This window comes from Pseudomonas sp. TE50-2 (assembly GCF_040813665.1).
In the GTDB taxonomy this organism is placed as follows: domain Bacteria; phylum Pseudomonadota; class Gammaproteobacteria; order Pseudomonadales; family Pseudomonadaceae; genus Aquipseudomonas; species Aquipseudomonas soli.
Window position 1 is genome coordinate 5,349,375 of the sequence record NZ_JBFNXN010000001.1, and the last position, 228,894, is coordinate 5,578,268.

Here is a 228,894-nt window from a genome sequence, read left to right on the forward strand (position 1 = left end):
GGCCACGCCTTGCCAGTAGGCGACCTCGGCATCGCGCCAGAGCACCTCGAAGCGCATGCGCACCTCGTGGATGCGGTTGTACAAGGTCTCGAGCTTGGTCGCCTTGTCCACCACGTATTCGGGGCTGGTGATCTTGCCGCAGTCGTGCAGCCAGGCGGCCACGCGGAATTCGTAGCGCTCGGCCTCGCTCATGCTGAAATCGGCATAGGGGCCGCTGTCAGCCTGCACGGCCTGGTCCAGGAGCATCTGCGCCAGCTGCGGCACCCGTTCGCAATGGCCGCCGGTATAGGGGCTCTTGGCGTCAATGGCGTCGGCCAGCAACTTGATCATGGCGTCCAGCAGGCGCTGCTGGGCCTCGACCAGCTGGCGGGTCTCGATGGCCACGGCGGCGGCTCCGGACAGTTCCTCGACGAAGCGCTGGAACGGTTGGCCCACGGCCGCGTTCGCATCGGCGAGTTGCAGTACCAGGATGCCGAGCAGCGCCTGGCCGCGGTCGTTGAGCACCACCGCCAGGCTGCGCCCTTGCCATGCGAGGGCCTGGGTCACCGCGCTGGCCAGGTCTTGCCGCTCGCCTTCAGGCACCGCCAGTTCCTCGGGGTAGTCATGGCCGCGACTGGCGGCGGCCAGGCGCAACCGGGTGTTGTCGTCGTACAGATACACCGCACCGGCGCTGACGCCCGCTGCCGCCACCAGGTGATTGAGCACGCCGTCGAGCATGCCTTCGAGTTGGGTCTCGCGGCTGAGCGTGAGGGTGATCGCCTGGAAGTTGCGGATGGTGCCGGACATGCGGCTCAGCACCCGGCTCAGCTCACGCACTTCGGAGACCCGCGAGACAACGCCCACCTCACGGCTGAAATCGAAACTGGCCAGGCCCTGCACCTGCTCGGTCAGCCGGCGCAACGGACGGCCGATGCGCCGGCCCAGCAGCCCGCCGAGCAACAGCAACACGGCGGCCAGTGCCACTGCCCAGAGCAACTGCTCGAACAGCACCTTGCGCGCGCCGGCCAGCAGTTCGTGGGCCGGCACGGCGATCAACACCTGCAGGTGCTGTCCGGCCATGGAGGTAAGCGGCACGCGCATGCCGTACCAGGTCTGCCCCTCGACCTGGTACGGCTGCGGGCTCGCGCCCTGGGGCATGTCGGCGTAGATATGCGCAAGGCTGCCGATGCCCAGCTCGCCAATGCGCGACAGGCGCACGCTCTCACCCTCGCGCACGACCACCCGTTGCAGGTCGGGATAGGCCACCACGTTGCCCTGGTCGTCGACCACGGCGATCTCGGTGCCGGCGGTGATGCGCAGGTCACGGCTCTCGCTGGCCAGGTCGTTGACCGAGACATCCATGCCGATCACCGCGGTGCCCTCGGCGCTGCGCTGGGCCATGGTCAGGCCGATCTCGCGGGTGGTAAAGAACACGTAGGGGCGAGTGAGTACGGTCTCGGGCTGCGCGCTGGCTTCGATGAACCAGGGGCGTTGGCGTGGATCGTATTGGTAGTCGGGCTTGCCCTGGCGCTGCAACAGAGTCAGGGCCGGGTCATAGAAGCGCCACTCGCCCTGCATCGCGCCATCGGCGCCCTGGGTGACGGTCTGCACCAGGAACGCCGTGTCCGCCGGTGCCGCGAAGCGCTGCAACAGTTGCGGGTCGCGCAAGCGCCGGACCAGCAGGAATTCACCGTTTGGATAACCGACGTAGGCGGCGCTGAGCATGCGGTTGGCACGCAGGCTCTCGACCAGTTGCGGCAGTTGCTCGAGACGCTCGGCCAACGTGCTTGACGCCGGGCTGAAGGCCAGCAGGCGAATGCTGCTCTGCACCGGGTCGACCAGGCGCCGGGCGCGCTCGTCGATGGTTCGGCCGACCTGCTGGGCGGCATCGCCGGCGGCGGCCACCAGGGCCTGGCGCACGCCCAGGTAGCCTTGCCAGGCGAGGGCCGCGCCCAGCGCCAGCATGCCCAGCATGATCGCCAATGCCACCAGCCACTGCAGGGAAATGCTCCGGCCACGGTTGTTCATGGCCGTCTACCTCGAGCGGACGCCCGTCCAGCCTGCCCTATCAACACGCAGCCCATCCCAGGTACTCCCCGTGTGGCGATTTCCACAGTGTAATCAGCCCATGCGAACGTGCCGGCCCGAGATATCCGCTGGCAGCGAGACAGCCCGATAGTGGCACGACGCCATATATGACTGCATGCACTTTTTCGAAGCGATTGCAGGCCGTGGTTTGTCGAAACAATCCATCGTATACAAAACAAGCGAATTCTGTTTACACTGCCTCGCGCCTACGACAACGGTCATCGCCGTTGCGTATTGCGACAGGCTCAAGCCATGCGACATCCACTGCCGCCCGCCTTCACCGGGCATCCTTCCCGAATGCCGCTTGCCGCATTCGCCCTGTCACCGTCTGCCCACCTGCCCGATGCGCCCGCCATGGCGCAGCCTTGGCACGTGCGCGGTGAACCGTTCGCCCCTGTCATCGACGCCCGGCCACGCCGCCGCGCCTGACGGCCCTGGTGCGCCCGGCCCATGCACCAGGCGCCTCTCTACAATCAGAAAACACATCCCAAACGGGAGGGGACACACATGCCTAAGACCCTACTGGTCAAGAACGCCGAACTGCTGGTGACCATGGACGGCGAACGCCGTGAAATCAAACGCGGCGGCCTGTACATCGAAGACAACGTGATCCGCCAGGTCGGCCCCAGTGAAACACTGCCGCAAAACGCCGACGTGATCCTCGACATGACCGGCAAGGTGGTCATCCCCGGCCTGGTCAACACCCACCACCACATGTACCAGAGCCTTACCCGTGTGGTGCCGGCAGCCCAGGACGGCGAGCTGTTCAACTGGCTGACCAACCTCTATCCGATCTGGGCGCGGCTGACCCCGGAGATGATCGCGGTCTCGACCCAGACGGCCATGGCCGAACTGATCCTCTCGGGCTGCACCACCTCCAGCGACCACCTGTACATCTACCCCAACGGCTGCAAGCTCGACGACAGCATCCACGCCGCCGAGGAAATCGGCATGCGCTTCCATGCCGCTCGCGGCAGCATGAGCGTCGGCCGCAGCCAGGGTGGCCTGCCGCCGGACTCGGTGGTGGAAAAGGAAAGCGACATCCTCAAGGAATCCCAGCGCCTGATCGAGGACTACCACGACGCCAGCCATGGCTCGATGCGGCGCGTGGTGGTGGCGCCCTGCTCGCCGTTCTCGGTGAGCCGCGACCTGATGCGCGAAGCAGCGGTGCTGGCCCGCGAGTACGGCGTGTCGCTGCACACCCACCTGGCCGAGAACGTCAACGACATCGCCTACAGCCGCGAGAAGTTCGGCATGACTCCGGCCGAATACGCCGAGGACCTGGGCTGGGTCGGCCACGATGTGTGGCATGCCCACTGCGTGCAACTCGACCAGCACGGCATCGAGCTGTTCGCCCGCACCGGCACCGGGGTCGCCCACTGCCCGTGCTCGAACATGCGCCTGGCCTCAGGCATCGCGCCGATCCGCAAGATGCGCGACCACGGCGTGCCGGTGGGGCTGGGGGTCGATGGTTCGGCATCCAACGACGGCGCCAGCATGATCGGCGAGGTACGCCAGGCCTTGCTGCTGCAACGGGTCGGCTTCGGCCCGGATGCGATGACCGCCCGCGAAGCGCTGGAAATCGCCACCCTGGGTGGTGCCAAGGTACTCAACCGTGACGATATCGGTGCCCTGGCACCGGGCATGGTCGCCGACTTCGTGGCCTTCGACCTCGGCCATGTGGCTTATGCCGGCGCCCTGCACGACCCACTGGCGGCGCTGGTGTTCTGCACCCCGACCCACGTCGACACCAGTGTGATCAACGGACGTGTGGTGGTTCAGGACGGGCGCATCACTACCGTCGACCTGCCAAGGGTGCTGGAGCGTCATAACCAGTTGGCGCGTCAGTTGGTCATCGGCGAGTAGGCCGGCTATGGAACAGCCATCCCCCTGAGCCGCTGCGCCAGTTCCAGGGCCACCCGCCCGCTGGCCGGCGTGGGCATCAGTTGGGTGAACGGGATATCGATCATGCGCTTCTCGCGCACCGCCCGCAGGCTCGAAAGCACCGGGTCGCGGGTCAGCAGCTGACGCTTGCGGCTGGCCGGCGACCACAGGGCGTCGGCCAGCAGGATCACGTCGGGGTCGCTGCTCAGCAGCGCCTCGCGGTTGATCGTCACGCGGTACTGGTCGATCCCGGCAAGCACATTGCGCGCCCCGGCGGCGGCCAGCAGCGGCGTGACGAACCCACGTCCGCCCTCGCTGTCCAGCCCCCGCACCTCGCTGTCGAGGTAGAACACCGACAGTGGCTTGCCGCTGGGTGCGATCGCCCTGGCCTGCGCCAGGTCGGTCTCCATCGCCTCGATCAATGCCTGCGCCCTCGCCTGTCTGCCCAACAGCTCGCCAAGCACAGTCAGGTCACGCCGGACATGGCCGTAGTAGTCCAGCGAGTGACCGTTACAGGCCGACTCGAGCAGGTAGGTGGCAATCCCGTTGCCGGCCAATCTGCTGCGCGAGGTGATCCCATCGCCAAAGGCCGTGGCGAATCCACCGACCACCAGGTCCGGCCTTTGCGCGTACAACACTTCGCTGGCCGGATACTCCCGGGCGATCACCGGCACACCCTGGTAGCGGCCCTGCTTGTAGGCGGCGCCGTTGTCGTCCAGGTAGGCCACCCCGACCATCGACGGCCCCGCGCCAAGAGCGAGCAGCAGGTCGGCCGCGTGCTGGTTGAGGGCGACGATACGCGCAGGCGCCGCAGCGAGCCGTTGCCAGTCCTGCCCGCAGTTGCGATAGCTGTCGGCCAGGGCCGGTGTGCCACAGCACACGGCCAGCGACAGCAGCCAGGCTTTACGCATCGCACGCCCCTCCCTTGATCAACAGTCCTTCGGCGATCCTTGCGCCCTCTAGATGCGTTTCCACCAATTCCTCCACCTCCCGATCATCACGTACCCGATACCAGCAGCCGTCCGGGTGCACCGTCAACACGGGCCCCAGGTTGCAGGGAAACTGGCAACCGGTGCGGGTCAGCAGCACGCCGCCCGGGGTCTCAATCAGGTCACGCTCCAGCAGCAGCCGGCGCAGGCGTTTCCACAACGGCAAGGCGCCGCGCCGCACGCAGCGGGGGCCGGTGCAGAGGAACACCTGACGGGCATGCTCGGGCACCCGCGACCAGTCCGGGTCGCTGGCCACCGCGTTGACCTGGTCGCACGCCAGGTGACGGGCAGGTTCTCCGATGCTGGCACAGGCCACTCGCGCATCCAGGCCGCGCCGCCCCAGGGCCTGGGCCGTGACCCAGACGCCGGCCCGAGCTTGCGCCAGGCGCCCCAGCTCATCGCGCAGCCAGTCAAGGTAGGCGCTGTCCGAGGTGGGTTCCAGGTCCACCACCAGCAGGCGTTCCACGCCCTGGTCGAGGGCCTCGCGGATCACCGCCCAGAGCCCGTCGAAACCCTCCAGGGTGTCGACGATATCCCGGCCCGCCTCTTGGCCACGCAGGTCGCGAATCTCGGCGCCGAAAGCTTCGGCCGCCGAGCCGCCACCCAGGCCGGGGCCGACGAACAACACGCGCTGGTAGTCCATGCTCACGCCCTCAGAAGGTGTAGGTGTAGCGCAGTTCGCTGGTGAACGGCCGCCCGAGGTTGTCGACGTTGCTCGCCCGACTGGTGACATAGTCGCGGTCAAACAGGTTCTCCACCAGCAGGCTCAGCCGGTGCTGGCGGGCGCCGTCCAGGTAGCGGTAGGCATCGGCGTCGACCGTGGTCGACTCCAAGGACGGCGCGGCGACGATCTGCTGGTCGAGGATCAGGGGGGTGTTTTCGGCCAGTGCCAGGGGGCTGGCCAGGCAGCCCAGGAACAAGGTCCGGGCCTTGGGGAAGCGACGTCGGGAGTGAATCACAGCAATCATGCTCTTCTCGAAAGTGACTTTCGCAGAAGCACGCAGGAGCACGGATCGCGCACACGCCAATACCGGCCCATGCCCGCCCACCGCAGGAGTTTGCCTACTACATTCCAGGCCGGTCTCCGGGCTCGCAAGACAAGATGTCTTCACCTTCCCATGACGCGGGGGCCACAGTGGTCTGTCGAAGGCATCACTTGCATACCGTTGCGGGGGCAGCACCGGACTGGCGCGAAGCGCGTACCGGTTTCCCGTTTCACCCCATGCGCGGCGGCATGGGACACCTGAAATCGGTCGGCATCAGAACACCTGGCGCCGAGAGGCGTCAAGCGAGGCGGGTGAATCGTTTCGAATGTTTTTTATCGGCCGTTCACTCTAGGCAGATGTGTCAAAAGTTGTAGAATCCGCACGCCTAACCCATTCCCTTCGAGCTTTACCGATGAAGCTGGCCCGCCACACACGATCGCAAGTCGCCTGGGTGCTGTATTTCAGCATCCTGTTCGGCTCGTTGCTGTGCGCCATGGGCCATGGGCAGATGGCCGGGCTGCGCCTGGCCGGCCTCGACGACGCCGCCTGGTGCGCGGCCGACAGCAGCGGCGTGTTCAAGGGCGACCAGGACATCACCGACCCGGTGCTGCCCGCCGGCGGCGACTGCGTGATCGCCAGCCTGTTCAGCGCAATCCTGCTGGCGGTATTCTTCGGCTTGCTGGCGCTGCTCGCCGGGGAGTCGAGCAAACCCTTACCCAGACAACCCGCGCCACGGCTGCCCAAGCAGCGCTGGCCACTGGTCAACCCCCGCGCCTCCCCCGCTTCGCTTCTCGCGTTCTGACATCGCCACGTCCTCGAACTGCCTGATCGGCAGCGGGCGTGCGCTCATTGATTTCAGCCAGGAAGCCTTGCATGTTCCGCATGACCACTCTGGCGCTGCTCGTTGGCAGCGCAACCTGCGCCTGGGCGCAGGACGACACCCTCACCCTGCCCGCCAGCAACGTCACGGCCACGGCCGACCAAGCCAAGGAAGCGACCAGCCTCGACCTCGACCGCCCCATCGAAAGCGGCTCACGCCTGAACCTCAGCGCCCGCGAGAACCCCGCCTCGGTCAGCGTCGCCGACCGCAAGACCATGCAGCGCATCGGCGCGCGCAACTTCCAGGACGCCGCCAATGCGCTGCCCGGAGTCAACGCCTCGGCACCGCCCGGCTGGGGCGGCTACGTGTCGTATCGCGGCTTCAACGGCGCCCAGGTCAGCCAGCTGTTCAACGGCATCAACCTGCAGTACGGCGCCGCCGGCCGCCCGGTCGGGGCATGGATCTACGACCGTGTCGAACTGCTCGGCGGGCCGTCGTCGTTCCTCAACGGCAGCGGCGCCGTCGGCGGCAGCCTGAACATGATCACCAAACTGGCCAACCGCGACGAGGACACCTTCGAGGGCCGCGTCAGCTATGGGCGCTACGACACGATGGAAACCTCGGTCGGCTTCAACAAGGCGCTCAACAGCGGTGACGGCCCGCGCCACTACGCGCGGCTCGACTACAGCCGCACCAGCACCAATGGCTATATCGACCGCCAGGAGAACGGGGCCGGCAACCTGGCCTTCTCGCTGCTCAGCGACATCAACGACCAGCTGTCGCACACCCTGGCCATCGAGTATCTCGAAGAGAAGGAAGACAGCCCCTACTGGGGCGCGCCGGTGCTGCAACCGGCCAGCGGCACCCTGCATATCGACAAGCACCACCGTTTCGACAACTACAACGTCGAGGACGGCCGCTACGAGCAGCGCACCCGCTGGCTGCGCTCGATCACCGACTACCGCATCGACGACAGCAACCAGTTGCGCAACACCTTCTACCACTACAACGGCCAGCGCGATTACCGCAACCTCGAGGTGTACCGCTACAACCCCGGCAACACCGCCATCGCCCGCTCCGGCGGCTACCGCCAGCGCCACGACCAGGAGGTCAACGGCAACCGCGTCGAGCTGACCCACCAGGGCCAGCTGTTCGGCCTGGCCAGCGACTGGGCGTTCGGCGTGGACTACAACCGCAACCAGCAGACCGCCTATCCGTTGTCCAAGGGCGCGTTCGACAGCATCGATCCCAACGGTTTCCAGCCCGGCCACTTCCTCGACATCCCTGGCATGGACGCGCCACGCGCCAAGGGGCGCAGCACCACGACCGACACCACTGCGGGCTTCGTCGAGAACCGTACCCGCCTGACCGACCAGCTGTCGCTGGTCACCGCGCTGCGCTACGACCATATCGACTTCGACGTGGTCGACCACGTGACCCGGGCCAAGCTGAATCGGCGCTGGGATGCCTTCACCGGGCGCCTGGGGCTGGTCTACGACCTGACCTCCAATATCAGCCTGTACACCCAGTACAGCACCTCGGCCGAACCGCCAGGGGGCTCGCTCACCGGCGCGTCGATCAGCCAGGTCGGCGACTTCGACCTGAGCACCGGCAGGCAGGTGGAAGTGGGCAGCAAGTTCGACTTCCTCGACGGGCGCGGCTCGGCCACCGCGGCGGCCTACCGCATCGTGCGCAAGAACATCTCGGTGCCCTCCTCGACCGTGCCCAACACCACCGAGCAGGCCGGCCAGCAGACCTCCACCGGCATCGAGCTGGCGGCGTCGTTCAAGGTCACGCCCAAACTGCTGGCGGCAGGCAACTTCAGCTGGGTCAACGCCGAATACGACGAGTTCAACGAGACCATCGGCGGCGTGGTGTACTCGCGCAAGGGCAAGAACCCGGTGAACATCCCGGACCGGGTGGCCAACCTCTGGCTGACCTACGACCTGGCGCCGGGCTGGCAGGTCGGCGCCGACGCCCGCTACGTCTCGGCGGTCTACGCCAACACCGCCAACACCCAGTGGGTGCCTTCGTACACCGTCTACGGGCTGTCGATGACCCACGACCTGGACCAGCACGTGCAACTCAGCGCCCGCCTGCGCAACCTCACCGACGAAGTCTACGCCCGCTTCATCCACCAGACCAACACCCAGTACTACCTGGGTGAGCCGCGCAGCCTGGAAGTCGCTGTGCAGTGGCGCTACTGATGGGCCTGAAACGCCAGCTGTACCTGTGGCATCGCTGGCTGGGCATCGTCGCCTGCCTGTTCATGGCGCTGTGGTTCGTCTCCGGGGTGGTCATGCTGTATGTCGGCTACCCCAAGCTGACCACGGCCGAGCGCCTGGCTCACCTGCCGGCCTTGCCGGCGGGATGCTGCGCCGAGTTGCCGGCGCAATGGGCTGAGCAGCCGTTGAAGGCGCTGCGCCTGACCAGTCTGGGCGGGCAACCGTACTATTTGCTGGAGCTGGTGGACGGTCGCCGCGTCACCCTCGATGCAGCCAACGGCGCGCCCCTGGCCAACGCCGACGCGGCCTGGGCCCTGGCCAATGCCCGGCAGTACGCCGGTAGCGCGGCATTGGCTTACCAGGGCACGCTGGACGAGGACATGTGGACCCACTCCCGGGCCCTGGACAGCGATCGTCCCTTGCACCGGGTGCAAGTGGACGATGCGGCCGGCACCTGGCTGTATCTGTCCGGGCGCACCGGCGAGGTGGTGCGCGATGCGAGCGGCCGTGAGCGCGCCTGGAACTGGGTCGGCGCCTGGTTGCACTGGCTCTATCCGTTGCGCGGTGGCCTGGGCTTCGACAATGGCTGGCGCACCCTGGTGATCGGCCTGTCACTGCTCGGCACGCTGATGGCGCTCATGGGCATCGCGGTGGGCATCCTGCGCCTGCGCTTGCGCAAGCCTTACCGTAGCGGATCGTGCAGCCCCTACCCCGGCGGCTGGCTGCGCTGGCACCACATCGGCGGGCTGCTGTTCGGTGGGGTGCTGGCGCTGTGGGTGTTCAGCGGGTTGATGTCGATGCGCCCCTGGGGCGTGACCGACAGCCGCTCGCAGATCGCCTTGCAGCAAGCGCCGCTGCGCGCCGCCGACCTGCAGTTGCCGATTGCCACGGCCCTGGCCCGCTTGCGCGACGAAACAGGGTTCGATGCAGTGGAGCTGCAGTGGCAACGCCTGGCCGGCGTCACCTATGCCGTGGCCCGCAGCGCCGACGGCAACAGCCGCATCCTTGAAGCACACGCCCCGCCGGCGCGTACCTTCAGCCGGGAAAGGCTGCTGGCGGCCGCGCAAGCGATGGCTCCAGGGGTGACGGTGGAGGATGACTGGCAGAGCACCTATGACTTCCACTACTTCGCCCGCGAGCCACAGAGCATGTACGGATCCCAAGCGCGCCCACTGCCCGTGCTGCGCCTGCGCTTCGCCGACGCGGCGGGCACCTGGGCCTACCTGGACCCTGCCAGCGGCACGCTGGTGGCCAGCCACGACCGGGCGCAACGTGCCGGGCGCTGGTTGTTCAACCTGTTGCACAGTTGGGATTGGCAACCGCTGCTGGCGCGGCCGCTGTTGCGCGAAGGGTTGATCATCGGCCTGAGTAGCGGCGGCCTGGTGATAGCCCTCAGTGGTGTGGTACTGGGCTGGCGACGCCTGCGCAGGACTCTTCGCTAGCGTCATTGGGGCTGCTGTGCAGCCCCTTTCGCCTGACTGACAGCCATTGACGGCTACCCGCGCTTTTTCTTCACCCCGCCCTGCCTGGCCTTGAACCGGGGATTGGACTTGCAGATCACATAGATCCGACCACGGCGCTTGACCACCTGGCAGTCACGATGACGGCGCTTGGCCTGCTTGAGTGAGGACAGTACTTGCATGAGAACCTCCGGATACGTAATAACATAACATTAACGCAAATCATTCTCATCGCGCAACCGCCCTGTCACACCTTCTTCTGGCGATGATTGAAGCGATAATGTAATGTTATTACATATTTAACGGAGATCCCCCTTGAACCCTCGCGCTCCCCTTCTGGCCGGCCTGACCCTGGGCCTGTTCGGTCAACCGCTCGCTGCGGCCCAACCCCTGGTGCTGGACGAAACCTCGATCACCGACGCCTACCTCGAAGAGCGCGCCGACGGCCCGGTCCAGGGTTATCGGGCCACCCGCTCGGCCACCGCCACGCGCACCGACACCGATATCCGCGACACCCCGCAGAGCATCGAAGTGGTGCCGGCCCAGGTACTCAAGGACCTCAACAGCACCCGCATCGACCGCGCCCTGGACTTTGCCGGCGGCGTGTCGCGGCAGAACAACTTCGGCGGCCTGACCTTTCTCAACTACAGCGTGCGCGGCTTCACCACGGGGGAGCTGTACAAGAACGGCTTCGCCGTCAACCGCGGCAGCTACAGCGCGCCCGACACCTCCAGCATCGAGCGCATCGAGGTGCTCAAGGGCCCGGCCGCGAGCCTCTATGGGCGGGGCGATCCCGGCGGGCTGGTCAACATCGTCAGCAAGCGCCCCCAGGCCGAGACATTCAGCACCGTGAACCTGAGCGCCGGCAGCTGGGACCGCTACCGCGGCACGCTGGACGCCAACGCGCCGCTGGACAGCCAAGGCAACCTGCTGGGCCGGGTCAACCTGGCGGTGGAGGACAACGGCAGCTTCCGCGATCACGTCAACAGCGAGCGGCGGATCGTCAGCCCGTCGCTGAGCTGGCAGCTGTCGCCCGACACCCGCCTGCTGCTGGACACCGAGTTCTCCCGCACCGAATCGGTGTTCGACCGCGGCATCCCGGCGGTCAATGGCCAGATGGGCTCGGTGCCGCGTTCGGCGTTCATGGGCGAGCCCAACGACGGCAAGATCCGCAACGACAACCAGACCGTCGACCTGGCCCTGGAGCACTTCCTTGACGACAACTGGAAGCTGCGCCTGGCCAACCACTACACCCAGGGCACACTGAAGGGCAACAGCTCCGAGCCCCAGGCCCTGGTCGGCAACACCCTCACACGCTTCTATCGCGAGCGCGACTTCGAGTGGAACGACAACATCACCCAAGCCGAACTGCACGGCCAGTTCGAGCTGCTCGGCTGGCAGCACCAGAGCCTGATCGGCCTGGAATACGAGAACTACCGCAACAGCCAGAAGTACCCGCAGAGCGCGACCCTGGCCAGCTACGGCCTGGACATCCGCAACCCGGTACACGGCAAGCCCAAGCCGGCCCTCACCCGCGCCAATGACTTCTTCGAACGCACCGAAAGCCATTCCCTCAACCTGCAGGACCAGATCGCCTTCAGCGAACGCCTGCGCGGCCTGCTCGGGGTACGCCTGGAGCGCATCGAGCAGACCTCGCAGAACCGCAGCAGCGGCATCAGCAACAGCCAGGCCAAGGATGTCGCCACGCCCCGCGTCGGCCTGCTGTACCAGCTGACGCCACAGGTCGGCGTGTTCGCCAACGCCTCGACCTCGTTCAAGCCCAACACCATCGGCACCCAGGGGCAGGTGTACAAGCCCGAGAAAGGCATCGGCTACGAGACCGGCCTGAAGCTCGACCTGTTCGACAGCCGCCTGGGCGCCACGGTGGCGCTGTTCCATATCGACAAGGAGAACGTCATCACCACCGATGCCCTGGGCGAGAGCATCGCGGCCGGCAAGGCGCGCAGCCAGGGCCTGGACCTGCAGTTCAGCGGCCAGCTCAGCGAGGCGGTGCGGGTGATCGGCGCCTATGCCTACATCGATGCCGAGGTCACCAAGGGCGATGCCAGCCTGCCCAAGGGCAGCGACCTGCTGGGCATTGCCCGTAACAGCGGCAGCGTGATGGGCGTGTATGAGTTCCAGAATGGCGCCCTGCGCGGTTCGGACCTGGGCGCGGCGTTCAACTATGTCGGCGAGCGCTCCGGTCAGGCCGGCAGCGCTTTCACCCTGCCCTCGTACAGCACGGTCGACCTGCTGGCGCACTACAAGGCGAGCGAGCAGGTCACCGTGGGCCTGAACCTCAACAACCTGTTCGATCGCAAGTACTACGAGCGCTCATACAACAGTTCATGGGTGTTGCCGGGCGAGCCGCGCAATGTCAGTGTCAGCCTGACGCTCAGCCTCTGAGGCCGGCGCAGTGGCTCGCGATGCCCCACGCACCGGGGCATCGCGATACACTGTGCGGACACCACCCAAGCAGCCCCTGGCATGATCCAGTCCGATCTCGATCTGTTCGACGCACACCCCCAGCAGCTGGCCGCGCACACCACGCTGCTGCCAGGTTTCGCCCTGGCGGAGCTCGAGCCCCTGCTCGATGCCTTGCGCCCGGTGCTGCGCGCGGCGCCGTTTCGCCACATGCAGACCCCCGGCGGCCTGCGCATGGCCGTGGCACTGAGCAATTGCGGCGCGCTGGGTTGGGTCAGCGACGCAAGCGGCTATCGTTACTCCGCCACCGACCCGGTCAGTGGCAAGCCCTGGCCTGCCCTGCCCCGGGTGCTGGTCGAGCTGGCTTCGCGCGCCGCCGCCCAGGCCGGTTTCGACGGCTTCGTGGCGGATGCCTGCCTGATCAACCACTACCTGCCGGGTACCCGCCTGAGCCTGCATCAGGACCGCGACGAGCAGGACTACGCCCAGCCGATCGTCTCGATCTCGCTGGGCCTGCCCGCAGTGTTCCTGTTCGGCGGGCTGCAACGCTCGGACCGTACCCGGCGCATCCCGCTGAACCACGGCGACGTGCTGGTGTGGGGCGGCGAGGACCGCCTGCGCTTTCATGGCGTGCTGCCGATCAAGCCTGGCGTGCATCCGCGCATGGGCGAACGGCGGATCAATCTGACGCTGCGCAAGGCCGGCTGATCCTAGGCTGCCCCTAACGGCCGGCAAACCATTCCCGGCGTTCCTCGAACGCGGCCCTGATCGCCCCGACCATCACCTGCACCAACGGGTCGGCTTCGGTGCGCTCATCGACCGCCAGCCACACGCGCCGGCGCATCGGCTCGCGGAACAACCCCGGCAAGGCCAGCAGGCCACGATCCAGATGTGCCGCGTAGTGCGGCAGCAAACCGACACTGGCGCTGCACTTGATCAGCTGGCAGTACATCTCGTAGTCCTGGATCTGCGTCACGCCGGCCGAGCGGGTGCTCAACAGCGCCTGCCAGGGCGTCAACGCCTGCACGCCGACCTCGCCTTGCCATTGCACCAGCATGTAGTCCTGCAGGTGCGCCAGGCTGGTCGGGCGGTTGGCCTCGCGGGCATAACGCTTGGCGATATGCGGCAGGTACTCGAGGGTGGCCAGGGCTTCGGCGGTGCTGTCGGCAAAACAGCCGCTGCGGGCGCCCTGGTCAAGGTCGCCCAGCCATAGCGCCACATCCACGGCCTGCTCGGGTACCTGACGACCATCGAGCGTGGCCACCTCCAGGCGCATGCCGGCATGCTGGCGCACGAAGTTGATCAGGTTGCGGCCCAGCAGGTCCTGCAGCAGTGGTTCGGCCACGGCCAGGCGCACACTGGCGCTGGCTTCCCGCGGCGGTGGCACCACCGGTTCGCGGGCCTGGAGCACCTGCTGCAGGCGCTCGCCCTGCTGGCTGAGCACCGGGTTGTTGTTGCGGTTGACGAACAGGCTGTAGCCCAGGCGTGCCTCCAGCGCCGCCAGGCGCTTGCGCAGGGCCACCGGTTTGAGGTTGAGCCGCCGCGCCGCCTGCATGAAACAACCGCAGCGCGCGGTGACCAGAAAACAGTTCAGGGTCTGTTCGTCCAGGGCCAGCGGCACCTGGGGGCGAACGACGGGCACGCTGGTATCCGGGGCTCGCCCCCGGGACAGATCGATAGGCATCCCTCGCCTCCCGCGGGCCCGCCTTGGCAGGCCCGCTTCTTCCATGGTTGTAGGCGACTAGCGGCTGCTTTCCAGCACCTGGTTGAGCGCCGCGCCGTCGATGCTGAGGGTGGCAGTGTCGAACATGCCCTCGACATAGGCCTTGGCCACCTGCTCCTGGCGCTGGGCACGCAGCACCTGGCGCAGGCGCGGGGCCACCTCGTCGAAGGTCGCCGCCCGGGCCGGCTGCTGTTCCACCAGCTTGATGATGTGATAGCCCGCCGCGCTCTGCACCGGCTCGCTGACGCTGCCCACCTTGAGTTTCGGCACCACCCCGCGCACCTCCGGCAACAGTTGCGCCAAGGCCTGCAGGCCGGTATCGCCGCCGTTGGCGGCGGTGCCGGCATCCTGCGAATGCTCGCGGGCCAATGCGCCAAAGTCCGCATCCGCGGCCTGGGCCTGCTTGGCCAGGGCCACGGCCTGCTTGCGCACGGCCTCGTCATCCTTGGGGTTCTCCACCCGCAGGAAGATCTGGCTCAGGCGATAGCGTGCCGGCAGTTGCAAACCAGCCTTGCCTGCCTCGTAGGCCTGCTTGAGCTCGGCTTCAGTGGGGTAGTCGTCGGGTACCTTGCTCACCGAGTCGAGGTAGTCGCGCAAGACGATCTGCTCGGTGGCCGCGCGGGTCTGCACCTGGATCTCCGGACGCTGCAGCCAGCCTTGGGCCTCGGCCTGCTGGTACAGGGCCTTTTCCGCCAAGCGGGCGCGGATCCAGGCCTCCAGTGCTGGCCGGTCGCCGCGCAGGCTGGCGCGGGACTCTTCGGGCAACTGGGCGAACAGCGCCTTGAGTTCGCCGCTGCCCACCTGTTGCTCGCCAAGGCGCGCCAGCACCGGGCCGTTGTCGGTGGCCACCAGGGTGGCGGGCGAAGCCGGGCGCGCCGCCGCCACCGGCTCGTCGCCCGGGCGCAAGGCCAGGGCGACCGCCACTGCGACAACGGCCAGCGCGCCAGCGCCGGCCCACAGGGTTCGCGCCGTCACGAAGCGCTCACCGCATCGCCGGCCACCTGCTCGGGCGCCGTTTCGGCGACATTGCGGCTGTAGTCGCGCAGGTAGACGATGAACTCCTGCAGCAGGCGATCCCACAGCAACAGGCTGCCAAGCAGGTGTTTCTCGCTGACGCCGTCGGCAACCACCACGTCCTTCTCCATCACCAGGAACTCGCCCTGCACCGACAGGCGGGCGAAACGGCGCGTGGCGTTCCAGCGCTCGGCCAGGCCCGCGGGCAGCTCGCCCTGGATACGCAGCGCGCAACTGAAGGTGAAATCGAGGAACTCGCCTTCCTGGTTCAGCGCCCGGTTGCCGAAACGTACGGCGTAACCCACGCCCTGGCTGGCGCTGAGCAACTGCACCACGGCATTCTGCTCGGTGCGATTGACCCGGCAGCCGGCATCCTGCAGCAGCTTGGTCAGGGAGTCGGCGCTAACGGTTTCGATCAGGGTGACTTCGGTCATGTGCTTACTTCCTTGCGTTGAGAAAACGTCACTGGGTCACGCCCGTGGGGGCGTCGAACTGGCTTTCGTAGAGTCTGTCGCCATAGGCCTGGGCCAGCTCCTCGAAGCGGACCCGGGCCGAGCCGGCAAAGGGCTGGCGCATCTTCATCACATCGGCGATATCGACCTTTTCATAGGCGGCCAGCATCTCCTTGGCCACCCCGTACATCTGCTGGTTGCGCGCCTGGCACTGCTGCACCTGGCCATCGCGCTCGGCCAGTTGTGCCTGCAGGCCGGCACGCTCGCTTTCCTTGGCGCGTGCCATGCCCAGCAGTTCGTCATAGGCCTGCTTGTACTTGTGCAGTTGTTCGTTGCTGCTGGCCACCAGCGCCTGGGCCTGGCTGTGCACGGCCAGCTGCTGGCCGGCGAGCTGTTCGCTCTGGCCGCGCGCCCTGGCCAGTTGCGCGGTCAGCTCGCGCACCTGGCCCAGGGCCGCGTCGCGTTGCTGTTCCGCCGCCTGGCGGGCGGCGCTGGCCTGGGCCTGCTCGCTCTGCAGGGCCTGCAGCTGTTGCGTGGTGCTGCGCAGCTGGGTGCGCAGGCGCTCTTCGAGGGTTTCGGCCGACGCCGAGGCGGCCAGGCTTGCGCCCAGCGCCAGCATCAACCAGGCGCAACGATGGCGATAGACTCCCTTGTTCATGCCCGTGCTCCTTCCCTAGAACCGCGTGTTGACTTCAAGTTGTAGCACATCGATGTCAAACGGCGCGCCGTAGACTGCCTCGCTGCTCAACCAACGGGCTGTAGCGTAGACGTTGTCGGCCAGGCCGTAGTTGCCACCGAGGAAATAGCCCTTGGCGTTGGTGCCGCCAAGGTGGAAGCTCGAGTCGTTGAACCCGTCCGGCAGCGCGTCAGGCTCGATGCGCTTGTAGCCGGCGAACAGGTTCCAGTCGCCGGCCTTGCGCATGTCCAGGGCGTTGCCCAGGGTGAACTGCAACATCCAGGCGTCGCCGCCGCTCTTGATGTTGCCGTTCTCGTCGATGTTGTTGGCCAGCTGGCCGGCCGAACGCTTGCGCATGTCGCCCTCGTCGTAGGCCAGGTTGTGGATGTAGTTGGCCTGGCTGCGCAGCTTGAAGTCATGGGGCAAGTCGGCGTCCCACACCAGGTTCAGGTCGAGCAGTTCGAACTCCGAGGCGATGCCGACGAACTGCGGCTGCGGCGTGGCCGCCGGGTTGGCCGGATTGGGCGTGATATCGCGCAGCAGGAACACCGTGTTGCCCTTCTGCATGAAGGTCGGCCGGGTTTCGTCGCTGTCACAGGCCGGCTGGCCATCCCAGGGCGCGCAGGGGCTGGAGCGCTCGCCGGCGATGTCGTCGAAGCGGTAGTAGGCCATCGCGCCCTTGAGGCGGTGATGGTCGTTGAGCGCCCATTTCGCGCCCAGCTGCGCGCCGTACAGCCACTTGTTGTCGCTGTCCTCCTTGTCCAGGCCGTTGCTGCTGGCGCTGTCGTCGCTGTACTGCACAGGGAACGCGCCGACGGTGCCGAACAGGCTGAGGTCGCGGTTCAGCGGCTGGTCGAAGATCGCCGCCACGCCATCGAAGTTGAGGTCGTGGGAATAGAGGATATCGGTGGACATGAACGGATTGGCGATGCGCCCGCCGGTCAACGTCAGTCGCTCGCTGGGCGTCCAGGTGACATAGCCCTGGTCGAGCCAGATGTCCTTCTTGCCGAAGCCGCCGCCGAGGTTCTGGGTGGTCGACACCGGGTTGTTGTTGGAGCCGGTGGCGACGCGGATGCCGGCCACCCAGTTGTCCGCCAGCTGGGCCTTGAGGCCGAAGCGCGCGCGCAGGCGCAGGAGGCTGTCGCGGTCCTCGCGGGTATTGAGCAGCGGCGGCAGGTTCGAGCCGCTGTTGGCGTTGACGTCGTACGGGCCCTTGTCGTTGAGCTTGGCGAAGTCGACGATCTCGTTGCTGTTGCCGTCGGCATAGCCGCGCGATTCGTAGCGCAGGCGCAGGTCACCGTCGAAGCTGATGCGCGAGGCCCAGTCGGGGAAGGTGTTGGGCGCGGCCCAGTTTTCCTGCTTGGCGGTGTTCATCACCTCGGCCTTGATCTCGTCGCGGATCTGCTGGCGGACGATGGCCGGCACATACTGCACGCGCACTTCGCCGTTGGCCGCGGGGGCCTGGGCGACGATCGGCGCGGCGCTGACAGCCCGCGCCTGCTGGGCCTCGCGCTCGGCCTGGGCGATCAGCGCGTCGGCCTTGTCCTGCTTGAGCACGCCCTGTTCCACCAGCAGGCGGATCAGGTTGACGGTCGCGTTCTCCGACGGCGCGGCGTGGGCGACGGTCGGACCGACCGCGGTGGCGGCGGCCAGCAGGCCGAGCGCCAGGGTCAATCGGTTGACTGGGCACTTCATGGGTTTGCAGCTCCTGTGGGTCAGTCGTGCTTCGTTGTTCATGGCCGGCGCCCCTGCAGGGCGATCTTCACCGGCAAGGTCAGGTTGGCCGGCGGGCGCTGGTCGAGGGCGCGGGCGCCGCGCAGGGCGGCGAGCACCTGGGCGTCCACCTCCGGCTCGCCGCTGCCGCGCAGCAGCTCGACACGGGTGATCTCGCCGGCGGCGCTGAGCCAGATTTCGGCCTGCAGGTTGAACACCAGGTTGCGCAGCTCGGGGTTGTCGCGCAGCAGGCGCTGGAAGGCATAGGCCAGGTACTGGCTGTAGGTGCCGCTGCCCAGGCCGCCACCGCCGCCACCGGCCATGCCGCCGCCCTTGCCGGCCCCGACGTTGAAGCTGTCGCCGCCCGCCTGGGCGTCGCCGTCCATCTGCATGGGGTCGGCCAGGTCCTGGGCTGGGTCCGGCGCGTCCTCGGCGGGCTTGACCTCCTCGGCCTCGGGCACCGGCTGCGGCTCGACGATCTTTTCCTCGACCGGCGGTTCGGGCTCCTTGGGCGGCTCGGGCGGAGGCGGCGGTGGAGGCGGCGGCAGCGGGATGATCGCCGGCACCTTGGGCGCCTCGCGGCGCACCCCGGCCATGTCGTTGGCCCACTGCCACAGCAGCCAGGCCAGGCCCGCGCCAGCGACGGCGAGCACGGCCCAGGTCAGCAGGCGGCGGAAGTTGGCTTTAGGTTCCATGCCTGCCCTCACCCCTGGTTCGGCTTGCCGGTGACCAGCCCGACCTGGGCCAGTTCGAGACGGCGCAGCAGGTCGAGCACTTCGACCACCTTCTGGTACTGCACGCCCGCGTCACCGCGCACGATCAACGGGAAATCCGGGCTGCGCGCCTTTTCGCTGCGCAGGCGGTCCTCCAGCTCCTGCAGCGTCACCGGGTAGGCATCGAGGAACACCTGGCCGGCATCGTTGATCGAGATTGCCTTGGTCTTGGGCTGGGCCAGCGACACCGTGGCGCTGGCCTTGGGCAGTTGCACCTGGATCCCGGAGACCTGCGCGGTGGCGGTGAGGATGAACATCACCAGCACCACCATCAGCACATCCACCAGCGGGGTGATGTTGATGCTGTCGACCGCGGCGTCAGCGTCGTCGTCTTGGGCGTTGTTCACGGATGCCATGCCTGCCTCCTCACGCCGGGATCGACGGGTTGACGCTGCGCCCGGCCGGACGCAGCGCCGCTTCACCGGCCTGGCCCTCGCCGTGCAGCTCGGCCAGGCGGGTGATGAACTCGTCGACGAACACCCGCATGTCGGCGCTGACTTCGCGGTTGCGCGTGGTCAGGCGGTTGTAGCCGAACAGCGCGGGGATGGCGACGAACAGACCCATGGCGGTGGCCAGCAGCGCCGCGGCCATGCCCGGGGCGATGGCGTTGATGTTGACGTCGCCGGCCATGGCGGTGCCGAGGAACACCACCATGATCCCCAGCACCGTGCCCAGCAGGCCGATGTAGGGGCCGCCGGCGATGGCGTTGGACAGGGTCGACAGTTTCGACGACAGCGCCTGGTTCTCGCGGGTGCGCACGCCGTCCATGGAGCAGCGGATGGCTTCGATGGTGGCCGCGGACACTTCACTGGTGTCGGCGCCCTGGGCGCGGCGGGTGCGGATTTCCTGCACCGCCACCAGGTACAGGCGCCACAGCGAGGAGTCGGTCAGCCGGTCATGCAGTTCGCGATCGTCGGCGAACTGCTCGAGGCGCGTGCCGACCGTGGCGAAACGCTCGCGGAAGCGCGTATTGGCGGCGGTGACGCGATTGAGCGTGCGCTGCTTGCGCAGCATGATCACCCACGACTGCACCATCATCAGCACCAGGACAGCGATGATTACCCAGGCGTCCACCGGCACCGCCTTGAGCAGGAAGCCCAGGCCACCGAAGCCGAAACCGGATTGTTCCTCGTCGACGCCATAGACCACCAGGCGCGACTCGGCACCCTGGGCCAGCACGTCGGCCTGCAGGCTGGCCTGGCTGCGGGCGACGCGGGAAACACGCAGCTCGTCCAGAGCGCCGACAAAGGTCGCGTAGTGGCCGGCGGCCTCGCCCTCAGCCGCTGGCAGGTCGCCACCGATGCCGATGGCGCCGCTGAAGGCCGCCAGGCTCGCGGCCAGTCGCGCGACCGGCTGGCCTTCGACCAGCAGCGTGAGGTTGCCGCCCTCGCCCACCAGCGCCAGGTGCTGCCATTGGCCGGCGCCCAGCGCCTGATTGGCGGCGGCGCGCTGGCCGTCCACCTCGATGAAGGGCACGCCTTCGGCCAGGCCGAGCAGCAGGCTGTGGCCGGCCTCGCGGCGCGCCAACAGCAGTTGCTCACCCACCGCCTGGTCCTGGCGCAGCCAGGTGCTGAAGCTGAATGCCGCGCCCGCCGGCAGCTGCAGCGAGGCGCTGGCGGGCAGTTGCAAGGCTTGGCCACCGAGCTGGATGGCCCGGCCGATCACACCATCGACGCTGACCGTCGGCCCTTGCAGCTGGTTGCCATAAGGGCTGGCGTCACGGGCGGTGGCACCGTCGAAGTGGTAGAGCGCGGTGTAGTCGGCGTCGAAGCTCGGCTGCCCGGCAGGTGCCTGGGCCTTGGGGTTGCCGTAGTACATCCACAGGTCCTGGCGCTGGCCCGCGTCTATACGGGGTACGTCGACCCAGATCAGCGCCATGCCCATCAGCGGATCGAACTGCTCGACATGGTGGTTGAGCACGGTCTTGTCGTCGGCAGCGACGAAGCGGAGGTCCGCGCCGGTTTCGCTGACGCCGTCGAAGCTGACGTTGCCGGTGTGCAGACGCACCAGCAGCGCGGTGCGGCCCAGCGCCTGGGTCAGGCCGGCGCCCTGGGGCGTGGTGTCCACGGCGATCTGCTTGCGGTACATCCAGTCGTCCTGCCACCAGGCGCTGGCGCTGCCCGGCAGGGCGAAGCCCAGGCACAGCAGCAAGGTCAATATCAGGCGTTGCATGAGAGGTCTCCAGGCCGATGCCGGTCAGTAGGTCAATCGTTCAGAAAGTCGCCTGCACGCTGAAGTGCACGCGGGAAGCGTTCTTGTCGGTGTTGGGGCCGTCCTTGAGCGGCACGGCCCAGTCGAGGCTGCCGGACAACCAGTCGTTGAGCGTGGCGCGGGTGCCGACGCCGACGCTGGCCAGGCTGTAGCTGTCATCCTGTTCGGGCAGTGCGTCCTGCAGGCGCAACTGGGCGCCCTCGGCGAACAGGTAGAAGCGCCAGTCGCTGATGTAGCTGCCGACGTAGCGGCCAATGGATGGGGTGCGCAGTTCCTGGGAGAACAGCAGGCCGTCGTCCCCGGTACGTTCGGCGGCGAGATAGCCGCGCACCGAGGTGGCGCCACCGGCGGCGAACTGCTCGTTCGACACCAGCGGCCCCGAGGCCAGCTGGAACGCCAACTTGGAAGCGCTCTGCCAGGCGCCGGCGAAGTCGAAGGTGTAGCTGCCGTCACCCTTGAGCGCGGCGAAACTGGAGTCGGCGCGGTAGCGCTTGTAATCGAACTCGGTATCGTCGCTGCCATAGCCCAGCAGGCTGCGCGTCCCGGCCACCAGGCTCAGGCCGAGGCTCAGCTGGTCCTGTTCGGTGAAGCGGTAGCCGGTATAGCCCAGGGTGATCGGGGCGTACTTGAGCGGGACCTTGTCGCTGCTGCCGCCCAGGCCGACCTGTTCGTCGAAGTCCTTGAAGTCCACGCCGATCGACAGGGCGTTGGCCCAGGCGCCGACGCCCGGCAGGTTGTAGATCGCCGAAACGCCGTAGGAATGGCCCTTGCCCAGCACATTGGTGCCGCCCACCGTGGCGACATTGCTGTCGGAGTGGTAGCCGGAGAACTGCACGGTCCAGCGCTCGCTCAGCGGCGCGGCGTAGGACCCGGACCAGACCTCGGCGTTGTCACGGTCCTGGGGCGCGGTGAACCAGGTCAGCGAGACGCTGTGGCCGGCCTGCCAGAGGTTGTTGTAGCCCAGGCTGACGACACTGCGCAGCTTCTCGGTGTCGGCGCTGTGGTCGTTGTTCAGGCCCAGGCTCAGGCTCCAGGGCTGCTTGTCCTCGACCTGCAGGTCGACGTCCATGGTGCCCGGGCGCTGGCCTTCGCGCACCAGCGGCATGACCTGCCGCCCCGGGGCACGGTTGAGCGTGGCCAGCTCGTTCTGTACCTGGGCGAAATCGGGGACCTTGCCCTCCTCCAACGCCGGCACCTGTTCACGGATCTCCAGCGGCGAGTAATGCTTGGCGCCCACCACCCGCACGCGGCCGACCTTGGTTTCGCTCACCTGCAGGTAGACCACGCCGCCTTCGACCTTCTGCTCGGGCAGCTCGACGAACACCGACTGGTAGCCCCGGGCCTGGTAGCTTTTCTGCAACGCCTCGCGGGCGCCTTCGAGGTCGGCCAGGGTCTTGTCCGGCCCCAGGTAGGGATAGACCGCCTCTTCGATGGCCTGGGCGTCGAGCACGGTGTTGCCGCGCACCACGTACTCGTTGATCTCGACCCGGCGCTGCGCCTCGTCCGCGGCCACGTCGACCGCCAGCAGGCACAGCAGCGCCCCTGCGCCCATGCCGCATCGCTTGAAGAAAAAATGCTCCACTCCGCCCCCTTGAGCGCCAGGAATTCGTTGGTTTGCTAGTGGTTGTCGCTGGTTGCGGGCTGGCCTTGGTGGCGGGCCAGCCAGCTGTGCAACAGGGCCAGGTTGAGGCTGAACTCGGGCATGGCCTGCAGGCTCGCGCCGAGCACTTCGTCGACCATGCGCTGCAGCAGGGAAACGGCCATGGCACTGCCCAGCAGCACGCCGAGGTCATGGCTGAACAGGCTGAAGTTCCACACCCGCGATTTCAGCTCCAGGCCGGTGAACCAGCGGAACAGCAGGTTGTAGTTGAGCTGCTCGTAGAGCTGCTTCTCGCTGGGCACCGAATACAGCAGTTGCAGGAGCAGCACATGCATCAGCGTGCGCGGGGCGATGATCATGCCCTGCTGCTCGGCCAGCAGCGCCAGCGCGGGCTGGTGCGCGTCCAGCAATGCCTCTATGCGCGGCTTGAGCAGTGCCAGCGAATGGCCGGGCGGCACGCAGCTAGCCACCTCGCGCAGGGCGCCCTGCCAGTCGTCCTGGGAGACGATCCATACCCAGGGAGCGCCGTAGCGGTAGACCGAGACGGGCTGCTTGCGGGCGGCCTCGACGATCTTGGCCAGACGCTGGTCGAGCTCCTGCATTCCCACTTTCGTGTAGCGTTCCATAGTGCCCATTGCCCCGCTCCCAGGCCGGTTCTCAAGGCTTGATTGGCCTGATGGCCAGGTGCCTTGTTGGTGTCCTTGGCTTTGACGGGGGTGGCGGATTGCTACCGAAGTTTTGTCATGAAAGGTTCATCAGAGGGGGTGGTTTTCGAGGGGGGGCGGAGTCGGAGTCGGAGTCGGAGTCGGAGTCGGAGTCGGAGTCGGAGTCGGAGTCGGAGTCGGAGTCGGAGTCGGAGTCGGAGTCGGAGTCGGAGTCGGAAGTGATTGTTTTGATTTTTGTTTGCGCATTCGTAGAAGATGTCGACATTTAGTCACCTTTTCGCCCTTACGTGAACTGACCCCCGAAAGTTGGACAGGTAGCGCTATGCGGCCAGCGCTTGGGTTCGGAATTCTACCGGACTCAAGCCATTCAGTCTGAGACTGATGCGTTCTTGGTTGTAGTAGGCGATGTAATCCTCTAGCCCTGATGCCAGTTGCTCAACACTTTCAAACGATTCCAGGTAAAAAAACTCGCTCTTGAGCGTGCCGAAAAAGCTTTCCATGGCGGCGTTGTCCAGGCAATTGCCCTTACGTGACATGCTCTGCTCGATATTCTTCCCAGCCAGCATATGCCGGTAAGTTGGCTGTTGATATTGCCAGCCTTGATCGGAATGCAGTATCGGTTTGTCACCTGGATTCAGCCGCTCGAAGGCTTGCTCCAGCATTGTCGAAACCATCTTGAACTCAGGACGCCGGTTGATCTGATAAGCAAGGATCTCGCCGTTGTACAGGTCCATCACAGGCGAGAGAAACAGCTTCTGCCCCTTTACCTTGAACTCTGTCACGTCGGTTGCCCATTTCTGATTGGGGGCTTCTGCCTTGAATTTGCGTTTGAGTAGATCAGATGCAACAACCCCCTCGGAGCCTCGGTACGAGCGATATTTCTTAACTTTGACCAGAGATTTGAGGTCCATCAACTGCATCAGTCGCTGCACCTTCTTGTGGTTGACCACCTCGCCATTGTGCCCGAGGACCGCAGTGATACGACGATAGCCGTACCGCCCCTTATGTCCGTGATAGAGGCTGTTGATGCGCTCTTTGAGAGCAGCATGCTTGTCAGCCACCAGCACTTTGCTTTGGTAATAAAAGGTACTGCGTGCCAGCCCTGCAGCACGTAGCAGCAGAGCAAGTCGATGCCCGCGCCTCAATCCTTGGATAGCCTGCGTTTTCTTGCCTGCGCAGTTCGAGGGTCCGCTTGGATCAAGGCATCGAGCTTTTTTAGATAAGCATTCTCCGCGCGCAGGTATTCCAGCTCTTCGAGCATTTGCTTTGGTGTCAGCTCGCTGTCCGCTGGGGTGGGCGGGCTTGTGCTGGACTGTTTTGATGGCTTGCGGGGCATGCTGAACTCTCGGGTACGGCGCGGGTGAAGGGCTTCTACTCCGCCTTTATCGTACAACCTTTTCCATTGCCTGATGCTACTCGGGCCGCGGATATCAAACTGCACGCAAGCTTGCTGGGCGGACAGTCCGTCTTGCTCAATGCACTGCAAAACCTTCAATTTGAACTGCGCGTCGTAGTGGCTGTACTTGGCAATCAAACCGGCTGCACCGTGTTGCTCGTAGCCCTTTACCCAGCGGCGTAACAGCGATGGACTCAGGTCATGCTTGAGCGCCACCTCATGAACACTGCGGGCAGAAAGGCACTCTTCGATGAGTGCCTGCTTGAGTGCCAGGTTGTATTTCGTCATGGAACACCCTCCGGTTGGGGATAAGGTGTCCAACTTTCGGGGGTCAGTTCACGTAAGGGCGAAAAGGTGACTATGCGTCATTATAGCAAATGAATGCGCTTAAAACTGTGAAAACCCACGCCGATCGCATTTGACTTTGACTTTGACTTTGACTTTGACTTTGACTTTGACTTTGACTTTGACTTTGACTTTGACTTTGACTTTGACTTTGACTTTGACTTTGACTTTGACTTTGAGTTTGAGTTTGAGTTACACAGCGTGTGTTTTAAAAGTTATATGCGCATTCATTCGCCATGTCGACGCATACTCACCTTTTCGCCTTTACGGCGACCTCCTTAACGAGATGGTCACCCCTGCACCCCGCGAGGCGTACGCTTTCGCAGGGTGTTTTTTCTTCGGAGACCGTCAACATGGACATGATGAACTTCCGAGGTCATGCCTGCATGACATTGCATTGGTGCAAAGAGCCGACTGCGTCGTTAAATATTATTGACCTAGCTTGCGCCAAACCCTTGTCGCTCAAGGCTCCGACGGCCTACAGCCCCCGTAAAATGGCGGCTTGGGGCTTCGTCACTCGTTTGACATATCGAACGGCTCTGGCAAGCTATGAGTCAGGCCCCGACCGACATCGCCTGCAGGGCGAGCCGGCAGTGCTCGGGGCTTCAGGCAGCACTCAAGGCCCCGGCCGTGCGCCTGCACAACAACGACAGGCATGACCTGTCTCAAGGTGACATATGTCCAACAGCAACATTGGCAACAAGCAACCTTCCCTGCGCAAACCCGTCGTCCTGATGACCATGGGCAGCCAAGAGCGCAAAGGCCATGACTATCAGGTCATGACCCACAAATACATCTCCCCGCTGGTCGAGTTCTCCGGTTGTGTCCCGGTCCTGGTGCCCACCTGCTGCGGCGTCGAAGACCTCGAGACCTACCTGGACATGGCCGACGGCGTGTACCTGACCGGCGCCGGCAGCAACATCGACCCGGCCCTCTACGGCCAGGACAACCAGACGCCCGGCAAGGGCCAGGACAAGGACCGCGACCTGTTCGACATCCCGCTGGTCAAGGCGGCGATCAAGCGTGGCCTGCCGATCTTCGGCATCTGCCGCGGCATGCAGGAAATCAACGTGGCCCTCGGTGGCGACATCTACCAGAAGGTCTACGCCGAGCCAGGCTTCAACGATCACCGGGAAAACCCGGAAGATCCGGTCGAGGTCCAGTACGCCCAGGTGCACGGCGTGAAGATCAAGCCGGGCAGCTGGCTGCGCGACACCCTCGGCAGCGACGAAATTCGCGTCAACTCGCTGCACGGCCAGGGCCTGCGCAACCTGGGCGCCGGCATCGAGCCGATCGCCCATGCCGAGGATGGCCTGGTCGAGGCGATCCACGCCCCGAGCATCTCGCCCTTCCTGTTCGCGGTGCAGTGGCACCCGGAGTGGCAGGCGGCGAAGAACCCCGACTCGATCAAGATGTTCCAGGCCTTCGGCGACGCCTGCCGCGCCCAGGTCCGCAAGTCCCAGGTCAAGCGCAACCAGGCCGCCTGACCCTCTGAAGCTTCGTTAGCTTTGATCGCGGGGCGGCGCAAGGTCGCCCCCGTTTCCCACGGTCACCCTCTGCTGGTCCCAGAACACCTCCCGTGGAAGCGGGCGGCGGGCTTGTGCCTGTCTCCGCGATCTTTTTTCCTCTCCCCCTCATAGAGATACGATGACTCATAAGGTCTCGTGTCGTCTTGCCGCCCCTATCGCAGCGCAAGCCCGCTCCCGCAGCCCGGCAGAGCTGTCACGTCATGACTATAGGCGCGGGCTGGCCACGCGCTGAGGCCAGATCTGATCACTACCCCGCAGAAAATCCATGAACAGGGCTAGCCACAGAACAAGTTGTACGATAACTTACCTCTCACCTTGGTACCTCCTCCTTCCAAGCGCCACAGGATGCCTACAACAATGAATCCACAAGAACTGCAATCCATCCTCTCCCACGGCCTGCTGTCGTTCCCCGTCACCGACTTCGACGCGGCCGGCGACTTCAACCCCGCAGGCTATGTCAAACGCCTGGAATGGCTCGCCCCGTATGGCGCCAGCGCGCTGTTCGCCGCCGGTGGCACCGGCGAGTTCTTCTCCCTGGCCGCCAGCGAGTACAGCCAGGTGATCAAGACCGCCGTCGACACCTGCGCCACCTCGGTACCGATCCTCGCCGGCGTCGGCGGCTCGACCCGCCAGGCCATCGAATACGCCAAAGAGGCTGAACGCCTGGGCGCCAAGGGCCTGCTGCTGCTGCCCCACTACCTCACCGAAGCCAGCCAGGACGGCGTCGCCGCCCATGTCGAGGCGGTGTGCAAGGCGGTGAACATCGGCGTGGTGGTCTACAACCGCAACGTCTGCCGGCTGAACGCCGACCTGCTGGAACGCCTGGCCGAGCGCTGCCCGAACCTGATCGGCTACAAGGACGGCCTGGGCGACATCGAGCTGATGGTGTCGATTCGTCGCCGCCTGGGCGATCGTTTCAGCTACCTGGGTGGCCTGCCCACCGCCGAGGTGTATGCTGCGGCGTACAAGGCGCTCGGAGTGCCGGTGTATTCGTCGGCGGTGTTCAACTTCGTGCCCAAGACCGCGATGGACTTCTACCACGCCATCGCCCGCGACGATCACGCCACCGTGGCCAAGCTGATCGACGACTTCTTCCTGCCGTACCTGGACATCCGCAACCGCAAGGCCGGTTACGCCGTGAGCATCGTCAAGGCCGGGGCGAAGCTCGCCGGTTATGACGCGGGCCCCGTGCGCACGCCGCTGACCGACCTCACCGCGCAGGAGTACGAGATGCTCGCCGCGCTGATGGACAAGATGGGCCCGCAATAAGCGAGCACCCCGCGGCCTGCCAAAGCCGCCGCCGGAGCAGGGACGCCCCGCTCCGGCCTACAACCAATCCCCGTATAAAAATAACGAGTGGGAGTAACCAGCATGCAAGCGACGCAAAAGACGCATGTACGCTACCTGATCCTGTTGATGCTGTTCCTGGTGACCACCATCAACTACGCCGACCGCGCCACCATCGCCATCGCCGGCTCCAGCCTGCAGAAAGACCTGGGCATCGACGCGGTCACCCTCGGCTACATCTTCTCCGCCTTCGGCTGGGCCTACGTGGCCGGGCAGATCCCCGGCGGCTGGCTGCTCGACCGCTTCGGCTCGAAGAACGTCTACGCCTTCAGCATCTTCACCTGGTCGCTGTTCACCCTGCTGCAGGGCTTCGTCGGCGGGCTGCCGGTGGCCTGGGCGGTGGTCACGCTGTTCACCCTGCGCTTCCTGGTGGGCTTCGCCGAAGCGCCGTCGTTCCCCGGCAACGCGCGGATCGTCGCGGCCTGGTTCCCCACCCAGGAGCGCGGCACCGCCTCGGCGATCTTCAATTCGGCGCAGTACTTCGCCACCGCGCTGTTCGCCCCGATCATGGGCTGGATCGTCTTCACCTTCGGCTGGGAACATGTGTTCGTGGTCATGGGCGTACTGGGTATCGTGTTCTCGGCGGTGTGGATGAAGACCATCTACAACCCGCGCCAGCACCCACGCATAGGCCAGGCCGAACTCGACCATATCGAGCAGAACGGCGGCCTGGTGGACATGGACCAGAAACGCGGCGGCGAGGGCCCGAAATGGGGCTACATCAAGCAGCTGCTGACCAGTCGCATGCTGCTGGGCGTCTACCTCGGCCAGTACTGCATCAACGCCATCACCTACTTCTTCCTCACCTGGTTCCCGGTTTACCTGGTGCAGGAGCGCGGCATGACCATCCTCAAGGCCGGCTTCATCGCTTCACTGCCGGCGGTATGCGGCTTCATCGGCGGGGTGCTCGGCGGGGTGCTGTCGGACTGGTTGCTGCGTCGCGGCAACTCGCTGACCTTCTCGCGCAAGCTGCCAATCGTCTGCGGCCTGCTGCTGTCGACCACCATGGTGTTCTGCAACTACGTCGAGGCCGAGTGGATGGTGGTCGGTTTCATGACCCTGGCGTTCTTCGGCAAGGGCATCGGCGCCCTGGGCTGGGCGGTGGTCGCCGACACCTCGCCCAAGCAGATCGCCGGCCTGTCGGGCGGGCTGTTCAACACCTTCGGCAACATCGCCTCGATCACCACGCCGATCGTCATCGGCTACATCATCAGCGCCACCGGTTCGTTCAAATGGGCCCTGGTGTATGTGGGCGCCAACGCCTTGGTGGCGGTGTTCAGCTACCTGGTGATCGTCGGCCCGATCAAGCGCATCGAGCTCAATGAGCCGCCCAAGCGCGAACCTGCGCCCGACGCCGAACTGGCCCGCCAGTAAGCCGGACACGTCGGCGCCCAACGGCGCCGGCGACAGCACCACGCCTGAGAGACAAGACAAGAAGGGCCTGACCATGCAGTTGATCGAACATTCCGAGTCGCCCCGCTACGTACGCCTGCACCCCGACGACAACGTCGTGGTGGTGGTCAACGACGGCGGCCTGGGCGAAGGCGCGCGCTTTGCCGATGGCCTGACCCTGGTCGAGGGCGTGCCGCAGAGCCACAAGGTCGCCACCGTGGACATCCGCAAGGGCGAGGCGGTGCGCCGCTATGGCCAGGTCATCGGCCATGCCCTGGCAGACCTGCGCCAGGGCAGTTGGGTCAAGGAAGATCAACTGGCGATGCCGGCCGCGCCCGAGCTTGCCAGCCTGCCACGCTGCGACGCCGTGCCCGCCGCCCTGCCGCCACTCGACGGCTTCACCTTCGAGGGCTACCGCAACGCCGACGGCAGCGTCGGCACCCGCAACATCCTCGGCATCACCACCACCGTGCAGTGCGTGACCGGCGTGCTCGACCACGCGGTCAAGCGTATCCGCGCCGAACTGCTGCCCCGCTACCCCAATGTCGACGATGTGGTCGCCCTCACCCACAGCTACGGCTGCGGCGTGGCGATCAACGCCCGCGACGCCTACATCCCGATCCGCACCGTGCGCAACCTGGCGCGCAACCCCAATCTTGGCGGCGAGGCGCTGGTCATCAGCCTGGGCTGCGAAAAGCTCCAGGCCGGCCAGGTGATGCACGACGGCGATCCGTCCGTGGACCTCAGCGAGCCGTGGCTGTACCGCCTGCAGGATGCGACGCTGGGCTTCGGCGAGATGATCGAGCAGATCATGGCCCTGGCCGAGACCCGCCTGAAAAAGCTCGACCAGCGCCGCCGCGAGAGCGTGCCGGCCAGCGAGCTGATCCTCGGCATGCAGTGCGGCGGCAGCGACGCCTTCTCCGGCATCACCGCCAACCCGGCGCTGGGCTATGCCGCCGACCTGCTGGTGCGCGCCGGCGCGACGGTGCTGTTCTCGGAAGTTACCGAGGTGCGCGACGCCATCTACATGCTCACCTCCCGCGCCGAAACGCCGGAGGTCGCCGAAGCATTGGTGCGCGAAATGGACTGGTACGACCGCTACCTGCAGCAGGGCGCCGCTGATCGCAGCGCCAACACCACGCCGGGCAACAAGAAAGGCGGCTTGTCCAACATCGTCGAAAAAGCCCTGGGCTCGATCGTCAAGTCCGGCAGCGGCGCGATCCAGGGCGTGCTCGGGCCCGGCGAGCGAGTAACGCGCAAGGGCCTGATCTTCTGCGCCACCCCGGCCAGCGACTTCGTCTGCGGCACCTTGCAGCTGGCGGCCGGGATGAACCTGCATGTGTTCACCACTGGTCGCGGCACGCCCTATGGCCTGGCCATGGCGCCAGTGGTCAAGGTGTGCACCCGCAGCGAGCTGGCCCAGCGCTGGCCGGACCTCATCGACATCGACGCCGGGCGCATCGCCAGCGGCCGGGCAAGCATCGAGGAGCTGGGCTGGGAGCTGTTCCATTACTACCTGGACGTGGCCAGCGGCCGCAGGCAGACCTGGGCCGAACAGCACCGGCTGCACAACGACATCACCCTGTTCAACCCAGCCCCCATCACCTGACGAAGCGCGCCTGGGTCCTTCGCCGACAACACGCCCCCTGTGGGAGCCGGCTTGCCGGCGAAACGAGTGCGTAGCACTCGCCCAGGCCCTGAACCCAGCCATTCATTTACAGGAGCATTCCATGCCCGAAATCCTCGGCCACAACTTCATCGCCGGCCAGCGCAGCGCCCTTGGCCCGCAACGCCTGCACAGCCTCGACGCCACCAGCGGCGAAGCCCTGCCCTACAGCTTCGCCCAGGCCACCGAGGGCGAAGTCGACCGTGCCGCCCGCGCCGCCGCCGACGCCTTCAGCGCGTTCCGCCAACTGCCCCCGGCCCGCCGCGCCGAGTTCCTCGAAGCCATCGCCGCCGAACTGGACGAACTCGACGACCACTTCGTCGCCATCGTCTGCCGTGAAACCGCCCTGCCCGCCGCGCGCATCCAGGGCGAGCGCGGCCGCACCAGCGGCCAGATGCGCCTGTTCGCCCAGGTGCTGCGTCGTGGCGACTACCTCGGCGCGCGCATCGACCTGGCGCTGCCCGAGCGTCAGCCGCTGCCACGGGTGGACATCCGCCAGATGCGCATCGGGGTCGGCCCGGTGGCGGTGTTCGGTGCCAGCAACTTCCCGCTGGCCTTCTCCACCGCCGGTGGCGACACCGCCGCGGCCCTGGCCGCCGGCTGCCCGGTGGTGTTCAAGGCCCACAGCGGCCATATGGCCACCGCCGACCTGGTGGCCTGCGCCATCCTGCGCGCCGCCGACCGCACCGGCATGCCCAAGGGCGTGTTCAACATGGTGTTCGGCGGTGGTGTCGGCGAATGGCTGGTCAAGCACCCGGCCATCCAGGCCGTCGGTTTCACCGGCTCGCTGAAAGGCGGCGACGCGCTGTGCCGCATGGCCGCCGAGCGGCCGCAACCGATTCCGGTGTTCGCCGAAATGTCCAGCATCAACCCGGTGATCGTCCTGCCCGGCGCCCTGGCCAAGCGCGGCGAGGCCATCGCCCGCGAACTGGCAGGCTCGGTGTGCCTGGGCGCCGGCCAGTTCTGCACCAATCCCGGGATGGTGATCGGCTTGCAGTCCCCAGGCTTCAGCCAACTGCTGGGCGAGTTGGGCCAGCACCTGGATCAGCAGGCCGGGCAGACGTTGCTCAATGCCGGTGGCCTGCGCAGTTATGTCGGCGGCCTGGAGCATCTGCAGGCCCACGCCGGCATCCAGCATCTGGCGGGGCAGCCGCAGCAAGGCGATCAGGCCCGCGCCCAGCTGTTCAAGGCCGATGCCCGCCTGCTGGCAGAGGCCGACCCGCTGCTGCAGGAGGAGGTGTTCGGCCCGGCCACGGTGGCCGTGGAGGTCGCCGACGAGGCGCAGTTGCGCGCCGCCCTGCTCGGCCTGCGCGGCCAGCTCACCGCCACGCTGATCGGCGAGCCGGACGACTTCGAGGCCTTTGCCTGGCTGGTGCCGCTGCTCGAAGAGAAGGTCGGGCGCATCCTGGTCAATGGCTACCCGACCGGGGTCGAGGTGTGCGACGCCATGGTCCATGGCGGGCCTTACCCGGCGACCTCGGATGCCCGTGGTACTTCGGTGGGAACGCTGGCGATCGATCGCTTCCTGCGGCCGGTGTGCTACCAGAACTACCCGCAGGCTTTGCTGCCGGAAGCGTTGCGCGATGGCAACCCGTTGGGGCTGCGGCGACTGGTGAATGGACAGTGGAGCGAAGGGGCAGTCTGACTACCTGGAAACGCGATTGGAAACGACGTGGGAGCAGACCTGATACCGGGCTCCCACGCTTTTGACCACCTCGGGCGTCAGCCCCGCTGCGCCTCGGCCTCTTCATGAGCATGGCGCAGGCGTTCGCGGCTGTTGCTCAGGTGCATGCGCATGGCCATCTTGGCGCCTTCGCTGTCGCGTCGGGCGATCGCCTCGTAGATCGTCTCGTGCTCGTGCATCAACCGGCTCATGTAATGCGCCTGGTCGTCATGGGCCAGGCGCGCCGAGTTGAGCCGGGTACGCGGGATGATGCTGGTGCCCAGGTGATTGATGATGTCGGCGAAGTAGTGATTGCCGCTGGCCTGGGCGATGCGCAGGTGGAACTGGAAGTCCGCCGACACCGCATCCGAGGCATGGGCCGCGCCCTCGTTGAGCTCGTCCAGCGCGGCGCGCATGCCGGCCAGTTGCTCGTCGCTGCGACGCTCGGCCGCGAGGCCCGCCGACTCGATCTCCAGGGCAATGCGCAACTCCAGCACCGCCAGCACCTCGCGCAGGGTGACGATGGTCGCCGGGTCGATACGAAAACCCCCGGTACTTGGGGTGTCCAGCACGAAGGTGCCGATACCGTGGCGGGTCTCGACCTGACCTGCGGCCTGCAGCCGCGAGATGGCCTCACGCACCACGGTGCGGCTGACCCCTTCCTCGGCCATGATCTGCGATTCGGTGGGCAGCTTGTCGCCGCGCTTGAGCTGGCCGCTGCGAATGCGCTCGGTCAGCACCGTGACCAGTTCCTGGGCCAGACTGCGTGGCTTGCGCCGGGTCCGTGCCTGTACCTGCTGCTCTGTCATGCCCTGTCTGTCTGGTTGTGGAAGACAGGCGCGATGATAGCGCAAGCAGTTGTACGATCACATACGTCCGGGCGGGTTTTCATGCGCCCTGGCGCGCCGCCGAGGGCGAGTGGCCCATGACCTTGCGGTACAGGCTGGAGAACGCGCTGGGGCTCTCGTAGCCCAGGTCCAGGGCAATGGCCGTCACCGCCTCGCCCGCCGCCAGGCGTGTCACCGCCGCCATCAGGCAGGCCTGCTGGCGCCATTGGCCGAACGACAGCCCGGTCTGCTCGCGAAAACGCCGGCTGAAGGTGCGCGGGCTGCAGTTGAGTTGACCCGCCCACGCCTCGGCGCGGGCATGGATCAACGGCTGCGCCAGAAACGCCTGGCACAGGGCCGCCAAACGTGGCTCCGTCGGCATCGGCGCGAACAACGGCAGGCGCTCGGCCTGGCCCAGCTCGTGCAGCAGCAGCCCCAGCAGCAGGCCGTCGCGCCCCGCCTCGTCATGCAGGGCCGGCACTTCGGCGCTGGCCAGCAACAGCTGGTGCAGCAGCGGTTCAACACGCAATGCCTCGCATAGCGGGCCCGGGCGAGGCAGCGCTGTCGGCTCGATGTACAGGCTGCGGGTACTCACGCCGCGCATGCGCACCTGGTGTGGCTTGCCGGGAGGAATCCACACGCCGCTGCCGGGTGGAATGACCCAGGCGCCATCGTCGGTCAGCACCTCCATCAGCCCGCTCATCCCATACAGAAATTGCGCCCGGCGATGGACATGCCTGGGCAACAGGGTGTCGGGCGGGTAATCGGTGGCGATGGCCAGTACCGCACGGGGGGTCGCATCGATCTGGGACAGGGGAACATTGCGCATGACAACAGGCTCTGGCCGTGATGAGATGATTATTGGCCAATTGGCGCAGGCCGGCCAAGAGGCAGGGGCCTACGCTGAGAGCCCCTGTCCTGGCCCTGAGGCTGTTCCCATGCTCTACCCCCTGCTTGGCTTGTTCGGCTTGTGTGCCGGCGTCACCACCTTGCTGTTCGGCTTCGGCGGCGGGTTCTTCGCCGTGCCGCTGCTCTATGCCCTGCTGCTGACCAGCCACGGCGCCGGCACGGCCGTGGCGGAGCATGCCATGCAGATCGCCGTGGCCACCTCGGCCACGGTGATGATCTTCAGCAGCGCCCTGGCCACCTGGCGCCACCACCGCGCCGGCAGCCTGCGCTGGGACCTGGTGCGGCCCCTGGCGCCGGCCATTGCCGTCGGCGCCCTGCTCGGCGCCTGGGCCGCCCTGTACGTGACCAGCGCCTGGCTGCGCGGGTTGTTCATCGGCTATCTCCTGCTCAGCCTGCTCGATGCCTGGCTGCGTCCGGGCTTCGTCCGCACAGGCGGGCAGGCCCTGGCTGAAATGAGCCGTACCGGCGCAACCCTGGCCGGCCTGCCCATCGGCGCGCTGGCGGCGCTGCTTGGCGTCGGTGGCAGCGTGATGACCGTGCCGCTGATGCGCCGTCGCGGCGCCAGCATGCGCACCGCCACCGCCATGGCCAATCCGCTGTCGCTGCCCATGGCCCTGGCGGCCACGCTGGTCTATGCCCTGGTGCCGAGCAGTCAGACTGACCTGGGCTCCGGCGTGCTCGGGCTGATCGACCTGCGCGCCGCGCTGGTGATGACGGTCGGTGCCTGGCTGGGCATGCACCTGGCCGTGCCCTTGCTGGGGCGCATCCCCGACCACGTGCATGCCCGGGCCTACCTGGCGCTGCTCGCCTGCGTACTGTTGGTGATGCTGCTCGTTGGCGATTGAGCCTGGCCATCGGTCATGCCCGCGCTGTAGGCTGCGACCTGCTCTCTCCAAGGAAGGAAACCGCATGAAGACGTTCGATCGCCTACTGCTCGCCACTGGCCTGCTCATCCCGCTCTGGCTGCTGTCGGGCGTTGGCCTGACCGCCCTGGCCTATCCCGGCTACGACCATCTGCAGCAGGCCATGAGCCAGCTCGGCGCGGTCGGCGCGCCGACCCATGGCTTCTCGCCCTGGGTCAACAATTTCCCCCTGGCGTTGCTCTTCGGCCTGTTCGCCTGGGGCCTGGCGCGGCGCTGGCGCTACTCGGGGCTGGCTCGGTTGAGCGCGGGGCTGGTGCTGTTGCACGCTGTCGGCAGCCTGGGTACCGGCTGGTTCCCCTGCGACCAGGGCTGCGCGCCGCTGGAGCCGTCATTCTCGCAACAGATGCATAACCTCAGCGGCCTGCTGATGTTCCTCTCGCTGACCCTGGCCAGCGTGTTGTGGATCTGGCTGGGCAAACGCGTGGCAGGCTCCCCGTGGCTGGGAAGGTGGTCGCTGCTGTGCTCGGTGCTGGCGATAATCACCGTAGTGCTGATGGCCAAAGCCGCGCAAGGCGGTGAACTGTTCGGCCTGTACCAGCGCCTCAACTACGGCATCAGCGTGTTGTGGGTTGCCGCCCTGGCCCTGCAATCGTTGCGCTGGCGTTCCCGCGATGGCCTGCAAATGGCCATCGCCTGACGGCAAACTGCTGGCCCCCAGGCGTCGAAAGCGCGGGCAAACTTCGTTTTCCTTCAGATGCTTAGGACAGCAACATGCGCGTAATTCTAGCAACCGTGGCTGGCTGCCTGCTGGCCACAACCGCCTTCGGCGCCCAGGCCCGGGCCCTGAGCCAGAACGATCGCCAGGTGTGCGGCTGGGGCGCGCAGATCGCCGCCGAGGCGCAACAGGCCAAGCTTTCCGGGGTGACCCTGTATGCCACGCGCAAGAAGCTGCAGGCACGCAAGTTCGCCAAGCCATGGATGCGCATGACGGCGTTCGGGATCACCGAGCAGACGTATAACAGTCGCTCGCGGCTGAAGCCTGCGGCGATCAAGCAGACGTATTACGAGCAATGTGCCCAGCATGCAGTTGCTAAAAAATAATACATATAATTCAACTAGTTATGAACTATATGAAAAGTAATTTATTAGCATATTTTGAAGTGGTTTCGAGGTGTTCGGCGGCGTAATCGGCGACCGGTGAGAGGGGGCTTGCCCCGCGATCTGGCCAAGCGGCCATCGCGGGGCAAGCCCCTCCCACAACACCTCCCTGTCAATCGAGCCTGCCGATCAAGGCTCAGCAATCCCTGTGGTATCGCCGATCAGCGTCTGCGCCTTGAGCGGCACCGGTGCCGCCTTGCGCAGCGCCGCCACCTGCCCCGCAGTCACCGCCGCGGCCTGGTTGCCCCAGCTGCTGCGAATGAAGTTGACCACATCGGCCACCTGCTGGTCCGACAGCCGCCAGCCGAAGCCGGGCATGCTGAACGTCGACGGCGCGCTCGCCGTGGCCGGCAGGGTCGCGCCTTCCAGCACGATGTGGATCAGCGAGGTGGCATCCTGCCCCTGCACCACCGGATTGCCTGCCAGCGCCGGGAACACCCGGGCATAGCCCTGGCCGTCGGTACGGTGGCAAGCCCCGCAGTTGTCCACGTACAACGCCGCGCCCGTCTTGCCGTCATTGCCTTGCCACAGCGCCTGGGCCACGCTGGGGTCCGCCTGGAACGGCTGGTCATCCGGGTTGCTCGGCGGCAAGGTCTTCAGGTAGCGGGCAATGGCCGTCAGGTCGGCATCGCTCATGTACTGCATGCTGTGCTCGACCACGTCGCTCATGCCGCCGAACACCGCGGTGCGTTCATTGCGGCCGGTCTTGAGGAAGGCGACGATCTGCGCCTCGTTCCAACTGCCCAGGCCGTCCTTGTGGTCGCCGCGCAGGCTCTTGGCGATCCAGCCCTCGAGCGGTGCACTGCCGGCCAGGAAAGCGTCGCCATCGGTGGTATCCAATGCCTTTTCCTGCATGGTGATCGCCCGTGGCGTATGACAGGCCCCGCAATGGCCCAGCCCTTCGACCAGGTAGGCACCCCGCGCCACCACCGGATCACGCCCTGCGGCTTCGAACGGCTTGACCTCGGGCGCGAACAACCCACGCCAGAACGCCAGCGGCCAGCGCATGCTCAATGGCCAAGGGATGTCGCTGGCCTTGTTCTGCTGCGCCACCGGCTGCACGCCGTGCATGAAGTAGGCATACAGCGCCTGCATGTCCTGATCGCTGACCCGGGCATAGGACGGGTATGGCATGGCCGGATACAGCGTACTGCCATCCTTGCCGATGCCCTGGCGCACGGCGCGCTCGAAGTCTTCGTAGCGGTACTGGCCGATGCCGCTGGCGTGCGGGGTGATATTGGTCGAATACAGGGTGCCGATCGGCGTCTCCATCGGCAGCCCGCCGGCGAAGGGCTTGCCGCCCTTGGCGGTGTGGCAGGCCACGCAGTCGCCGGCACGGGCCAGGTACTCGCCCTGCTTGACCAAGGCTGGATCGACGCCGTCGGCGGCGTGCAGCAAGGTGCTCGCACCCAGGCCGAGCATGGCGATGAACAGTGTCTTGAGTTTCATGACCGGCCTCCTCATGCCTGCACCAGTGGGCCGGGGTTCTTCAGGTAGCGTTCGCGGATCGCCCGCGCCGACCAGTAGGTCAACGCCGCCACCAGCCCGGTGGGGTTGTAGCCCAGGCCCTGGGGGAAGGCCGAGGCGCCGGGCACGAACACGTTGTGCACGTCCCAGCATTGCAGGTAGCGGTTGAGCGCGCTGGTCTTCGGGTCGGTGCCCATGATGGCGCCGCCATTGAGGTGGGTGGTCTGGTAGGTGGAGGCATCGAAGTGCTGGCCGAAGGCCTTTTTCCCCGCGCTGATCGCCTTGGGCCCCATGGCTTCGGCGATCTTGCCCATGCGCTCGACCATGAAGCGGTTCATCTTCACGTCGTTGTCCTTCCAGTCGAAGGTCATGCGCAGCAACGGCTGGCCGTAGGCGTCCTTGTACACCGGGTCCAGGTCGAGGTAGTTGTCGCGGTAGGACTGGTGAGCGCCGTGGGCGTCCATCGACAGCATGTGCCGGTAGCTGTCGGCCACCGCGGCCTTCCAGCCACTGCCCCATTTCGGCGTGCCCGGCGGCACCTTGGTGCCGGAGATCGGCTTGGCGCCCGCCTGGTTGACCCAGAACGGCGAGCCGCCGACGAAACCGTGGGGGCCATGGTCGAAGTTGTCGGCGTTGAAATCGTCCACCGCCACACCGTTGCCGCCGGCACCGATGAAGGGGTTGGTATGGTGGCTGTCGCGGTCGAAGAACGCGGTCACGGTGGAGATGTTCTGGTAGGCGAAGTTGCGCCCCACCACGCCTTGGTTGCTGACCGGATCGTAGGGTTTGCCAATGCCCGAGAGCAGCATCAGGCGCACGTTGTTGTACTGGAAGGCGCCGAGGATCACCAGGTCGGCCGGTTGCTCGACCTCACGCCCCTGGCTGTCGACATAGGTCACGCCGGTGGCCAGGCGTTTGTCCTCGGTCAGGTTGACCCGCAGCACATGGGCATTGTTGCGCAACTCGAAGTTCGGCACCTGGCGCAGGGCCGGCAGGATGTTCACGTTGGGCGAGGCCTTGGAGTACATGTAGCAGGCATAGCCGCTGCAGTAACCACAGAAGTTGCACGGCCCCATCTGCGCGCCGTACGGGTTGGTGTAAGGCCCGGAGGTGTTGGCCGACGGCAGGTTGTAGGGGTGATAGCCGACTTCACGGGCGGCCTTCTCGAACAGTTGCGCCGACACGGTGTTCTTCTGCGCCACCAGCGGGAAGTCGCTGGAGCGGTCGGCGGCGAACGGGTTGCCGCCCTTGTCGCGGCCCACCACCTGGCCCTTGATCGACCAGGCCGTGCCGGAGGTGCCGAACACTTTCTCGGCGAAATCGAAGTACGGCTCCAGCTCTTCGTAGCTCACGCCGAAGTCCTGGATGGTCATGCCTTCGGGGATGAAGGCCTTGCCGTAGCGCTCCTCGTAGTGGCTGCGCAGGCGCAGCTCCACCGGGTCGACGCGAAAATGCACGCCGGACCAGTGCAGCCCCGCCCCACCCGTGCCGGTGCCGGGCAGGAAGGCGCCGAACTGGCGATACGGCACGGCCACGTCGTTGACGCTGTGGCGCAGGGTCACGGTCTCGCGGGAGATGTCCATGAACAGCTTCTTGCGCGAGTTGTAGGTCAGCTCGTCCATGGTCTGCGGGTAGACGCCATCCGGGTAGGTGTCCCGGGCCGGGCCACGCTCCAGGGCGAGCACCTGCAGGCCGGCCTCTGTCAGCTCCTTGGCCATGATCGCCCCGGCCCAGCCGAACCCGACGATGACTACATCGACTTTTTTCATCTGGCTCATGCTTCAACCCCGCTCGCCGCTGATGGAGACCGGCGGGAACGGATAACGCTCGTCGCGCTCCACCCAGTCCATGAAATCGGCGCGGGCGCCTGGGAAGCCCACCAGTTTCCAGCCGACCAACCCCTGGTTGCCGCCGTGCAGCGGATCACTGAAAAAGCCTTCGCGGGTGTTGAGCCAGAGCATGTTGAAGAAGGTGGCCGCCGGCAACGAGGCAAACGTCGCCGTACCGCCGTCCAGGGCCTGCAGTACCTGCTGCTGGCGCGCAAGACCGAGCTGGGCGAACGCCTTGCCGAACTGCGCCTTGCACCAGGCGTCGGTCTCGGCGATGCCCAGCCGGTAGATCTCCTGGGGGTTGAGCTTGAGCTGGTAGCCCAGCTCGCTGGGGGCGTCGGGGTGGAATGGCCCCTGCATGTACCACAGCCCGCCACTGCCGTAGCGGGTGTTGAGCTGGCGGTCGATGAACTCGGGCACGCCGGCATCGGCCGCGCCCGCGCCCAGGGCATCAGTGGGGATGAGCACGGCCACGGCGGCGCTGACGAAGGCCCACTCCTCCTGGGTGAAGAAGGTCGGCTGGTAGGCGCGCGCGGTAACCGGCCGGGCCGGTTCGGCGGCTGCCGGGGTGGCGCTGTCGGCGAGCACTGCACCGCCCAGCCCCGTGCTGGCGAGGGTCGCCACCGGGATCAGGGTCAGGGATTGGCGCAGGAACGCCCGGCGCGCCGGTTGCACGGAGGCGGGTTGGTCCTTGGACATGAGGATGTCTCTCTGTTGATCAGGTCATACGGGAATCGTCGCCCTTTTCGCCAATCGAGATCCCGGCGCCGGCCGCCCAAGACAGCGCTGTCTTGCGCGGCCGGCCTTGAATTGCCAAGGGGTCGCAGAGCGACCCCGGGATCTCGAACCAGACAAAGGCTGTTGTTTTGGTAGACATGAGGCAAGCGCGACGCTCACCAGGCTCAGTTGTTTCGCCGCTCCCAGGCCACAGGGTTGACCAGGTTCGCCGGCCGCTCGCCGGCCAGCGCGGCCAGCAGGTTGTCCACTGCGCAGCGGGCCATGGCTTCGCGGGTCTCCAGCGTGGCCGAGCCGATATGCGGGGTGACCACCAGGTTGTCCAGTTGCAGCAGCGGCGAATCGGCCGCCAGCGGCTCCTGCACGAACACGTCCAGCCCGGCGCCACGAATGCGCCGCTCGGCCAGGGCCTGGAGCAAAGCCGCCTCGTCCAGCACTCGGCCACGGGAGATGTTCACCAGGATCGCCGATGGCTTCATCAGCGCCAACTGTGGCGCGCCGATCAGGTTCTCGGTCGCGGCGGTCAGCGGCAGGCACAGGCAGACGAAATCGGACTCGGCCAGCAACGCATCAAGGCTGCGATGGCCGGCGTCGAACCGCGCCTCCACTTCGGGCCGCGGCTGACGGGTGTGGTACAGCACGCGCATGCCGAAACCGGCATGTGCGCGTCGGGCCAGGGCCTCGCCGATACGGCCCATGCCGACGATGCCCAGGGTCTTGCCCTGCACGTCGCAGCCGAACTGCGCCGGCCCGATCCCGGCCCGCCAGTGGCCGGCGCGAATCCAGCCGTCAAGCTCGACCACGCGCCGGGCACAGGCCAGGATCAGCGCGAAACCGGTGTCGGCGGTGGTTTCAGTGAGCACGTCGGGGGTGTTGGTCAGCAGCACCCCGCGCTGATCCAGCGCCTCGATATCGTAGTTGTCCACACCCACCGACACGCTGGAGATCACCTCCAACTGCGGCGCCAGGTCGAGCAGCGCGCGGTCCAGGCGCAGGCTGGCGCCGAGCAGGCCATGGGCGCCCGGCAGCGCCGCGCGCAAGCGCGCCAGGCCATCGGCGGCCGGCGCTTCCACCAGGGTCACCTCGGCCTGCGCGTGCAGGCGCGCCATCAGTTCATCGGACAGGCGTTTGTAGGCGACGATGCGCTTTTTCATGCTGAGGCTCCTATCGGCTCGGCGCTAGGCTGTGCCGGCGCGCCTGTTGCAAGGGGTTGAGGACGGCGGTCAGGGCCACGGCCAGCAGCAGTGCACCGCACATGAACAGGTACGAGGCGCCGGGGCCGCCGGTGACACCATTGAGGTAGCCGACCAGGTACGAGCCCGAGAACGAGCCCAACGCGCCCATGCTGTTGATCAGCGCCATGGCGCCCCCGGCGACGTTGGCCGGCAACAGTTCGGGAACGATCGCGAAAAACGGCCCGTAGGGCGCGTACATGCAGGCGCCGGCGATCACCAGCAAGGCGTACGACCACCAGAAGTGCTCGGTGCCCAGGGCATAGGAGCCGTAGAACGCCAGCGCGGCGATCAGTAGCGGCGGCCAGACGAAGCGCTTGCGCTTCTGCAGGCGGTCCGAGGCCCACGACACCCCGAGCATGGCCAGCACCGCCCCCAGGTACGGCACCGCCGACAGCCAGCCGGCGGTGACGATGTCCAGCGCGGCGGCCTGCTTGAGGATCGACGGTAGCCAGAGGACGAAGCCATACACGCCGATGCTCCAGCAGAAGTACTGCAACGACAGGATGATCACCGTGGGCGAGCGGAATGCCTCGGCATAGTTCTTCACCGGCTTGATGCCCTGCTGCTCGGCGTCCAGCGCTTCGCGCAGCGCGGCCTTCTCCCGGGCATCAAGCCACTTGGCCTGCTCCGGTCGGTCATCGACCAGGCGCCACCAGATGAACGCCCAGAGAATGGCCGGCGCGCCTTCGATGATGAACATCCAGCGCCAGTCGAACTGCTGCACCAGGTAACCCGAGACCACCGACATCCACAGGATGGTCACCGGGTTGCCGAGGATCAGGAAGGTATTGGCCCGCGAGCGCTCGGCGCGGGTGAACCAGTGACACAGGTAGATGAGCATGGCCGGCATCACCGCCGCCTCGACCACGCCCAGGAGAAAGCGGATGGCGATCAGCCAATAGACGTCGTGGACGATCCCGGTCAGCGTGGCCAGCCCGCCCCAGAGGATCAGGCTGGCGAAGATCAGCTTCTTCACACTGCGCTTCTGCGCGTACAGGGCGCCGGGCACCTGGAAGAAGAAGTAGCCAAGGAAGAACAGCGCGCCGAGCAGCGACGACAGCGCCGGGGTGATCTTCAGGTCGTCGGCCATGCCCGAGGCCGCGGCGAAGCCATAGTTGGCCCGGTCGAGGTAGGCCAGGCTGTAGGTGATGAAGACGATGGGCATGATGTACCACCAGCGTCTGGGTGCGAGTCGATCGATCTGCATGGGTGTTCTCCTGGTCTTGTTGTTCTTGTCACATCAGGTTGCGCACAGGTCGGCGCTTCAGCGTGCTTCGCGCGCAGGGTTTTCGTGGTGGTCCAGTTCATGACGTTGCGGCAGGCCTTCCATGTCGCCGCGGCTCTGCACCGCGCGGCTGCCGCACCAGTTGCCGCGGGCCACGGCGCGGCGCAGCGGCAAGCCTTCGAGCAAGGCGCTGATCACCCCGACGGCGAAGGCATCGCCCGCGCCCACGGTGTCCACTACCCGGACGACCGGCTGGCCGGGCACCACGCCATGGGCGCCCTGGGCATCGCGCCAGTAGGCGCCTTCGGCCCCCAGCTTGATCGCCACGTATTGCGCGCCCTGCTCAAGGTAGAACTCGGCGATGGCCTGCGGCGACTGCCGGCCGGTGAGCAGGCGCCCCTCCTCCAGCCCTGGCAGCACCCAGTCGGCCTTGGCCGCCAGGGCGTTGACCTCGCGCACCATGGTCTGGCGGTCGGGCCACAGCGAGGGACGCAGGTTGGGGTCGAAGGAAATGCTGCGACCATTGGCGCGCATGCCGTCCAGCAACTGGTGACACAGTTCGCGGCAACTGCCTGAAAGCGCCGCCGGAATGCCCGTGGCATGCAGGTGCCGGGCCTGCAACAACGCCGGCCGCACCAGCGCGGGCGACAGCCGGCTGGCCGCCGAGCCGCGGCGGAAATACTCGACTTTCGGATCGCTGCCATCGTCGCAGCGCTCCTTGAGCTGGAACCCCGTTGGGTGCCCGGCATCGATCTCGACACTGGAACAGTCCAGGCCTTCGCGGCGCAGTCTGTCGAGCACGAAGGCACCGAGCGAGTCGTCACCGACCCGGCTCAGCCATTGCACCCGCAGGCCCAGGCGTGACAGGCCGATGGCCACATTGCTGTCGGCACCGGCGATGCGTTTGCCGAAGCCCTCGACCTGGGCCAGGTCGCCCGGCTGCGCCGCCACGAACATGGCCATGGTTTCACCGAAGCACAGCACGTCATGCTCAGCCATGGCACACCTGCCCTTCCAGCTCGGCCAACTGCGCGACCTGGTGCGCCGTCAGTGCCAGCAGGTCCTCGCCGGCCAGGGGGTACTCGATGGCACGCGGCAGGCCCGGGGCGAAATGCGTCATCAATTCGCGCCACTGGGCCAGGTCGAGGTCCTCGGGCACCACGGCCACCAGGCGCCCGTCGGCGCGGCGCGCCACCGCCTTGCAGTGCACGTAGCGCACCCAACGCCCCAGCAATTGCGCGGCCAGCAGCGGCGACTCGTCGTGCCAGTACCAGTTGCCGATGTCGAAGGTCATGCCCGGCGCCACGCCTTGCGCCTGGGCCTCGCGAAAGAACTTCACCAAGGTCTGCAGGCGCCCGCCGTAGGGCGTCTGGTCGTTTTCCACGTACAGCGCCGTCTTGTGTTGCAACAGTGGCGCCAGCGCCGGCAAATCGCAGCCATCCTGGTAATGACCCAGCGACACCTTGAGCGCCACTGCGCCGATCTCACTCGCCAGCTGCAGGCGCTGGGCAATCGCGGGCTCCAGGCTGCCATCCTCGCGCCACAGTTCCAGTGGCGTGGAGTAGAGACTCTGCAGGCCATGCTCGGCGGCCAGGTTGGCCAGGGTAGCGGCATCAGGCGCGGCGTTGAACAGCTCCTCGCGCCACTCCACCCGCCGCGCCCCCGCCGCAGCGAGCAACGGCAGGTAGCTGGCCTGGCCCAACCGCCTCACGGCGTCGGCACCGAAACTCGACAAGCTGATGGAAACAGTGTGCGTACGCATCGTGGTAGTCCTTGTTCTTGTGAATGAAACCGGTTTCATTTTTCCCCGACAACAACGGCGCCCGCGACGCCGTCAGTGTTTTGATCGGGTAGAGCCTCGCGCAATGAGCTGCGCGCGCAAATCCAGGCGCCGGGCCGGCAGAGGGCTGCCTTGCAGGCGCTCCAGCAGGCACTGGAACGCCGCCGCGCCGATGCGCCCGGTGGGTTGCGCCAATGCGCTGATGCCGTCGCCCACCAGCGGGTACCAGTCCAGGTCGTCCAGCGCCAGCAGGCCCAGGTCCTGGAACAGCGGCCCGCCCCTGGCGTGCAGCACCCTCACCAGCTCCAGGGTGGCGACACCATTGCAACTGAACAGCGCCTGCGGGCCGTGCCCTGCCCCGGCGATGAACGCGCCCAACTGCTCGGCGAGGCCCGGGCCTACCTCCAGCACCTGCCCGCGCAACCCACGACGCCGGGCGATGGAGGCCTGGAAGGCATCCACGCGCTCCTGCCGCGAGCTGGTGCCATCGAGTGGCTCGGTGACGGCGAGGATGTCGCGATAACCGTTGTGTTCAAGGTGATCCAGCGCCTGCTCGACGGCGTCGCTGTTGTCCAGGCCCACCAGATCGACCGGCAGGCCCGCCAGTTGCCGGTCGACCAGCACCATGGGCAGGTCGCGGGCCAGGCTGGCCAGCTCTCCGGCGCGGTGGCCCAGGGTGTTCACGATCAGGCCGTCGACGTTGTACGCCTGCAGGGCCTGCAGCTGGCTGCGCTCCTGGGCGTCGTCACAGTCGGTGTTGCACACCACCAGGCTGTAGCCGTGCTGGCGACAGGCCGTCTCGACAGCGTGCATCACCGCCACGGAATAGGGGTTGCGGATATCCGCCAGGAGCATGCCGATCAGCCCGGTGCGGCCGCGCTTGAGGGCACTGGCCATGCGGTTGGGGCGATAGCCCAGGCGCTCGACGACGGCTTCGATGCGCTGCGCGGTCGCCTCGGCGAGCAGTTGCCGATCCTCGCCCATATAGCGCGAGACGGTTGCCTTGGAGACGCCGGCCGCCTTGGCGACCTCGCTGATAGTGACCCGTCCTCGGACGGGAACTGCGTCTTTATCCACCCCTGAGCCCTTCTTGTAGGTGTTTGTGCAGGGTTGATGAAACCGGTTTCAATGAAATCAGGGATGGCCCATGCCGTCAAGTGGCGGGCTTTGTGCCAAAGCAGGCGCATACACTGCCAAACCCTCCCTCCTGCCCTGTACCCCGGCGTTCGGAACGGTATGGTGATACTTCGGACTTCGCTCGCCCTGCCCTGGAGATCGCCATGACCGCAGTGTTTCGTATCAGCCTGGTGCTAATGCTCGCCGGCACGGGGATGGGGGATATCGTGGTGGCCAGTGTCGGGCTGCTGGGCTTGTGCGCAGGCGCCGTGGTGCTCAGCATTCGCCAGGATGCGGTTGCTCAGCCGGCAAGAGAATCGGAGTTCATTGCCTAGGCCTGTGCCCACATGAAAGAAGCTTCATGATTGCCGCAGAGCCCTTGCCTGCGGGCCAGAGCAATACCTGGCCAGTTTGGCGCGGGGCGCTGCGCCTTGAGCCTCACCGCCTGCCCGCGTAGCATCGCCGCCCCACCCGCCGCTCCCCTGTGCTCATGCCGCAACCCATCCCCCTCAAGGACCACGAAAAGGAAAAGCACCTGGTCAACCGCCGGCTGCTGGCCTGCGCCCTGCTGGTGCTCGGCCTGGTGGCGGTACTGGTAGGCCGGCTCTACGTGCTCCAGGTGTTGCAGCACGACCAGCAGTCGGCGGTGTCGGAAAACAACCGCGTGCACGTGCTGCCGATCCCGCCCGAACGCGGCCTGATCTACGATCGCAATGGCGTGGTATTGGCCGACAACAAGCCCAGCTTCAACCTGACCATGACCCGCGAGCGGGCCGGCGATTCGAAGAAGGTGCTCGACAACCTGGCGCAAGTCCTGGGACTGTCCGAGGACGACCGCCAGCAGTTCGACAAGGACCTGCGCCGCGGCCGCAAGCCGTTCGAGCCGGTGACTCTGCTGGTCGGTCTGAGCGAGGAGCAGATCGCCCTGATCGCGGTCAACCAGTTCCGCCTGCCGGGGCTGGAGGTGGAGCCGCAATTCATTCGCGAGTACCCCTTGGCCGAACACTTCGCCCATTCGGTCGGCTACGTCGGACGCATCAACGAGAAGGAAGCCAAGAGCCTCGACAGCACCGCCTACCGTGGCACCCAGTCCATCGGCAAGACCGGCATCGAGCGTTTCTACGAGGACCAGCTGCACGGCCAGGTAGGCTACGAGGAAGTCGAGACCAACGCCCAGGGCCGGGTGATGCGCGTGCTCAATCATCACGACCCGGTGCCGGGCAAGGACATCGTGCTGAGCCTCGACGCCCACCTGCAGCAAGCCGCCGAGAAAGCCCTGGGCGATCGGCGCGGCGCGGTGGTGGTGCTCGACCCGGGCAACGGCGACGTGCTGGCGATGGTCAGCAACCCGGCATTCGACCCCAACCTGTTCGTCAAGGGCATCAGCTTCAAGCAGTACGCCGCCCTGCGCGACTCCATCGACCGGCCACTGTTCAACCGCGTGCTGCGCGGGCTGTACGCCCCAGGCTCGACGGTCAAGCCCGAGGTGGCTATCGCCGGCCTCGACAGCGGCGTGATCACCCCCGGCAGCCGGGTGTTCGACCCTGGCTACTACGAGCTGCCCAACTACGAGCACAAGTACCGCAACTGGAACCGCACGGGCGATGGCTGGGTCGACCTGTACAGCGCGATCATGCGCTCCAACGACACCTACTTCTACGACCTGGCGCACAAGCTGGGCATCGACCGCCTGCACGACTACATGGCCGAGTTCGGCCTCGGCCAGAAGGTCTCGCTGGACATGTTCGAGGAAGCGCCGGGGCTGATGCCGTCCCAGGCGTGGAAGCGCGCCACCCGGCGCCAGGCCTGGTTCCCCGGCGAAACGCTGATTCTCGGCATTGGCCAGGGCTACATGCAGGTGACCCCGCTGCAGCTGGCCCAGGCCACCAGCCTGCTGGCCAGCAAGGGCGTGTGGCACCGCCCGCACCTGGCCCTGACCATCGGTGGCCAGGCGCCGGTCGACCCGCACCCGATGGCGGATATCGTGCTGCACGACAAGCATGCCTGGGACCAGGTCAGCCAGGGCATGCAGATGGTCATGCACGACCCGCGCGGCATCGCCCGCGCATCCGCCGCCGGCGCCCAGTACCGCATCGCCGGCAAGAGCGGCACCGCGCAGGTGGTGGCGATCAAGCAGGGTGAGCGCTACAACCGCAACAAGACCCTCGAGCGCCACCGCGACAATGCCCTGTTCGTCGGTTTTGCCCCGGCCGATCACCCGGCGCTGGTGGTGGCGGTGATGATCGAGAATGGTGAAGCCGGTGGCCGGGTGGCGGGGCCGGTGGTGCGCGAGGTGATGGATGCGTATCTGCTGGATGAGCAGGGGCATTTGAAGGCGCAATATGCTGGGTTGGCCAAGGCCGTGCCACATTCATAGGCCCGTGCCTGCGTCTAGGCTTGTGAGCTGGGCTGGGAGTGATTGGAAGCGTCGGGACTGAGCGCGGTCCACACACTTCCACCGATGAGCGCCTTCACTGAATTTTAGTCATGAGTTTTCCCGGATTCCGGGGGTCTTGTCCTGCACAAAATTCACATTTCTATTTTCGCGATCGGCTGCCTGGTTATAGAGGTTGGTGCCCATCTTGGATATTTCCTTGGCCCGGCTGGTCAGGGAAGCCAATACGCCTTCACTATCAACTGGCCCCTTGGATATCGCTTCCCTGCGACTGGCTATCTCCTGCATTTCCTTTACATGGAACCCAAGAACATACATGGGTTTACCGTCCCCTGACTCGAATACATACAGGTTCTCCACGTGCGACGTAAACGCATTGGGTTTCGCTTCAAGCTTGAGGTTTGCGGTATTTCCAGGCTGGTTCCAGATCTGTTGTCGGGTCGGGGTAGGATCACCACCAGGAACGGGTCCTTTAGGGTGGTATATCTCGATTTTTATCTTGTATTTAGGCTTGTGTCCTGACGGGTCGACTGCGTTCACAGGATCTTCGCTGCAGTAAACATAGGCATTTGGGCCACCGTCTCCAAAGGGGCTGAAACTGTCGGGTGACAGGAAGCGCATCAGCACCGGGCTGTATGCCCGATAGCCATTGCCAAGCAGGTAGCCCCCAACCTGCAGTTCCTGCAACTGGCCATTGAAACCCAGCATCAGGGGCAACCCACTGGCAAATGGCCGATACCCAAACGCGGTGTAGGGAACCGTAAGGCTGGCCTGCGACGCATGATGACGCAGTATCGAACCGTGCCGGTCGGTGGCCAGCAGGGCCATTTTCGAGCTAACAGTTGATACTGACATGCAGACTCCTGGACAAAGTTCCTGTCTGCGTGACTGTGCAAGCAACTCCATTAGCCCGCAACTGACAAAAATGCCAGGCCTGCCAACCTGCATACCGGGCGCGCTATCGCAAGGCAAGCCTGTACCGGCAGGTCTGGCGTTGCCTCAGCCAGCGGCTCTCGGCATCAAGTCGTAGGGATGTTTCCACCCTGGAATGTCCTGGATTCGCTGTTTCCAGGCCTCGATATGACGGAACTCGCCAACCGCCAGGCCAGTGTCCTCGGGCATATACACATAGCCCGCCAGCGAAAGGTCGGCGATGGTCAGCCGCCCGCCCACCATGAACGGCGTCTTCGCCAGGTGCGCATCGACGATCTGGTAGGCCGCCCTGGCCCGCTCGCGCAGGAAGCGGGTGACATCCGACTCGCCCATCTGCTTGAGGCAGTAGATGAAGCGCAACGCGGCGTAGTAGCTGGTGAACTTGTGGTTGTCGAACAGCATCCAGCGCCAGATCTCGCGCTTTTCGTGATCGTCACGCGGGCCGAACTGGCCGCTGCGCTCGGCCAGGTAATCGAGGATCAGCGCCGATTGGGTAAGCTTCTCGCCGGCATGTTCCAGCACCGGCACCTCCCCTTGCTCGTTGACAGAGTCACGCCAGTCTTGCCCACGGGTCTGGCCATGGAAGAAGTCGACGAACACCGGCGCCCAGTCCTGGCCGGTGAGTTCCAGCATCAGCGCGGCCTTGTAGGCATTTCCCGACTCGGCAAAGCAGTGGAGCGTATATTCGGCCATGGCATCCGGTTCCTTTGATTGGCAGGCTGCAGGACTGCGAGCAGATCATGAGCAAGGGTTATGGGTCAATGTCGCCATGGCTGGCAATTGCTGGCGCGTACCTGACAAATCTGTCAGTTGTCGAGCGCCACTGACAACGCCAAAGTAAAAGGGTCCCCTAGCCAGGAAATACCATGGCCCAGCACAAAACAGGTAAGCAGTGGGTCGTGATATCGGCCGCTGACGCCCAAGGCTCGACGCTGTGGTATCCGTGCAGCCAGCACCCCGAGACCATCAGCTACAGCGTATTCGGCCACGACCCGGCCTCGGATCGCAGGTCATCGCTACTGCGCTTCACAGCACAGGTGCGAGAGCTTACCGGGTGTTACCTGCTCGGCAACGGATACCGTGCCTACAGCCCTGTGCTGATGCGGTTTCTCTCGACCGATGACTTGAGTCCATTTGGTGAGGGTGACGCCAATGCCTATGCCTACTGCCAGAATGATCCAGTCAACAATGTTGATCCATCCGGGCATATGATGAGGCGCTCATCTTCAACGACCTCCACCGACTCGACGCCGCCGAACTCTCCTGCACCAAGCCGGCGGCCCACGCCACTGCCTCATCATGTGAAAGCCAGCGTAGAAGCGAGTAAAAGCGGTTTCGCCAGCAAAAAATTTGAACCACAGCCGTTTTACAGTTCACCAACACCCGACAACCCCACTCAAAAACAAAACATCCACCCGGTTCAACAAAGCTACTTTGAACAAGTCGCAAACACACTCACTAACCCTAACTACAGCGCCCGCAACAACATGAATCCACGGGATGACTTGAGCTCATTCGGTTTTCAGGAGCAACCAAGGCCTCCCACGATGCATGAGCCTTCAACCTCGACGGAGACTGTCAGAACCACGCATGACTAGCCCCTGACGCATTACGTTCGCAAACATAGCGGAACTCCCTGATACCTCAAGTGCTCTTAACTGCATGCAGTAACACCCTTGGGCATCACCTTTCCGGAGGACTCGCCATGCGCCACTTACTGCTCGTTCCCTCGCTGCTGCTCCTGCTCCCTGCCGGTGCCGCCCTGGCCCGCGTCGATGCCGGGGACGTCGCCACCTCGGCGGGGGTCTCCGCCTCGCTGTACTCGACCTTCAAGGATGACAAACGGATCATCCCGGCCCGTGACGAGCTGTCGGCCTTTGTCGCCAGCGGCGGTGCCATTCGCGGGGCCTATCTGGAAGCGGCGCTGGCCGAGGTGCGCCAGGCCAATCCGGGGCTGCAGGCCAGTGACGAAGAGCTGGCCCAGGCGCTGCTGTCGCAGGATGACAGGTTGGCGGATCACTGACGGACGAGGGCGACCTGGCGCCGCTTGCGCGGCGCCGGTTAGCCCGGGCGGTTGCTCACGCCGAACGGGATATGCACCGACGGCACCACCGTGCTGGTGCTCTTAAGGTGCCCGGACTGGTCATCGAAGAAGATGTGCGGCTTTAGTACCTGCAATACCCTGCGCTTCTCGATCCCACCCAGGAAGAACGCGTCGTTGGCCATCACCCCCCAGCTTTTCAGGGTATTGAGCGCACGCTCGTGTGAAGGCGCGTTGCGCGCCGTGACGATCGACACCCGCAGGCGGTTCTCGTAACTGGGATTGGCCAGCTTGTGCTGTTCCTCGGCCGCCTGGATGCGGGCAATGCGCACGAAGAACTCCTTGAGCGGACCGGGATTGTGCGGCTGGGTGACATTGATCACTTCATGGGCGTGGAAGCTGCCAAGGCCGCCCGACTGCATCACTGCTTCGGACTCATCGCCGGCCAGCACGCCATCGAAGTCGAAGGCGATGCGCAGGTTATCGTCGCTTTCATCGTCGTCGAACTTCGAATCCAGCACCTGCCCCGCCGGGTAGCCGGCCTTGATCGCGGCGTCCACGTGCTGCTTGTCGGCGGACAGGAACAGCGCGATGTTCAACGCCGGGATGTACTCATACGGCGAGCGGCCTTGGGTGAAAATGGCCCGGGTCATGTTCAAGCCGTAGTGACCGATGGTCTTCATCACCCGCATGCCGGTGTCCGGGTCGTTCTGCGACAGCAACACCACCTCTACCAGCGGGTCCTCTGGATCGCCGCGCAGGTCATTGAGCGCCAGCAGGCGCTTGATGAAGGGGTAGGCAATGCCCTTGCCCAGTGGCACGTCCAGGTGCTGCTCCTGGTACTTGCGGTATTGCGCTTCACCGTCGCGGCGGAACACGGCGTCCGACTCGCTCAGGTCGAACACGGCGCTGGAAGCGACACCGATGACCAGGCGATCATCCAGTTCGAAGGCCATGGGGCATTCCTTGTGTGGGTAAATGTTGTGCGCGATGCCGTTCAGCTTTCGCTGCGACCTTGCAGGCGCGAAGTCCAGTCCTCGACCTGGCGTTGCTCCAGGCGTTTTTCCAGGGTGCGACGCCAGTTCGGCACCAGCGGCAGTTCCAGGCATTCACGCAACAGGCCGGGCTCCAGCTGCTTGTCGAACAACACCGCCGAAAGCCGCGCCACCGACCACTGGCCATAGGGGCGCTCGACCAGTTGCAGGGCATCGCCCGCCTGTACCTCGCCCTCCTCCAGCACCCGGTAGTACCAGCCGGTGCGCCCGCTCTGCTGCACCCGCAGCGCCATCTGCGCCACGTCGAAACGGTCGTTGAGCTTCCAGCACGGCATGCGCCCCTGGGAGATCTCCAGCAACGCCGTGCCGACGCGGATACGGTCGCCCAGACACACATCGGCCTCGCGCCAGCCGCTGCTGCTGAAGTTTTCGCCGAAGGCACCGGGCCGGGTCAGCAAGGGGTGTTCGCCAAGCTCAGCGACCCAGTCGGGGTAGTGATCGCGGGGATAATGGTGGATGGCCTTCTCAACGCCGCCGTGCACGCGCAGATCGCCCTGTTCGTCACCGACGATACCGAGCAAGGTCACCCGCAAAGGGCCTTGGCGGGGTTGCTTGTCGATGGCGCTGAGGGAACCGGGGCGGGTGAATGGCCGGGCGCTGCCGGTGAGCAGGCTGTCCAGGCGCGGGCTGGGCGAGGTCATGCGGCGGATCTCGTGGGAAGGACCGGGAGAGCTTACACCAGAGCCCGCGAGAGGCCCAACCAACCGCTTGCCGGAGCTGCCTCCAAGCCCGTTCCTGCAGGAGCGGGCTTGCCCCCGAGAGGTTTCGAACGGTGCCTACTTGCCCCGCGCCTTGTTGTAGATCGTCTTGGCACGGTCCGCCGAGGCCTGGCAAGTGGTCATGTCGCCTTTGGCCTGGGCGGCCTTGGCCTGCTCGAGCAGCTTGTGGTAATCGGCGGCCATGCCGCCATGCAAGGCCTGGCCATCGCTCTTGCTGATGTATTCCAGGTCCTTGATCTTGGCATCGCAGTTGGTCGCCGGGCCATCCTCGGCATGGGCGGCGAAGCTCAGTACGCAAGTGATCACTAGCAGTGTCATGGATTTCATGGAGTGTTCTCCTGGGAAACAACCTGACTGCCGGAATATCCGCCGGCCAGTTGGCCGACGCAGCACAGAGGATAGTCCGCCAAGATCGGCGCCACAGGGCTTCAGCCCAACGGTAGACCCACCTCGGCCACCAGGAAGTCGATGAACACGCGGACCTTCAGCGGCATGTGCCGGGCCTGGGGATACACCAGCATGAACGGCCGCGACGTGCCGCCATATCCGGCCAGCACCTCCACCAGCTCGCCGCTGTCCAGGGCGTCCTGCACGGTGAACCGGTAGGCCTGCATCAGGCCGCCGCCATGACGCACCAGGGTGGTGGTGGCGAGAAAGTCGCCCAGGCAGGTGAACGCGCCCTGGGTTTCCAGCTCGACCCATTGGTCCTCGCGACGAAAACTCCAGGCGGGACGCCGGCCATTGCTGGGCAGTTCGAACTGGATGCATTCGTGCCCGGCCAGGTCCTCGAGGGTCTGTGGCACACCGGCCCGGGCCAGGTAGTCCGGGGTGGCGACCACCACCAACTCGGCATCCTCCAGGCGCCGGGCCACCAGCCGCGAGTCGGCCGGTGCGCGGCCGCGAATCGCCAGGTCGAAATGCTCTTCGGCGAAATCGACGTTGCGGTTGCTCACATGCACGTCCACCTGCACCCGCGGATAGCGTTGGCGAAAGCGCGGCAGCAGTGGCAACAGGCGGTGATGGGCGTAAGGCGTCGGCGCACTTATGCGCAGGCAGCCTGCGGGCTCGAGCTGGCCACCGGTGACCTGGCGCTCGGCCTCGACCAATTGACCCAATGCCTGGCGGCAATGCTGGTAGTAGGCCTGGCCCGCCTCGCTCAAGCGCATCTGCCGGGTGGTACGCACGAACAGGCGCACGCCCAGGCGTTCCTCCAGGCGCGCCACCGAGCGGCTCACCGCAGCGGGGGTGACACTGGCGAGGGTCGCGGCCTCGGTAAAGCTGCCGGCATCGGCGGCAAGGCAGAACAGCTCCAGGCTGCCCAGTTGCAGATCATCGAAGTGGCGGGTCATGGGTGGCTCGATTGATTACATGATGTATCGATTGAAATGCCCCGCGCCTCATTTTTCAAGTGGGCGTTGCAGCCTAGAGTGGCTGCACACCCGAGCACTGGCTCGAACCACCGGAGACTTTCCCCATGAGCACCGCAAGAACCGTCATCATCACCGGCGCCTCCAGCGGCCTGGGCTTTGCCCTGACCCAGGCCTTCCTCGAGCGTGGCGACAACGTGGTCGGCAACGCCCGCACCCAGGCTCGCCTGGACCAGGCCGCCGCTCGCCTGGGCAACCCGCCTGGCTTTATCGGCGTGGCCGGCGACATCGCCGAGAAAGCCACCGCCGAGCGGCTGTTCGCCGCCGCCCAGGAAGCTTTTGGCCGGGTCGATATCCTGGTCAACAACGCCGGCATCTTCATCCCGAAACCGGTGACCGACTACACCGAAGCCGATGTCGACGCACTGGTCGGCACCAACCTCAAGGGCTTCTTCTACCCCGCCCAGGCCGCCGCCCGGGTGATGAAGGCGCAAGGGCACGGGCATATCGTCGCCATCACCGCTTCGGTGGCGCTGCAACCGGACACCCGTGTGCCGGCACTGTTGCCGGTGCTGGTCAAGGGCGGGCTGAACCAGGCGGTCAAGGGCCTGGCCCTGGAACTGGCCGCCAGCGGCGTGCAGGTCAACGCCGTGGCCCCGGGGATCATCGACACCCCGCTGCATAGCGGCAATACCGAAGGCCTCGGCGCACTGTCGCCGAGCGGACGCACCGGCCAGCCCGAGGACGTGGTGAACGCCGTGCTGTACCTGACCGACGCGCGCTTTGTCAGCGGCGCCGTCCTGCCCGTCGACGGTGGCAGCACCGCCGGCACCTGGCACTGAAACGGGAGCCACGCACATGCCTTATGTCCATATCCGCGTCACCGAAGAAGGCGTCACCGCCGAACACAAACGCCAGCTGATCGAAGGCACCACGCGGTTGCTGGAACAGGTGCTGAACAAGCCACCGGCGAGCACCTTCGTGGTCATCGAGGAGGTGCCCACCGACAACTGGGGGGTCGCTGGCGAGACGGTGACGGCGCTGCGCCAGCGCGAAGGTCGCTGACCCCGTCACGGGCGAAAGGGTAACGTCTGTCAGTTCGCGTCACTGGGGCTGCTACGCAGCCCATCGCCGGCAAGCCGGCTCCCACAGGGACCGCGCGATTCGTGAGTTCTGCGCTGTACCTGTGGGAGCCGGCTTGCCGGCGATGGGGCGCCTGCGCGCCCCGGGTTTCAGCCTCGGCCCACCGACCGCGCCACACGGTCCACCGCGATACGCGTCTTTTCCACCAGTTCGTCCAGCTCGCCACGGCTGGCCACCAGGGCCGGCGCCATGATCATCCGCCCCAGCGTCGAGCGGATGATCACCCCTTCCTCGAAACCAAAGGTGCGGCACTGCCAGGCCAGGTCGTTCTCGTTGGCGAAGCGCTTGCGCGTGGCCTTGTCCTCGGCGAACTGCAAGGCTGCAACCAGGCCGGTGCCCTGTACTTCACCGATCAACGGGTGATCGGCGAACACCTCGCGCAGGATGCGCAGCAGGTACGGGCCGGTGTCGTCCTTGACCCGGCGCACGATACCCTCGTCGCGCAAGGCCTTGAGGTTGGCGATAGCTACCGCCGCCGCCACCGGGTGGCCGGAATAGGTCAGGCCGTGGGCGAACACCCCGCCCCGCTCCACCAAAGCCTCGGCGATACGCTTGCTCAGCACCAGGCCGCCCATGGGCACGTAGCCGCTGGTCAGGCCCTTGGCGATGGACAGGGTATCCGGCTCGAAGCCGAAGTGCTGGTGGGCAAACCATTCGCCGGTGCGGCCGAAACCACCGATCACCTCGTCGGCGCACAGCAGCACGTCGTACTGGCGGCAGATGCGCTGAATCTCGGGCCAGTAGCTCTCGGGCGGGAAGATCATTCCGCCGGCGCCCTGGAACGGCTCGGCGATGAAGCCTGCGACATTCTCGGCGCCCAGTTCGAGGATCTTCTCCTCCAGTTGCAGGGCGCAACGGCGGCCGAATTCCGCCGGGGTCAGCTCGCCACCGGCGGCGAACCAGTAAGGTTCGTCGATATGCGCCACATCCGGGATCAACCCGCCCATCTCGTGCATGAACTTCATGCCGCCCAGCGCCGTGGCCGCCAGGGTCGAGCCGTGGTAGCCGTTCCAGCGGCCGATCATGATCTTCTTGCGCGGCTGGCCGACCACCTGCCAGTAACGGCGCACGGTGCGGATCAGCACCTCGTTGGCCTCGGAGCCGGAGTTGGTATAGATGGCGTGGCTGTAGTGGCCGGGCAGCAGGCTGAACAGCAGCTCGGACAACTCGATCACCGCCGGGTGGGTGGTGTGGAAGAACATGTTGTAGTACGGCAACTGGTCCATCTGCGCGGCGGCGGCGGCGGTCAGGTCCTTGCGGCCATAGCCGAGCTGGGTGCACCACAGGCCGGACATGCCGTCCAGGTAGCGGCGGCCGTCGTTGTCCCACAGGTACAGGCCCTCGCCGCGGGTGATGACCCGCGGTCCCTCGGCGTTGAGCGCCTTCTGGTCGAGGAAGGCGTGGATGTGGTGGGCGGCGTCGCCAGCCTGGTAGTCGCGGGTATCGCGTTTGCCGGTCGCCGGGGTGATGGGTGCGTTCATTGTTGTTCTCCTCGGGTGAATGTCAGCGCAGCTGGATCCAGGTGGTCTTGAGCTGGGTGTACTTGTCGAACGAATGAAGCGAGAGGTCGCGGCCGAAGCCTGACTGGCACCCGCCGCCAAACGGCACGGTCACGTCCAGGGCATCGACGGTGTTGACCGACACCGTGCCGGCCCTGAGCCGCCTGGCCACGCGGTGGGCGCGGTTGAGATCGTCGCTCCACACCGACGCGGCCAGGCCATAGACGCTGTCGTTGGCCAGGGTGATGGCCTGCTCCTCGTCATCGAAGGCGCTGACCGCCAGCACCGGGCCGAAGATTTCGTCGCGGGCCAGGACCATGTCCTGGCGTACGTCGGTGAAGATCGTCGGCGTGATGAAGTTGCGTGAGCCGTTCACGCTCAGGCGCTCACCGCCGCAGCGCAGACGCGCGCCCTGCTCCCGGGCCTGGCCGATGGCGGCCTCGATTCGCGCGGTCTGCGTGGCATCGACGATGGCGCCGGCACGGCTGGCGGGGTCCAGCGGGTCGCCCGGCAGCCATTCGCGTGCCTGGCGCAGCAGACGCTCGACGAATTCGTCGTGGATCGAGCGCTGCACATACAGCCGCGAATTGGCCGAGCACACCTCGCCCTGATTGAAGAAGATGCCGAACGCGGCCTTCTGCGCCGCCAGGTCGAGGTCGCGGCAGTCGTCGAACACCAGGTTCGGGCTCTTGCCGCCGCATTCCAGCCACACCTGCTTGAGGTTCGACTGCGCCGAATACTGCATGAAGTACTTGCCCACCTGGGTGGAGCCGGTGAACACCAGGCAGTCCACGTCCGGGTGCAGGCCCAAAGCCCGGCCGGCGGTTTCGCCCAGGCCCGGCACCACGTTGAGCACCCCTTCCGGCAGCCCGGCCTCCAGGGCCAGCTCGGCCAGGCGCAGGGCCGAGAACGGCGACTGCTCGGCGGGCTTGAGCACCACGCTGTTGCCTGCGGCGAGCGCCGGGGCGACCTTCCAGGCGGCCATGTCCAGGGGGAAGTTCCACGGCACCACCGCGCCGACCACGCCCAACGCCTCGCGGCTGATCATCGCCACCGCGCTGGCGGCGGTCGGCGCGACCTGGTCATAGAGCTTGTCCAGCGCCTCGCCATACCAGGCGAACACCTGGGCCGCGCCGGGCACATCGATGCTGTAGGCATCCATCACCGGCTTGCCCATGTTCAGCGAGTCGAGCAGCGCCAGCTCCTCGCGGTGGGCCAGCATCAACTCGGCCAGGCGCAGCAGCACGCGCTTGCGCTCGGCCGGCGCCATGCGCGCCCAGGGTCCATGCTCGAAGGCACGGCGGGCGGCGCGCACCGCCTGGTCGATCTCGCTGTCGGCGCAGGCGGCGACCTGGGCCAGGCACTGCTCGGTCGCCGGGTTGATGGCGGCGAAGGTGGCGCCGTCGCGGGCCGCCACCGGGCGTCCGTCGATCAACGCGGTGGTGATGAAGCTTTGCCGCGCGGCGCGCTGCAGCCAATCGCTTTTCGTATGCACGCAGGTCTCCCCTCCGGCCACACTCGGGCCGGTGATTGTCGTTGTCTGGATGAGGTGAAGCGGTGGGTCAGCGCCGTCGCAGGTAGCTTTCCAGCGGGTCCTTGCTCAGGCCTTCCTGGGCCTGGGCCAGCGAGGCGATGAACAGCGAGAACAGCTCGGCCTGGGTGGCGATATCGAGCTTGGCGTAGAGGTTCTTGCGGTGGGTCTTGACCGTGTCTTCACTGATGCCCAGGCGCTCGGCCAGCGAACGCGTGGAATGGCCGCGCAGCAGGTACTGGGCAATATGGCACTCACGCTCGGTGAGCAAGGACGAGCCGAAGTTGTTCAGCGCGGCGTTGATCTGCCGCCCCAGCGCGCTTTCGAAGCGCCCACCCAGGGCCTCGGCATCCAGCTGCCCCCAGTGGCGGCGCACCACCGCCACCACCCAGGCGGCGACGCACTTGAGCTCGGCCACCTGGCGGCTGCCCAGGCGCCGGGTGCTGCCCAGGGCCACGGCGATGGTCAGCTGGGCGTCCAGCGGCACCAGGTAGTTGAGTTCGTCCTCCAGATGCGCGTGCTGGTAGAACGAGGTGTAGTACTCGCTGCGCTTGAAGTGGTCGGGGGCGACGTCGCTCAGGCGATAGCAACCGGCGGGCACGCCGTCCATGCAGGCGCGGTAGAACGGGCACAGCAGGTAGTAGCCTTCGAGGTACTTCTGCACGTTGCCCTCGGGCAGCCAGGGCCCCTCGTCGTCCTTGGCGAACAGCGCCGACGGCAGGCCCTTGCGCGGATACAGGAACACGGTGATGGCCTGGCACGCTGCCAGCTGGTTGAGCGCGGCGAACAGTGCCTCGACGAAGCCTGGGGTGCCGATGGCGTCGACCACGCGGGCCATCTGCGCATACCAGTCGGGCGAATTCAGCTGGGCATTGCTCATTATTGTCTTCCCCGCCAGGGTGAGTGCTGGCCGGGATTGTTTCATGGGGGGGACGGGGCGGCTATCACCCTTCGGGGTGAGAGGCGACCGTCGTTCAACCTGTAGCGACGCCATCGCGTGGCAAGCTCCGCTCCTACAGGTAACCGGTAGTTGCTACAGTGGCTGCCTCGGCCAAGAGCGCGCGTGACGACAAAAATGCAGGGCAGCCCTGCAGATTTGCCAATTGTGCAAGGTAATTTTGCATGACAGGATCGACCGATCCGCTCGCGCACTCCAGGACTTCACTTGGAAAATCAATAACAAAGCAGGGAGACCGCGATGACCGCGCACGCTCAACCCTCGGCAACGGATCAGGTACTGGCCGAGGTCCGCAACCACATTGGCCACCTCACCCTCAACCGCCCCGCCGGCCTCAACGCCCTGACCCTGGACATGGTGCGCAGCCTGCAGCACCACCTCGACCAATGGGCGCAGGATCCGCAGGTGCAGGCCGTGATGCTGCGTGGCGAGGGCCCCAAGGGCTTCTGCGCCGGCGGCGACATCCGCTCGCTGCACGACAGCTTCAAGGCCGGTGAAAAGCTGCACGAGGATTTCTTCGTCGAGGAATATGCCCTGGACCTGTGCCTGCACCGCTACCGCAAGCCGGTGCTGGTATTGATGGACGGCTTCACCCTCGGCGGCGGCATGGGCCTGGCCCAGGGCTGCGACCTGCGCATCGTCACCGAGCGCAGCCGCCTAGGGATGCCCGAGGTGGGTATCGGCTACTTCCCGGACGTCGGCGGCAGCTACTTCCTGTCCCGCGTGCCCGGCGAGCTGGGCATCTACCTGGGTGTCAGCGGCACCCAGGTCAAGGCCGCCGACGCCCTGTACTGCGGCCTCGCCGACTGGTACCTGGACAGCGCCAGGCTGGCCGCACTGGATGAAGGCCTGGACCGCCTGGTGTTCGGCGAGCATCCGCTCAAGGACCTGCAGGGCCTGCTGGCCAAGCTCGGCACCCAGGTGCTCGAAGACGCCCCGCTGGCGCGCCTGCGCCCGGTGATCGACCACTTCTTCGCCCTGCCCGACCTGCCCAGCATCATCGAACAGCTGCGCGCCGTGACCATCGGCGACAGCCACCCGTGGGCGCTGGAGACTGCCGCCCTGCTGGAAACCCGCTCGCCGCTGGCCATGGCCGTGACCCTGGAGCTGCTGCGCCGTGGCCGCCACCTGAGCCTGGAAGACTGTTTCGCCATGGAACTGCACATCGACCGCCAGTGGTTCGAGTACGGCGACATCATCGAGGGCGTGCGCGCCCTGATCATCGACAAGGACAAGCAGCCGCGCTGGAACCCGCCGACCCTGGGCGAACTCACCGCGCAGCGCGTCGACCAATTCTTCGAAGGCCTGTGAGCCCGGGAGTACACAGATGCAAGACCTGGAACTGAGCGAAGAACAGATCATGATCCGCGACATGGCGCGCGACTTCGCCCGCGGCGAGATCGCCCCCCATGCCCAGGCCTGGGAGAAGGCCGCCTGGATCGATGACGACGTGGTACGCAAGATGGGCGAGCTGGGCCTGCTCGGCATGGTGGTGCCGGAGGACTTCGGCGGCAGCTACACCGACTACGTCGCCTATGCCCTGGCGGTCGAGGAGATCGCCGCCGGCGACGGCGCCATCGGGGCGCTGATGAGCATCCACAACTCGGTGGGCTGTGGCCCGTTGCTGGCCTACGGCACGCCTGAACAACAGCAGGCCTGGCTGCCGCCACTTGCCAGCGGCGAGGTGATCGGCTGCTTCTGCCTGACCGAGCCCCAGGCCGGCTCCGAGGCCCACAACCTGCGCACCCGCGCCGAACTGGTCGATGGCCAGTGGGTGATCAATGGCGCCAAGCAGTTCGTCAGCAATGCCCGCCGCGCCAAGCTGGCCATCGTCTTCGCCGTGACCGACCCGGAGCTGGGCAAGAAAGGCCTCTCGGCGTTCCTGGTGCCCACCGACAACCCTGGGTTCAAGGTCGACCGCAGCGAACACAAGATGGGCATCCGCGCCTCCGACACCTGCGCGGTGACCCTGGACAACTGCCGCATCCCGGCCGCCAACCTGCTCGGCGAACGCGGCAAGGGCCTGGCCATCGCACTGTCCAACCTCGAAGGCGGGCGCATCGGCATCGCCGCCCAGGCCCTGGGCATCGCCCGCGCGGCCTTCGAGGCGGCACTGACCTACTCCCGCGAGCGCATCCAGTTCGGCAAGCCGATCAACGAGCACCAGAGCATCGCCAACCTGCTGGCCGACATGCAGGTGCAGATCAACGCCAGCCGCCTGCTGATCCTGCACGCCGCGCGTCTGCGCAGCGCGGGCAAGCCTTGCCTGTCGGAGGCCTCCCAGGCCAAGCTGTTTGCCTCCGAGATGGCCGAGCGGGTCTGCTCGATGGCGATTCAGGTGCATGGCGGCTACGGCTACCTGGAAGACTACCCGGTGGAGAAGTACTATCGGGATGCGCGGATCACCCAGATCTACGAGGGCTCCAGCGAGATCCAGCGCATGCTGATCGCCCGTGAGCTGAAGCATTATCCGATCTGACGTACCCATCGCGGGTCAAGCCCGCTCCCACGGTGGAGCAGCCTTGACCCGCGATGAATTGTTCAATCAATGAGATTTATTCGTCTCATATGATACAGTGATGGATCTTTCGTCTCTTTTCGCCTGCCCGACAGCCGAACCCCGACTCGAGGTCCCACATGCGCAGATCCCTCCAAGAAGAACGCCTGCTCAAGGCGCTGGCCCATGCCATTGTCGTCCATCCCCGCGCCACCTTGAAAGAGCTGGCGGAAACCGCCGGGGTCAGCAAGGCCACCCTGCACCGCTTCTGCGGCACCCGCGAAAATCTGGTGAACCTGCTCGAGGACCACGGCGAGCACGTACTCAACCAGGTCATCCAGGAAGCCGACCTGGAACGTACCGAACCCTTGGTCGGCATTCGCCACCTGATCGCCGAACACCTCAAGCACCGCGAAATGCTGGTGTTCCTGATGTTCCAGTACCGCCCCGACACTCTGCTCAACAACGCTGAGGATATGCGCTGGCAGGCCTACACCCAGTCCATGGACGCGTTCTTCCTGCGCGCCCAGCAACTGGGCGTGCTGCGCATCGACATCAGCGCGGCGGTGTTCACCGAAATGTTCATGACCATGATCTACGGCATGGTCGATGCCGAGCGCCGGGGCCGCGCCGCCAGCGCCAACACCGCGCAGACCGTGGAACAGTTGTTCCTCAATGGCGCGCGGGCCCAGGCCTGAGGCTGAGGGCGGCTACCGCCCCTGCCCGCCCGCCAGCGCCTCGATGCTGATCTCGCGCATCCTGAACTTCTGCACCTTGCCGGTCACCGTCATCGGGAATTCATCGACGAAGCGGAAATGGCGCGGCACCTTGAAATGCGCGATGCGCGCCCGCGCCCATTCACGCAGTTCTTCCTCGCCCAGGGTCTGCCCCGGGTGCAGGCGAATCCAGGCGACGATCTCCTCGCCATAGCGGCTGCAGGGGATGCCGACCACCTGCACGTCGGCCACCGCCGGGTGGGTGAAGAAGAACTCCTCCAGCTCCCGCGGATAGATGTTCTCGCCGCCGCGGATGATCATGTCCTTGCTGCGCCCGACGATGCGCACGTAGCCCTGTTCGTCCATCACCGCCAGGTCGCCGGTGCGCATCCATCCCTCGGCGTCGATGCTCTCGGCGGTGGCCTTGGGGTTGTCCCAGTAGCCGAGCATCACGCTGTAGCCGCGGGTGCACAGCTCGCCGATCTCGCCGCGTGCCAGGGTAGTGCCTGCGCTGTCGATCACCTTGCTCTGCAGCCACGGCTGGGTGCGGCCGACGCTGGTCACCCGGCGCTCCAGGTCGTCGGCGGCGCCGGTCTGCAACGACACCGGGCTGGTCTCGGTCATGCCGTAGGCGATCTGCACCTCGCCCATGTGCATTTCGTCGATCACCCGGCGCATCACCTCGATCGGGCAGGTGGCGCCAGCCATGATCCCGGTGCGCAGGCTGGACAGGTCGAATTCATGGCGACGCGGGTGGTCGAGTTCGGCGATGAACATGGTCGGCACGCCGTACAGGGCGGTGGCGCGCTCTTCGGCCACGGCCTGCAGGGTGAGCAGCGGATCGAAGGCGTCATTGGGGTAGATCAGGGTGCTGCCGTGGGTCATGCAGCCGAGGTTGGCCATGACCATGCCGAAGCAGTGGTACAGCGGCACCGGCACCACCAGCCGGTCATGCTCGGTCAATCCGAGGCTTTCACCGACCATGTAGCCGTTGTTGAGGATGTTGTGGTGGCTGAGGGTCGCGCCCTTGGGAAACCCGGTAGTGCCGGAGGTGTACTGGATGTTGATCGGCGCATGCCGGTGCAGGCTGGCCTGGCGCGTGGCGAGTTGCCCGGGGGCGGTTTCATCGGCACGGGCCTGCAACGCCGACCAGGGTAGAAAGCCACCAGGTGGCGTCGCCGCCAGGCTGATGACCCCGCGCAACGCGGGCAGGCGCGCGCTTTGCAGCTCGCCCGCTCGGCAGGCGCGAAGTTCGGGCACCAGGTCCAGCAGCATGGCGTGGTAGTCGGAGGTCTTGAAGGCGTCGGCGCAGATCACCCACTGGCAGGCCGACTGGCCCAGGGCGTATTCCAGTTCGCTGCTGCGGTAGGCCGGGTTGATGTTGACCAGGATCGCGCCGATCTTGGCGCTGGCGAACTGGGTGATGCACCATTCGGCGCAGTTGGGCGCCCAGATCCCTAAGCGGTCGCCGACCTGCACGCCCAGGGCCATCAGCGCGCGGGCGTGCTGGTTGACCGCATCGGCCAGCTGCCGCCAGGTGTAGCGCAACTGCTGATGGCGGACGATCAGGGCCTCGCGGTCGGGGAAGCGGGCGACGGTGGCGTCGAAGGCGTCGCCGATGCACAAGTTGAGCAAGGGAATGACGTTGCTGCCTACGGTGTGGCTGGGCTGGGTCATGGGGTGTCTCTTGTTGTTCTTGTGGAATTGATCCGGCCCTATCGCCGGCAAGCCGGCGATAGGGCCAACACCGCTCTACCGAATGAACACCTGCGGCGTGGTGGTCGACATGTCGCCACCGGGCAGTTTGATGTTCCCCACCTTCTCCAGCGTATTGGGGTCGAACACCGCCAGGTCGTTGAATGTCCCGCCCAGGTAGAGCTTGTCGCCAGCCTTGTCGAAGGTCACGCAGTAGTAGGTATGGTCCAGGTTGGCGGCCTTGACCAGCTTCTTCTGCGCGATGTCGTAGCGGGCCAGGCGATTGAGCACGCCGTACATCTGGTTCGGGTCCTTCGGTGAGCGCAGGCCGGTGAAGTACAGCTCGGTCAGCTCGGCGAACTCCTGGGTATGGGCCTTGCCGGTTTTCAGGTCGATGCTCAGGTAGCCATAAAGCGGCTCGGCGGTGGCCGGGTCCTGCTTGGCGTCCTTGAACCTGGCGATGGTGTAGAGCATCGAGAACTCGTGCAACGAACTCTGGTGCGGCCAGAAGTACAGCACGTCCGGTGCGCTGTAGCCCGGGCGGTTCCAGCTGCGCAGCGGCAGTGCGACGGAGTATTTGCCGGTGTTGACATCCAGCTTGTAGATGTCCGGCCCGGCCACATAGAGACTGCCGTCGTCGGCGGCGCGCATCAGGTACACCTGGCGCGGCATCGGGAAGCTGCGCACGGGCTTGGCATCCAGGCCGTCGCCGGTGCGGAACACTTCCAGGCGCGGCGGTTTGACCACATAGTGGTCGTTCAGGCGCTGGCTGGGGTTGACCGTGGCGTACACCTCCTTGCCGTCGGGGCTGATGGCGAAGGAGTACATGGCCTTGCCGACCTCGCCCGGCACGCTGGACAGATTGGCGTGGAAGGTGGTCTTGCAGCTGTCCAGATCGATGCCATAGATATCGGCGAAATGATTGTTGAGCACGTAGGCGGTGCGGTTGTCCGGCGCCATCATCGCCGTGCCGGGGCCGAACGAATCGGGCATGCGGCAGGTCTTGTACAGCGTGTCGCTGGCCACCTCGACCACGTGCAGGTTGTTCGGGTAGTTGGTGGCGATCAGGTATTCATGGCCGGCCTTCAGGGCCTTGCCTGCGTCGTCGGCCTGGGCCGCCCAGGCGCAGGCCGTGGCGGCGACGGTGAGCGCGAGTTGCGCGCAGAATCCAGGTTTCATGCGGTTTCCCCTTGTCGTTCTATTTGTCTTTCGGGAATACGGTGCCGAGGTTGCGCCAGTCTTCGGCGGAGTTGGTCGCCTGGGCGTTCCAGTCCTGGTAGGTGCTCATCATGTCCGGCACCTGGGCTGGCCACCAGCAAGGGTCGGAGCAACCGTACAGGTCGGCCTCCATCGGCTGGCACAGCGAGCTGACGCCACCGAAGGCGTCCACTTCCCAGCCCGGGTCGGTGGTGGCGGTGCAGCCGGCCACGGCGCTCATCGCCAGCACTTCCTCGACGCGGTCTTCGGCGGCCGCCTGCTCGAGGATGCGCGCCTTGTTGTTCAGCGGTTTGAGGTGCTTCATGTCAGTGCGCCTTCCGGGGAGTGATGTAGCGATCGATGAAGGCCGGATTGACGGCCATGATGCGGCTGTAGACCTCGATGCCGAAGTCGACCCAGTCGCGCATCAGCTCGCAATAGTGGTAGGTCGGATGCTGCGGGTCGCCGTAGCGGGCGTAGCTTTCGTGGTAGCAACCGCCGGAACACAGGTTGCGGATGCGGCAGCTGTCGCAGCCGGTGCCGCTGCGGTCCAGGCGCTGCGAGAGAAAATCGTTGAGCTGCGCCTGCTTCACGCCCTGGTGCACATTGCCGAAGGTCGGCAGGCTGGAGCCGGTGAAGCGGTGGCACAGGTTCAGCTCGCCCTCGTGGTCCACCGCCAGCATCTTCAGCCCGGCACCGCATGGCAGGGCCTTCTTGTGGCCTTCGTGAATGTCGGTGATCAGCTGGTGCAGGTTGGAGAAGCCGATGTTGCGGTGCTCCAGCGCCGCCTCGAGGTAACGCCGGCCGAGGGCCTTCATGTTGGCGAACACCTGCACCAGCTCGTCGCCGGTGAGGTTGAAGTTGGCCATGTCACCGGAGGTCACCGGGGCGAACCCCACCTCGGCGAAGCCCATCTCGTTGAACAGGTGGTTCCAGATGGTCTCGACATCGGTGATGCCACGGGTCAGCGTCACCCGCGCCCCCACCGGCCGGCTGCGGTAGCGCGACAGCAGCATGTCGGCCTTGCGCCGCACCACGTCGTAGGTGCCCTGCCCGCCCACGGTAATGCGGTTGCGGTCGTGCACGGTCTTGGGCCCGTCGATGCTGATCGACAGGCCGAAGCGGTGGGCATCGAGCCAGTCGACGATCTCTTCAGTGAGCAGCGTGGCATTGGTGGTCATGATGAACTCGACCTGCTTGCCTGCCTCGGCGAAGCGCCGCTCGCAGTACGCCACCATGTGCTCGATCAACGCCCGGTTGGACAGCGGCTCGCCGCCGAAGAACACCACGCTGTAGCGCTCCTCGTTCGGCGACTCCTTGAGCAGCATCTCCACCGAGGCTTCGGCGGTGGCGCTGTTCATCTTCTTGCCGGCGGAGGGCTTGTCGAGGTCCTCCTTGTAGCAGTACGTGCAGCTGAGGTTGCAGCCGGTGTTGACGTTGAGCACCACGGTGTTCAGCGCGGTGCGCTCGACCTGTTTCAGGGCGATTTCCGGGGTCAGCGGCGAGCCGTCGCTGACCACTTCCAGGGCGATCAGCTCGCGCAGGGTTTCCTCGATGTCCTGCCCGTCGAACTGCTGGCCGAGCTGCTGCAGCAGTTCCTCGGCGGAGCAGCCCTGGCGGCGCAGGGTGTCGATGATGCCGCCGGTCACCGCGTCGGTGGCGAACAGCGAACTGCTGGGGATATGGAACAGCATGCGGTCGGCATCGACCTGCACTTCGTGCAGGTTGCGTTCGACCAGGTTCAGTAGTGCGCCCATGGCGACCTCCCGATAAGCAATTGGTCAGGTTGATGCCTATGGCAGCGGCGGATTGTTCCAGCGCTGCACGGTGACGATCATGTGGCCCTCGCCCTGCTGGCCACCGTCGGCGAGGGTGGCGATCACCTTCAGGTTGCCGGCGTTGTTGGTCATCATCTTGCGCTCTGGGTTGGGCCCTGCCCCGCCCGGCACGAACACGCCGTCGGCCTGCATCTGCCCGGCGAACCTGACGTCCTCGTCCTCGACCGCCCGTTCGTTGAACGGCTCGACTTTCCAGGTAGCCGGCAGGTAGCCGATGCGCAGCGGCTGGCCACTGGCGTCCTTGCCCCAGGCTTCAGCCTCGAAGCGACCTTGCACCTTGGGCACCGAGGCGCCGTTCTCGCCGATGCGGGCGATGGAGAACGCGGGCACCACCTTGACCTCATCGACCTTGTCGTACACCGCCAGTTGCACGCCCTTGAGCGCGCCCACCGCCACCTCGCGGGGGCCCGCGGCGGCATCCTTGGCGGCCCGAGCCTTGACCCGGATCAGCGTCGGCGTCGACTCCAGCACTTCGGTCACCTGCACGCCCGCGCCCAGGTCTGGCTTGCCGGACAGGTCGCTGCCCACCAGGGTGATCTCGCTGTCGCTGCCGGTCTTGATGAAGGCTGGCTGCACCGCCAGCAGGCGCCCCTGCCCGGCCTTCGCCGCACTGAAGTCCAGGCCGCGCTCGTCGTGCTCGGCCTCGAACATGCGGCCCTTCATCTGCCCGTCGATGGCGGCGAACACCTGGCGCAGGTTGGTCTCGCCGACCTTGACGTTGCCGCGCCATTCGTAGCCGTTGTAGAGGATCGCCGAACCGCTACCGTTGAACGGCGTGCCGTCGGCGTAGGCGCCCTTGACCTCGACCTTGAAGGTGTCGCCCTGCTCGGCGCTGACCGTCATCACTCCACGCACGTCACCCTTGGCCAGCATATGGCCGCTGAACACCCATTGCCCGGTCAGTACCTTGGACTCGGGCCGGGCCTTGAGCCACTCGGCCCAGGCCGGGTTGTCGAGGGGGAAGCGCTTGGCCAGGTCGGGCACCATCTGCTTGAGGGCGATGTCCAGCCAGTCTCGGTCGCGGGCCTGGGCCTGGTATTCGAGGGACGGCCATTGGCCGAGGTGGAAGTTGACCAGGTGCTCCCACTCCTTGGCCGGGCGCCGTTGCAGCGCGACCCGGGCGCCGGAGTGGCAGCGGCCGCACATCTGGCTGAGCTGATCGTCGAAGTGTTCGACGGTATTGAGCCGGCGCTCCATGGCGTAGCGCACACCGTCGGTCTCGCTGGGCGCCAGGCCCTGCTTGTCGGCCAGGTACTTGACCAGGGTGCGACGGTCGTCGTCGCTGATCTGCAAGCCGTGCATCACCTGCATGCGGGCGATGCTCATCAGCCAGCCCTCGGGGGTCTTGCGCTGGTGGCTGATGCGGCTGTAGCTGTCGTTGCCTTCGGGGATATGGCACCCCATGCACTTGTTCTGCAACAGGCTCGGGCCCTGCTCAGCCGCCATGGCCTGGGCGGACAGCAGTGCGGTGGCGACCAGCGCCAGTGTGCCCGCCTGCCGCCGGAGTCGAGTCGTCTTCAAGGTCAGACCTCCACGGTATCGTTCTTATCGTTATTCGCACGCTGCGGTGTGCATCTGACAGTGGCGATACAGGAAGTGTGCCAATTGCGGCAAATATGTTTTGCATCAACGATTTGAGCGCAGAGCAGGGGCAAATCCCAGCAGCGCAGGTTGTGGCCGAACGTGCCATTTCGCGACGAGGTGTTTCACCTTGAGACACGGGGCCTGCTGCGCAGGCCATCGCTGGCAAGCCAGCTCCCACAGGGATCTAGCCACCTTCGAGAGCAACGCCGTCCCTGTGGGAGCCGACTTGCCGGCGATTGGCCCGCACAGCGGTCCGTTTCATCTGCGTCTCACCCAGTCTCAATGTGCAACAGCTCAAGCCTCCCTGACTGCATGCCATGTAATGCGAAAACCACATGTATCAAGGGCTGTGAACGCGTTGACCGGCTTGGCACGCCCATTGCCCTGCCCTGGTCACAACCATGACAAGAGGCACCGTCCCATGCATTCCGAACTGCCGATCCTGCCCGCCACCCGTGCCTTCCTCGCACGCCAGCTGAAGATGCGCATTGGCGCCGACTGGCAGGACGCCGCCAGCGGCCGCACCATGACCTTGCGCAACCCGGCCAGTGGCGAGGTCCTCGCCGAGGTGCCCGCGGCCGAGGCACAGGATGTGGACCGCGCCGTGCAGGCCGCCCGCCAGGCGTTCGAACACTCGGCCTGGAGCCGGATGCGTCCGCGCGAGCGACAGAACCTGCTGTGGCGCCTGGCCGACCTGATGCAGCGCGATGCCCAGGAGCTGGCCGAGCTGGAATGCCTGAACAACGGCAAGAGTGCCGCCGTGGCCCAAGTGATGGACGTGCAACTGGCCATCGACTTCCTGCGCTACATGGCCGGGTGGGCGACCAAGCTCGAAGGCAGCACGGTCGAGCCGTCGCTGCCGCTGATGCCCAATGAGGACTTCCACGCGTTCGTGCGCCGCGAGGCGGTGGGCGTGGTCGGCGCCATCGTCGCCTGGAATTTCCCGCTGCTGCTGGCCTGCTGGAAGCTCGGCCCGGCCCTGGCCACCGGCTGCACGGTGGTGCTCAAGCCTGCCGATGAAACCCCGCTGACCGCGCTCAAGCTCGCCGAACTGGTAAGCAAGGCCGGCTATCCGGACGGCGTGTTCAACGTGATCACCGGCACCGGGCTGAACGCCGGTGCCGCGCTGAGCCGCCACCCGGGCGTGGACAAGCTGACCTTCACCGGCTCCACCGAAGTCGGCAAGCTGATCGGCAAGGCGGCCATGGACAACATGACCCGCGTCACCCTCGAACTGGGCGGCAAGTCGCCGACCATCGTCCTGCCCGACGCCAACCTGCAGGAGGCCGCCGCCGGGGCCGCCACGGCGATCTTCTTCAACCAGGGCCAGGTGTGCTGCGCCGGCTCCCGACTGTATGTGCACCGCAAGCACTTCGACAACGTGGTGGCCGATATCGCCGGCATCGCCAATGCCATGAAACTGGGCAACGGCCTGGACCCTAGCGTACAGATGGGCCCGCTGATCTCGGCCAGGCAGCAGGAGCGGGTCACCGGCTACATCGACCTGGGTCGCGAGTTGGGCGCGACCATCGCCTGCGGCGGCGAAGGCTTCGGCCCGGGCTACTTCGTCAAGCCGACGGTGATCGTCGATGTCGACCAGCGCCACCGCCTGGTGCAGGAGGAAATCTTCGGCCCGGTGCTGGTGGCCATGCCATTCGACGACCTCGACGAGGTGGTGGGCCTGGCCAACGACAACCCCTACGGGCTGGGCGCGAGCATCTGGTCCAACGACCTGGCCGCGGTGCACCGGATGATCCCGCGGATCAAGTCCGGGTCGGTGTGGGTGAACTGTCACAGCGCGCTGGACCCGGCGCTGCCGTTCGGCGGCTACAAGCTCTCCGGCGTCGGCCGCGAGATGGGCGCGGCGGCAATCGAGCACTACACCGAACTGAAGTCGGTGCTGATCAAGCTCTGATTTCACCTGTGCCGGCCTCATCGTCTGGCCGGCGATGTGGCCCGGCCAGGCAATGAAAAAACCAGAAAACAACAAAAACATGGAGCACACCATGACGCACAAGCTCGCCTGCACGTTGGCCCTGCTGCTGGCCTCTCCCCTCACCCAGGCCCACGAACTCTACAACCACGCCGGCACCACCCTGGACGCCAACCTCGAAGCGCTGTTCGGCGTGTTCCACAGCGACGAAAGCTTCGACCAGTTCGGCAACCGCCAGGCCGGCAGCAGCAACTGGCGCGAGGGCTACGTCAAGTACGGCCTGAGCGCCAGCCAGGCGCTGACCGGCAACGGCACGCTTTACGGCGCCTTCAGCCTGCTCAGTTCGGCCACCTGGGGCGATGGCGACGCCGCGGGTTTCACGCTCGGTGACGAACGTCGCACCGGCGTCGAGGACGCTTACCTTGGATGGCGCTCGGGCACCCTGTTTCCGGTGCTTGGCGAAGACGGCATCGATCTCTCCGGCGGACGCCAGGTCATCACCCTCGGCGACGGTTTCCTGATCCAGGGCGACCCGGTCAATGCCGGCAACGTCGACCTGGGCGCCGATTTCGACCGTGGCGGCGCCTACTACCTGGCGGCGCGCAAGGCGTTCGACCGCACCGCCGTGTTGCGTCTGGGCGGCAAGCAGGGTTGGCGCGGCGACCTGATGTGGCTCAAGTCCGACAACCCGTTCCAGGCCGACACCTCCATGGCGGTGGCCAACCTCGAGCATGTCGCCGACGCGGGCACCCTGGGCCTGAGCTGGATCCGCGGCCTGGATGTCGACCGCCGCTACGCCGAGATCCTTGGCCTGGAACACCGCGACGGCATGGACACGGTGAGCCTGCGCGGGCGTGGCAACCTGGGAGTGAAAGACCTCGAACTGGCCGCCGAGTATGTCACCCAGGACCGCACCGACGGGCGCGAGAACGCCTGGTACCTGGAGGGCAACTGGACCTTCTCCGCACTGCCCTGGTCGCCCACCGCCACCTACCGCTACAGCCGCTTCTCGGAGCACTTCGACCCGCTGTTCTATGGCCTGAGCCGGGGCTATGGCACCTGGTTCCAGGGCGAGGTGGCGGCCAACTACGCCGGGCCATTCAACAGCAATACCCAGGTGCACCATGTGGCGCTCAAGGCCACGCCACGGGAGGGGCTGACCCTGGGCGCGCTGTACTTCGACTTCGACCCGCTCAGCACCGACCAGGGCAACCTGGGTGGGCGCGAGGTGGACCTGTATGTGGAGTGGATGGTCAACGAGCATTGGCTGATCAGCCCGCTGGTGGGGTTCTACACCCCGCAGCGCAGCGCGCAGGATGGCGGCGTGCAGTTGGGTGGCCGGGATAGCGGGGCCTACCTGCAACTGGTGGTGGGGACATTCTTCTAAATCAAAAGCCCTGTTCGCGTAACCAGCGCTCGACCATCGGCTGGTGCGTCTGAGTCACCAGGCGCTCCAGGCCGATGCCGGCCTGCACCCCGCGCACCACCGGCGCCAGCTCGACACCCTGCAGGTGCCACACCCCCAGCGGCTGGTCCGCCGTCACCACCACCTCGGCCTCCTCCACCCAACCATCGCGCAGCACCGGCCGGTGCTCCACCCGCACCGCCTGCCAGTCCGCCGCCGCGTGCAACGGCTGCGCATCCGGCCAGCCTCGGCGGCGAGCCCAGAACGGCTGCGTGCCACGTTGCGCTTCCTGGGCGTAGAAGTCGCGCCCGATCCGGGCGAAACGCAGGAACAACTGTTCGATCCGCGTTTGATGGAAACGCTGCGCCAGGTCCGCCTGCCCGGGCCGTTGCAGCAGGGTATTGATCACCACGGGCGCCTGCAGCGCCGAGGACAAGGACTGGAAGATGCCATTGCCCGACAGCGGATCAACCGCCATCGCCGCATCGCCAACCCGCAGCCAATCACGGCCCGCGCAGTTGCCGACAAGAATCGCTGTGCTGCTGCGTGCATGCACCTGGGCAGGTGCGAAGGCCTGCTCGCCGAACAGTTGCGCCACCAGCGCCGAACCACGGCGGCGCCCGGCACAGTATTCGGGCAACGCCGTCTTGCCCGGCAGCCGCGCCGCCATCACGTCCAGCGTCACCTGCCAGTAGCAGCGGCCATCGGCCAGCCGCGCCATCCAGGCCCAACCGTCGTCCAGGCTCTCCACTGCCGAGGCCGGCGTGCCGGGCTCGGCCTGCCAGAGGTTAAGCAGGCTGACCGTCTCCGGCCCGCGCAGGCGACCTTCGCTCAACGGGGCCTGACGACCACGGGCCTCGACCAGGAAATCGCCGTGCAAGGTACGCCCGTCGTCCAACTGGACCCGGTACCCCTGCCCCTGCTCCACCTCGCGCACACGCCCTTCGACGAGCTCGACACCGGCACCATTCAAGTCATCACGCAGTGCCTGGTCGAAGCGCTGGCGATCCAGCAGCCACTCCTGGTTCGGTTGCAGCCGCTCACCGTTCCAGTGCACCTGCCGCGTGGCTGGCGTGGTCGTCTCGGCCAGGGCAGCGCCCAGGCCCGCATGGCGCAAGCCCTCCAGCACACGTTGCGAGACACCTTCCACCGTGGCGAAACGGCGCCAGTCGGACACCACGGTGACGGGGTAGCCCATCCGCCGCAGCCCCAGGGCAGTAGTCGCTCCCGCAGGTCCGGCACCGAGTACCAGGATGCTCGGTTCAGGCATCGGTCGACTCCTTGCGCTCAGGGCCGACGAACGCCGCATGCTGCTCCAGCCAGTGCAACAGTGCCTGCCGCGTCATGCCGGGCTCCTCGCGCAGCAGGGCCGCCACCCGCCCGGTGAACGCGGCACAGGCCAGACTGGCGCCGGCCACCCCGGCGGCGCCAACCGCCGCGCCGAAGTCGGCCTGAGGAGTGTCCAGCCACGACCATTGTCCAGCGGCGCAGCGGGCATCGCCAGTGACGCGAATAACCCCGGGATAACTGGCCGGATACACCGGCTCGCCCCGCGCCGGGCTGGAAGCGCACAGCAGCACGCCAGCGGCCACAGCCTCGGCGCAGGCCAGGCGCAGCACCGGGCGATCCTGGCGCAGGCCCAGGCTCAGGTTGACCACGGTCGCGCCTGCTTCCACCAGCCACAACAGACCAGCGGCCACCTGCAAGGCGCTGGTGCTGCCCTGCCCGGCGAACACCTGGGCCAGCAGCTCCGGCTGGCCGCCGGACTCGGCCCGCAGCCGCGCCAGCACCGCGCTGCCGTGGCCCAGGGCATCCGGCAGCGGCTCGCCCTCGCACAGCACGCCATCCTCAAGCCAGAAGCGTCGCGCTCCGCGCAGGCTATCCGCCTGCTGCGCCGAGCAGCCACTGTCGATCACGCCAATGCACAGGTCAGCGGCCATGGTCGGCGGGCTCCTTGCTGCGCAATTGCCCGTCACGCAGTTCCAGGTGCAAGTCGGCATCGGCGAGAGTCGAGGCACGATGGCTGATCAGGATCCGTGTACGCCCGGCAAACAGCTGGTCGATGGCGGCAATCACTTCACGCTCGGTGGCTTCGTCCACCGCCGAGGTGGCCTCATCGAGCACCAGGATCGCCGGTTGCTGCAGCAGCGCCCGGGCGATGGCGATACGTTGCTTCTGGCCACCGGACAACTGCTGGCCGCGTTCGCCCAGCAGACCATCGAGCCCCAGCGGCAGGCTCTGCACCAGGCTGTCCAGGCGGGTCAGGCGCACCACCTGCTCGATCTCCTCACGGCTGGCCTGGGGCGTGCTATACGCCAGGTTCTGCGCCAGGGTGCCGCGAAACAGCACGATGTCCTGGCTGACGACGGCAATGCGCCGCCGCAGGGCATGCAGGTCGAGCTCGCGCAGGTCGACGCCGTCGAGCAGGATGCGCCCGCCATCCGGGTCGTAAAAGCGTTGCAGCAGGTCGATCAGGGTCGACTTGCCGACGCCGGAAGCGCCACTGATGGCGATCTTGGCGCCGCCGGGCAGACAGGCCTGCACCTGGTCCAGCACCATTCCCTGGCGCCCATCGTGGGCGAAAGACACGCCGTCCAGCCGGAGCTCCCCGGCCCCTTGTGGCATGGGCCGGGGATCGTCCGCCTCGCGCACCGCGAGCGCCTCCCGCTTGAGCTCCATTACTCGCCTCAGGCTCACGGCCATCCGCTGCACCGCGACGTACAGGCCCAGCAGGCTCTGCACCGGACCGACGGCCATGCCCATGTAGGTGGAAAAGGCGATCAGCGCGCCCAGTTGCCAGGTGCCCTGGATCACCCACCAGCCGCCGACCAGGAATGCGCAGGCCCGGCACCAGGAAGTCAGCGTGCCGGGCACCGCCTGGGTAAAGAACTCGGTGACCTGCACCCTGAGCAGCTGCCCCATGTAGCCCTGCCCCAACTGATCGAGGCGCTCGGCCTCACGCCGCTGCTGGCCGGCGGCCTGGATGAACTTCATCGCCGGCAGCGTCTCGACCAGGAACGACGACACGTCCGCCGAGCGTTCGCGCAGGCTGCGCACCTCGCGCTCGACCTTGCGTCGCATCCAGCGCAGCCACAGCACTTCGAGCGGAATCAGCAACGCCAGCAGCAGCGACAACTGCCAGGACAGCATCAGCATCAAGGCCACCGCGCCGACCAGGCCGATCAGCGCCGACACCGCCGAGAACAGCGAGTCCACGGCAAAGCGCTGGATCTCGGCGACATCGCCATCGAGCCGCGACAGGATGTCACCGGTGCGCCGCCGCCCGTAGAAGGTCGGCGAAAGTTGTTGCAGATGACGGTACAAGTCGTCGCGCAGGGCGAACAGGATGCGCCCGGACAGGCGCGTGTGCAGGTAGCGGTTGACCCCAGCCAGCAGCGTGCCGAGCAGGCCGGCGACGATCATGATCGCCGCCATGTGCCAGAGGGTCTGATAATCCTTGGCCAGCAGGCCCTCGTCGATCAGTGTCTTGACCAGCCAGGGTTGCGCCAGGGCCAGCAGCGAGGCGCTCAGGGACAAGCCCAGGAGCACGCCGATGGCGCCACGCTGCGGGCGCACGAAACCGTAGAGCCAGGCCAGGGCCTGGCGCATCAACTGCGGGTCGCTGGATTCGATCAATCGGGAAAACACTCCGCCCATGGCTCAACCACGCAACTGCTTGAGCTTGCGGTATAGCGTCGCCCGGCTGATGCCCAGGGCCTCGGCCGCGGCCGAGACATTGCCCTGGTGCCGGGCCAGCGCAGCGCGGATCAGTTCCAGTTCGTTGTCGCGCAGGCTGCCGGACGGCGCGGCGCCGCTGGCCAGTTCATCGAGCAGGCAGTCGGTGAGGTGGTCGAGGGTCAGCACTTGCTCGCCCTCCTCGCGCATCGCCAGGGCGGTGCGCACCACCATTTCCAGCTGGCGGATGTTGCCCGGCCAGTCGAAGTTCTCCAGCAGCGCAACCAGTGCCGGGTCAAGGCTGACAGCGCGGGCCCCGGCCTTGTCCAGCAGGCCCTGGATGATCGTTGCCAGGTCGTCGCGCTCGCGCAGTGCCGGCAGGCGCAGGGACACGCCATTGACCCGGTAGTAGAGGTCTTCGCGGAAGTGCTGGTCGGCGACTCGGCGCTTGAGGTCGCGGTGGGTGGCGCAGATCAGCGCCACGTCGATGTCCTGCTCGTCGCCGGCGCCAAGGGGCGCCACGCGGCGCTCCTGCAGCACACGCAGCAGGCGCGCCTGCAGGGCCAGCGGCATGTCGCCGATCTCGTCGAGGAACAGCGTGCCGCCATGGGCCTGCATCAGCCGCCCGACCATGCCGCCCCGGCGCGAGCCGGTGAAGGCGCCGTCGCGGTAGCCGAACAGCTCGGACTCGATCAGCCCCTCGGGAATCGCCGCGCAGTTGACCGCCACGAATGGCTTGTCGGCACGCGGTCCGGCCTGGTGCAGGGCACGGGCAACCACCTCCTTGCCGGTGCCGGTTTCGCCCAGCAGCAGCACCGGCAGCCCGTTCGCCAGGCCCTGGCGGGCCATGCGCAAGGCACGCGCCAGACGCGCATCGCCACCGGCCAGCGCTTCCAGTGCCTGGGCCTTCGGCGGTGCTGGTTTGGCGGCCGGGGACGGGCCACTGATGCGCGAATGCCGTGGCAGTTGCAGCGCCCGGAAAAAGAACTCGCCCGCGGCCGTCTGCACGCTGCTGACACCGCCCTGCCACAGGCGCGCGATGAACGCTGGCGAGCGCTCGCCCAACAGGTCGCTGCTGCGCCGCCCGAGCAGCGCCTGGCGTGGCATCTGCAACAGTTGGCAGGCATTGTCGTTGGCTGCCAGCACCTCGCCCTCCAGGCTCAGCGCCAGCAGGCCCTGCCAGGCGCTGGCCAGGTATTGCGGGCGGCTGTGGAAGGCCAGCACCAGATGCTCGGGATGGTAGAGTCCGAACAACCGGCCTTCGATATTGCCGGCGGCGAGCAGCAACGTGGACAGGCTGTCCTGGGGCTGGGCCATGACCCCTTCACGGGTCACGTCGAGCACGCCGATCACTTCGCCACGCGGATCACGCAGCGGCACCGAGGTGCAGGAGAACGGGCTGAGCCGGTCCAGGTAATGCTCGCCGCAGTTGATCAGGGTCGGCTGGCCCTCGACCACTGCCGTGCCGATGGCATTGGTGCCGCGCAGGGCCTCGCTCCAGCAACTGCCGGGGTGCAGGTCGCGCAGGCCCTCGCGCTCGAGCACGTGTTTCTGGCCGTCGATCGTCAGCACGTTGGCCTGGGCGTCACCGAGGATGACGATGCCGCTCTTGCCCTGGCGCTTGATCAGGTAGTCCAGTTCGGGGGTAGCTGCGTTGATCAGCAGGCGGTTGTGTTCCAGCAGCGTGTTCAGGTCCAGGCCGTGGCGAATACCCAGGCCGACCTGCTCGCCCTGCAGGCAGTCCAGGCCATGGCCAAGGCTGCGCCGCCAGGAGGCGTCGATCTCGTCGCGCAGCATGCCGCAGGGCAGTTCGCCTTCGCTGGCAAGCTTGAGGCGGACCAGGCGAGATTGCTGCAAGGGGTCATTGGCGGTTGTTGTTGGAAGTTGTCGCGCCATTGCGTGCTCCTGGTGTGCCTCGCTCAGGCGGGGCAACGGGCATCGGATTTTTCGGCAGTGTGCTTCAGAATTGACTGGCAGTCATCAGCCACGACAGACACCGAGCCTCACCCCATTCCCCAATGCTGGGGCCACCCGCCCACCATGGCGACCTCGCCAGACCGTTGCCGGGACGCTGAAACCCTCGTCGCAAAGGCCCTGGACGCCCCTCTGCAAAACTTGGCACAACAGTTGCCGATCCCTCATCAGACGCCCCAACCCATGGGCCCGTTTGCAGGAGGAAGCAACTCATGCACCGACCGACACCCCACCCGCTGGCCGTGGCGATCTTCGCCGGCCTGCTCCAGCTCCCGGCCCAGGCTGCGCTGTATGCGGTCGACACCGGCCCCTATACCCTGCCCACCGGTAAGTTCCCTGCCTGGTACCAGGACAGCCACGGCCGGGTGCTCGACCTGTGCCTGTCCAAGGCGGTGAGCTCCAGGGTCGCCGGTGCTCCTGGCGCGCCCTCGTACATGTGCACGCTGCTGCCGACGCCCGGCGTGTTCGATGACACCCAGCCAGTCGTCTTCCCCAGCAACTTCCCCGACGAAGCGTTCTGGTTCACCGCCGACGCCGCCATCGTCGATGCTGCCCGCGGTATCGACCTGAGCTACGGTTCGGCGATCGAAGCCGCGTTCAGTGCCGAGGAACCGGTGGATGGCGACCAGGTCAGCTTCGCCCGGGTGCGCATCCGCGTCGATGTGCCAGTGGCCGGTACCTATACCATCACCCACCCTTACGGTGTCGATGTGTTCGAGGTGGCGGCCGGCGGACGCCGGGCGATCAACATGACCCGCGACATCGGCATCGGCTCGCCAGGCGACTACAGCGGCGCGCTCAGGGGCGACGTCGGGCCGTTCCTGCGCAGCGTCAACGGCCCCTATACCGAAACCAACCCAGGTACCGGTGCCAGCGAACGCTTCATCGGCGACCCGAACCTGGAGGAGCCGGTCACCGGCAGCCCGTTCAACACCAACTTCGTGCGCATCGAAGGGCCCAATGGCATCGACCTGCGTACCGAGCTGTTCGCCATCTCCGGCAAGCTGTCCACGGTCAACCGCCCGACGCCGCTGATCCCGCTGCGCAGCACCTATTCGCGGCACACCGTGAATGGCGACCTGCGCGCCCAGCAGGATGTGTTCGTGATGGCCCCGCCGGCGCCCGCCACGGTCACCCTGACCAGCCAGACCCCCACCCTGCCCCTCGGCGAGGCCAACGGCACCGGTGCCTGGTACGCCCAGTCGCCGCTCAACCCGACCCTGCCGCTGACCTTGCAGGTGACCGCCGACAACAGCCTGGCCATCGTCACCAGCACCCCGACCAGCGCACCGATGCCGCTGACCGACCTGGTAACCATCAGCCGCGCCGAATACAGCCTGGGCAGCGGCCAGCTGACCCTGGTGGCCAGCAGCAGCGACGAGACCAGCCCGCCGGCCCTCACCGCCCGCACCGGCAACGGTGCGTTGATCGGCGGCCTGAGCGGCAACGGTGCGGTCAAGACCCTGACCACCGGGCTCTCGCCGATCCCGCCAGCGACGGTGCAGGTCACCAGCGCCCATGGCGGCAGCGACAGCGAAGACGTGGTGCTGGTGCCATGAACAGGACACGCCTTCAAGGAGGCAGCATGAATACTTGGTCGCGTCGCGCGCTCTGCGCCGCCGGTTTCACCCTCACCCTCAGCAGCGCGGCCTGGGCCGCGCTGTCGGAGGTCGACCCCGGCCCCTACACCTTCGCCACCGGGGGCTACCCCATGTGGTACAAGGACGCCAACAACCTCGCCCTGGAGCTGTGCCAGTCGCGTGCCACCAGCACCCGGTCACCGGGCGGCCCGGGCGCTCCGGCCTATATGTGCACCCTGCTGCCCGAGCCCGGGGTCTATGACGATGCCCTGCCGCTGGTGTTCCCGGACAACTGGCCACCGGAGATGTTCTGGTTCCTGGCCGAGACCGAGATCCCCCAGGTAGGCAATAGTGGCTACGAGCTGGAGGTCTACGTTGCCGGCCTTGAGGCGGCCTTCGCTGCCGAGAATCCGGTCAATGGCGACCAGCAGAGCTTCGCCCGCATCCGCATCCGCGCCTCGGTGCCGCGCACCGGCACCTACACCATCACCCACCCCTACGGGGTCGAGACGGTCAACGTGACCACGGCGGGCCGGCGGGCGATCAACATCACCCGTGACATCGGCATCGGTGCCCCCGGCAACTTCAGCGGTGCGCTGAACGGCAACCTCGGCCCGTTCCTGCGCGGTGTCGGCGGCCCCTACACCGAGGTCAACCCGGACACCGGCGCCACCGAGACCTTCGTCGGCGACCCTAACATCACCGAGGCGGTGACCGGCAGCCCGAACAACACCAACTTCGTGCGTATCCAGGGCCCGGCGGGCACCATCCAGACCAACGTCTTCACCGTCTCCGGCAAGGTCCTCGACCAACGCCAGCAAACCCCGGCGACACTGGAACGCGCCACCTACCAGCGCAACGCCGCGGGCACCCGCGTCGAAGTCTTCGCCAAGGCGCCGAACAGCGCCAGCCTGTGCCTGCGCAACGGCCTGGCGCTGGTCGGCTCGCCGCCTTCGCCCTGCCAGTTCAGCATGCTCGCCGACAACAACGGGCTGTTCTTCAACCAGCAACTGAGCCAGGCAGTGCCACCGTCGGTGATTGTGGTCACCGCCAGCAGCCCGGCCGGCACCACGCGCCCGACATCGCTGTCGAGCAAGCTCAGCGATGTGGTCAAGGTGGGCACGGCACGCTATGACTGGAGCGCCAAGCGGTTGCTGATCGAGGCCCGTTCCAGCGACGAAGTCGTGGTGCCAGATTTGCTGGTCCAGGGCTTCGGACGGATGTCCAAGGCCGGTGTCCAGCAAAGCCTCACGGTCAACGACCTGGCCCAGCCGCCTGCCAGCATCACGGTCAAGTCGGCACATGGCGGTTTCGACGTGGAACCGGTGGTGGTGGTCGGCAGTGCCCCGGTGCAGGCCGAGAACCAAGCCCCCGTGGCCCAGGCCGACAGCGGCAGTACCAGTGTCGGCATACCGATCACCCTCAACCTGCTGGCCAACGACAGCGACCCGGACGGCAACGTGCCGCTGAGCATCACCGACCTCACCCAACCGGGCACCGGCCTGGGCGGCGTGGTAATGAACGGCACCACGGCAGTGACCTACACCCCACCGGCCGGGGCCACCTCGCCGCTGGTGGCGACCTTCAGCTACCGCGCGCAAGACGCCAAGGGCCTGAAGTCGCCGGTCACCACCGTGACCGTCAACGTCGCGCCGAACCGTCCACCGACCGCAGTGGCCGATAGCGCCGCCACCCTCGGCGTGCCAGTGACCATCAACGCCCTGGCCAACGACACCGACCCGGAAGGCAACCTGCCACTGACCATCGCCAGCGTCACCCAGCCGACCCCGGCCGGGCGCGGCACGGTGAGCACCGACGGCAACGTGATCACCTACTCGCCACCGGCGACGGTCACCGCGGCGTTCACCACCAGCTTCACCTACGTCGCCCGTGACGCGATCGGCGCCACCTCGACGCCTGGTACGGTCACGGTGCAGGTATCGCCACGACCGGCCCAGGAGACCTTCGCGGTCACCGCGGCGACAGTCACGGCGCGCTCCAACAACCGCTTCAACTGGGACATCAGCGGCACGTCCTCGGTGACCACCGGCAACACCATCACGGTGCGGGTGACCACCACCAGCGGCGTGCAGACCCTGGGCACCACCACCGTGCCGGTCACCGGCCGCTGGCGCCTGACGGTGAGCAACAGCACCACGCTGATCCCGACCGCCGCGCCAACCGCGACCGTGACCAGCAGCCAGGGCACCACTCGCACCACCAACGTGGTCGTGCAGTAGCGCCGGGAGGATGCCATGAACGCCCTGTTTCCACTGCTGCTGTGCCTGGCCCTCGGGGGCCAGGCCTGGGCCGACGACCTGATGGACAACGCCGACCTCGCCGCCGGCAGCGACCTGGGCGAGCCACTGGTGCTGCGCCTGCTGCCAACCGGCGCCGGCCAGGTCGCGGTGATCGAGCAACTGGGCAGCGGCAACCGCGCCGCCCTCGACCAGAACGGCCAGGCCCTGCTGGGCCGGATCGTCCAGGCCGGGGGCGCGCAGGAGGCTTACATCCTGCAGGAAGGCAGCGACCTGACGGCCGTTATCAGCCAGCAGGGCCAGGGCAACGACGCGACGATCCGCCAGAGCGGCAGCGGCAACAGCGCCGCCATCGAGCAGATCGGCAACCACAACAGCGCCACCATCGACCAGCGCGGCACGGGGCTCAACAGCGCCGTGACCCAGGCCGGCAACGGCCAGCAGGTCCACATCACCCAGTACCGCTAGGCACTCATCGACAGATCTGGAGGCAACACCATGCACAAGCTCGCCCCCCTGAGCGCCGCCATCGTCCTGGCCCTTGCCGGCCAGGCCATGGCCGACGACAGCACTTCGACCCAGTCCCAACAGGGCAACCAGAACATCGCCGAGGTCAAGCAGACCCAGGCGTCGTTCGCCTCGGCCACGCAGAACCAGGCCGGCCACGACCACAACCACATGGCGCTGCAGGACAGCAGCACCAGCCATATCCAGCAGAGCGCCACCGGCTCGTTCAACGCCGGCTACGCCGAGCAGTTGTTCGAAAACGGCAGCCAGATCACCCAGCAGTCCGGCGGCAGCCTCAACGACGCCTTCGCCAGCCAGTCGGTGGGCGAGAACAACGAAGCCCTGCAGGTCCAGCAAGGCAGCGGCAACCGTTCGGTCATCTGGCAGGACACCCAGTACGGCAGCCAGGCCACCACCTTGCAGTCCGGCCATGGCAACGACGCCACGGTCGAGCAGCTGTTCGGCGGCAGCAACAACAAGAGCGTGATCATGCAAGGTGGCAGCGACAACCAGGCCGCCGCCGAGCACATGACCCACCAGGACGGCGATATCGCCATCTACCAGGAAGGCCGGCAGAACTGGGCCTACGGCGACCAGCGCGACGGCCTGGGCGGCACCATCGGCATCAACCAGTACGGCACCGGCAACTCGGTGGAGGTGTGGCAGGACAACCAGGCCGCGAGCCAGGCCAGTGTCTACCAGAACGGCCAGAGCAACGAAGGCTACATCGACCAGAGTTTCGGCCAGTCCAACAGCGCGGGCCTCAGCCAGACCGGCCGTGGCAACGCCAGCTGGTCGGACCAGTTCGAGACCAACCAGGCGGTGACCAGTATTTCCCAGGTGGGCAACAACAACCTGCACTTCACCTACCAGACCGGTGACAACCACAGCCTGACCATCAGCACGGTGGGCAACGCCAACAAGATCATGGCCAGCAACTGGAAGGGCGAGAAGTCCGGCGGGCAGTTCGGTGTCGGTCAGCAGGCGCAGATCAACCAGGCGGGCAATGGCAACGGGGTCAACCTCACCCAGGAGGGCAACAGCCAGATCGCCCGGCTGAACCAGGATGGCAACCGCAACCAAATGGAGACCCGCCAGGCCGACAGCAACAACGAGCTGTACTTCGAGCAGAACGGCAGCGACAACCTGCTCATCGCCGACCAGCGCGGCACCGCCAACTACGCCGAGGGCCTGGCTGCGGGCAATGGTGGCAGCATCACCCTCGAGCAGTCGGGCAGTGGCAACCAGAGCTACACCTATCAGCTGTATGGCAGTGGCAACGAGGCGACCATCAAGCAGACCGATGGGGTCAACCTCGCCTACGTGACCCAGGGGGGGAATGGGAACCAGGCGTTTGTCGACCAGAGTGGGGCTAGTCAGACGGCCACCATTACGCAGTTTGGGAATGCCAATATGGCGACTGTTACCCAGCAGTGACGGGGGTTTCCCCTTGGACCGTGGCGTTGGTTCTCCCCTGGCGCTGCGGTTCCTTTTTTTCTTTGGGTTGGGTTCGGGTTCGGGTTCGGGTTCGGGTTCGGGTTCGGGTTCGGGGGCGATTGTTTTGTTTTTTGTAGACACATTCGTAGAAGGTGTCGACATTTAGTCACCATTTCGCCTTTACGGCGACCTACTTTTGTCTTGACAAAAGTAGGCAAAACCGTTCGGCTCCGTTCATACGGCCCCTACGCTTCGCTACGGGGTTCCCTCGCTCCGTTCTTGCTCCCGTGGGTACCGCGCTGTACGCCCCATCCTGGGGCGCAGCGCTCGACGGCCATCCATGGCCGTCGCCCCACTACGCAAGAACTCCACTCGGCCTCCTGAAGTCGCAATTTGTGTCGCCTGAACTATCGCGCACTTAGAAGCAAGATCAAGAACAGATCAAGAACAGATCAAGAGCAGATATGTTGGTTTTGTTAGTGGCTGTTATGTTGTTCTTCAGCCCGCTCCCACGTTGAATCAAATGGTCAAACTATGGTGGGAGCGGGCTTGCCCCGCGATGTTGATCTAGAGTTCCCACGATGGCAACTAGCGACTAGCTGCGTTAGTGCAGGCGCCGCCCGTAACTTCGCGACTTCAGGAGGCCGAACGGAGGTCTTGCGGAGGGAGGTGACGGGCATGGATGCCCGTCAAGCGCTGCGCCCCAGGATGGGGCGTTCAGCGCGGTCCTCCCGGGAGCAAGGCCGGAGTGAGGGAACCCGGAGCGAAGCGGAGGGCCGGATGAATGGAGCGCCACGGCTTTGCTTACTTTGGCCACGACCAAAGTAAGCCGCCGTAAGGGCGGAAAGGTGAATAAGCGTCGACATCAGAAATGAATGCGCATACAACTTTCAAAACCAAAACCAAAACCAAAACCAAAACCAAAACCAAAACCAAAACCAAAACTACAACCCCTGGATCAAAGCCCCCCACCGCCCCGCCAAAAACAAATAATCAACCCAGAACACCTGATGCACCAGAACAATCCCCCAACACACAACCTGATAGGAAACCTTCCGAGTCTTGTGCCGAAACACCTGCTGCGCCAGCAAAGCCCCCGGCCACCCCCCCAGCAGCTCACTGGCATGCAGCACCTTTTCCGGCGTACGCCAAGCCTGAGTCCGCGCCTGCTGCTTGTCCTGCCAGTACAACAACAGGCTGACCAGACTCACCACCGGATACATCGCCAACGGCAACCAGCTCCCGCCACTCAACCCCATCCGCAGGCCGCCGAATACCGGCAACAGGCACAGCACCACAAGTACCAGCCCCTTCAGGCGTGCATTGCGCACGCCCTCCTCGCGCCGGGGCGCACGCTGCGTACTGGCCCTCTCAACCATGCGCCGTCGACCAATCGACCCAGCCAAACTCCCAGGTCGCCAGGATCAGCAGGCCAAAGGCGATGCGATACCAGGCAAACACCGCATAGCTGTGGTTGGCGATGAACTTGAGCAGCCCGCGTACGGCAATCATGGCAAAGATGAACGACACCACGAAACCGATGGCGAACACCGGCAAATCGCCCGGCTGGAACAGATCACGGTACTTGTACCCCGAGTACACCGCCGCACCGACCATGGTGGGCATGGCCAGGAAGAACGAAAACTCGGTCGCCGCCTTGCGCGAGAGGCCGAACAGCAAGCCACCGATAATGGTCGAACCCGAGCGCGAGGTGCCCGGAATCATCGCCAGGCACTGCACCAGGCCGATCTTCAGCGCATGAGTCCAGCGCATGTCGTCGACATGGTCGACCTCCACCCGGTGCTGGCGACGCTCGGCCCACAGCATGATCACCCCACCCACCACCAGCGCGGCGGCAACGGTAATGGGGTTGAACAGGTACTCATGGATCAGGTCGGCGAACAGCACACCCAGGATCACCGCGGGAATGAAGGCAATCAGCAGGTTGGCGGTGAAGCGCCGTGCCGGTACCTGCGTGGGCAAGCCCAGTACCACGTCGAAGATCTTGCGCCGGAACTCCCACACCACCGCCAGGATGGCACCCAGCTGGATGATGATGTTGAACGCCATGGCGCGTTCGCCGCCGAAGTTGATCAGGTCGGCGACGATGATCTGGTGCCCGGTGCTCGAAATGGGCAGGAACTCCGTCAGCCCCTCGATCACGCCCAGGATGATCGCCTGCAAGGCACTCCACAAATCCATCTTTCCCCCAAGTGCGACGCTGCGCGTGGCAGGCCGCTTGTTTTGATTGACACAATTGATACCGCACGCGGCGCGTGCTTTTTACAGCGACAGGCCCCCCAAAGCCAGCTGAAAAGTCCAGCCGCCTAAAGGTTTCATCTGACGCGGCCGAAATCCTAGCAGAGCCTATGTTTCAAGGCTTGCGTTACCTGCAACTGAGGATGTCAAGAACGACGCATTAGCCGTTGGTCGAGTGGGGGCCCGCGACAAAGCATGCTTGGATGCCCTGGATAAAAAGAACAAGACTGGAGTAACGCATCATGAAGACCCTGAGGTCGATGTCGATCAGCCGCCGCCTGTGGCTGATCCTGCTGGTGGCCGTGGCCATGCTGCTGGTGCTGGGCCTGCTGATGCTGCGCCAGATCCATGACGGCCTGTACCAGGCCAAGGCCGAGAAGACCCGCCACGTGGTACAGACCGCCGCCGGCGTGCTGGCCCATTACCAAGGCCTGGAGGCCGCCGGCACGCTGACCCGCGAGGCCGCACAGCAGCAGGCCCTGCAAGTGGTGCGCGGGCTGCGCTACGACCAGAACGACTATTTCTGGATCAACGATCTGCAACCGAAGATGGTCATGCACCCGGCCAACCCCAAGCTCGATGGCCAGGACCTCTCCGCCATCCGTGACCCCGACGGCTTCGCCGTCTTCAACGAGATGGTCACCCTGGCCCGCAGCCAGGGCGCGGGGCCCGTCGACTATCGCTGGCCCAAGCCCGGCGCCAGCGAGCCGGTGGCGAAAACCTCGTATATCCAGCTGTTCAAGCCCTGGGGCTGGATCATCGGCTCGGGCGTCTACATCGACGACGTGCAGGCCGAGTTCGCCAGGCAGTTGCGCGATGCCTCGCTGCTGGGCCTGGGCATTGCCCTGCTGATGGCCCTGCTGGTGATGCTGATCGCCCGCAGCATCGCCCGGCCACTGCAGGAGGCCGTGCAGGCCATGGGTAACATCGCCAGTGGCGAAAGCGACCTGACCCGGCGCCTGGACACCCACGGCCGCGACGAGATCACCCAGCTGGGTGAACACTTCAACCGCTTCAACGGCAAGTTGCAGGGCGTGATCGGCCAATTGCAGGGGGCGGCCCATGCCCTGGCCGAGTCGGCCGGCCATGTGGGTGACAACGCAGGCTCCGCCCAGGCCCGCAGCGCCCAGCAATCGCTGCAGATGGATCAGGTGGCCACCGCCATCAACGAGGTTTCCTACGCGGTGCACGACGTGGCCAAGCACGCCGAGCAGGCCTCCAGCGAAATGCGCAACGCCCAGACGCAGGTTGGCCACGGCCAACAGGCGATCCACGGCAGCCTGCAACAGATCGACCGGCTCTCGGCGACCATCGACCAGGCAGTACAGGTGATCCGCGAACTGGCCAGCCACAGTACGAAGATCGGCGGCGTGCTTGAGGTGATCCGCTCGATCGCCGAGCAGACCAACCTGCTTGCCCTCAATGCCGCCATCGAGGCCGCCCGCGCCGGTGAGCAGGGGCGCGGCTTCGCCGTGGTCGCCGACGAAGTACGCCTGCTGGCCCAGCGCTCGGCGCAGTCGACTGCCGAGATCCAGACCATGATCGAGCACCTGCAGGGCCAGTCCGAAGCCGCGGTGCGGGCCATCGATACCAGCAGCGAAGCCTCGCGCCAGACCGTCGAGCAGGCCCGCGAGGCCGGTAGCAGCCTGGACGCCATCAACCAGGCACTGGGCAACCTGGGCGCGCTGAATGCCTCGATCGCCAGCGCCACCTTGCAGCAGTCGCATGTGGTCGAGGAAATCAACCGCAACGTCACCGAAACCGCCGACCTGTCGCAACAGACCGCCGAGGCCGCCCGCCAGTCCAGCGACGCTGGGGTGGCGCTTGCCCGCTTGAGCGATGAACTGGAACAGTTGCTGCGCCAGTTCAGGGTCTAGCAGGGCCAGGCGGCGGGTAGCTCGGATGCTGCCCGCCGCTTGAAGCAGGTCGCTCGAAGCGGTTAGCATCGCGCCCTTTCCCCGTCCAAGGATCGCCGATGTCCGGCCTCGAACTGTTCGCCGCCGCGCTCGGCGTCATCGCCGTCTGGCTCACCGTCAAGCAGAACCCCTGGTGCTGGCCGATCGGGCTGGTGATGGTGGTGCTGTACAGCTGGATCTTCTACGAGGTGAAGCTGTACTCGGACATGCTCCTGCAACTGGTCTACGCCGTGCTGCAGCTTTATGGCTGGTGGCAGTGGACCCGCCCGGACCGCGTGGAGGACGCCCGCCAGGTGACCAGCCTGGCACCCGTGACGATGCTCAAGGGCCTGGCGATCGGCCTGCTGGCCAGCCTGCTGCTGGGCGCCGCTATGGCCCACTGGACCGACGCCGCCCAGCCCTGGCTCGACGCCGCGCTTACCGGCTTCAGCCTGGTGGCCCAGCTGTGGATGGCCCAGAAGCGCCTGCAGTGCTGGGCGCTGTGGGTGGTGGTGGATGTGGTCTTCGTCGGGCTGTTCCTCTACAAAGGCCTCTACCTCACCGCCGCGTTGTATGCCCTGTTCACCCTGATTGCCGTGCGCGGCTGGCTGGAGTGGCGCCGCGACCCGGCGCTGGCCAGCGCATGAAGGTCCTGGTGCTGTGCGGCCCGGAGTCCAGTGGCAAGAGCTGGCTCAGCGGCGAGATCCAGGCGCATTTCGGTGGCGTGCTGGTCGGTGAGTACGTCCGCCACTTCATGGAGCGCGAGCAGCGCGATACCTGCTACGCCGATATCCCTACCATTGCCCGTGGCCAACTCGCCTGGGAAGATCAGGGCCGGGCGCAGGCACCGGAATTGCTAATCCTCGACACCCACCTGCTGAGCAATATCCTGTGGAGCCGGGCCCTGTTCGGCGATTGCCCTGAGTGGCTGGAACAGGCCATCCAGGCGCGCCATTACGACCTGCACCTGTTGCTGCGCCCCGAGGGCGTCGAATGGGTCGGGGACGGGCTGCGCTGCCAGCCACGGCTGGAAGAGCGCCAGGTGTTCTTCGACGACAGCCTGGCCTGGTTGCAACGCCACCGACAGAACGTGCAGGTGATCGATGGCGACTGGTCGCAACGCAGCGCCAAGGTGTTGAGCGTTGTACAGCGCCTGCTGGACGGCAAATCCCCAACCTGCCCCACCGAATGTTAAGCCACTGATACACCCTGCGGGGCCATGGCCCCCGGATTTGCGCGTATTGCGCCAGATCCGGGGGTAGTGTCACACCCGTGAAACACCCTCGACGAAAACCCGTCAGCGCCCGACTTCAATGGGCCCGGCAGCTCCTGGGTCGTCTCTCTGTCTCAGCACTGATACACCAATCCTTTGACGCGCCAGCTCCAGCTCCACAACTCACTGATTCGAAAGCAATAACAAAAACCGGCACAGCTTCTGCTCTCCTTCTGGCAACGCGGCCCAGGCCCAACACGCCGAAGAAGGAATTGCCATCGTGGGGAAACTTGATAAAGGCAACGTCTGTCGTCTCCTGCTGATCGGATGTGCACTGGGTTCCAGCTTCAGCCTGCCCACCTGGGCTGACAACGGCATCGTCGTCATCACCCGCGACGTGCAAACCCGCAGCGCCATACGAGCGCCGATCATCCCTGATCCTAGTCCGGTCACCGTCAATACCAACCCGTCCGCCCACATCCTCAGGCAGACCAGTGAGCTTAGCGATGGTGACTTCGCCAACATCACCAGCGGCGCCGGTATCAACTCGCTGATTACCCAGCAGACCAACACCATCGGCAGCAATATCGGCAACCAGACACAGTTGCCCAATATCGCAGGTGGCCGTGGCTCGGGTTCGGGCGGCAACGGCATCGCCAACATGGTCAACTCAAACGTCCAGCAAGGCCTGGGCGCGCTGAAGATCCTCAGTGGAGGTCAGTGACATGAGGCATACGCTGCTGCTCCTGGCCACGTTGTGCAGTGCGCCGACCTTCGCCCAATCCCCCGTGATCAACAACGCCACCATTGACAGCTCGGGTGCGCAATACCAGGGCAACCTGGGCGTCAACCAGGCGGCCGGCGATCAACAGCAACAGGTCAATGCCCGCGCCATCGCCATCGGCCATGACGCCAACGCCAGCACCCAGATCCACCAGCGGCTGCGCACCGGATCCGACCCGGCGATCGATGCCCAGGCCAACATCCAGGGCACAGCCTTCAGCCACGGCAACGGCATCCTGGGGGTCAACCAGAGCGCCGGCGCCAGCAACCAGCAAGCCAACGCACTGCGCATCAGTGTCAGTGCGCAACCGCAAAGCATCGACGACAGCGTCCTTCTGCAACAGAACGTGGCGCTGGTCAACAACTCGGATTCAACTGCCCAGACACCCGGCCATCGCCAGGTCAGCACCAGCGACCAGGCATTCACCGGTAGCCGTGGCGTGGTTCAGTTGAATCAGAGTGCAGGGGTGGGAAACCGCACGGCCAACACCCTGAGCATCCGGGTCGCGAACTGACCCAAACAGGTAACAACAACACTTAACCTAAAACAAAGTACGGAGAACCACCATGAAACCCTCGATGGCACTCAAGCCTCTGGTTTTCGCAATTGCTGCGATCATGGCTGTGGCTGTACAAGCTGGGCAGAATGATCCACGTGGCGGCCACAACAATGGCCATAACAACGGCCACAACAACGGTCATCACACCCCTCCTCCTACCAAGATCCCGGTATATGCAACCGCCAATGCCTGGGACAAGCAAAGCAGCACCAACAACCGCATCAACAATGAAGGCACGGTGAACGAAGCCGAAATGAGCAGCTCGGCCTCCGGCACCAGCGGCAACGTCGGTGTCAACGTCGCGGCCGGCGCCGGCAACCAACAGGACAACGCCGCCGCCATCGCCAACGCCGGCGCCGATTCGAGCCTGGACAACAGCTTCGTGTTCGGCTCCGCCTCGGCCACCGCCGACGTACGTCAGTACAGCAACAACAACAAGGTCAACAACTACGGCACCACCAACTCCGGCATCATGAGCGGCTCGGGCAACAACGGCAGCGGCAACATGGGCATCAACATTGCCGGTGGCGACCTGAACCAACAGAAAAACACCATGGCCATTGCCAACTCCAATGCGCCACTGGGCAATGCAACCGCCACCGCCTCTGCCGACCAGAATGGCCCAGGCCTGGTAGTGAACAACAGCGCCGACCGCACCTACCGTGTCGATACGCTGACCTTCACTACCACGAAAAGTGGCAGTGCTTCGTACGACAAGGACTCCAGCTACAGCAAGGACAGCAGCGCCTCGTCGAGCTGGGACGCCGCCGGCTCCAACAGCTGGAACGCCAGTGGCTCCAACAGCTCCAGCGCCAGTGGTTCGCGTAGCCATGATTCGAGCTCCTCGGCAAGCGGTTCTCTGAACGCTTCGCTGGATGCCTCGGCAAGCGGCAGCGTGACCCACACCCAGGACTTCGGCCGCCACGAGCGCAGCCGCACCGACTCGTTCGATGCATCGCTGACCGCCTCGATCGACGCGTCGTATGACAAATCGCACGAGAAGTCTTCCAGCTCCTCGTACGAGAAAGCACGCGACTCTGCGTTCGAGAAAGCCTACGACTCCTCCTATGAGAAGTCGGGCAGCGCCTCCAACGAATCGTCGAAGTCCGGCTCGAAGAGCTACAGCGAGTCCAGCTCGTACGACCTGAGCAACACCGTGTCGTTCCAGGTGCTGACCCCTACCGGTTGGGCTAACCCTGTGACCAACACCGCAACCCTCAGTGGCTCGGTGAACGGTGGCAGCGGCAACCTCGGCGTCAACGTCGCCGCCGGTGTGGGCAACCAGCAGAGCAACTCGCTGGCCATCTCCAACACCTCGTTCTGAGCGCTGTAACCGTAAGGCCCCCTTCGGGGGGCCTTTCTTCAACAGGACCAGGGGGCAAGACCATGCGGATGATCGCCTTGGCGTTTTTGCTGTGCATGGCCAGTTACAGCGAAGCGGCGCAGATGCCGCTTTCGGTTTTGCCGGGGGGTGCGGTGATCTACAAGCCCATCCAGAGCATCCGTGAGCGCAAGTTCGCCGACCTGGTGCAACAGAAGACCGATTTCAGTTGCGGCGCCGCGGCGCTGGCAACCATCCTGCGCCAGGCCTACTGGCTGGATGTGGACGAACAACACATCATCGAAGGCATGCTGGCTCACGCCGACCAGGACCTGGTGCGGGTGCAGGGCTTCTCCATGCTCGACATGAAACGCTACGTGGAAAGCCTGGGCATGCGTGCCCGCGGCTACCGGGTCGCGGCCGACACCCTCACCAGCGTGCGCATTCCCGTGGTGGTACTGATGGACATCCGTGGCTACAAGCACTTCGTGGTCATGCAGCGCGTCGACAAGGGCTGGGTGTACATCGGCGATCCAGTGCTCGGCCACAAACGCTACAAGGTCGAAGATTTTCTCAAAGGCTGGAACGGCATCATCTTCGCCGTGATCGGCCAGGGTTACGACAAGAACAATGCCTTGCTCGACCCACCTCTGCCGCTGAGCGCCAAGGGCCGCATCAACAATTTCACCCCGGTCAAAGACGCCGAACTGATGGACTTCGGTTTCATCCGCAGCGACTTCTTCTAATGACAATTGAGCAAGACGCTCCGGGAGCATCCCATGAAGACCCCAGCTTGGCTCACCCTGATCTGCCTCGCCGCCGCACTGCCGGCCCAGGCAGAGACGTTCAAACCCATTGAACTGAAGGACCAGGAGTTGGCGAACTTGCGCGGCCGCTATGTGCTGCCGGGGCGGATCATCAGTTTCGGCGTGGTCATGACCAGCACCTGGCAAAACGCCAACGGCGATGTGATCGGGGCCAAGACGTCGATGCAGGTCCAGCAGTCGACCATCAAGCCGCAGTTCTATGTCTCCATGATCGACGAGAAAGGCACGGGCTCGAGCGGCGCCAAAGGTGGGACGGGCACCGTTACCGGTGGTGGTGGCCTGGACAGCACTGTCGGCGTAACTCAGGTCGTGCGTGCCGCAGGCGACAACAACACGGCCTACAACAACGTCGACATCAACGTCACCAAGGCCAACCAGGCGCCCGACGTACCGCAGCAGGGCCAGGCGCTCGCCACAGGCTCGACACTGGTCGGCAGCAACGCCGCGGGGTCCATGAGCGTTTCCGCGAATGGTACGGGCGTGCAACTCAATGTCATGGCCAACAACAACCAGGGCAGTACCCTGCAGCAGATCGCCCAGGGCGGGCTGATGCAGAACGCCACCTTGCTGGGCAACGGCAACCAGGTCAGCAACCTGACCTCCCTCAACGTCGTGCTGCGCGACAACGTGCCTGCTGCGGCCCTTAACGGCAATCTTGACCAGCTCAAAGGTCTTCGCGCGCTCGGATACTGATCTACGCTGACTCTCATCGTATGTAGTCTGAAGGGACGGCTAACTCATGCAACGATCGTTGACGTTCAAAGCTATAGTCTGTCTGAGTACCTTGACCCCGGCCACAATGCTGTATGCAGCTCCAGACCCTCAGGTCGAGGCGCTGAAGCAGGAGCTGCGGGAGCTGAAACAACGCTATGAAGCCCAGCAGAACGCCTTGATGGTGCTCGAGCAGCGCGTGCGTCAAGTCGAGGAAACCCCTGCCGCGCCGCCCCCCAAACGGCTGACCAAGTCACCTTCGACACCGGCCAAGGGCGCCCAGACCGTGGCTTCCGGCGCCCCGGGCAGCAGCGGCAGCTCCTACGGCCAGTCGCTCAAGGACGATTCGGAGCCGGCGCAAAGCGTTTCCAACCTGTATGACGAAGCCAGCGGCTTCTTCGGTGGCGGCAAGTTCAGTGTCGAAACCGGCCTCACGTATACGCACTACGATACCCGTGCGCTGACCCTAAACGGCTTCCTCGCGCTCGATTCGATCTTCCTCGGCAATATCAACCTGGACCGTATCAAGGCGGACAACTGGACCTTGGACCTGACCGCCCGTTACAACATGGACCAACGTTGGCAGTTCGATATAAACGTGCCAATCGTTTATCGCGAATCAACCTATTCTTCCGGTGGTGCGGGCGGTGCCGGGCCGGTCACCTCCGACGCCACCGTTACACGTGACCCTGCCATCGGCGATGTCAACGTCGGGATCGCCTACAAATTCCTCGACGAATCGGAAAACCTTCCCGACGCCGTGCTCACCCTGCGGGTGAAAGCACCCACCGGCAAGGATCCGTACGGCATCAAGCTGGTCGAGGACCCGACGAACAACAACCTTTCGGTACCCGAGAGTCTCCCCACCGGCAACGGTGTCTGGGCGATCACGCCGGGCATCTCGCTGGTCAAGACGTTCGACCCTGCCGTGCTGTTCGCCAGCCTGTCCTACACCTACAACATGCAGGACTCGTTCAGCGACATCAGCCCACAGGTCAACTCCAAGGTCAAAGGGGACGTCAAGCTGGGCGACTCCTGGCAGATCGGCGGCGGCATCGCCTTCGCCCTGAACGAGCGGATGAGCATGTCGTTCTCGGTCACCGACCAGTTCGCCAGCAAAAGCAAGATCAAGCCCGACGGCGGCGACTGGCAGTCGATCACCAACAGCGACTACAACGCCGCCAACTTCAACGTCGGCCTGACCTTCGCCGCCACCGACAACCTGACCATCGTGCCCAACCTGTCCATCGGTCTCACCGAAGACGCGCCAGACTTCTCGTTCAGCCTGAAATTCCCCTACTACTTCTGACCGCACCGGGCCCGTGCAAGGGCCCGGCATTTGGTTACCGGTTTTGTAGCGCCCGACTTTCCCGGCACCAGCCTGTTATCATCCGGCACACTTTTGTGACGGTTTAATGGCATTAAGGAAAGTTTCGTGAACAACCTGCTCGGTCACCCTCGCGCCCGTCTTGCCAGCCTGGCAATCCTGGTGCTGGTGATACCCCTGACCGCGCGCGCCCTGCTGGGCTGGTCCAACCCCTTCGGCTACCTGTCCGACCTCGCCATCGGCAGCCTGTTGGTCCTGCTCCTGCAGCGGCGCCCCTGGTGGCTGGCCCTGCCGCTGCTGTTGGCCTGGGGCGGCCTGTGGGTGGCATCCGCCGAGCTGGTCAGCGCCGTCGGCAGGCTGCCCACGGTCGACGACCTGACCTACCTGATCGACCCGCAGTTCATGGAGAACTCAACCGGCGGCGGACTGGCCCACGCCTGGCTCCCCGCCCTGCTGGTCGCCGGCCTTGGCGCCTGGCTGGCGAGCGTATGGCGATCGCCCGCCAACAAGCCATTGCCACGGCGACTCTGGGCCGTGCCCCTGGCGCTGTTCGGCCTGCACTGGGGCGGCCAGCAGCTGGCGCCCTCGGACGCTGACCAATGGCGCCAATACGGCCTCACCCACCAGGCGCTGTCGACGGCGGTGGGCAAGGTCCAGCATCAGGCCTTGAGCCGTATGGGCCGGGTGCCAGCAGTCACGGCGCTGTCCAGCGCCGGCCTGACCCAGTCCGACCTCAATGGCGTCAAGCTGCTCGACGCCCCGGGCAAGGCACGCAACCTGCTGATCATCACCGTCGAGGGCATCCCCGGCGCTTACCTGCGTCCCAACCGCGAGGCACTGGGCAGCCACTACCAGCAGGACCTGATGCCCCGTCTCAGCCAGTGGGCCGAGCGCGGCATGAACACCCCCGACTATGTCTTGCACACGCACCAGACCATTCGCGGCCTGTACGCGATGCTCTGCGGCGACTACGACAAGCTGGCCAACGGCACGCCCAAGGGAGTCGAGCTGCTGACCCAGCAGCAACGCAACCAAGCCTGCCTGCCGGCCCAGCTGCGCGAGGCCGGCTTCACCACCCATTACCTGCAAGGCGCCGGGCTGCGTTTCATGGCCAAGGACCGGATCATGCCGCACATCGGCTTCGACACGGTGCATGGGCTGGAGTGGTTCGCCAACGACAACTACCTGGAATTCCCCTGGGGCAAGGACGACCGCGCGTTCTTCGAAGGTGCGCTCGACTATGTCGGTGAGCTGCGCAAGCAACCAAAACCCTGGATGCTCACCTTGCTCACGGTCGGCACCCACCAGCCCTATTCGGCGCCGGAGGCCTATCTGCAACGCTTCGATACGCCCAAACAGGCTGCGGTGGCCTACCTCGACGATGCCCTTGGCAGCTTTCTCGACGGTCTCGAGCGCCAGGGCGTGCTGCAAGACACCCTGGTGATCGTCACCTCCGACGAATCCCACGGCATCGATGGCGTGCGCCTGGCTTCGGCGTGGGGCTTCAACCTCACGCTCGCACCGGAGCAGGCCCAACTGCCCAGGCTCAAGCAGGGCACCTACGGCCACGTCGACCTGAGCACCTCGCTGCTCGACTACTTTGCCCTACCGATCCCGGCGGCCTTGGCCGGCCGCTCGCTATACCGCGACTACGACAGTGGCCGCGAGATGATTTCCTATACCAATGGCATGCTGCGCTACCACGACGGCCAGGGCACCCTCAGCGAGTGCGATTTCCAGCAACGCTGCCGACGCTATGCCAGCCCCGGTTTCATTGCCGATCAGGCAAGATTCGTCGGTCGCGGGGACGACAGCCTGGGGGCGCAGATCGGCCTGCTGGCCACCGGCCTCGACCAGTCATTGCTGCAGACTCCGCTCAACCTGCGCTACCAGTTCGGCGGTCCCTCCCCCATCGCCCTGGCTGAGCGCATCAAGGATGACTGGGCCGACAACCTGATCGGCGCACAATACCTGGAGATGCCCGAAGGCACCCGCACCCGGGTACGTCTCAAGGTACGAGCGCTGGACCCGCGCCACGCCGCCTACATCCGGCTCAAGGCCAAGGAGCTTGAGCAGGACGTGCAGCTTGGCTTGCCCGAAGAGATTCGGGTAACGGCCGATGAGCCGCTGGAAATGCAGTTCGACTTCGACAACCCCACCGTGCGCAAGGCGTTTTCCTTCCACCTGTTGGGGTATGGTGGCGGCGAAGTGGAGGTCAGCGACTTCAGCGTGATCACCGCGCTGCCCGATGAGCCGGAGACGGTGGAGGAACTGGCGGACGGCCATCTTGCCCAGTCAAGCTGAGGCCCCCCGATCGGCAGTGTGGTTGCTCAACGAATCTGGTGCTTGTGCAACAACCGGTAGAACGTCGGCCGCGACACACCCAGCACCTTGGCCGCGATACTCAGGTTGTCACTGTGCCGGTTCAGCACATCGCACAACGCCTGCCGCTCGGCGCGGTGCTTGTAGTCTTCCAGCGTGCCCAGCGGCTGGTCCTGCTCCTGCAGGTCCTGCAATCCCAGGTCCTGGGCCTCGATCTGCCGTCCCTCGGCCAGCACCAGGCCACGCCGCACCCGGTTGGCCAACTCGCGTACATTGCCGGGCCACTCGTGCCGGCCCATGGCCGCCAGGGCACCGTCGCTGAATGAACGTGGCCGCCTGCCCGTCTCGGCACTGTAGAACTGCGAAAAATGGCTGGCCAGCATCGACAGGTCGCCATGCCGGTCACGCAGCGGCGCGGTCACCACTTGCAAAACATTCAGTCGGTAGTACAGGTCTTCGCGAAATCGCGCCAATGCAATGGCTTTCTCCAGGTCCACATGGGTGGCCGCCAGAACCCTGACGTCGACCGCGATGGGCTGATTGCCGCCCACCCGTTCGATGTGCTTTTCCTGAAGAAAGCGCAGCAGATTGGCCTGCAACTCCAAGGGCAGGTCACCGATCTCGTCGAGAAACAGGGTGCCGCCATTGGCCGCTTCGATGCGCCCTACCTTGCGCTGGTGGGCCCCGGTGAAGGCGCCCTTTTCATGGCCGAACAGCTCGGACTGGATCAGGTGTTCCGGGATGGCCCCGCAATTGATGGCAATGAAAGGTTTGTCCCGACGTTGTGATTGCCGGTGCAGGGTGCGTGCCACCAGTTCCTTGCCGGTTCCGCTTTCGCCACGGATCAGCACCGGCGACTCGGTCGGTGCCAGCTTGCCGAGCAGCTTGCGCAACTCGCGGATCGGCCGGCTTTCGCCCAGCAGCTCGTGTTCAGGCTCATCGACCCGCACCGCGCCCTTACCGCGCAGGCGTGCCATGCCAAAGGCACGGCCCAGGGTGACCTGCACCCGGGAGACATCGAACGGCAGCGTATGGAAGTCAAAAAACCACTCGCAGACGAAATCGCCGACATTCTGCAGGCGCAGTTCCTCGGCGCTGAGCACGGCGATCCACTCGGTATTGCTGCGCTTGATCAGGTCCTTGAGCGCTTCGGGGTGCAGCAGGTGCGAGGCTTGCAAGCGCACCAGGCCAACATCGCAGGGTTGCTCCAGCGCCGCCTCGAGCGTGCAACTTCGGACATCCCAGCCGACACTGCGCAAGCCCGGCAACAGACGGTGGCAATCGTCGCAGGGGTCGACGATCAGCAGGCGGCGGTGGGATGCAGGTTCAAGCATGACCTTTCCTTGGCGCCAGTTATTGGTTTTTTACCTATAAACAGACAGTTGCGACGCCCGAATTAACAGTAGCAATGAACTTGACGCTCCCCACTACCGTTGGTCAGCCCGTCAGCCGTGTGCCCGGCACACTCGGGAATTATCTCAATCCTTGCGCGTCTGAGGCGGGAGCGACAAGCACGGGCGAATCAATCGTCAATAAAAAATTTCAAAACCTTGTGACTTGAACCCTGACCTGGAGCATCAGTACAAATAACCCCGCGCTGTAGAGTGTTCAGGAATAACACCGCGGAACAATATTTCGCTGTTTGGGACCATGAGAGAGACCGAACCATGAATGCCCCGCTCCGTGTCAACGAAGCACTGCTGATCGCCGACCACGCCTTCGAACCCTTCCAGTGCGTAGCCTGGGATGCACCCAACGGTACCGGTGAGCTGAGCCTGGCAGTGATCGACCGGACCAGCACCCGTATCGGCAGCAAACAAGTGTCCTCGCGCGTCTATTCCGACCCTGCGCAGTGGGCCAGTTTGATCGAGGAAGTGCGCGCCGAACTGTCCGGCAAAGGTTACGACCTGCAACCCTGGTCGATGCCAAAGTAACAAGATTGCCTGTTACAAAGTGCGTGGCCGCCACGCACTTTGGCAACTTTCCCCGAATACGGGGATAACTTTTTCAATTGCGACATCCTGTCGCAGCCACCTGCTTAATTGACCACGCTGAACTGCTCGATATGCCGATATTCGGCATGCAGTTGTTCGGCAAGTTGTCGTGCGCGGCCCACACGTACCGCCGCCATTTCCATATCCACCAGCAACGTGCTGCACGGTAACGGCTGCAACTGTGCTTCCTGCTGCAGGCGACCATCGGTCAGCACCAGGCAACGCTGGGTCTCCAGGGGCAGGCGCTTGCTCCGCGCCAACAACCAGCGGCGCGCCTCTTCCAGCGCCGCCGGCAACGGCGTGCCGCCGCCAGCCCCCAGCGCCTGCAACCAGGGCTGCAAGGCAGCCGAGGCCTTCAGGCCATGCCGTTGCCATTGCGGTTTGTCGCCACTGGCTGTGAGCAAGGCCAGGCGTGCACGCTGCCGATAGGCCTCATCGAACAATCCAGCCAGCAGGCCTTTGGCCTGGGTCAGTGCCTGGTTGCGGCGGGTGGAAGCCGATGCATCGACGATCACCAGCCAGAGCTCCGGCGCCTGGGCCTGGCGCTGTTGCCAGCACAGGTCGCGACGCAGGCGCGGGCGCCCCTTGAGCAGGGTCGCCAGCCAGGCAATACGGCCGGTCTCGGCCGTACGCGAGCGGCCCCGGGCGCTACCTGTCAAATTGCCGACACGGGGCTTGGCATCCGCCGCCTGGGCAGGGCGCGAGCGGATGCTCAGGGCTTTTTTGCCCAGTTCGGTACCTCGCGGCGTGCGCCCGTCGCCACCGGCTGGGGCGGCAAGGCGCCCCAGTCGCCCTGCCCCCCTTGCGCTTGCTGCGGCCGAGGTGGCTCGCCCGCCGTGGCGGCCTGCGCTTGCGGTGCGTGGGCGCGACGGCGATGGCGCAAGGCAAACTCGGCAACCGCCTCCACATCCACTTCCTCGATCACTGTATTGCCACGCCAGGCGGCGTGGGCCCGTGCCGCACGCAGCCAGACCAGGTCGGCGCGCATGCCGTCCACCCCGGCGGCAAAGCAGCGCTCGGTGATCCAGGCCAGGGCCTGGTCGTCCAGGGCGATCGACGCCAATTGCTCGCGCGCGGCCTGGCAACGCTGGCGCAGCGCGCTCTGCTGGGGCGCCCACTGGGCACAGAACGCCTGCGGGTCGCTGTCAAAAGCCAGCCGACGGCGAATGATCTGCTGCCGTGCTTCAGGCGCGGGCAGGCCCTCCAGGGCCAGGTTCAGGCCAAACCGGTCGAGCAGTTGCGGCCGCAGCTCGCCCTCCTCCGGGTTCATCGTGCCGATCAGCACGAACCGGGCGGCGTGCCGATGGGAGATGCCATCGCGCTCGATGCGGTTGGTACCGCTGGCTGCCACGTCCAGCAGCAGGTCCACCAAGGGGTCGGGCAGCAGGTTGACTTCGTCGACGTACAGTACGCCACCGTCGGCATGGGCCAGCACACCCGGCGAGAACCGCGCCTGGCCCTGGCTCAAAGCGGCATCGAGGTCGAGGGTGCCGACCAGCCGTTCTTCGGTCGCCCCCAGTGGCAGGGTCACGAACGGGCCGTCGCCCAGCAAATCGGCCAGCCCCCTTGCCAGGGTGCTCTTGGCCATGCCCCGGGGGCCTTCGATCAGCACGCCACCGATCTTCGGGTCTATCGCCGTCAGGCACAGGGCCAGCTTGAGGTCATCGGCGCCGACCACGGCGGCCAGGGGGAATTGTACGGGTTCGCTCATGTTCAGCTGTCTTCCTCGCCGGCGAGCAACTGCTGCTCGAGGCTCTCGCGATAGTCGCCCGGCTCCTGCCACAAACCGCGCTGCTGGGCTTCCAGCAAACGCTCGGTAAGGTCGCGCAGGGCTTCGGGGTTGTGCTCGCGCATGAAATCTCGGGTGGCCGGGTCGAGCACATAGGCGTCGGCCAGGCCCTGGTAATGATGGTCGTCGATCAGGTGGGTGGTGGCATCGAAAGCAAACAGGTTGTCGACCGTCGCCGCCAGCTCGAACGCACCTTTATAGCCATGACGCTTGGCGCCGTCGATCCATTTCGGATTGAGCGCGCGGGCACGGATCACTCGGTTGAGTTCTTCCTTCAGGGTCCGCACCCGCGGCCGGTCGGCCTGGCTGTGATCGCCGTGGTAGCTGGCTCGTGCGGTACCGGCCAGGGTTTCGGCCGCTGCCAGCATGCCGCCCTGGAATTGGTAGTAGTCGTTGGAGTCGAGCAGGTCGTGCTCGTGGTTGTCCTGGTTCTGCAGCACGGCCTGCACCTGCGCCAGGCGCTGGGCGAACGCGGCGCGGGCCGGTGTGCCCTCGTCGCTGGCGCCGTAGGCGTAGCCACCATGGTTGAGGTAGACCTCGGCCAGGTCGTCGCGGCTGTGCCACAGGCGCCCGTCGATGGCGTTCTGCACGCCGGCGCCATACGCCCCCGGCTTGGCTCCGAATACCCGCCAGCCGGCCTGCCGCGCCGCCTGCTCCAGCTCCATGCCGGCGCCGAGCAACACTTCACGCTCGGCGCGCACCCGGGCGGCCAGGGGGTTCAGGTCGTCCGGCTCGTCCAGCGCGGCCACCGCCTGCACGGCGGCGTCGAACAGGCGGATCAGGTTGCCGAAGGCGTCGCGGAAGAAACCCGACACTCGCAGCGTCACATCCACCCGCGGCCGGTCGAGCAGGCTCAATGGCAGGATCTCGAAGTCGTCGACCCGCTGGCTGCCGGTGGCCCAGACCGGGCGCACGCCCATCAACGCCAGGGCCTGGGCGATGTCGTCGCCGCCGGTGCGCATGGTCGCCGTGCCCCACACCGACAGGCCCAGCTGACGCAAGTGGTCGCCGTGATCCTGCAGGTGGCGCTCGAGGATCAGGTTGGCCGAGGCAAACCCCAGGCGCCACGCCGTGGTGGTCGGCAGGTTGCGCACATCGACGGTGTAGAAGTTGCGCCCGGTGGGCAGCACATCCAGGCGTCCACGGCTGGGCGCGCCACTGGGCCCTGCCGGGACGAAACGCCCAGCCAGTGCGGCCAGCAGGCCGTCGATCTCGGCGGCGCCACAGGCGTCCAGGTCCGGCGCGATCCGTTCGATCAGCGCCTGCAAGACCTCGCGCACCGGTGCCCAGCCGTCTTCATCCGGCAACGCCGCAGCCCCTTGCAGTGCCTGCTCGATCAATGTCAGCGCGAGGCACTCCAGACGCTCACGGGTATCACCACAGGTGCGCCATGCGCTGTTGTCGAGTTGCAGCAGCAGGCCCGGGCGCGGCCCGTCCCAGGCCTGCCCCAGGTCGCAGTCCAACGGATCGAAACCCAACGCCAAGGCCTTGGCCAGCACGCGAATCAGGCTGGCATTGCCGCCCTTGCCATCCCCCCGCGCCACCCGCACCAGGGCCAGCAGCGTGTCGCTGCGCAGGCGCCCCTGGGGCGACTGGCCGAACACATGCAGGCCATCGCGGATCTGCGACTCCTTGAGGTCGCACAGGTAGGTATCCAGGCGCGGCAACCACACCGCAGCATCCTCCAGCTGCCCTTCAAGCTGCAGTTCGCGGTCGATGTGGTTGGCCTTGACCAGTGCGAGGATGTCGCGCTGCAACTCGTTGGCGCGACGTGGATCGAGCAGCTGCGCTTCGTAGTACTCGTCGGCCAGCTGTTCCAGGTGGCGCAGCGGGCCGTAGGTCTCGGCGCGGGTCAATGGCGGCATCAGGTGGTCGATGATCACCGCCTGGGTGCGTCGCTTGGCCTGGGCGCCCTCGCCCGGATCGTTGACGATAAATGGATAGATGTTGGGCAGCGGCCCGAGCAACGCGTCCGGCCAGCATTCGGCGGACAGCCCCACGCCCTTGCCCGGCAGCCATTCCAGGTTGCCGTGCTTGCCGACATGGATCAACGCATCGGCGGCGTAGCCGTTGCGCAACCAGAAGTGAAACGCCAGGTAGCCGTGCGGCGGCACCAGGTCCGGGTCGTGGTACACGGCGCTGTGGTCCACCTGGTAGCCCCGCGCCGGCTGGATGCCGACGAAGGTCAGGCCGTAGCGCAGGCCAGCGACCATCATGCGCCCGCTGCGGAACATCGGATCCTGCTCGGGCGGCCCCCAGCGCTCCAGCACGGCGCGCTGGTTGGCCTCGGGCAACGCGGCGAAGGCGCTGTGGTAGTCGGCCAGGGCCAGGCTCTGGGCGCAAGGGCGCTGGTCAAGGTGATCGAGGTCGTTGGTGACACCGCCAAGCAACTGATGGATCAACTCGGTGCCGCTGTCGGGCAGGCCAGCTACCGGGTAACCCTGCGCCTGCAGGGCCTTGAGGATATTCAACGCCGCGCCTGGGGTGTCGAGGCCGACACCATTGCCGATGCGCCCGTCGCGGGTCGGGTAGTTGGCCAGCACCAGGGCCACGCGCTTCTCCTGGTTGTCCAGGCGCGCCAGTGTCACCCAGCGCCGCGCCAGTTCAGCGACGAAATCCATGCGTTCGGGGTGAGCGCGGTAGCAGACCACGTCGGACTGGCTGCGCTCGCTGCGCCAGGCCAGGTCCTTGAAGCTCACCGGCCGGGTGATGATGCGCCCGTCCAGCTCGGGCAAGGCGATGTGCATCGCCAGGTCGCGGGCGCCGAGGCCCTGCTCGCTTTGCTCCCAGCCGGGCTGGTTGTCCTGGGCGCAGATCGCCTGCAACACCGGCACGTCGCGACGCAGCGGGCGCAGATTGGGCTGTTCGGGGCTGGACAGGGCAAAACCTGTGGTGTTGATCACCACCTCGGCCTGCACTTCGTCGAGCCAGGCCTCGACCTGGTCCAGGCACGCGCGTTCCTTGAGGCTGGCCACGGCGATCGGTAAGGGATTCAAGCCGCAAGCCTGCAGGCGCTGGCAGAACACATCGATGAAGGCGGTGTTGGCTGCCTGCAGGTGGGAGCGATAAAACAGCAGCGGCGCCACCGGGTACTCCGGGTGCCATTCGGCGTACCAGTCCTCGAGCCGTGCGCTGGCCTTGGCCGGGTGGTAGACCACCGTGCGCGGCAATGGCTGCGGCTCGTCCCAGGGGTAGGCGCGCCCCAGCCACTGGCTGGCCAGGCAGTTGAACAGGTTCAGTGCATTGGCCTTGCCGCCCTGGCGCAGGTAATGCCAGAGGCGCTCGGCCTGTTCGCCGCGTACCGTGCCCAGGCCCGTCAGCTCCGGGTCGGGGCGGTCGTCGCCCGGTACCAGGATCAGCTGCACGCCCCGTGCCGCCAACTCGACCAGTTGTTCGACACCGTAGCGCCAATAACCGACGCCGCCATGCAGCGACACCAGGATCACCTTGGCATGGCGCAGCACCTGGTCGACATACAGGTCGACCGAGGCGTGGTTCTGCACCTGCATCGGGTTGGCCAGGCGCACGCTGGGGAAATCCGCCGGCAACTGCTCGGCGGTTTCGGCAAGCAGCGCCAGGTGTGAGTCACCGCTGCAGAGAATCACCAGTTCGGCGGGGGTCTGCCCGAGGTCGGCGATGCTGTCGTCCGGCACAAAGCCGCCGGGCTGGGTCCGCAGCAGGTGCATGGGTCAGGCGCCCAGGGCCTGGCGCAGGCGCGCTTCCAGCTGGGTCGCGTCCAGGTCCTGGCCGATCAGCACCAGGCGGGTGATCCGGGGCTCCTCGCTGCGCCATGCACGGTCGAAATGCTTGTCGAAGCGGGTACCCACACCCTGGATCAGCAGGCGCATCGGCTTGCCGGGAATGGCGGCGAAGCCCTTGGCGCGCAGGATGCCGAACTCGGTAACCAGTTGCGTCAAGGCATCGAGCAGCAGGCTTTCATCAGCCTCGGGCAGGTCGATGGAGATCGAGTCGAAGGCGTCGTGGTCATGGTCGTCATGGTCATCGCCGTCGTGATGGCTGTCGTGGTGGGTACGGCGACCATCGATATGCGCCTCGGACTCGGCGCCCACGCCCAGCAGCACCTCCAGCGGCAGGCGACCACTGCTGGCCTCGATCACCTTGACCGCCGGCGGCAGTTCCTCGGCCACTTCGGCACGGACCTTGGCCAGGCCCTCGGCATCGATCAGGTCGGCCTTGTTCAGCACCACCAGGTCGGCGCTGGCCAGCTGGTCGGCGAACAGTTCGTGCAGCGGCGACTCGTGATCGAGGTTGGGATCAAGCTTGCGCTGGGCGTCGACCTGGTCCGGGTAGGCGGCAAAGGTGCCGGCGGCCACGGCCGGGCTGTCGACCACGGTGATCACCGCATCGACCGTGCAGGCGTTGCGGATCTCCGGCCACTGGAAGGCCTGCACCAGCGGTTTTGGCAGGGCCAGGCCGCTGGTTTCGATGAGGATATGGTCGAGATCGCCGCGGCGCGTCACCAGTTCGCGCATCACCGGGAAGAATTCTTCCTGCACGGTGCAGCACAGGCAGCCGTTGGCCAACTCGTAGACGCGGCCATTGGCCTCTTCCTCGGAGCAGCCGATGCTGCATTGCTTGAGGATCTCGCCATCGATGCCCAGCTCGCCGAACTCGTTGACGATCACCGCGATGCGGCGGCCCTGGGCGTTGTCGAGCATATGGCGCAGCAAGGTGGTCTTGCCCGAGCCGAGGAAGCCGGTAACGATGGTGACGGGGAGCTTGGCCAGTGTTTTCATGTCGCGATGCCCTTGGCAGCAATGGCGCGGGCATGCAGGACGACAGCCACGGCCCGTGTCGGCCTGGCTGTTTCGCCACCGGATCACCCCGCCCGGTTGAAAGTCGAAAACGTTGCGAGGCAGGTCTCCTGGCTTGCACCGCCGGCCATCAAAGCCGGTGGGATGGCGCCTTCCCGCGCGTGCGCAGTGGCTGTGCCGAACCCTTCAGTGCCTACAGTTGCGGGGGCAGCCGCGGCTTGTACCGCGTTCCCGTCTTAGCCCGGGCCAACGCCCGGGAACCTCGAACCGGCAAGGCTACGCAGTGCCTGCCTGGCGGTCAACCGCCGCGGCGATTGACGCAGGCCCGGCCCCGTGATTTGCTAGCGCATTGCGTTCAGGTGCCCCCAACGGGGGTGAAACGGGAAACCGGTGCGTCGCGCCTCCTTTGTAAGAGGGCCGACAAGGCCGGTGCTGCCCCCGCAACGGTAAGCGAGAGAAGCGTCCAGACCACTGTGCCCATCATGCGGCATGGGAAGGTGACGTAGTCGATGGAGCCCGCTCCACCTCGCCAGCCCGGAGACCGGCCTGACATGCTTGCAGAACACCCCGCGGTGGGCGGGCGCTGTCGTATCACCCGGGCCAGCCGTGTCCGGGGGCGTCGCGCCTGCCCGTTGCCACAACAAAAGCAGCAGAGGAACGCGTCATGCCCATCACCCACGCCAAACCCAGTATCGCCACCCCCGTCAGCCTCAGTCAGCGCCTGATCGTCGCGGTCGGCGCCAGCCTGCTGGGCCTGTGCCTGGTGTACTTCGCCGGTTTCTCGCACATCGAGGCAGTGCACAACGCCGCCCACGACACCCGCCACAGCGCCGCCTTCCCTTGCCACTGAGTACGCCCGCATGATCACGCGCATCGCCCGTACCGCGGGTTTCAGCGGCCTGCTCGCCGCCCTCCTGCTGACCCTGCTGCAAAGCTTCTGGGTCGCCCCGTTGATTCTCCAGGCGGAAACCTATGAAACCGCCGCCCCCGCCGCTGAACATCATGAACATGGCGAGGCCGCCGCGCCTCATGAGCACAGCGCCGAGGCCTGGGCACCCGAAGATGGCTGGCAGCGTATCCTGTCCACCACAGGCGGCAACCTGGTGGTCGCCGTCGGCTTCGCCCTGATCCTCGCCGCCCTGTACAGCCTGCGCGCCCCAGGCCGGGTGGCCACTGGTGCGCTTTGGGGCCTGGCGGGCTTCGCCGTGTTCTGCCTGGCGCCGACCCTGGGCCTGCCACCGGAACTGCCTGGCACCGCAGCCGCCGACCTTGGCCAGCGCCAGACCTGGTGGATCGGCACCGCCGCCGCCACCGCCGCCGGCCTGGCGCTACTGGTGTTCGCCCAGCACTGGCTGTTCAAGGTGCTCGGAGTCGCCCTGCTGGTGATCCCGCACCTGATCGGCGCGCCACAGCCTGCGGTTCATGAAAGCCTGGCCCCCGAGGCGCTGGAGACCCAGTTCAAGATCGCTTCGTGGCTGACCAACGCCGCGTTCTGGGTGGCCCTGGGCCTGCTCAGCGCCTGGTTGTTCCGCCGCTCCAGCCAGCACTGATGCGCGACCTTGTTCCCCAGCCGGCGTTGTATGCCGGCTTTGGTTGCCGCCGTGGCTGCCCGGTCGAAACGCTCGCGGTGCTGCTGCGCCAGACCCTGACCAACCACGCCCTGCCGATGTCGGCGCTGAAGGCAATCGCCAGCATCGAACCCAAGGCGCGCGAGCCCGGCCTGCTGGCACTGGCCGAGCGGCTCGGGTTGCCGTTCATCTGCTTCGACAGCAGCCACTTGTCGACCTTCGAAGCGCTGCTCAGTCAGCGCTCGACAACGGTGTATGCCCAGACCGGCTGCTGGGGCGTCGCCGAAAGCGCAGCCCTGGCCCTGGCCGGGCGCACAGGCGCCGTGCCGCGCCTGCATGTGCCAAGGCAAGGGCTCGGCGGCGCTACCCTGGCCCTGGCCATCGGTGGATAATCCGCCCCTTTTACCTGCAAGGAACCCCCATGACGGTCTATTTCATCGGCGCCGGCCCCGGCGATCCCGAGCTGATCACGGTCAAGGGCCAGCGCCTGATCCGCAAGTGCCCCGTGATCATCTACGCAGGCTCCCTGGTACCGGCTGCAGTGCTCGAGGGGCATCAGGCGCACACCGTGCTCAACAGCGCCGAACTGCACCTGGAGCAGATCATCGAGGCCATGCGCCAGGCCCATGCCAACGGGCAGGATGTAGCCCGCGTGCACAGTGGGGACCCCAGCCTGTACGGCGCCATCGGCGAACAGATCCGCCACCTGCGTGAGCTGGGCATCGACTACCAGATCATCCCCGGCGTCACCGCCACCGCCGCCAGCGCCGCGTTGCTGGGCTGCGAGCTGACACTGCCCGACGTGGCGCAGACAGTGATTCTCACCCGCTACGGTGATAGCTCGCCAATGCCGGCTGGTGAACAGCTGGCCGACCTGGCCCGCCATGGCAGCACCCTGGCCATCCACCTGGGTGTGCGCCACCTGGAACGTATCGTCGAGCAGCTGCTGCCACACTATGGCGCCGCCTGCCCCATCGCCGTGGTCCATCGCGCCACCTGGCCAGACCAGGACTGGGTCAAAGGCAGCCTGGCGGACATCACCGAGCGTGTGGCCGCCAAGGGCTTCCGGCGTACTGCGCTGATCCTGGTCGGTCATGTCCTGGGCGACGCCCCCTTTGCCGACTCGGCCCTGTATCGCGCCGGCCATGCCCACCTCTATCGCCCCGGCTCGTGAAGCGATTGCCGAGCGGGCAAGGGCGGAGCACACTGGGCTTTCCAACTGGATGGAAGCCCCGACCATGCTCGACCTGCGCCCCAACTGCGAATGCTGCGACACCGACCTGCCACCCGAAAGCCCGGATGCGCTGATCTGCTCGTTCGAGTGCACCTTCTGCCGCGCCTGTAACGAGCGGCACTTCCACGACCGCTGCCCGAACTGCGGCGGCCAACTGGTGGCGCGCCCCACGCGCGTCGGCAAGGCGCTGACCAACAACCCCGCCTCCACACACCGTGTACTAAAGCCCCAGGTTCCCTGCGCCTGAACCCTTGTGCCGAACCTTTCTTGTAGGACTTTTCTACAGGTTGGTGCGGGATTTTCAACACACCTATACTCGCCTATTACCAAGGGTCCTGAATGTCCGTAAGGTGCGCGCTGCCCAGCAAGTCCGCAGCCCGCGCCTGAAATTCAACGCAGGAAGCGGGCTGCACTTTGACAGGAGTGACCTGAATGACATCCGTGCTGTTGGTCGATGACCACCACATTGTGCGACTCGCCGTACGCATGCTGCTTGAACGCGAACGCTTCACCGTCGTGGGTGAAACCGGCAAAGGCAAAGAGGCCGCCCGCCTGGCCGAGCAGACCAAGGCAGACGTGGTCATCCTCGACATCGGCCTGCCGGACCTCGACGGCATGGAAGTGATCAAGCGCCTCAAGCTGATCGACCCGCCCCCACGGATCATGGCCCTGACCGGCCAGCCCGCCGACCTCTACGTGCGCCGCTGCATGGACGCCGGCATCTCGGCCTTCGTCAACAAGGATGAAGACCTCGATGCCCTGGTGTTCGCCCTCAAGGCCTTGGTCAAAGGCTACTCGACCTTTCCGCAGATGGCGGTCAACAGCAACACCCTGGAAAGCGAGACCGAGCGCCTGGCACTGCTGTCCAACCGCGAAATGGAAGTGCTGCGCCGACTCAGCGCCGGCCAGAGCAACAAGTTGATTGGCGAGCAGATGAACCTCAGCGCCAAGACCATCAGCACCTACCGCGGCCGGATCATGGAGAAGCTCAAGGTCGAGTCGCTGGTGGAAATGGTTGACCTGGCCAAACGCAACAACGTGGCCTGAATCATGATCAAGGGCACCCTGCTGTGCCTGCTGCTGGCCATGCTGCCAGCATTGCCCGCTCACAGCGAAGCGCACAGCGAATCCCGCCATCTCCTGGCCCGCGCCCTGAGCGCGGCGCCTCCTCTGACGCTGGCCGCATCCGACCGTCAGTGGCTGGCCAGTCGCGGGCGACTCGTGCTGGGCAGCTCGCGCCCCGACTACCCTCCCTTCGACATCAACAACAGCCAGTCCGACTACGAAGGCCTGAGCGCGGACTACGCCGGACTGATCGGCGAGCAGTTGGGTGTTCCGGTCGAGGTGCGCCGCTATCCGAGCCGCGAGCGGGCTCTTGACGCGCTGCGCGCTGGCGAGATCGATCTGCTGGGCAGCTCCAACGCCTTCGAGGCCAATGACGCGCAACTGGCCCTCAGCCTGCCCTATGCCGACGACCTGCCGGTCATCGTATCGCGCAAGGACCAGGCCTTGCGCGACGGTGACGACCTCGCTGGCCTGCGCCTGGCGATGGTGGATCATTACCTGCCCATGCAGGCGGTGCGACGCCTCTATCCTCACGCTCAACTGGATCTCTATCGCTCGACCCTCGCCGGGGTCGCCGCGGTTGCCCTGGGGCAGGCCGACGCCTATCTGGGTGACGCCATCAGTACTGACTATGCGATCGCCAAGGGTTTCCAGGACGCGGTCAAGGTCGATCACTTCGTCAAGGCTCCGGCCAGCAGCTTTGCCTTTGCCCTGACCCAGGACAACCACCGCCTGCTGCAACTGGTCGACCTGGCCCTGGGCCGTATCGCCGACAGCGAACGGCTGAACATCCTGCGCCGCTGGACCGGCGGCGGCACCAGCCTGCTGCTGGACCGCCGCCTCGATGCCCTGACCCAGGAGGAGCGCGACTGGATAGCGCAACACCGGCAGGTCAGCGTGATGATCAACACCACCCTGGCGCCCCTGAGCTTCACCGACGCCCAGCAGCAGCCACGGGGCATCGCCCTGAATCTACTGGAGCGTATCGGCCTGCGTACCGGCTTGCGCTTCAAGCTGGTCGAGTCGGATTCGTTCGAGAACATGGTCGAGCAAGTCGCCCAGGGCAAGGCGGACATGATCGGCGCCATCGGTTACGGCGAGCACCGTGCCCAACGCCTGCGCTACACCCGCCCCTATATGATCAGCCCGCGGGTATTGGTCACACGGCGGGATGCTGCACCCCTCGACCCGGAGCAGCCACTGACAGGACTGCGGGTTGCGCTGCTACGGGGTTCGCCGCTGCGCGAAGGCCTCGAACGGCAGTATGGCGAACTGCGAATCGTGGAAGTGGAGAACCCTCTACAACTGATGGAAGCCGTGGCCAACGGTAATGCCGATGTCGCCCTCGGCTCGCACATCAATGCCAGCTATTTCATCAACCAGGTGTTCAAGGACCGTCTGCGCATTGCCGGCCTGCACGGTGACGAGCCGGCCCTGGCAACCTTCGCCGTAGGCCCCGCGCAGCCGCAGTTGCAGGCGATCCTCGACAAGGCCCTGCTGAGCATTCCACCCGACGAGCTGGAACAGCTGGTCAACCAGTGGCGGACCAACACCGCGGTCAGCGACAGCCCCTGGCGCAACTACCGCACGCTGGCGCTGCAGGTACTGGTGCTGGCCGCCCTGCTGCTGGCCGGTGTGGCGTTCTGGAACAGCTACCTGCGCAAGCTCATCCATCAGCGCAGCGAAGCCCAGCGCGCGCTGCAGGAACAACTGGCGCTCAGCCGCGGCCTGCTCGAACAGTTGCGCCAGGCCAAGGACGATGCCGAACAGGCCAGTCGGGCGAAAAGCACCTTCCTGGCAGTCATGAGCCATGAGATCCGTACACCGATGAACGCGGTCATCGGTCTGCTCGAGATGGCCCTGGAGGACAGCCGGCACGGCCATAGTGACAGCCAGGCGCTGGAGGCGGCCCATGGATCGGCGATCGGCCTGCTCGACCTGATTGGCGATGTGCTCGACATATCGCGCATCGAGTCCGGCCACATGACACTGCAACCGGTGGCTTGCGATCTGCTCGAACTGATCCGTGCGACCCTGCGGGTCTTCGAAGGCAGCGCACGTCTCAAAGGGCTCGCGCTGGATGCGCTGCTGCCCGCCTCGCCCGCGTGGCTGCTGGTCGATCCGCTGCGTTTCAAGCAGGTGCTGTCAAACCTGCTGAGCAACGCGATCAAGTTCACTGACCAGGGCCGGATCGACGTGTCGCTGGCTGTCGCCCCGATCGATGCCGACCTGCTTGAGGTCAGGCTGCAAATCAAGGACAGCGGCGTGGGGATCAGCAGCAGCGATCAGGCACGTCTGTTCACCAGTTTTTCCCAGGTCGATGGCCGTCAGGCACGCCAGGGGGCAGGCCTGGGCCTGGTGATCAGCCGCGAGCTGTGCGAGCTGATGGGGGGCGAGCTGCACCTGAACAGCATCGAGGGCCTGGGCACCCAGGTCGAAGTGCATCTGCGCCTGCCAGGCGCCGAGCCTCCTGCCACCGAGCCTGCCGGCAAGGCCTTGATCGAAGCCGGTGCTGGCCCGCTGCAAGTCCTGGTCGTGGATGACTACCCCGCCAACCTGTTGCTGCTCGACAAGCAACTGCGCTCGCTGGGTCACCAGGTGACCCTCGCCGACCAGGGTATGGCCGCGCTGTCGCTCTGGCTGGACGGCCATTTCGATGTGGTCATCACCGACTGCAGCATGCCGGTGATGGACGGCCATGAGTTGGCCCGCCAGATTCGTGCACGGGAGCGCGAAGAAAATCTGCCCGCAGTTCGAATCATCGGCGTGACGGCCAATGCCCAGGCCGAGGAACGCCAGCGCTGCCTGGACAACGGCATGGATGAATGCCTGTTCAAGCCGATCGGCCTGCAGGCGCTCAAAGCCTGCCTGCCGCTGGCCGCGGAGGCGCCACGTCCCAGCGGCTTCGACCTGGCGCAATTGCGCCACCTCACCCAGGACGACGATCGGCTGGTCAAGCGCCTGCTGGAGCAACTGGCGCAAAGCAGCGCCGAAGACCTGCAGGCGCTGCACGCGCTCGGTGCGAATCCGCCAGCCGAAGCCCTCGCCCCGGTGGTCCACCGTGTCAAGGGCGGTGCGCGGATGCTCAAGGTCAGGGGCGTGAAGCAGGACTGCGAGGCCCTGGAACAGGCCATCGCCCAAGGGCAGCCGGTGGAGAAGCGGCTCGCCCAGCTACGGGCGAGCCTGCACACCCTGGAGCTCGAACTGCGCCAGAGCCTCAGTGCAATTGAAGGGTCGAATTGATCTGGCTGATGGCGTCCACCACGTGCCGCGAACCCTGCTGGATCTCCATGATCACCGTACCGGCCTCGTTGGCCAGTTCCACGCCCAGGCCGGTACGGGTCAGGCTCGACTGCATGCTGGCCACCGCGGTCAACGACAGGTCATGGTTCTGCCGCACCACTTCGACGATCTCCAGGGTCGCCTTGCTGGTCCGCGCCGCCAGGTTGCGCACCTCGTCGGCGACCACGGCGAAGCCACGGCCATGTTCGCCGGCCCGGGCCGCCTCGATGGCGGCATTGAGCGCCAGCAGGTTGGTCTGATCAGCGATGCCGCGGATGGTCAGGACGATCTGGCCGATCACTTCGGACTGCTTGCTCACCGCGTCGATGGTGCGGGCGGCGTCGTTGAGCTCGCATGAGATCTGCTCGATCACCTCGACCGCCTGCTGCACCACCTGGGTACCCTTGCGCGCGCAGGCATCGGTCTGCATCGAGCTGGCATGGGCAGCGTCAGCGGCGGTCTGCTGGGTGCTGACCTGGTGGGTGATGTCGCTGGCGAACTTGACCACCTTGTACAGGCGGCCCTTGTTGTCGAAGATCGGGTTGTAGGACGCCTCGAGGTACACGGTCTGGCCTTGCTTGTTGACGCGTTCGAAGCGATGGGAGTGGTACTCGCCGCGGTTGAGCGAGGCCCAAAAGTCGCGGTATTGCGCCGACTCGCGCTCGTGCGGCAGGCAGAACAGTCCATGATGACGCCCCACCACTTCCTCCAGGCGATAGCCCATGGTGTCGAGGAAGTTCTGGTTGGCCTTGATCACCCGCCCGGCCGGGGTGAACTCGATCACCGCCATCGAACGGCCGATGGCCTTGAGCAGGCTTTCGCTTTCGTGCTCCTCGATCACGTGGCGGGTGATGTCGGAGGCCACCTTGATCACGCTGGTCACCTGCTGGCGCTCATCGATCACCGGCATGTAGCTGGCCTCCAGCCACACCTCGCGGCCTGCCTTGTCCAGGCGCTCGAATGTACCGCTGATGGCCTTGCCTTCGCCAAGTTCGCGCCAGAGCTGCTGGTACTCGGCGCTCTTGGCGTAGGCCGGATCGCAGAACAGCCGGTGATGCTTGCCGCGGATCTCGTCGGCGCTGTAGCCCATGGTCTTGCAGAAGTTCTCGTTCGCCTCGAGGATCGTGCCATCCGGCGCGAACTCGATCATCGCCATGGAACGGCTGATCGCTGCCAGCTTCGCCTCCATGCCCGCCAAGGCCTGCCGGCTGCGCTGTATCTCGATCAAGTCGGACTTGCGATGGTACTCGAACATGGACCGGGCCTCCTGTGCTCACGGAATGTCCTGAGCATAGATCGGCGCCGAAGGCATGCAAGCGATCTGATATCACTTTCGCATTAGGCATTTGTGCCGTCTGTCCGGTCATGCTGCAAAGGTCCCTTGAGCAAGCACCGTCCCCTTGCGCGAAAGAGCCGCAACCCATGCCACATGACACAGGCACCTCTCCTATACTCCACAGCTACAAGGTGCACGATGCCCCGCAAGAGGGATACCCATGAAGATCGTAGTCACCAGCATCCTCGTCGACGACCAGGCCAAGGCCCATGCCTTCTACCACCATGTCCTGGGCTTCGAGCCCAGGCACGACATCCCCATGGGCAAGTACCGCTGGCTCACCCTCACCTCCCCCAATGATCCCAATGGCGTCGAGTTGCTGCTCGAGCCCGATGCCCATCCAGCGGCGAAGACCTACAAGGCCGCGCTCAAGCAGGACGGCATCCCCGCCACTTCGTTCGGCGTGCGCGACATCCAGGCTGAATATGAAAGGCTGTGCAAGGCGGGCGTGCACTTCACCCAGCCACCTACCGCCGTGGGCCCGGTCACCGTAGCGGTGTTCGACGACACCTGCGGCAACCTGATCCAGATCGCCCAGCGCCATTAGCCGCCCTCGTGCAGCCCGCGAGGTTTTCCTCGCGGGCTGCTACATTGCTGACTTCCTCCAGCGCAGCCAGAACAAGGACACCCCATGCGCTACGAATTCAGCGAAGTGCTCAACGACCTGGTCGACTATTTCCTGCTGGGCGATATCCAGCTGCTCGAACAGTTCAAGGAAGATCAAGACCTGCCCGACGATCTGGCGCGCGCGTTCACCAGCAGCGACAGCGGCGACCTGGCGGTGCAACAAGGGGTGATCCTGCCGCTGGCCGGCGTCGACAACCTGCCTTACCGCATCCTGTTCACCCTCGACGAACGCACCCCGGCACTGCTCGAACCCAGCAGCCGCCTCAAGCACCGTCGCCCGGGCCATGTGCTAAGGGTCGAACACGGCGCCGTGATGCTCTTCACCTGGCGCATCCTGCAGCACTTCACCAACAAGACCCTGGGCGATCTGCTGGCGCGCTACCAGGAGCCGGGGCGGCCGATCATCGAGCTGGACAACGGTTGGTATTCGGTGGAAGTGCTCGCGGGCGCCGTGGTGCGCGACGGTTTGTACGAACCGGCGTTCGAATTCGTCATGAAAAAGGCCTATGCGCGCCCACAGGCCTCGGAGGTGGATGTCGGCTACCGGTACACCTTGCGCGGTTACTTCGACTGACCGGGGCCGCTCCTGCAGTGATGGCGTGAACCGCGCCATTGCTGCAGGAGCGGACCTTCATCCTTCAGGTGTGATTGATATCCCGATCCTTGGTCTCAGGCAGGAAGAAGATGCCCAACACCGCAGTCATCACCGCAATGACGATCGGATACCACAGCCCGTAATAGATATCCCCGGTCGCCGCCACCATGGCGAAGGCCACTGTCGGCAGGAAGCCACCGAACCAGCCGTTGCCAATGTGGTACGGCAGCGACATGGAGGTGTAGCGGATCCGCGCCGGGAACAGCTCCACCAGCCAGGCGGCGATTGGCCCGTAGACCATGGTGACGTAGATCACCAGGATGGTCAGCAGCAGCAACACCATCGGGTAATGGATCTTCGCAGGGTCGGCCTTCTCGGGATAACCGGCCTCTTTCAGGGCACCGGTCAGGGTGGCGGTGAAAGCGTCGGCCTGCGTCTTCAGTTCAGCCGCGGCCAGGCCTGTCCCCTCGAAACTCGGGATCACCCGCTCGCCGATACGGATCTGCGCCACGCTGCCGGGCTCGGCCTTTTCGTTCTCGTACGGGATCGCCCGCTTGGCCAGCAGGCTCTTGGCGATGTCGCAGGAACTGGTGAAGCGGGCCTTGCCCACCGGGTCGAACTGGAAGGCGCACTGCCCGGGGTCAGCCACCACCACGACCGGGTTCTGCTCCTGGGCAACGAACACATCCGGGTTGCCGTACTCGGTCAGCGCCTTGAAGATCGGGAAGTAGGTCAACGCGGCAATGATGCAGCCGGCCATGATGATCTTCTTGCGCCCGATGCGGTCGGACAGGCTACCGAAGACGATGAAGAACGGTGTGCCGATCAGCAGGGAACCGGCGATCAGCAGGTTGGCGGTCTGCGGGTCGATCTTCAGTGTCTGCAGCAGGAAGAACAGCGCGTAGAACTGCCCGGTGTACCACACCACCGCCTGGCCGGCGGTGCCGCCGAGCAGTGCCATGATCACCACCTTGAGGTTGTCCCAACGGGCGAACGATTCGGTCAGCGGCGCCTTCGACGCCTTGCCCTCGGCCTTCATCTTCATGAACACCGGCGACTCGTTGAGCTGCAGGCGGATGTACACCGAAATCGCCAGCAGCAGGATCGACAGCAGGAACGGTATCCGCCAGCCCCAATCCTCGAACGCCTCGGTGCCCATGGCCGTACGGCAAGCCAGGATCACCAGCAGCGACAGGAACAGCCCGAGGGTGGCGGTGGTCTGGATCCACGCGGTGAAGAACCCGCGCTTGCCCTTGGGCGCATGCTCGGCCACATAGGTGGCAGCGCCGCCGTACTCCCCACCCAATGCCAGCCCCTGCAGCAACCGCAGGGTGATGAGGATCACCGGCGCGGCCACGCCGATCGTCGCATAGCTGGGCAGCAACCCGACCACCGCGGTGGACACGCCCATGATCACGATGGTGATGAGGAAGGTGTGCTTGCGCCCGATCATGTCGCCCAGGCGACCGAACACGATGGCCCCGAACGGTCGCACGGCAAAGCCGGCGGCGAAAGCCAGCAAGGCAAAGATGAACGAAGTGGTTTCGTTGACCCCGGCGAAAAAGTGCTTGGCGATGATTGCCGCCAGCGAGCCGTACAGGTAGAAGTCGTACCATTCGAACACGGTGCCCAGCGAAGAGGCGAAGATGACCTTGCGCTCCTCCCGGGAAATGCCACGTTGGGGCGCGCTACTGCCCGTGGATGCGCTGTCAAGGACCGCCATGGGTCGCCTCCGTCTGGTTGTGGTAGACCGGAGTGCTCCATCAGGTAGCCAAAGCACGCACCCAGGCCCAAAGGCATTGCAGGCTGCGCGAAGCACGACGAGGCACGGCCTCGAATCGCGGCAAGTCACTTCAAGCATAATCGGCCTTTGCACGATAGCCACTCGCCTGGCTGATCGAGCACCGAAACGGATAGGGAACACGCAATGAGCGAAGCACAGCACGGCGCCTGGCGAGGTCGGCTCTGGCTGGCCGATGATCACGGCCTGCTGCTCGGCACGGCGGGCCACACCGGTGTCCATGCCCACTATGCCCACCAGGTAGTGCTCGCCCTCGAGGGCCAAGCCTGCCTGCAGGTCAATGGCGAACAGCACCGCGGCGACATGCTGGCCATCGCCTCGTTGCAGCCCCACGCCATTCTCGCGCCGGGCACCACCTGCATCACCTTGTTCGCCGAACCCCTGGCGTTTTCCCTGGACACCTTGCTCGACGTCTGCCGGCAAGCCCCCCGCGATATCTCCAGCCTCGCCCAGGCGTTGCGCCAGACACCGCGTCGCTCGTTGGATCCGCGCCTGGCGCGGGCCCTGGCACGGATTCGCGCGCTAGACGAGCAGCGCCTGCCGGCCACGGAGCTGGCACAGGCAGCGGCGCTGTCGGTCAGCCAGCTCGAGCGTCTGTTCAGTGGCCGCCTGGGCCTGTCGGTGCGGCGCATGGTGCTGTGGCAACGCCTGCGCGTGGCCCTGGGCGAGGCGCTATCCGGTGCCAACTTGACCGAGGCGGCCATGGCCGCCGGCTTCGCCGATTCGGCGCACCTGAGCCGCAGCCTGCGCCAGCAATTCGGCATCCGCGCCAGCGAAGCCCTGCGCCACCTGCGCTCAGACGTGCTCTAGGGTCTGTATGAAAAGTCTTGAGACGAAGGTCAGGCAAGGCGAAAACAGCCGAGGAAGCGGAGTTTACAGGTTGTAAATGAGCATTCCGAGGCTGTTTTCAACGCAGCATCACCGAGTATCAAGGCTTTTCATACAGAGCCTAGCGCCTGACGCAGGCTTTTCGGCACGGCTGCCGGCGGCTGCGCCGTGGCCGCTGGGCGGAACGGCTCACGCAGTTGCGCAAGGTACGTTTTGGGATAGTCCGGACGGTCGCCGATGCCCATGTCGTCATCGGCCAACCCATAGCCCGGCAGGTGCAGTGCAGTACCGAGCAAGCGATCCCAGACCGGGAAGAACAGCGCGAAGTTGACGTCGCCCAGGGTGCCGTACTTCAGGTGGTGCAGCCGGTGCACGGGAGCCCAGGCGAAAAGATGGCGCAGAGCGCCGATGCGCATGTCGACATTGCTGTGCTGCAACAGCAGCTGGACCGCGATGCAGAACGCCAGCAACGCCGCCACGTCCTGCGGCAAACCCAGCAGCAATAATGGCAGCACGCCGCCCAGCCCCTCGGCCATCTGGTGCAGCGGGTGCTTCATCAAGCCATTGAAGCCGTACAGCCGGGTCACGCTGTGATGCACCGCGTGCAGGCGCCAGAGCAGCGCGCTGCGATGGCTGGCGTAATGCACCAGGGTGATGCCAAGGTCGGCCAAGGGCAGCGCCAGCAACAGTTGCCCAAGCACAGGCCAGTGGCTGGGCCACAGGCTTGTGGCTGGCAGCCAGCCGGCGAGCAGCGGGATGGCGGCGATGCTGGCGATATTGAGGGTTTCGTTGACCAGTGCGTGTAGTGCATCGCGCCCGCCCTCGCCTGTTGCCTCGCTCCAGGCAGATTTGTAGGGGTACAGCGCTTCGCAGGTGAACGACAGCAGGATCGCAACGCCAAGTAGGGGTAGCAGCCAGAGGATGTCGGCGCCAAGATCGATCAGCCACACCGCGGTGGCAATGAAACCGAAGAAGAAACACGGGGCATAGAGGATACGCATGGATGGCTCCAGTCATGGTTGGAGCCGCCAGTGTTGCCTGGTGCCTGACCTCGGCGATTGAACGAACGGCGCATCTGTCGCAGCGATGCTCTACAGGGTCGAAGTGTCCGCGGCTCGGGCTGCCAGCTGTCTACGCATCTCATCGTTGGCGCCCTGGGCCTGGGCGAGGATGGCGCGCAGCCCCTGCACTTGCGCGTCACGCTGCTGCAGTTGCTCGTCCAGCAGCGTGCCCTTGGCGGTGGCCTGGCGATGTTCGGCGAGCAGGCGCTCATTGTCGCGGTGCAGGCGCGTCAGCTCGTCCTGACGCGCCAGCGCGCCCTGCTGCAAGGTCTGCAACTGGCCTTGCAGCAGGCGCACCTGGGTCTCGTTGCGGCGTTGATCCTGTTGGCGCTGCTCGAGGCTGGCGCGCAGTTGCCCGTCCTTGTCGGCCAGGCGCGACTGCAACTCACCCTGTGACTGGCTGAGGCTGGCGCTGCGCAACTGCTCGGCCTGCAGGCTTGCCTGGGCGGTCGTGAGGCGTTGGGTCTCGGCGTGCAGCGCAGCGGTCAGGGCCTCGACCTGGCGCAATGCGCCGGCCAGGTCGCGCTGGGTCAGTTGCAGCTCGGCCTGCATCGCCGCACAACGCACCTGCGCCGCCTGCTCGGCGGCGGCGATCCGGGCCTGCCCTTCCTCCTGCAGCTGGGCGGCCAGTTGTTCGACCAATCGCGCCAACGGTTCGCTCAAGGCCCCCTGGCTACCCAGCAGCTCCAGCGGCTGCCGGTCCAGTTCCTTGAGGTAGCGGTGGATAGTGGTCTTCGAGCCGGTGTTGCCCAACTCGATACGTACCGCATCGATACTGGGGTGTTCACCCCGGGCCATCAGCGCCTGCCGCGCCTGCTGCACGGAAGCCTTGTCTATGCCATTGCGGGCCATTACTCATTCCACCTATTCGTACCATGGCATGTACCATGTAATTCGGCGCAATACTGCACGGCCCTGCCCCTCGATTCAAGCCTGCGGGTGAAATCTCATTCAGCGGCCTGTTCGAGGAAATCCACCGGCGGCACGAAGAACAACCCGCCGGTAACGGCGCGGCTGTAGTCCAGCAAACGATCGTAGTTGCCCGGCGGCTTGCCGACGAACATGTTCTCGAGCATCTGCTCGATCGGCGCGGGCGACCGGGCGTAACCAATGAAGTAGGTACCGAACTCCCCGGCCCCGGGGCGGCCGAAGGGCATGTTGTCGCGCAGGATCTTGATCTCTTGCCCGCCCTCTTCCAGGGTGGTCAGCGAACTGTGCGAGCAACTGGGCTTGCTCGCGGCATCCAGCTCGATGTCGGCCAGCTTGGTGCGCCCGATGATGCGCTCCTGCTCCTGTGTCGACAGCGCCTCCCAGCCGGCCATGTCATGCAGGTACTTCTGCACCAGCACATAGCTGCCGCCGGCGAACGCCGGGTCCTCGTCGCCGACCAGGGTGAAGCGCGCCACGTCCCGCGGACCGGGGTTCTCGGTGCCATCGACGAAGCCGATGATGCTGCGCATGTCGAAATAGCGGAACCCCTGTACTTCATCGACCACCGTCACCGCCCCGGCCAGGCGCTTGACCAGCAATGCCGCCAGCTCGAAGCACAGGTCCATGTGCTCGGCGCGGATATGCAGAAGTATGTCGCCCGCTGTGGCAAGCGCCTTGCGCGTACCGCTGCCGAACTCGCGGAAGGAATGCAGGCCGGCCGGTTGCGGCGCACCGAACAAACCCACCCAGGCCACCGCGCCGAAGCCGATGACGCAAGACAAGTTACCGGCCGGCACCCGCTTGCCCACCGAACGCACCAGGCCGCCAAGGTCGGCGCACAGCGCCCGCACAGCGGCCACGGATTGCTCGCCCGGATTGAGCGTGGCCACCAGAAACATCGCACTACGGGTGATCGGGCTGTCGACAGCCTGCGGCTCGATCTCGACTGTATTCACCAAGGCTTCCTCTCACGCAGGGTTTGATCGCTTGTGGTATAGCACAGCGCGGCTGAACAACCGCACCTCATAGATGCGCTCTATCAACTCATCCAGCCTATCGATTTGACCGCGTCAAATTGCCTCAGATAACGTGCCGCCCGCTTCGAAGTTGCCTGTTCCCTCCACCACGAGCCGAACCGCGCTGGCCTCGTCCCATCGTTACCAGATCCGCCCAATGGTACCGCCGTTATCCTTGCGTTCGAGTTGTTGAAATGTCTGTGAATACCCCCTCCCGGATCACCGAGCTGGTCATCGAAGCCGGTACCCGCAAAGCCCACCTGCCCACCCGCGCCACCTTGATTCTCGGCTTCCTGGCCGGCGCGTTCATTTCCCTGGGCTTTCTGCTGGCGATCCACGTCAGCACCATGATTCCCCCGCAGTGGGCTTCGTTCGGCACGCTGCTCGGCGCCGCGGTGTTTCCCATCGGCCTGATCCTGGTGATCCTGGCCGGAGGCGAGCTGCTCACCGGCAACATGATGAGCCTGCCCCTGGCGATGTTCGCCGGGCGTATCCGCCTGCGGGCAGTGGCGCGCAACTGGACCCTGGTGACCCTCGCCAACCTGCTGGGCGCGCTGTTCGTCGCGTACTGCTTCGGCCATCTGCTGGGGCTGACCGAGGGCGCGTACCTGGGCAAGACCCTGGCTGGCGCTACCAGCAAGGTCAGCGCCGACTTCCTGCACGCGTTCGTCTCCGGCATCGGCTGCAACTGGCTGGTATGCCTGGCGGTGTGGCTGTCCTACGCCAGCCGCGAGATGAGCGGCAAGATCCTCGGCATCTGGTTCCCGATCATGGCCTTCGTCGCCATCGGCTTCCAGCACGTGGTGGCCAACATGTTCCTGATCCCGGCGGCGATCTTCGCCGGCTACCTGAGCTGGGGGCAACTGGCGGAGAACCTGGTGGCGGTGTTCCTGGGCAACGCCGTGGGTGGGGCGATCTTTGTCGGCCTGGCCTATTACGTGTCGTTCGGCGTGCCTGCGCAGGAACAAGGCGCATTGCACTGACGCCACCCCACCGAAGCGGTGGGGTGTTTTTCGTCGATGTCCTGGTTGCGTGCGAACTCAGCTGTCCTTGCCCAGCACATAGCGGTCGAAGTGCTGGATATGCTCGTCAAGGTTGTCTTCGAGCATCATCCGGTACTGTTCGCTGAAGTACTTCAGCAACTCCTCGCGCGCCGCGGCCATCTCCGCCGCGGACTTGAAACTGCGCGCCGCCATCCAGGCATTGAAGCGGCTGGCGGCGAAGGTCATCGAAGCGCTGACCTTGCCGAGGTCCTCGAGTTTTTCGATCTGCTGGTTGGCCAGCTCCACATGCGCATCGGCGCGGTCGTAGAAGGCCTGGTCGGTGGCTTGTGCCATGGGAATCTACCTATCGGAAAACGTTGCGCTCAGGCGGTCTTGGCCTGAACGGTGAACAGGCTGGCCCCCAGCGTCATGAACGACACGCCGAACAGGCGATTCATCAAGCGAGCGCGGCTTGGTGCCGCCAGCTTGCGCTTCAACGCCTGGGCCAGGAGGACATAGAAAGCATGGGCCAGGATCGAGCACAGGGCGAAGGTGCCGACCAGCAGCCCGAGCTGACTATCGGCGCCGTTGCCCGAGCCCATGAACTGCGGCAGGAAGGCGGCGAAGAACAGAATGGCTTTCGGGTTGGTCAACGCCACCGTCACGCCGTTGAGCATCAGCCGGCGGTTGCTGACCAGGGCCTTGACCGGTTGCTCTAGCTGGTCAAAGGCACTGCTGCGGCTTTTCCACTGCTTGACGCCGAGGTAGATCAGGTAGCTCGCGCCCACCACCTTGAGCAGCAGGAAAGCGCTGGCCGAAGTCTGCAGCAATACCCCGAGGCCCGCACTGGTGGCGGTGGACACCACCAGCAGCCCGAGCGCGTTGCCCAGCGAGCCGAGCATCGCCCGCTTCGGCCCGTGCGACAGCGAGTTGGACAACGCCATGATGACACCCGGGCCTGGCGACAAGGTCACCACCATCGAGACAACGACAAATCCGAACCAATCGTGCAGCGACATCCTTGTACATCCTCGGGCCGATTACATGAGGCGGCGACTGTAACAGAATGCCGCCCCGCTCCGGAATTGGCGCTGCGCCTGATTTCCCCGTGCTATATCAAGCCTGAGAATCCGCCAGTACCGTCCCCACCGGCCGTTCTTGCGTCGGTGCACGGTTGCAAGCCACGAAATCCTCCTGGCGCAGCACCACCAGCGCCACCAGCGACGCCACGCCGGTGCCCACGTAGAAGTACCACGGCGCGGTGATATCACCGGTCACCTTGATCAGCCAGGTGGAGATCAGCGGCGCGCTGCCGCCGAATACCGCCACCGGGATGTTGTAGGCCATGGCGATGCCGGTGGAGCGGATGCGCGTCGGCAGCAGCTCGCTCATCAGCGCGTAGGTCGACGACGCATACAGCCCGAACAGGATCGCCACCGCCATCAGCGGCCAGAACAGGGTCGCCGGTGTGGCGCCCGGCGCGGTCTTGAAGAACCAGTACATGGCCAGGGTCGCCAACGTGCCGATCACCATCAGGAACGGCTTGCGCCCGTAGCGATCGGTGAAGGCGCCGCCAAACGGCATCACCAGCGCCGCCGACAGGCTGGCGACGAACACATAGAGCAAGGTGGTGCCGCTGTCGAACTTCAGCGTGTTGGACATGTAGGTCGAGGCGAAAGTCAGCACCAGGTAGAAGATCGAGCTGTGCAAGGTGATGATGAAGAACACCAGGGCAATCGAGCGCTTCCACTGCCACACCTCGCGCAGCGGCGCCTTGGAGGTCTGCCCGGCTTCCACCAGGGCGAGGAACTCCGGGCTGTCCTCGAGCTTGAGGCGAATGTACAGCGAGATGAAGCCCAGAGGGCCGGCAATCAGGAACGGAATCCGCCAGCCCCAGTCCTGCATCAGCTCGGCGCCCAAGGCCCAGGTCATGCCATTGGCCACCGCGCCACCCAACAGCAACCCGAGCACCGCCGTGACCATCAACCAACAGGTGGCGAAGCCCCGACGGCCGGGGCCGGCGTATTCGGAGATGAAGCTGGTGATGGTGCCGATCTCGCCCCCGGCGGAGAAGCCCTGCACACAGCGGATCAGCACCAGCAGCACCGGCGCGGCGATGCCGATGCTGGCGTAGGTCGGCAGCAGGCCGAGCAGGAAGGTGGAGCCTGCCATCAGCACCAGCACCGTGATCAGCGTGCGACGGCGGCCGATCTTGTCCGCCAGCGGGCCGAAGAACAACCCGCCCAGCGGGCGGATGAAGAAGCTCAGGGCAAAGGCCGCGAAGCTCGCCAGCAGGCTGCTGGTGGGGTCGTCGGAAACGAAGAAGGCCTTGCCGATATACAAGGCCAGGAAGCCGTAGACGCCGTAGTCGTACCACTCGATCAGGTGGCCGGTGGTGGCGCCGATGAAAGCCCGGCGCCGCTGGCGCTGGGTGTTGGCGGGTGACATGCCCATGCGGGTAACTCCTGTCGTGTCGCTTTCCATGAAATGTCGCGGCTCAAGCGCTGCCGAGCGACCCGTCCGGGTCCTGCAGCCATTGGCGCAACTGGGTCTTGAGAATCTTGCCATAGCTGTTTTTCGGCAGCTCGGCGCAGAACAGGTACTTCTTCGGTTTCTTGAACGAGGCCATGCGCGCCAGGAACCACTGATTGAGTACCTGGGAGTCGAGGCTGCCTGCCGTGCGCGGCACGACGAAGGCCACCACCGACTCGCCCCACTCGGCGTCGGCTTCGCCCACCACGCAGGCTTCGAAGACTTCGGGGTGCTGGATCAGCACTTCCTCGACCTCACGGGGGTAGATGTTGCTGCCCCCGGAAATGATCACGTCCTTGCTGCGGTCGGTCAGCGACAGGTAGCCCTGGCCGTCGAGAAAGCCGATATCGCCGGTGTGCAGCCAGCCGTCCACCAGGGCCGCCGCGGTCGCCTGGGGATTGTCCCAGTAACCCTGCATCACCACCGGGCCGCGCACGACGATCTCCCCTGCCTCGCCAGCCGCGGTCACGCGGCCCGCGCCATCGACCACGCGCACCTCCACGCAGGCCTGGGCCCGACCAACGGAAGCGGCGATGGCCGGCCAGCCTGGGTTGCCACGGTCGGCGATGGCCTCGCGGGACAACGCACTGATGGTCATCGGGCATTCGCCCTGGCCGTAGATCTGCACCAGGCGCGGGCCGAAGGTATCCAGGGCATCCACCAGGTCCGCCAGGTACATCGGGCCGCCGCCATAGACGATGGTCTTGATGCCTTCGCCGGCATAGCCTTGCTGGCGCGCCTGCTCGACCATGCGCTTGACCATGGTCGGCGCCGCGAACAGGCTGACCTGCCCCAGCGATCGCGCCAGGGTGAACAGCTCCGCCGCCTGGAAGCCCCGGGACAGGGGCACCACGTGCCGGGCGCCGCAGCGCACGTGGATGAAGTTGTACAGCCCCGCGCCGTGGGACATCGGCGCGGCATAGACCACGGCGTCTTCGGCAACTACCGGGTCGACGTCCAGCGGATAGCACAGCGACATGGCGATCAGGTTGCCATGGGACAGCATCACCCCCTTGGAACGCCCGGTGGTGCCGGAGGTGTAGAACAACCAGGCCAGGTCGCTGTCCAGGCGTGGGTGCGGCGCCTGCAGCTCATCGCTGGCCGGCAACCCCGGCATGCGCTGGAAAGGCGTAGCCAGCTCGCGACAGCCGTTCGGCAATGCCAGGTCGGCGAACAGCTGGCCCTCGTCGGTGAAGATCAGCCGCGCCCCGGCATTGCCGGCGATCCACGCGGCTTCCAGGGCGTGTAGTTTATGGTTGATCGGCACCGCCACCGCCCCGCACCACCAGATCGCATAGAGCAGTTGCAGGTAGTCGCAGCTGTTCTTCATCAACAGCGCCACCCGCTCACCCGGCTTGATGCCGTGCACGTGACGCAGCTCCAGCGCCCGTGCCCGCACCTGGGTGGCAAACATCCGGTAGTCGGCGATCTGCCGCATCCCCTCGAACAACGCCGGCCGCCCAGGCCAACGCTGGGCCGCATCCTGCAACCAATGGGCGATGTTCATGGCTCAGACCCTGACGGCTTGCAGCACGCTGGCGTAGTTGGCCACCGCCATGCCGCCCATGTTGAACAGCAGGCCAAACTCGGCATTGGGCACGCCCAGGCCGATGGGCTTGCCGGTCAGCTGGGCGAAGCCCAGGGCATGCATCGACACCCCGGTTGCCCCCACCGGATGCCCCTTGGCCTTGAGCCCGCCGGACAGGTTCACCGGCAAGCGCCCACCTTGGCGCACGATGCCGTCGTCCAGGGCGCGGTGCCCCTCGCCACGCGGCGCCAGGCCCATGGCTTCGTAGATCAGCAGTTCGGCGATAGTGAAGCAGTCGTGCACCTCGGCGAAACTCAGGTCGTTGAGGGTCACCCCCGCCTCGCGCAGCGCCCCGTGAATCGCCCGCTGCGGCCCCTCGAAGGCCAGCATGTCGCGGCGCGACAGCGGCAGGAAATCATTGACCTGAACCATCGAGCGGATCGCTACCTGGCGCCGCATCGAGCGGGCGCGGGCGGGTGAAGCCAGGATGATCGCCGCCGCGCCGTCGCTGATCAGCGAGCAGTCGGTCAGGCGCAGGGGCGCCGCGATCAGCGGGTTGCTCGGCGACACCTGGTTGCAGTGCTCGAAGTCCATCACCCGGTGCATCTGCGCCAGCGGGTTGGCCATGGCATTGGCGTGGTTCTTCACCGCGATCGCCGCCATCGATGCCAGTGGGCTGTGGTAGCGCTCGGTGTATTGCTGGGCGACCTGGCCGAACAGCTGGGCAAAACTCAGGCCGGCCTCCTGCAAGGCGTTCTGGTAACCGGCGCCGGCCAGCGCCCGGGTGACCTCGACCGTGCTGTTGCCGGTCATCTTCTCCGCGCCGACCACCAGCACCAGCTCGGCGGCGCCGCTGCGGATCGCGTTGATCCCGGCCTGGATCGCCGCCGAGCCCGAGGCACAGGCGTTTTCGCAGCGGGTGGCGGGTTTGAAGCGCAGTTGCGGGTCGGCCTGCAGCATCAGCGAGGCGGGGAAGCCGTCGGCCACCAGGCCCGAGTTGAAGTGGCCGAGAAACAGCGCGTCGATCTCGGCGGCGTCGATGCCTGCATCCTGCAAGGCATCGCGGGTGACCTGGACGATCAGGTCTTCGAGGTTCAGGCCATCCAAACGACCGAAAGGGCTGTGCGCGGCGGCGACGATGGCGACGGAATCGTGGAACATGGTGTTTTCTTCTGTCCTTGAAGCGGGTATTGCATACAATGTGTCAGCACCCGAATCCCACGCTAGTTGGGGCAACTACGTACACGAGTAAGTAGTGAGCCTTACGGGGCATGACCATAAGCACCGAGGCAGGAAGCCTGATGACCGTACCCACCCACGCCTCCCCGGACCTCGAGCGCCTGGCGTTCCAGGTGTCACCCGCGCCGCAACTGATCACCGGGCATCGGCGCATGCTCGACTGCAACGAGGCCTTCGCCCGGCTGTTCGGCTACACCCGCGAGGAGCTACGCGGGCACCTGACCCTGCTGCTCTACCCTTCCCAGGCCGACTACCAGAGCATTGGCGAGCGCAGCGAGCACTGGCTGCGCAACGGTCTGGGCGCGTTCTATTCGGACGAGCGTTTCATGCAGCACCGCAGCGGCGAGGTGTTCTGGGCCCGTGCCCAGGGTTTCACGCTGACGGCGGAGGATCCGTTCAAGCTGATGATCTGGCATTTCGAACGGCTCGACCGGCAGCCGGCGCCCGCGGTGCAACTGACGCCGCGTGAGCGGCAGATTTCGTCGCATATCGTCAACGGCCTGACCTGCAAGGAAGTGGCGCGGCAGCTGGGGATATCGCATCGGACGGTGGAAGTGCATCGGGCGCGGTTGATGAAGAAGTTGCAGGCGAAGAACAGTGCGGAGCTGGTGTCCAGGATCATTTTCATTAGCTGACAGCGCAGGCGCTGACCGCAACGGTAGAATCGCATTGTCAGTCAAATGCGCGTATCCGCCCTGGCCGGGGCCACAGGCTCCCTTTACAGTGCAATAGCCCCAGATCATCCCGGAAGATAGAAATGCATCAAAACGAAAAGGACCTGAACAACATCATCTCGTCCATGCTGGCGGAGGATGAAAAGCTGCAAGACGGCGCCAACGATTTTATCCTGGCAATCATAGGGCGGGTTGTTGAAGCCGCGACCATCAAGGAGGGTACGCAGCTATATCGATACTCACCCGGCATGGCAGTCACAAAAGAAAACCTGGTCAAGCGAACAGCGAACAATCTGAGCCGGATGTCTCATGGCTGGACGCCTTACCGCTTCGGCCTCGTAGATCACTCCAAGGAGAAGCTCAGTAGCCAGGGCAAGATTCTGAATGACCAGTTCAGGCTGATGCTGAAAGGACATGTCGCCGAGGAGGCCCTTGATGAGCTGACCCGCGATCTGTCGCAGGTTCTGCAGCACAGCTGGTCGCTGACCCTGAACGTCTGAACAAGCGGTCGCCATGACGCCATGAACTCGAGCAAGGCGACCAATTGCCTGGTCCGCAGAAACCAAGCCGGGTGCACGACTTGGTCCGGAGAGAGTAATCAGCCGAGTCTTGCAATCCCCCCGCCACCCCGAGACAATGCGAACAATTACCATTTACATCGTGGATCCCGCTCTATGTCGACGCTCGACCGCTCGGCGCTTCACCAGCTGTACTGCGAAAACAACGGCTGGCTGAAAAGCTGGCTGCGCGCACGCCTGGGCAATGCCGCCGATGCGTCCGACCTGGCCCACGACACCTTCCTGCGGGTGATGACTGCCCGCAACCAAGGCCCCATTCGCGAGGCGCGCAGCTACCTCAGCGCCATTGCCCGAGCGCTGTTGATCGACAAAGTCAGGCGGCGCGCCATCGAGCAGGCCTACCTGCAGGCCCTGGCCCTGCGCCCGGAGCCGGTCGAAGTGTCGCCGGAGACGCGCCTGTCGATCATCGAAATGCTGGTAGCGGTCGATGCACTGCTCGACGAACTGGGCCCCAGGACCCGTGACATCTTCCTCGCGGTGCAACTGGAAGGGCTGACCTACGCGGCAGTTGCCGAACGCTTCGATGTATCGATCACCACAGTCAAGAACCACCTGATCCGGGCCATGACCCGCTGCCTGCTGGTGGTCGACAATTGAGGGCCGGCCAGTGGACCTGAAAACCCTCGAGGCCGCCGCGACCTGGTACGTGCAACTCAATGACGGTGATGCCGACACAGCACGGACCCAGGCCTGGCGCGATTGGCTGGCAGCAAGCCCCGCGCATGCCGAAGCCTGGGCCCAGGTGGAGAAACTCCAACACCAGTGGTCAACGGTGCCGCGCCAGGCTGCGCTGTCAGGCCTGGGCGCGGCCCAGGCGCAGCGCCGCGAGGTGCTCAAGGTGCTGGGCCTGCTACTGGCGGTCGGTGGCGGTACCTGGTTGGCCAGCGAGCAGGTGCCCTATCGCGCCCTGCTCGCCCAGCAGCGCACCGGCAGCGGTGAACGGCGCTCGCTGCGCCTGGACGACGGTTCGCAGCTGGAGCTGAACGTCGACACCGCACTCGACGTGCGCTTCGACGCCCAGGTGCGGGCGATCCAGTTGTATCGCGGCGAGATCCTGATCATCACCGCCAGCGACGCCGCCCGCCGCCCGTTCATCGTGCACACCGACAACGGCAACGTGCGTGCGCTGGGCACGCAGTTCAGCGTGCGCCACACAGCGCAGCAGACACAGGTCGGCGTGTTGCAGTCCGCCGTCGAGATACGCCCGCAACGCCACCTCGACCAGGTGTTGCGCCTGGACGCCGGCCAACAGGCCGGCTTTGACCGCGACGCGATCGGCCGCGCCCAGGCCCTGCCGGCCGATTCCGCGGCCTGGGTCCAGGGCATGCTCAGCGTGAACGACTGGCGCCTGGGCGATTTCATCGCCGAACTGGGCCGCTACCGCCCCGGCGTGCTGCGTTGCGCGCCGTCCGTTCAAGGCATGCGTATTTCCGGCTCGTTCGCCATCGATGACACCGATATCGCCCTGGCGAACCTGCCGAAATCCCTGCCCGTGCGGGTGCGCTACCTGAGCCGTTACTGGGTCAACGTCGAACCTGCCTGAGCCCGGTGCAAAAAAAAGTTTTTCGCAATCTTGCTGATTTCGATTCTCGTCCGTCCATGACACAAGCCGCGACGACAGCGACTTCCCGCCATGACACGCAAGGATCACCCAATGCCGCTTCTTCAGCCCAGCACCCGCCTGCGCCACGCCATCCACCGGTTCACCCTCGGCCTGTCCCTCGCCACCGCGCCTGCGTTGATGTTCGCGCCGGTCGACGCCCTGGCCGTCAGCCAGACCGCCTACCACATCGCAGCCGGCCCCCTGGGCAACGCCATCACCCAGTTCGGCGTGCAGGCGGGGGTGACCATTTCGTTCGACACCGAGCAGACCCGCCATCTCTCCACCCCCGGGCTCGACGGCAGCTACAGCGTCGAGGAAGGCCTGCTGCGCCTGCTCGGCAGCAGCGGGCTGCAAGCCCAGCGCCAGGGCAATGGCGGCTATGTGCTGATCCCGGCTGACAATGGCCCCGCGATGGAGCTGGGGCCGTTGACCATCGACGCCAACCGCCTCGACGCCACCAGCGAGGGTACCCAGTCCTATGCAGCGCGGGCGGTGACCATCGGCAAAGGCGTGCATACGCTCAAGGAGACACCGCAGTCGGTCACGGTGATGACCCGCAAGATGCTCGACGACCAGAACCTCAACACCCTGGAACAGGTGCTGGACAAGACCCCCGGCATCACCGTCTACGACTCGCCCATGGGCGGCAAGTACTTCTACTCGCGCGGTTTCAACCTCGACGGCCAGTACCAGTACGACGGCGTGCCGCTGGACGTGGGCGGCATGATGAAAGGTTCCGGTTCATCGGCAGGTGGCGTCAACTTCGTGCGCAAACGTGGCCAGGACAAGGCCCAGACCACACTGACCCTGTCCGCCGGCACCTGGGACAACTACCGCGGCCAGGTGGACGTGGGCGGCCCGCTGAACGAATCGGGTACCGTGCGCGGCCGCGCCGTGGCCACCCTGCAGGATCGCCAGTACTTCTACGACAACGCCAAGCGCCAGGACCAGGTGCTGTACGGCGCCCTGGACTGGGACGTGACGCCGGACACCACCCTGGGCGTCGGCCTGGCCTATGAAGACGTCGATGCCTCGCCCTGCTACCACGGCCTCACGAGTAAGCTGGTACCGCAACAAAAGCGATTCCTACACCCAGGCCTGGGACTACTGGGTGCATAACCGCAGCCAGGAGAACGGCCAGGTCACGCCCTTCGCCGCAGTGCTCTATGACCTCAACGATGAATGGACCGCCTACGCCAGCTACGCCGATATCTTCCAGCCGCAGAGCAACCTGGTGAACGCCCAGGGCCAGGCCCTGCAACCGAAGACCGGCGCCAACTACGAGCTTGGCATCAAGGGTGAACTGTTCGGCGGCGCGCTCAACACTGCCTTCAACCTGTTCCGCACCATCGAGGAGCACCGCGCCGAAACCGACTTCGTCGACACCTGCAAGGGCTCGGGCGACCAGTACTGCTACACCGACAGCGGCAAGGTGCGCGCCCAGGGCTTCGAAGCCGAGGTCAGCGGCTCGCCCATCGAGCGCCTGCAACTGCTGGCGGGCTACACCTACACCCAGACCAAGTACCTGAACACCATCAACCAGACCGAGCCGACCGAGCTCAACTTCACGTCCAGCTTCATCCCGCGACACATGCTCAAGGTCTGGGGCGACTACCAGCTCGCCGGCGCGCTTGACCGCTGGACCGTGGGGGCCGGGGTATCCAGCCAGAGCGAGAACTTCCGCCGCCAGGGCAACCTGAGCATCGAGCAAGCGGGCTACACGCTGTGGAGCGGTCGCGTGCAGTATCGCCTGGACGAACACTGGAGCCTGGCGCTGAACGGCAACAACCTGCTGGACAAGCGCTATTACTCGACTGTGGGGGCCACTGGTTGGGGCAACTACTACGGTGAGCCGCGCAACTTCATGGTGACGCTCAAGGGGAGTTTCTGACGTAAGCGCCAGGCCTTTCCATGTGTTCGCCGCAAAGGCTTCTGCGCCCATGAGATCGAGCGCCGCCCGCGCGGCGCATCGCTGGCAAGCCAGCTCCCACATCTGTTTCGGGCCAGTCTGTCCTGTGAAGTTGTCGCTGTCCGCCTTGGTGCATGTATTGAGACAGGTGGGACGCCAGTGGTGCACACACTGAAACCGCGTCGTACCCACAAGGCGTACAGCCGCGGCGGCGCAGGCATAACTGGCCCGAAACAAATGTGGGAGCTGGCTTGCCAGCGATGCGCCGCGCGGGCGGCGCTCGATCTCATTGGCGCTGCAAGATTTGCGGCGGACATCTGGAGGCCTTTACTACATTCCCATATGTGCATCATCCGTCAAAACGACTGATAGGCGACGGCGAACGCACACATGACGTACTCGGTGGCCTGGACCAAAGTGTCTTGAAGGAGCTGGGGAGATTCGGAGCACGGAGGTGGATCCGGGATGATCTTCAACACGACTTCATACTCGACGTTCATGAATGATCAACCAGACACCCATTGACCTGCAGGAGGATGGGTGGCGGCTACGTGCGGCTCTGCAAGTCCGGGGAACATCGAGCGATAACCCGGCCGGCCCGAGGGCCAACCACACGTAGCCACCATTGAGCACAACCACTGGAAAACGCCAGCGACTCGAGGGTGAGTACAGTTCGATGTTCAGACGGGCTTGCAGGCCCGTCCGTTGATTTGGCAACAACCCAGCGAGACTAGCCGCCACTTCGAGGGCGCAACAGTGGCCAAAGCATGCTTCGGAAACGGACTACTCGAAATAGGGAAAATCTTATTCATGCCTGTAGGACGCGATACGAACTTGCTCCCTACCCCGTTACCCAGCTATCCGAGAGACAGTTTGCATCTACCCCATCGCTAGTAGAACATCGCCTCTTTTGCACGAATGGACACGCGCATGAAATTCGAGAGGACCACGCAGTGCAGAACCGATGAAGGGATCGTCTTCAATCTCTCGCAAATTACCCTTATGGAAAGTGCATCGAGGGAGAGGTTCATGGCGGGATTGGCCCGCAACGTTCTGGCGTGACGTTGGTCATCAAGGTCTGAGGAACGGCACATGCCTTACATCATGCAAGCTGTCATCCTTCTGGTACTGGGCGCACTCCTCGTTCAGTTTCTGAGACCATCCCCCTTACGCAAGTGGCTGGGCGTGGCGCTGTTAGCCGCAGGCTTGGTCGGCATCTTCAAAGTCGACCAGCAACAGGTGCTGGGCTTTGACCTGGAGCTGCTGGCGCTACTGGCTGTGCCGCTAGGCGTGGTGCTGTTCCTGACGCGGCGGCGATTCTCGGATATGGACTGATAGCCATTCCAAACTCTGGCGAGGAAAAATCCGCCCCCTTTTACTCAGGGGGCGTTTCTGACGGGAGCAAGTCGGGGCGGCCCTGCGCGCGCCTCCCCTGTCTGTGTCACACCTTCTTCAAAATCCCCATATGCGCATCATCCATCAATGCCTTGGCCATATCGCTCAGGTAGTGCGATGCCCAGACCAGCACCGGTTCGTTGTCCATCACACCGATGAAGGAAGCCCGGCGGGCGCTGTCGAGCAGCACGGAGGCCTGCTCCGTGGCGTGGTCGCACAGTTGCCAGGCTCTACGCGGAACAGCCGCGTACCTTTGGTGGCGCCTTCCAGGCAGGTGCGGGGCGTCTTTAAGGAGAGGGAATTCGGCGGACAGTGAAAGATGGCAGCTACGTGCAGGCCTGCAAGACCGGGGCATTACGAGGCGAAAACCCGGCTGACCAAAAGGTCACCCGCACGCAGCCACCATAAAGCGAGACCCACGACTCAACGCCGAGGCTCATGGTGAGCACCATCGTAATACCGCGCAGGCTTGCAGACCCGGCCGTTGATACGACCCAGCGAGACTAGCCGCCACTTCGGGGGCGCAACAGTGGTCAAAGCATGCTTCGGAACCAGACTACTCGAACTAGGGAAAATCTTATTCATGCCTGTAGGACGCGCTATGAACATGCTCCCCTACCCCATTACTATTGCGGCAGTTTCGCGATCACCTTGATCTCGAAATCGAAGCCGGACAGCCAGGTCACGCCGATAGCAGTCACCGTGGGATAAGGCGCTTCGCCCCAATACTCGGCTGCCACCTCCCAGATGGTTTCGAATGTCGAGTCGGGGTCGACCATGAAGATGGTCGTATCAACCACATCCTCGAAACTACCGCCCGCCTCGGCCAGGATCGCGTTGAGGTTGGCAAAGGCCAAACGAACCTGAGCCGCGAGGTCAGGCTCGGCCGAACCATCCTTACGACTGCCGACCTGACCGGATACGAACAGAAAACCATTGGAGCGAATCGCCGGCGAGTAGCGGTGCAACTCGTACAAAGCATGGCGATCTGGCGGGAAAACGACATCACGTTTGCTGGACATGGCCTACCTCGTTCTGGGCCCTAGCGGCCCGGTGTTTACGGTGAGGCCACTATAAAAAGGCCACTTGCCTGGATAAACGGGCAGCTCTGGCCAGGACTGTTTGTATACTCCAAACAATCCAGGTGCGAACGAGGCGTGGAATGGACCGATTCGATGCAATGCAGGCGTTTGCCCGGGTGGTGGAAACCGGCAGTTTCACCAAGGCGGCCGCTACCCTGCACATGAGCAAGACCACCGTGACGCAGCTCATTCAGCAGCTGGAAGCAAGGCTGCGCGTGCGCCTGCTCAACCGCACCACACGCAAGGTCAACGTCACCGCCGATGGCGCGGCCTACTACGAACGCGTCGTCCGGTTACTGGCAGACATGGACGACGCCGAGACCAGCTTGTCCAGCGCGTCGATGGCACCACGCGGCCGGCTGCGGGTGGATGTACCCAGCCCGCTGGCGCGAATGCTGCTCATACCTGCCTTGCCGGGGTTCTTTGCACGTTATCCGGAAATCCAGCTGACGGTGGGCGTGAGCGATCGCATCGTCGACATCATCGGTGAAAACATTGACTGCGTGGTGCGTGGCGGCGAGATCACCGACCAGTCCTTGGTGGCAAGGCATGTGGGCGATCTGAAACTTGGCATCTATGCCACGCCCGGCTATCTGCAGCGCTTCGGGACGCCGGTTCACCCCCTTGAGCTGGAGGAAGGCCAGCACAGAACCGTCGGTTTTCTCTGGTTTCGCACAGGCAAAACCTTGCCCTATGCGATGCACCGAGGTGATGAACGCTTGGAGGTCCAGGCGCGCCCGCAACTGACAGTCGATGACGGCAATGCATACCTTGCCGCCGGCCTGGCTGGCCTCGGGATGCTCTGGCTACCGCAGTATATGGCCAAACCGCACCTGATCAGCGGCGAACTGCTGCCGCTGTTCGAAGACTGGCACATGTCGCCGATGCCGATGTACCTGGCCTTCCCGCCGAATCGCCATGTCAGCGCCAAGGTGCGAGTGTTTATCGACTGGATAACCGAATTGATGGCAGAGCATGCGCCGGTGATTGGCTGAAACAGGTGCAAGGCCGTTCCTGGACCAGGCACTCCGAATTTCTGCTTTTGCCCGTTTTCTGACAGTGCGGCGGAGGCCAACTATGGGTCGGAAGCAGTCATTCATGAACTGCAGCTTTCGACCCATAGCGGACGGTGGCAACGGGTAGCAATCGGCCATAAGCAGACCTCCACAGTTACTAAGCCTACGCCAACTGTGGATACAGGTGATTGAGCGCCACGGCGATCACCGAACCCTCGAAAACCGCGTAGTAAATGGCCGTGGAAAAGAAGATCAGCGTCGCCAGGCACGCACCGGTGCTACCGAACAGCAGCCGCGAAAACAGGGCCACCGACAAGCCGCTGCGCATAGCGAAGCGACTGAGCACGCTGTTGACCAGGCCATAGCTGATCACCGACAACAGCATGCCGATCAACGCATTGCGCGCGCCGTAGGACAGCGCCAGGGAAGCGCCGACCACGATATAGAACATTGCACTGCACACCGCCCACCAGGCCATGGTCAACGACAGTCGCCCCATGCGCGCGTCGGTCGGAACGGGGTGATTGGCCGGGTCCTTTCCGGTTTGACTCGATTGCGATAAAGCAGCCATATGCGTGAACTCCAGAGCCAGTCAGAGGTTGAAGCGCGGGCAGCCGCCCCCGCACCGAGGGGCGGCGTTGGCTAGCCTTTTTTGGCTTTACCCGCGCAGTACGGCGGGCAGATCAGGAAGGGAACAGCTTGCTCAGACAGCTGAGTTTTTTCTTGTAGGAATGTCGGGCTTGCAGCGCCTCTTCCAGAGTCACCGCGACGAAGCGGGCCTTCTGGTTGGGTTGCATCTGGCCAACCAGATCGAGGTCGGCGCTGATCACCGTGCCGATCATCGCGTAGCCGCCACCGGACACTGCATCGCGGTGCAGAATGATGGGCTCGAGCCCTGCCGGCACCTGGATAGAGCCGATCGGGTAGCAGCTGTCGACGATGTTCGAAGGATCGGAGCCGGCGCCGAACGGCTGCTCGCGAGGCTGAAAGCTCAGCGGGCTGCCACCCTTGAAGCGATAGCCGATGCGATCTGCCTCCGAGCCGACGGTCCAGGCTTCGGCGAAAAAGCTGTCCGCCGCCGCCAGGGTCAAGCGATCGTAGTACAGCCCCGGCACCACCCGCAGGGTGACCTCCCCTCCCAGCGACTGTCGTAACGCCATGGGCAGACTCGCCCCGACGCGCCCCTTGCCGCTGGCGGCGCCTACCGGCAGTTCATCGCCAATCACCAGCCTGCGCCCCTGAAAACCACCCAGCGCCCCCAGCGCGTAGGTGGAGCGACTGCCGAGCACCACCGGTACATCGATACCGCCGGCCACCGCCAGATAAGCCCGCGCGCCAGCCTTGGGAAAATCGAAACGCAGCACTTGTCCGGCCTTCACTTCGAAGGCAGTGTCCAGATGCATGTCCACGCCATCGACTTTCGGCGTCATCTGCGCACCACATACCGCCACCAGGGCGTCCTGCTGAAACTCCAGCTCCGGCCCCAGCAAGGTGCACTCCAGCGCCGCCGAATTGGCCGGATTGCCCACCAACTGATTGGCCGCGCTCAGGGCGTACTGGTCCAGTGCCCCGGAAGGTGGTATCCCCAGATGGTAATAGCCCTCGCGGCCGAGGTCCTGCACTGAGGTGGCCAGGCCTGGTTTGAGTACCTTGATCATGCCAGCACCTCCTGCAGCGACTTGGGATAGCCGATCGGGTCGGCGAGGAACGCATCGAGCGAGAACTCCACTGGACGGATGCGCAGATCGAAGCGCCCGGCTTCGACCTCGGCCACGGCGTGGTCATAGGCATCGCGGTCCATCGACTTGAACTGCACGATGTCGCCGGGACGGAAGAACACCATGTGTTCCTTGAGGTACCCCAGGCTTTGCTGCGGGTCGTAGATCGGTGCCGGAGTGACGCCAAACATCTGATATCCACCGGCGCCACGCACCGAGTAGATGCAACCGAAGCAGCCGCCATGGCCCAGGGTCAATTTCGGCGTGTCGGTACGGGGTCGCAGGTACTTGGGCACCTGCAACTGCCGTTCGCGCTCGACCATCTGGAACATGAACGGCAGGCCCGCCACGAAGCCCACCATCGAAACGAACCACGGCGCGCCACTGTGGGCGGCGATGAACGCCTCGACGTCGGCCAGGCCGTTGATGCGCGCGGCGTACTCCAGGTCCGTGGCGTTCGGGTCCTGGTGGCGGTCGCGGAAGCGCATCAGGGTTTCGTGGGTCCACGGATCGTTGTAGAGCACCGGGATCTCGATGATCCGGGTATGCAGGGTGCGCTCGGCCACAGCCTCGGCTTCGGCGCCCTTCACCGCTTCGAGCAGATCAGCCGGGGCGATGCGGTCCGGATCGAAACGGATCTGGAACGAGGCGTTGGCCAGGCACACGTCGAGCACGCCATCGAGGGCCAAGCGCTCCACCGCACGGGTGACGGCCATGCCCTTGAAGAAGGCTTCAAGGGACATGCTGTCGCTGACTTCGGCAAACAGATGTTCGTCGGCGCCAAAGCTGTAGCGAATCGGACTGCTCATGCTGCACCTCCGCTGCGGCGCTCGGCCAGCCAGGTTTCCAAAGTGCCGGTGTGGAAATCGGCGGTGTGCAGCCAGGGTTGCTCCAGCAACTCGCCGTGCAGAGACAAGGTGCTGGCCATGCCCGTGAGCGTGGTCTGCTCCACGGCCAGTCGCGCGCGGGCCAGGGCCTCGGTGCGATCGCTGCCATGGACGATCAGCTTGGCCAGCAGCGAGTCATAGTATGGCGGTACTCGGTAGCCTTCATACAGATGGCTGTCGACGCGCACGCCCTCGCCTTCCGGCCAGTTCAGCGTTTGCACAAGCCCTGGACTTGGGAAGAAATCCCGCGCCGGGTCTTCGGCGTTCAGGCGCATTTGCAGGGCCGCGCCGTTGAGCCGGATATCGCTTTGCTTGAGGCCCAGCGGTTCGCCGCCGGCGATGCGCAACATGGCCTGAACCAGATCGATGCCGGTGATCAGCTCGCTGACCGGGTGTTCCACCTGGATCCGCGTGTTCATCTCGATGAAGAAAAACTCTCCGGTGGCGTCGTCGTACAGATACTCAAGGGTGCCCGCGCCCTGATAGCCCAGGGCCTCGGTCAGGCGCACGGCACTCGCGCAGAGGGTCTCGCGCTGCTGCGCGTCGAGGACCGGCGACGGCGCTTCTTCGAAGATCTTCTGCCGGCGGCGTTGCAGCGAACACTCGCGTTCGAACAGATGCACCGCATGCTTGCCGTCGCCCAGCACCTGCACTTCGATGTGCCGGGCCTTGCCGATGAAGCGCTCCAGATACACCGCGCCGTTGCCGAAGGCGGCCTGGGCTTCGCGCTGGGAACGGGGGAATTCTTCGCTCAGTTGCTGCGGGTTTTCCGCCAGGCGAATGCCACGCCCGCCGCCACCGGCCGAGGCCTTGATCAGCAGCGGGAAGCCGACGGATTCGGCGGCTTTGAGCGCCGACTCCACATCGAACAGTTCATCCGGGGAGCCGGGCACCACCGGCACACCCGCGGCTTGCGCAGTGCGCCGGGCTTCGGCCTTGTCGCCCATGCGCCGGATGGTCTCGGGGCTTGGGCCGACGAAAATCGCCCCGGCGGCTTGCACCGCTTCGGCAAATTCGGCGTTCTCCGAGAGAAAGCCGTAGCCTGGGTGCACCGCGTTGGCGCCGGTGGCCTTCAGGGCACCGAGCAGCGCTTCAACATTGAGGTAGCTCTTGTCGGCGCGGGCCGGGCCAAGGATGTGCACTTCGTCGGCCATGCGTGCGGCCTGGGAATCGACGTCTGCTTCGCTGCACGCCGCCACAGTGGGAATCCCCAGCGCTTGCGCGGCGCGGATGATCCGCACGGCAATCTCGCCGCGGTTGGCGATCAGCAACTTACGAATGCCTTGAGTCATGGTTGTGCCCTCACGCGTCTTCGAGTGTGGCGATGACCTGACCCGGCTCAACCGGATCACCGTCTTCGACCAGAAACGCGTCCAGACGCCCTGCCGTACCCGCGGTCAGTTCGGAAAACTGCTTCATGACCTCGATCAGGCCGATCACCGTGTCGGCGCTGACGTTGGCACCGGCCTCGACGTAGTTCGGCGATTCCGGGGTGGCCTTGCGGTAGAAAGTCCCCGGCAACGGGGTGATGACTGTGTGCTGCGCCATGTCTGTTCCTCTTGGAATATTTGTAGAAAGGCAGGCAAGAAATCTGTGTGTCGAGTAAGTCCTGGCGTCTGCGTGCCAGGTGTCTTCGGTTGCGTTATCGCGGTGCGCGCACCTTGATCCCCGCGCCATCGAGCGCATTACGGGTAGCCTCGACCAGTGCCAGGGCACCGGGTGTATCGCTGTGCAAGCAAATGGAGTCGAATTCGATCGCCAGGTCTTCACCCTCCACCGTGCGCACCACGCCTTCCTGACAGGCACGCAGTACCCGCGCCGCTACTTGCGTCGGGTCGTAGGCACGCACATTGCGGGTGAAGACGATGGAGCCGCTGAGGTCGTATTCGCGGTCGGCGTAGAACTCGCGGATCACCGGTTGGCCGAGCTCCGTGGCGATACGCCAGATCGCCGAGTCGGGCATGCAATACAGCAGCAGCTCGGGCTCCAGGCGCTGCAGGTTTTCCACCAGCAAACGCGCCGCTTCCTCGTCCCGGGCCAGGTGCATGTACAGCGCGCCGTGGGGTTTGATGTGTTGCAGGGCTACGCCTTGAACCCGGGCGAGTTCACGCAGGGCGCCCAGCTGATAGAGCATGTCGTCCACCAGCTCCTGGGCCGGTGCATTGATGTGACGGCGGCCGAAACCGACCAGGTCGCGAAAGCCCGGATGGGCACCGACGGCCACGCCCAGGCGCTTGGCCTGCTCGACAGTGCGACGCATGGTGCCGGGATCGCCGGCATGGAAGCCGGTGGCGATGTTGGCCGAGCTGATGAAGCCCATCAGTTCGTTGTCGACTCCGTCGCCGATAGTCCACGGACCGAAGCCTTCGCCCATGTCCGAATTGAAATCTACTGCCTGCATGACACTTGCTCCTGACCCTTGTGACTTCATGCAGAGCACGTTAAATTCCAGCCAACCCCTTGGGAAGATCTATTATCAGAGGGGATATCTTCTGAAAATCAGATACCTCATCCAGCGGATTGTTCATGTCACTGACCCTGCGCCAGGTTCGCTATTTCGTCGCCACGGCCGAGATCGGGCAAATCTCCCAGGCTGCGATTCATTTGAATATTTCCCAGTCGGCGGTGACCACGGCGATCAAGGAGCTGGAGGGCATGCTCGGCACGCTGCTGTTCCAGCGCTCGGCCCAGGGCATGAGCCTGACCGATGCCGGACGGCACTTTCTCAATCGGGCCTACGTGATCTTGCGCAGCGTCGACGACGCCCTTAACAGCCCACTGCCGGACGTTCGCGCCACCGGCCTGTTGCGGATAGCGGCCAGTTACACGGTGATCGGCTACTTCCTGCCGCACCATCTGCAACGCCTGGAACACTGGCACCCGGACGTGGCCATCGAAGTGCACGAACGGGAGCGCCAGGCCATCGAGCAAGGCCTGCTGGAAGGCGAATTCGACATGGCGGTGGTGCTGACCTCGAACCTGACCCACCCGGACATCGTCTCGAAAACCCTGTTCAATTCCGAGCGCCGGCTGTGGCTGCCCAGCCATCACCCGCTGTGCGAACACTCGGCCGTGAGCCTTGCCGACGTCACACACGAGCCCTTCATCCTGCTTACCGTCGACGAAGCCGAACAAAGCGCCATGCGCTACTGGGAACATGCCCGACAGCAGCCCAACGTGCGGATCCGCACCAGCTCCGTGGAAGCAGTGCGCAGCATGGTGGCCAACGGCAGCGGCGTGGCGATCCTCTCCGACCTGGTACACCGCCCCTGGTCGCTGGAGGGTAAACGCATCGAAACCGTGACCATCACCGACAAGGTCACCCCCATGAGCGTCGGCCTGGCCTGGCATCGCGAGCGGGAATTCAGCCCGGCGATGCACGCGTTCCACAATTACTTCCACGACGCATTCCTGGCGCCGCAGCAACTTTCCGCACGGCGCTGAAAGCAGCGAAAGCCTATCCGAGTGATGGACTGGCCAACAGCAATTAGTCCACCAATCTGCTCAGCAGCCGGTGCCCGTCAACTGTAACCTCCACCATCGCCGACAGCATGACGCTGTCTGCACCATCCTGTGTGTGGACAGTCCAAAAATCAGGCGGCTGGAAGCGCACCCCGAATGCGCCTGCCTTCGCGATCACATAAACATTCAGCACCTGCCCTGGTTGCATGAGGGTGTTATCGTTTGTGTAGCCCTTGTAACCCAGCACCTGAGGTTCCTGTACCCGCGACTGCCCCATGGCGTAGCCCGCGAGTTCATGAATCGCAACCGCCTGGTTGGCGTCAAGCACCTCTTGAATGGCCTGGCCCACATTGAACAGCGGCTCGCCACCACGAACCTGATCAATGCCACTGCGCAACGCGCTGCGGGCTGTTGCCAACAACTGTCGCTGCTGTTCGGTGGCGTTGGCGGTGGCAAATGTCCAAACCTGGGCGACATGGGCCTGGGCCGAAGCCGCAACCAACTCAACTTTAACCAAGGCTGCGTTCGGGAATGGGGTATTAGTAGGCGGTGCGTTACCCACTTGGCTATTCACCGACACCGGCACGGCTGCCGTATAGCCTTTGTAGCCCACTAGCATTGGTAGCCAGCCGTAGCGTTCGAACTGCGTCAATACGTAGCGTTGAATCGCCGCACCGCTGCCGCCCTCGCGGATCATCGGCTTGACCTTGAGCAACAGGTCACTGGCCAACGGTGCGAGCCGAGTCTCCTCGGCAAGGATTGTCGAGCTATCTAGTTGAGTGATGCCAACCGCACGGAAGCGATTAGCTTCGGCATAACTCTCGAGCGATGACTCTGTGGCGAAAATATTCACGCAATAGAGCAACAACAATATCCCTATGCTTCTCAAAATTTAACTCCTTGACAGGTACGCTCAGAAAGATGATCTCCGCCCCGACCATAAGGATTTGCCCGCTCTGAAAACACTGCTTTGGTTCGGAAACAGCCGGACACGAGCGACTGAGTCGCCTTATAGATAATAATCACCAGGTCTGATGCCGACCTCACACAGCGCGGTGATGATGAACGGCCCCTTCCTCGCCAGATACTCAGCCATACCGCCGGTATTGGAGGCCTCCAGCTCGAGCTTGAGGTCATGATATCGCTGCCGGAGGGAGGCGTCGTTTCTGAGCAGATCCCTGAACGTCAGCATCTGGATGACTGAATCGTGACCACACCTGCAAATATGGATCTTGTGGGTGCGCACCTCGCCAACATTGCGGCGGTAGAAATGGTGTCCTTCCGACAGGTCAGTGCCACGTACATACCCCAGTTTCAGCAACACCTGGTCCCGCGCTGCCTCATTGCGATGCTCTGAAACCTCGATCAGCACATCGATCTCTGGCTTGGCTGCAAGTTGCGGGACAGCCGTGCTGCCGACATGGTGCAGGGCGAGAAGCTCATCACCGAATGCCGAAGCGAGCAGCACTTTGTCCGCCTCGTACCGCTGCGGCCATTCAGGGTTGTAGATCGTGATCTTGCTGGTCAGCGCCATGGGCCATCCTTAGGCAGGTTGAAACGTTGTGATGCGTCTTCAAGGCAGGCGTCTGCCAACAATCAAACGAGAACGGCCTCTAATGACCTCGCACCATCTGATCAGGCAATGCTCCCAGGCTCGCGAGAAAAACTTCGGTATCTCGATTGGACCGCAGGCAGACCACGCGACAACCCAACGGGGCGGTCGCCACGAATCGCTTCATCGCCTCCCGGGACGAGTTTTTCGTCCGCCACATGAACCTGAAAAACTCCGGCAGGTTGGCCAGCAGTTCCGGACAGTCGTCCGGCAAGTCAGGCCGAGATCGACCGCGGCTCAGCATCGTTCTGAAGAACACACGCCAGAATCGAAGCGGCGCCGAGCGATCGATCCATATCACCGTGTCAGCGCGGGCCAGCCGGTTTTGCCATGTCGTCGAGTGCCCGCCTTCGAAGATCCAACGCTCACGGGCCTCGACCTCATGGCAAAGACGCGTCTTCTCGTCACGGCTGCGCTCAACCCACCCTGGCTGCCAGTGAATCGTGTCGATATGCACGACCGGCAAGCCCGTGCGCTCGCCAAGCTTGCGCGCCAGGGTACTTTTCCCAGACCCTGGCTGACCAACGATCATCACCCGTTGCATTGAAGCGCCCTCTCGCCATGCCTGCTGATTTTTGGGGGCGCGATTGTACGGCAACGGCGGGTTCGGTCAACTGCAAGCGCATGCATGCGTTGAGCGTCCGTCGTAGGTCGCTAGCGGTTGGTCGTTGATGACTGGTATCGACCCATGGCGGTCAGCCGATCCGAGTGCGAAAGCTGGACGACATGTGCCAGGGTGCAGCGGAGTCGACATGCACATGTCTCTGCTGCCTCGGCACGAACGGGGTATCAAGCGTGCCAAGCGCTATGGATATCCAGTCGGCGTATTCACCTTCGGAGCGTGACCAGAACAAAGTCGAGCCGCACTCCATACAGAACTCGCGCAGTACCGTCGGTGAAGATGCATAGATCTTGATGCTATCGGCGCCGCGAAGTACTCGCAGCTTGCTACGCGGAACGCTTCCATAGGATGCAAATGCAGCTCCGTGACCTTTGCGGCACTGGCTGCAATGGCAATGACTCACTGCCTTTGGCGGAGTGCCTAGCTCGAAACTGACTGCTGAGCACAAGCAGCTTCCTCGGTATGTCTTTGTCATTGACGACTCCATGCATTTGGCGCCAGCGTAACCGTCCTGGCTGAATGGGTCGACACGTTGTAAGTAGCTCTCCGTAAATGGCTGCTTTGGATCGAAAGCGGCCATCCACGACGCTCCGTTTTCGACCCAAACCGGACATTGCATCAGGCAACAAGTGATATCCATCAAAGTCGTAACAAACTCCAGGAAGTCTCACTAAAGTACTTTACGTATCTCCCGAACGACCAGCGCCTCGACACTTCCCTCATCCATCCCCATCGAGAACACTGCGCAACACGCGGCGGGCTCGCCCCCACATCCAAAGCCGTATCCACAAAGGTGCGGTGGATAGCCGCAGGCATCTGCCATCCAGTACGCCATGCCCCGAAATACAAGGCCTCAACAAACAAGCCCGTCATCTGATATGGTTTTTATCTCGATACCTGGGCCTGTGCTGAAAACAGATAGCGGGCCATAGTGCCCTGGCCTGATCGAGGCCTGATGAGCGACGAACCATGAGCGACAGAATCCCCTTCCGAGTCATCGAGGTTGCCCCCACCACCCACAAGAGCAAAAGCCAGGTGGCCGGTGGCATCCATACACGCAGTTTCACCGGCTTCTACCGCAACCTGCGGATCGCCTTCGCCGGCTTGCTGTTCGTGCTGTTCTTCGGCACCGCCTGGTTGCAATGGGGCGACCGCCAGGCCGTGCTCTGGGACCTGGCCGACAGCAAGTTCCATATCTTCGGCGCGACCTTCTGGCCGCAGGACTTCATCCTGCTGTCGGCGCTGCTGATCATCTGCGCCTTCGGCCTGTTCGCCATCACCGTGTTTGCCGGGCGCGTGTGGTGCGGCTACAGCTGCCCGCAGAGCACCTGGACCTGGCTGTTCATGTGGTGCGAGAAGATCGCCGAGGGCGACCGTAACCAGCGCATCAAGCTGGCCGCCGCGCCCTGGGGCGTGGAGAAGATCGCCCGCCGCGGCCTCAAGCACGGCCTGTGGTTGGCCATAGGCGTGCTCACCGGGCTGACCTTCGTCGGCTACTTCACGCCGATCCGCCCGCTGGCCGCCGAACTGTTCACCTTCGAGCTGGGTGGCGTGGCCTTGTTCTGGGTGCTGTTCTTCACTGCCGCCACCTACCTCAACGCCGGCTGGCTGCGCGAGGCGGTGTGCATGCACATGTGCCCCTATGCGCGGTTCCAGAGCGTGATGTTCGACAAGGACACCCTGGCGGTGGCCTACGACCCCAGCCGCGGTGAAGCCCGTGGCCCGCGCAAGAAAGGCAGCGACGCGCGCAGCCAGGGCCTGGGCGACTGCATCGACTGCACCCTGTGCGTGCAGGTGTGCCCCACCGGCATCGATATCCGCGAAGGCCTGCAGATGGCCTGCATCGGCTGCGCCGCCTGCATCGACGCCTGCGACGGGGTGATGGACAAGATGGGCTATGCCCGTGGCCTGATCGGCTACAAGTCCGAACACAACCTGCAAGGTGGCAAGACCCACTGGCTGCGCCCTCGCCTGCTCGGCTACGCCGCCGCGCTGACGGTGATGATCGGCGCCCTGGTGCTGGCCCTGCAGATGCGCCCGATGGTGTCGATGGACGTGATCAAGGACCGTGGCCTGTTCCGCGAGAACGCCCTGGGCCAGATCGAGAACATCTACCTGCTCAAGATCATCAACAAGACCCAGGAACCGCAGCACTATCGCCTGCGCCTGGTGGACGCCGACGGCTTCGAGCTGCATGGCCGTACCGAGTTCACCCTGGCCTCCGGCGAGATGAGCGAGCTGCCGGTGTCGGTAGCGATGCTTGCCGATCGCCCGACCAGCAGCTCCCAGGAACTGACCTTCGAGATCCAGGACAGCGACCAGCCGGGTATCCGCAGCACCGCGCACAGCCGTTTCGTCGCGCCGATGAATCGCTGATCCCTTACACTGACCCTTACCTTGCCTGCCAAAACCATAATGAAACGCTACGAACGATTTGCCGACGACATTGCCGAACTGATCCGCTCCGGGGTGCTAGGCCCCGGCCAGCGGGTGCCTTCGGTGCGTTACGCCAGCCAGACCCACGGGGTCAGCCCGTCCACCGTGTTCCAGGCCTACTACCTGCTGGAGCGTCGCGGCCTGATCCGCGCGCGGCCGCGTTCGGGTTACTTCGTCAACGCCCACGCGCCGCGGCCGTTCTGCGAGCCGCAGCCCCAGGCGCCGGCCAGCGAGTCCACCGATGTCGATGTGAGCGGCCTGGTGTTCTCGATCCTCGACTCGATCAAGGACCCGCACACCGTCCCGTTCGGCTCGGCCTTCCCCAGCCCGAACCTGTTCCCGCTGCAGCGCCTGTCCCGTTCGCTGGCCAGCGCCAGCCGGGCCATGGACCCGCGTATGGTGGTCACCGACCTGTCACCCGGCAACCCGCAACTGCGCCGGCAGATCGCCCTGCGCTACATGGTCGGCGGGCTGATGCTGCCCATGGAAGAACTGCTGATCACCAACGGCGCGCTGGAAGCGTTGAACCTGTGCCTGCAGGCGGTGACCCAGCCCGGCGACCTGGTGGCCATCGAGGCGCCGGCCTTCTATGCCTGCCTGCAGGTGCTCGAGCGCCTCAAGCTCAAGGCGGTGGAAATCCCGGTGCACCCGCGCGAGGGCATGGACCTCAACGTGCTGGCCCAGACCCTGGAAAAACACCCGGTCAAGGCCGTGTGGTGCATGACCAACTTCCAGAACCCGGTGGGCGCGAGCATGCCGGAGGCCAAGAAACAGGAGCTGGTCGAGCTGCTGCGCCGCCACCAGGTGCCGCTGATCGAGGATGACGTCTACGCCGAGCTGTACTACTCACAGCAGGCGCCGAAGCCGGCCAAGGCCTTCGACACCGAAGGGCTGGTGATGCATTGCGGCTCGTTCGCCAAGAGCCTGGCCCCCGGTTATCGCATCGGCTGGGTCGCGGCGGGGCGCTTTGCGCAGAAGATCGAGCGGCTCAAGCTGATGACCTCGCTGTGCGCCTCAATGCCGGCCCAGGCAGCGATCGCCGACTACCTGCAGCACGGCGGCTACGATCGCCACCTGCGCAAGCTGCGCTACGCGCTGGAGGGCCAGCAGGCCAACATGCTCGCCGCCATCGCCCGTCACTTTCCGGCGCAGACCCGGGTCAGCCAGCCTTCCGGTGGCTACTTCCTGTGGCTGGAACTGCCCGAGCAGATGGACGCGTTGAAGCTGTTCCACATGGCGCTGGCCCAGGGTATCAGCATCGCGCCGGGGCCGATCTTCTCGCCGACTCGGCGCTTCGGCAACTGTATCCGCCTGAACTATGGCAGCCCTTGGGGTGACGGCGCAGAGCAGGCCATGGAGACCCTCGGGCGGATCGTGCGTTCGTTCTAGCCGTCGATGGACATGCAGGATACAGTTGGCTCACGCCCAACGCCGGACTCCGGACTCCTGCATGCCCGAACGTGAAATCCACGCATTGCGCCAGCGCAATGCCGAACTCGAACGCCAGCTCGCCCAACGCAAAGACATCGACAACAGCCTTTATCGCTTCCTGTTCGACACCATGGACGAGGGCTTCTGCGTCATCGAGTTCTTCGACGGCCCCCATGGGCCGCTGAGCGATTACATTCATGTCGTCGCCAACGCCGCCTACGCCCGCCATGCTGGCATACCCAATGTAGTCGGACAGAAGCTGCGGGAAATGGTGCCCGACGAGGCCGACGACTGGGTGGCCCGCTACGGCCAGGTATTGCGCACCGGCCAACCATTGCAGTTCGAACAGGAGCTGGTGGCCACAGGCAGGATCCTGGCGGTGACCACCTTCCGTGTCGAGCCCGCCGAGCGCAATCAGGTGGCGGTGCTGTTCCAGGACGTCACCGAGCGACGTCGGGCGGAAACCGCATTGCAACAGCTCAACGACCATCTCGAACAACGCGTGGCCGACGCCCTGGCCGAACGTAGCCTGTTCGCCGAACTGGTCGAGCACAGCGTGGCGCGCGTCCAGGTGGTGGACACCTCGCTACGTTTTCTTGCTGTCAATGCCCGTGCAGTCAAGGATTTCCAGTTTCTTTTCGGGCGCACGATCAAGGCAGGTGATCGCCTGGCCGATTGCCTGGACGGTTTCCCCGATGAGTACCAGCGTTCGGTAGCGTTCTGGCACCGGGCGCTGGCGGGCGAAAGCTTCATCGAAGTGATCGAATATGGGCGCGGCAACCAGCTGCGGCATTTCGAACTGCGCTTCAACCCCCTGCGCAACGCCGACGGCGGTGTTGTCGGCGCCTACCTGTTCGTCTACGACATCAGCCGTCAGGCCAGCGAGCAAAAGCGCCTGCTCGAAGCCGAGGAGGCCTTGCGTCAGGCGCAGAAGATGGAAGCCGTCGGCCAGCTTACCGGCGGCATCGCCCATGACTTCAACAACTTGCTCGGTGGCATCCTCGGCGCCCAGGAGCTGATGCGCCAACGCCTGGGCCAGGCACGCCACGAAGAGATTCCTGCCTTGCTCGATACCGCCAGCGATTCGGCACGACGGGCTGCGGCACTGGTGCATCGCCTGCTGGCGTTCTCGCGGCGCCAGACCTTGTTGCCACAGGCCACCGCAGTTGGCGCGCTGGTCCTCGACATGGAGGAGCTGATCCGTCGTAGCGTGGGACCGGCCATTGATCTCAGTGTCGTTTGCGCACCACAGCTCTGGCCAACCTTCATCGATCCCCCGCAACTGGAAAGCGCCCTGCTCAATCTGTGCATCAATGCCCGCGACGCCTTGCCCAATGGAGGACGAATCGAGATCAGCTGCGAGAACTGCCATCTGGACGAAACGAGCGCCGCAGCGCTCGACCTCCCGGCAGGCGATTACCTGCAACTCAACGTCGAGGACAATGGTCGCGGCATGACGCCGGAGGTGATCGAGCGGGCAATCGACCCGTTCTTCACCACCAAGCCGCTCGGCCAAGGGACCGGGCTGGGGCTATCGATGGCTTTCGGCTTCGTACGCCAGTCCGGCGGCCAGTTGCGGATCCGCTCGGCCATGGGCGAAGGTACGCGGGTCGAACTCTACCTGCCGCACCACCACGAGGCGCCAGCGCCACCGCAGGCGCTGCCGCAGGCCACACCGCTTGCGCACCTCGGGCAGGCACGCATCCTGCTGGTCGAGGACCAGGCCGCGCTACGCCTGGTAATCGGTGAGCTGCTGGAGGAACTCGGGCATGAAGTCCACGGCGCAGGCGACGGTGCCACGGCGCTGACTATGCTCGAGGGCGGGCTGGTTCCACAATTGTTGATCAGCGATATCGGATTGCCCGGCGGCCTCAATGGTCGCCAGGTCGCTGAGGCGAGCCGTGCCTTGCATCCGGGGTTGCCGGTACTGTTCATCACCGGTTATGACGAAAGCGCGGCGCTCGCCGATGGGCAACTGCCCCCACGTACGCGGGTACTGCGCAAACCGTTCGAGCTGATGGCCATTACCGACGCGGTGGCCCATTTGTTGAGCACCGGATGACCCCGGTCAGCGCCCGCCGCCCAGGTCGATGAAGCTTCCGGTCGAATAGGAAGCCTTGTCCGACAGCAGCCACATAATTGCCTCGGCCACTTCCTCGGGCTTGCCGCCCCGGCCCATCGGCAGGCCGGGTTCAAGCTTGCCGACCCGGTCCGGATCGCCACTCAAGGCATGGAAGCCGGTGTGGATGTACCCTGGTCGCACACCGTTGACGCGCACGCCCTCGCCCGCCACTTCCTTGGACAGGCCGAGGGTGAAGGTATCCAGCGCGCCCTTGGACGCGGCGTAGTCGACGTACTCGTTGGGCGAGCCGAGGCGCGCGGCCACCGACGACACATTGACGATCGCCCCGCCCTGCCCGCCATGGCGCCGGGCCATGCGCAGCAAGGCATGCTTGGCGCACAGCATCGGACCGACCACATTGGTCTTCATCACCTTGAGCAGGCGAAACTCGGACATCTCCTCGACCCGGCTCTGCTGGCCGATGGTGCCGGCGTTGTTGACCAGCGCGGTGACCGGCCCGAGCTCCTGGTCGACGCACTGGAACAGGCGCACTACTTCGTCCTCGACGCTGGCGTCGGCGCGCACGGCGATGGCCTCTGCGCCCAGCGCGCGGACCTGCGCCAGCATCGCCTCGGCGGCCTGGTCATCGGCGTGGTAGTTGATGCAGATGCGGTAACCCTGTTGCGCCGCCAGCAACGCGGTGGCGGCGCCGATGCCCCGGCTGGCGCCGGTGATGACGATGACCTTGTCCATGAGCCTGCCAAGTAGTTCGGAAAAGACCTACAAGATTAGGGGAAATGCCATCATTTGAAAACGGCAGGCTTATCGGATCTCTCCACAGCTTGGACTCAATGCCCTGCCGACGCCGGCGCGGCCTTGGCCGTGAACGGTGGCTTGGCCAGCCACACCAGCAGGATCAACCCGGCGAACACCCAGGTCAGCAAGGTGAAGTAGTCCACCGTCGACATCATGTACGCCTGGCTGTTGAGGATCTGCTCAAGCTTCGCGTAGTTCTGCGGGCTGGCCCCGCCCAGTTGTTCCAGGGTCTGGCGGGTGGCCGGCTCGAAGGTGCTGATGTGCTCGCTGAGGTAGGCATGGTGCTGGTCGGCCCGGCGAATCCAGATCCAGGTGGTCAGCGACGCGGCGAAACTGCCACCCAGGGTGCGCAGGAACGTCGCCAGCCCCGAACCGTCAGCGATCTGGTGCGGCGGCAGGTCCGACAGCAGGATGCTCAAGGTCGGCATGAAGAACAGCGCCACGCCGATGCCCATGAACAACTGCACCAGGGCGATGTGCAGGAAGTCCACCTCATTGGTGAAGCCGGCGCGCATGTAGCAACTGGTGCCGATCGCCAGGAAGGCGATACCGGCCAGCAGGCGCAGGTCGAAACGGTGCGCGTACTTGCCCACGAACGGCGACATCAGCACCGGCAACAGGCCGATCGGCGCCACCGCCAGGCCCGCCCAGGTGGCGGTGTAGCCCATCTGGGTCTGCAGCCATTGCGGCAGGATCAGGTTGATGCCGAAGAACCCCGCGTAGCCGCCCACCAGCACCAGGGTGCCGATGCGGAAGTTGCGGTGCACGAACAGGCGCAGGTTGACCACCGGGTGGCGGTCGGTCAGCTCCCAGATGACGAACACCGCCAGGAACACCACCGAGATCAGCGTGCCGATGACGATGAACGACGACTCGAACCAGTCCAGGTCGTTGCCCTTGTCCAGCACCACCTGCAAGGCACCGACACCGACAATCAGGGTCAGCAGGCCGATGTAGTCCATGGGCTGGCGGCTGGTGACCACCGGGCGCGTGCGCATCTGCTGGCGCACCACGGCGGCGGCGAACAGGCCGATCGGCACGTTGATGAAGAAGATCCACGGCCAGCTGTAGCTGTCGGTGATCCAGCCGCCGAGGATCGGCCCGGCAATCGGCGCGACCACCGTGACCATCGCCAGCAACGCCAGGGCCATCCCCCGTTTTGCCGGTGGGTACACGGCAATCAGCAGAGTCTGGGTCATCGGGTACAGCGGGCCGGCCACCACGCCCTGGAGCACCCGGAAGAACACCAGCTCGGGCATCGACTGGGCGATACCGCAGAGGAACGACGCCAGCACGAACAGCAGCGTGGCCCAGATGAACAACTTCACTTCGCCGAAGCGCCGGCTCAGCCAGCCGGTCAGTGGCAGGGCAATGGCGTTGCTCACCGCGAACGAGGTGATCACCCAGGTGCCCTGCTCCGAGCTCACCCCGAGGTTGCCGGAAATGGTCGGCAACGCCACGTTGGCGATGGTGGTGTCGAGCACCTGCATGAACGTCGCCAGGGACAGCCCGATCGTGGTCAGCAGCAGGCTCGGCGGGGTGAACTGCGCGGGGGCCGCCTGGCTCATCGCTGGGCCGTCTTGCCGGTGGCGCTGTTCTCGTGGATCAGCCGGGCGATCAGGTCATCGGCCTCGACCAACTGACGGTCGTACACCTCGGTGGTATAGCTGGCCTGCTGCGGCGGTTGCTGGGCCAGGGCCGGACCACTCTGGTCGTGCAGGTCGACTTCGGCGACGGTGGACAGGCCGATGCGCAGCGGGTGGCTTTTCAGCTGCTCAGGAGCCAGATGGATGCGTACCGGTACCCGCTGGACGATCTTGATCCAGTTGCCGGTGGCGTTCTGCGCCGGCAACAGGGCAAAGGCGCTGCCGGTGCCGGCGCCGAGGCTGTCGACGGTACCGGAGTAGGTCACTTCGCTGCCGTACAGGTCGGCGGTGATTTCCACCGGCTGGCCGATGCGCATGTCGCGCAGTTGGGTTTCCTTGAAGTTGGCGTCGACCCACACCTCGTCCAGCGGGATCACCGCCATGGTCGCGGTGCCCGGCTGCAGGCGCTGGCCCAGTTGCACGGTGCGCTTGGCGACATAGCCGGTGACCGGCGCCACCAGCGTGGTGCGGGCATGGTCCAGGTAGGCCTGGCGCAGGTCGGCGGCGGCGGCCATCACTTCCGGGTGCGACGAGACCACCGTGTCATCGACCAGCGCGGTGCTGGTGTTGAGTTGCTGGCGGGCACTGTTGACGGCGGCCTGGGCCACGGTCAGGTCATCGCGGGAGTGGGCGACTTCCTCGGCGGCGATGGCACCGCTGTCGGCCAGCACCTTACGTCGGTTGTAGTCCTGCTGGGCCTTTTGCAGCTCGGCCTGGCGGGTCTGCAGTTGCGCCTTGAGCGAGTCGACATTGCTGTACAGCCCGCGCACCTGGCGCACGGTGCGCGCCAGCTTGGCCTCGGCGGCCTGCAGGGCAACCTCGCTATCGGCCGGATCGAAGCGCAGCAGCACCTGGCCGGCATGCACCAGGTCGCCGTCGTCGGCGCCGATGCTGGTGACGGTGCCGCCCACCAGCGGAGTGATTTCCACGACGTTGCCATTGACGTAGGCATCGTCAGTGCTTTCGTGCCAGCGCCCGACCAGGCTGTACCAGGCCCAGGTGCCGACTCCTGCGAGGATCAGGATCAACAACAAAGCGAGCAGCCAGGCCTTGCGCTTGCCCGAGTTGTCAGGCTCAGGGGCCGGAGTGGAGGTGTCAACGGGAGTGGCCATGTCAATACCTTGGAAAATGCGTGACTGGGATCAACGGTCGCCGAAACGGCGGATCGTCAGAGGGTCGCCGGCGCCGAGCAGGACTTTGGCGAGCAGTTGCTCGAGGGTCTTGAGCTCCTCGGGCTGCAGCACGCCGACCAGTTCGTTCATTGCCGCCGCGCCGACCTGGGGCAGACGGTCGGCCAGGCGCTGACCGTCTGCGGTCAGGGCCAGGCGCACCTGGCGGCGGTCGTCGGGGCAACGGTTGCGCAGGATCAGGCCCTTCTGCTCGAGGCGGTCGAGCATGCGGGTCATCGAACCGCTGTCCAGGCCCAGGTAGCGGCACAGTTCGGCCGGGGTATCAACCTGGTACTGGGTGACGATGATCAGCACCTTGAACTGGGCGGCCGTGACGCCGTCGGCTTCGAGGTGCCAGTCGAGGATGCGGTCTTTGAGCAGCGCGGCGCGGCCGAGCAGCATGCCGATGGCGCAGGTCTGGAAGTTTTCCGGGGTGAAATGGGACATCGGCGGCCTGCTCGGGTAATTGTGTGAAAATATTACTGCTTAGGCAGTGAATGTCAAAGCTTTGATTAGGAGGCTAAATAAATATTCATTGGGAGGGGCTGAAAGCGTCAGCGCTTTGCTGCGTGAGAACAGGCAAGCAGCGCCACCTGAGGCAGCGCAGCGCGATGGGTGGCACCCGCTTGGCGGGCAAGCACCGTCCCTGTGGGAGCTGGCTTGCCAGCGATGAGGCCCTTGCAAGTATCACAAGACAGTTACGCCTACAGGGGGTCAGCCTCATGGAGCCTGGTTGTCTTGTGACGTCGTCAGTGTTGGCGCGCCACCTGCCACAACCGCGCCACATCCGCGGCCCGCGCCTTGAGCAACGCCCCCGCCTCGGCACAGGCCTGCTCCAGACTCATCGGCCCGCTGGCCAGGGCGAAGGCCGCATCGATGCCCTGCTCGTACAGTTGCTCGTAGCCCGCACCAAGCGTGCCCGCCAGCACCACCACCGGCACGCCGTGGCGCTTGGCCACCCGCGCCACACCGAGGGGTGTCTTGCCGCGCAGGGTCTGGGCATCGAAGCGCCCTTCGCCGGTAATCACCAGATCCGCGCCCTGCACCAGGGCATCGAGCCCGGCCAGCTCGGCGACCACCTCGACCCCCGGGCGGAACTGCGCGCCCATGAACGCCTTGGCCGCAAACCCCATCCCTCCGGCCGCACCGCTGCCTGGCTCGTCACGCACATCCTTGCCCAGTACACCCGCGCACTGATCGGCGAAGTGCGCCAGGGCCTGGTCCAGGGCCTGCACCTGCTCGGGGTTGGCACCCTTCTGCGGGCCGAAGATCGCCGAGGCGCCATTGGCGCCGCACAGCGGATTATCGACATCGGCGGCAACGTCCACTCGCACCTGCGCCAGGCGCGGGTCCAGGCCGCTGGCGTCAATGCGCGCCAACTGCGCCAGGGCCAGCCCGCCTTCGGCCAGCGGCTCGCCTCGGGCGTCCAGCAGGCGCAGGCCCAACGCGCGCAGCATGCCGCTGCCGCCGTCGTTGGTGGCGCTGCCGCCGATGGCCAGGACAATGCGCGAGGCGCCGGCCGCCAGCGCCGCGGCGATCAGCTCGCCGGTGCCCCAGGTGCTGCTGCGACAAGCATCGCGCTGCCCGCTGGGCACCAACTGGATGCCACTGGCCTGGGCCATCTCGATCACTGCCGTGCGACTCTCGGCCAGCCAGCCCCAAGCAGCCTCGGCGGGCTCGCCCAGCGGGCCGCGCACCACCTGACGGCGCAGCTCGCCCCGGCTGGCGGCGACAATTGCCTCCATGGTGCCTTCACCGCCATCGGCCATCGGGCATTCGATGCGCTCGCTGGCCGGCCACACTTCGGCCAGACCGCTGGCGATGGCGCGGGCGACACCAGCGGCGTCGAGGCTATCCTTGAACGAATCGGGGGCGATGACGATTTTCATGGGGATTCTCCTGTCCTGTTCCGCGCATGCTGACAGGTGCGCGGCGCACTGGCCTCGGTCGGATGCACAAAACCCAGGGGCGGTTGTTTGGGCGAATGCCTTTGCCAGCCGTCACTCCACCGGCAACAGCTGCAACCCCAGGTACAAGCTCAGCATCCCCTCCATGCGCAACGGGTCCACCTCCCCCACCTCGGCAATGCGCTCCAGCCGGTAGCGCAAACTGTTGCGGTGGATCCCCAGCGCCTCGGCGCAGGCCTGGCTCTGCCCGTCATGGGCGCACCAGGCGCGCAGGGTGAGCAGCAATTGCCCGCTGGCATCCTTGGCGCGAATACGCTGCAAGGGTTCGAGCAGCTCGTCCAGTGCATCGTCGTTGCGATGCCGCCACAGCAGCGCCGGCAGGCGATAGCGGGCCAGGCTCAGCAGGCGCTCGTCGGGCAGCACCTCACGACCGTAGGCCAACAGGTCGCGCACCCGCCGGTAACTGCGGCGCAGTTGCTCCAAGCTCTGCGCCGGGCTGCCCAAGGCCAGGCGCTCCACGTCCCAGCCGTGGCGCTGCAAGCGTTCGAGCAGACGCGGCTCGTCCAGCGGCACGCCAGCTGGCCGGCACCATAGCAGCGACTGCCGCGCAGGGCTGACACACCAGCTGTCGGGATAGCGGCTCATCAGCCAGGCCGAAAGCGCCTCGGCAGTCGGGCCGCCACGCAACTCGAACAGGCAGGCAATACGTGGCAGGTTCGGTTTGAGCCCCAGCTGCCGGGCTTCATCGACCAGCCGCGGCGAGTCGCCGCTGCCGCCCAGCAACAGCGCCAGCAGGTCGTCGCAACGCTGGCGGCGCCACTGCTGCTCCACCTGCAGGTGGCGTTGGGCCAGGAGCATCTCGGCGGTCATGCGCACCAGCTCGCCGTAGGTGCGCAGTTGCTGAGGATCGCCGGTGAGGCCGAGCACACCGATCAGCCGACCATCGAGCATCAATGGCAGGTTGACGCCGGGCTGCACGCCCTTGAGGCACTTGGCCGCCTCCACGTCCAGCTCGACGATGCGCCCATTGGCCAGCACCAGCTGCGCGCCTTCGTGGCGGGTATTGATACGCTCGGCCTCGCCACTGCCCAGGATCAGCCCCTGGCTGTCCATCACGTTGACGTTGCACGGCAGGATGGCCATCGCCCGGTCGACGATGTCCTGGGCCAGGTCGTGGTCCAGCTCAAACATGTAACGGTCCTCACCTAGGCTTTGGTCGGCGGCACAGCAGCCCGCGCCTGACGCTGTGCAAAAGCACAAAGACAGCCGCGCTACACTGCCCGAGACTTTTCCAGGCGAGCGCCGGCACAGGCGACGCGGTGACAACCATAACAACAGAGAACCCGATCATGGCACACAGCCCCGCCCCTGACCAAGGCAACGAGATCACCCGCAATGCGCTCTACCGGCGCATCACCCTGCGGCTCATCCCGTTCATTTTCATCTGCTACCTGTTCAACTACCTCGACCGCGTCAACGTCGGCTTCGCCAAGCTGCAGATGCTCGATGCACTGAAATTCAGCGAAACCGTGTACGGCCTCGGCGCCGGCATCTTCTTCATCGGCTACGTGCTCTGCGGCCTGCCCAGCAACCTGGCGCTCAACCGCTTCGGGCCGCGGCGCTGGATCGCGCTGATGATGATCGCCTGGGGCAGCCTGTCCACCTGCCTGCTGTTCGTCACCACCCCCACCGAGTTCTACACCCTGCGCCTGCTCACTGGCGCCGCCGAGGCGGGCTTCTTCCCAGGCGTGGTGCTTTACCTCTCGCGCTGGTTCCCGGCGGACCGTCGCGGCCGCATCATGGCCCTGTTCATGTCGGCGATCCCGGTGTCCGGGCTGCTGGGCGGGCCGTTCTCCGGCTGGATCCTCGACCACTTCGCCGCCGGCCAGCACGGCCTGGCCGGCTGGCAGTGGATGTTCCTGATCCAGGGCTTGCCCACCGTGGCGCTGGGAGCGCTGGCCATCGTGCTGCTCAGCGACGGCTACCAGAGCGCCCGCTGGCTGAGCCCGGCCGAACGCCAACTGATCGAGGCGGACCTGAAAGCCGACGCCGCCGGCAAGCCGGCCACTCGCGGCGACAGCGTGCTGTCGGTGCTGGGCAACCCGCTGATCTGGACCTTCGGTTTCGTCTACTTCTGCATCCAGAGCGGTGTCTATGCCATCAACTTCTGGCTACCGTCGATCATCAAGAACATGGGCTTCGACAGCCCCCTGCTGATCGGCTGGCTGAGCGCCATCCCGTACCTGCTGGCCGGTGTGTTCATGATTGTCGTCGGCCGCTCGGCGGACCTGCGCAACGAACGCCGCTGGCACCTCGTGGTACCGATGCTGATGGGGGCGCTGGGCCTGCTGATCGCGGTGAACTTCGCCGCCCACCCGACCATCGCCATCCTCGGCCTGTCCATCGCCACCATGGGTGCGCTGACCGGCCTGCCGATGTTCTGGCCGATGCCGACCGCGCTGCTCACCGCCGGCACCGCCGTGGCGGGCCTGGCGATCATCAACTCGGTGGGGCAGATGGCCGGCTTCCTCAGCCCCTACCTGGTGGGTTTCATCAAGGACCAGACCGGCTCGACCGATGCGGCGCTGTATGCGCTGGCAGGGTTGATCGTGGTCGGTAGCCTGGTGGCCTTGCGCGTTTCGCGCAGCACCAGCAGCGCCCTGGCAGGCGCTCGCCAGTAAGTGTCAACGAGGCCATCGCGGGCTTGCCCCGCGATGGCCACCACGCTAGTCGCGAGGTTTCCAACCAGCTTCATGCAATGCCGTCAGCAAGGTATCCCCATCCAGCGCCGGCACCACCACGTCCCCCTTGCCCTGCATCGTGCGCCCCGCCAGCAAGGCATTGACGATCGCCTCCTCCACCACTTCCGCCGCCGCCATGAACAACGCCGAAATATGGTCGTTGTTGAGCATGCGCAGCTCGGTGCATTGTTCCAGCCCTTTGCGTGCATAGTCCGCCGGCGGCAGATTCTGGTTACCGGTGGAGAACGCCAGGAAGATATCGCCGCTGGAGTCCTCGGTGCCGCCACCAGTGCGGGCGATGCCGATCGACGCGCGCTGGGCCAGGCGCTGGCACTGGTGTGGCAGCAGCGGCGCATCGGTGGCGATCACCACCACGATCGAACCCATGCCCGGGGTGCCGGTCACCGGTTCGGCGAAAGGCGACGGCAAATGCCCCAGCTGGCGCCCCACCGGGTAGCCGTCCACCCGCAACTCGCGCCGCTGGCCATGGTTGGCCTGGACCAGCGCGCCGACGGTCCAGCCGCCCTGCCCGTCCTCCAGGCGCCGCGAGGCAGTGCCGATGCCGCCCTTGAACTCGTGGCAGATCATCCCCGTGCCACCGCCCACCGGCCCTTCCTGCACCGGCCCCGAGATGGCCGCCTCCTGTGCCTGGCGTACCTGCGCGGGGGTCACGTGCTGGCCCCAGATGTCATTGAGCAAGCCATCGTAGGTTTCCATGACCACCGGCATGCACCAGTACACCGCCTCGTCCGGCAGGCGCTCGCGATCGGCGGCGATCAGCGCATCGCGCACCACGCCGACGCTATGGGTGTTGGTAATGGCGATCGGCGTGGTCAGCAAGCCGGCCTCGCGGATCCACTCCAGGCCCGTGGCGTCGCCGTTGCCGTTGAGCACGTGACAGCCGGCGAAACAGGGTTGCTGGCGGGCCGCGCCTGCGCGGGGCTCGATCAGCGTCACTCCGGTGCGGATCGGCACCGCGCGTTGATCGTCGATCAGGGTGCTGTGGCCGACCCGCACCCCTGGTACGTCGGTGATGGCATTGAACGGGCCCGGGGTGCCGTGGCCGAGGGAGATGCCCAGTTGACGCGCACGCATGTGTACTCCTTGGATACTCACAATTTCTGGAAGGTCGGGCTCAGCCGGCCGTGGGTGCTGTACAGCGTGACCGACACGGCCAGCAGCCCGAGGATGATCAACAGGTCGCGCAGGGACGCCTCGCGCAGCAGGGTCACCAGCAGCCAGCCGGCACCGCTGACCGCCAGCAGCGCCGGCAACGGCCACAGCGGCATGCGGTACGGATGCTCGCGGTCACGGCGCAATACCCGGCTGCACAACGCGCATGCGGCCACCACCAGGTAGATCAGCAGCAACAGCAGCACGGTGAACGAGGTCAGCTCCTCCAGGCTGCCGGACAGGCTCAGCAAGGCCGACGGCACGGCGAGGAACAGCGTGGCCAGCCACGGCGACTCCCAGCGCGGATGGATCAGGGTGAAGGCGCGGTTGAGCGTGGGCGTCCAGATCGCGTCGCGCCCGCTGCTGTACACCACCCGGCCGACCTGGATGACGATGGCCACGATGGCATTGAACACCGAGAGGAAGATCCCCGCGCTGACCAGCCGCGCCAGGGTCTCGTTGCCATGGGCGGTCAGCAGGTAGCCGATCGGATCGCCGCTGGCCAGCATCGCCTGCAGCGACGGCGCGCCGATCAACAGCGCGGCCAACGGGATCACCTCGATGGCCACCACCACCGCCAGCGACCACAGCACCGCCCGGTGCACGGTGCGCCCACGGTCCTTCATGTCTTCAGCCAGCAGCACCGCGCCACCATAACCATTGAAGGCGAACAGCGCCATGCCCACCGCGCCCAGCACCAGTGCCCAGGGCGCCGCCGTCAGCGCCCCTTGCTCGAGCATCTGCGGCTGCAACAGGCTTGCCGCCGGCTGGCTGGCATTGCCGAACCCCAGGATCACGATCACCAGCAGCGCGGCGACCTCGCAGAACAGGAAAACTCCGGTGATCCAGGCATTCAGGCGGATATTGAGGATACCCAGGGCATAGCTCGACACCACGATCACCAAGGCCACGGTCTGGGTATCGAAACGCGTGCCCAGGGCATTGTTCAGGTAGGTGGCGGCGCCACCTGCGAGCACCGGCGGAATGAACAGCATCGAGGCCAGCACCGTGAGGAAAGTGGCATAGCCCGCCAGCCCGCCGAACACACGCTTGGCGTACACATACTCGCCACCGGCGGAGCTGTGGGCGCGCCCCAGTTCGGCGTAGCACCAGGCGAACATCAACGCCAGCGCACCGGCCATGATGAACGACAGGAAAGCACCACTGCCGGCCTGCTGGATAGCGAACGGGGCAATGACGAACACGGAGCTGGCCGGGGTCACCGCGGAAACGGTGATGGCGACCACGTCGAACACACCCAGGCGCTGTTTGAGCGCGCTTGCGGGCTCTTCGCTGGAGCTCATGGCGTTTTTCCTCTGATTGTTATTGGTTGTGAGGGGAAAACCGGTCGCGCGGCCGCTGGACCTGGGCCGGACTGTAGGCCTGGGCAAGCCTTTGGCCAATTACCCTTAGGGGGTACGCCCCTTGACGGGGCGGTGCAAAGCTCTGAACACTGCGGGCCTACCACCAGCCGCGGCGGGCCTCATGCACCATCTATTCACCGAAGCCAGCGCCCACGCCGGCCTGGCCCGCACCGTCGAGCAGATCGGCCAGCCGCGCTTCTGGCGCCAGTTGATCCTGCTGCTGCAGCAATGGCTGGCGTTCGACAACGCCCTGGCGATGGTCTACCCCCGTACCGGGCTGCCCCGGGCACTGGAAATTTTCGACGCGCGGGGTGAAGGCAACCCCGAGGCCATGGCCCTGTACCTGAGTGGCCTGTATCAGCTCGACCCGTTCTACCAGGCCTGCCAGGAGCGCATCGGCGATGGCCTGCATCGTCTGGAGGAAGTGGCGCCGGACCAGTTCCGCCAGAGCGAGTACTACCTCAAGTACTTTCACGACCATGTCCTGGAGGACGAGGTGCAGTTCATCGTCCAGCTCGGCGACAGCGGCGCCCTGTCCCTGTCGCTGGGCCGGCGCGAACGGTTCGACAGCGCCAGCCACGGCCTGCTGGCGCTGGTGTGTCCGTGGGTGGTCGCACTGATGACCCAGCACTGGCAGCAGCACAGCTTGCGCCCGGCGCCAGTGGCGGGCATGGCCCACCAGGTGCGCGACGCCATGAGCCTGTTCGGCGCCAAGGTGCTGTCGGAGCGCGAGCTGGAGATCGCCCGGCTTATCCTGCGCGGTTATTCATCGAAGGCCATGGCCGAGCGGCTGGCCATTTCACCGGAGACCATAAAGGTGCACCGTCGGCATCTGTACGCCAAGCTGGACATCTCGTCGCAACCGGAGCTGTTCTCATTGTTTCTGCAATCGCTGGGGCACGATCCGCAGGACCCTTGAGCCTGTCACTGGCGCAACCGCCCCAGGGCCTCCAGCACATGCCCGGTCGCCCGCTCCACCTCACCTTCACGGCAGGCAATGCCCAGCTGGCGCCACAAGCCAGGTCGCAATGGCCGTTGGGCGATGCGCGCCTGCGGCTGGCGCACCTCACCTTCCTGCGGCAGCAAGGTGGCGCCATACCCGGCGGCCACCAGGCTCTTGATCGCATCGTTGTAGTTCAGCTCGATCCGCGGTTCGGGGTACAGCCCCGCCGTGGCAAACCACTCCGAAGTCACCCGCGACAACTGGGTGGTGCTGTCGTTGAGGATCAGCGCCCTGCCGGCCAGCCAGGCCGGGGTGACTCGCGCCGGAGGCTGCCAGTCGGCGGGCACATAGGCCATGATCGGATCGCGCCGCCACGGCGTGATCCTCAAGCCCTTGCCCGCCACCTGCGGCAGCGCCACCAGGCCGATGTCCAGGGTACCTTCGCGCAGACGCGCCAGGGAGGCCTGGGAGGTGAGCACCTGCACCTGCACGTCGATCCCCGGATGATCCACCCGCAGGGTTTCCAGGGCCTGGGGCAACAGGTGGGCGATGGCGCCGGTCGAGGCACCGAGGCGCACCCGGCCGGTCAGGCCCTCGACCTGGCGGCGCACCTCGTCCAGCGCCTGGTCGGCATCGGCCAGCAGGCGCCGGGCGCGGGCCAGCAGCGTCGCGCCGATGGTCGTGGGGCGAACCTGGCCGCGCGTGCGGGTGAGCAATGGGGCACCGATGCGCGCCTCCAGTTCGGCCACATGCAGGCTGATGGTCGGAGGCGCCAGGTTGAGCTGGCGGGCGGCCTGCGCGAAGGACGCGCAGTCGGCGATCACCACCAGGGTGCGCAAGCGGTCGAGGCTGATTTCTCGCATGGGGTCTCGCAAGAGCGGCTATCAATTCAGGATTACTGAACGTGGCCATCATGATATTCAAATTTTCTTTCGTCCAGTGAGCAGCGAGGATTAGCCATCACTCTCGTCACCGGACAATCGACATGCACCAACCCCTCGTCTTCATCGATGGCGACCAAGGCACCACTGGCCTGCAGATCCACGCCCGCCTGCACGGCCGCGACGACCTGCGTCTGCTAACCCTGCCCGAGGCCGAGCGCAAGGACCCGGCCCGCCGCAGCGAGGCTATCAACAGCGCCGACATTGCCCTGCTCTGCCTGCCCGACGAAGCCGCCCGCGAGGCCGTGGCCACCCTGCGCAACCCGGCGGTGCGAGTCATCGACGCAAGCTCAGCGCACCGTACCGCGCCGGGTTGGGTCTACGGCCTGCCGGAGCTGAACGCCGAGCAGTCCGAGCGCATCGCCACGGCCACCCGGGTCAGCAACCCCGGCTGCTACCCTACCGGCGCCATCGCCCTGCTGCATCCGCTGGTCAAGGCCGGCCTGCTGCCCGCCGACTACCCGCTGAGCATCCATGCCATATCCGGCTACTCCGGCGGTGGCCGTGCAGCGGTCGAGCGCCATGAACGGCGCAGCGATGATTACTTGCCGACGCTGCAGCTGTACGGCCTGGAACTGGCCCACAAGCATGTACCGGAGATCCAGCGACACGCCGGGCTCAGCGCAAGGCCGGTGTTCGTCCCGGGCTATGGCGACTATCGCCAGGGCATCGTGCTGAGCATCCCCCTGCAGCTGCGCCTGCTGCCCGGGGGCAGCGCCGAGCAGCTGCAGGCCTGCCTGGAGCAGCACTACCAGGGTGCCCGGCACGTGCAGGTCATGCCCCTGCACCAGCACGGCGCGGCCGCGGCGCTCGACCCGCAGGCGCTGAACGATAGCAATGACCTGCGCCTGGCCCTGTACGCCAACCCCGAGCACGGCCAGGTGCTGCTCACTGCGGTGTTCGACAACCTGGGCAAGGGCGCGTCGGGCGCCGCCGTGCAGAACCTCGATCTGATGCTGGCTGGACTGCGCTAGGTTAGAATGGACGCCCGCCTCGTCCGGGGCGGGTGTTTCACACCTTGCCGGAGTTCCACCCGCGATGTTCATCCTCCGCCGCCTTGACGGCGTGCCGCCCGAATCCTTCCAGAACCAGATCCGCCAACTGGTGATCGACCATGTTGGCCAGCTCAGCAGCGTCGCCATCACCCCGGACAACCCGCTGTACCCGTTGTACCAGTACGGTGTCGGCCTGGAGGTGCACCAGTACCTGATGGCCCTGGACGGCACCCGCGGCCTGCGGGTCGAACTGACCCTCGCCCTGGATGCCGACGCGCCGGACCGGTTGCTCGGCTTTGCCCTGGTATTGCCAGCCCAGGACAACCCGCAAGCCTGCGCCCTCGCCTACCTCGCCGTGGACGCCAGCCACCGGCGCCAAGGCATCGCCCGTGGCCTGCTGGATGCCGTGCGTGGCCGCTATGCCTGTGTCGAGCTGAGCGCCTTCGCCCAGCAAGTGCCATGGTTCGAGAACATGGGCCTGCAAGTGGTCGCCAGCGCCGGGCCGCAGGTATTGATGAGCAGTACCGGCAAGGCCAGCGAGGCACTGATCGGGCGACTGGACATCGCGCCGATCTACCAGACCGTCGAGGTGCGGCAGATCCATGCCTACCTGCTCAAGCAGCAGGGCGAAGCGGCGATGGTCGAGGCCGAACGGCTGCGCGACGCCAGGTTGGACCTGCTGGCCGAACAGTCGCGGGCGTGTGTCAGGGAGCGTCGGTCCGTGCATTGAGCACGAACCGGCACACCTGGCCACCGCGCAGCATGCATTCCAGGTGCTGCGCTTCACCGCCGCCCAACGCACCGATCAAGGCCAGGTCCAGTTCGCACACCACCGGGTGCGCCTTGGCCAAGTGATGGAACACGCAGTTGTGCGCGACGATCTGCGTTTCACCCGATGAGCGAAAGAACACCGCCGCCTCATAACCTGCCTGATTCATGTGCTGGACGATCCGCGCCTCATCGACCACCTGGGTTTCCAGATCTGCCGCAAGCTTGCGCCCCAACCCGCGCATCAGCTCTTGCAACGCATCAGCCCCCAGCAGGCCGGCAACCTGGTCGATCAACAAGTTGGCCAACAGCGAATACTGACGCGGGAACAACTCCCGGGCCTTGTCGCTGAGCTGATGCAGTTGCTCCGGCCGGCGCCCGGTCGGGCGCGTCGCCCCGCGCCGCACCAGTCCGTCGCGCTCCAGCGCCGCCAAGTGCTGGCGCACGGCGGTACGGGTGATCGCCAGCGCCTGCGCCAGTTCGTCGATGCTCATGCCCGCTGGCCGATGCAGCAAGACATGGAGCAGATCGCGCTGGGTACGGCCCAATCCTTCCAGCATGGTACGCCTCGCTGTGTTCAGTACTTGTCGGGGAACTGCTTGACCAATGCCGCCGCCATGGCATCGGCCAGGCCCAGGATATGCTCGCGCATCATCTGCCAGGTCTGTGCCTCGCCCGCATAGTCGCGCGCCGCCAACTGGTCGATCTGTGCCACATGGTGCCCGCCGTGGGCGCTGAGCAGGGCCAGCAGAGTCTGTTCCGGCAGGTAAGGGTTGGCCTTGGCCAGAAAGGCCGCGATTGACTTGGCATTGCCTGTGAGCTCATTGACCGCAGCCTGCTGGCCCGCCTTGTCCTTGGCGACGCTGGCGTCACTGTAGTGTTTGACGGCCCCCCAATGGCCGCCCAAGAGCTTGAGCAACTGGTCAGCCGCCGGCTGGCCATAGAGCGGCGCAATGCTGTTGGCGATGGCAGTGGCATTGCTCAGCACCTGCGTGGCGGCGGTCTCTGCCTGCCGCGCATTGCCCGCCTGATTGGCCACTGCATAGTTGCGCACCCAGAACACATGCTCGACCCACAGGTCGCGCAGCGCCAGGCGCGTGCTCAATGCCGCAGGCGCCGAGGCCGATGACGGGGGCGTGGAAGTGGCTTGGCTCCATGCCGGCTGCGCGCACAGGGCGAGCAACAGCAACGCTGCAAACTTGATATTCATGACGGCACCCTCGATATGGATGGTCCAACAAGAATAATTTAAGCATCAAAATATGTTTTTATTAGCCGGACCAGCAGCTCCTGACCAGCGGTCGCTTACCCCTTGATGGCTTTCTCGATCGTGGCAATGTCGATCTTTGTCATCTGCAGCATGGCCTCGAACGCACGCCCAGCCACGGCGCGGTCAGCGCCGGCAACGGCCTCGGTGAGTATCCGTGGACTGATCTGCCAGGACAGGCCCCATTTGTCCTTGCACCAGCCACAGACACTTTCACTGCCGCCATTGCCGACGATGGCGTTCCAGTAGCGGTCGGTCTCTTCCTGGCTGTCGGTCGCCACCTGGAACGAGAACGCCTCGCTGTGACTGAACGCCTTGCCGCCGTTCAGGCCGATGCAGGGCACGCCCATCACAGTGAACTCGACGGTGATCACGTCGCCCGCCTTGCCCGAGGGGTAGTCGGCGGGCGCTTTGTGCACCGCGGTCACTCGGCTGTCGGGAAAGGTGCTGGCATAGAAATTTGCCGCGTCCTCGGCGTCGTTGTCGTACCACAGGCAAACAGTGTTCTTGGCGGTCATGGGCGCTCTCCTGGGCGGGTCTCACTGCCCACGAGTCTAGCCCCAGGGTCCACCCACCCCGGGCAAGCGCGATCAACGGCTGGCCAGTCAGCTCCCCTGGCTCAGGAGGCGATACGTTCGGCTTGCACGGCCTCAGCGTGGCGCTGGCTGAACGCCAGGTAGTAGCCGTTGCAATCGCGCACGCCGAATTCACGCGAGCCATAGGCCGTGTCCTGCAATGGCCAGGCGATGTCCGCCTGCTCACGGACTTTGGCGTAGTAACCCTCGACGTCCTCGATCACCAGGTAGAAGGTGCCGGCGCAACCTGGCGCTTGCCGCCACAGGTCCTGTTCGGTGAAAAGCAGGCTGCAGTCGTGCAACTGCACGGTGAGGGTCGACTGCGCGGTGTCGGTGACCGTGAACTGCAGCACGTCACGATAGTGACGGCGGGTAGCTTCGAGGTCGGAGCAACGCAAAAGCGGGGTAACAGGCATGCGGGCCTCTTCGTCGGGTGTTCGCGTTGCCGGGGATCATCGCCGTAAATGCAGGCCTTCTCAAGGGCCTCCAGGTGTCCGCCGCACCCCTTGCAGTGCTTATGAGATCGAGCGCCGCCCGCGCGGCGCATCGCTGGCAAGCCAGCTCCCACATTTATTTCGGGCCAGTTATTCCTGCGCCGCCGCGGCTGTACGCCTTGTGGATACGACGCGGTTTCTGTGTGTGCACCACTGGCGTCCCACCTGTCTCAAGACATGCACCAAGGCGAACAGCGACAACTTCACAGGACAGACTGGCCCGAAACAGATGTGGGAGCTGGCTTGCCAGCGATGCGCCGCGCGGGCGGCGCTCGATTTCATAGGCGCAGAAGCCTTCGTGGCGAACACTTTGAAATAAACACAGACAGCAACGAAGGTGCTGTATGCCGGGTTTGCTCGCCATCTGTGTCTAACGGCAATTGTCCGCCATGCCTAGGATCGAAGCCTGTAACCAAGGAGCTGCCATGAACGATCTGCCAACCACCAGCGACTTTCCCGGGCTGGTCCTGCGCCGCTTGCTGCCGGGCGACCAGGCCATGGTCTGCGCCCATCGCGAGGCCATGTTCCTGGAGGCCGGTGGCGACCCTCTGAGCCTGCAAACCATGACCGAACACTTCCGACACTGGCTGCAACCGCGCCTGGCCGATGGTCGCTACTACGGTTTCGTGCTGTTGGATGACGAGCAGCCGGTGGCGGCCATCGGCCTGATGTCGATCGACTGGCCGCCACACCCGGCGCATCCCTGTCACGACCAGCGCGGCTATGTGCTCAATGTCTACGTGGAGCCTTCCCATCGCCGTCAAGGACTGGCTTCGAAACTGATGCGCCTGGCCGAGGCCGAGTTCACCCGGCGCGGCCTGGGCTTTGCCGTTTTGCATGCCACCGAGGTGGGCCGCCCGGTCTACGCCGGGCTGGGCTGGGCGGCGACTGCGGAAATGGCCAAGCAACTCGGCTGAGCTCAAGTCAGCCGCGCAAGCGCCGATACCCCTCGTGCATCTACCCCGGATGCACGATTGTGCGGTTACTCAAGGAAGATTCATGTCGCGTCACAACCTACCGGCCCTGCTGGTACTGTCACTGTTCCTGTCACTCACCGGCTGCAATGGCCTGCCACGCTCAAGCGCCACCGACGCTCCGCAACTTGGCCCGATACTCCCGGATAGCGCAGCACGCACGGCCTGGATCACGCAGATCCTTGCCCAGGACCCGCTGGCCAGTCAGGACCGACAACCACCACCCCGGCAGAGCAACGCCGAGGTCGTCGCCAAACTGCGCCAAAAGCGCAACATCCCGTTGCCGGATGCCTACTGGGCGCAGTGGCAACACAACCTGGATGCCTTCGATGCCGATACTGCGCGTCACAAGGAGGCCGAGCGTGCCCGCTACATTGCCACCTTCACAGACCAACTCAAGCGCGTCGACGACCCCACCCTGCTGCGCCTCGCCACCGCGCCCGACAGCCTGGATGCGGCCGACAGCGATGCTTGGAAACAACGTCTGATCGAGCGCTACAGCCGCTACATCATCGATAGCGAGGTCAGCCGCGACATGATCGACGCCCACCTGCAGCGCATGGCACTGATGGACCGGCAGTACGGCGTCTGCGCCCTGGACAGCGACTGCTGGGACCGCCCACTCACGCCGTGATATTTGACGCACGGTGGTCGTGCGTTCAAGGTTGTCGAACCCCATCGATCCGGAGTTCTACATGCATTTCGACCTGATCCAGTCACTGAGCCTGGCCGGCAAGACCGATGTGCCCAATGACGATCGCGTCGGCAGTGCCGACCGCCATGCCTGGGTGATCGACGGCGCCACCGACCTCGGCGCCCCCGGCCTGCTGGGTGAGCGCGGCGGCGCGGCCTGGCTCTCGGCCACGGCCCAGCGTGCCTTCGCCATGGCGTCGGGGCCGCTGTGCAAGGTCTGCGAGTCCGTCTTCGACTCGATCGCCCAAGCCTATCTGCAAGACCGTCAGCGCGAGCCCGTGGCCACCTGGGAGTTACCACGCGCCGCCTTTGCCGCAGTGGCGTTGGAAGGCGATGAGCTGGTCTGCGCGCACCTGGCCGACTGCGTGGTGCTGCACCGCAGCGCGCGCGGCATCCACTTCCTCACCCCGGAGCCCGATCGCGAAGCCGAACGCGCAGAAGCCGCGGCGCTGGGTCCCGGCACCGGCGCCCACGGCGTACGCACCCCGGCGGTGCTGACCGACCGCCGTGTCGCTCGCGAGCGTCCCCGGGCCGTACTCGGCGTCGATGCCGAGCTGTCCCGCGAGGGCACCCTCTACAGCCGAGCACCGGTGGCCGTGGGTGACGATGTCCTGCTGATGAGCGATGGTTTCGCGGCGCTGTTCGACACCTACCGGGCCTACGACCCGGCCGGTTTCATCGAGCGCCTGCTGGCTCGCGGCCTCGATGACCTGGCGCGCACGTTGCGTGGCATCGAGCACGACGATGCGGCATGCCTGCGCTATCCGCGCTTCAAGATGAGCGACGACGCCTCGGCGATCTGGTTGCGGGTTGGTTGAGTCACCACACTACGCCAAGCGTTTGTGCAGAAAATAGCGGGTATGCCCAGGCGGGAAATCGACAATCTCGCCAAAGATTTCGAACCCCAGCTTGCGGTAGAAGTCCGGCGCCTGGAAGCTGAAGGTGTCGAGCCAGATCCCGCCACAGCCCTTCTGCCTCGCCAACGCCTCGGCCCTGGCCATCAGCTCGCGCCCGCTGCCCTGCCCGCGCAGCTGCTCGGGCACCACCAGCAGCTCGACGAACATCCAGCCCCCGCCGAGCCTGGCGTAGAGGCCACCGACGATTTCATCACTGTCGGGGTCGCGCAGCGTCCAGGCGACGGTAGCCGCGCCGGGCGAGCCGATCACGCCATCGTTGAAGGCACGCAAGGGTTTCAGAATTGCATCGTGATGCAGGCTGGTCGCCTGGTCGGTGAAATCGATACCGAGGGTCATGGCAGGTCGTCCGGTTGACCATGGAAGAAGGCGGCGCGAAGCGCGCCGAATCAAATTTACTTCACGTTACGCCCTTTGGAAATGAAACAATCTTCGAGATGTTCACCGATAACCCGAAGCGCCGCAAAATTCACACGACTGAAAATCACATGCGTCAACATATCGCCATTCCTCTGCTGTCTGCCTTGGCTGGCTGCAGCAATGCCCCCACGCATCTACCGCCGAGTTACGGTCGTTATTTGTGAAACACCGGTGCGCCAGCGGAATCAAAGAGCCCAGCTCGGTGGCTGGGCTCTTTGGAGCTATTTAAAGTCTTCCTGACTCGGCTGAAACGTTCACGGCAAGCTTGCTAACTGGATCAAACGTGCATGCATACGTATGCCTCACGAAATTACCTAGACCGTTCTGAAATTTTATTTCATCACCAAAATAGATAATCATCCCGCTCTTTTTTTCACTCCAAGCAAGCCTAGAAAAAATCGGCGAAGTGATACCGTCGGTCCATTCATAGTCATACTTTGCAAGCTTTTGGACGGCGGGCTTGCAGGCCATGATTGCATCAAACTGGTTTTCATCAGCCCAGCACTGTAGGTCTTGTCTGCATGCGCTAGCGACTTTGGCCTGGGTAGCTTTGGCCTCCTCGGCCTTCTGTCGCTCCACCGCAGCGAGGCCATCAAGGTGCTTTGCGTAGGAGGCAGCATCTAACCCCAGCTTGTTGGCCGCCTGATAGTCCTCCAAGTTCGCAAAACCCTGCTGCACTGCCTGCTTCTTGTCGTCAAAGTTGCTTATCGCCATTCCGGTGCCGGCGAAGTACGTAACTAAGGCCAGAATGATAAATGCACCGGTGGGTACTTCCTGCGCTGCGAACCTTCGGAGCATCTTCCACGATAGAGGGCAGAAAAACACTGCTGCGGCTATCGCGAGTGAGCCGCCAATGACACTATCAGAGAAACATGCAAAGGCTGTTAGACATGCCAATGCGACCAAAAGCCAGCTAATGATCTTTCCTAGTACTATCCCCATGGGGCACTCCTTTGTTGAGGTCGCCATGATAAATCAAAGGGCCTACACACGAAAACCAGCAGCGAAAACCCGACACAATGCCCGGGTTTGCGAATCACTCCTCAACACCCGCAGGCATGACAAGATGGGCGAATCGTGCGACAAGCTTCTGCAGCGGGCCTGGTGACAGATGCGTGCTTGGCTGGAAGGCCCCAAGCCCACTCTATTCAGGTGTTGCTCACCACCGACGCGAAGTGGCTGAATTCAGCGAGTGACTGGTCCGAGCTTGCCAAGCTGGAATCGGCAGTCATTGGTACAGAATTGGTACAGGATTAAATTTCGTTCACGTTACGCCCTTTGGATATAAGGCATTCGACAGCCGTTCAACCATACTCCAGAATGCAACGGTTTTTTGGGGGGAAACCCTTGCACAGCCAACGACATACCAACATTTAGTGAGCCTCAACGTGAAAACTTCCCTGTCCATCCTCAGCCTGCTGCTGTTGCTCACAGGAACCGCGACCCTACCGTCGACCGCTGCTGCACAACCCCCGGCCCAGGTCCAGCGTGACCCGAGCAAACTGCACCTGGCGTCCGGCAGCGCCCTGTTGATCGACCTCAACACCAACAAGGAGCTGTATTCCAGCCACGCCGATCGCGTGCGCCCCATCGCCTCGGTCACCAAATTGATGACCGCGATGGTCGTGCTCGACGCCAAGCTGCCCATGGACGAGATGCTCACCATGACCATCGCCAACAACCCGGAAATGAAAGGCGTGTATTCCCGGGTGCGGCTGGGCAGCGAGCTGAACCGTCGCGAGACGTTGCTGATCACCCTGATGTCGTCGGAAAACCGTGCGGCCAACTCCCTGGCCAACCACTACCCCGGTGGCTATGGCGCGTTCATCAAGGCGATGAACGCCAAGGCCCGCAGCCTGGGCATGAGCCACACCCGCTACGTCGAGCCGACCGGCCTTTCGACCTTGAACGTCTCCACCGCCCAGGACCTGGCCAAGCTGCTGATGGCCTCGCGCAAGTACCCGATGCTCAGCGAGCTGTCGGTCACCCGCGAAAAGACCGTGGCGTTCCGCAAGCCCAATTACACCCTGGGTTTCCGTAACACCGACCACCTGGTCAACAAGAGCAACTGGGACATCAAGCTGACCAAGACCGGCTTCACCAACGAGGCGGGGCATTGCCTGGTGCTGCTGACCAAAATGGACAACCGTCCGGTGGCCATGGTGATCCTCGACGCCTTCGGCAAGTACACCCACTTCGCCGACGCCAGCCGCATGCGCCAATGGCTGGAAACCGGCGCGGCGAAGCCGGCACCGGCGGTGGCCATGCAGTACAAGAGCGAGCGGCAGAACCGCGCCCGCGTGGCGGTGGACTGATGGCCTGACCATGGGGCTGCAGCGCAGCCCCATGTTGCGTTGACCGGCAGGCCTCAGGCGCGGGTATTCACCGAGCCGCCGGCACTGCTGCCACCGGCCTGCTGCAACGCTGCGAGCAGTTGCGCGGTAGCGGCCAGGATCAGGCCGGTGAGGGTGGCGATACTGGCCTGCTTGGCCGTGACCGCCGCCATCTTGGACGGGTCGCCCTTGGCTTGCTCCATCAACTGGGCCAGTTGCTTCTGCTCTTCGGCCAACTGCTTCTGCAGGCGCTTGATCTGCTCGCGCTGCTCCTTGATGCTCGGCTCCTCGTCACCTTCGATACTGCTTTCGATCTGTTCGGCCTTGGTGTCGCTCTTGAACGCGTCACCCTTGAACACCAGGCCGCCCCGCTCGTCGACCGAGGGCGTGCCGGGCGAGGCATTCGAGTTGGCCGATGCGTTCGCAGGCGTGGCGCCGGCAACGCTTGGGATGTTGAGATTGGCTGCGGTTATTCCAACCATTTCTTACCTTCCTTGAGGTGGATTCTTACATGGCAGTTATCGGCCAGCCCTCCCCGTTCTTGAGTAATCAATCGATGTAAACGGGCCTGCGCCGTGCCGGCACCCTCGCGGGTCAGGTCAGCCCTTGCCGTATGCGTTGTGTGTCCGGCATTCAGCCTCGCCTGCACGGGTAAATTTGCCCACCTTTCGTTCGTCCACCTGATACCCAGGCCCTGCCCAGCCGGCAGGCCGACCCGATCAGCCCCGCAACGAGATGGCAATGACCAAGACCCGCTCCCGCAAAGCCTTGTACATCGGCCTGCCCCTGGCCCTGGTGGCCGCCCTGGGTGGAGCCGCCGGCTATTACTTCTGGAAACAGGACGGCGGCTACCCCCGTGCGATCGTGCAGCAGGCCAACGACCTGCATGAGCACATGCTCTCCTTCGACAGCCATGTCACCGTGCCGTTGGGCTACGGCAGCACCGGTTACGAAGCAGACAAGGACGGCCGTGGCCAGTTCGACCTGGCCAAGGCGGCCAAGGGCCGGCTGTCCGGCGCGGCGCTGACAGTCTTCGGCTGGCCGGAGCTGTGGAACGGCCCGAACGCGCCGCACCGCCCTACCCCTGGCTTCATCGACGAGGCCCGCAACCAGCAGGAAGTGCGCTACAAGATCATCAGCGGCATCGTGCGCGACTTCCCCAACCAGGTCGGCATCGCCTACACACCGGACGACTTCCGGCGCCTGAACGGCGAAGGCAAGTTCGCCATCTTCATCAGCATGCTCAACGCCTACCCACTGGGCAGCGACCTGTCGCAGCTCGACTTGTGGACCAAGCGCGGCATGCGCATGTTCGGCTTCAGCTACACCGGCAACAACGCCTGGGCCGATTCCTCGCGGCCACTGCCATTCTTCAACGACACCCCCGACGCCTTCGGCGGCCTGTCGCCCCTGGGCGAGCAGGCGGTCAAGCGACTCAACGACCTGGGCGTGATCATCGATGTCTCGCAGATGTCCACCCTGGCCCTGGAAGACGTCGCCCGCCTGAGCCGCGCGCCGTTCGTGGCCTCGCATTCGGCGCCACGGGCGCTGGTGGACATTCCGCGCAACCTGTCCGACAAAGAGATGCAACTGATCAAGGACAGCGGCGGCGTGCTTCAGGTGGTGGCCTTCACCACTTACCTCAAGCCCCTGAGCAAGCCGACCCTGGAGAAGCTCGAAGCCCTGCGCGCACGCTTCGACCTGCAACCGTTGCAAGGCCTGACCAACGCACTGATGCCGGGCGACCCGATCATCGCCATCTGGCCAGAGGCGCGCTTCGGCGAATACGCCAGCAGCTTGTATGCCATCGTCGACGAAGAGCCCCGCGCCGGCCTCAAGGAGTACGTCGACGCCATCGACTACGCCGTGAAGAAGATGGGCATCGATCATGTCGGCATCAGCTCCGACTTCAACGATGGTGGCGGCGTCACCGGTTTCATGAATGTCGGCGAAATCCGCAACGTGACCGCCGAACTGCTGACCCGCGGCTATTCCGAAACCGATATCGCCAAGCTCTGGGCAGGCAACTTCCTGCGCGTCTGGGGGCAGGTGCAGAAAGCCGCCAACCCAGTGGCCCAACTCGCCAATACCGCCCAGGAAACCCGCCATGACTGATCGGCGCGCCTTCCTCAAGCAGGCCGCCGCCCTGGCGGCCAGCCTGCCGTTGCTGCCAAGCGCCCTGGCCGCCACCGCCACCCCGGCGTCATTGCAGGGCCCGGACAAATGGCGTCAGTTGCGCCAGCTGTTCCCCCTGGCGCCGGATGTCGCGCACTTCGCCAACTTCCTGATCACCGCCCACCCGCGCCCGGTACAGGATGCGATCGACCGCCACCGCGCCACCCTCGACCACAACCCTGCAGTGTGCATGGACTGGGAGAGCCAGTACGAATGGCAGCGCGAGGATGAGGTCCGCGAGTGGGCTGGCCGCTATCTGGACGTGCGCCCCCGCCAGGTCGCCCTCACCGGCAGCACCACCGAAGGCCTGGGCATGATCTACGGCGGCCTGCACGTGGCGTCGCACCAGGAGATCCTGACCACCGAGCACGAGCACTACTCGACCCACAACTGCCTGGCCTTCCGTCAGCGCCAGCATGGCACCCAGGTGCGCAAGCTGCGCCTGTTCGACAAACCGGGCGACGTGTCTGCCGACCGTGTATTGAGCGTGATCGACCGCAGCATCCGCCCTGAAACCCGTGTGCTGGGCATGACCTGGGTGCACTCGGGCAGCGGCGTGAAGCTGCCGGTGGGCGCCATCGGCGAGCTGGTGCGCCAGCACAACCGCAACCGCGACGAGGCCGAGCGCATTGTCTACGTTGTCGATGGCGTGCATGGCTTCGGCGTGGAAAACGCCCGCTTCGCCGACTTCAACTGCGACTACTTCATCGCCGGCACCCACAAGTGGATGTTCGGCCCACGCGGCACCGGGATCATCTGCGCGGCGTCCGAGCAGATGCAGCACCTGACACCGACCTTCGCCACCTTTTCACGCAACGAGGACTTCGGCACCATCATGACCCCGGGCGGGTACCACGCCTTCGAGCACCGCTGGGCGCTGGGCGAGGCCTTCAAGCTGCACCTGGAGCTGGGCAAGGCCGATGTCCAGGCGCGTATCCACCAGCTCAACGACTACCTCAAGGCGCGCCTGGCCGAGCACCGCGCCGTGGAGCTGGTGACGCCGGTCAGCCGCGAGTTCTCCGCAGGCTTCACCTTCTTCCGCATCAAGGATCGCGATCCCGATGCCGTGGCCGCCTACCTGAACGCCAACAAGGTCATGGTCGATGCCGTGGACCGCGACGCAGGGCCGGTGATCCGCTTTGCGCCAAGTCTGCTCAACGACGAACAGCAGATCGACCGGGCCATGGCATTGCTGCGTACACAGATCGGGTAAGCCTCGTCGCAGGCTCCACAGGGGCTGCGTGGGAGCGGGCTTGCCCCGCGACCACCGGCCTCGCCGGTGCCATCCTGCATGCGCGCCATCGCGGGGCAAGCCCGCTCTCACGTTAACCGGCCACGTGCTCGTAGCTAGCGCAGCAACGCCTGGATCTGCTCGTGCAGGGTATCCAGGTCGAACGGCTTGGCCAGGATCGGCGCCTTGCGCGCGATCGGGCTGCCCGACTCGAGAATCTCCGCCGGGTAGCCGCTGATGAAGATCACCTTCAGGTCAGGCCGCAGCTTCACTGCAGGCTCGGCGATCTCCACCCCGGAAATCCCGCCCGGCAGGCGGAAATCGGTGACCATCAGGTCCAGGTGCGGCTTGCTGGCCAGGATCGCGAACGCCTGCTCGCCATCCTCGGCCACCAGCACGTGGTAGCCCTCACCCGCCAGGTAATCACGCAGGATCATGCGGATCGCCGGCTCGTCTTCGACCACCAGTACCACGTCTTGTGCATCTTCACTCATGACAACGCCTTCGAATTCAATAGGTTGGCTATCAGACCGCAGCTTTACGCAGAGGTTGCCCGGGTCTGGTCACAGGCGTGCGGCAACACCGATAGCGGCAACTGGACAGTGAACGTCGACCCTGCTCCAACCTGGCTGTGGACCTGGATCCGCCCGCCGTGGGCCAGGATGATCTGCTCGGAAATGTACAGCCCCAGGCCCAGGCCGCCACTGGCCTGCTGCGCGGCAACGCGCTCGAACTGCTGAAAGATCCGCTGCTGGTTCTGCGCATCGATGCCGATACCCTGGTCCTGCACCTGCACGCAGGCCATGGTGTCCTCTTCGAATACCCGCACCTGCACAGGCTTGCGATTGCCGTAGCGCAAGGCATTGGACAACAGGTTAGCCACGACCTGTTCAATCCGGAATTCGTCCCACTCGCCCTGCAAGGCATCGCAACGCTGCAGTTCGATCACGGTATCCACCGCGCTGGCCTGGGCGGTAAAGTTCTCCACTAGGCCCCGTACCAACTGGCCAAGATCGAAGGTGCGCGGCCGGATCGACAGCTTGCCGGTGCGAATCCGCGACACGTCGAGCATGTCCTCGACCAGGCGGATCAGGCTGTTGATCTGGCGCTCGTCGCGCTCGACCATGGCCTTGAGCTTGTCCTCGCTGAATGCCGCCAGATTGCCGCGGGACAGGTGCATGCGGCGCAACTGTGTTTCCAGGATCAGTCCGTTGAGTGGCGTACGCACCTCATGGGAAACGATCGACATGAAATCGTCGCGCATGCGTACCGCCCGCTCCAGCTCTCCACGGGCCAGCTGCAACTGGTTGAGCAGCAGTTCCTGCTCCTGGCGGCCCTGTTCCAGGGCCTGCAACTGGCGGTCCAGGGCCTTGCGCTGGCGGAACAGGTCGACGAACACCGACACCTTGCTCTTCACCGCCAAGGTTTCCAGGGGTTTGTGCAGAAAATCCACCGCCCCGCTCTCGTACCCCTTGAAGGCATAGTTCATCTCGCGCCCGGCGGCGCTGACGAAGACGATGGGGATGTTGCGAGTCTTCTCCATGCCGCGCATCAGCTCGGCCAGCTCGAAGCCGTTCATGCCCGGCATCTGCACATCAAGGATGGCCAGGGCGAACTCGTGTTCGAGCAGGAGCGACAGTGCCTCGTCGGCCGACTGTGCCTGGTACACCTCGCGGTCATCGCCCTGGATCAGGGCGTCCAGGGCCAGCAGGTTTTCCGGCAGGTCGTCGACGATCAGCAGTTTCGCGGTGATGTGGCTTAGCATGCGCTGGGTTCCAGGGTAGCGAGCAACTGCCCGATACCACTCAGGGAAAGAATATGGTGCGGGTCGTGCAGGGCCAGGGCGGCCTCCGGCATCAACGCGACCTGTGCTTCGCGGGGGTCCTGGACGACCGTCCGGCCACCGCTTTGTCTGATCCGCAAAAGCCCGCGGGCACCGTCTTCATTGGCTCCGGTGAGCAATACGCCGAGCAGCTCCGGGCCATAGGCGTCGGCGGCCGACTCGAAGAGAAAATCGATTGCCGGTCGCGAGAAATGCACCGGCTCCTCCTGGCTCAGCGACAGGGTGAAATCCCGCTCCACCGACAGGTGATAGCCCGGCCCCGCCACATAGATCAGCCCCGGTTCTATCCGCGCCTTGTCGAGGGCCTCGCGAACCGGGCGGCGCAGGCGGCGCTGCAGCACCTCGGCCAGCTGGCTGTGGCGATCGTCGGGCAGGTGCAGCACGCACAGCACCGGGATGGCGAAATCGTCGGGCAGCGCGCCAAGCACGCTGAACAGTGCCGATACGCCACCCGCCGAGGCGCCAATGACAATCGCGCGCACGCTGTTCATGTCTTGCGGTAGATCCGCTCGGGCCGCACCAGCGGCTCGAAACGCTCGCCGTAGGCCGAGAAGTCCACCGACTCCTTGCTGCCCAGCACCAGGAAACCGCGGTGGCACAGCGACTCGTGGAACAGCCCCAGGGCACGGTCCTGCAAGCCCTTGTTGAAGTAGATCAGCACATTGCGGCACGACACCAGTTGCGTCTCGGAGAACACGCTGTCGGTGGCCAGGCTGTGGTCGGCGAAGGTCACGTTGTCGCGCAGGCTGGCGTCCATGATGGCGTTGCCGTAGGCGCTGGTGTAGTACTCGGAAAAGTCTCGCCGACCACCGGCCTTGCGGTAGTTCTCTTCGTACTCGCGCATGCTCTGCATCGAGTAGATGCCCTGCTTGGCCCGCTCCAGCGAATGCGGATTGATGTCGGTGGCATAGAGGATGGTGCGTTCCAGCAGGCCTTCCTCGCGCAGCAGGATGGCCATGGAATACACCTCCTCGCCAGTGCTGCAGCCAGCGATCCAGATCTTCAGCGACGGCCAGGTGCGCAGCAGCGGCACCACTTCGTTGCGCAGTGCCAGGAAGTGCCCGGGGTCGCGGAACATCTCGCTGACCGGGATCGTCAGGTACTGCAGCAGCTCGAGGAACATGCCCGGGTCATGCAGCACCCGCTCCTGCAGCGCCGACACCGTGCGGCAGTCGAACTGGCGCACGGCGTGAAGGATCCGGCGCTTGATCGAGGCGCCGGAGTAATCGCGAAAGTCATAGCTGTACTTGAGGTAGATCGCCTCGATCAGCAGCCGGATCTCGATATCGGTATTGCGTTCACTGGTCAAGATTTCAGATTCGCTCCAATTGCGGCAGCCAGACCCGGATCAGCGAGAACAGGCGGTCCAGTTCGATCGGTTTGGCCAGGTAGTCGTTGGCCCCGGCCTGCAGGCAACGCTGCTGGTCGTCCTTCATTGCCTTGGCGGTCACGGCGATGATCGGCAGCTTGCGCCAGCGCGGTTGCTGGCGGATCAACCGGGTCGCCTCGTAGCCGTCCATTTCCGGCATCATCACGTCCATCAGCACCAGGTCGATGTCGTCGTTGGCTTCCAGGCATTCTATGGCCTCGCGCCCGTTGCGGCCGATCTCGACGATGGCGCCCTTGTGTTCCAGGGCGCTGGTCAGGGCGAAGATATTGCGCACGTCATCGTCCACCAGCAGGATCTTGCGCCCCTCGAACACCTTGTCGCGGCTGCGGGCGGTCTTGAGCATGCGCTGGCGTTCGTTGGACAGCTGCGACTCGACCTTGTGCAGGAACAGCGTCACCTCGTCGAGCAGGCGCTCGGGCGAGCGCGCGCCCTTGATGATGATCGAGCGCGAGTACTTGAGCAGGTCGGCCTCCTCCTCGCGGGTGAGGTTGCGCCCGGTGTAGACGATCACCGGCGGGAAGCTCCGGATGTCCTCGGCGGTCATGCGCTTGAGCAGCTCGTTGCCGAGCATGTCGGGGAGCTTGAGGTCGATGATCATGCAGTCGTAGATGTTCTCGCGCAGCAGCGCCAGGGCATCCTGGGCCATGGCCACGGCGGTTATCTCGATATCGTCGTCGCCGATCAGGCGGGCGATGCTCTCGCGCTGCAGGTCGTCGTCCTCCACCAGCAGGATGTGCTTGAGCTTCTGCGTGAGCTTGGCCTCCAGGCGACCGAACACGGCCTTGAGTTCCTCGCGGCTGGTGGGCTTGACCGCGTAGCCCACCGCGCCCATGTGCATGGCCGCCTCGACCCGGTCCTCCACCGAAATGATATGCACCGGAATGTGCCGGGTGCCGGCCTGTTCCTTCAGGCGCTGCAGCACGGTGAGCCCGGAATGGTCAGGCAGGCGCATGTCCAGCAGGATGGCGTCGGGCAGGTACTGGGCGGCCAGTTCGAAGCCCTCGTCGGCGGCATGAGCGACCAGGCAGCTGTAACCCAATTCGTGGGCCAGGTCGAAGAGGATGCGGGCGAAATTCGGCTCGTCCTCGATCACCAGGATGCAGCGGTTGCCGAACGGCGCCCGCTCGCGGTCATCGGCGAAGGCCGGGGTCGGGCGCTCGCTGCGAACGGGCGCAGGCACCGGCGGGGCCGGCGGCAGTTCGTCGACCGCCGGGCGCAGGCTGTGCACCTCGACCTGCTGCGCCGAGGGTTCGAAGTGCTCGGGCAGGATCAGGCTGAACACGCTGCCCTGCCCCGGGCTGCTGTCGACATTGATCTGCCCGCCCAGCAGATGCGCCAGGTCGCGGGAGATGGACAGCCCCAGACCGGTGCCGCCATAGCGGCGGTTGCTGGTGCCATCGACCTGGTGGAAGGCGCCAAAGATCGCCTGCTGCTGGTCGGCGGCAATGCCGATACCGGTGTCGCGCACCGCGAAGACGATGCCCAGGCCTGTCTGGTGGCTGATGCGCAGGCTGACCTGGCCGCGCTCGGTGAACTTGATGGCGTTGGACAGCAGGTTCTTGAGAATCTGCTCCAGGCGTTGGCGGTCGGTGAACAGGGCCGCCGGCAGCGGCTGCTCCAGCTGCACGGCGAAGGACAGGCCCTTGTCCTGCGCCAACGGCCGGAACATGCCCTGCAGGCCTTCGACCAGACGCTCCAACGGTGTGCTTTCGGCGCGCACTTCCAGCTTGCCGGCCTCGACCTTGGCGATATCGAGAATATCGTTGATCAGGTTGAGCAAGTCGTTGCCGGCCGAGTAGATCGACTCGGCGAATTTCACCTGCTCCTCGCTGAGATTGCCGTCGGCGTTCTCGGCCAGCAGCTTGGCCAGGATCAGCGAGCTGTTGAGCGGCGTGCGCAGCTCATGGGACATGTTGGCGAGGAACTCGGACTTGTACTTGCTCGAGCGCTGCAGGTCATCGGCGCGGGCCTGCAACTCGACCTGGGCCTGGTTCAGCTCGCTGTTCTTGCGGTCCAGGGCCTCGGTGCGCTCGGCCAGTTGCTCGTTGGTCTGCTCCAGCTCCGCCTGCTGGGTCTCCAGGTGGGCCTGGGATTCCTTGAGCACCCGCGACTGTTCCTCGAGCTCTTCGTTGGCGGTCTTGAGCTCCTCCTGCTGCACCTGCAGTTCCTCGTTGAGCTGCTGGGTCTCGGCCAGCACTTCCTGCAGACGCTGACGGTAGCGGGCACTTTCGATGGAGATGCCCAGGTTTTCGGCGACTCGCTGCAGCAGTTCCACGTCACGCTCCTGCAGCGGACGCAGGAAGCCCAGCTCCAGCACGCCGTTGACCCGTCCATCGTCCTGCGCCGGCACCAGCACGCCGCTGCGCGGCAGGCCACGACCCAGGCCCGAGCTCAGGCGATAGTAGTCTTCCGGCAGCTCATCCAGGCGCAACAGCCGCCCCTGGGCCACCGCCTCGCCCAGCAGGCCGGCATGATCGCCCACGCGCGGTTCGCTGGCCTGCTGTTCGGCATCCAGCCCATAGGCGGCGACCCGCACCAGCTGGCCATGCTCATCGCGCACATACAGCGCACCGACCACGCTGCCCAGGTAACCGGCGAAAAAGCGCAGGATATTGTCGCCGAGCATTGGCAGCGTCAGCTGGCCGAGCACCTGCTCGGCCAACTGGGTCTGCCCGGCGCGTAGCCAGGCCTGTTGCTCCAGGCGCTCGGCCGCACGTTGCTGGGCCTCGAGGTTCTCGACATAGCTCGAGGACAAGGCCAGCAGGTCGCGCCGTCCCAGGTAGGCGAGCAACGCGCTCAGGGCAACGATGAACAACACGAACGCCGAGATCGCGGTCGTGGTGACCGTGCTGACCGTCTCGTTACGCGCCGTGCGCAGTTGCTGCTCAGTGTTGATGAAGGTGTCGAATTCCTTGCGGATCTCGTCGGTCAGGCGCTTGCCGCGGCCACGGCCAATCGACGACACCACATCACCCTGCTGACTGCGCCGCTGGCTGATGACTTCGTTGCCGAAGGTGTTCCACTCGCGCTGCAAGGCCGCGATGCGGTCGATGCGGTCGACTTGCTGGGGGTTGTCGGCCACCATTCCCCGCAGGCTGTCCAGGCTGCCGAAGATGCGCGGCTTGGCCACCTCGTAGGGGTCGAGGAAACGCTCTTCGCCGGTCAGCAGATAGCCGCGCATGCCGGTTTCCATGTCGATCGACAGCTTGATCGTCTCGTTGGCATTGCCGATCACCCGATCGGTGTGCTCGACCCACTGCATGGCCGAAAGCAGGTAGTAGATCACCGCGACAAAGGCCACGGCGCCCAGTAGCCCCACTCCCAGGGGCAGGCCGACGTTGCGGCTCAGCAGTTTGCGAAAACTGCGTTGGTCCATCGAGGCTGCTTGAATCATGTGAAAGTGCCCGAGCGAAATAAGTCCATTGAACAGACCGGCGTCTACGTCGTGTAAGTGTTGCCCTGCGCCAGACCGACCGCGAATACAGCGAGTCTAACCAGCTTTCGCGGAACTGGCAGGGCATTTAGCCAGTATTTGAAGCCTGTCTGCAGCAATCGTTCCATCTATTTGCCCATGCCGTTAAGCTTGGGAACTTCTGCCATGGCCCCGCGCACAGAGTAGAGACAATCCATCGAAACAGGATCCACACAATGCACCTTCTGGTAGTCGAAGACGACGACATCGTTCGCATGCTGATAGTCGAAGTGCTCGACGAACTGGGCTATGCCGCCATCGAGGCCGACAGCGCTGCCGCGGCCCTCAAGATCATCGAGGATCCTACGCAACCGCTGGCGCTGTTGATGACCGACGTGGGGCTGCCCGACCTGCGCGGCGAGGAATTGGCGGCCAAGGCCCGGGAAAGCCGGCCGAACCTGCCGGTGCTGTTCGCCAGTGGCTACGCCGAGAGCTTCAACGTGCCCCCAGGCATGCACCTGATCGGCAAGCCATTCAGCATCGACCAGTTACGCGAAAAAGTGCAGGAGATTCTTCTCGCACCGTGAACCCTGAAGGCTTGCGGCCCATCGCCGGCAAGCCGGCTCCATAGGGACCGTGCCCATGCCAGAGGCCAACTGAAATAATTTGAACGTCTCGCGCCTTTAGGCTTCAAACCTTCGAGGTATGCCTCTCTCGTCGGAAAGCCACCATGAAGATGCCCTGTCGTGCCCCTTGCGCTTGCCTGGAACTGGATTTCGTCCGCGATACCCTGTTCGGCCCGGTGGCCCAGCGCGCCATGTGCCAGGTCCAGTTGGCCGCCCTCAGCCTGCAGGGCCGTCCCGCGCTGCGCCTGCATATCGAACCGCCGTTACCCGGCAAGGTGGAGAAGGCGCACAGCGTCGCCTTCGCCTGGGAAGGGCGCAACTATCGGGGCGTGGTCCGTGAACACGTCAAATGCGGCGACGGCGGCATCAACCTGCTGCTCGAGTTGCAATGACCTCAAGCAATCGCTTTGTGGGCGCCCGGCGGGGCATCACGTTGTGCCTTGACCCGACTCACAAGGCCCAGCAGGTCATGGCAGGTATTGAGGCTGGCAATCGGCACGCCCGTCACGGTAAGGCAATCGTCCAGGCTCGAGCCCTGGCCCAGACGAATGGTGAGGTGCTCGCCGTCCGCACAGCTCACCTCGCAGCGGTCGGGCAGGCAGGCCTGTTCGATCATCTGCCGCATCTCAAGCATCGAAACGCCAATCAACGACATGGTACGACCCTCTCTTGTACTGGATGGCCTGTTGGGTGTGGTACGCCCTCGACGGGCATGATGCCAATTGAGATTGCCCATGAGGGGGCGCAGGTCCATTCGCCCCAGCGATGACAACGGCTCAATGCCTCTAGCACCTTAGTGGAAGAAACCGCTGGCAGGGCAACGTTCGGTCGTCTTCACACCGCAGGCGACGGGCGGTCAGCGACTACATCCGTGCCAGTTCCTCACGGCAGAATTCCACGAACAACTGCGCCGGTTTGGTCAGTTGCACACGCTTGAGGTGCGCCGCCGCCAACCCCGACAGCGTCACTGGCTCGGCAATCGTCAGCGTCACCAGACGCTGCCCGTCGTAGGTGAATTCCGAGTGCGGCCGGGTGACCAGCAGCGAGAAACCGAAGCCCTGCCCCACCATGCCCCGGACCATCTCGATCGACGGGGAGCTAAAGACGATATTCGGCGTCAGCCCCAGTTCGTTGAACAGGCTGACGAAATAGGTGCGGCTGGGGGCCACGTCGAGCAGGATCATCGGCTCGGGGCACAGGTCACGCAGCGACACCTGGGCTTGGCCTGCGAAACGGTGCTTTTCCGGTAGCAGCACATAGGGTTTCTGTGGCGGCATCAGCGGCTCGGTCTCGATGGTGCCGTCCAGGTCATGGTCGTAGAGGAACGCCAGGTCGAAGGTACCGGCCGTCAGCCCCTGGATCAGGTCCTGTTGCTCGCCGTCGCGCAGGCGGATGTCCACCCCTGGGTAGCGCTCGCGGAAGCCGGCGATCAGCCGCGGCAGATACAGCGGCGCCACGGTCTCGAAACAGCCGATGTCGATCTGCCCGGCCACCGTGTCGTTGTCGGCCAGGGCGTTCTGCTCGAACTCGTGGGCCATCTGCAACAGGGACCGGGTCTTGGCGTAGAAGCGCTTGCCGCTGGGCGTCAGCGACACGCCCTGGGCGTGATGGCGAATGAACAGCTGCACGCCGAAGCTCTCTTCCAGGCTCTTGATCGCCGTGGAGATCGACGGCTGGGCGATGTACAACTGGCGCGAGGCTTCGGCGACGCTGCCGGCCTCCACGGTGGTGACGAAGTACTTCAGTTGGCGCAAGGTGTAGGAAGCCACGCTGACCTCTCTGGCGCCGTGTGCGGCGCGCGGGATTTTCCTGTCAGCTTACCGCGCCTTGAGGCGCGCGGGCGGATCACCCAGGCAAGGATTTACCTGGGGGTTGAGCAGCATTTTCCGTGGTGATCCAGGCGGTCAGACCGCCTGCAACGGAATATCGCCAGCGCTGCCTTTGCCGTCGCGTCGCTCGCTCATCCAGTCATTGACCTTCTGCCCGAACTCGGCCGGCGCCTTGCGCCCGAACCGCCGCGCCAGGTCGAGGATGGTCTGTTGGGCCAGCGCCTCCTCCATGCGCTTCTGCGCCCCCAGCATCACCGCGTGGATCGCACAGGTGCCCTCGGTCGCCCAGCCTGGCGCCGAACCTTCGAACACCGCGCAGCGCTCGCGGATCTCGCGGCAATCGAAGAGCTTCTTCGGCCCATCGATGGCCGTGACGATATCCAGCACGGTGATTTCGTCGGAAGGCCGCGCCAGGCGAAACCCGCCGCGCACGCCTTCGGTCGCGGCGACCAGCCCGGCCCGGGCGAGCTTGGTGAAGACCTTGGCCAGGTATTCCTGGGGCACCCCCTGCAGTTCGGCCAGGTCGCGCACGCTGGACTCGCGGCTGTCGCCACGCTCGTCCACCAGGAACAGCAGGCAGTGGATGCCGTACTCGACGCCTGCACTGTAGAGGGACATACAAATCTCCGACTGACTTTGTCGCAAATAGTACGCCCTTCAGCGCTGGCAAGCAAAGCCGGGCGTAGCCGCCCGTCGCCGGGCAGGCCGATCGAGACCCCGCTTAACGCCATACAACACAAGGCATCCAGGCGTCTCTGGGCGGTTGGCGAACAACCCGATGCGCAAAAAACACTTGCCGAATTAAACTACGACCAATACAGTCGTAGTTGCTCGACAAGCAGCACATGCTTCGTCGAAGCCCTTTCCTACCTTGCGGAGCACCTTCATGACCTCTCGTATCCTGATCATCGGTGCCGGCTTTGCCGGTGTCTGGAGCGCACTGAGCGCCGCCCGCCTGCTCGACCAGGCCCAGCGCGGCGACGTGCGCATCAGTGTGCTGGCCCCGCAGCCGCAACTGCGGATCCGCCCACGCTTCTACGAAGCCGACGTGCACAGCTTGCAGGCGCCATTGGAAGCGCTGTTCGACGTGGTGGGCGTGGAGTTCATCCACGGCACCGCCGACACCATCGACAGCGACGCCCGCCTGGTCGGCTATCGTGATGCCGACGGCCACCAGCACCAGCTCGGCTACGATCGCCTGATCCTCGCCGCCGGCAGCCAGGTGGCCCGCCCCGCCGTCCCGGGCCTGGCCGAGCACACCTTCGATGTCGACCAGATGGAGTCGGCCACTCGCCTGGAACAGCACCTGCACAGCCTGGCCAGCCTGCCCGCCTCCCCGGCGCGCAACACCGTGGTGGTGTGCGGCGGTGGCTTCACCGGTATCGAAACGGCCACCGAGCTGCCATCCCGGCTGCGCGCCATCCTCGGCGAAGGCCAGGCCCGTGTGGTGCTGATCGACCGAGGTGCCAGCATCGGCGCCGCGCTCGGCGCCGGGATCACCCCGGCCATCGTCAGCGCCAGCGAGCAGGCCGGCGTGCAATGGCTGACCGGCACCTCGGTGGTGGCGGTGGATGCGGGGGGCGTGACCCTGGATAACGGCGAATACATCGCCAGCAAGACCGTGATCTGGACCGTGGGGGTCAAGGCCAGCCCGTTGACCGCCCAGGTCGCAGGCGAGCGTGACGGCCTGGGCCGCCTGAAAGTCGACGGTCACCTGAAAGTCGTTGGCCAGGACTACATCTACGCCACCGGCGATGTCGCCCGCGCCGCGGTCGACGACCTGGGCAACCACGCGCTGATGACCTGCCAGCACGCCATTCCCATGGGCCGCCATTCGGGCAACAACGCCATGGCCGACCTGCTGGGCGTGGAGCCGGTGATCTATCGCCAGCCCAAGTACGTCACCTGCCTGGACCTGGGCGAATGGGGCGCGGCCTACAGCGAAGGCTGGGAACGCGAACTGCACCTGCAGGGCCAGGACGGCAAGCAACTCAAGCGCCAGATCAACACGGTGTGGATCTATCCCCCGGCAGCGGATCGCGCCCAGGCGCTGGCGGCTGCCGACCCATTGATTCCGATCGTTGCATGATCAAAAAGGGCCGCTATGCGGCCCTTTTTGCGACGGAATGAAGGCTGGTAGTCAGCAAGTGACGACACACCCGGGGGACCGAGCGTTCATTGAACGACTGGTCAAAAATAGTGGCACTGTGTCATCATTCTGAAAAAACAACATGAACCGTGAGGATATAACCCCTTTCGCAGTGCATCGAGAGCCCTACCAGCCGAGCCCGGTCCGTCCGCGCTCTTGACGCCTGCAGCCACCGTCAAGGAGCGTCGCATGCAGTTACGGAACGTTAAGATCGGCATTCGGGCAGCAGGAATGTTCACCCTGCTCGGGGTACTGGTCCTGGCCATGGGCCTGGTCGCCCTCTACGAGACCCGCAGGATGGACAGCGCCACCGACGAAATCCGCATCACGTGGATGCCCGCGGTACTCGCCCTGGGCGAGGTCAGCAGCAACCTGGGCCGAGCCCGTGCCCTCACCTTGCGCAGTGTCCTGGAGGACAGCAGCAGCGTGCGCCACGCCACCCTGGACAAGATCGTCCAGGTCAACCAGCAGCTCGAAAGCGACCTCAAGGCCTACGAGCGCACCATCATCGAAGCCGACGACCGCGCCCTGTTCGATGCCTTCATCGGTCTTAGCGAGCGTTACCACGGCCTGCAAAAAACCATTCGCAGCGCCGCCGGCAACGATCAGCTCGACGAAGCCCGCCGCCTGGTCAACGGCCCGCTGGCCGAGTACGCCGACAGCATGATGAGGGCTCTGGGCGAACTGATCGTCTACAACACCCAGGGCGCCGAGCAGGCTTCGCAGCGCAGCAGCGCGGCGTCCGACGAAGCCTTTGCCCTGATCATCGGCGCCATTGCCGTGATCCTGCTCGCGCTGGTCGGCATCGCCACCTTCCTCACCCGCAGCATCATCGTCCCGCTGGCCGACGCCGTCGCCGTGGCCGAGCGCGTCGCCACCGGCGACCTGACCCGCGAGATCACCGTGCTCGGCCGCGACGAGCCGGCCTTGCTGCTGCGCGCCCTGAGCCGCATGCAGCACAGCCTGCGCGACACCTTGCGGCGGATCGCCGCCTCCTCCGACCAGCTGGCCTCGGCCTCCGAGGAGTTGCACACCGTTACCGAAGACACCAGCCGTGGCCTGCACCAGCAAAGCGCCGAGATCGACCAGGCCGCCACCGCGGTCAACCAGATGACCGCCGCCGTCGAAGAAGTGGCCAGCAATGCCGTGAGCACCGCCGATGCCTCCCAGGGCGCCGACCGCACAACGCGCGATGGCCGCGACCAGGTCAACCAGGCACTGGCCTCGATCCAGCACCTGGTCAATGACGTGACCGGCACCGCCGAGGAAATCGAGCAACTGGCCAGCCACGCCAACCAGATCAGCCAGGTGCTTGACGTGATCGGTTCGATCGCCGGCCAGACCAACCTGCTGGCCCTCAACGCCGCCATCGAGGCCGCCCGGGCCGGCGAGGCGGGCCGTGGTTTTGCCGTGGTCGCCGACGAGGTACGCGCCTTGGCCCACCGCACCCAACAGTCCACGGCGGAAATCGAGCAGATGATCGGCGGCATCCAGACCGGCACCGAGCGCGCGGTCAACGCCATGCACAGCAGCCAAGGCCGCGCCGGCGGCACCCTGGAAGTGGCGCAATCGGCCGGCCAGGCCCTGGAGCTGATCGCCGAGGCGATCGCCACGATCAACCAGCGCAACCTGGTGATCGCCACGGCCTCTGAGCAGCAGGCCCAGGTGGCGCGGGAAGTGGACCGCAACCTGGTGAACATCCGCGACCTGGCGATGCAGACTTCGGCAGGCGCCAACCAGACCAGCGCGGCGGCCCAGGACCTGTCACGCCTGGCGGTGGAGCTGAATGGGATGGTGGCGCAGTTCAAGGTCTGAGGTGCCGGGAGCACCCTCGCGGGGCAAGCCCCTCCTACAGATCAACTGCAAGGTTGCTGTAGGGACAGGCTTGCCCCGCGATCGCATTCCAACCCTGGCGAATAGGAAAAAACGCTATAGCGCGTAAGACCTGGCGACTACCCCCTGCTCATCCCCCAGCCCAAGCTCTTGACGTTTGCATTCACACGTCAAGGAACACCCATGCTGTTGAGAAACATGAAGATCGGCAAGCGGGCGACCAGCCTGTTCACCCTGCTGGCAACCCTGGTCCTGGCCATGGGGCTGGTGGCGCTGTACGAGACCCGGCAGATGAACGATGCCACCGACGAAATACGCGGCAATTGGCTGCCAGCGGTAATCGCCCTCAACGAAATCACCGGTACCCTCGCCCAGGAACGCGCAGCGACACTGCGTGCGGCCCTGGAGCAGGACGGTGACAACAATGCCAGCGTCAAATTGCTGAATAGCACCGAGGAAGCGGTGCAGCAGGACCTGAAGGACTATGAAAAGACCATTGCCGACGCCGAGGACCGCAGCCTGTTCAGTGCTTTCATCACGGCACGCCAACATTACACCCAGCAGCAGCACGAAGTGCTACGCAACCTCAGTGCCGGCCAGATGACAGAAGCCCTGCGCCTGATCAATGGCCCATTGATCCAACGCGCCGACCGCATGATGGAAACCCTGGCGACGCTGGTGGCCTACAACTACAAGGGAGCGCAAGCCGCCTCGCAGCGTAGCGACGCGGTCAGTGATCAGGCGCTCACCGTGATCATCGGTTCAATGGTTCTGATCATCCTGGTGTTGATCGCCATCGCCATCCTGTTCACCCGCAGCATCGTCGCGCCGCTGACCGAGGCTGTCAGGGTGGCCGAACGTGTCGCCACCGGTGACCTTACCCACGAGATCGTGGTCGTCGGCCAGGACGAACCGGCATTGCTGCTGCACGCCCTGCGCCGCATGCAACAAAGCCTGCGCGACACCATCGGCAAGATCGCCGCGTCCTCCAACCGCCTGGCCTCGGCCTCGGAGGAGCTGCACAGCGTCACCGAGGACACCAGCCGTGGCTTGCTGCAGCAGAGCACCGAGATCGACCAGGCCGCCACTGCGGTCAATCAGATGACCAGCGCCGTCGAGGAGGTGGCCAGCAACGCCGTGAGCACGGCCGAAGCTTCCCAAGGCGCGGACCAGACCACCCGTGACGGCCGAGACCAGGTCAACCAGGCACTCGCCTCGATCCAGCACCTGGTCGATGACGTCACCGGCACCGCCGCAGAGATCGAGCAGTTGGCCAACAGCGCCAACGACATTACCCGCGTGCTGGATGTGATCGGCGCCATCGCCGGCCAGACCAACCTGCTGGCGCTCAATGCCGCCATCGAGGCTGCCCGCGCCGGCGAGGCAGGCCGTGGCTTTGCCGTGGTCGCCGACGAAGTGCGCGCCCTGGCCCACCGTACCCAGCAGTCCACCGCGGAGATCGAGCAGATGATCGGCGGCATCCAGATCGGCACAGAACGGGCGGTCAGCGCCATGCACAGCAGCCAGGGCCGCGCCAGCGGTACCCTGGAGGTGGCTCAGTCGGCCGGTCAGGCTCTGGAGCTGATCTCGCGGACCATCACCTCGATCAACAAGCGCAACCTGGTGATCGCCAGCGCCACCGAGGAGCAGGCACAAGTGGCCCGGGAAGTGGACCGCAACCTGGTGAATATCCGCGAGCTGGCGATGCAGACGACCACCGGGGCCAACCAGACCAGCGCATCGGCCCAGGACCTGTCGCAGCTGGCGCTGGAGCTCAATGGGCTGGTCGCGCAGTTCAAGGTCTGAACGGCCTGACGAACATCGCGGGGCACGCCTGCTCCTGCAAGGGCTGTGCAGGATCGGGCAGGCCCAGCGATGAGGTTGGCACGAATATCAGGATTTGACGCCGACCACCCGCTGCGCCTTTTCCGGCTGCGCCCGCGTCGCCAGGCAGTAATACAGCGGCACTGTCACCAACAGCCCGAACAGCCACGACAGATCCGCCCCTTCGACGATGTTCGAGTACGGCCCGACATACAGCGACGTATTGGCGAACGGCAATTGCACCAGGATGCCGCAGGCGTAGGCGATGATCGCGTGATGGTTGAAACGCCCGTAGATGCCGCCATCGGCGCGGAAGATCGAGGCGATGTCGTACTCGCCGCGCTTGATCAGGTAGAAGTCCACCAGGTTGATCGACGCCCACGGCACCAGCACAAGCAACAGCGCCAGGATCAGCCCGATGAACTGGCCGATGAAGTCCGCCGAAGCGTTCAGCGCCACCAGGGCGCAGCCCCCCAGGATCACTCCCGCCAACACCACGCGCAGCCGGATGCTCGGCGTCCAGTGGGCGGCAAAGGTCTGGATCGCGGTAACGATCGACAGCACCGCGCCGTAGAGGTTGAGGGCGTTGTGGCTGATGATGTTGAGCAGGAACAGCACCATCAGCACCGGGCCCAGCCAACCGGTGGCCTGTTTGACCGCCACCATGGCATCAGTGCCTTCCGGCACGCACAGCACCGCCACCGCACCGAAACTGAAGCACAGGATGGTGCCCAGGGTGGCACCGAGATAGGTGGCCCAGAACGGCTTGGCGATGCCGACTTCACGGGGCAGGTAGCGCGAGTAGTCCGAGGTGTAGGGCGAGAAGCTGATCTGCCAGATGATGCCCAGCGACACCGTGGCGACGAAGCCGGACAGGTTGAACGCGCCGCGGCTGAAGAAGTCGCCCGGCAGCTCCTGGGCGAACATCATGATGAAACCGGCCAGCAGCGCCGAGCCCATCACCCAGGTGCCGACGCGGTTCAACGTATGGATGAAGCGGTAGCCGATCACCCCGATGGCGGTGGCGCTCAGGGCGCCGATGACGATGGCGCCGGGCATCGGCACGCCGGGGGCGATGCCGTGGATCGACTTGCCGGCCAGGACGATGTTGGAAATGAAGAAACCGACGTAGATCAATGCGGTGAAGAACACGATCAGCAGCGCGCCATAGCGGCCGAACTGGCCGCGGCTCTGCACCATCTGCGGAATGCCCAGCTGCGGCCCCTGCGCCGAGGCCAGGGCGATCACCACCCCGCCCAGCAGATGCCCCAGCACGATGGCCAGCAGCCCCCACAGCAAGTTCAGATGGAACACCTGGACCACCATGGCACCAGTGACGATCGGCAGCGGCGCGATGTTGGTGCTGAACCACAGGGTGAAAAGGTCGCGCGCCTTCCCATGGCGCTCGGACGGTGGCACGTAATCGACCGTGTGTTGCTCGACGAGATGGTGTTGCGACGACGGTTGGGACATAGGATTCAGCTCGAAAGGTCGTTTTTATCGTTGTATGGAAACCGCTCGGGGCGGCCTCTCAGCTGAAGACCATATTATGGTATTCCAACAGTTTGACAACACTGCACTGCTCATTTTCAGCGCAACTGATCCGCTCCATGCACCGTCACGCCACACGAATATTTACACCAAGACCAGTGATTACGGGGCTTGCACCGTTTATCGCGAACTCCAGCGCACGGAAAATTCCGCTTGCAATATAGGTATTACGGTATACCATCAGACACATCAACGATAAAAACCGCGGACCACCGCAGCCTTTTCAGAGGTACACGAGATGATCGACGCAACCGTCTACAAGCACGTCCTGGGCTCCTTCCCCTCCGGCGTGACCGTCATCACCACCCTGGACGACGACGGCTCGATCGTCGGCCTCACCGCCAGCGCCTTCTCCTCCCTGTCGATGGACCCGCCGCTGGTGCTGTTCTGCCCCAACTACAGCTCCGACTCCTACCCTGTACTGATGAAGAACAAGCGCTTCGCCATTCACCTGCTCTCCGGTGAACAGCAGGCCGAGGCGTATGCGTTCGCGAAAAAAGGCAAGGACAAGGCCGTCGGCATCGAGTGGACCCTCAGCGAACTGGGCAACCCGATCCTGGCCGGCGCCACCGCCGTGATCGAATGCGAACTGTGGCGTGAATACGAAGGCGGCGACCACGCCATCATGGTCGGCAAGGTACACAACCTGATCGTCCCGCAGGAGGCGCCGCGCCCGATGGTCTATTGCCGCGGCAAGATGGCCAGCCTCCCGGCCTTCGCCTGAACCCTGACGACCGATTCCACTTAGAGCGCCTGCCCCGGCGGGCGACAACAACAAAGCTCCGAGGAAAAGCCCCATGAAATTTTCGCTGTTCGTGCACATGGAACGTTGGGATGAGCAGGTCAGCCACCGCCAGCTGTTCGAAAACCTCACCGAACTGACCCTGATGGCCGAAGACGGCGGTTTCAGCACCGTGTGGATCGGCGAACACCACGCCATGGAATACACCATCTCGCCGAGCCCGATGCCGCTGCTGGCCTACCTCGCAGCGCGCACCGAGAAGATCCGTCTGGGCGCCGGCACCATCATCGCGCCCTTCTGGAACCCGATCCGCGTGGCGGGCGAATGCGCCCTGCTCGACGTGATCAGCAATGGCCGCATGGAAGTGGGCCTGGCCCGTGGCGCCTACCAGTTCGAGTTCGACCGCATGGCCGGCGGCATGCCGGCCACCGATGGCGGCAAGGCCCTGCGCGAGATGGTCCCGGCGGTGCGCCAGCTGTGGCAAGGCGACTATGCCCATGAAGGCGAGATCTACAACTTTCCCATCTCCACCAGCGTGCCCAAGCCGGTACAGCAGGGCATGCCGCCGATGTGGATCGCCGCCCGCGACCCGGACTCGCACAACTTCGCCGTGGCCAACGGCTGCAACGTCATGGTCACCCCGCTGATGAAGGGCGACGAAGAGGTGCTGGACCTGAAGAACAAGTTCCAGGCCGCGCTGGACAACAACCCGGACGTGCCGCGCCCACAACTGATGGTGCTGCGCCACACCCACGTGCACAGCCCGGCCGAGCCGGACGGCTGGAAGGTCGGCGCCCAGGCAATTTCACGCTTCTACCGCACCTTCGATGCCTGGTTCGGCAACAAGACCGTGCCGGTCAACGGCTTCCTCGAGCCAAGCCCGGAATCGAAGTTCGCCGAGGTGCCAGCCTTCGCGCTGGAGAATATCCGCAAGAACACCATGATCGGCACCCCAGAAGAAATCATTGCGCGCATCAAGTACTACCAGGAGCTCGGTGTCGACGAGTTCAGCTTCTGGTGCGACAACAGCCTGCCCCATGCCGAGAAACGCAAGTCGCTGGAGCTGTTCATCAAGGAAGTGGTGCCGGCCTTCGCCTGAATTCCCTTTGCCTGATCGATTGCGGGAAGCAGCCCGCTCGCGTTGGCCCCAGTGGCCGACGTGGGCGGGCTTTTTTTATTCCGCGACCAAGCCAATACAGACGCCACAAAATTCCGCGCAGCAGCCGACCTTTAGTCACCCGACGAAACAAATTTTCGAGTGGCTCTTGCACATCAAATATTATGGTATACCATCAGACAACAAGAGCTGATAACCCTAACCAGGAGCCCCCCATGAGTTTCGAAATCCGCAAGATCGTCACCTACTCCGAAGAGACCCGCATCGAAGGCGGCAAGGCCACCGACAAGCCGGTGACCATGGTCGGCCTGGCCGTGGTGATCAAGAACCCATGGGCCGGTCGCGGTTTCGTCGAAGACCTCAAGCCGGAGATCCGCGCCAACTGCTCCGCACTGGGCGCGCTGATGGTCGAGCGCCTGACCGCCGCCATCGGCGGAGCCGACAAGATCGAGGCCTACGGCAAGGCCGCCGTGGTCGGCGCCGACGGCGAGATCGAGCACGCCTCGGCGGTGATCCACACCTTGCGCTTCGGCAACCACTACCGCGAAGCGGTGCAGGCCAAGAGCTACCTGAGCTTCACCAACAAGCGCGGCGGCCCCGGCACCTCGATCCAGATCCCGATGATGCAGAAGGACGACGAAGGCCTGCGCTCGCACTACATCACCCTGGAAATGCAGATCGAAGACGCCCCGCGTGCCGACGAGATCGTCGTGGTGCTGGGCGCCGCCGACGGTGGCCGCCTGCACCCACGCATCGGCAACCGCTACATCGACCTGGAAGAACTGGCTGCCGAAAAGGCCAACGCTCAATAACAACAACCAAGACGGGCCTGGGCGTGGCGTGCATACCCGCCGCGCCCGACCTTCAAGGAGCGCCCTCCATGATTCAGCCTGTCGCTGAACGTACACCGGCCGGGACCAGTTACCTGGACCTGGGCCAGGGCCAGCCCGTGGTACTGATCCACGGCGTGGGCCTGAACAAGGAAATGTGGGGTGGGCAGATCGTCGGCCTGGCCAACGACTACCGCGTCATCGCCTACGACATGCTCGGCCATGGCCAGAGCCGCGTGCCCAGCGCCGATACGCCGCTGGAGGGCTATGCCGAGCAGCTCGCCGAACTGCTCGACCACCTGCAGATCGCCCAGGCCAGCGTGATCGGCTTTTCCATGGGCGGCCTGGTGGCCCGCGCCTTCGCCCTCAACTACCCGCAACGCCTGGCCGCGCTGGTGGTACTCAACAGCGTGTTCAACCGTACCCCCGAGCAGAGCGCCGGGGTGATTGCACGCGCCGCGCAAGCCTTCGAACAAGGCCCCGACGCCAACGTCGATGCCGCCCTCGAGCGCTGGTTCAGCCGCGAGTACAAGGCCGCCAACCCGGCCCAGGTCGCCGCCATCCGCCAGATCCTGGCAAGCAACGACCCGCAGGGCTACCACACCACCTACTCGCTGTTCGCCACCCAGGACATGTACCGCGAAGCCGACCTGGGCAACATCCAGGTACCGACGCTGATCGCCACCGGCGAGCTCGACAGCGGTTCCACTCCGGCGATGACCCGCCAACTCGCCGCGCGGATTCCCGGCGCGCAGAGCGTGGTCCTGGCCGAGCAACGGCATATGATGCCGGTGGAAGCACCGCGCGAAGTCAACAAGATGCTGCTGGACTTCCTCAGGCAGGCCCGCACCCTCACCGAATCCGCCAAGGGGATAGTCGCATGACCCTCGTTCGTTTCCAGATGTGCATCGACGGCCAATGGCGCGATGCCCAGAGCGGCAAGACCTTCGACAGCCTCGACCCGGCCACCGCCAAGGCCTGGGCGCAACTGCCCGATGCCGGCGAAGCCGATGTCGAGCTTGCCGTACAAGCCGCCCAGCGCGCCTTCGAAGGCAAGGCCTGGCGCGGCCTCACTGCCACCGCCCGGGGCAAGCTGCTGCGCCGTCTCGGCGACCTGATTGCCGAGAACAAGGAACACCTGGCCCAGCTGGAAAGCCGTGACAACGGCAAGCTGATCCGCGAAACCCGCGGCCAGGTCGGCTACCTGCCGGAGTTCTTCCACTACACCGCTGGCCTGGCCGACAAGCTCGAAGGCGGCACCCTGCCGCTGGACAAGCCGGACCTGTTCGCCTACACGGTGCACGAGCCGATCGGCGTGGTGGCCGGGATCATCCCGTGGAACAGCCCGCTGTACCTCACCGCGATCAAGCTGGCCCCGGCCCTGGCCGCCGGCAACACCATCGTGCTCAAACCCTCGGAACACGCCTCCGCCACCCTCCTCGAGCTGGCCCGCCTGGCCCTGGAAGCCGGCTTCCCGGCTGGCGTTGTCAACGTGGTCACAGGCTACGGCCCAAGCACCGGCGCGGCACTGACCCGCCACCCGCTGGTGCGCAAGATCGCCTTCACCGGCGGCGCCGCCACCGCACGCCACGTGGTGCGCAGCAGCGCCGAGAACTTCGCCAAGCTGTCGCTGGAGCTGGGCGGCAAGTCGCCGAACATCATCTTCGCCGACGCCGACCTGGACAGCGCCATCAACGGCGCCGTGGCCGGCATCTATGCCGCCTCCGGGCAAAGCTGCGTGGCCGGTTCGCGCCTGCTGGTGCAGGAGGAGATCTTCGACGAGTTCGTCGAACGCCTGATCGCCCGCGCCAAAAGCATCCGCATCGGCAACCCGCAGGACGACAACAGCGAGATGGGCCCGATCGCCACCGCCCAGCAACTGGCGGTGATCGAAGGCCTGGTGGCCGCGGCCAAGGCCGAGGGCGCCACCCTGCGCATGGGTGGCAAACGCGCCGAGGTCGAAGGCGATGGCTGGTTCTACGAGCCGACCCTGTTCGAGTGCGACAGCAACTCGATGACCATCATGCAGGAAGAAGTGTTCGGCCCGGTCGCCGCGGTGATCCGCTTCAAGACCGAGGAACAGGCCCTGGCCATGGCCAACGACTCGCAGTTCGGCCTGGCCGCCGGTATCTGGACCCGCGACCTGGGCCGCGCCCACCGCCTGGCCCGTGACGTGCGCTCGGGGATCATCTGGGTCAATACCTACCGCGCCGTATCGGCCATGGCCCCCATCGGCGGCTTCAAGAACAGCGGTTACGGCCGCGAGAGCGGCATCGACTCGGTGCTGGCCTATACCGAGCTGAAGACGGTGTGGATCAACCTGTCCACCGCGCCCATGCCCGACCCCTTCGTGATGCGCTAGGAGAACGCCACCATGATCGAACCTGGCATCTACAAAGACGTGATGGGCTCGTTCCCGTCCGGCGTCACCGTGGTCACCACCCTGGACGCCGACGGCGGCATCGTCGGCATCACCGCCAGCGCGTTCAGCGCGCTGTCGATCGAGCCGGCGCTGGTGCTGTTCTGCCCCAACTACGCCTCCGACACCTATCCGATCCTGCGTGACAGCAAGCAGTTCGCCATCCACCTGCTGTCCGCCGACCAGACCGCCGAGGCCTATGCCTTCGCCGGCAAGGGCAAGGACAAGGCCAAGGGCATCGACTGGCAATTGAGCGAGCTGGGCAACCCGCTGCTGACCAAGGCCACGGCGATCATCGAGTGCGAATTGTGGCGCGAATACGATGGCGGCGACCACGCGATCATCGTCGGCCAGGTGAAGAACCTGGTGCTGCCCGAGCAGCCGGTCACCCCGATGGTCTATCACAAGGGCAAGCTCGGCGCGCTGCCGCCGCTGGGCTGACACCCCCAGGGGCGCTTTGCGCCCCAATCGCTGGCAAGTCGCAGCGGCGAACCGCAGCTCCCACAGGACGGCGTTTTTTCTGTGGGAGCCGGCTTGCCGGCGAAAGGGCTGCGTAGCAGCCCCAACAGTTTCCGGGGGCCGCGCATACCCCCTCACCTTCGGTTGCGGCCCCCGTTTTTATTCGCCTGACGCAGGAACCCGGCCCATGAGCAACGACAAATACGAAAAAGGCCTCGCCATCCGCACCCAGGTGCTCGGCGAAGACTACGTCAACCGATCGATCCAGAACGCCGACGAGTTCACCCAGCCACTCCAGGAGCTGGTCACCGAGTACTGCTGGGGCCACGTCTGGGGCCGCGATGGCTTGTCGCTCAAAGAGCGCAGCATGATAAACTTGGCGATGATTTCCGCGCTCAACCGGCCCCACGAGCTCAAGCTGCACATCCGCGGCGCGCTGCGTAATGGCCTGAGCCGCGAACAGATTCGCGAGATCCTGCTTCAAGTCGGCATTTACTGCGGCGTGCCCGCGGCGGTGGACAGTTTCCGCCTGGCCCGCGAAGCGTTCGCCGAAGCCGATGCGCAATCCACCCGTTAACAGCGGGCTGTGTGAACCACTGCAAGGAATGCCCCGGTTCAAGGCATTCCGCGATGTTGGCGCAACAGCCGCATAGAAGAGCGCCCCTGATGAAACGCCAGCCCCTCGACGACAGCTTCAAGGTCAACCGCAACCCCGTCACCCTTCGTGAAATCGTGCTCGACAAGCTGCGCGGCGCGATCATGAACTTCCACCTGCTGCCGGGTGACCGCCTGGTCGAGCGCGACCTCTGCGAGCGCCTGGGCGTCAGCCGCACCTCGGTGCGCGAGGCCCTGCGCCACCTGGAGTCCGAAGGCCTGGTGGAGTTCGCCGACGCCAAGGGGCCTCGGGTGGCGATCATCACCCTGGAAGACGCCCGTGATATCTACGAGCTGCGCTGCGTGCTCGAAGGCCTGATCGTGCAACTGTTCACCCTCAACGCCAAGGCCAAGGACATCCGCGCCCTGGAGCGCGCCCTGGAGGTCAACCGCGAGGCCCTGGAGGACGGCGAGCTGCAACAGGTGCTCGACTCGGTGCAAGGCTTCTACGACGTGCTGCTCGAAGGCTCGGGCAACCAGGTCGCCGCCCAGCAGCTGCGCCAGCTGCAGGCGCGCATCAGCTACCTGCGCGCCACCTCGGTGTCGCAGGAGAACCGCCGCGGCGCGAGCAACCGCGAAATGGAAAAGATCGTAGAGGCGATCAAGGGTGGCGACCCCCAGGCCGCCCACCAGGCCTCGGTCGACCACGTGCGTGCCGCCGCCAAGGTCGCCCTCGACTACCTGCGCCAGAAGCAGGACGACAACGCCAAGGTCCGCGATATCGTCGCCCCCCTGCCCCTCAAGGACCCTCGCATAGGCCGCTGACCATGCCCACCGCCCCGCGCTACTGCCCGCACTGCACCACGGAACTGGCCCGGGGCGTCCCCAACGGCGACACCCACGAACGTCTTCACTGCGCCGGTTGCGGCTACATCCACTACATCAACCCGAAGATCATCGCCGGCTGCATCATCGAGCGCGACGGCAAGTACCTGCTGTGCCAGCGCGCCATTCCGCCGCGCCCCGGGACCTGGACCCTGCCGGCCGGTTTCATGGAGGCCGGCGAGACCACCGAACAGGCGGCGCTGCGCGAGGTGTGGGAAGAGAGCGGCGTGCGCGCCGACATCGTCTCGCCCTACTCGATCTTCAGCGTGCCGCAGATCAGCGAGGTGTACATCATCTTCCGCGCCGTGGTCACCGAGGAGACCGGCCAGTACGGGCCCGAGACCCTGGACTACCGCTTCTTCGAGCCAGACCAGATCCCCTGGGACGAAATCTACTACCCGGCGATCCGGCAGATCCTCGAACGCTACATCCTCGAGCGCCAGGCCGGGGTGTACGGCATCTACATGGGCAACGACGATACCGGCAAGGTGCATTTCATCCGCTGAGGCGATAGCGCATACAAATCCCTCGCCAAGCGTCGCGTCTCGGTGCACCCTGATGGTCCCACGCAAAAGGACCGGCAAACGTTCATGGCGAAATGGCTAGACGGCGGCGGGCTGATGGCCGCGCGCATCCGCAACCACGACTGGGCGGCCACGCCCCTGGGGCCACTGGACGGCTGGCCCGACGTGCTCAAGACCAGCGTCGCCCTGTGCCTGGCCTCGCGCTTCCCCCAGGCCGTGCTCTGGGGCGATGCGCTGCTGACCCTGCACAACGACGCCTTCAGCGAAATCCTCGGCAACAAGCCCACGGCCCTCGGGCGCCCCTTCAGCGAAGTGTGGCAGGAAGCCTGGAGCGACATCGGCCGCATGGCCCGGCGCGCCCTCGACGGCGAGGCGGTGTACATCGAAGACTTCCCGCTGGTGATCGAGCGCCACGGCAGCCCGGAGCGCGCCTATTTCACCTTCTGCTACAGCCCCGTGCGCGACCATGACGGCAACGTGGTGGGCATGCTCGACACGGTCACCGAGACCACCGCAAGCGTGGTCGCCAACCGCCGCCTGAACTTCCTCGACAGCCTCGGCCGGGCCACCGCCCACGCCACCAATCCCGAACGGATCATGGCCACCACCACCCGCCTGCTGGGCGAGCACCTGCAATTGTCCAGTTGCGCCTATGCCGTGATGGCGCCCGACGAGGACGGTTTCACCATTTGTGGCGACTGGGTTGCACCGGGCTCGCCACGGTTGGTCGGCCAGTACCGCCTGGCCGCCTTCGGCGAACTGGCCGTCAGCCGCCTGCGCGCAGGCCAGGCGCTGGTGATCGATGACAACCTCAGCCAGTTGCCGGCCCGCGAGTCGGCGACCTTTCAGGCCATCGGCATCACCGCGACCATCTGCATGCCGCTGATCAAGGAGGGCCGCCTGACGGCGCTGATGGCCATCCACGACAAGCGGCCCAGGGCCTGGACCCGCTACGAACAGACCCTGCTTGGCGAAGTGACCGAACGCTGCTGGGCGCATATCCAGCGGGTCCAGGCCAACGCCGAGGTGCGCGAGGCGATGACGACGCTGGAAGCGCTCAATGCCACCCTCGAGCAGCGCGTCGAAGAACGTACCTGCCAGTTGCTGCACACCGAAGCGGTCCTGCGCCAGACCCAGAAGCTCGAGGCCATCGGCCAGTTGACCGGGGGCGTAGCCCACGACTTCAACAACCTGCTGACCATCATCCGCTCCTCCATCCATTTCCTGCAGCGGCCGGACCTCGACGAAAAACGGCGCAGCCGCTATTTCAAGACCGTGTCCGACACCGTCGACCGCGGCGCCAAGCTGACCGGGCAACTGCTCGCCTTCGCCCGCCGCCAGGCGCTCAGCCCACAAGTGTTCGACGCAGGCCCGAGGCTCGAGGCGATGGCCGAGATGCTCGACACCGCCACCGGTGCGCGCATCCAGGTGAGCCTGGAACTGCCCGAGACGCCCTGCCATGTGCACGCCGACCTCGGCCAACTGGAAACCGCGGTGATCAACCTGATGATCAACGGTCGCGATGCCATGGCCGGCGCGGGCATCCTGCACCTGCGCCTGGAGGCCAACCAGCACCTGCCGGCGCCGCGTGGCCAGGCACCCCAGGCCGGGCCTTTCGCGGCCATCTCGGTGGTCGACAGCGGCGTAGGCATTGCCCCGCACCTGCTGGAACGCATCTTCGACCCATTCTTCACCACCAAGGCCGCTGGCCAAGGCACCGGGCTCGGCTTGTCGCAGGTGTTCGGCTTCGTCAAGCAGTCGGGCGGCGATGTCCGGGTCAGCAGCATCGAAGGCCAGGGCACTACCTTCACCTTGTATCTGCCCCAGGTGGCCCCGGCTGCGGTCGAGGAAAGCACCGCCCTGCCGGCGCTCGCGCCCAATGGCGAGCGCCGGCATATCCTGGTGGTCGAGGACAACCCGGATGTCGGCAGTTTCACCGCGCAGATCCTGCGCGACCATGGCTATCGGGTCAGTTGGGCGATCTCGGCGGAGGATGCACTGACACAGATCGCTTCGGCGGGCGGGTTCGACGCGGTGTTCTCCGACGTGGTGATGCCGGGCATGGGCGGCCTGGCCCTGGCCAGAGAGCTGCGGCTCAGCCAGCCGCAGCTGCCGGTGATCCTCACCTCCGGATATAGCGAAGCGATTGCCGAAGGTGGCCATCAAGGCTTCGCCTTCCTGGCCAAGCCCTATTCGGCCGAGCAGGTGTGCCGGATGCTGGGGGACGTGCTGGGGCAGTGAGCGGCGCGTCAAGCGCTTTGCACACACGCCCTGCTCGCTCGAATCACCCCCGCGCCTCTAGCAACCGTGCCAGGCTGCGCCCCAGCTCATCCTGGCGGAACGGCTTGCGCAGCACGCCGAATCCATGCAGTTCACGCGGTGCAAGGTTGGTGTAGCCGGTGATGATCAGCACCGGCAACTCAGCCAACTGCTCGCGCACCTGCTGGGCGAAGCGCACGCCGGTCATCTCGGCCATGACATGGTCGGTCAGCAGCACATCGGGTACCAGGCCCTTTCCCAGCAACGCCAGGGCCTGGACAGGCCCGTCTGCCTCGGTCACCTCGTACCCCAGAGCCTGCAACTGCATCAGCGTAGCCTGGCGCACCAGGGGTTCGTCATCCACCAGCAGCACCCGGGTCGGCCGTTGCGCTCGGAGCACCTCGACGGGGTCGGCCATGTGCGCCGCCACGCTGCTCTCGCTGGCCGGCAGCCACAAGGTCGCCTCGGTCCCCTGGCCCGGCCGGGAATGAATACCGAAACCACCGCCGGACTGCAGTGCCAGCCCCTGCACCATCGACAGACCCAGACCAGTGCCCCGGCCCACCCCTTTGGTCGAGTAGAACGGCTCGACGCAATGCGCCAGCACCTCCTCGCTCATGCCGCACCCGGTGTCACTCACCTGCAGCCACAGCTGGTGCCCGCCCTGCAACCCGGGCGGTCTGGGCATGCCGGCTTCCTCGGCACCAGCGCGGATGGTCAGCTGGCCACCCTCGCCCATTGCGTCACGGGCGTTGACCACCAGGTTCAGCAGGGCCAGCTCCAACTGGTGCGGATCCACCAGAACCCCTGGCAGTGCCGTGTCGATATTGACCTTCAGCACAATGGTCGGCCCCAGGGAGCGCGCCATCAGTTCGTGCATGTCCTCGACCAGCACCGCCAACGACACGCTGACGGGCTTGAGGGTCTGGCGCCTGGCGAAGCTGAGCAACCGCCCGACCAGGTTGCGCGCCCGCTCCGCCCCTTGCAGGCCGCCATCAATCAAGCGTTCGGCGCGCTCCGGCGAGGGGTGCCGGCGCAGCAGTTCCAGGGAGGCGATGATCGGCGTGAGCATGTTGTTAAGGTCATGGGCGATGCCGCCGGTGAGCTGGCCGATCATCTCCATCTTGCGCGCCTCGTGCAGTTGCACCAACGAAGCCTCGCGTTGGGTGAGCATGTTCGCCACCCGCTCCTCGAGGTTTTCGTTGAGCACATGCAAGGCGCGCTCGGAACGAGCATGAGTGATCGCCGCCCACACTTGGCTGGCGGCCTCCTCGACCAGCAGGCATTCGCTGCTGGTCCACGCATGGGGCGTGTGGAAATGCACCGCGAGCATCGCTTCCAGACGCTCGGCGCGCAGCACCGGGGCATGCAGCGTGGCGCACAGGCCCTTGAAGCCGGCGGGTGCCTTGTTGTTCGCTGCATAGTTGCGCTGCACCACCTGGCCTGTGAGCAACGCCTCGCGCAGTGCCGGGTCCAAGGAAGCGTACTGGTTGAGGCCGGTGATCGACGGTACGTGCGCGGCCCATTCCTGCCCGACCCGATACCGTCCATCACCCAGGTCTTCACCAAAACACACCCGCGCCGCGCCCAGCTCCTTGGCCAGGCGCCTTACCGCATGAGCTTCGATGCGTTCGGCCTGGCCCAGGCTGGGCAAGGCCTGGCGCAGCTCCTGGAGAAACGCCTGACGATGCTGGAAATGCACGCGTTCGGACGTCTCGGTGACGATGCACAGCACGCCGCCTACCGCGCCATCGGCCTCGCGCACGGCGGAATAGGAGACGTCGAAGTACGCCGTTTCACCCGGCCCGTGGCGTTCGATGTAGAACGGACGGTCCTTGGCGGAAAAGGTCACGCCGGTCTCGCGCACCCCACGCAACAAAGGTTCCAGGTCGTCCCACAGTTCGCGCCAATGGGCCTGGGCGGGCTGGCCCAACGCCCCCGGGTGCTTGTCACCGATGGTCGGCCAGTAAGCGTCGTTGTACAGCGCGGCGTACTGCGGCCCCCAGAACAGCACGATCTGCGCCTGGGCGCTCAGAAGCATCGCCACCACGCCCTGCAACGCAGCGGACCAAGTGTCCGGCGGGCCCAATGGCGAATGCCCCCAGTCCATTGCCTGCAACAGGCAGCTGACTTCGCCACCGCCGCGCATGAAACCGGGCAATGGTTGCAGGTTGACCGACTTGCTCTCCTGGCGGGCTTTCATGTCGCGGTAATCCCGGGCACGTTGTCTTTCCTCTGAGGGTAAGAAATCGCCCGGTGGCAAAACGTTCCATCGGATCGTTGCGGGCGATCAACGGCGTCCTTCGGCCAGCATGCGCACGGCCAGGGCGGCCAGCACCGTGCCCATCAGCCAGCGCTGCACCTGCTGCCACACCGGCCGACCAGCCAGGAACACGGCGATCGACCCCGCCATGACCGCGATCAGCGCGTTGACCGTGACGCTGATGGCGATCTGCGTGCCGCCCAGTACCAGCGACTGCAGCAACACGCTGCCATGGCCCGGCTCGATGAACTGCGGCATCAGCGACAGGTACATGACTGCGATCTTGGGATTCAGCAGGTTGGTCACAAAGCCCATCATGAACAGCCGCCTGGGGCTGTCCGCCGGCAGCTCGCGCACCTGGAACGGCGAGCGCCCGCCCGGGCGCAGCGCCTGCCAGGCCAGGTACAGCAGGTACAGCGCACCGCCGATGCGCAGGGCGTCGTAGGCGAACGGCACGGCCATGACCAGCGCGGTGATCCCGAGCGCTGCGCAGAGCATGTAGAAGACAAAGCCCATGGCCACTCCGGCCAGGGAGATCAGCCCGGCGCCGCGCCCCTGGCAGATGGAGCGGGAGATCAGGTAGATCATGTTGGGGCCGGGGGTCAGCACCATGCCCAGGCTGATCAGGGCGAAGGCCAACAGGTTGGAGGGTTCGGGCATATCAAGTCCTTTTGTGGGTAGCGCCATATCTGGCATTTTTGCCAGTTTCACCTGGCCAGGGGCGCACGTTAACGTGGAACGATCATGTCTGAACAGTACGCACCCCCATGAGCAAATCCTCGACTGCTTTGTTGGCGAGCGACCTGGCACGCTCGGTGTTACGAGGGTCAAGCCGTGTGTTTGCCTATTCGGCCTATGGATACGATCCAACTCGCGACGCGACTGGTTCACAACCGGGATTCAATGGCGTGATTCGGGATCGATGGACAGGGCTTTATCTGCTGGGCAACGGGCATCGTGGATACAGCTCGGTGCTGATGAGATTCTACTCGGCGGACAGCTTGAGCCCCTTCTCTACGGGTGGCCTCAATGCCTATGCGTATTGTGAGGCAGACCCCGTTAACTACATCGATCCTCGTGGACGCAGTCGCGGCCCGCGCAATATCAACCTGGAGTTTCACTCCCCCGCAAAAATCAAAGCGCTTGTAAGAGACACATCCCACAATGAGATGGAGCGCCTTGTAAACACCAACCCACGTTACAGAGGAGTAATAAAGGAAATCACCGCTGCCAATGCACTGAACCTCGCTCTTCAACTGCCTGATGCCACTATCGAACCACCTCACACCATGTCGATCACGCCCATCTCCGATCTAGGAATCCTGACCAGCAGCAAGGACTTGATCACAGAAATCGCAGATGAAGGCAAAAAACTCGTGCAAGTAGCCCAACAGCTGATCAGACAGCCATTGCATCAACATCTGGAGCAATATGAACTTCATTTGGAGGCCTACGTACGAGGACGCCAAGTACTCATCGACCATTTGAGCAACGAGTTGGACAGCCTGAGAGCCTCTAGAAACTAGCCAGCAGTTGCCGAATTTCCCGTTTGCTTTAATCGCTTACATCTTGATCCTTGAATCGCTCGACGCCCGCCGGTAACCTTTGCGCGCTGCTGTAAGTCCAGCAGCCGGGTTTGGTCACCCGCGAACATCAAGGCGCACTAGCGCCGCATTGCGATTCAGTTGGCGCTTTTTTGTGCCTGGCTGTCTCGTTCTATGGCGGCTGTGCGTGGGGCGCCTTCGTGCGCGCCGGTTTCCTTGATTCCCGGTTGACCAACCCGCGTACAGTCGCCACCCATTCGTTTGGTCACGTCGAGTGGCGGCTCCATTGAATCAAGGAGCGACACAATGACAAAAGGCTTACCCGATCCCCCTTCCCGCGCCACCACGGCGCACTCCAGCTTCGGCAACTGCGAATGCAGCCACCCTTCCCTGTTCGCCGTGCGCGAAGGCGTGGACTTCGAAGATGCATTGGTGCACCTGTCCACTCTGCTCAAGGGCGCGTTCGCCACCAACCTCAAGGCAATGGAACTGGCGACCGGCACCTGCCATGACCTGTTGCTGGGCAATGATCATGGGCTGGATGCGGCCAAGGCGGTGGTCGAGGCATTGCTCGATGGAGTGGAGATGCAACAGGTGGAGAAGGCGCGCTTGCGCACGGTTTGATGGGCAGCAATGCCGGGACCACAGTGCGGTCCCGGCTCGCTGCGACAGCAACCCTTACGCCTTGTCGGCAAGCCGCTGCAACAGCCCGTCGGTGAAGGCGACGGCGTTGATCACACCCTCATGCCCATCGGCGATCACCGTCGAACTGGCCAGCCCGTTGACCGAAGCCTGGGCCAGCAGCCCCGCCTCGCCCAGGCGTACCCGCTCGGCGCTGCGGCTTTCACTGGCCCACCAGCAGTCCACCTGAACCGCCAGCGGGCGCAGGCGGAATGCCTGGCTCAGTTCGGCGTTGCGGTCGAGCACGGCGAAGCCGTCGACGATCTCCCGCTGCAAGTGCACATCCTCGTGGATGCTGCGCAGGCGTTCGGCGCTGACATTACCCGCGGCGGCCACCTGTTCGATGACCCACTCGGTCCTGTCGACCTCGGCCGGCAGACGCCCGGCCTCGTCGATGAAGCCAGCGATCCGCGCCTCGCCGACGCCCGGCGCAAAGGCCAGCAGGCCACGCAGCAGGCTCTCGTCCGCCCGCGCGACCTGCACCACCTCGACGGGCTCGGCGTCGAGGCCGGATACCTCCTGCGGCAGCTGGGTGTCGACCAGGCCGACGAAACCGACCTCCTGGCCGGCCTGCTCCAGGGCGTGAGCCACCTCCAGCGCCAGCGCGCCACCCATGGACCAACCCAGCAGATGGTACGGGCCGCTGGCCTGGGTACGGCGGATCTGCTCGACGTAGTAGCCGACCATCGCCGCCCAGGATTCGTCCACCCAGCCCGGCTCGGCATAGCAACGGTTGACCAGGCCATACACCGGGCGCTCGTCCGCCAGGCGGCTGGCCAGCGGGTAGTAGGCGTAGGCACCGCCGCCACCCGGCGGCAGGCAGAACAGCGCCGGGCGCTGGCGCTGGCAGCCGTTGAGGTTGATCACCGGCGATTTCAGGCGATCCTTGCCGCCACCGATGAAGTTGGCGAGTTCCTCGAAGCTGGCCATCAGCATGAACTCATGCAGGCTGATATTGATGGCGAAGGCTTCGCGCACCTTGTTCACCAGGGTGATCACCAGCAACGAGTGGCCGCCGAGTTCGAAGAAGTTGTCGTGCAGGCCGACTTGCTCGACCTTCAGCACCTCGGCCCAGATCGCCGCCAGTTGCTGTTCCAGTTCCGTACGTGGAGCTACGTAGCCCTGTTGCAGTTGGCTGGCATCCGGCTTGGGCAGGGCCTTGCGGTCCAGCTTGCCATTGGCAGTCAATGGCCACTGCGCCAAGACCAGGAAGTGCGTCGGCACCATGTAGTCCGGCAGGTTGGCTTTGAGGTGCTGTTTCAGCGTGTCGCGCAGGGTTGCATGGTCGGCTGATGGATCATTCGCGATCAGGTAGGCGGCCAGTTGCTTGCCCCCTGCACCATCGATATCCAGCACCAGCACTTCACGCACCGCCGCATGCTCTTGCAGTCGCGCTTCGATCTCGCCCAGTTCGATACGGAAACCACGGATCTTCACCTGATGGTCGATCCGCCCCACGTACTCGATCACGCCCTGTTCGCGGTAACGCGCCAGGTCGCCGGTGCGGTACAGGCGTCCGCCTTCGCTGGAGAACGGGTCCGGCACAAAGCGTTCGGCAGTCAGCGAGGCACGGTTGTGATAACCGCGTGCCAGGCCGGCGTGGCCGACATGCAGCTCGCCGGTGCAGCCCTTGGCCACCGGGTTGAAGTCGGCGTCCAGCACGTACATCGACAGGTCCGGAATCGCTGCACCGATCGGGCTGCCCGCTTGTTGCGTGTCGGCAAAGCGGATCGGCCGGTAGGTCACGTGGACCGTGGTCTCGGTGATGCCGTACATGTTGATCAGGTTGTCGCAGTCCTCGCCGAAGCGCTCGAACCACGGTTGCAACGCAGCCACGTCCAGCGCTTCGCCGCCGAAGATCACGTAGCGCAGCGAAAGATCGGCAGTGCTGTCACAAGCCACGCGCATCAGCGGTTTGAACGCCGACGGGGTCTGGTTCAGCACGGTCACGCCCTGCTCCACCAGCAACTGGTGGAAGTCTTCCGGCGAACGCGTGGTTTCACGCGGCACGATCACCAAACGACCGCCGTGCAGCAGCGCACCGAAGATCTCCCACACCGAGAAATCGAAGGCGTACGAGTGGAACAGCGTCCACACATCCTGCGGGCCGAAGCCGAACCAGGCATCGGTCGCCTTGAACAGGCGCAGCAGATTGTGGTGCGGCAGCAAGGTGCCTTTCGGCTTGCCGGTGGAGCCCGAGGTGTAGATCACATAGGCCAGGTTATCCGGCTGGGTCAGGTGCTCCGGATTCTCGTCACTGTAGCCAGCCAGATCACCTTCGAGAGACAGGCTGCGCACATGCGCCGGTACCGGCAGATCGGCCAGCAGATGACCTTGAGTCAGCAGAAGTGCGATGCCGCTGTCTTCCATCATGTAGCTCAGGCGATCCTGCGGATACTCCGGGTCCAGCGGCACATAGGCGCCCCCGGCCTTGAGGATCGCCAGCAGGCCGACGATCATCTCGAAACCACGCTCCACGGCGATGCCCACCAGCACGTCCGGCCCCACGCCCTGCTCGCGCAGTTTGTGCGCCAGGCGGTTGGCGCGGCGGTTGAGCTGGTCGTAACTCAGCGCCTGCCCGGCGAAGGACACAGCGATCGCTTCAGGCGTGCGCGCCGCCTGCTGCTCGATCAGCGCATGGGCGCAGGCCGAACTCGGATAGCTGTCAATGACCTGTAGCGGCGCTGTGCTCAGCACCAGCTCACCCAAAGCCCGCTGCGACGAGTCCGCCAACCCTTCCAGCAGTTCGACGAAATGTGCCGCGATCTGCCCGACAGCCGATCCGGCATAGCTGGCGCGGTCGAACTTGAAGCTGGCCGACAGTTTTTCGCCCACCTGGGCCACCAGCGTCAGCGGATAGTTGGTCTGTTCCTGGCTGGCCACCTCGCCGAACAACAGCCCCTGGGGAGCGCCTTGCTGCAGCGCCTCCGACACCGGGTAGTTCTCGAACACCAGGATATTGTCGAACAGCGCCTCGCCGCTCCAGCCGGCCCAGCGCTGGATCTCGTACAGTGGCGTGTGCTCGTGCTCGCGCAGGGCCAGGTTCAGCCCTTGCACGTGCTGTACCCAGTCGCCCACGGTCTGCTCCGGGCGTGGGCTGGCGACCACCGGCAAGGTGTTGATGAACAGCCCCAGCTGCTCTTCGACGCCTGCAAGCTCGGCCGGGCGGCCGGCCACGGTGGCGCCGAAGGTCACGCAGGCCTGCCCGGTGTAGCGCTGCAACAGCAACAGCCACGCGGCCTGGACCAGGGTGTTGAGGGTGATCCGCTGGTCCCGGGCAAACTCGCCCAGGCGCTGGGTACGCTGTGCATCCAGGCTGATCTGATGCTCGGCCTGCCCGTGCCCCTGGGCTTCGGACCTGAAGGCCTGGGCCAGCCGCGTAGGCTCGTCCAGTTCCGCCGTACGCTCGCGCCAGAAGCGCTCGCTGGCGGCCTGGTCCTGGCGCTGCAGCCATTGGATATAGTCGCGGTAACGGCTGTTCTTGCCTGCCGGGGTGACACCGGCGTAACGCTGCAGCACCTCGCCGAACAGGCGCGAGCTGCTCCAGCCATCGAGCAGGATATGGTGGTTGGTCAGCACCAGCTGGTACTGCTGTTCGGCGCTGCGGATCACCGCCAGGCGCAGCAGCGGACCGCTGGCCAGGTCGAAACCGGCACGCAGGTCGGCCTCGGCCCATTCCTGCAACGCCCTGGGCAGATCGGCCTGGTCACGCCAGTCGAGCTCGACCAGCGGCAGCCGCGCCTGGCGCTGCACCACTTGCAGGGATTGGTCGTAGCCACTGAAGAAACTGCTGCGCAGCACTTCGTGGTTGTCCACGGTGGCCTGCAAGGCCGCGATGAAGCGCGGTACGTCCAGACCCTGCACTTCGACGCGAGTCTGGTTGATGTAGTTGCCCGCCTCCTGCTGGTACAGGCTGTGGAACAGCATGCCCTGCTGCATCGGCGACAGCGGGTAGATGTCTTCGATGTTGTCCGCCGCCACCGGCAGCGCCGCCAGCTGACGCTGGTCGAGGCTGGCCAGAGGGAAGTCCGAAGGCGTCACGCCCGCCACGCCCGGGCTGGTGCAGTGGGCGATCAACAGGCGCAGCTCCTCGGCGTACTCGTCGGCCAGGCGCTGGATCTGCGCACGTTCGAACACGGCGCTGCTGAAGCTCCAGTCCAGCGCCAGTTCACCGGAGTAGACCTGGCCATCGATGCTGAGCAGGCTGCCCAGCGGCGCCTCCGGGCTTTGCCCCTGCCCCGCGCCTTCCGGCGCCGGGGTAAACAGCCCTTGCTCGCTGTCGAAGCTGCCGTCGAACTGCCCCAGGTAGTTGAATACGATACTGCCCTGGGCCAGGGCGCCGAGGGTTTCGCGGGCCTGCGCGTCGCCCAGGTAACGCAGTACACCGTAGCCGATGCCCTTGGCCGGCACGGCGCGCAGTTGCTCCTTGACCCCCATGAGCGACGCGCCCAGGTCATCGGCGGGGGTCAGCTTCAATGGGTACAGGCTGCTGAACCAGCCGACCGTGCGGGTGATGTCGAGGTCATCGAACAGGTCTTCGCGGCCATGGCCTTCCAGGCGAATCAGCGCGTGCGCCTCGCCGGTCCAGCGACGGATGACCCGCGCCAGCGCCGTCAGTAGCAGATCATTGACCTGAGTGCGGTAGGCGGCCGGCGCCTCCTGCAGCAGTTGCCGGGTCAGTTCGGCGTTCAGGTGGGTGCGCACCGAGATTTCATGCTTGCGCTGCTGGCCACCCTGCGGGTTCGCCCCAGGCAGGACGTCGCTCACACCCTGCAACTGCGCTTGCCAGTAGGCCAGTTCGGCCACCATCGCGGGGCTGCGGGCGTGCTCGCGCAGGTGCTCGGCCCAGGCCTTGAGCGAACTGCTCTTGGCCGGCAGCACCGGCGCCTTGCCGGCCAGCAGTGCCTGGCAGGCCAGCTGCAGGTCTTCGAGCAGGACGCGCCAGGACACGCCATCGACCACCAGGTGGTGGATCACCACCAGCAGGCGCTGTTGCCCCTCGGGCAGGTCGATCAGCACCACGCGCAGCAGCGGGCCATTCTTCAGGTCCAGGCTGCGCTGGGCCTCATCGGCCAGCTCCGGCAGGCGCGCGGCATCGTCTAGCTGATGTACCCACAGGAGTTCCTGCATATCGAGCGGCGCGAACTGGCCTTGCCACTGGCCCTGGTCCTCGCTGAAACGCAGGCGCAGGGCGTCGTGCTGTTCCAGCAGCAGCTTGAGCGCAGGTTGCAGCAAGGCCACCGTCAACGGCTGGCGCGGGGTCAGCAGCACCGCCTGGTTCCAGTGGTGGCGCTGGGGAATCGCGCTGTCGAAGAACCGCGCCTGGATCGGTAGCAGCGGCAGGCTGCCGCTGACCTGCTCGACCACCTCGACCGCCGGCTTCTTCTCGATCAGCTTGGCCACCGCCGCCAGTTGGCCGATGGTCTGTTTCTCGAACAACTGCTTGGGGCTGAGCTTGATGCCCTGGCGCTTGGCGCGGGCAATGATCTGCAGGCTGAGGATCGAGTCGCCACCCAGCTCGAAGAAGTTGTCGGTGCTGCCCACTTGCTCACGCTTGAGCACCTCGCACCAGATCGCCGCGAGTTTCTCTTCGATTTCACCCACCGGCGCGACAAAGCGCTGCTTGGCCACCACCCCGGGTCTGGGCAGGGCACGCTTGTCCAGCTTGCCGTTGGCGGTCAGCGGCAGGCGTTCGAGCAGCAACACCTGCGCCGGCACCAGGTACTCTGGCAGGCGCGCCAGCAGGGCCTGGCGCAGGGCCTCGGCCTGCAGCTCGACACCCGCCGCCGGTACGGCCCAGGCCACCAGTTGCAGGCGCGTGGGGTCGCTGTCCAGGGGCAGTGCCAGCACCACGGCCTCGGCCACGCCGGGCAGGCCTTGCAGCACTTGGCCGACCTCGCCCGGCTCGACCCGGTAGCCGCGGATCTTCACCTGGTCATCGCCACGGCCCAGGTATTCCAGCACGCCCTGGTCCAGGCGTGCGCGGTCACCGGCACGGTACAGCCGCTCGCCGTTGTCACCGAACGGATCGGGGACGAAGCGCTCGGCGGTCAGGCCCGGCTGGCCGACATAACCCTGGGCCAGGCCCTGGCCGCCCAGGTACAGCTCGCCGGCCACGCGCTCGGGCAGCGGATTGAGGTAGGCGTCCAGCACCCGCGCCTGGCCGTTGTCCAGCGGCCGGCCGACCGGCACGCTGCGCCAGCCGGGCAGGCGCGCGTCGACTTCGTGGGTGAGGATGCCCACGGTGGTCTCGGTCGGGCCGTAGTGGTTGATGATCCGGCAGCCGGGCTTCAGGCGGCGGACCTGCTCGATCAGCGCCCAGGAACTGGCCTCGCCACCAAGAATCAGCAGTTGCTCGGGCAGCACCCGCTCCGGCTGCGCGGCCTGCAACAGGCCCTGCAGGTGGCTCGGCACGATCTTCAGCACATCGACGCGGTGCTCGGCCATGTAGCTGGCGAAGGCATCCGGATCGAAACCCTGGTCGTGGCCCAGCAGGTGCAGCAGCCGGCCCGAGGCCAGCGCGCCGAACAGCACGGTATGGCCAAGGTCGGCGGCCACGGTGGAAACCATCGCCAGGCTGGCGCCGGGCTGCAAGTCCAGGCGTTGCAGCACGCCCTGCAGGTAGTTGGCCAGCGCCCCGTGGCTGACCACCACGCCCTTGGGCTGCCCGGTGGAGCCCGAGGTGTAGATGATGTAGGCCGCCTGCTGCGGCAAGACACGCACCGCCGGTGGCTGCTCGTCGTAGTCGCCATACAGTGAAGCGTCATAGGCCACGGCGCGGCACACGCCCAGCCCCGCCGCCTGGGCGTTGCCCTGGGCATGCACCAGAAGCTGCGCGGCGCTGGCCTGCAGCAACTGCTGCAGGCGCTCGGCCGGCTGGCGGCTGTCCAGCGGCAGGTACACCGCGCCCAGCTTGAGCACCGCCAGCAGGCTGGTCACCCACTCGATGGAGCGCTCCTGGCACAGCGCCACGGTCATGCCCGGGGCGATACCCTGCGCCTTGAGGTAATGCGCGAAACGGTTGGCCTGCTGCTCCAGCTCGGCGTAGGTGAGCGTGCGATCGCCCGCCCGCAATGCCGGCTGCCCACCCCCGGCTTGCAGGCCCTGACGCCACAGGGCGAGGAAGTCCTGCTGCGGCCAGTCTTGGGCAGCGGTTTGAACCTGCGCGGCCTGGGCATCCGGGTAATCGAGCAACGCTGCGTCGGGATGCTCGACAAGCGTACGCAACACGGCCTGGAACGAAGCGGCCATACGCTCGATGGTCGCGGCTTCGAACAGGTCGGTGCTGTAGGTGAAGTAGCCCTGCAAGCCCTCGGGGGTCTCGGTGAAGTCGTAGGCCAGGTCGAAGCGCGCATCGCTGCCCTCGACCGAAAAACCGCTGACACTCAGCTCACCCAGCGTCTGCCGGGCCTGGGCGCCGGCCTCGGTATCGGCCATGTTCTGGTTGATCTTCACCTGGAACAGCGGGTTGTGGCCCAGGTTGCGCTCCGGCGCCAGGGCGTCGACCAGGTGCTCGAACGGCAGTTCCTGGTGCGACTGCGCGCCACTGACCACCTGCTTCACCTGCTCCAGCAGCGCCGCGCCGCTCTGGCGCTCGTCCACCTGCACCCGCAGCACCTGGGTGTTGATGAAGAAGCCGATCAGGCCTTCGACTTCCTTGCGGTTGCGCCCGGCGTTGGGCGCGCCGATGCGGATGTCGGCCTGGCCGCTGTAGCGCGACAGGGTCACCGCCAGCGCCGCCAGGGTCAGCATGAACACGGTCTGGCCCTGGCTGCGCGCCTGGGCCTTGAGCTGCGCCGACAGCGCCGCCGGCACATCGCTGCGCAGCGTCGCGCCACGGTAGCTGGGGTGCGCCGGACGCTCGTGGTCCAGTGGCAGGTCCAGTACCGGGTGTTCATCGCCCAGCTGCTGCTTCCAGTACTGCAACTGGCGCTCGCCCTCGCCGGCCTCCAGCCAGGCGCGTTGCCAGATCGCGTAGTCGGCGTATTGCACCTCCAGCGCCGGCAGGTTGGCGTCACGGCCTTGCGACAGCGCCTCGTACAGGTGCACGAACTCCTGCACCATCAGCTCGCCCGACCAGCCGTCGGAGACGATATGGTGCATGCACACCGTCAGCACGTGCTCGGTCGGTGCCAGGCGCAACAGCCGGACCCGCAGCAGCGGGCCTTCGAGCAGGTCGAACGGCGCATCCAGCGCCTCGCGCACCGCAGTACGCAGGCACTGCTCGATATCCTCGCCCGGCCCGGCCTGCACCTCGCGCACCTCCAGGCCAACGCCCGGCTGCTCGAGGACCTGCTGGTGGAACTCGCCCTGCTCGGAGACAAAGCGCGTGCGCAGGCTCTCATGACGCTGCACCAGCGCGTCCAGAGCCTGGGCCAGAGCCTGCTGGTTCAGTGAACCGCTCAGGCGCACTGCCATCGGCACGTTGTAGAAGCTGCTGTGCGGCTCCAGCTGCCAGAGGAACAGCATGCGCTGCTGGGCATAGGACAGCGGGATGCGCTGGCTGTCGTGGCGGGTCACGGCGATGGGCAGCAAGCGGAAGCTCTGCCCGGTCTCGCGCATCTTGTCGAGGATCTGCCGACGCTGCTCCAGGGCAAGGCCGACAAAGCGCTTGGCGATACGTTCTGCTGTGCTCTTGTCCATCTCAGACGCCCGCCATTTCATTCATCATTCTTTCGATATCGGACAAGCCGTCCTCGCTCAACGACAAGCCGGTGCTGGCACAGGCCTGGGCAAAATCATTCAATTGCGGTTTCTCGAATAGCAGGCGCAGGGGGATGTCGATGCCCAGGCCCGAGTTGATCTTGGAAATCAGCTGGGCCGCCAGCAGCGAGTGCCCGCCCAGCTCGAAGAAGTCATCGCCCAGGCCCACCCGCTCGACCTGCAGCACCTCGGCCCAGAGCGCCGCCAACTGCTGCTCCAGTTCACTGACCGGGGCCACGTAGGCCGGCTGCGACTGGCGGGTATCGGGGGTTGGCAGCGCCTTGCGGTCGAGCTTGCCGTTGGGCAGCAACGGCATGCGTTCGAGCAGCACCAGGTACATCGGCACCATGTAGTCCGGCAGGCTGGCGCCCAGGTGCGCCTTCAGCTCGGCGCGCAGGCCGTCCTCGGCCTCGGGCATGGTGTTGGGCACCAGGTAGGCCGCCAGTTGCTTGCCGCCGGGGCCATCGATATCGACCACCAGTACCTCGCGCACCGCCGGGTGCTCGCGCAGGCGCGCCTCGATTTCGCCCAGCTCGATACGGAAGCCGCGGATCTTCACCTGATGGTCGATACGCCCGGCGTACTCCACCACGCCGTGCTCGCGATAGCGTGCCAGGTCGCCGGTGCGGTACAGGCGCCCGCCCGGCGTCGTCGCGAACGGGTCGGGGATGAAGCGCTCGGCGGTCAGCCCCGGACGATTGTGATAGCCGCGGGCGAGCAGCTCGCCACCGACCAGCAGTTCACCGATGGCGCCCGGCAGGGCCAGGTCGGCATCGGCGTCCACCAAGTGGATCGAACGACCGCCCAGGGCCTTGCCGATCGGGATCAGCACCGGCAGGGGTTGCTCGCCGGTGACATAGGCGCTGCAGTCGTGGCTCATGACGCTGACGGTGGCCTCGGTCGGTCCGTAGGTGTTGAGCAACCGCACATGGCCTAGCCCGGCCTGTTGCCAGGCCAGCACGCCATCGGCGGCCATGGCCTCGCCCCCCATGTGGATGCGCCGCAGCGAACCATAGTCGCGCGGCCCCTTGGCCGCGAAGTCCTTAGCCAGCAGATACCAGTAGGCGGTCGGCAGGTCGGCGAAGGTGATGCCCTGGGTCACCACTTCACGGTAGAAGGTCTCGCTGTCCCACAGCGTCGGGCCGCGCAGCACCACGCTGGCGCCGCAGATCAGCGCCGGGTAGAGCTGCTCGACGAAGGCGTCGAAGTTGAAGGTGGAGAACTGCAGCACCCGGTCGGCCGCCGACAGGCCGCAGAAACCCTGGGCGACATGGGCATGCCGGCTCAGCGCCGCGGCGCTGATGCCGACGCCCTTGGGGCGCCCGGTGGAGCCGGAGGTGTACATGATGTACGCCAGGTTGTCGGGGTCGCCCAGCGCCGGCAGCGCATGGCTCGGCCAGGCATCGAGCGGCTCGCTGTCCAGGCACAGGCTGCGCACCTGCGGTGCCACGGCCAGGGCTTGCAGCTGGGCGCTGTGGCCGATCAACAGGGCGATGCCGCTGTCCTCCATCATGTAGGCCAGGCGCTCGTGCGGGTAGTCGGGGTCCAGCGGCACATAGGCGCCGCCGGCCTTGAGCACGCCCAGCAGGCCGACCACCATGTCCAGACTGCGCGGCAGGGCGATGCCCACGCGCACGTCCGGGCCGATGCCCGCCTCGCGCAGGCGATGGGCCAGCTGGTTGGCACGCTGGTCCAGGGCCTGGTAGGTGAGCTGCTGCCCTTCGCAGATCAGCGCCGTGGCGTGCGGGGTAAGCGCGGCCTGGTCGGCGATCAGCTGCTGTACGGTGCGCTGGTCAGGGTAGACCGCCTCGTGGCGGCTCCACTGCCCGAGGATGACCTGGCGCTGCGCCTCATCGAGCAGCGGCAACTCGACGATCCGCTGGGCAGGCTGGGTGCTGACTGCCTGCAACAGGTTGAGCCAGTGCGCGGCCATGCGCTCGATGGTGGCATGCTCGAACAGGTCGCTGACGTAGGTCAGGGTCGCGCCGAGGCCGTCCTCGCTTTCGAAAGTATCCAGGGCCAGGTCGAGGTGCGCCGTGGGGTTGCCCCAGCTCAGGCCTTCGATGCTCAGCCCAGGCAGTTCGCGCCCCTGGTCCGAGCGTTGGGCCTGGTGGTTGAACATCACCTGGAACAGCGGGTTGTGGCTCAGGCTGCGCTCCGGCTGCAGCGCTTCGACCAGTTGCTCGAACGGCAGGTCCTGGTGCGCCTGGGCCTGCAAGGCGGCGTGCTTGACCTGTTGCAGCAACGCGCTGAAGGTCGTGTGCAGCTCGAACTGCGCCTTGAGCACCTGGGTGTTGACGAAGAAGCCGATCAAGCCTTCGGTCTCGGCCCGGGTGCGGTTGGCGATCGGCACGCCGACACGGATGTCGGCCTGCCCGGTCTGGCGGTGCAGCAAGCTCTGGAACGAAGCCAGCAGCAGCATGAACAGCGTCACCCCTTGCTGGCGCGCCTGCGCCTTCAACGCCTGGACCAGCGGCGCCGGCACCTCGATGGCGAGGCTGCGACCGGCGTGGCTTTGCACAGTGGGCCGTGGATGATCGGTGGGCAGTTGCAGCACATAGTGCTCGCCGCCCAGCTGCGCCAGCCAGTAGTCCAGCTGGCGGGCCTGCTCGCCGGCCTCCATCCACTGGCGCTGCCAGACGGCATAGTCGGCGTACTGCACCGGCAAGGCCGGCTGTTCGGGTTGCCGGCCCTGGCTCAAGGCCAGGTAGGCGTCGACCACTTCATCGACCATGATCGGCATCGACCAGCCATCGGCGACGATGTGATGCAGGGTCAGCACCAGCACGTGATCGTCCTCGGCCAGGCGCAGCAGGCGCACCCGCAGCAGCGGCCCCTGGGTCAGGTCGAACGGGCGCTGGATCTCCCGAGCCACGCGCTCGCGGACCGCCTCGGTCGAGGTGTCCTGCAGGGATTCCATGACCAGGGTGAACGTCGCGGGCGCGTGGATACGCTGCTGCGCCTCGCCACCTTGCTGATCGAAGGTGGTGCGCAGGCTCTCATGGCGAGCGATCAGGGTCTCGAAGGCCTGACGCAACGCCTCGGGGTTCAGCCGCCCCTTCAGTTGCAAGGCTGCAGGGATGTGGTAGGCGGCGCTATCCGGCTCCAGTTGCCAGAGGAACCACTGGCGCTGCTGGGCGTACGACAGCACCAGCGGCTGGTTGCGGTCCGCCACGGTAATGGCGGGGGCCTGGCTGGCCGCACCCTCGCCTGCGGCCTGGGCGAAGGCCCGCAGGTCGGCGGACTCGAACAGGCTGCGCAGCGACACTTCCACATTCAGGCGCTGGCGGATGCGCGAGGTGACCTGGGTGGCCAGCAACGAGTGGCCGCCAAGCTCGAAGAAGTTGTCGTGCAAGCCGACCTGCTCGACCTTCAGCACCTCGGCCCAGATCGCCGCCAGTTGCTGTTCCAGTTCCGTACGTGGAGCTACGTAGCCCTGTTGCAGTTGGCTGGCATCCGGCTTGGGCAGGGCCTTGCGGTCCAGCTTGCCGTTGGCGGTCAGCGGCCACTGGTCCAAGATCAGGAAGTGCGTCGGCACCATGTAGTCCGGCAGGTTGGCTTTGAGGTGCTGTTTCAGCGTGTCACGCAGGGTTGCGTGATCTGCATTCACGTCCTGGGCAATCAGGTAGGCGGCCAGTTGCTTGCCCCCTGCCCCATCGATATCCAGCACCAGCACTTCGCGCACCGCCGCATGCTCTTGCAGGCGCGCTTCAATCTCGCCCAGTTCGATACGGAAGCCACGGATCTTCACCTGATGGTCGATCCGCCCCACGTACTCGATCACGCCCTGTTCGCGGTAACGCGCCAGGTCGCCGGTGCGGTACAGGCGCCCGCCTTCACTGGAGAACGGGTCCGGCACGAAGCGTTCGGCGGTCAGCGAGGCACGGTTGTGGTAACCGCGTGCCAGGCCAGCGTGGCCGACATGCAGCTCGCCGGTGCAGCCCTTGGCCACCGGATTGAAGTCGGCGTCCAGCACGTACATCGACAAGTCCGGAATTGCCGCACCGATCGGGCTGCCCAACTGTTGCGTGTCAGCAAAACGGATCGGCCGGTAGGTCACATGCACCGTGGTCTCGGTGATGCCGTACATGTTGATCAGGTTGTCGCACTCTTCGCCGAAGCGCTCGAACCACGGCTGCAAAGCGGCCACATCCAGGGCTTCGCCGCCGAAGATCACGTAGCGCAGCGCCAGATCGGCAGTGCTGTCACAGGCCACACGCATCAGCGGCTTGAACGCCGATGGGGTCTGGTTCAGCACGGTCACGCCCTGCTCCACCAGCAACTGGTGGAAGTCTTCCGGCGAACGGGTCACTTCACGCGGCACGATCACCAGGCGACCGCCGTGCAGCAGCGCACCGAAGATCTCCCACACCGAGAAGTCGAAGGCGTACGAGTGGAACAGCGTCCACACGTCCTGCGCACCAAAGCCAAACCAGGCGTCCGTCGCCTTGAACAGGCGCAGCAGGTTGTGGTGCGGCAGCAGCGTGCCTTTCGGCTTGCCGGTGGAGCCCGAGGTGTAGATCACATAGGCCAGGTTGTCCGGCTGGGTCAGGTGCTCGGGGTTTTCGTCGCTGTAGCCAGCCAGATCATCTTCGAGAGACAGGCTGCGCACGTGCGCCGGTACCGGCAGATCGGCCAGCAAATGGCCTTGAGTCAGCAGCAACTGAATGCCGCTGTCCTCCATCATGTAGCTCAGGCGGTCCTGCGGGTACTCCGGATCCAGCGGCACATAGGCACCACCGGCCTTGAGGATCGCCAGCAGGCCGACAATCATCTCGAAACCACGCTCCACCGCGATGCCCACCAGCACATCCGGCCCCACGCCCTGCGCACGCAGCTTGTGCGCCAGGCGGTTGGCGCGGCGGTTGAGCTGGTCATAGCTCAGCGCCTGCCCGGCGAAGGACACGGCGATCGCCTCAGGCGTGCGCGCCGCCTGCTGCTCGATCAGCGCGTGAGCGCACTCGGAGCTTGGGTAACGTTGTACATGCGCTTGCCACTCATCCAACTCGAGCGCATCGAGCAACGGCAACTGCGCCACGCGTTGGGCGCTGTCCTGGCAGATGCCCTGCAGCAGATTGCGCCAGTACCTGCCCAGACGCTCGGCAGTGGCCGGATCGAACAATGCAGTGGCGTAGGTCAGGATGGCGCTCAACCCCGCGTCGTGCTCGACCGTGTTCAGAACCAGGTCGAACTGGGTGCTGCGGTCTTCCCAACCCAGCCCCTCGATCCGCAGCCCGGCCAGTTCCTGGGCCATGCCGGGGTTTTCCGCCTTGTGGTTGAACAGCACCTGGAACAGCGGGCTGTGGCTCAGGCTGCGCTCGGGCTGCAGCGCCTCGACCAGTTGCTCGAACGGCAGGTCCTGATGCGCCTGGGCCTGCACGGCGGTGTGCCGGACTTGTTGCAGCAACCCGGCGAAGGTGGTTTGCGGCGCGAACTCAGCCTTGAGCACCTGGGTGTTGACGAAGAAGCCGATCAGGCCCTCGGTCTCGGCCCGGTTGCGGTTGGCGACCGGCACGCCGACGCGCACCTGCGATTGACCACTGAGGCGGTGCAGCAGCACCTGGAACGAGGCCAGCAACAGCATGAACAGGGTCACGCCCTGTTGCCGTGCGGTGGCTTTCAGCGCCTCGGCGAGTTCCGGCTCCAGGTGGATATCCAGGCGTGCCCCGGCATGACTCAGCTGCAACGGGCGTGGGCGGTCGGCAGGCAACTCCAGCACCGGTTGCTCGTCGCCCAGTTGCTGACGCCAGTAGTCGAGCTGGCGCGCCTGCTCGCCCGCCGCCATCCACTGGCGCTGCCAGGCGGCATAATCGGCGTACTGGAACGCCAGGGCCGGCAGTTGCGCCTCGGCGCCCTGACGGTACCCGGCATACAGACGCACCACTTCATCGACCATGATCGGCATCGACCAACCATCGGCGACGATATGGTGCAGGGTCAGTACCAGCACATGCTCGTCGGCGGCCAGGCGCAGCAGGCGGGCGCGCAGCAACGGGCCGTGCTCCAGGTCGAACGGCTGCGCGGTCTCCTGCGCAACTCGCGCCTGCAGCGCCTCGCTTGCCACCGTCTCGACCGGCAGGTCGAAGTCACCTGCGGCATGGATGCGTTGCCAGGCCTGTTCACCTTCCTGATGGAAGGTAGTACGCAGGGTCTCATGGCGGGCGATCAGCGCGGCGAAGCTGCTGCGCAGTGCCTCAATGTCCAGCTCGCCCTTCAGGCGCAGGGCCGAAGGGATGTTGTAGGCGGCGCTGGCCGGTTCCAGCTGCCAGAGGAACCACTGGCGCTGCTGGGCGTAGGACAAGGCCAACGGCTGGTTGCGGTCAACGACGGTGAACGCTGGCGCCTGGCTGGCCGCGCCTTGGCCGGCGGCCTGGGCGAAGGCTTGCAGGTCGGCGGATTCGAACAGGCTGCGCAGCGGGACTTCCAGGTCCAGGCGCTGGCGGATGCGCGAGGTGACCTGGGTGGCCAGCAACGAGTGGCCGCCGAGTTCGAAGAAGTTGTCGTGCAGGCCGACTTGCTCGACCTTGAGCACCTCGGCCCAGATCGCCGCCAGTTGCTGCTCCAGCGCCGTGCGCGGGGCCACGTAGCCCTGCTGCAGCTGGCTGGCATCCGGTTTGGGCAAGGCCTTGCGGTCCAGCTTGCCGTTTGCGGTCAGTGGCCACTGCGCCAAGACCAGGAAGTGCGTCGGCACCATGTAGTCCGGCAGGTTGGCTTTCAGGTGCTGTTTCAGCGTGTCGCGTAGCGCCGCGTGGTCTGCACTTGCGTCTTGGGCGATCAGATAGGCAGCCAGTTGCTTGCCCCCTGCCCCGTCGATATCCAGCACCAGCACTTCGCGCACCGCCGCATGTTCTTGCAGGCGCGCTTCGATCTCGCCCAGTTCGATACGGAAACCGCGGATCTTCACCTGGTGGTCGATACGGCCCACGTACTCGATCACGCCCTGCTCGCGGTAACGCGCCAGGTCGCCGGTGCGGTACAGGCGCCCGCCTTCGCTGGAGAACGGGTCCGGCACGAAGCGCTCGGCGGTCAGCGAGGCGCGGTTGTGGTAACCCCGCGCCAGACCGGCGTGGCCGACATGCAGCTCGCCGGTGCAGCCCTTGGCCACCGGATTGAAGTCGGCATCCAGCACATACATCGACAGGTCTGGAATCGCTGCACCGATCGGGCTGCCCGCCTGTTGCGTGTCAGCAAAATGGATCGGCCGGTAGGTCACGTGGACCGTGGTCTCGGTGATGCCGTACATGTTGATCAGGTTGTCGCAGTCCTCGCCGAAGCGCTCGAACCATGGCTGCAACGCGGCCACATCCAGGGCTTCGCCGCCGAAGATCACGTAGCGCAGCGCCAGATCGGCAGTGCTGTCACAGGCCACGCGCATCAGCGGTTTGAACGCCGACGGGGTCTGGTTCAGCACGGTCACGCCCTGCTCCACCAGCAACTGGTGGAAGTCTTCCGGCGAACGCGTGGTTTCACGCGGCACGATCACCAAACGACCGCCATGCAGCAGCGCACCGAAGATCTCCCACACCGAGAAGTCGAAGGCGTACGAGTGGAACAGCGTCCACACGTCCTGCGCACCAAAGCCAAACCAGGCGTCCGTCGCCTTGAACAGGCGCAGCAGGTTGTGGTGCGGCAGCAGCGTGCCTTTCGGCTTGCCGGTGGAGCCCGAGGTGTAGATCACATAGGCCAGGTTGTCCGGCTGGGTCAGGTGCTCGGGGTTTTCGTCGCTGTAGCCAGCCAGATCATCTTCGAGAGACAGGCTGCGTACGTGCGCCGGCACCGGCAGGCCGGCCAGCAAATGGCCTTGAGTCAGCAGCAACTGAATGCCGCTGTCTTCCATCATGTAGCTCAGGCGATCCTGCGGATACTCCGGGTCCAGCGGCACATAAGCGCCACCGGCCTTGAGGATCGCCAGCAGGCCGACAATCATCTCGAAACCACGCTCCACCGCGATGCCCACCAGCACATCCGGCCCCACGCCCTGCGCACGCAGTTTGTGCGCCAGGCGGTTGGCACGGCGATTGAGCTGGTCGTAGCTCAGCGCCTGCCCGGCGAAGGTCACGGCAATCGCTTCAGGCGTGCGCGCCGCCTGCTGCTCGATCAGCGCGTGAGCGCACTCGGTGCTCGGGTAGCGCTGCACATCAGCCGTCCACGCCCCCAGCTCTGCCGCATCGAGCAACGGCAACTGCGCCACGCGCTGGGCGTGATCGGCGCAGATGCCCTGCAACAGGTTGCGCCAATGCCGGCCGATGCGCTCGACCGTGGCCGCATCGAACAGCGAGGTGGCATAGGTGAATGCCGCAATCAGCCCACCCTCGTGCTCGGCCGTGTTGAGGATCAGGTCGAACTGGGTGGTCTGCCCTTCCCAGCTCAAGCCCTCGACCTGCAACCCGCCCAGCTCACGGACCATGCCCGGGCTTTCGGCCTGGTGGTTGAACAGCACCTGGAACAACGGGTTGTGGCTCATGCTGCGCTCGGGCTGCAGCGCCTCGACCAGTTGCTCGAACGGCAGGTCCTGGTGCGCCTGGGCCTGCAGCGAGGTTTCACGCACCTGCTGCAGCAACGTGGCGAAGGTGGTCTGCGGCGCGAACTCGGCCTTGAGCACCTGGGTGTTGACGAAGAAGCCGATCAGCCCCTGGGTTTCGGCGCGGGTACGGTTGGCCACCGGCACGCCGACACGGATGTCGGCCTGCCCGCTGTAGCGGTGCAGCAGTGCCTGCAACGAAGCCAGCAACAGCATGAACAGGGTCACCCCCTGCTGGCGCGCCAGGGCCTTGAGCCCCTGCGCCAGGGAGGCATCGATATCGATGCCCAGGCGTGCGCCCTGGAAGTTCTGCACCGACGGCCGCGGGCGGTCGACAGGCAGTTCCAGCAACGGCTGCTCGCCCGCCAGTTGCTCGCGCCAGTAACCGAGCTGGCGCTCCTGCTCGCCCGCCTCCATCCAGTCGCGCTGCCACAGGGCGTAGTCAGCGTACTGGATCGGCAGCTCGGCCAGGGTCACCGGCGCGCCCAGGCGCAAGCCCTCGTACAGGCGGATCAGCTCGTCCACCAGGATCGGCGTGGACCAGCCATCGGAAACGATATGGTGCACAGTCAGGATCAGCACATGCTCTTCAGGCCCCAGCACCAGCAGCCTGACCCGCAACAACGGACCATGCTCCAGGTCGAACGGCTGCTGCACCTCGGCCTCTACCCGCGCGCGGATGGCTGCCTGCAGATCCGTCGAATCCGCAGACACGAAGGGCTCCACCGCCAGCGCCAAGGGCATTGGCGGATGGACGATCTGCACCGCCCCGTCACCTTCCTGGCGGAAGGTGGTGCGCAGGGTTTCGTGGCGCGCCACCAGGCTGTCGAAGCTGCGCTGCAACGCCTCGACATCCAGCGCGCCCTTGAGCCGCAGCGCCGCCGGGATGTTGTAGGCGGCGCTGTGCGGGTCGAGCTGCCAGAGGAACCACTGGCGCTGCTGTGCATAGGAAAGCGCTGCCCCGTCCGCCGAGTCCCTTCTGAAGATCGGGGTGACCCCGTAGAGGTTGACACCCTGGCGCTTGAGCAAGGCTGCCAATGCCTTGCGCTCCCTGGTGGACAGCGACTTTACGGAGTCGAGCAGCTCTTGCACTTTGAATGTCTCCCGCTAAGCGATCAGATTATCTATTTCCTGTGCAGTAAGACGTTTCAAGGCCTCCAAGGATTTAGTCAGCTCGTCATGGGCGTTGGCGACCTGCCCCGACTTGCGCTCCACCACCTGGCTGAAGTCGGCCAGCGTGGCCTGCTCGAACAGCTCGTTGAGACTCAGGTCGACGCCCAGTTGTTCGCGCACCCGGCCGATCACCTGGACGATCAGCAGCGAATGCCCGCCGAGGTCGAAGAAGTTGTCCTGCAGGCCCACCCGCTCGACCTGCAGCACCTCGGCCCAGATCGACGCCAGCTTGCGCTCCAGCTCCGTGACCGGCGCCACGTGGGCTGCCTGCAACTGGCTGGCGTCCGGCAGCGGCAGGGCCTTGCGGTCGAGCTTGCCGTTGGGGGTCTGCGGCATGCGCGCCAGGCCGACCAGATGGCTCGGCACCATGTAGTCCGGCAGGCCGGCCTTCAAGTGCGCACGCAGCTCGCCGCGCAGTGCTTCCACGCTTTGCTGCGCATCGTGCAGCACCAGGTAGGCGGCCAGCTGCTTGCCGACCGGGCCATCGATATCGATCACCGCGGCCTCGCGGATCGCCGGATGCAACAGCAGGCGTTCCTCGATTTCGCCCAGTTCGATACGGAAGCCACGGATCTTCACCTGGTGGTCCAGGCGCCCGACGTACTCGATCACCCCGTCCTCGCGGTAGCGGGTCAGGTCGCCGGTGCGGTACAGGCGCGCGCCCGGCTCGCTGGCGAACGGGTCCGGCACGAAACGCTCGGCGGTCAGGCCCGGGCGGTTGTGGTAGCCCCGCGCCAGGCCGTCGCCGCCGATCAGCAACTCGCCACGCGCGCCTTGCGGCAGCACGTCGAGCTCGTCGCTGACCACGTGCAGGCGGGTGTTGGCCAACGGCCGCCCCAGCCACACGTCGTCGCTGTCGGTCAGGTAATGGCAGGCCGACCAGATCGTGGTCTCGGTCGGGCCGTAGACGTTCCACACATGCCCGGCCTGGGCGATCAGGCGCTGGGCCAGCTCGGCGCTCAGCGCCTCGCCGCCGCACAGCACCTTCTTGCCGGCGAAGGCTCCGGGCGCCGCGGCGTCCAGCAGCATGCGCCAGGTCGACGGGGTGGCCTGGACAACGCTGACCGCCTGGGCCCGGATCACCGCCAGCAACGCCTGCGGGTCCTTGTTCACCTGCTCGCCCAGCAGCACCACGCAGGCACCGCGCAGCAACGGCAGGTACAGCTCAAGCCCAGCGATATCGAACGACAGCGAGGTCAGCGACAGCACCTTGTCATGAGCATCGATACCTGGCTGGCGCGCCATGCTGCAGAGGAAGTTGACCAGCGCGTCGTGGCGGATGGTCACGCCCTTGGGCTTGCCGGTGGAGCCCGAGGTGTAGATCACATAGGCAAGGTTTTCCGGCTGTGCCAGCTGGCACGGATTGTCCTCGCCGTATTCGCCCGGCAGCGCCTGGTCCAGGCACAAGCTGCGCACCTGCGGCGGGATCGGCAGGCGTTGCACCAGGCTGGACTGGGTCAGCAGCAGCGCGATGCCGCTGTCTTCCATCATGTAGGCCAGGCGATCCTCGGGGAACTGCGGATCCAGCGGCACGTAGGCGCCGCCGGCCTTGAGCACCGCCAGCAGGCCGACGAGCATGTCCAGGCTGCGCTCCACCGCGATCCCCACCAGCACATCGGGGCCGACGCCCAGGCTGCGCAGGTGGTGGGCCAGGGCGTTGGCGCGCTGGTTCAGTTGCGCGTAGCTCAGCGACTGCTCGCCCAGGACTGCGGCGACGGCCTGCGGCGTGCGGGCAGCCTGTGCCTCGATCAGTTGTTGGACGGTCTGCCCGCGCGGGTAGTCGGCGGCACTGTCGTTCCAGGCGTACAGGGTGCGCTCGCGCTCCTCGCGGCTCAGCAACGGCAGTTCGGCGACCCGCTGCCCGGCGTCCTGGCAGACGCCCTGCAACAGGTTGCGCCAGTGCTCGGCCATGCGCGCCACGGTCGCCGGCTCGAACAGGCTGGTGGCGTAGGTCAGGGTCGCGCTCAGGCCGCCTTCGTGTTCGGCGGTGTCCAGGGTCAGGTCGAACTGTGCGGTCTGCTTGTCCGATACCAGACCCTGCAGGCTGAGGCCTGCGAGTACGCGGGATTCACCCAGCACCTGGGTCTGGTGGTTGAACATCACCTGGAACAGCGGGCTGTGGCTCAGGCTGCGCTCGGGCTGCAGGGCTTCGACCAGTTGCTCGAACGGCAGCTCCTGGTGCGCCTGGGCGCCCAGGGCGGTGTGCTTGACCTGTTGCAGCAGCTCGTCGAAACGAATCTGCGGCTGGAAGCGCGCATCCAGCACCTGGGTGTTGACGAAGAAGCCGATCAGGCCTTCGGTCTCGGCCCGGGTGCGGTTGGCCACCGGCACGCCGACGCGGATGTCCGACTGGCCGCTGTGGCGATGCAGCAAGGCCTGGAACGAGGCCAGCAGGAGCATGAACAGGGTCACGTCATGCTGCCCGGCCAGCGTCTTGAGCTGTGCAACCAGGCTTGGCTCGAGGTCCACCGGCAGGCGCGCACCCTCATACTGCTGCACCACAGGGCGCGGGCGATCGGTGGCCAGTTCGAGGATCGGCTGGGTGCTGCCCAGGCGTGCCTGCCAGTAGTCGAGCTGGCGCTGTTGCTCGCCGGCTTCCATCCACTGGCGCTGCCAGGCCGCGTAGTCGGCGTACTGGAAGGCCAGCGCCGGCAGTTGCGGGGCCTGACCGTGCAGATGGCTTTCATAGCCGCGCACCAGTTCGTCGACCAGGATCGGCATCGACCAGCCATCGGCAACGATATGGTGCAGGACCAGTACCAGCACATGCTCGTCGGCGGCCAGGCGCAGCAGGCGGGCGCGCAGCAGCGGGCCGTGTTGCAGGTCGAACGGCTGGCGCACCTGGGTCTCGACCCAGGCCTGCACGCCGGCTTCGTCAAAGGCTGCCGTGGTGATGTCCAGCGGCGTTTCCAGCCGCGCATGCACTACCTGCTCGGCACTGTCGCCCTGCTGGCGGAAGGTGGTGCGCAGGGTTTCGTGACGGGCGATCAGCGCGGCGAAGCTGCTGCGCAGTGCATCGATATCCAGCTCGCCTTGCAGGCGCAGGGCCGAAGGGATGTTGTAGGCAGCGCTGGCCGGTTCCAGCTGCCAGAGGAACCACTGGCGTTGCTGGGCGTAGGACAAGGCCAACGGCTGGTTGCGGTCCACGACGCTGAACGCCGGCGCCTGGCTGACCGCACCTTGGCCGGCGGCCTGGGCGAAGGCTTGCAGGTCGGCGGATTCGAACAGGCTGCGCAGCGACACTTCCACATTCAGGCGCTGGCGGATCCGCGAGGTGACCTGGGTAGCCAGCAACGAGTGGCCGCCGAGCTCGAAGAAGTTGTCGTGCAAGCCGACTTGCTCGACCTTCAGCACCTCAGCCCAGATCGCCGCCAGTTGCTGCTCCAGCGCCGTGCGTGGGGCCACGTAGCCTTGCTGCAGCTGGCTGGCATCCGGCTTGGGCAGGGCCTTGCGGTCCAGCTTGCCGTTGGCGGTCAGTGGCCACTGCTCCAGCACCAGGAAGTGCGTCGGCACCATGTAATCCGGCAGGTTGGCTTTGAGGTGCTGTTTCAGCGTGTCGCGCAGGGTTGCGTGATCTGCATTCGCGTCCTGGGCGATCAGGTAAGCCGCCAGTTGCTTGCCCCCTGCCCCGTCGATATCCAGCACCAGCACTTCACGCACCGCCGCATGTTCTTGCAGGCGTGCCTCGATCTCGCCCAGCTCGATACGGAAGCCACGGATCTTCACCTGGTGGTCGATCCGGCCCACGTACTCGATCACGCCCTGCTCGCGGTAACGCGCCAGGTCACCGGTGCGGTACAGGCGCCCGCCTTCGCTGGAGAATGGATCCGGCACGAAGCGTTCGGCGGTCAGCGAGGCACGGTTGTGGTAACCCCGCGCCAGGCCGGCGTGGCCGACATGTAGCTCGCCCGTGCAGCCCTTGGCCACCGGATTGAAATCGGCGTCCAGCACGTACATCGACAAGTCCGGGATCGCCGCACCGATCGGGCTGCCCGCTTGTTGCGTGTCAGCAAAACGGATCGGCCGGTAGGTCACGTGCACGGTGGTCTCGGTGATGCCGTACATGTTGATCAGGTTGTCGCAGTCTTCACCGAAGCGCTCGAACCATGGCTGCAGTGCAGCTACGTCCAGCGCTTCGCCGCCGAAGATCACGTAGCGCAGCGAAAGATCGGATGCACTGTCACAGGCCACACGC

General features: G+C 65.4%; 191 protein-coding genes, 3 pseudogenes and 3 riboswitches (2 of these 197 running past the window's edge). Of the genes and pseudogenes, 91 read left to right on the forward strand and 103 right to left on the reverse strand.

The window, feature by feature from the left end; genetic code table 11:
- A protein-coding gene (locus tag AAHK21_RS24305; RefSeq protein WP_367858600.1) for an HD domain-containing phosphohydrolase crosses the window boundary here: on the reverse strand, positions 1 to 2,007 show its 5' portion. Its footprint begins 870 nt before the window's first position; 2,007 of the gene's 2,877 nt are visible here — the first part of the coding sequence; the start codon lies at positions 2,005 to 2,007; the stop codon falls past the left edge of the window.
- Between the two features lie 312 nt (positions 2,008 to 2,319).
- Between AAHK21_RS24305 and AAHK21_RS24310 the strand changes: the two genes are divergently transcribed.
- Positions 2,320 to 2,496 (forward strand): hypothetical protein, encoded by a 177-nt coding sequence (locus AAHK21_RS24310; RefSeq protein ID WP_367858601.1) that lies wholly within the window; start codon positions 2,320 to 2,322, stop codon positions 2,494 to 2,496.
- Between the two features lie 78 nt (positions 2,497 to 2,574).
- Entirely contained in the window at positions 2,575 to 3,933 is a 1,359-nt protein-coding gene (locus AAHK21_RS24315) for an 8-oxoguanine deaminase (protein WP_217869440.1), read from the forward strand.
- A gap of 5 nt (positions 3,934 to 3,938) precedes the next feature.
- Here AAHK21_RS24315 and AAHK21_RS24320 read toward each other — a convergent pair whose 3' ends face one another.
- The 3 genes from AAHK21_RS24320 to AAHK21_RS24330 are packed head-to-tail and all read right to left on the reverse strand — an operon-like array spanning position 3,939 to position 5,908.
- Complete coding sequence (locus AAHK21_RS24320; protein WP_367858602.1) at positions 3,939 to 4,862, reverse strand: ABC transporter substrate-binding protein; 924 nt, start codon at positions 4,860 to 4,862, stop codon at positions 3,939 to 3,941.
- Positions 4,855 to 5,589: a (2Fe-2S) ferredoxin domain-containing protein gene (locus AAHK21_RS24325; protein ID WP_367858603.1), complete on the reverse strand. Its 735-nt coding sequence runs from the start codon at positions 5,587 to 5,589 to the stop codon at positions 4,855 to 4,857. Before AAHK21_RS24325 ends, AAHK21_RS24320 begins: the two co-directional genes overlap by 8 nt.
- A 4-nt stretch (positions 5,590 to 5,593) precedes the next feature.
- Positions 5,594 to 5,908 (reverse strand): hypothetical protein, encoded by a 315-nt coding sequence (locus tag AAHK21_RS24330; protein WP_367859045.1) that lies wholly within the window; start codon positions 5,906 to 5,908, stop codon positions 5,594 to 5,596.
- A gap of 89 nt (positions 5,909 to 5,997) precedes the next feature.
- Positions 5,998 to 6,202: riboswitch (cobalamin riboswitch) on the reverse strand.
- Positions 6,203 to 6,338: 136 nt separating this feature from the next.
- On the opposite strand from AAHK21_RS24330, the gene AAHK21_RS24335 reads away from it, so the two are divergent.
- The 3 genes from AAHK21_RS24335 to AAHK21_RS24345 all read left to right on the forward strand — a co-directional run bounded on the left by AAHK21_RS24335 (position 6,339) and on the right by AAHK21_RS24345 (position 10,413).
- A complete protein-coding gene (locus tag AAHK21_RS24335) occupies positions 6,339 to 6,728 on the forward strand; it encodes a DUF2946 family protein (RefSeq protein WP_038706229.1) in 390 nt (129 codons plus the stop codon).
- A 71-nt stretch (positions 6,729 to 6,799) separates the two neighbouring features.
- Positions 6,800 to 8,953, forward strand: coding sequence for a TonB-dependent receptor (locus AAHK21_RS24340; protein WP_367858604.1), 2,154 nt, complete (start codon positions 6,800 to 6,802; stop codon positions 8,951 to 8,953).
- A gap of 5 nt (positions 8,954 to 8,958) precedes the next feature.
- The gene (locus tag AAHK21_RS24345; RefSeq protein ID WP_367859028.1) at positions 8,959 to 10,413 is read left to right on the forward strand and encodes a PepSY domain-containing protein; all 1,455 of its coding nucleotides are present in this window, start codon (positions 8,959 to 8,961) and stop codon (positions 10,411 to 10,413) included.
- 53 nt (positions 10,414 to 10,466) lie between these two features.
- Here AAHK21_RS24345 and ykgO read toward each other — a convergent pair whose 3' ends face one another.
- Positions 10,467 to 10,613 (reverse strand): type B 50S ribosomal protein L36, encoded by a 147-nt coding sequence (gene ykgO, locus AAHK21_RS24350; protein ID WP_023632134.1) that lies wholly within the window; start codon positions 10,611 to 10,613, stop codon positions 10,467 to 10,469.
- Positions 10,614 to 10,746: 133 nt separating this feature from the next.
- Here ykgO and AAHK21_RS24355 point away from each other — a divergent pair, with 133 nt between their 5' ends.
- Both AAHK21_RS24355 and alkB read left to right on the forward strand, forming a co-directional pair.
- A complete protein-coding gene (locus AAHK21_RS24355) occupies positions 10,747 to 12,837 on the forward strand; it encodes a TonB-dependent siderophore receptor (RefSeq protein ID WP_367858605.1) in 2,091 nt (696 codons plus the stop codon).
- An 81-nt stretch (positions 12,838 to 12,918) separates the two neighbouring features.
- Entirely contained in the window at positions 12,919 to 13,563 is a 645-nt protein-coding gene (alkB, locus tag AAHK21_RS24360) for a DNA oxidative demethylase AlkB (protein ID WP_367858606.1), read from the forward strand.
- A gap of 13 nt (positions 13,564 to 13,576) precedes the next feature.
- Here the strand turns inward: alkB and AAHK21_RS24365 are convergent, their stop codons facing one another.
- From AAHK21_RS24365 to AAHK21_RS24415, 11 genes are all read right to left on the reverse strand, one after another.
- Positions 13,577 to 14,539 carry a LysR substrate-binding domain-containing protein gene (locus tag AAHK21_RS24365; RefSeq protein ID WP_367858607.1) on the reverse strand — a complete coding sequence of 321 codons (963 nt, stop codon included), beginning with the start codon at positions 14,537 to 14,539 and terminating at the stop codon, positions 13,577 to 13,579.
- Positions 14,540 to 14,596: 57 nt separating this feature from the next.
- On the reverse strand, positions 14,597 to 15,553 hold the full coding sequence (locus AAHK21_RS24370) for a peptidylprolyl isomerase (protein ID WP_367858608.1): 957 nt from the start codon (positions 15,551 to 15,553) through the stop codon (positions 14,597 to 14,599).
- Positions 15,550 to 16,026, reverse strand: a complete 477-nt coding sequence (locus AAHK21_RS24375; RefSeq protein WP_367858609.1) for a YbjN domain-containing protein — start codon at positions 16,024 to 16,026, stop codon at positions 15,550 to 15,552. The genes AAHK21_RS24370 and AAHK21_RS24375 overlap by 4 nt, the downstream gene beginning before the upstream one ends.
- Positions 16,027 to 16,054: 28 nt before the next feature.
- Positions 16,055 to 16,702, reverse strand: coding sequence for a DNA repair protein (locus AAHK21_RS24380; protein ID WP_367858610.1), 648 nt, complete (start codon positions 16,700 to 16,702; stop codon positions 16,055 to 16,057).
- Between the two features lie 15 nt (positions 16,703 to 16,717).
- Positions 16,718 to 18,415, reverse strand: a complete 1,698-nt coding sequence (locus AAHK21_RS24385) for a putative porin (protein ID WP_367858611.1) — start codon at positions 18,413 to 18,415, stop codon at positions 16,718 to 16,720.
- A gap of 38 nt (positions 18,416 to 18,453) precedes the next feature.
- On the reverse strand, positions 18,454 to 19,128 hold the full coding sequence (locus tag AAHK21_RS24390; protein ID WP_046855394.1) for an energy transducer TonB: 675 nt from the start codon (positions 19,126 to 19,128) through the stop codon (positions 18,454 to 18,456).
- A gap of 8 nt (positions 19,129 to 19,136) precedes the next feature.
- Positions 19,137 to 19,562 (reverse strand): biopolymer transporter ExbD, encoded by a 426-nt coding sequence (locus AAHK21_RS24395; protein ID WP_046855393.1) that lies wholly within the window; start codon positions 19,560 to 19,562, stop codon positions 19,137 to 19,139.
- Positions 19,563 to 19,572: 10 nt separating this feature from the next.
- Positions 19,573 to 21,378, reverse strand: coding sequence for a DUF2341 domain-containing protein (locus AAHK21_RS24400; protein WP_367858612.1), 1,806 nt, complete (start codon positions 21,376 to 21,378; stop codon positions 19,573 to 19,575).
- Positions 21,379 to 21,418: 40 nt separating this feature from the next.
- Complete coding sequence (locus tag AAHK21_RS24405; RefSeq protein ID WP_367859029.1) at positions 21,419 to 22,969, reverse strand: ShlB/FhaC/HecB family hemolysin secretion/activation protein; 1,551 nt, start codon at positions 22,967 to 22,969, stop codon at positions 21,419 to 21,421.
- Between the two features lie 65 nt (positions 22,970 to 23,034).
- A complete protein-coding gene (locus AAHK21_RS24410; protein ID WP_177182957.1) occupies positions 23,035 to 23,652 on the reverse strand; it encodes a transposase in 618 nt (205 codons plus the stop codon).
- Between the two features lie 350 nt (positions 23,653 to 24,002).
- Positions 24,003 to 25,366 (reverse strand): IS3 family transposase gene (locus tag AAHK21_RS24415; RefSeq protein WP_367856463.1). Its coding sequence is split into 2 segments (ribosomal slippage): positions 24,003 to 24,901 and positions 24,901 to 25,366, totalling 1,365 coding nucleotides; the frame shifts between segments, so codons are not numbered across the junction.
- 734 nt (positions 25,367 to 26,100) lie between these two features.
- On the opposite strand from AAHK21_RS24415, the gene AAHK21_RS24420 reads away from it, so the two are divergent.
- The 5 genes from AAHK21_RS24420 to AAHK21_RS24440 all read left to right on the forward strand — a co-directional run bounded on the left by AAHK21_RS24420 (position 26,101) and on the right by AAHK21_RS24440 (position 33,002).
- Positions 26,101 to 26,910, forward strand: a complete 810-nt coding sequence (locus AAHK21_RS24420) for a gamma-glutamyl-gamma-aminobutyrate hydrolase family protein (RefSeq protein ID WP_046855389.1) — start codon at positions 26,101 to 26,103, stop codon at positions 26,908 to 26,910.
- A gap of 399 nt (positions 26,911 to 27,309) precedes the next feature.
- Positions 27,310 to 28,221, forward strand: coding sequence for a 5-dehydro-4-deoxyglucarate dehydratase (gene kdgD, locus AAHK21_RS24425; RefSeq protein ID WP_046855388.1), 912 nt, complete (start codon positions 27,310 to 27,312; stop codon positions 28,219 to 28,221).
- 102 nt (positions 28,222 to 28,323) lie between these two features.
- Positions 28,324 to 29,673 (forward strand): MFS transporter, encoded by a 1,350-nt coding sequence (locus AAHK21_RS24430; protein ID WP_367858613.1) that lies wholly within the window; start codon positions 28,324 to 28,326, stop codon positions 29,671 to 29,673.
- A 73-nt stretch (positions 29,674 to 29,746) separates the two neighbouring features.
- Positions 29,747 to 31,300 (forward strand): galactarate dehydratase, encoded by a 1,554-nt coding sequence (garD, locus tag AAHK21_RS24435; protein ID WP_367859030.1) that lies wholly within the window; start codon positions 29,747 to 29,749, stop codon positions 31,298 to 31,300.
- 121 nt (positions 31,301 to 31,421) lie between these two features.
- A complete protein-coding gene (locus tag AAHK21_RS24440; protein ID WP_367858614.1) occupies positions 31,422 to 33,002 on the forward strand; it encodes an aldehyde dehydrogenase (NADP(+)) in 1,581 nt (526 codons plus the stop codon).
- Between the two features lie 77 nt (positions 33,003 to 33,079).
- Here AAHK21_RS24440 and AAHK21_RS24445 read toward each other — a convergent pair whose 3' ends face one another.
- Positions 33,080 to 33,829: a FadR/GntR family transcriptional regulator gene (locus AAHK21_RS24445; RefSeq protein WP_367858615.1), complete on the reverse strand. Its 750-nt coding sequence runs from the start codon at positions 33,827 to 33,829 to the stop codon at positions 33,080 to 33,082.
- A gap of 79 nt (positions 33,830 to 33,908) precedes the next feature.
- Positions 33,909 to 34,676, reverse strand: coding sequence for a helix-turn-helix domain-containing protein (locus AAHK21_RS24450; RefSeq protein ID WP_367858616.1), 768 nt, complete (start codon positions 34,674 to 34,676; stop codon positions 33,909 to 33,911).
- 109 nt (positions 34,677 to 34,785) lie between these two features.
- Between AAHK21_RS24450 and AAHK21_RS24455 the strand changes: the two genes are divergently transcribed.
- The 3 genes from AAHK21_RS24455 to AAHK21_RS24465 all read left to right on the forward strand — a co-directional run bounded on the left by AAHK21_RS24455 (position 34,786) and on the right by AAHK21_RS24465 (position 36,720).
- Positions 34,786 to 35,601, forward strand: coding sequence for a sulfite exporter TauE/SafE family protein (locus AAHK21_RS24455; protein WP_367858617.1), 816 nt, complete (start codon positions 34,786 to 34,788; stop codon positions 35,599 to 35,601).
- A gap of 64 nt (positions 35,602 to 35,665) precedes the next feature.
- Positions 35,666 to 36,316 (forward strand): DUF998 domain-containing protein, encoded by a 651-nt coding sequence (locus AAHK21_RS24460; RefSeq protein ID WP_367858618.1) that lies wholly within the window; start codon positions 35,666 to 35,668, stop codon positions 36,314 to 36,316.
- Positions 36,317 to 36,390: 74 nt separating this feature from the next.
- Positions 36,391 to 36,720, forward strand: a complete 330-nt coding sequence (locus tag AAHK21_RS24465) for a hypothetical protein (protein ID WP_046855381.1) — start codon at positions 36,391 to 36,393, stop codon at positions 36,718 to 36,720.
- A gap of 186 nt (positions 36,721 to 36,906) precedes the next feature.
- Here AAHK21_RS24465 and AAHK21_RS24470 read toward each other — a convergent pair whose 3' ends face one another.
- From AAHK21_RS24470 to AAHK21_RS24505, 8 genes are all read right to left on the reverse strand, one after another.
- Positions 36,907 to 38,226, reverse strand: coding sequence for a c-type cytochrome (locus AAHK21_RS24470; RefSeq protein ID WP_367858619.1), 1,320 nt, complete (start codon positions 38,224 to 38,226; stop codon positions 36,907 to 36,909).
- A gap of 11 nt (positions 38,227 to 38,237) precedes the next feature.
- A complete protein-coding gene (locus tag AAHK21_RS24475; protein ID WP_177182954.1) occupies positions 38,238 to 40,022 on the reverse strand; it encodes a GMC family oxidoreductase in 1,785 nt (594 codons plus the stop codon).
- Positions 40,023 to 40,025: 3 nt separating this feature from the next.
- Positions 40,026 to 40,772: a gluconate 2-dehydrogenase subunit 3 family protein gene (locus AAHK21_RS24480; RefSeq protein ID WP_367858620.1), complete on the reverse strand. Its 747-nt coding sequence runs from the start codon at positions 40,770 to 40,772 to the stop codon at positions 40,026 to 40,028.
- Positions 40,773 to 40,975: 203 nt separating this feature from the next.
- Complete coding sequence (locus AAHK21_RS24485) at positions 40,976 to 41,962, reverse strand: 2-hydroxyacid dehydrogenase (protein ID WP_367858621.1); 987 nt, start codon at positions 41,960 to 41,962, stop codon at positions 40,976 to 40,978.
- A gap of 10 nt (positions 41,963 to 41,972) precedes the next feature.
- Positions 41,973 to 43,250 (reverse strand): MFS transporter, encoded by a 1,278-nt coding sequence (locus tag AAHK21_RS24490; protein WP_134692080.1) that lies wholly within the window; start codon positions 43,248 to 43,250, stop codon positions 41,973 to 41,975.
- 57 nt (positions 43,251 to 43,307) lie between these two features.
- Entirely contained in the window at positions 43,308 to 44,267 is a 960-nt protein-coding gene (locus tag AAHK21_RS24495; protein ID WP_367858622.1) for a sugar kinase, read from the reverse strand.
- Positions 44,260 to 45,030 carry a sugar phosphate isomerase/epimerase family protein gene (locus tag AAHK21_RS24500; RefSeq protein WP_367858623.1) on the reverse strand — a complete coding sequence of 257 codons (771 nt, stop codon included), beginning with the start codon at positions 45,028 to 45,030 and terminating at the stop codon, positions 44,260 to 44,262. The genes AAHK21_RS24495 and AAHK21_RS24500 overlap by 8 nt, the downstream gene beginning before the upstream one ends.
- A 72-nt stretch (positions 45,031 to 45,102) precedes the next feature.
- Entirely contained in the window at positions 45,103 to 46,125 is a 1,023-nt protein-coding gene (locus AAHK21_RS24505) for a LacI family DNA-binding transcriptional regulator (RefSeq protein WP_367858624.1), read from the reverse strand.
- A gap of 203 nt (positions 46,126 to 46,328) precedes the next feature.
- Between AAHK21_RS24505 and AAHK21_RS24510 the strand changes: the two genes are divergently transcribed.
- Positions 46,329 to 46,499, forward strand: a complete 171-nt coding sequence (locus AAHK21_RS24510; RefSeq protein ID WP_367858625.1) for a hypothetical protein — start codon at positions 46,329 to 46,331, stop codon at positions 46,497 to 46,499.
- A 155-nt stretch (positions 46,500 to 46,654) separates the two neighbouring features.
- A complete protein-coding gene (gene mrdA / locus AAHK21_RS24515; protein ID WP_367858626.1) occupies positions 46,655 to 48,541 on the forward strand; it encodes a penicillin-binding protein 2 in 1,887 nt (628 codons plus the stop codon).
- Positions 48,542 to 48,649: 108 nt separating this feature from the next.
- Here the strand turns inward: mrdA and AAHK21_RS24520 are convergent, their stop codons facing one another.
- Both AAHK21_RS24520 and AAHK21_RS24525 read right to left on the reverse strand, forming a co-directional pair.
- Positions 48,650 to 49,414 carry an RHS repeat-associated core domain-containing protein gene (locus AAHK21_RS24520; protein ID WP_367858627.1) on the reverse strand — a complete coding sequence of 255 codons (765 nt, stop codon included), beginning with the start codon at positions 49,412 to 49,414 and terminating at the stop codon, positions 48,650 to 48,652.
- 144 nt (positions 49,415 to 49,558) lie between these two features.
- On the reverse strand, positions 49,559 to 50,185 hold the full coding sequence (locus tag AAHK21_RS24525; RefSeq protein ID WP_367858628.1) for a glutathione S-transferase family protein: 627 nt from the start codon (positions 50,183 to 50,185) through the stop codon (positions 49,559 to 49,561).
- A 272-nt stretch (positions 50,186 to 50,457) separates the two neighbouring features.
- Here AAHK21_RS24525 and AAHK21_RS24530 point away from each other — a divergent pair.
- A pseudogene (locus tag AAHK21_RS24530) lies at positions 50,458 to 50,703 on the forward strand (RHS repeat-associated core domain-containing protein); the annotation flags it as partial.
- 494 nt (positions 50,704 to 51,197) lie between these two features.
- The gene (locus AAHK21_RS24535) at positions 51,198 to 51,515 is read left to right on the forward strand and encodes a DUF2388 domain-containing protein (RefSeq protein WP_102684839.1); all 318 of its coding nucleotides are present in this window, start codon (positions 51,198 to 51,200) and stop codon (positions 51,513 to 51,515) included.
- A gap of 38 nt (positions 51,516 to 51,553) precedes the next feature.
- Here the strand turns inward: AAHK21_RS24535 and AAHK21_RS24540 are convergent, their stop codons facing one another.
- From AAHK21_RS24540 to AAHK21_RS24555, 4 genes are all read right to left on the reverse strand, one after another.
- Positions 51,554 to 52,489, reverse strand: coding sequence for a 5'-nucleotidase (locus tag AAHK21_RS24540; RefSeq protein ID WP_367858629.1), 936 nt, complete (start codon positions 52,487 to 52,489; stop codon positions 51,554 to 51,556).
- 41 nt (positions 52,490 to 52,530) lie between these two features.
- Positions 52,531 to 53,229 (reverse strand): MOSC domain-containing protein, encoded by a 699-nt coding sequence (locus tag AAHK21_RS24545; RefSeq protein WP_367858630.1) that lies wholly within the window; start codon positions 53,227 to 53,229, stop codon positions 52,531 to 52,533.
- 135 nt (positions 53,230 to 53,364) lie between these two features.
- Positions 53,365 to 53,634 (reverse strand): hypothetical protein, encoded by a 270-nt coding sequence (locus tag AAHK21_RS24550; RefSeq protein ID WP_023631057.1) that lies wholly within the window; start codon positions 53,632 to 53,634, stop codon positions 53,365 to 53,367.
- A 101-nt stretch (positions 53,635 to 53,735) separates the two neighbouring features.
- Complete coding sequence (locus AAHK21_RS24555; protein WP_367858631.1) at positions 53,736 to 54,656, reverse strand: LysR family transcriptional regulator; 921 nt, start codon at positions 54,654 to 54,656, stop codon at positions 53,736 to 53,738.
- A gap of 125 nt (positions 54,657 to 54,781) precedes the next feature.
- On the opposite strand from AAHK21_RS24555, the gene AAHK21_RS24560 reads away from it, so the two are divergent.
- Positions 54,782 to 55,516 (forward strand): SDR family NAD(P)-dependent oxidoreductase, encoded by a 735-nt coding sequence (locus AAHK21_RS24560; RefSeq protein WP_367858632.1) that lies wholly within the window; start codon positions 54,782 to 54,784, stop codon positions 55,514 to 55,516.
- Positions 55,517 to 55,532: 16 nt separating this feature from the next.
- The gene (locus AAHK21_RS24565) at positions 55,533 to 55,739 is read left to right on the forward strand and encodes a 4-oxalocrotonate tautomerase family protein (protein ID WP_277504477.1); all 207 of its coding nucleotides are present in this window, start codon (positions 55,533 to 55,535) and stop codon (positions 55,737 to 55,739) included.
- 167 nt (positions 55,740 to 55,906) lie between these two features.
- Here AAHK21_RS24565 and AAHK21_RS24570 read toward each other — a convergent pair whose 3' ends face one another.
- The 3 genes from AAHK21_RS24570 to AAHK21_RS24580 all read right to left on the reverse strand — a co-directional run bounded on the left by AAHK21_RS24570 (position 55,907) and on the right by AAHK21_RS24580 (position 59,727).
- Positions 55,907 to 57,298, reverse strand: a complete 1,392-nt coding sequence (locus AAHK21_RS24570; protein ID WP_367858633.1) for an aspartate aminotransferase family protein — start codon at positions 57,296 to 57,298, stop codon at positions 55,907 to 55,909.
- Between the two features lie 22 nt (positions 57,299 to 57,320).
- Complete coding sequence (locus tag AAHK21_RS24575; protein WP_367858634.1) at positions 57,321 to 58,811, reverse strand: aldehyde dehydrogenase; 1,491 nt, start codon at positions 58,809 to 58,811, stop codon at positions 57,321 to 57,323.
- Positions 58,812 to 58,878: 67 nt separating this feature from the next.
- Entirely contained in the window at positions 58,879 to 59,727 is an 849-nt protein-coding gene (locus AAHK21_RS24580; RefSeq protein WP_038706257.1) for a helix-turn-helix transcriptional regulator, read from the reverse strand.
- A gap of 318 nt (positions 59,728 to 60,045) precedes the next feature.
- On the opposite strand from AAHK21_RS24580, the gene AAHK21_RS24585 reads away from it, so the two are divergent.
- The 3 genes from AAHK21_RS24585 to AAHK21_RS24595 all read left to right on the forward strand — a co-directional run bounded on the left by AAHK21_RS24585 (position 60,046) and on the right by AAHK21_RS24595 (position 63,000).
- Positions 60,046 to 61,116, forward strand: a complete 1,071-nt coding sequence (locus AAHK21_RS24585; RefSeq protein ID WP_367858635.1) for an enoyl-CoA hydratase/isomerase family protein — start codon at positions 60,046 to 60,048, stop codon at positions 61,114 to 61,116.
- 16 nt (positions 61,117 to 61,132) lie between these two features.
- On the forward strand, positions 61,133 to 62,284 hold the full coding sequence (locus tag AAHK21_RS24590) for an acyl-CoA dehydrogenase family protein (protein WP_038706259.1): 1,152 nt from the start codon (positions 61,133 to 61,135) through the stop codon (positions 62,282 to 62,284).
- 158 nt (positions 62,285 to 62,442) lie between these two features.
- Entirely contained in the window at positions 62,443 to 63,000 is a 558-nt protein-coding gene (locus tag AAHK21_RS24595; RefSeq protein WP_046855359.1) for a TetR/AcrR family transcriptional regulator, read from the forward strand.
- 12 nt (positions 63,001 to 63,012) lie between these two features.
- On the opposite strand, the gene AAHK21_RS24600 is transcribed toward AAHK21_RS24595, so the two are convergent.
- The 5 genes from AAHK21_RS24600 to peaA form a co-directional block, all read right to left on the reverse strand.
- Positions 63,013 to 64,695 (reverse strand): AMP-binding protein, encoded by a 1,683-nt coding sequence (locus tag AAHK21_RS24600; RefSeq protein ID WP_367858636.1) that lies wholly within the window; start codon positions 64,693 to 64,695, stop codon positions 63,013 to 63,015.
- Positions 64,696 to 64,770: 75 nt separating this feature from the next.
- A complete protein-coding gene (gene peaD, locus AAHK21_RS24605; protein ID WP_367858637.1) occupies positions 64,771 to 65,892 on the reverse strand; it encodes a quinohemoprotein amine dehydrogenase subunit beta in 1,122 nt (373 codons plus the stop codon).
- Positions 65,893 to 65,911: 19 nt separating this feature from the next.
- Positions 65,912 to 66,235, reverse strand: a complete 324-nt coding sequence (gene qhpC / locus AAHK21_RS24610; RefSeq protein WP_046855356.1) for a quinohemoprotein amine dehydrogenase subunit gamma — start codon at positions 66,233 to 66,235, stop codon at positions 65,912 to 65,914.
- A 1-nt stretch (position 66,236) separates the two neighbouring features.
- A complete protein-coding gene (peaB, locus tag AAHK21_RS24615) occupies positions 66,237 to 67,667 on the reverse strand; it encodes a quinohemoprotein amine dehydrogenase maturation protein (RefSeq protein ID WP_367858638.1) in 1,431 nt (476 codons plus the stop codon).
- A 36-nt stretch (positions 67,668 to 67,703) separates the two neighbouring features.
- Positions 67,704 to 69,269 (reverse strand): quinohemoprotein amine dehydrogenase subunit alpha, encoded by a 1,566-nt coding sequence (gene peaA, locus AAHK21_RS24620; RefSeq protein ID WP_367858639.1) that lies wholly within the window; start codon positions 69,267 to 69,269, stop codon positions 67,704 to 67,706.
- Positions 69,270 to 69,753: 484 nt separating this feature from the next.
- On the opposite strand from peaA, the gene AAHK21_RS24625 reads away from it, so the two are divergent.
- Positions 69,754 to 71,247, forward strand: coding sequence for an aldehyde dehydrogenase (locus tag AAHK21_RS24625; RefSeq protein ID WP_367858640.1), 1,494 nt, complete (start codon positions 69,754 to 69,756; stop codon positions 71,245 to 71,247).
- A 91-nt stretch (positions 71,248 to 71,338) separates the two neighbouring features.
- Positions 71,339 to 72,652 (forward strand): hypothetical protein, encoded by a 1,314-nt coding sequence (locus tag AAHK21_RS24630; RefSeq protein WP_367858641.1) that lies wholly within the window; start codon positions 71,339 to 71,341, stop codon positions 72,650 to 72,652.
- 1 nt (position 72,653) lies between these two features.
- On the opposite strand, the gene AAHK21_RS24635 is transcribed toward AAHK21_RS24630, so the two are convergent.
- From AAHK21_RS24635 to AAHK21_RS24650, 4 genes are read right to left on the reverse strand one after another with little or no spacing between them, the layout of a single operon-like run.
- Positions 72,654 to 73,940, reverse strand: a complete 1,287-nt coding sequence (locus AAHK21_RS24635) for an NAD(P)/FAD-dependent oxidoreductase (RefSeq protein ID WP_367858642.1) — start codon at positions 73,938 to 73,940, stop codon at positions 72,654 to 72,656.
- Complete coding sequence (locus AAHK21_RS24640; protein WP_367858643.1) at positions 73,933 to 74,610, reverse strand: peptidase S8 and S53 subtilisin kexin sedolisin; 678 nt, start codon at positions 74,608 to 74,610, stop codon at positions 73,933 to 73,935. Before AAHK21_RS24640 ends, AAHK21_RS24635 begins: the two co-directional genes overlap by 8 nt.
- Complete coding sequence (locus AAHK21_RS24645; RefSeq protein ID WP_367858644.1) at positions 74,600 to 76,327, reverse strand: ABC transporter ATP-binding protein; 1,728 nt, start codon at positions 76,325 to 76,327, stop codon at positions 74,600 to 74,602. The genes AAHK21_RS24640 and AAHK21_RS24645 overlap by 11 nt, the downstream gene beginning before the upstream one ends.
- Positions 76,328 to 76,330: 3 nt before the next feature.
- Positions 76,331 to 78,241, reverse strand: coding sequence for a sigma-54-dependent Fis family transcriptional regulator (locus AAHK21_RS24650; protein ID WP_367858645.1), 1,911 nt, complete (start codon positions 78,239 to 78,241; stop codon positions 76,331 to 76,333).
- A gap of 290 nt (positions 78,242 to 78,531) precedes the next feature.
- On the opposite strand from AAHK21_RS24650, the gene AAHK21_RS24655 reads away from it, so the two are divergent.
- From AAHK21_RS24655 to AAHK21_RS24670, 4 genes are read left to right on the forward strand one after another with little or no spacing between them, the layout of a single operon-like run.
- Positions 78,532 to 79,878, forward strand: a complete 1,347-nt coding sequence (locus AAHK21_RS24655) for a hypothetical protein (RefSeq protein ID WP_367858646.1) — start codon at positions 78,532 to 78,534, stop codon at positions 79,876 to 79,878.
- 26 nt (positions 79,879 to 79,904) lie between these two features.
- Positions 79,905 to 82,139 carry an Ig-like domain-containing protein gene (locus tag AAHK21_RS24660; RefSeq protein WP_367858647.1) on the forward strand — a complete coding sequence of 745 codons (2,235 nt, stop codon included), beginning with the start codon at positions 79,905 to 79,907 and terminating at the stop codon, positions 82,137 to 82,139.
- Between the two features lie 15 nt (positions 82,140 to 82,154).
- Entirely contained in the window at positions 82,155 to 82,625 is a 471-nt protein-coding gene (locus tag AAHK21_RS24665) for a curlin (protein WP_367858648.1), read from the forward strand.
- Between the two features lie 30 nt (positions 82,626 to 82,655).
- Positions 82,656 to 84,101, forward strand: a complete 1,446-nt coding sequence (locus AAHK21_RS24670) for a curlin (RefSeq protein ID WP_046855344.1) — start codon at positions 82,656 to 82,658, stop codon at positions 84,099 to 84,101.
- A gap of 944 nt (positions 84,102 to 85,045) precedes the next feature.
- Here the strand turns inward: AAHK21_RS24670 and AAHK21_RS24675 are convergent.
- Together AAHK21_RS24675 and AAHK21_RS24680 are read right to left on the reverse strand one after the other, a co-directional pair.
- The gene (locus tag AAHK21_RS24675) at positions 85,046 to 85,480 is read right to left on the reverse strand and encodes a DUF1294 domain-containing protein (protein WP_367858649.1); all 435 of its coding nucleotides are present in this window, start codon (positions 85,478 to 85,480) and stop codon (positions 85,046 to 85,048) included.
- On the reverse strand, positions 85,473 to 86,303 hold the full coding sequence (locus tag AAHK21_RS24680) for an undecaprenyl-diphosphate phosphatase (protein WP_046855342.1): 831 nt from the start codon (positions 86,301 to 86,303) through the stop codon (positions 85,473 to 85,475). The genes AAHK21_RS24675 and AAHK21_RS24680 overlap by 8 nt, the downstream gene beginning before the upstream one ends.
- Before the next feature lie 299 nt (positions 86,304 to 86,602).
- Here AAHK21_RS24680 and AAHK21_RS24685 point away from each other — a divergent pair, with 299 nt between their 5' ends.
- The 10 genes from AAHK21_RS24685 (at position 86,603) to AAHK21_RS24730 (ending at position 97,301) form a co-directional block, all read left to right on the forward strand.
- Complete coding sequence (locus AAHK21_RS24685) at positions 86,603 to 88,237, forward strand: methyl-accepting chemotaxis protein (RefSeq protein ID WP_367858650.1); 1,635 nt, start codon at positions 86,603 to 86,605, stop codon at positions 88,235 to 88,237.
- A gap of 98 nt (positions 88,238 to 88,335) precedes the next feature.
- Positions 88,336 to 88,902, forward strand: coding sequence for a nicotinamide riboside transporter PnuC (gene pnuC / locus AAHK21_RS24690; protein WP_263160259.1), 567 nt, complete (start codon positions 88,336 to 88,338; stop codon positions 88,900 to 88,902).
- Positions 88,899 to 89,450 (forward strand): AAA family ATPase, encoded by a 552-nt coding sequence (locus tag AAHK21_RS24695; protein WP_367858651.1) that lies wholly within the window; start codon positions 88,899 to 88,901, stop codon positions 89,448 to 89,450. The genes pnuC and AAHK21_RS24695 overlap by 4 nt, the downstream gene beginning before the upstream one ends.
- A gap of 298 nt (positions 89,451 to 89,748) precedes the next feature.
- Complete coding sequence (locus AAHK21_RS24700) at positions 89,749 to 90,192, forward strand: hypothetical protein (RefSeq protein WP_023630131.1); 444 nt, start codon at positions 89,749 to 89,751, stop codon at positions 90,190 to 90,192.
- 1 nt (position 90,193) lies between these two features.
- Positions 90,194 to 90,766, forward strand: a complete 573-nt coding sequence (locus AAHK21_RS24705) for an adhesin (RefSeq protein ID WP_102682455.1) — start codon at positions 90,194 to 90,196, stop codon at positions 90,764 to 90,766.
- A 52-nt stretch (positions 90,767 to 90,818) separates the two neighbouring features.
- Entirely contained in the window at positions 90,819 to 92,135 is a 1,317-nt protein-coding gene (locus AAHK21_RS24710; RefSeq protein ID WP_367858652.1) for a heme utilization protein, read from the forward strand.
- 62 nt (positions 92,136 to 92,197) lie between these two features.
- The gene (locus tag AAHK21_RS24715; protein WP_023630128.1) at positions 92,198 to 92,878 is read left to right on the forward strand and encodes a C39 family peptidase; all 681 of its coding nucleotides are present in this window, start codon (positions 92,198 to 92,200) and stop codon (positions 92,876 to 92,878) included.
- Between the two features lie 33 nt (positions 92,879 to 92,911).
- Positions 92,912 to 93,652, forward strand: a complete 741-nt coding sequence (locus tag AAHK21_RS24720; protein ID WP_023630127.1) for a hypothetical protein — start codon at positions 92,912 to 92,914, stop codon at positions 93,650 to 93,652.
- A 46-nt stretch (positions 93,653 to 93,698) separates the two neighbouring features.
- Positions 93,699 to 94,979, forward strand: coding sequence for a hypothetical protein (locus tag AAHK21_RS24725; RefSeq protein ID WP_023630126.1), 1,281 nt, complete (start codon positions 93,699 to 93,701; stop codon positions 94,977 to 94,979).
- Between the two features lie 126 nt (positions 94,980 to 95,105).
- Positions 95,106 to 97,301: an LTA synthase family protein gene (locus AAHK21_RS24730; protein ID WP_367858653.1), complete on the forward strand. Its 2,196-nt coding sequence runs from the start codon at positions 95,106 to 95,108 to the stop codon at positions 97,299 to 97,301.
- Between the two features lie 26 nt (positions 97,302 to 97,327).
- Here the strand turns inward: AAHK21_RS24730 and AAHK21_RS24735 are convergent, their stop codons facing one another.
- A complete protein-coding gene (locus tag AAHK21_RS24735; RefSeq protein ID WP_367858654.1) occupies positions 97,328 to 98,653 on the reverse strand; it encodes a sigma 54-interacting transcriptional regulator in 1,326 nt (441 codons plus the stop codon).
- Between the two features lie 333 nt (positions 98,654 to 98,986).
- On the opposite strand from AAHK21_RS24735, the gene AAHK21_RS24740 reads away from it, so the two are divergent.
- Positions 98,987 to 99,253, forward strand: coding sequence for a hypothetical protein (locus tag AAHK21_RS24740; RefSeq protein WP_028690802.1), 267 nt, complete (start codon positions 98,987 to 98,989; stop codon positions 99,251 to 99,253).
- Between the two features lie 104 nt (positions 99,254 to 99,357).
- Here the strand turns inward: AAHK21_RS24740 and AAHK21_RS24745 are convergent, their stop codons facing one another.
- From AAHK21_RS24745 to cobW, 4 genes are read right to left on the reverse strand one after another with little or no spacing between them, the layout of a single operon-like run.
- Positions 99,358 to 99,972: a VWA domain-containing protein gene (locus AAHK21_RS24745; protein ID WP_367858655.1), complete on the reverse strand. Its 615-nt coding sequence runs from the start codon at positions 99,970 to 99,972 to the stop codon at positions 99,358 to 99,360.
- 53 nt (positions 99,973 to 100,025) lie between these two features.
- Positions 100,026 to 101,024, reverse strand: a complete 999-nt coding sequence (locus AAHK21_RS24750; protein ID WP_367858656.1) for an ATP-binding protein — start codon at positions 101,022 to 101,024, stop codon at positions 100,026 to 100,028.
- A 2-nt stretch (positions 101,025 to 101,026) separates the two neighbouring features.
- Positions 101,027 to 104,788 (reverse strand): cobaltochelatase subunit CobN, encoded by a 3,762-nt coding sequence (cobN, locus tag AAHK21_RS24755; protein WP_367858657.1) that lies wholly within the window; start codon positions 104,786 to 104,788, stop codon positions 101,027 to 101,029.
- 3 nt (positions 104,789 to 104,791) lie between these two features.
- On the reverse strand, positions 104,792 to 105,859 hold the full coding sequence (cobW, locus tag AAHK21_RS24760) for a cobalamin biosynthesis protein CobW (protein ID WP_367858658.1): 1,068 nt from the start codon (positions 105,857 to 105,859) through the stop codon (positions 104,792 to 104,794).
- Between the two features lie 100 nt (positions 105,860 to 105,959).
- Positions 105,960 to 106,157: riboswitch (cobalamin riboswitch) on the reverse strand.
- A 60-nt stretch (positions 106,158 to 106,217) separates the two neighbouring features.
- A riboswitch (cobalamin riboswitch) is annotated at positions 106,218 to 106,442 on the forward strand.
- A 99-nt stretch (positions 106,443 to 106,541) separates the two neighbouring features.
- Here cobW and AAHK21_RS24765 point away from each other — a divergent pair.
- From AAHK21_RS24765 to AAHK21_RS24795, 7 genes are all read left to right on the forward strand, one after another.
- Positions 106,542 to 106,727 carry a CbtB-domain containing protein gene (locus AAHK21_RS24765; RefSeq protein ID WP_046855330.1) on the forward strand — a complete coding sequence of 62 codons (186 nt, stop codon included), beginning with the start codon at positions 106,542 to 106,544 and terminating at the stop codon, positions 106,725 to 106,727.
- A 10-nt stretch (positions 106,728 to 106,737) separates the two neighbouring features.
- Positions 106,738 to 107,427 (forward strand): CbtA family protein, encoded by a 690-nt coding sequence (locus tag AAHK21_RS24770; RefSeq protein ID WP_367858659.1) that lies wholly within the window; start codon positions 106,738 to 106,740, stop codon positions 107,425 to 107,427.
- Complete coding sequence (locus AAHK21_RS24775) at positions 107,427 to 107,837, forward strand: cobalamin biosynthesis protein (protein ID WP_367858660.1); 411 nt, start codon at positions 107,427 to 107,429, stop codon at positions 107,835 to 107,837. Before AAHK21_RS24770 ends, AAHK21_RS24775 begins: the two co-directional genes overlap by 1 nt.
- A 29-nt stretch (positions 107,838 to 107,866) precedes the next feature.
- Positions 107,867 to 108,619, forward strand: coding sequence for a precorrin-4 C(11)-methyltransferase (gene cobM, locus AAHK21_RS24780; RefSeq protein ID WP_367858661.1), 753 nt, complete (start codon positions 107,867 to 107,869; stop codon positions 108,617 to 108,619).
- 64 nt (positions 108,620 to 108,683) lie between these two features.
- Positions 108,684 to 108,926: a DUF1272 domain-containing protein gene (locus AAHK21_RS24785; RefSeq protein WP_367859031.1), complete on the forward strand. Its 243-nt coding sequence runs from the start codon at positions 108,684 to 108,686 to the stop codon at positions 108,924 to 108,926.
- Positions 108,927 to 109,111: 185 nt separating this feature from the next.
- The gene (locus AAHK21_RS24790) at positions 109,112 to 109,726 is read left to right on the forward strand and encodes a response regulator transcription factor (protein ID WP_028690792.1); all 615 of its coding nucleotides are present in this window, start codon (positions 109,112 to 109,114) and stop codon (positions 109,724 to 109,726) included.
- Between the two features lie 39 nt (positions 109,727 to 109,765).
- Positions 109,766 to 112,987, forward strand: a complete 3,222-nt coding sequence (locus tag AAHK21_RS24795) for a transporter substrate-binding domain-containing protein (RefSeq protein WP_367859032.1) — start codon at positions 109,766 to 109,768, stop codon at positions 112,985 to 112,987.
- Here AAHK21_RS24795 and AAHK21_RS24800 read toward each other — a convergent pair.
- A complete protein-coding gene (locus tag AAHK21_RS24800; protein ID WP_367858662.1) occupies positions 112,962 to 114,281 on the reverse strand; it encodes a PAS domain S-box protein in 1,320 nt (439 codons plus the stop codon). The genes AAHK21_RS24795 and AAHK21_RS24800 overlap by 26 nt on opposite strands.
- A gap of 241 nt (positions 114,282 to 114,522) precedes the next feature.
- On the opposite strand from AAHK21_RS24800, the gene AAHK21_RS24805 reads away from it, so the two are divergent.
- Positions 114,523 to 114,909 carry a VOC family protein gene (locus tag AAHK21_RS24805; protein ID WP_367858663.1) on the forward strand — a complete coding sequence of 129 codons (387 nt, stop codon included), beginning with the start codon at positions 114,523 to 114,525 and terminating at the stop codon, positions 114,907 to 114,909.
- 84 nt (positions 114,910 to 114,993) lie between these two features.
- Positions 114,994 to 115,563, forward strand: a complete 570-nt coding sequence (locus AAHK21_RS24810) for a hypothetical protein (RefSeq protein ID WP_367858664.1) — start codon at positions 114,994 to 114,996, stop codon at positions 115,561 to 115,563.
- A gap of 64 nt (positions 115,564 to 115,627) precedes the next feature.
- Here the strand turns inward: AAHK21_RS24810 and AAHK21_RS24815 are convergent, their stop codons facing one another.
- Positions 115,628 to 117,307 carry an MFS transporter gene (locus AAHK21_RS24815; RefSeq protein WP_367858665.1) on the reverse strand — a complete coding sequence of 560 codons (1,680 nt, stop codon included), beginning with the start codon at positions 117,305 to 117,307 and terminating at the stop codon, positions 115,628 to 115,630.
- 204 nt (positions 117,308 to 117,511) lie between these two features.
- Between AAHK21_RS24815 and AAHK21_RS24820 the strand changes: the two genes are divergently transcribed.
- Complete coding sequence (locus tag AAHK21_RS24820) at positions 117,512 to 118,195, forward strand: helix-turn-helix domain-containing protein (RefSeq protein ID WP_367858666.1); 684 nt, start codon at positions 117,512 to 117,514, stop codon at positions 118,193 to 118,195.
- Positions 118,196 to 118,323: 128 nt separating this feature from the next.
- Here the strand turns inward: AAHK21_RS24820 and AAHK21_RS24825 are convergent, their stop codons facing one another.
- From AAHK21_RS24825 to AAHK21_RS24835, 3 genes are all read right to left on the reverse strand, one after another.
- A complete protein-coding gene (locus AAHK21_RS24825) occupies positions 118,324 to 119,214 on the reverse strand; it encodes a sterol desaturase family protein (protein WP_367858667.1) in 891 nt (296 codons plus the stop codon).
- A gap of 90 nt (positions 119,215 to 119,304) precedes the next feature.
- Positions 119,305 to 120,126 (reverse strand): DNA-binding protein, encoded by an 822-nt coding sequence (locus tag AAHK21_RS24830; RefSeq protein WP_367858668.1) that lies wholly within the window; start codon positions 120,124 to 120,126, stop codon positions 119,305 to 119,307.
- 95 nt (positions 120,127 to 120,221) lie between these two features.
- A complete protein-coding gene (locus tag AAHK21_RS24835; RefSeq protein WP_367858669.1) occupies positions 120,222 to 121,163 on the reverse strand; it encodes a Dyp-type peroxidase in 942 nt (313 codons plus the stop codon).
- 251 nt (positions 121,164 to 121,414) lie between these two features.
- Between AAHK21_RS24835 and AAHK21_RS24840 the strand changes: the two genes are divergently transcribed.
- Positions 121,415 to 122,203, forward strand: a complete 789-nt coding sequence (locus AAHK21_RS24840) for a formate/nitrite transporter family protein (RefSeq protein WP_217866156.1) — start codon at positions 121,415 to 121,417, stop codon at positions 122,201 to 122,203.
- A 57-nt stretch (positions 122,204 to 122,260) separates the two neighbouring features.
- Here AAHK21_RS24840 and AAHK21_RS24845 read toward each other — a convergent pair whose 3' ends face one another.
- The 5 genes from AAHK21_RS24845 to AAHK21_RS24865 all read right to left on the reverse strand — a co-directional run bounded on the left by AAHK21_RS24845 (position 122,261) and on the right by AAHK21_RS24865 (position 127,424).
- Positions 122,261 to 122,557: a DUF3144 domain-containing protein gene (locus AAHK21_RS24845; protein ID WP_102682437.1), complete on the reverse strand. Its 297-nt coding sequence runs from the start codon at positions 122,555 to 122,557 to the stop codon at positions 122,261 to 122,263.
- 29 nt (positions 122,558 to 122,586) lie between these two features.
- Positions 122,587 to 123,222, reverse strand: a complete 636-nt coding sequence (locus AAHK21_RS24850; RefSeq protein WP_046855316.1) for a LysE family translocator — start codon at positions 123,220 to 123,222, stop codon at positions 122,587 to 122,589.
- Positions 123,223 to 123,319: 97 nt separating this feature from the next.
- Positions 123,320 to 124,657: an MFS transporter gene (locus AAHK21_RS24855; RefSeq protein ID WP_367858670.1), complete on the reverse strand. Its 1,338-nt coding sequence runs from the start codon at positions 124,655 to 124,657 to the stop codon at positions 123,320 to 123,322.
- 43 nt (positions 124,658 to 124,700) lie between these two features.
- The gene (locus AAHK21_RS24860) at positions 124,701 to 126,242 is read right to left on the reverse strand and encodes a class I adenylate-forming enzyme family protein (RefSeq protein ID WP_367858671.1); all 1,542 of its coding nucleotides are present in this window, start codon (positions 126,240 to 126,242) and stop codon (positions 124,701 to 124,703) included.
- 3 nt (positions 126,243 to 126,245) lie between these two features.
- Positions 126,246 to 127,424, reverse strand: coding sequence for an acetyl-CoA acetyltransferase (locus tag AAHK21_RS24865; protein WP_038706289.1), 1,179 nt, complete (start codon positions 127,422 to 127,424; stop codon positions 126,246 to 126,248).
- Between the two features lie 140 nt (positions 127,425 to 127,564).
- Here AAHK21_RS24865 and AAHK21_RS24870 point away from each other — a divergent pair, with 140 nt between their 5' ends.
- The 6 genes and pseudogenes from AAHK21_RS24870 (at position 127,565) to AAHK21_RS24895 (ending at position 133,601) form a co-directional block, all read left to right on the forward strand.
- A complete protein-coding gene (locus tag AAHK21_RS24870; RefSeq protein WP_110605276.1) occupies positions 127,565 to 128,137 on the forward strand; it encodes a LuxR C-terminal-related transcriptional regulator in 573 nt (190 codons plus the stop codon).
- Between the two features lie 122 nt (positions 128,138 to 128,259).
- The gene (locus tag AAHK21_RS24875) at positions 128,260 to 128,676 is read left to right on the forward strand and encodes a hypothetical protein (RefSeq protein WP_267302658.1); all 417 of its coding nucleotides are present in this window, start codon (positions 128,260 to 128,262) and stop codon (positions 128,674 to 128,676) included.
- Between the two features lie 174 nt (positions 128,677 to 128,850).
- Positions 128,851 to 129,351 (forward strand): sigma-70 family RNA polymerase sigma factor, encoded by a 501-nt coding sequence (locus AAHK21_RS24880; RefSeq protein ID WP_046855312.1) that lies wholly within the window; start codon positions 128,851 to 128,853, stop codon positions 129,349 to 129,351.
- A gap of 10 nt (positions 129,352 to 129,361) precedes the next feature.
- Complete coding sequence (locus AAHK21_RS24885; protein ID WP_367858672.1) at positions 129,362 to 130,297, forward strand: FecR domain-containing protein; 936 nt, start codon at positions 129,362 to 129,364, stop codon at positions 130,295 to 130,297.
- Between the two features lie 111 nt (positions 130,298 to 130,408).
- Positions 130,409 to 132,248, forward strand: a pseudogene (locus tag AAHK21_RS24890) (TonB-dependent siderophore receptor).
- A gap of 1,110 nt (positions 132,249 to 133,358) precedes the next feature.
- Positions 133,359 to 133,601, forward strand: a complete 243-nt coding sequence (locus AAHK21_RS24895) for a hypothetical protein (protein ID WP_367858673.1) — start codon at positions 133,359 to 133,361, stop codon at positions 133,599 to 133,601.
- A 106-nt stretch (positions 133,602 to 133,707) separates the two neighbouring features.
- Here AAHK21_RS24895 and AAHK21_RS24900 read toward each other — a convergent pair whose 3' ends face one another.
- Positions 133,708 to 133,851, reverse strand: coding sequence for a DUF3077 domain-containing protein (locus AAHK21_RS24900; RefSeq protein WP_254664164.1), 144 nt, complete (start codon positions 133,849 to 133,851; stop codon positions 133,708 to 133,710).
- A gap of 436 nt (positions 133,852 to 134,287) precedes the next feature.
- On the reverse strand, positions 134,288 to 134,683 hold the full coding sequence (locus AAHK21_RS24905; RefSeq protein ID WP_104445248.1) for a RidA family protein: 396 nt from the start codon (positions 134,681 to 134,683) through the stop codon (positions 134,288 to 134,290).
- Between the two features lie 140 nt (positions 134,684 to 134,823).
- On the opposite strand from AAHK21_RS24905, the gene AAHK21_RS24910 reads away from it, so the two are divergent.
- The gene (locus AAHK21_RS24910; RefSeq protein ID WP_367858674.1) at positions 134,824 to 135,738 is read left to right on the forward strand and encodes a LysR substrate-binding domain-containing protein; all 915 of its coding nucleotides are present in this window, start codon (positions 134,824 to 134,826) and stop codon (positions 135,736 to 135,738) included.
- Positions 135,739 to 135,928: 190 nt separating this feature from the next.
- Here AAHK21_RS24910 and AAHK21_RS24915 read toward each other — a convergent pair.
- The 6 genes and pseudogenes from AAHK21_RS24915 to AAHK21_RS24940 all read right to left on the reverse strand — a co-directional run.
- Positions 135,929 to 136,330 (reverse strand): annotated as a pseudogene (locus tag AAHK21_RS24915) (allantoin permease); the annotation flags it as partial.
- 112 nt (positions 136,331 to 136,442) lie between these two features.
- On the reverse strand, positions 136,443 to 137,417 hold the full coding sequence (locus AAHK21_RS24920; RefSeq protein WP_367858675.1) for a biotin-dependent carboxyltransferase family protein: 975 nt from the start codon (positions 137,415 to 137,417) through the stop codon (positions 136,443 to 136,445).
- Positions 137,414 to 138,286 carry an allophanate hydrolase subunit 1 gene (locus tag AAHK21_RS24925; protein WP_263160277.1) on the reverse strand — a complete coding sequence of 291 codons (873 nt, stop codon included), beginning with the start codon at positions 138,284 to 138,286 and terminating at the stop codon, positions 137,414 to 137,416. The genes AAHK21_RS24920 and AAHK21_RS24925 overlap by 4 nt, the downstream gene beginning before the upstream one ends.
- Positions 138,283 to 139,656: an acetyl-CoA carboxylase biotin carboxylase subunit gene (locus tag AAHK21_RS24930; protein ID WP_367858676.1), complete on the reverse strand. Its 1,374-nt coding sequence runs from the start codon at positions 139,654 to 139,656 to the stop codon at positions 138,283 to 138,285. Before AAHK21_RS24930 ends, AAHK21_RS24925 begins: the two co-directional genes overlap by 4 nt.
- Positions 139,657 to 139,666: 10 nt before the next feature.
- Complete coding sequence (locus AAHK21_RS24935; protein ID WP_023629552.1) at positions 139,667 to 139,912, reverse strand: acetyl-CoA carboxylase; 246 nt, start codon at positions 139,910 to 139,912, stop codon at positions 139,667 to 139,669.
- Positions 139,913 to 140,006: 94 nt separating this feature from the next.
- The gene (locus AAHK21_RS24940; protein ID WP_367238289.1) at positions 140,007 to 140,765 is read right to left on the reverse strand and encodes a 5-oxoprolinase subunit PxpA; all 759 of its coding nucleotides are present in this window, start codon (positions 140,763 to 140,765) and stop codon (positions 140,007 to 140,009) included.
- Between the two features lie 125 nt (positions 140,766 to 140,890).
- Between AAHK21_RS24940 and AAHK21_RS24945 the strand changes: the two genes are divergently transcribed.
- Positions 140,891 to 141,808 carry a LysR family transcriptional regulator gene (locus AAHK21_RS24945; protein WP_367858677.1) on the forward strand — a complete coding sequence of 306 codons (918 nt, stop codon included), beginning with the start codon at positions 140,891 to 140,893 and terminating at the stop codon, positions 141,806 to 141,808.
- A 43-nt stretch (positions 141,809 to 141,851) separates the two neighbouring features.
- Here the strand turns inward: AAHK21_RS24945 and AAHK21_RS24950 are convergent, their stop codons facing one another.
- From AAHK21_RS24950 to AAHK21_RS24965, 4 genes are all read right to left on the reverse strand, one after another.
- Complete coding sequence (locus AAHK21_RS24950; protein ID WP_367858678.1) at positions 141,852 to 142,715, reverse strand: M24 family metallopeptidase; 864 nt, start codon at positions 142,713 to 142,715, stop codon at positions 141,852 to 141,854.
- Positions 142,716 to 142,835: 120 nt separating this feature from the next.
- The gene (locus AAHK21_RS24955; protein ID WP_367858679.1) at positions 142,836 to 143,360 is read right to left on the reverse strand and encodes a GrpB family protein; all 525 of its coding nucleotides are present in this window, start codon (positions 143,358 to 143,360) and stop codon (positions 142,836 to 142,838) included.
- Positions 143,361 to 143,439: 79 nt separating this feature from the next.
- Entirely contained in the window at positions 143,440 to 143,982 is a 543-nt protein-coding gene (locus AAHK21_RS24960; protein ID WP_367858680.1) for an AAA family ATPase, read from the reverse strand.
- Between the two features lie 151 nt (positions 143,983 to 144,133).
- Positions 144,134 to 144,535, reverse strand: a complete 402-nt coding sequence (locus AAHK21_RS24965) for a GFA family protein (protein WP_367859033.1) — start codon at positions 144,533 to 144,535, stop codon at positions 144,134 to 144,136.
- A gap of 494 nt (positions 144,536 to 145,029) precedes the next feature.
- Between AAHK21_RS24965 and ccoG the strand changes: the two genes are divergently transcribed.
- From ccoG to AAHK21_RS24980, 3 genes are all read left to right on the forward strand, one after another.
- Positions 145,030 to 146,436, forward strand: a complete 1,407-nt coding sequence (ccoG, locus tag AAHK21_RS24970; RefSeq protein WP_046855276.1) for a cytochrome c oxidase accessory protein CcoG — start codon at positions 145,030 to 145,032, stop codon at positions 146,434 to 146,436.
- A gap of 39 nt (positions 146,437 to 146,475) precedes the next feature.
- On the forward strand, positions 146,476 to 147,885 hold the full coding sequence (mapR, locus tag AAHK21_RS24975) for a GntR family transcriptional regulator MpaR (RefSeq protein ID WP_367858681.1): 1,410 nt from the start codon (positions 146,476 to 146,478) through the stop codon (positions 147,883 to 147,885).
- A 61-nt stretch (positions 147,886 to 147,946) separates the two neighbouring features.
- Complete coding sequence (locus tag AAHK21_RS24980; protein WP_367858682.1) at positions 147,947 to 149,989, forward strand: PAS domain-containing protein; 2,043 nt, start codon at positions 147,947 to 147,949, stop codon at positions 149,987 to 149,989.
- A gap of 6 nt (positions 149,990 to 149,995) precedes the next feature.
- On the opposite strand, the gene AAHK21_RS24985 is transcribed toward AAHK21_RS24980, so the two are convergent.
- The 6 genes from AAHK21_RS24985 to AAHK21_RS25010 all read right to left on the reverse strand — a co-directional run bounded on the left by AAHK21_RS24985 (position 149,996) and on the right by AAHK21_RS25010 (position 156,718).
- Complete coding sequence (locus tag AAHK21_RS24985) at positions 149,996 to 150,742, reverse strand: SDR family oxidoreductase (RefSeq protein WP_367858683.1); 747 nt, start codon at positions 150,740 to 150,742, stop codon at positions 149,996 to 149,998.
- A gap of 95 nt (positions 150,743 to 150,837) precedes the next feature.
- Complete coding sequence (locus AAHK21_RS24990) at positions 150,838 to 152,373, reverse strand: DHA2 family efflux MFS transporter permease subunit (RefSeq protein WP_046855272.1); 1,536 nt, start codon at positions 152,371 to 152,373, stop codon at positions 150,838 to 150,840.
- Entirely contained in the window at positions 152,370 to 153,563 is a 1,194-nt protein-coding gene (locus AAHK21_RS24995; protein ID WP_367858684.1) for an HlyD family efflux transporter periplasmic adaptor subunit, read from the reverse strand. The genes AAHK21_RS24990 and AAHK21_RS24995 overlap by 4 nt, the downstream gene beginning before the upstream one ends.
- 30 nt (positions 153,564 to 153,593) lie before the next feature.
- On the reverse strand, positions 153,594 to 154,067 hold the full coding sequence (locus AAHK21_RS25000; protein WP_367858685.1) for a MarR family winged helix-turn-helix transcriptional regulator: 474 nt from the start codon (positions 154,065 to 154,067) through the stop codon (positions 153,594 to 153,596).
- Between the two features lie 302 nt (positions 154,068 to 154,369).
- Positions 154,370 to 155,509: a glycerate kinase gene (locus AAHK21_RS25005; RefSeq protein WP_367858686.1), complete on the reverse strand. Its 1,140-nt coding sequence runs from the start codon at positions 155,507 to 155,509 to the stop codon at positions 154,370 to 154,372.
- Positions 155,510 to 155,620: 111 nt separating this feature from the next.
- Positions 155,621 to 156,718, reverse strand: coding sequence for a sugar diacid recognition domain-containing protein (locus AAHK21_RS25010; protein ID WP_367858687.1), 1,098 nt, complete (start codon positions 156,716 to 156,718; stop codon positions 155,621 to 155,623).
- A 158-nt stretch (positions 156,719 to 156,876) separates the two neighbouring features.
- Between AAHK21_RS25010 and AAHK21_RS25015 the strand changes: the two genes are divergently transcribed.
- Entirely contained in the window at positions 156,877 to 158,208 is a 1,332-nt protein-coding gene (locus AAHK21_RS25015; RefSeq protein ID WP_367858688.1) for an MFS transporter, read from the forward strand.
- A 45-nt stretch (positions 158,209 to 158,253) separates the two neighbouring features.
- Here AAHK21_RS25015 and AAHK21_RS25020 read toward each other — a convergent pair whose 3' ends face one another.
- Both AAHK21_RS25020 and AAHK21_RS25025 read right to left on the reverse strand, forming a co-directional pair.
- On the reverse strand, positions 158,254 to 159,363 hold the full coding sequence (locus AAHK21_RS25020) for a P1 family peptidase (protein WP_367858689.1): 1,110 nt from the start codon (positions 159,361 to 159,363) through the stop codon (positions 158,254 to 158,256).
- A gap of 17 nt (positions 159,364 to 159,380) precedes the next feature.
- The gene (locus tag AAHK21_RS25025; RefSeq protein ID WP_046855266.1) at positions 159,381 to 160,745 is read right to left on the reverse strand and encodes an APC family permease; all 1,365 of its coding nucleotides are present in this window, start codon (positions 160,743 to 160,745) and stop codon (positions 159,381 to 159,383) included.
- A 181-nt stretch (positions 160,746 to 160,926) separates the two neighbouring features.
- Here AAHK21_RS25025 and AAHK21_RS25030 point away from each other — a divergent pair, with 181 nt between their 5' ends.
- Positions 160,927 to 161,724 (forward strand): LuxR C-terminal-related transcriptional regulator, encoded by a 798-nt coding sequence (locus tag AAHK21_RS25030; protein ID WP_367858690.1) that lies wholly within the window; start codon positions 160,927 to 160,929, stop codon positions 161,722 to 161,724.
- Positions 161,725 to 161,729: 5 nt separating this feature from the next.
- On the opposite strand, the gene AAHK21_RS25035 is transcribed toward AAHK21_RS25030, so the two are convergent.
- Positions 161,730 to 162,611, reverse strand: a complete 882-nt coding sequence (locus AAHK21_RS25035) for a LysR family transcriptional regulator (RefSeq protein WP_046855264.1) — start codon at positions 162,609 to 162,611, stop codon at positions 161,730 to 161,732.
- 122 nt (positions 162,612 to 162,733) lie between these two features.
- Between AAHK21_RS25035 and argC the strand changes: the two genes are divergently transcribed.
- Together argC and AAHK21_RS25045 are read left to right on the forward strand one after the other, a co-directional pair.
- Positions 162,734 to 163,663: an N-acetyl-gamma-glutamyl-phosphate reductase gene (gene argC, locus AAHK21_RS25040; protein ID WP_367858691.1), complete on the forward strand. Its 930-nt coding sequence runs from the start codon at positions 162,734 to 162,736 to the stop codon at positions 163,661 to 163,663.
- 64 nt (positions 163,664 to 163,727) lie between these two features.
- Positions 163,728 to 164,414, forward strand: coding sequence for a GNAT family N-acetyltransferase (locus tag AAHK21_RS25045; RefSeq protein WP_367858692.1), 687 nt, complete (start codon positions 163,728 to 163,730; stop codon positions 164,412 to 164,414).
- Here AAHK21_RS25045 and AAHK21_RS25050 read toward each other — a convergent pair.
- The 4 genes from AAHK21_RS25050 to AAHK21_RS25065 form a co-directional block, all read right to left on the reverse strand.
- Positions 164,389 to 165,012 carry a helix-turn-helix transcriptional regulator gene (locus AAHK21_RS25050; RefSeq protein ID WP_367858693.1) on the reverse strand — a complete coding sequence of 208 codons (624 nt, stop codon included), beginning with the start codon at positions 165,010 to 165,012 and terminating at the stop codon, positions 164,389 to 164,391. The genes AAHK21_RS25045 and AAHK21_RS25050 overlap by 26 nt on opposite strands.
- A gap of 17 nt (positions 165,013 to 165,029) precedes the next feature.
- Positions 165,030 to 165,662, reverse strand: coding sequence for a hypothetical protein (locus tag AAHK21_RS25055; RefSeq protein ID WP_367858694.1), 633 nt, complete (start codon positions 165,660 to 165,662; stop codon positions 165,030 to 165,032).
- A 95-nt stretch (positions 165,663 to 165,757) separates the two neighbouring features.
- Positions 165,758 to 166,237, reverse strand: a complete 480-nt coding sequence (locus tag AAHK21_RS25060) for a VOC family protein (RefSeq protein ID WP_367858695.1) — start codon at positions 166,235 to 166,237, stop codon at positions 165,758 to 165,760.
- Between the two features lie 101 nt (positions 166,238 to 166,338).
- The gene (locus AAHK21_RS25065) at positions 166,339 to 166,710 is read right to left on the reverse strand and encodes a VOC family protein (RefSeq protein ID WP_367858696.1); all 372 of its coding nucleotides are present in this window, start codon (positions 166,708 to 166,710) and stop codon (positions 166,339 to 166,341) included.
- Between the two features lie 503 nt (positions 166,711 to 167,213).
- Between AAHK21_RS25065 and AAHK21_RS25070 the strand changes: the two genes are divergently transcribed.
- The 3 genes from AAHK21_RS25070 to AAHK21_RS25080 all read left to right on the forward strand — a co-directional run bounded on the left by AAHK21_RS25070 (position 167,214) and on the right by AAHK21_RS25080 (position 169,273).
- Positions 167,214 to 167,705 carry a GNAT family N-acetyltransferase gene (locus AAHK21_RS25070; protein ID WP_367858697.1) on the forward strand — a complete coding sequence of 164 codons (492 nt, stop codon included), beginning with the start codon at positions 167,214 to 167,216 and terminating at the stop codon, positions 167,703 to 167,705.
- Between the two features lie 82 nt (positions 167,706 to 167,787).
- On the forward strand, positions 167,788 to 168,396 hold the full coding sequence (locus tag AAHK21_RS25075) for a hypothetical protein (RefSeq protein WP_367858698.1): 609 nt from the start codon (positions 167,788 to 167,790) through the stop codon (positions 168,394 to 168,396).
- A 61-nt stretch (positions 168,397 to 168,457) separates the two neighbouring features.
- Positions 168,458 to 169,273: a protein phosphatase 2C domain-containing protein gene (locus AAHK21_RS25080; protein ID WP_367858699.1), complete on the forward strand. Its 816-nt coding sequence runs from the start codon at positions 168,458 to 168,460 to the stop codon at positions 169,271 to 169,273.
- A 9-nt stretch (positions 169,274 to 169,282) separates the two neighbouring features.
- On the opposite strand, the gene AAHK21_RS25085 is transcribed toward AAHK21_RS25080, so the two are convergent.
- Positions 169,283 to 169,708, reverse strand: coding sequence for a GNAT family N-acetyltransferase (locus AAHK21_RS25085; RefSeq protein WP_367858700.1), 426 nt, complete (start codon positions 169,706 to 169,708; stop codon positions 169,283 to 169,285).
- A gap of 14 nt (positions 169,709 to 169,722) precedes the next feature.
- Between AAHK21_RS25085 and AAHK21_RS25090 the strand changes: the two genes are divergently transcribed.
- Entirely contained in the window at positions 169,723 to 169,953 is a 231-nt protein-coding gene (locus AAHK21_RS25090; protein WP_367858701.1) for a hypothetical protein, read from the forward strand.
- Positions 169,954 to 170,014: 61 nt separating this feature from the next.
- Here AAHK21_RS25090 and AAHK21_RS25095 read toward each other — a convergent pair whose 3' ends face one another.
- Positions 170,015 to 170,731: a hypothetical protein gene (locus tag AAHK21_RS25095; RefSeq protein WP_367858702.1), complete on the reverse strand. Its 717-nt coding sequence runs from the start codon at positions 170,729 to 170,731 to the stop codon at positions 170,015 to 170,017.
- Positions 170,732 to 171,177: 446 nt separating this feature from the next.
- Between AAHK21_RS25095 and pbpG the strand changes: the two genes are divergently transcribed.
- A complete protein-coding gene (gene pbpG, locus AAHK21_RS25100) occupies positions 171,178 to 172,104 on the forward strand; it encodes a D-alanyl-D-alanine endopeptidase (RefSeq protein WP_110699745.1) in 927 nt (308 codons plus the stop codon).
- Positions 172,105 to 172,157: 53 nt separating this feature from the next.
- Here pbpG and AAHK21_RS25105 read toward each other — a convergent pair whose 3' ends face one another.
- Positions 172,158 to 172,604 (reverse strand): hypothetical protein, encoded by a 447-nt coding sequence (locus tag AAHK21_RS25105; protein ID WP_367858703.1) that lies wholly within the window; start codon positions 172,602 to 172,604, stop codon positions 172,158 to 172,160.
- Between the two features lie 259 nt (positions 172,605 to 172,863).
- Between AAHK21_RS25105 and pvdM the strand changes: the two genes are divergently transcribed.
- Complete coding sequence (gene pvdM / locus AAHK21_RS25110; RefSeq protein ID WP_046855255.1) at positions 172,864 to 174,237, forward strand: pyoverdine-tailoring dipeptidase-like protein PvdM; 1,374 nt, start codon at positions 172,864 to 172,866, stop codon at positions 174,235 to 174,237.
- A complete protein-coding gene (locus AAHK21_RS25115) occupies positions 174,230 to 175,510 on the forward strand; it encodes an aminotransferase class V-fold PLP-dependent enzyme (RefSeq protein ID WP_367858704.1) in 1,281 nt (426 codons plus the stop codon). The genes pvdM and AAHK21_RS25115 overlap by 8 nt, the downstream gene beginning before the upstream one ends.
- 134 nt (positions 175,511 to 175,644) lie before the next feature.
- On the opposite strand, the gene AAHK21_RS25120 is transcribed toward AAHK21_RS25115, so the two are convergent.
- Genes AAHK21_RS25120 through AAHK21_RS25140 form a run of 5 tightly spaced genes read right to left on the reverse strand, consistent with a single transcriptional unit; the run spans position 175,645 to position 182,155 of the window.
- Positions 175,645 to 176,022, reverse strand: coding sequence for a response regulator (locus AAHK21_RS25120; RefSeq protein WP_023629509.1), 378 nt, complete (start codon positions 176,020 to 176,022; stop codon positions 175,645 to 175,647).
- A gap of 44 nt (positions 176,023 to 176,066) precedes the next feature.
- The gene (locus AAHK21_RS25125; protein WP_367858705.1) at positions 176,067 to 177,293 is read right to left on the reverse strand and encodes an ATP-binding protein; all 1,227 of its coding nucleotides are present in this window, start codon (positions 177,291 to 177,293) and stop codon (positions 176,067 to 176,069) included.
- Entirely contained in the window at positions 177,287 to 177,862 is a 576-nt protein-coding gene (locus AAHK21_RS25130; protein WP_367858706.1) for a chemotaxis protein CheB, read from the reverse strand. The genes AAHK21_RS25125 and AAHK21_RS25130 overlap by 7 nt, the downstream gene beginning before the upstream one ends.
- Positions 177,859 to 178,680, reverse strand: coding sequence for a protein-glutamate O-methyltransferase CheR (locus AAHK21_RS25135; RefSeq protein ID WP_367858707.1), 822 nt, complete (start codon positions 178,678 to 178,680; stop codon positions 177,859 to 177,861). The genes AAHK21_RS25130 and AAHK21_RS25135 overlap by 4 nt, the downstream gene beginning before the upstream one ends.
- A gap of 4 nt (positions 178,681 to 178,684) precedes the next feature.
- On the reverse strand, positions 178,685 to 182,155 hold the full coding sequence (locus AAHK21_RS25140) for a response regulator (RefSeq protein ID WP_367858708.1): 3,471 nt from the start codon (positions 182,153 to 182,155) through the stop codon (positions 178,685 to 178,687).
- Between the two features lie 254 nt (positions 182,156 to 182,409).
- Here AAHK21_RS25140 and AAHK21_RS25145 point away from each other — a divergent pair, with 254 nt between their 5' ends.
- Positions 182,410 to 182,760 (forward strand): response regulator, encoded by a 351-nt coding sequence (locus AAHK21_RS25145; protein WP_367858709.1) that lies wholly within the window; start codon positions 182,410 to 182,412, stop codon positions 182,758 to 182,760.
- 143 nt (positions 182,761 to 182,903) lie between these two features.
- Positions 182,904 to 183,191 (forward strand): hypothetical protein, encoded by a 288-nt coding sequence (locus AAHK21_RS25150; protein ID WP_102682381.1) that lies wholly within the window; start codon positions 182,904 to 182,906, stop codon positions 183,189 to 183,191.
- Between the two features lie 2 nt (positions 183,192 to 183,193).
- Here the strand turns inward: AAHK21_RS25150 and AAHK21_RS25155 are convergent, their stop codons facing one another.
- The 3 genes from AAHK21_RS25155 to AAHK21_RS25165 form a co-directional block, all read right to left on the reverse strand.
- Positions 183,194 to 183,454 (reverse strand): DUF1652 domain-containing protein, encoded by a 261-nt coding sequence (locus AAHK21_RS25155; protein ID WP_367858710.1) that lies wholly within the window; start codon positions 183,452 to 183,454, stop codon positions 183,194 to 183,196.
- A 208-nt stretch (positions 183,455 to 183,662) separates the two neighbouring features.
- On the reverse strand, positions 183,663 to 184,568 hold the full coding sequence (locus AAHK21_RS25160) for a LysR family transcriptional regulator (protein ID WP_367858711.1): 906 nt from the start codon (positions 184,566 to 184,568) through the stop codon (positions 183,663 to 183,665).
- Between the two features lie 135 nt (positions 184,569 to 184,703).
- On the reverse strand, positions 184,704 to 185,246 hold the full coding sequence (locus tag AAHK21_RS25165; protein WP_046855245.1) for an Rrf2 family transcriptional regulator: 543 nt from the start codon (positions 185,244 to 185,246) through the stop codon (positions 184,704 to 184,706).
- A gap of 268 nt (positions 185,247 to 185,514) precedes the next feature.
- On the opposite strand from AAHK21_RS25165, the gene AAHK21_RS25170 reads away from it, so the two are divergent.
- The 3 genes from AAHK21_RS25170 (at position 185,515) to AAHK21_RS25180 (ending at position 190,416) form a co-directional block, all read left to right on the forward strand.
- On the forward strand, positions 185,515 to 186,717 hold the full coding sequence (locus tag AAHK21_RS25170; protein WP_367858712.1) for an NAD(P)/FAD-dependent oxidoreductase: 1,203 nt from the start codon (positions 185,515 to 185,517) through the stop codon (positions 186,715 to 186,717).
- Positions 186,718 to 186,966: 249 nt separating this feature from the next.
- A complete protein-coding gene (locus AAHK21_RS25175; protein WP_367858713.1) occupies positions 186,967 to 188,592 on the forward strand; it encodes a methyl-accepting chemotaxis protein in 1,626 nt (541 codons plus the stop codon).
- A 201-nt stretch (positions 188,593 to 188,793) separates the two neighbouring features.
- Complete coding sequence (locus AAHK21_RS25180; protein WP_367858714.1) at positions 188,794 to 190,416, forward strand: methyl-accepting chemotaxis protein; 1,623 nt, start codon at positions 188,794 to 188,796, stop codon at positions 190,414 to 190,416.
- An 87-nt stretch (positions 190,417 to 190,503) separates the two neighbouring features.
- Here the strand turns inward: AAHK21_RS25180 and AAHK21_RS25185 are convergent, their stop codons facing one another.
- Positions 190,504 to 191,907, reverse strand: a complete 1,404-nt coding sequence (locus AAHK21_RS25185; RefSeq protein ID WP_367858715.1) for a cytosine permease — start codon at positions 191,905 to 191,907, stop codon at positions 190,504 to 190,506.
- Between the two features lie 316 nt (positions 191,908 to 192,223).
- On the opposite strand from AAHK21_RS25185, the gene AAHK21_RS25190 reads away from it, so the two are divergent.
- The 10 genes from AAHK21_RS25190 (at position 192,224) to AAHK21_RS25235 (ending at position 201,796) form a co-directional block, all read left to right on the forward strand.
- Positions 192,224 to 192,709, forward strand: coding sequence for a flavin reductase family protein (locus AAHK21_RS25190; RefSeq protein ID WP_023630914.1), 486 nt, complete (start codon positions 192,224 to 192,226; stop codon positions 192,707 to 192,709).
- 73 nt (positions 192,710 to 192,782) lie between these two features.
- Positions 192,783 to 193,826 (forward strand): LLM class flavin-dependent oxidoreductase, encoded by a 1,044-nt coding sequence (locus tag AAHK21_RS25195; protein WP_367858716.1) that lies wholly within the window; start codon positions 192,783 to 192,785, stop codon positions 193,824 to 193,826.
- Positions 193,827 to 194,059: 233 nt separating this feature from the next.
- A complete protein-coding gene (locus AAHK21_RS25200) occupies positions 194,060 to 194,656 on the forward strand; it encodes an amino acid synthesis family protein (protein WP_023632164.1) in 597 nt (198 codons plus the stop codon).
- Positions 194,657 to 194,724: 68 nt separating this feature from the next.
- Positions 194,725 to 195,558, forward strand: coding sequence for an alpha/beta fold hydrolase (locus AAHK21_RS25205; RefSeq protein WP_367858717.1), 834 nt, complete (start codon positions 194,725 to 194,727; stop codon positions 195,556 to 195,558).
- Positions 195,555 to 197,036 carry an aldehyde dehydrogenase gene (locus tag AAHK21_RS25210; protein ID WP_367858718.1) on the forward strand — a complete coding sequence of 494 codons (1,482 nt, stop codon included), beginning with the start codon at positions 195,555 to 195,557 and terminating at the stop codon, positions 197,034 to 197,036. Before AAHK21_RS25205 ends, AAHK21_RS25210 begins: the two co-directional genes overlap by 4 nt.
- A gap of 12 nt (positions 197,037 to 197,048) precedes the next feature.
- Complete coding sequence (locus AAHK21_RS25215) at positions 197,049 to 197,534, forward strand: flavin reductase family protein (RefSeq protein ID WP_038706316.1); 486 nt, start codon at positions 197,049 to 197,051, stop codon at positions 197,532 to 197,534.
- A gap of 205 nt (positions 197,535 to 197,739) precedes the next feature.
- The gene (locus AAHK21_RS25220) at positions 197,740 to 198,129 is read left to right on the forward strand and encodes a carboxymuconolactone decarboxylase family protein (RefSeq protein ID WP_367858719.1); all 390 of its coding nucleotides are present in this window, start codon (positions 197,740 to 197,742) and stop codon (positions 198,127 to 198,129) included.
- Positions 198,130 to 198,218: 89 nt separating this feature from the next.
- Positions 198,219 to 198,971, forward strand: a complete 753-nt coding sequence (locus AAHK21_RS25225; protein WP_046855235.1) for a GntR family transcriptional regulator — start codon at positions 198,219 to 198,221, stop codon at positions 198,969 to 198,971.
- 2 nt (positions 198,972 to 198,973) lie between these two features.
- A complete protein-coding gene (locus AAHK21_RS25230; protein WP_094011892.1) occupies positions 198,974 to 199,537 on the forward strand; it encodes an NUDIX hydrolase in 564 nt (187 codons plus the stop codon).
- A gap of 84 nt (positions 199,538 to 199,621) precedes the next feature.
- The gene (locus AAHK21_RS25235; protein WP_367858720.1) at positions 199,622 to 201,796 is read left to right on the forward strand and encodes an ATP-binding protein; all 2,175 of its coding nucleotides are present in this window, start codon (positions 199,622 to 199,624) and stop codon (positions 201,794 to 201,796) included.
- Positions 201,797 to 201,839: 43 nt separating this feature from the next.
- Here AAHK21_RS25235 and AAHK21_RS25240 read toward each other — a convergent pair whose 3' ends face one another.
- Both AAHK21_RS25240 and AAHK21_RS25245 read right to left on the reverse strand, forming a co-directional pair.
- Positions 201,840 to 204,017: an ATP-binding protein gene (locus AAHK21_RS25240; RefSeq protein WP_367858721.1), complete on the reverse strand. Its 2,178-nt coding sequence runs from the start codon at positions 204,015 to 204,017 to the stop codon at positions 201,840 to 201,842.
- Between the two features lie 87 nt (positions 204,018 to 204,104).
- Complete coding sequence (locus AAHK21_RS25245; protein WP_046855231.1) at positions 204,105 to 204,737, reverse strand: LysE family translocator; 633 nt, start codon at positions 204,735 to 204,737, stop codon at positions 204,105 to 204,107.
- Between the two features lie 107 nt (positions 204,738 to 204,844).
- Between AAHK21_RS25245 and AAHK21_RS25250 the strand changes: the two genes are divergently transcribed.
- Together AAHK21_RS25250 and AAHK21_RS25255 are read left to right on the forward strand one after the other, a co-directional pair.
- Entirely contained in the window at positions 204,845 to 205,603 is a 759-nt protein-coding gene (locus tag AAHK21_RS25250; RefSeq protein WP_367858722.1) for an RHS repeat-associated core domain-containing protein, read from the forward strand.
- A gap of 408 nt (positions 205,604 to 206,011) precedes the next feature.
- Entirely contained in the window at positions 206,012 to 206,245 is a 234-nt protein-coding gene (locus AAHK21_RS25255) for a hypothetical protein (RefSeq protein WP_028689390.1), read from the forward strand.
- A 54-nt stretch (positions 206,246 to 206,299) separates the two neighbouring features.
- Here the strand turns inward: AAHK21_RS25255 and AAHK21_RS25260 are convergent, their stop codons facing one another.
- The 3 genes in view from AAHK21_RS25260 to AAHK21_RS25270 are tightly spaced (at most 15 nt apart) and all read right to left on the reverse strand, a layout consistent with a single transcriptional unit that may run on beyond the window.
- A complete protein-coding gene (locus AAHK21_RS25260) occupies positions 206,300 to 214,945 on the reverse strand; it encodes an amino acid adenylation domain-containing protein (RefSeq protein WP_367858723.1) in 8,646 nt (2,881 codons plus the stop codon).
- Position 214,946: 1 nt separating this feature from the next.
- A complete protein-coding gene (locus tag AAHK21_RS25265) occupies positions 214,947 to 224,618 on the reverse strand; it encodes an amino acid adenylation domain-containing protein (RefSeq protein WP_367858724.1) in 9,672 nt (3,223 codons plus the stop codon).
- Positions 224,619 to 224,633: 15 nt separating this feature from the next.
- Positions 224,634 to 228,894 carry the end of an amino acid adenylation domain-containing protein gene (locus AAHK21_RS25270; RefSeq protein ID WP_367858725.1) on the reverse strand. 6,692 nt of this gene lie beyond the right edge of the window, so only the last 4,261 of its 10,953 coding nucleotides appear in the window; its start codon lies beyond the right edge, outside the window — the gene reads right to left on this strand; the stop codon is at positions 224,634 to 224,636.

What these genes read in the sequence shown, in the direction of transcription:
- AAHK21_RS24310 (WP_367858601.1), top strand. Translation starts at nt 2,320, where the DNA reads ATGCGACATCCACTGCCGCCCGCCTTCACCGGGCATCCTTCCCGAATG.
- AAHK21_RS24315 (WP_217869440.1), top strand. Translation starts at nt 2,575, where the DNA reads ATGCCTAAGACCCTACTGGTCAAGAACGCCGAACTGCTGGTGACCATG.
- AAHK21_RS24320 (WP_367858602.1), bottom strand. Translation starts at nt 4,862, where the DNA reads ATGCGTAAAGCCTGGCTGCTGTCGCTGGCCGTGTGCTGTGGCACACCG.
- AAHK21_RS24330 (WP_367859045.1), bottom strand. Translation starts at nt 5,908, where the DNA reads ATGATTGCTGTGATTCACTCCCGACGTCGCTTCCCCAAGGCCCGGACC.
- AAHK21_RS24335 (WP_038706229.1), top strand. Translation starts at nt 6,339, where the DNA reads ATGAAGCTGGCCCGCCACACACGATCGCAAGTCGCCTGGGTGCTGTAT.
- AAHK21_RS24340 (WP_367858604.1), top strand. Translation starts at nt 6,800, where the DNA reads ATGTTCCGCATGACCACTCTGGCGCTGCTCGTTGGCAGCGCAACCTGC.
- ykgO (WP_023632134.1), bottom strand. Translation starts at nt 10,613, where the DNA reads ATGCAAGTACTGTCCTCACTCAAGCAGGCCAAGCGCCGTCATCGTGAC.
- alkB (WP_367858606.1), top strand. Translation starts at nt 12,919, where the DNA reads ATGATCCAGTCCGATCTCGATCTGTTCGACGCACACCCCCAGCAGCTG.
- AAHK21_RS24365 (WP_367858607.1), bottom strand. Translation starts at nt 14,539, where the DNA reads ATGCCTATCGATCTGTCCCGGGGGCGAGCCCCGGATACCAGCGTGCCC.
- AAHK21_RS24375 (WP_367858609.1), bottom strand. Translation starts at nt 16,026, where the DNA reads ATGACCGAAGTCACCCTGATCGAAACCGTTAGCGCCGACTCCCTGACC.
- AAHK21_RS24380 (WP_367858610.1), bottom strand. Translation starts at nt 16,702, where the DNA reads ATGAACAAGGGAGTCTATCGCCATCGTTGCGCCTGGTTGATGCTGGCG.
- AAHK21_RS24385 (WP_367858611.1), bottom strand. Translation starts at nt 18,415, where the DNA reads ATGAAGTGCCCAGTCAACCGATTGACCCTGGCGCTCGGCCTGCTGGCC.
- AAHK21_RS24390 (WP_046855394.1), bottom strand. Translation starts at nt 19,128, where the DNA reads ATGGAACCTAAAGCCAACTTCCGCCGCCTGCTGACCTGGGCCGTGCTC.
- AAHK21_RS24395 (WP_046855393.1), bottom strand. Translation starts at nt 19,562, where the DNA reads ATGGCATCCGTGAACAACGCCCAAGACGACGACGCTGACGCCGCGGTC.
- AAHK21_RS24400 (WP_367858612.1), bottom strand. Translation starts at nt 21,378, where the DNA reads ATGCAACGCCTGATATTGACCTTGCTGCTGTGCCTGGGCTTCGCCCTG.
- AAHK21_RS24405 (WP_367859029.1), bottom strand. Translation starts at nt 22,969, where the DNA reads ATGGGCGCAGGGGCGCTGCTGTGCCTGCTGGCGGTCGACGTGGCCGCG.
- AAHK21_RS24410 (WP_177182957.1), bottom strand. Translation starts at nt 23,652, where the DNA reads ATGGGCACTATGGAACGCTACACGAAAGTGGGAATGCAGGAGCTCGAC.
- AAHK21_RS24420 (WP_046855389.1), top strand. Translation starts at nt 26,101, where the DNA reads ATGTCCAACAGCAACATTGGCAACAAGCAACCTTCCCTGCGCAAACCC.
- kdgD (WP_046855388.1), top strand. Translation starts at nt 27,310, where the DNA reads ATGAATCCACAAGAACTGCAATCCATCCTCTCCCACGGCCTGCTGTCG.
- AAHK21_RS24430 (WP_367858613.1), top strand. Translation starts at nt 28,324, where the DNA reads ATGCAAGCGACGCAAAAGACGCATGTACGCTACCTGATCCTGTTGATG.
- garD (WP_367859030.1), top strand. Translation starts at nt 29,747, where the DNA reads ATGCAGTTGATCGAACATTCCGAGTCGCCCCGCTACGTACGCCTGCAC.
- AAHK21_RS24440 (WP_367858614.1), top strand. Translation starts at nt 31,422, where the DNA reads ATGCCCGAAATCCTCGGCCACAACTTCATCGCCGGCCAGCGCAGCGCC.
- AAHK21_RS24445 (WP_367858615.1), bottom strand. Translation starts at nt 33,829, where the DNA reads ATGACAGAGCAGCAGGTACAGGCACGGACCCGGCGCAAGCCACGCAGT.
- AAHK21_RS24450 (WP_367858616.1), bottom strand. Translation starts at nt 34,676, where the DNA reads ATGCGCAATGTTCCCCTGTCCCAGATCGATGCGACCCCCCGTGCGGTA.
- AAHK21_RS24455 (WP_367858617.1), top strand. Translation starts at nt 34,786, where the DNA reads ATGCTCTACCCCCTGCTTGGCTTGTTCGGCTTGTGTGCCGGCGTCACC.
- AAHK21_RS24460 (WP_367858618.1), top strand. Translation starts at nt 35,666, where the DNA reads ATGAAGACGTTCGATCGCCTACTGCTCGCCACTGGCCTGCTCATCCCG.
- AAHK21_RS24465 (WP_046855381.1), top strand. Translation starts at nt 36,391, where the DNA reads ATGCGCGTAATTCTAGCAACCGTGGCTGGCTGCCTGCTGGCCACAACC.
- AAHK21_RS24470 (WP_367858619.1), bottom strand. Translation starts at nt 38,226, where the DNA reads ATGAAACTCAAGACACTGTTCATCGCCATGCTCGGCCTGGGTGCGAGC.
- AAHK21_RS24475 (WP_177182954.1), bottom strand. Translation starts at nt 40,022, where the DNA reads ATGAGCCAGATGAAAAAAGTCGATGTAGTCATCGTCGGGTTCGGCTGG.
- AAHK21_RS24480 (WP_367858620.1), bottom strand. Translation starts at nt 40,772, where the DNA reads ATGTCCAAGGACCAACCCGCCTCCGTGCAACCGGCGCGCCGGGCGTTC.
- AAHK21_RS24485 (WP_367858621.1), bottom strand. Translation starts at nt 41,962, where the DNA reads ATGAAAAAGCGCATCGTCGCCTACAAACGCCTGTCCGATGAACTGATG.
- AAHK21_RS24490 (WP_134692080.1), bottom strand. Translation starts at nt 43,250, where the DNA reads ATGCAGATCGATCGACTCGCACCCAGACGCTGGTGGTACATCATGCCC.
- AAHK21_RS24495 (WP_367858622.1), bottom strand. Translation starts at nt 44,267, where the DNA reads ATGGCTGAGCATGACGTGCTGTGCTTCGGTGAAACCATGGCCATGTTC.
- AAHK21_RS24500 (WP_367858623.1), bottom strand. Translation starts at nt 45,030, where the DNA reads ATGCGTACGCACACTGTTTCCATCAGCTTGTCGAGTTTCGGTGCCGAC.
- AAHK21_RS24510 (WP_367858625.1), top strand. Translation starts at nt 46,329, where the DNA reads ATGACCGCAGTGTTTCGTATCAGCCTGGTGCTAATGCTCGCCGGCACG.
- mrdA (WP_367858626.1), top strand. Translation starts at nt 46,655, where the DNA reads ATGCCGCAACCCATCCCCCTCAAGGACCACGAAAAGGAAAAGCACCTG.
- AAHK21_RS24520 (WP_367858627.1), bottom strand. Translation starts at nt 49,414, where the DNA reads ATGTCAGTATCAACTGTTAGCTCGAAAATGGCCCTGCTGGCCACCGAC.
- AAHK21_RS24525 (WP_367858628.1), bottom strand. Translation starts at nt 50,185, where the DNA reads ATGGCCGAATATACGCTCCACTGCTTTGCCGAGTCGGGAAATGCCTAC.
- AAHK21_RS24535 (WP_102684839.1), top strand. Translation starts at nt 51,198, where the DNA reads ATGCGCCACTTACTGCTCGTTCCCTCGCTGCTGCTCCTGCTCCCTGCC.
- AAHK21_RS24540 (WP_367858629.1), bottom strand. Translation starts at nt 52,489, where the DNA reads ATGGCCTTCGAACTGGATGATCGCCTGGTCATCGGTGTCGCTTCCAGC.
- AAHK21_RS24545 (WP_367858630.1), bottom strand. Translation starts at nt 53,229, where the DNA reads ATGACCTCGCCCAGCCCGCGCCTGGACAGCCTGCTCACCGGCAGCGCC.
- AAHK21_RS24550 (WP_023631057.1), bottom strand. Translation starts at nt 53,634, where the DNA reads ATGAAATCCATGACACTGCTAGTGATCACTTGCGTACTGAGCTTCGCC.
- AAHK21_RS24555 (WP_367858631.1), bottom strand. Translation starts at nt 54,656, where the DNA reads ATGACCCGCCACTTCGATGATCTGCAACTGGGCAGCCTGGAGCTGTTC.
- AAHK21_RS24560 (WP_367858632.1), top strand. Translation starts at nt 54,782, where the DNA reads ATGAGCACCGCAAGAACCGTCATCATCACCGGCGCCTCCAGCGGCCTG.
- AAHK21_RS24565 (WP_277504477.1), top strand. Translation starts at nt 55,533, where the DNA reads ATGCCTTATGTCCATATCCGCGTCACCGAAGAAGGCGTCACCGCCGAA.
- AAHK21_RS24570 (WP_367858633.1), bottom strand. Translation starts at nt 57,298, where the DNA reads ATGAACGCACCCATCACCCCGGCGACCGGCAAACGCGATACCCGCGAC.
- AAHK21_RS24580 (WP_038706257.1), bottom strand. Translation starts at nt 59,727, where the DNA reads ATGAGCAATGCCCAGCTGAATTCGCCCGACTGGTATGCGCAGATGGCC.
- AAHK21_RS24585 (WP_367858635.1), top strand. Translation starts at nt 60,046, where the DNA reads ATGACCGCGCACGCTCAACCCTCGGCAACGGATCAGGTACTGGCCGAG.
- AAHK21_RS24590 (WP_038706259.1), top strand. Translation starts at nt 61,133, where the DNA reads ATGCAAGACCTGGAACTGAGCGAAGAACAGATCATGATCCGCGACATG.
- AAHK21_RS24595 (WP_046855359.1), top strand. Translation starts at nt 62,443, where the DNA reads ATGCGCAGATCCCTCCAAGAAGAACGCCTGCTCAAGGCGCTGGCCCAT.
- AAHK21_RS24600 (WP_367858636.1), bottom strand. Translation starts at nt 64,695, where the DNA reads ATGACCCAGCCCAGCCACACCGTAGGCAGCAACGTCATTCCCTTGCTC.
- peaD (WP_367858637.1), bottom strand. Translation starts at nt 65,892, where the DNA reads ATGAAACCTGGATTCTGCGCGCAACTCGCGCTCACCGTCGCCGCCACG.
- qhpC (WP_046855356.1), bottom strand. Translation starts at nt 66,235, where the DNA reads ATGAAGCACCTCAAACCGCTGAACAACAAGGCGCGCATCCTCGAGCAG.
- peaB (WP_367858638.1), bottom strand. Translation starts at nt 67,667, where the DNA reads ATGGGCGCACTACTGAACCTGGTCGAACGCAACCTGCACGAAGTGCAG.
- AAHK21_RS24625 (WP_367858640.1), top strand. Translation starts at nt 69,754, where the DNA reads ATGCATTCCGAACTGCCGATCCTGCCCGCCACCCGTGCCTTCCTCGCA.
- AAHK21_RS24630 (WP_367858641.1), top strand. Translation starts at nt 71,339, where the DNA reads ATGACGCACAAGCTCGCCTGCACGTTGGCCCTGCTGCTGGCCTCTCCC.
- AAHK21_RS24635 (WP_367858642.1), bottom strand. Translation starts at nt 73,940, where the DNA reads ATGCCTGAACCGAGCATCCTGGTACTCGGTGCCGGACCTGCGGGAGCG.
- AAHK21_RS24640 (WP_367858643.1), bottom strand. Translation starts at nt 74,610, where the DNA reads ATGGCCGCTGACCTGTGCATTGGCGTGATCGACAGTGGCTGCTCGGCG.
- AAHK21_RS24645 (WP_367858644.1), bottom strand. Translation starts at nt 76,327, where the DNA reads ATGGGCGGAGTGTTTTCCCGATTGATCGAATCCAGCGACCCGCAGTTG.
- AAHK21_RS24650 (WP_367858645.1), bottom strand. Translation starts at nt 78,241, where the DNA reads ATGGCGCGACAACTTCCAACAACAACCGCCAATGACCCCTTGCAGCAA.
- AAHK21_RS24655 (WP_367858646.1), top strand. Translation starts at nt 78,532, where the DNA reads ATGCACCGACCGACACCCCACCCGCTGGCCGTGGCGATCTTCGCCGGC.
- AAHK21_RS24660 (WP_367858647.1), top strand. Translation starts at nt 79,905, where the DNA reads ATGAATACTTGGTCGCGTCGCGCGCTCTGCGCCGCCGGTTTCACCCTC.
- AAHK21_RS24665 (WP_367858648.1), top strand. Translation starts at nt 82,155, where the DNA reads ATGAACGCCCTGTTTCCACTGCTGCTGTGCCTGGCCCTCGGGGGCCAG.
- AAHK21_RS24670 (WP_046855344.1), top strand. Translation starts at nt 82,656, where the DNA reads ATGCACAAGCTCGCCCCCCTGAGCGCCGCCATCGTCCTGGCCCTTGCC.
- AAHK21_RS24675 (WP_367858649.1), bottom strand. Translation starts at nt 85,480, where the DNA reads ATGGTTGAGAGGGCCAGTACGCAGCGTGCGCCCCGGCGCGAGGAGGGC.
- AAHK21_RS24680 (WP_046855342.1), bottom strand. Translation starts at nt 86,303, where the DNA reads ATGGATTTGTGGAGTGCCTTGCAGGCGATCATCCTGGGCGTGATCGAG.
- AAHK21_RS24685 (WP_367858650.1), top strand. Translation starts at nt 86,603, where the DNA reads ATGAAGACCCTGAGGTCGATGTCGATCAGCCGCCGCCTGTGGCTGATC.
- pnuC (WP_263160259.1), top strand. Translation starts at nt 88,336, where the DNA reads ATGTCCGGCCTCGAACTGTTCGCCGCCGCGCTCGGCGTCATCGCCGTC.
- AAHK21_RS24695 (WP_367858651.1), top strand. Translation starts at nt 88,899, where the DNA reads ATGAAGGTCCTGGTGCTGTGCGGCCCGGAGTCCAGTGGCAAGAGCTGG.
- AAHK21_RS24705 (WP_102682455.1), top strand. Translation starts at nt 90,194, where the DNA reads ATGAGGCATACGCTGCTGCTCCTGGCCACGTTGTGCAGTGCGCCGACC.
- AAHK21_RS24710 (WP_367858652.1), top strand. Translation starts at nt 90,819, where the DNA reads ATGAAACCCTCGATGGCACTCAAGCCTCTGGTTTTCGCAATTGCTGCG.
- AAHK21_RS24715 (WP_023630128.1), top strand. Translation starts at nt 92,198, where the DNA reads ATGCGGATGATCGCCTTGGCGTTTTTGCTGTGCATGGCCAGTTACAGC.
- AAHK21_RS24720 (WP_023630127.1), top strand. Translation starts at nt 92,912, where the DNA reads ATGAAGACCCCAGCTTGGCTCACCCTGATCTGCCTCGCCGCCGCACTG.
- AAHK21_RS24725 (WP_023630126.1), top strand. Translation starts at nt 93,699, where the DNA reads ATGCAACGATCGTTGACGTTCAAAGCTATAGTCTGTCTGAGTACCTTG.
- AAHK21_RS24735 (WP_367858654.1), bottom strand. Translation starts at nt 98,653, where the DNA reads ATGCTTGAACCTGCATCCCACCGCCGCCTGCTGATCGTCGACCCCTGC.
- AAHK21_RS24740 (WP_028690802.1), top strand. Translation starts at nt 98,987, where the DNA reads ATGAATGCCCCGCTCCGTGTCAACGAAGCACTGCTGATCGCCGACCAC.
- AAHK21_RS24750 (WP_367858656.1), bottom strand. Translation starts at nt 101,024, where the DNA reads ATGAGCGAACCCGTACAATTCCCCCTGGCCGCCGTGGTCGGCGCCGAT.
- cobN (WP_367858657.1), bottom strand. Translation starts at nt 104,788, where the DNA reads ATGCACCTGCTGCGGACCCAGCCCGGCGGCTTTGTGCCGGACGACAGC.
- cobW (WP_367858658.1), bottom strand. Translation starts at nt 105,859, where the DNA reads ATGAAAACACTGGCCAAGCTCCCCGTCACCATCGTTACCGGCTTCCTC.
- AAHK21_RS24765 (WP_046855330.1), top strand. Translation starts at nt 106,542, where the DNA reads ATGCCCATCACCCACGCCAAACCCAGTATCGCCACCCCCGTCAGCCTC.
- AAHK21_RS24770 (WP_367858659.1), top strand. Translation starts at nt 106,738, where the DNA reads ATGATCACGCGCATCGCCCGTACCGCGGGTTTCAGCGGCCTGCTCGCC.
- AAHK21_RS24775 (WP_367858660.1), top strand. Translation starts at nt 107,427, where the DNA reads ATGCGCGACCTTGTTCCCCAGCCGGCGTTGTATGCCGGCTTTGGTTGC.
- cobM (WP_367858661.1), top strand. Translation starts at nt 107,867, where the DNA reads ATGACGGTCTATTTCATCGGCGCCGGCCCCGGCGATCCCGAGCTGATC.
- AAHK21_RS24785 (WP_367859031.1), top strand. Translation starts at nt 108,684, where the DNA reads ATGCTCGACCTGCGCCCCAACTGCGAATGCTGCGACACCGACCTGCCA.
- AAHK21_RS24790 (WP_028690792.1), top strand. Translation starts at nt 109,112, where the DNA reads ATGACATCCGTGCTGTTGGTCGATGACCACCACATTGTGCGACTCGCC.
- AAHK21_RS24795 (WP_367859032.1), top strand. Translation starts at nt 109,766, where the DNA reads ATGCTGCCAGCATTGCCCGCTCACAGCGAAGCGCACAGCGAATCCCGC.
- AAHK21_RS24800 (WP_367858662.1), bottom strand. Translation starts at nt 114,281, where the DNA reads ATGTTCGAGTACCATCGCAAGTCCGACTTGATCGAGATACAGCGCAGC.
- AAHK21_RS24805 (WP_367858663.1), top strand. Translation starts at nt 114,523, where the DNA reads ATGAAGATCGTAGTCACCAGCATCCTCGTCGACGACCAGGCCAAGGCC.
- AAHK21_RS24810 (WP_367858664.1), top strand. Translation starts at nt 114,994, where the DNA reads ATGCGCTACGAATTCAGCGAAGTGCTCAACGACCTGGTCGACTATTTC.
- AAHK21_RS24815 (WP_367858665.1), bottom strand. Translation starts at nt 117,307, where the DNA reads ATGGCGGTCCTTGACAGCGCATCCACGGGCAGTAGCGCGCCCCAACGT.
- AAHK21_RS24820 (WP_367858666.1), top strand. Translation starts at nt 117,512, where the DNA reads ATGAGCGAAGCACAGCACGGCGCCTGGCGAGGTCGGCTCTGGCTGGCC.
- AAHK21_RS24825 (WP_367858667.1), bottom strand. Translation starts at nt 119,214, where the DNA reads ATGCGTATCCTCTATGCCCCGTGTTTCTTCTTCGGTTTCATTGCCACC.
- AAHK21_RS24830 (WP_367858668.1), bottom strand. Translation starts at nt 120,126, where the DNA reads ATGGCCCGCAATGGCATAGACAAGGCTTCCGTGCAGCAGGCGCGGCAG.
- AAHK21_RS24840 (WP_217866156.1), top strand. Translation starts at nt 121,415, where the DNA reads ATGTCTGTGAATACCCCCTCCCGGATCACCGAGCTGGTCATCGAAGCC.
- AAHK21_RS24845 (WP_102682437.1), bottom strand. Translation starts at nt 122,557, where the DNA reads ATGGCACAAGCCACCGACCAGGCCTTCTACGACCGCGCCGATGCGCAT.
- AAHK21_RS24850 (WP_046855316.1), bottom strand. Translation starts at nt 123,222, where the DNA reads ATGTCGCTGCACGATTGGTTCGGATTTGTCGTTGTCTCGATGGTGGTG.
- AAHK21_RS24855 (WP_367858670.1), bottom strand. Translation starts at nt 124,657, where the DNA reads ATGGGCATGTCACCCGCCAACACCCAGCGCCAGCGGCGCCGGGCTTTC.
- AAHK21_RS24860 (WP_367858671.1), bottom strand. Translation starts at nt 126,242, where the DNA reads ATGAACATCGCCCATTGGTTGCAGGATGCGGCCCAGCGTTGGCCTGGG.
- AAHK21_RS24865 (WP_038706289.1), bottom strand. Translation starts at nt 127,424, where the DNA reads ATGTTCCACGATTCCGTCGCCATCGTCGCCGCCGCGCACAGCCCTTTC.
- AAHK21_RS24870 (WP_110605276.1), top strand. Translation starts at nt 127,565, where the DNA reads ATGACCGTACCCACCCACGCCTCCCCGGACCTCGAGCGCCTGGCGTTC.
- AAHK21_RS24875 (WP_267302658.1), top strand. Translation starts at nt 128,260, where the DNA reads ATGCATCAAAACGAAAAGGACCTGAACAACATCATCTCGTCCATGCTG.
- AAHK21_RS24880 (WP_046855312.1), top strand. Translation starts at nt 128,851, where the DNA reads ATGTCGACGCTCGACCGCTCGGCGCTTCACCAGCTGTACTGCGAAAAC.
- AAHK21_RS24895 (WP_367858673.1), top strand. Translation starts at nt 133,359, where the DNA reads ATGCCTTACATCATGCAAGCTGTCATCCTTCTGGTACTGGGCGCACTC.
- AAHK21_RS24905 (WP_104445248.1), bottom strand. Translation starts at nt 134,683, where the DNA reads ATGTCCAGCAAACGTGATGTCGTTTTCCCGCCAGATCGCCATGCTTTG.
- AAHK21_RS24910 (WP_367858674.1), top strand. Translation starts at nt 134,824, where the DNA reads ATGGACCGATTCGATGCAATGCAGGCGTTTGCCCGGGTGGTGGAAACC.
- AAHK21_RS24920 (WP_367858675.1), bottom strand. Translation starts at nt 137,417, where the DNA reads ATGATCAAGGTACTCAAACCAGGCCTGGCCACCTCAGTGCAGGACCTC.
- AAHK21_RS24925 (WP_263160277.1), bottom strand. Translation starts at nt 138,286, where the DNA reads ATGAGCAGTCCGATTCGCTACAGCTTTGGCGCCGACGAACATCTGTTT.
- AAHK21_RS24930 (WP_367858676.1), bottom strand. Translation starts at nt 139,656, where the DNA reads ATGACTCAAGGCATTCGTAAGTTGCTGATCGCCAACCGCGGCGAGATT.
- AAHK21_RS24935 (WP_023629552.1), bottom strand. Translation starts at nt 139,912, where the DNA reads ATGGCGCAGCACACAGTCATCACCCCGTTGCCGGGGACTTTCTACCGC.
- AAHK21_RS24940 (WP_367238289.1), bottom strand. Translation starts at nt 140,765, where the DNA reads ATGCAGGCAGTAGATTTCAATTCGGACATGGGCGAAGGCTTCGGTCCG.
- AAHK21_RS24945 (WP_367858677.1), top strand. Translation starts at nt 140,891, where the DNA reads ATGTCACTGACCCTGCGCCAGGTTCGCTATTTCGTCGCCACGGCCGAG.
- AAHK21_RS24955 (WP_367858679.1), bottom strand. Translation starts at nt 143,360, where the DNA reads ATGGCGCTGACCAGCAAGATCACGATCTACAACCCTGAATGGCCGCAG.
- AAHK21_RS24960 (WP_367858680.1), bottom strand. Translation starts at nt 143,982, where the DNA reads ATGCAACGGGTGATGATCGTTGGTCAGCCAGGGTCTGGGAAAAGTACC.
- AAHK21_RS24965 (WP_367859033.1), bottom strand. Translation starts at nt 144,535, where the DNA reads ATGACAAAGACATACCGAGGAAGCTGCTTGTGCTCAGCAGTCAGTTTC.
- ccoG (WP_046855276.1), top strand. Translation starts at nt 145,030, where the DNA reads ATGAGCGACAGAATCCCCTTCCGAGTCATCGAGGTTGCCCCCACCACC.
- mapR (WP_367858681.1), top strand. Translation starts at nt 146,476, where the DNA reads ATGAAACGCTACGAACGATTTGCCGACGACATTGCCGAACTGATCCGC.
- AAHK21_RS24980 (WP_367858682.1), top strand. Translation starts at nt 147,947, where the DNA reads ATGCCCGAACGTGAAATCCACGCATTGCGCCAGCGCAATGCCGAACTC.
- AAHK21_RS24985 (WP_367858683.1), bottom strand. Translation starts at nt 150,742, where the DNA reads ATGGACAAGGTCATCGTCATCACCGGCGCCAGCCGGGGCATCGGCGCC.
- AAHK21_RS24990 (WP_046855272.1), bottom strand. Translation starts at nt 152,373, where the DNA reads ATGAGCCAGGCGGCCCCCGCGCAGTTCACCCCGCCGAGCCTGCTGCTG.
- AAHK21_RS24995 (WP_367858684.1), bottom strand. Translation starts at nt 153,563, where the DNA reads ATGGCCACTCCCGTTGACACCTCCACTCCGGCCCCTGAGCCTGACAAC.
- AAHK21_RS25000 (WP_367858685.1), bottom strand. Translation starts at nt 154,067, where the DNA reads ATGTCCCATTTCACCCCGGAAAACTTCCAGACCTGCGCCATCGGCATG.
- AAHK21_RS25005 (WP_367858686.1), bottom strand. Translation starts at nt 155,509, where the DNA reads ATGAAAATCGTCATCGCCCCCGATTCGTTCAAGGATAGCCTCGACGCC.
- AAHK21_RS25010 (WP_367858687.1), bottom strand. Translation starts at nt 156,718, where the DNA reads ATGTTTGAGCTGGACCACGACCTGGCCCAGGACATCGTCGACCGGGCG.
- AAHK21_RS25015 (WP_367858688.1), top strand. Translation starts at nt 156,877, where the DNA reads ATGGCACACAGCCCCGCCCCTGACCAAGGCAACGAGATCACCCGCAAT.
- AAHK21_RS25020 (WP_367858689.1), bottom strand. Translation starts at nt 159,363, where the DNA reads ATGCGTGCGCGTCAACTGGGCATCTCCCTCGGCCACGGCACCCCGGGC.
- AAHK21_RS25025 (WP_046855266.1), bottom strand. Translation starts at nt 160,745, where the DNA reads ATGAGCTCCAGCGAAGAGCCCGCAAGCGCGCTCAAACAGCGCCTGGGT.
- AAHK21_RS25030 (WP_367858690.1), top strand. Translation starts at nt 160,927, where the DNA reads ATGCACCATCTATTCACCGAAGCCAGCGCCCACGCCGGCCTGGCCCGC.
- AAHK21_RS25035 (WP_046855264.1), bottom strand. Translation starts at nt 162,611, where the DNA reads ATGCGAGAAATCAGCCTCGACCGCTTGCGCACCCTGGTGGTGATCGCC.
- argC (WP_367858691.1), top strand. Translation starts at nt 162,734, where the DNA reads ATGCACCAACCCCTCGTCTTCATCGATGGCGACCAAGGCACCACTGGC.
- AAHK21_RS25045 (WP_367858692.1), top strand. Translation starts at nt 163,728, where the DNA reads ATGTTCATCCTCCGCCGCCTTGACGGCGTGCCGCCCGAATCCTTCCAG.
- AAHK21_RS25050 (WP_367858693.1), bottom strand. Translation starts at nt 165,012, where the DNA reads ATGCTGGAAGGATTGGGCCGTACCCAGCGCGATCTGCTCCATGTCTTG.
- AAHK21_RS25055 (WP_367858694.1), bottom strand. Translation starts at nt 165,662, where the DNA reads ATGAATATCAAGTTTGCAGCGTTGCTGTTGCTCGCCCTGTGCGCGCAG.
- AAHK21_RS25060 (WP_367858695.1), bottom strand. Translation starts at nt 166,237, where the DNA reads ATGACCGCCAAGAACACTGTTTGCCTGTGGTACGACAACGACGCCGAG.
- AAHK21_RS25065 (WP_367858696.1), bottom strand. Translation starts at nt 166,710, where the DNA reads ATGCCTGTTACCCCGCTTTTGCGTTGCTCCGACCTCGAAGCTACCCGC.
- AAHK21_RS25070 (WP_367858697.1), top strand. Translation starts at nt 167,214, where the DNA reads ATGAACGATCTGCCAACCACCAGCGACTTTCCCGGGCTGGTCCTGCGC.
- AAHK21_RS25075 (WP_367858698.1), top strand. Translation starts at nt 167,788, where the DNA reads ATGTCGCGTCACAACCTACCGGCCCTGCTGGTACTGTCACTGTTCCTG.
- AAHK21_RS25080 (WP_367858699.1), top strand. Translation starts at nt 168,458, where the DNA reads ATGCATTTCGACCTGATCCAGTCACTGAGCCTGGCCGGCAAGACCGAT.
- AAHK21_RS25085 (WP_367858700.1), bottom strand. Translation starts at nt 169,708, where the DNA reads ATGACCCTCGGTATCGATTTCACCGACCAGGCGACCAGCCTGCATCAC.
- AAHK21_RS25095 (WP_367858702.1), bottom strand. Translation starts at nt 170,731, where the DNA reads ATGGGGATAGTACTAGGAAAGATCATTAGCTGGCTTTTGGTCGCATTG.
- AAHK21_RS25105 (WP_367858703.1), bottom strand. Translation starts at nt 172,604, where the DNA reads ATGGTTGGAATAACCGCAGCCAATCTCAACATCCCAAGCGTTGCCGGC.
- pvdM (WP_046855255.1), top strand. Translation starts at nt 172,864, where the DNA reads ATGACCAAGACCCGCTCCCGCAAAGCCTTGTACATCGGCCTGCCCCTG.
- AAHK21_RS25115 (WP_367858704.1), top strand. Translation starts at nt 174,230, where the DNA reads ATGACTGATCGGCGCGCCTTCCTCAAGCAGGCCGCCGCCCTGGCGGCC.
- AAHK21_RS25120 (WP_023629509.1), bottom strand. Translation starts at nt 176,022, where the DNA reads ATGAGTGAAGATGCACAAGACGTGGTACTGGTGGTCGAAGACGAGCCG.
- AAHK21_RS25125 (WP_367858705.1), bottom strand. Translation starts at nt 177,293, where the DNA reads ATGCTAAGCCACATCACCGCGAAACTGCTGATCGTCGACGACCTGCCG.
- AAHK21_RS25130 (WP_367858706.1), bottom strand. Translation starts at nt 177,862, where the DNA reads ATGAACAGCGTGCGCGCGATTGTCATTGGCGCCTCGGCGGGTGGCGTA.
- AAHK21_RS25140 (WP_367858708.1), bottom strand. Translation starts at nt 182,155, where the DNA reads ATGATTCAAGCAGCCTCGATGGACCAACGCAGTTTTCGCAAACTGCTG.
- AAHK21_RS25145 (WP_367858709.1), top strand. Translation starts at nt 182,410, where the DNA reads ATGCACCTTCTGGTAGTCGAAGACGACGACATCGTTCGCATGCTGATA.
- AAHK21_RS25150 (WP_102682381.1), top strand. Translation starts at nt 182,904, where the DNA reads ATGAAGATGCCCTGTCGTGCCCCTTGCGCTTGCCTGGAACTGGATTTC.
- AAHK21_RS25155 (WP_367858710.1), bottom strand. Translation starts at nt 183,454, where the DNA reads ATGTCGTTGATTGGCGTTTCGATGCTTGAGATGCGGCAGATGATCGAA.
- AAHK21_RS25165 (WP_046855245.1), bottom strand. Translation starts at nt 185,246, where the DNA reads ATGTCCCTCTACAGTGCAGGCGTCGAGTACGGCATCCACTGCCTGCTG.
- AAHK21_RS25170 (WP_367858712.1), top strand. Translation starts at nt 185,515, where the DNA reads ATGACCTCTCGTATCCTGATCATCGGTGCCGGCTTTGCCGGTGTCTGG.
- AAHK21_RS25175 (WP_367858713.1), top strand. Translation starts at nt 186,967, where the DNA reads ATGCAGTTACGGAACGTTAAGATCGGCATTCGGGCAGCAGGAATGTTC.
- AAHK21_RS25180 (WP_367858714.1), top strand. Translation starts at nt 188,794, where the DNA reads ATGCTGTTGAGAAACATGAAGATCGGCAAGCGGGCGACCAGCCTGTTC.
- AAHK21_RS25185 (WP_367858715.1), bottom strand. Translation starts at nt 191,907, where the DNA reads ATGTCCCAACCGTCGTCGCAACACCATCTCGTCGAGCAACACACGGTC.
- AAHK21_RS25190 (WP_023630914.1), top strand. Translation starts at nt 192,224, where the DNA reads ATGATCGACGCAACCGTCTACAAGCACGTCCTGGGCTCCTTCCCCTCC.
- AAHK21_RS25195 (WP_367858716.1), top strand. Translation starts at nt 192,783, where the DNA reads ATGAAATTTTCGCTGTTCGTGCACATGGAACGTTGGGATGAGCAGGTC.
- AAHK21_RS25200 (WP_023632164.1), top strand. Translation starts at nt 194,060, where the DNA reads ATGAGTTTCGAAATCCGCAAGATCGTCACCTACTCCGAAGAGACCCGC.
- AAHK21_RS25205 (WP_367858717.1), top strand. Translation starts at nt 194,725, where the DNA reads ATGATTCAGCCTGTCGCTGAACGTACACCGGCCGGGACCAGTTACCTG.
- AAHK21_RS25210 (WP_367858718.1), top strand. Translation starts at nt 195,555, where the DNA reads ATGACCCTCGTTCGTTTCCAGATGTGCATCGACGGCCAATGGCGCGAT.
- AAHK21_RS25215 (WP_038706316.1), top strand. Translation starts at nt 197,049, where the DNA reads ATGATCGAACCTGGCATCTACAAAGACGTGATGGGCTCGTTCCCGTCC.
- AAHK21_RS25220 (WP_367858719.1), top strand. Translation starts at nt 197,740, where the DNA reads ATGAGCAACGACAAATACGAAAAAGGCCTCGCCATCCGCACCCAGGTG.
- AAHK21_RS25225 (WP_046855235.1), top strand. Translation starts at nt 198,219, where the DNA reads ATGAAACGCCAGCCCCTCGACGACAGCTTCAAGGTCAACCGCAACCCC.
- AAHK21_RS25230 (WP_094011892.1), top strand. Translation starts at nt 198,974, where the DNA reads ATGCCCACCGCCCCGCGCTACTGCCCGCACTGCACCACGGAACTGGCC.
- AAHK21_RS25235 (WP_367858720.1), top strand. Translation starts at nt 199,622, where the DNA reads ATGGCGAAATGGCTAGACGGCGGCGGGCTGATGGCCGCGCGCATCCGC.
- AAHK21_RS25240 (WP_367858721.1), bottom strand. Translation starts at nt 204,017, where the DNA reads ATGAAAGCCCGCCAGGAGAGCAAGTCGGTCAACCTGCAACCATTGCCC.
- AAHK21_RS25245 (WP_046855231.1), bottom strand. Translation starts at nt 204,737, where the DNA reads ATGCCCGAACCCTCCAACCTGTTGGCCTTCGCCCTGATCAGCCTGGGC.
- AAHK21_RS25250 (WP_367858722.1), top strand. Translation starts at nt 204,845, where the DNA reads ATGAGCAAATCCTCGACTGCTTTGTTGGCGAGCGACCTGGCACGCTCG.
- AAHK21_RS25260 (WP_367858723.1), bottom strand. Translation starts at nt 214,945, where the DNA reads ATGGACAAGAGCACAGCAGAACGTATCGCCAAGCGCTTTGTCGGCCTT.